We start from the raw sequence: 228,298 nt of genomic DNA, 5'->3' as shown, positions 1-228,298 counted from the left end.
GCGATCTACCTCCAGTACGGCCTGGACACCGCCGCGATCGTGATCCACCGGCTGTTCGACCCGCTGATGGCCGAGTCGGCCGGGCGGGGCGCGGCGCTGGACTGGAAGACGAGCCTCCAGGAGCTGACGGCGGCCCTCGGGCTGGGCGTGCCCGAATACCGCATCGAGGGCACCGGGCCGGACCACCTCAAGACGTTCACCGCCTGGGTGGTGGTCGCCGGCAACCGGTACGGCGGGGCGGAGGGGCGCAGCAAGAAGGAGGCCGAGCAGCGGGCCGCCGAGTCGGCCTGGCGGGAGCTGACCGCCCAGGCCGAGCGGGAGCAGGCCGAGGCGGCACGACGGGAGCGGGCCGAGCAGGCCGAGCGGGAGCGCGCCGCCGCCGGGGCGGCGGACGGGCCCGTCGAGCCGGGCGCGGTCAACGGGACGGACGTCGTGGGCGTGGCCGGCGAGGTCGACCCGCCGGGTGTCGCGGGCGCGTCGGCGCTGGTCGCCGCCGACGGCGAGCCCGCGGACGCCCCGGCGGCCGGCGAGGCGAACCGTGCCTGAGCTGCCCGAGGTCGAGACCGTCCGGCAGGGCCTCGCCCAGTGGGTCACCGGCCGCCGGATCGCCGGCGTCGAGGTGCGGCATCCCCGGGCGGTGCGCCGCCACCTGGCCGGCCCGGCGCACTTCGCCGACGTGCTCGCCGGGCGGACGGTGCTCGACGTGCGGCGGCGTGGCAAGTACCTGTGGCTGCCGCTGGACAGCGGCGACGCGATCGTCGGCCACCTCGGCATGTCCGGCCAGCTCCTGCTCCAGCCGGCGACGGCGGCCGACGAGCTGCACCTGCGGGTCCGGTTCCGGTTCGCCGACGACGGCCCCGAGCTGCGCTTCGTGGACCAGCGCACGTTCGGCGGGCTGGCGGTCTCCGCCGGCGGGGCCGAGCTGCCGTCCGAGATCGCGCACATCGCCCGGGACCCGATGGACCCGGAGTTCTCCGACAGCGCCTTCGTCGCCGCCCTGCGCCGGCGGCGCACGGAGGTGAAGCGGGCGCTGCTCGACCAGACCCTCGTCTCCGGGGTCGGCAACATCTACGCCGACGAGGCGCTGTGGCGGGCGAAGCTGCACGGGGCCCGGCCGACCGACCAGCTCACCGCGCCCGTCGCGCAGCGGCTGCTCGGCCATGTCCGGGACGTCCTCGGCGAGGCGATCAAGGAGGGCGGCACCAGCTTCGACGCCCTCTACGTCAACGTCAACGGCGAGAGCGGCTACTTCGACCGGGCGCTCAACGCGTACGGGCGGGAGGGCGAGCCGTGCCGGCGGTGCGGCGCGCCGCTGCGCCGGGAGGCGTTCATGAACCGCTCCTCCTACAGTTGCCCCCGCTGCCAGCCCAGGCCCCGGGCGGCGCTGCGGGGCTGACCCGCCGCGCGCCCGCCCGCCGGCCGGGCCCCGCCCAGTTGCCGCCGGCCGGGCCCCGCTCAGTCGCCGCCGGTTCCGATGCGGCCGGGGGCCGGCGGGGCGTCCGGGCAGGCGTCCCGCCACGCGTCCAGCGCGCGCCGCTTCTGGATGGAGGCGAAGCCGTACCCGAGGGTGGTCACGCAGAACTCGTCGGGGTCGCCCGTGTATTCGACGTGGAACACCGGCTTGCCGGCGTCGGCGAACGGCAGCAGCTTGGCGCACTGGCGCAGCCGGACGCACTCCTCGTCGACGGCGAAGTCGAAGTCCGGCGCGAGCGCGGTCACCTGCGGCACGTCCCCGAGCAGTCCGGGGGACAGCTCCAGCGAGCGGGCCAGGGCGGCGACCCGCCGGTTGAACCGCAACTGGTCGTCGAAGTCCAGGTCGAAGCCGGTCGGGTGGGCGTAGCCGTCGGCGTCGGCGAGGGCGACCGCCCCGAAGCCCTTGCCCCGGCACAGCCGGAGCCGGTCGGCCAGGATCGGCTCCAGCACCCCCCACCGCCGCACGTCCACCCACCGGGTGCCGGGCGACCGGCCGGCCGCGCCGCCGACGTCCGCCGGGTACCGGTCGGCGTCCGGGTCGGTCCGCGCGTACGCGCCGACGCCGACCTGGCAGACCAGCCGGCGGTCCCGGCCGCGCAGCGCCGCGGTCTCGGTGCTGGTGGTACGCACGGGGTCGAGCAGGAACACGTCCGCCTCGACCGTGGTGTCGAGGGGGCCGGTGAGCTGCCACTGCCAGCGCCAGTGCCGGGCCTGGCCGGGCGGCCACGGGGTCGGCGCGCCCGGCGGCGTCACCACGGCCCGGCAGCCGTAGGTCGTCGTCACCAGCGTCAGCGCGAGGAGCAGGCGCAGCAGTCGGCGCGGCGCGCGCCCGACGCCGGGCGGCGGCGGCCCGATCCGCATCGGCAGCTCCGCAGGTCGCGGGGCGGCGTCCGGCCGCCCGGAGGCGGGTGCGTCCACCGGCCGCCCGCGGCGCACCGGCCGTCGGGCCGTCCCGCGACGGACCTGCCGCCCCGGGCACCGCGCCCGGCGCGCCTCACCGGGTCAACGAGCGGGGCCCCCGGGACGACTCGCCTCTCCCCGTCCCGGGGGCCCGCCCGGCCCGGGTCAGCGCGGGGTGCCGAAGTCCTGCGTCCAGTAGGGCCCGTTGCTGTTGGCGACGCCGACGCCGATCTCGGTGAAGGAGCAGTTCAGGATGTTGGCCCGGTGCCCCGGGCTGTTCATCCAGGCGTCCATCACCGCGGCCGGGGTCTGCTGGTTCCACGCGACGTTCTCGCCGTACGCGCGCCAGGCGTAGCCGGCCCGGTCGAGCCGCTCGCCGACGTCGCTGCCGTCGCTGCCGTCGTGCGTCATCTTCCGGTGGTCGGCCTGGTCCTGGCTGTGCGCCTGGGCCGCCGCCATGAGCTTGTCGTCGATCTTCAGCGCGCCGCACCCGGCCTCGGCCCGCTCCGCGTTGACCAGGTCGACGACCTCCTTCGCCTGCGCGCTCACGCCGGGCGCGGCGGCGACCCGGGGCGTGGCCGGGGCGCTGCTGCGCTGGTTGCTCCGCGACGCGGCGGTGGTCCGGCTGGGCCTCGGGGCCGGCTTGGCCGTCCGGCTCGGCGAGGGCGACGGGCTGGCGCTGGTCGGCGAGGCGCTCGGCGAGGGCGACGCCGACGGGCTGGCCGAGGTGGGGACGGCCGGGTCGGCGGGCGCGACGACCGGGGCGTCGGCCGCGGCCGGGTCGGTCCGTGGGGTGTCCCCGCCGGGCAGCACGAGGGCGGCGACGCCGAGGCTCACCACCAGGGTGGCCGCCGCGGCGGCGCCGCCGATCAGCAGCGGGCGGGAAAGCCGCCGGGTGGGCCGGTGCCGTCCCTCGCCGCCGCCCGCAGCGGTGCCGGGGCGGCGCGCGGCGGCGGGGTGGGCCGGCCGCGCGGCGGCCGGCGTGGCCGCGCCGCCGGTGGGGCCGGGGACGACCGGCAGCGCCCGGGTGTGCTCCGCCGCCGGGGCCGGGCGGTCGGCCGGATACCGATGGTCGGGGGCCCGCTCCGGGGCGTGCCACCGATCGCCCGGTGCCTCCGGCACGTGCCACTGTCCGCCCGGCCGTTCCGGCGAGTGCCATTGACCGTTCGGCTGTTCCGGGGAATGCCACCGGGCGGTGGGCTCGTCCGCCCGGGGCCGGTCGGCCGGCGACGCCGGAGGCCCGGAGGTGTGCCGTTGGTCACTCGGCTGGTCCGGTTCGTCCCCGAACAGGTAGGTCGACCGGGGTGCCGGGCGGTCGGTCAGCCAGGCCGGCTCGTCGGCCGGGGGCTCCTGACGCCGCCGCGCGCCCTCCGGGTCGTTCGGGTCGGTCCAGCCGTACACGCCTGTCGCCTCCATGGGTCGGTTGCGGGCCAGGGTGACCGTACGGGCGCGCCGCAAGCTGCGGCAACGTGGCTAAGAAAGAGTTAAGACGAAAGCGCTTCACGCGGGGTGAGTTCCGTTGTTCCCGGGCGTACAGTTAACGCGTCCGGACAGAGAGTGTCCGCGCCTTGTGGCAGCCACCGACAAGCGGCCCGGCCGACGTGAAGATGATCTACGGCCTGCGCTAACTTGACTAATGAGGGGTTGTCGGCTCAATATGTAGGTGTCGCCAGTCGCGCCCGTTCGTGCCCAGAATCGCTGGGAATGACAGCCGCGTACGAGTGGGCGCGCGTTGGTCCGGCCTTTCCGGCAGCGCATATCAAGGAGTCAGCATGGCGAAGGCCCTCTACGGCCACGTAGGTGCAGCGCCCGATCGGCGTCTGCTCGACGAGGTCACCCGACTGCGGTCCAGGGTTCAGGCCCTGGAGTTCGAGATCACGCGTCTGCGCGCCGAGAACGATCGGCTCGCGGCGGCTGCGGCGGAGGCGGACGACCTCCTCCGGCTGGCCGAGCCGGCGCTGACCTGATCTTCCGCAGGTCCGACAACTGAATCGCACCACGCAGAAATCGCGCGCCGACACTTAATGTGCCGGCGCGCAGCCATGTCCGGGGCATTTCCCCGTGCCGTTCTCTGATCTTGAATAATTGATCAAGCTCCGCCTCGGCCCGGGCCGTCCGATCCGTACCGGGAAACCCGGTACGCGGCGCCCCGGCCGGTCGTCAACGCCGGCCCGGGGCGGGTCGCGTGCCCGAGCCCCGGCGACACCGGGTTAGTCTGCGGGTTCACCAGGTCCGCGCAGCCCACGACGCTCGGCGGCCACCGGACGAGGATCGAGAAGGTGTATCTCAAGAGCCTGACGGTGAAGGGGTTCAAGTCCTTCGCCTCCGCGACGACGCTGAAGCTGGAGCCCGGGATCACCTGCGTGGTCGGCCCGAACGGCTCCGGCAAGTCCAACGTCGTCGACGCCATCGCCTGGGTGCTCGGCGAGCAGGGCGCCAAGGCGCTGCGCGGCGGCAAGATGGAGGACGTCATCTTCGCCGGCACCGCCGGGCGGGCCCCGCTGGGCCGGGCCGAGGTCACCCTCACCATCGACAACACCGACGGCGCGCTGCCCATCGAGTACACCGAGGTCTCCATCACCCGCCGGATGTTCCGCTCCGGCGAGAGCGAGTACGAGATCAACGGCGACTCCTGCCGCCTGCTGGACATCCAGGAGCTGCTGTCGGACTCCGGCATCGGCCGGGAGATGCACATCATCGTCGGCCAGGGCCGTCTCGACGGGATGCTGCACGCCAAGCCGGAGGACCGGCGGGCGTTCATCGAGGAGGCGGCCGGCGTCCTCAAGCACCGCAAGCGCAAGGAGAAGGCGCTGCGGAAGCTCGACGCGATGCAGACCAACCTCAACCGCCTGACCGACCTCACCGCCGAGCTGCGCCGCCAGCTCAAGCCGCTGGGCCGGCAGGCCGAGGTCGCCCGCCGGGCCGCCGCGATCCAGGCCAACCTGCGCGACGCCCGGCTGCGGCTGCTCGCCGACGACCTGCACACCCTGCGCGCCACCCTGGACCGGGAGATCGCCGACGAGAGCGCCGCGCGGGAGCGCCGCCGGGAGGTCGAGGCGGAGCACACCGAGGTGCAGGGCCGCCTCGGCGAGCTGGAGGCCGCCCTCGCCGAGGACGCGCCGCTGCTCGCCGCCGCCCAGGACACCTGGTACAAGCTGTCCGCGCTCTCCGAACGGTTCCGCTCCGTCGAGCAGCTCGCCCGCGAGCGGCTGCGCCACCTCACCGCCACGCCCGACGACGAGCGCCCCGGCCGCGACCCCGACCAGCTGGACGCCGAGGCGGAGCGGGTCCGCGAGCAGGAGGAGGAGCTGCGCGGCGCGCTCACCGACGACCAGATCCGCCTCGCCGAGGCCGTCGAGCAGCGGCAGGAGCTGGAACGGCAGCTCGCCGCCGCCGAACGGGAGCTGGTCGCCGCCGCGAAGGCGATCGCCGACCGGCGGGAGGGGCTGGCCCGGCTCACCGGCCAGGTCAACTCCGCCCGCGCCCGCACCACCAGCGCCGGGGAGGAGATCGAGCGGCTCGCCGCCGCCCACGCCGACGCCCTGGCCCGCGCCGAGCAGGCGCAGGCCGACCTCGACGCGGTCGCCGAGCAGTCCACCGAGGCCGACCGGGACAACGCCGACCTCGACGACCGGCACGCCGAGGCCGTCGCCGCCCAGGAGCGGGCGCAGGCCGCCGCGCGGTCCCTCGCCGACGCGGAACGGGCCGCCGAGAAGGAGGCCGCCACCCAGAAGGCCCGCGAGGAGGCGCTCGCCATCGGCCTGCGCCGCAAGGACGGCGCGGGCGCGCTGCTGGCCCGCGCCGGCGAGGTGCCCGGCCTGCTCGGCAGCCTGGCCGGGCTGCTCACCGTCGCCCCCGGCCACTCCGCCGCGCTCGCCGCCGCGCTGGGCGGGCTCGCCGACGCGGTCGCGGTCACCGGCGTCGACGAGGCCGTCGAGGCGATGCGGCTGCTCAAGATCTCCGACGCCGGCCGCGCCGGCCTGCTCGTGGGCAGCCCCGCCGGGCCGGGCATGACCGGCGGCCCCGACGCCCTGCGCCCCAAGCTGCCCGCGCACGCCCGCTGGGCCCCCGACCTGGTCGAGTGTTCCGCCGAGCTGCGCCCCGCCGTGCACCGGGCGCTGCGCGACGTGGCCGTCGTCGACGACCTCGCCGCCGCCGCCGAGCTGGTCGCCGACAACCCGGAGCTGCGCGCGGTCACCCCCGACGGCGACGTCGTCGGGGCGTACGCGGCGGCCGGTGGGTCGGCGAAGGCGCCCAGCTTCATCGAGGTGCAGGCCGCCGTCGAGGAGGCCCGGGGCAACCGGCTCGCCGCCGAGCGCAGCGCCGCCGAGCTGCGCGAGCAGCTCGTCGAGGCGCGCGCCGAGGTCGCCGCCGCCAAGGAGGCCGTGCAGCACGCCGCCGCGGCGAAACGGGAGGCGGAGAGCCACCGCAACGCCGCCGCCCGCCGCCTCGCCGAGCTGGGCGCCGCCGCCCGCTCGGCGAAGGCGGAGACCGACCGGCTCGGCGAGTCCCGCGCCCGCGCCGAGGCGGCCCGGCAACGCGACCTCGCCGCCCTGGCCGAGCTGGAGGAGCGGCTGCGGCTGGCCGAGGCCACCCCGATCGACGCCGAGCCGTCCACGGAGGAACGCGACCAGCTCGCCGCGATGGTGCCGCAGGCCCGGCAGAACGAGATGGAGGTCCGGCTCGCGGTGCGTACCGCCGAGGAGCGGGTCTCCTCGATCGCCGGCCGGGCCGACTCGCTGCGCCGGCAGGCCGCCGCCGAGCGGGCCGCGCGGGAACGCGCGGCGGCGCGGCGCGCGGCCCGCGCCCGGGGCGCGACCATCGCCCGCGCGGTGGCCGGCGGCGCCCGCGAGGCGCTGGCCCGGCTCGCCGTGTCGATCGCGCGGGCCGAGGAGCACCGCGACGCCGTGGCGCGCGAGCGGGCCGCCCGCGAGGCCGAGCTGTCCGAGGTACGCGGCGCGGCGAAGCGCCTTGGCGCGGAGCTGGAGCGGCTGACCAGCCAGGTGCACCGCGACGAGGTGGCCCGCGCCGAGCAGCGGCTGCGCATCGAGCAGCTGGAGGCCAAGGCCGCCGAGGACTTCGGCCTCGACGTGGAGACGCTGCTCGCCGAGTACGGCCCGACGCAGCCCGTACCCCCGACCCAGGCCGACGTGGCGGCGGCCGAGCGGGACGGGCTGCCGGTGCCCGAGCCGGTCCGCTACGAGCGGCCGGTGCAGGAGAAGCGGGCCGCGAAGGCGGAACGCGAGCTGGCCCTGCTCGGCAAGGTCAACCCCCTGGCGCTGGAGGAGTTCGCCGCGCTGGAGGAGCGCTACAAGTTCCTCTCCGAGCAGCTGGAGGACCTCAAGGCCACCCGCCGGGACCTGCTGACCGTGGTGAAGGACGTCGACGAGCGCATCCTGGAGGTCTTCGCCAGCGCGTTCGCCGACACCGCGCGGGAGTTCGAGCAGGTCTTCACGGTGCTCTTCCCCGGCGGTGAGGGGCGGCTGATCCTCACCGACCCCGAGGACCTGCTCACCACCGGCGTGGAGGTGGAGGCCCGGCCGCCCGGCAAGAAGATCAAGCGGCTGTCCCTGCTCTCCGGCGGCGAGCGCTCGCTGACCGCCGTGGCGATGCTGGTGGCGATCTTCCGGGCCCGGCCCAGCCCGTTCTACATCATGGACGAGGTCGAGGCGGCCCTCGACGACGTCAACCTGGGCAGGTTGATCACGCTGCTGGCACAGTTGCGGGAGAAGAGTCAGCTGATCGTCATCACCCACCAGAAGCGGACGATGGAGATCGCCGACGCCCTCTACGGGGTGACCATGCGCAGCGGCGTCACCCAGGTGATCAGCCAGCGGCTCAACCGGGCCGAGGGGGAGCAGAACCGGCCCGCCCGCACCGCCGTCGACGGCGGCGGTGCCGGCCGGGGCGACGACGAGCGGCACGGCCGCGGCGAGGAGAAACAGTAGTGGCTCGGGAACGCGCGACGGCGCTCCTGGTGGATCTCGACGGGGTGCTGCGGCGCTGGGACCCGGCGGTCGCCGCCGGCGTGGAACGGGAGTACGGCCTCGACGACGGGGTGCTCGCCGAGATCGCGATGCACTGGGGACGGCTCCAGCCGGTGCTGACCGGCCAGGTCAGCCACGCCGACTGGGTGGCCAGCGTCGCCGACGCGCTGGCCGACTCGGCCGGCGGCCCGCAGCGCGCCCGCGCCGCCGTCGAGCGGTGGCAGCGCTACCGGGGCGAGGTCGACCCCGAGGTGCTGGCGTTCGTGCGCGAGGTGCGGGCGGCCGGCGTACGGGTCGGGCTGGGCACCAACGGCACCGACCTGCTCGACACCGACCTCGCCGCGCTGGGCCTGACCGGCGAGCTGGACGTGGTGGTCAACTCCTCCGTCGTCGGGGTGCACAAGCCGGCGAAGGAGTACTTCCAGGCGGCCTGCGCGGCGCTGGAGACCCCGCCCGCCCGGGTGCTGTTCGTCGACGACGAGGACTGGGCGATCCGGGGCGCGCGGGCGGCCGGGCTCTCGGCGTACCGGTGGGACGGGCCGTCGGGGCTGCGCTACCTGCGGGCGGCCCTGGCGTACTGAGCGGTCGTTGCCGGGGCCGTCACTCGCCGGCCCCGGGTTCCGTCACTCGCCGGTGACGCCGTCGATGCGTTCCCGGATCAGGTCGGCGTGGCCGTTGTGCCGGGCGTACTCCTCGATCATGTGCAGGTAGACCCAGCGCAGGCTGAACGTGCGCTTCTTGGGCCCGGCCTCGGTGAACGTCTCGTCGAGGGAACGGCCCGCCGCGGCGGCGCGGGCGAGGTCGACCTCCCGGTGGTAGGTGGCGAGGTCGGCCTCGGCGTCGGCGGCGCTGACGTCGTGGTCGGCGTCGGGGTTCTCCGGCGTGAAGTACGGGTAGTCGACGCGCTGCCCGGCGAAGCACTCCCGGAACCACCACGCCTCCACCTCGGCCAGGTGCCGCACCAGGCCGAGCAGGCTCAGCCCGGACGGCTCGACGCTGGGCGTGCGCAACTGCTCGGCGGTCAGCCCGGCGCACTTGAGCAGCAGGGTCTGCCGGTGGTAGTCCAGCCAGCCGTCGAGCATGGTGCGCTCGTCGCCGACGAACGGTGCGTCGCTGCGGGTGGTCTGCGGTGCTCTCCAGGTCATCCGCCCATCCTGGCCGGCACCCCCGACACCGGGCCACCGCATTGCGCGCCGGCCGCCCTCGCCGCCCGCCGCCCGCCGCGGCGCGGGGTGTTAGGAAGGGACCCTTCCTATACAGAAAGCGTTAACAGGGGGCCCTTCCTTGCACCTCAGTCGAGGGCGTCGTTGAAGCGGCGCAGCAGGCGGCCGAAGTCCGCCACGTCCCGTCTCGACCAGCTCTCCACTATGCGCCGGAACAGCGCGAGCCGGGTCGCCCGGGCGGCGTCGAACCGGCGCTGCCCCTCCTCGGTCAGGGTGAGCCGCCACGCCCGCCGGTCCTCCGGCTCGGGCTCCCGGCGCACCAGCCCGAGCGCCTCCAGGCCGTTGATCTGCCGGCTCAGCGTCCCCTTGCTGATCCCGAGCCGGGCGGCCAGGTCGGTCAGCCGGGTCGCGTCCGAGCGGCGCAGCCACAGCAGCAGGCCGTACGCGTTCTGGTCGAGGTTGGGGTGCACCTCCTGGGCGACCTCGAAGGAGAGCGAGCGTCCCCGGCGCAGCAGCGCGGTCAACTCGTGCTCGACGAACCGCAGGGTCTCCGGGGAATGATCGTCCACGCCGTAAGGGTACGGGTGCGACGAGCTCAGCCCCCGGAGGCGAGCCGCCTTCGGAAAACCGTGCGTAGGTGCCCGTCGCCGGTGGTGCCCTCGATCGTCACGTCGGCCGTGCGGCCGGCGTGGGCGAGAGTCGCCACGGCGTTGCCGAAGTAGGGACCGGCCAGCTTGCGCCAGCGCACGCTCGGGCGGCGCACCCCGGCGCTGCGGGCCAGCGCGCGGGCCGCCCCGGCCGGCCCCGGCGACCAGCCCAGCCGCATCAGCGGACGCATCGCCGCCGGCACCTGGTTGTGGATCGGCGAGCAGGTGAGCTGGTGCACGGGGGTGTGCACCCCCGGGTCGGCGAACCGGGCCCGGGCCACGTACGAGTGGTGCACGTCCCCGGAGAGCACGCTGATCGACGCCGGCGGCGGGTACGCCGGCCCCGCGCCGACCCGGTCGCCGGTGTGCCCGGCCGGGCCGCTGCCCAGCCGCGCGAAGAGCGCGCCGAGGGCGTCGAAGGAACGCCGGAACGCCGCCCAGTGCTCCAGGTCGAGCGCCCGGCGCAGCCGCTCGGCGGAGCCGGCCACCCAGCGGTGCCGGGAGTCGGCGAGCTTCTCGTTCCACGCCTCGACGTGGTGGATGCCGGGCGGCAGCAGCCAGGGCAGCGACGCGCCGACGACGAGGTGGTCGTAGACGCCGTGCGCGCGGTCGAGGAACCAGGACCACTCGCCGGGCGGCAGCATCGCCCGGTTGCCCCGCTCCAGCACCCGGCTGCACCGGTTGTCCAGCATCACCAGCCGGGTGCGCCCCAGGTCCAGGGCGTAGCTCCACTGGTACTGCACCGCGCGCCAGCGTTCGGTGTCGTGCGCCTCGTCGGCCTCCTTGTCGACCCGGGCGCCGAACTCGCGCAGGACCTCGGTGGCGTCCCCGGCGGCGACGACCTTCGCGTAGACGGGGTCGGCGGCGATCTCGTCGGGGGCGAGGTTGCCGAGGTGCTGGTAGACCCAGTAGGAGGCCAGCCCGCTGCCGATCCGCTCGGCCCACCAGGGCTGGGCGCGCATGTCGTCGCGCCACGCCGCGGAGGTGTTCCAGTCGTCGATCACCTCGTGGTCGTCGAAGATCATCACGCTGGGCACGGTGGAGAACAGCCAGCGGATCTCCGGGTCGCGCCACGACTCCAGGTAGAGCTTGGTGTACTCGTCGAAGCTGACCACCTGCGTCGCCGGGGCGCCCTCCGGCCGCCGGCGACGCCGCTTGAGCAGCCGCCGCACGGTCGGCGAGGTCTCGTCGGCGTAGACCTGGTCGCCGAGCAGCACCAGCAGGTCGGCCTGGGCGTCGGCCCGGCCCGGGTCGGCCATCAACCGCCGGGCGTACGCGTCGAGCGCGTCGGGGGGCAGCTTGCGGGCGGTGGAGTGCTGGGTGGTTTCCCGGCAGGAGCCGAAGACCAGGCGCACCGGCTGGTCCCGGTCGTCGGCGGCCCGGGTGCGGATCACGCTGGGCGGGAAGGCGGACCGGGGCTCCGGCCAGGCGACCTCGTCGTCGACCAGCACCTCGTAGGTCGTCGCGCTGTCGGGGGTGAGCCCCTCGACGACGACGAGCGCGTAGTGGTGGTCGTACGCGGAGAAGGTGGTCGCGGTGCCCCCGGCGCCGTCGGCCGTGCGGACCCGGACCGTCGCGGGCGCGCTGGTCTCCACCCAGACGGTGGCCCGCGTGCCGACGACCCGGCGCAGCAGCGGGCCGATGAGCAGGCGGGGTGCCGGCATGGGGAACCTCCAGGAGACGAGACGATCTCATCATTTCTACCCGGTCGGCCGTCGCGCCACCCCTGGCCGTGGCGAGCGTACCCGCAGCTCGCACCCCCGCCGGTAGCGGTGGCTGGGACGCCGTCGCCGGCATCTGACAGGATTTCGGCATGACGGAATACCTCCTCATCGCGCTCGCCCTGCTCGGCGTGCTGATCCTCGGCGGCCTCGGGCTGGTGGTGCCGCGGCTGCGCCGGCGTCCGCAACCGCCGCTGCCGGAGACGGAGGTGGACACCCGCGCCGGGCAGGACCTCGCCGGGCCGCCCGTCGAGGCGCCGGAGGCGGACCTCGCCACGGGGATCCTGGTCGAGCCCCCGCCCGTGGTGGAGGCGCCGCCCGCCGTCGAGGTGCCCGAGCCGACCGCCGGCCGGCTGGTCCGGCTGCGGTCCCGGCTGTCCCGCTCGCAGAACGCCTTCGGCAAGGGCCTGCTCGGCCTGCTCAGCCGGGACCGGCTCGACGAGGACACCTGGGAGGAGATCGAGGACAGCCTGATCACCGCCGACGTCGGCATCGACTCGACCCGGGAGATCGTCGACCGGCTGCGGGAGCGGACCCGGGTGCTCGGCACCCGCACCGTCGACGAGCTGCGCGCCCTGCTCGCCGCCGAGCTGGTCAACGCCCTCGACCCGGCCCTGGACCGGTCGCTGCGCACCGCGCCGTCCGACGGGGTGCCGGCGGTGGTGCTGGTGGTCGGCGTCAACGGGGCCGGCAAGACCACCACCTGCGGCAAGATCGCCCGGGTGCTGGTCGCCGACGGCCGCAGCGTGCTGCTCGGCGCGGCCGACACGTTCCGCGCCGCCGCCGCCGACCAGCTCCAGACGTGGGGCGGCCGGGTCGGCGCGGAGACCGTCCGCGGCCCGGAGGCCGCCGACCCGGCCAGCGTGGCGTTCGACGCGGTGAAGCGCGGCATCGACACCGGCGTCGACACGGTGCTGATCGACACCGCCGGCCGGTTGCAGAACAAGGTCGGCCTGATGGACGAGCTGGGCAAGGTCAAGCGGGTCGTGGAGAAGCACGGGCCGATCGACGAGACCCTGCTGGTGCTCGACGCCACCACCGGCCAGAACGGCCTGGAGCAGGCGCGGGTCTTCACCGAGGCGGTCAACGTGACGGGCGTGGTGCTGACCAAGCTCGACGGCACCGCCAAGGGCGGCATCGTGATCGCCGTCCAGCGCAAGCTCGGCATCCCCGTCAAGCTGGTCGGCCTCGGCGAGGGCAAGGACGACCTCGCCCCGTTCGATCCGGCGCAGTTCGTCGACGCGCTGCTCGGCGTCGAGCCGCTCGCCCGCGACGCGTAACCTCGCAGTGACCAGTGACGATCGCGCCTACGTCGGGTGGCGCGAGGACCGCCACCCCGCGCCGGGCCTCGGGAGACCGTACGTGACTTCGCAGGAGATCCCGCTGCACGGCGGGAACGTCAGCACCGTCGTCCGGGTCGGCGACACCGTCCGGCGCAACGCCGGCCCGTGGACACCGTCCGTGCACGCCCTGCTGCGCCACCTGGAGTACGTCGGGTTCACCGGCGCGCCCCGGGCGCTCGGCATGGACGAGCGCAACCGGGAGGTCCTGTCGTACCTGGAGGGGGAGTGCGGGGAATACCCGCTGGCCCCGCACTGGGTCACCGACGAGGCGCTGGTGACGGTCGCGACCATGCTGCGGATGTTCCACGACGCCCAGTACGGTTTCGCCCCGCCGCCCGGGGCGGTGTGGCGCTCGTTCGGCCCGCCGCCGCCGGACACCGAGGTGATCTGCCACCACGACGCCGCCCCGCACAACGTGATCTGGCGGCCGGACGGCACCCTCGGGCTGATCGACTTCGACCTCGCCTCGCCGGGCGCGCGGATCTACGACGTGGCGTACGCGGCGTGGACCTGGGTGCCGATCTTCTCCGACCGGGACTCGATCACCCTCGGCTGGCGGCACCCGGACCGGCCGCGCCGGCTGCGGCTGTTCGCCGACGCGTACGGGCTGATCCCGCGCGACCGGCACCGGCTGGTGCGCACGATCCGCAAGCGCGTCGTCGACCACGTCGAGGGCATCCGCCGGATGGCCGCCGCGGGTGAGCCGGCGTTCGTCCGGATCGTGCACAAGGGTCACCTTCGCCGCCCGATGCGCGACCTTCGCCTGTTGGACTACGAACGGCACGCGTTGGAGTACGCGCTGCGCTGAGGTACCGCCCCGCCCGGCGGCGGTGAGGTTTTCTTCACACGTACGAAACACAGCGTCACGGGCTGGAAATCGCGTGGTGACGCTGAAGGAAACAGGAGACGACCAAGCTTCCGCGCAACCGGCGTACGGGCGACGCTGCCCCGGAAGCCGCGAAGGAGGGAACTTCACCTTTAGGAGGCCAGCGTGCCTGAAGCACCGACGATCGACGGCGGCAACACCGTTTGGCTGCTGGTTTCGACCGCGCTCGTGCTGCTCATGACGCCCGGACTGGCGCTGTTCTACGGCGGGCTCAACCGGGCCAAGGGCGTGCTCAACATGATGATGATGAGCTTCTCCGCCATTGGGCTCATCTCTGTTCTGTGGTGGTTCTACGGTTTCAGCGTCGCCTTCGGGACGGACGTGAACGGCTTCTGGGGCGACCCGGGGGCGTACCTCGGCACCAAGACCTTCCTGGCCGAGACCGACCTGTGGGGCGCCACGGCGGAGAACCCCAGCGGCATCGGGGTCCCGCTCTACGTGTTCATGGCGTTCCAGATGGTCTTCGCGGTGATCACCGTCGCGCTGATCAGCGGCGCGATCTCCGACCGCGCCAAGTTCGGCGGCTGGCTGCTGTTCGCCTTCGGGTGGGCCACGCTGGTCTACTTCCCGGTCGCCCACTGGGTCTGGGGCGGCGGCATCATCGGCGGTGACATCCACGCGCTGGACTTCGCCGGCGGCACCGCCGTGCACATCAACGCCGGTGCGGCGGCCCTGGCCGTGGCGCTGGTGCTCGGCAAGCGGCTCGGCTGGCCCCGCGAGGGCATGAAGCCGCACAACATCCCGCTGGTCGCGCTCGGCGCGGGCCTGCTCTGGTTCGGCTGGTTCGGGTTCAACGCCGGCTCGGAGCTGACCGTCGACTCGGTCGCCGGCCTCGCCTTCATCAACACCCAGCTCGCCACCGCCGCGGCGGTGCTCGGCTGGCTCGCGGTGGAGTGGATCAAGGACAAGAAGCCGACCATGGTCGGTGCGTCCTCCGGCGCGGTCGCCGGCCTGGTCGCCATCACCCCGGCCTGTGGCTTCATCGCCCCGTGGGCCGCGGTCCTGCTCGGCATCGTCGCCGGTGCGGTCTGCGCCCTCGCCATCGCCCTGAAGTACAAGCTCGGCTACGACGACTCCCTCGACGTGGTCGGCGTGCACTTCGTCGGTGGCTGGATCGGCTCGCTCTGGCTCGGCCTGTTCGCCACCAACTCGGTCAACTCCGCGATCACCGACGTGGTCGGCGCCTCCGACGGCCTGTTCTACGGCGGCGGGGTCACCCAGCTCGGCCGCCAGGCCATCGCCGGCCTGATCGTGACCGTCTGGTCCTTCGGGATCGCCTGGCTGCTCGCCTTCGCGATCGAGAAGACGATCGGCTTCCGCCTCAAGCCCGAGGCCGAGGTCGAGGGCATCGACCTCGCCGAGCACGCCGAGAGCGGTTACGACCTCTCCGTGGCCGGTGGCAGCGGCGGCGGCAGCGCGTTCGCGCTCGCCGGGATCGGGACGCCGGCGGGCGCCGGCACCAAGCCGGCCTCGGACGAGTCCGAGCCGGTCAGCGAGAAGGTCGCCGGTTAACGTTCCTGGGATGGAGGGGTTGGACATGAAGCTGGTGACCGCGGTCATCAAGCCGTACCAGCTGGACGCGGTGAAGGAGGCCCTGCACGCCCTCGGCGTGGCCGGGCTGACCGTCAGCGAGGTCCAGGGGTACGGCCGGCAGAAGGGGCACACCGAGGTCTACCGGGGTGCCGAGTACACGGTCGAGTTCCTGCCCAAGATCCGGGTCGAGGTGCTCACCGACGAGATCGACGTCGAGAAGATCGTCGACGCGATCGTCAGCGCCGCCCGGACCGGCAAGATCGGCGACGGCAAGGTGTGGGTGACCGGCGTCGAGGACGTCGTCCGCGTCCGCACCGGCGAACGCGGCCTGGACGCCCTCTAGGCCGGCCCGCATAGATGACCTCGTTGATCAGGGGAGACGCGTCGGACAGCGCCGGCGACGGTGACGCGGACCTCCTGGTCAACGAGGTCGTCGGCGTTCCCGGGGGGATCGGGGACGCCGCGCGCCGGGCGCGGGCCGCCGCCTTCGACCGGTGGCTGACGCCGCTGCTGCCCGACCGCCCCGGCATCGCGCTGGTCGCCGTGGGCGGGCTCGGGCGGCGGCAGTGCGCCCCGTACGGCGACCTCGACCTGGTGCTCGTGCACGCCGGGGTGCCCGGCATGGACGAGCTGGCCCCCAAGCTGTGGTATCCGATCTGGGACGCCGGCCTGCGGCTCGACCACTCGGTGCGGACCCTGGCCGAGGCCCTCTCCGTGGCCCAGGACGACGTGAAGGTCGCCCTCGGCCTGCTCGACGCCCGCTACGTCGCCGGCGACCGGGAACTCGCCGACACCCTGGCCCGCACCGCCGCCGACCACTGGCGGCGCACCGCCGTCCGCCAGCTGCCCGCCCTGCGGGAGATCACCGAGGCCCGCTGGCAGGCCCACGGCGAGCTGGCCTTCCTGCTCGAAGGCGACCTCAAGGAGGCCGCCGGCGGGCTGCGCGACGTGGGCATCCTGCGCGCCATCGCCACCGCCGGCATCACCGACGCGCTGCGCCCCGCCGTCCGGGCCGCCCACCTGCGCCTGCTCGACACCCGCGACGCCCTGCACGCGCAGGCCGGCCGCCGCGTCGACCGGCTCGTCGCCCAGGAACGCGACGGCGTCGCCGCCCGGCTCGGCCTGCGCCAGCCGGCGGGCGACGCCGCCTCCGGGGCCGTGGCCCCGCACGACGGCGACGTGCTGCTGCGCCGCGTCGCCGGCGACGCCCGCACCGTCAGCCACGCCCTCGACGACGCCTGGCGGGCCGCCGACCGGCTGCGCTCCCGCCGCCGGGGGGCCGACCCCCGCCCGGCGCGCCGCCCGGTCGCCCGGGACGTCGTCGAGCACGACGGGGAACTGGTGCTGGCCCGCACCGCCATCGGCGCGCGCCCCGACCCGAGCCTGTCCCTGCGGATGGCCGCCGCGGCGGCCACCACGCGGCTGCCCATCGCCCGGGCCACCTGCGAGTGGCTGGCCGCCTACTGCCCGCCGCTGCCGTCGCCCTGGCCGGCGGAGGCCCGCGCCGCGCTCATCACCCTGCTCGGCGCGGGGCCCGGCCTCGTCCCCGCCTGGGAGACCTGCGACCGGTACGGGCTGATCGACGGCTGGCTGCCCGAGTGGACCCGGCTGCGCAGCCTGCCCCAGCACAACCCCGTGCACCGCTACACCCTCGACCGGCACCTGGTGCAGGCCGCGTACGAGGCGAGCCGGCACACCCGCGACGTGGACCGGCCGGACCTGCTGCTGCTCGGCGCGTTCCTGCACGACATCGGCAAGGGGCTGCCCGGTGACCACAGCACCGCCGGCGCGCCGCTGGCCGAGGCCGTGGTGGCCCGGATCGGCCTGCCCGAGCCCGAGGTGGCGCTCATCGGCACGCTGGTCCGGCTGCACCTGCTCCTGCCCGACGTGGCCACCCGCCGCGACCTGTCCGACCCGGTGACCATCGCCCGGGTCGCCGAGGCCGTCGGCGACGGCGCCACCCTCGACCTGCTGCACGCCCTGGTCCGCGCCGACGCGGCGGCCACCGGCCCGGCCGCCTGGTCGGACTGGAAGGGCCGCCTCGTCGCCGAGCTGGTCGCCCGGGTCCGCACCGCGCTGGACACCGGCGTGCTGCCCGCCCCGCCCGACCCCGACCCGGCGCTGCTCGACGGGCCGCTGCCGGTCGTACACCTGGCGGGGGACCGGGTGGCGGTGGCCGCGGCGGACCGGCGCGGCCTGCTCGCGACGGTGGCCGGCTGCCTGGCCCTGCACCGGCTGGAGGTGCTCTCCGCCGACGCCTCGACCGTCGACGGCCGGGCCCTGGTGGAGTGCCGGGTGCAGCCCCGCTACGGCCTGCCGCCCGACCCGATCGCGCTCGCCGGTGACCTGCGCCGGGCGGTCGCCGGGGACGTCTCGGTCACCCAGCGGCTGCGCGGCCGGGCGCTGGCCGCGCGCGGCTCCGGCGCGGCCCCCCGCGTCGTGTGGCACCGGGACGCGGCCACCGACGCGGTGGTGCTGGAGCTGCGCGCCGCCGACGCGGCCGGTCTGCTCTACCGGGTGACCTGCGCCCTCGACGAGGCCGACGCGCAGGTGCGCGCGGCCCGGATCTCCACTCTCGGCGGGGACGTGGTGGACGCGTTCTACCTGGTGGGCGGCTGGCCGCCGGACGACGAGCGGGCCCGCCTGGAGGCCGCGGTCCTGGCCGCCGTGTAAGGAGGGGGCCCTTGTTAACGCTTCTGGTAGAGGAAGGGCCCCCTGTTAACCGCCGATCCCCGCGAGCGCGGTGCCGGGCGGGCCGGAGCGCGGGTGCGGCCGGCGGGCTACCCTAGCCATGGCCGGACACCTGCGCCCGGTCGCGTTGTGCCCGCCGAAACACTGACAAACGGGATGTTCGCGTGTTTGACACCTTGAGTGACCGCCTCTCCGGGATCTTCACCAAGCTCCGCGGCAAGGGCCGGCTCACGGACGCCGACATCGACGCCACGGCGCGCGAGATCCGCCTGGCGCTGCTGGAGGCCGACGTCGCCCTGCCGGTGGTCAAGGGCTTCATCGCGAACGTCAAGGAGCGGGCGCGCGGCGCGGAGGTCTCCCAGGCGCTCAACCCGGCCCAGCAGATCGTCAAGATCGTCAACGAGGAGCTGATCAACGTCCTCGGCGGCGAGGGGCGGCGGCTCCAGTTCGCCAAGCAGCCGCCGACGGTGATCATGCTTGCCGGCCTCCAGGGCTCCGGCAAGACCACCCTGGCCGGCAAGCTGGCCCGCTGGCTCAAGGCCCAGGGGCACCAGCCGCTGCTGGTCGCCGCCGACCTCCAGCGGCCCAACGCCGTCGGGCAGCTCCAGGTGCTCGGCGGCCGGGCCGGCGTCGAGGTGTACGCCCCGGAGCCCGGCAACGGCACCGGCGACCCCGTGCAGGTGGCCCGCGCCTCGATCGAGCACGCGAAGCGGGCGGCCCGGGACATTGTCATCGTCGACACCGCCGGCCGGCTCGGCATCGACGCCGAGATGATGCGGCAGGCCGCCGACATCCGCGACGCGGTCGACCCCGACGAGGTCATCTTCGTCATCGACGCGATGGTCGGTCAGGACGCCGTCCGCACCGCCGAGGCGTTCCGCGACGGCGTCGGCATCACCGGCGTGGTGCTGTCGAAGCTCGACGGCGACGCCCGGGGCGGCGCCGCGCTGTCGGTGCGCGAGGTGACCGGCCAGCCGATCCTGTTCGCCTCCACCGGCGAGAAGCTGGAGGACTTCGACGTCTTCCACCCCGACCGGATGGCCAGCCGGATCCTCGGCATGGGCGACGTCCTCACTCTGATCGAGCAGGCCGAGGCGGCCTTCGACTCCGATCAGAAGGAGAAGATGACCGCCAAGCTGATGGGCGGCGAGCAGTTCACCCTGGAGGACTTCCTCGACCAGCTCATCGCGGTGCGCCGGATGGGCCCGATCGCCAACGTGCTGGCCATGATGCCCGGCATGGGGCAGATGAAGGACCAGCTCGCCGAGCTGGACGACAAGCACTTCGACCGGGTCACCGCGATCATCCGGTCGATGACCCCGGCGGAGCGCACCAACCCGAAGATCATCAACGGCTCGCGCCGGGCCCGCATCGCCAACGGTTCGGGCGTCACCGTGATGGACGTCAACCAGCTGCTCAACCGCTTCGCCGACGCGCAGAAGATGATGAAGCAGATGGGCGGCATGATGGGCCTGCCCGGCGGCGGCCGGCGCAAGGCGACCAAGTCGCCGAAGAACAAGCGCAAGGGCACCAAGGGCGGCAACCGGCCGCGCACCGGGGCGGGCGCGGGGATGCCGGGCGGGTTCCCGGGCGGCATGCCGCAGCTCCCGCCGGGCCTGGACCCGGGCGACCTGGCCGGCGGCCAGGGCCTGCCCCCGGGCTTCAAGCTGCCGAAGATCGACTTCAACAAGTTCGGCAAGGGCGACGGCCGGCCCCGCTGACGCGTGTCGGTGACGGTGGGCGACGGCCTCGGCGCTTAGGGTGGCCGTCGCCCCCCTGGGAGGAGATGTCGTGACCGCGGCGCCCATCCTGCCCGAACGGCACGAGTGGACGGTCGACGACCTCGCCGACCTCCACCTTCCGCGACATGTACGACAAGGCGAAGGTCTACGCGCACGCCGGGGTCCGGTCGTACTGGGTGGTGGACCCGCTCCAGGAGCGCGTCACGCTGACCGAGTACGCGCTCGCCGCCGGTGGCCGGGAGTACGAGCAGATCACCCACACGGAGGACCTCTTCGTCACGGAGCTGCCGTGGAAGGTCTCCGTCGACCTGCCGGCCCTGACCGGCCGCCGGGACGGGCTGCTCGCCACGGAGGGGGAGTGATCGGGTAGGACTGTGCGCATGGCTCTGCATGTGCGCGGTGTGCTCCTGCCCGACGACGAGGTCCGGGACCTGTGGCTGGTCGGCGACCGGGTCACCTTCGACCCGGTGCCCGGCGCCGAGACCGTCGTCGACGGCGGTTTCGTGCTCCCCGGGCTGACCGACGCCCACTGCCACCTCGGCATCGCCCGGGGCGGCGCCCCGATCACCTCCCTCGACCAGGCCCGCGCGGCGGCCCACGTCGACGTCGACGCCGGGGTCCTCGCCATCCGGGACGCGGGTTCGCCGTACCCGTACCCCGAGCTCGACGACGACCCGGGGCTGCCGCGACTGGCCCGCGCGGGCCGGCACGTCGCCCCGCCGCGCCGCTACCTGCGCGACATCGGGGTCGAGGTCGACGCGCCGCAGGTGGCCGCCACCGTCGCCGCGCAGGCCGCCGCCGGCAACGGCTGGGTCAAGCTGGTCGGCGACTGGATCGACCGGGGCACCGGCGACCTCGCGCCCGCCTGGGACGCCGACACGATGACCGCCGCCGTCGCCGCCGCGCACGCCGCCGGGGCCCGGGCGGCGGTGCACACGTTCTCCGAGGCGGGCGTCGAGATCATGGTGCGGGCCGGGGTGGACTCCGTCGAGCACGGCACCGGGCTGAGCCTCGACCTGATCGACCTGATGGCCCGGCAGGGCACCGCCCTGGTCCCCACGATGATCAACATCCGGACGTTCGGCGGGATCGCCGAGCAGGCCCGCGCGAAGTTCCCCGGGTACGCCGACCACATGCTCGCCCTGCGCGACCGCTTCCCCGAGGTGGTCCGGTCGGCGTACGAGGCGGGGGTGCCGATCTACGTCGGCACGGACGCGGGCGGCGGCATCGATCACGGGCTGGCCGCCGAGGAGATGCTGTTGCTGCACTCCCAGGCCGGCATGCCGGCGGTGGACGTCCTCGCGGCCGCCTCCTGGCGGGCCCGGGAGTGGCTCGGCTTCCCCGGCCTCGTCGAGGGCGGCCTGGCCGACCTCACGGTCTATCCCACCGACCCCCGCCGCGACCTGAGCGTGGTGCGCACCCCGAGCCGCATCGTCCTGCGCGGCCGGGTGCTGCGCTGACCGTCGCCGCGCCGCCCCGCGCGGCGCTGGTCAGGGGAGGGTGTGGGCCAGGGAGGCGTGGGTCAGGGGAGCGTGGGTCAGGGGAGCGTGGCGAAGAGGCGGGTGGCCAGGGTGGCGAGGGCGTCGGCGGTCTGCTCGACGGGGGAGCGGGGCAGCACGATGTGGCTGACCACCAGCCGGACGACGGTGTCGGCGGCGAACGCCAGCGCGGCCGGGTCGGCGGCGGGCAGGTGCCCGCCGGCCCACTCCAGCAGCACGGCGGTCGACTCGGTGAGCACCAGCTCGGCGCGCGTCGTCAGGTAGGGCAACAGCTCGTCCGACCCGCCCCGGGCGCTGGTCAGGATCGCCTTGATCAGCGGGTTGTCGGCCGCCGCGGCGAGGGTGTGCGCGATCGCCGCGTACGCCGCCGCGCGCAGGTCGTCGCCGTGCTCGTCGAGGCGGGCCCGCACGTCGGTGACGAACCGGTCCACCTCGCGCCGGGCCAGCGCCTCGGCCAGCCCCGCCTTGGTGCCGAACTCGTTGTAGACCGTCTGCCGGCTCACCCCGGCGGCGGCGGCCACCCCGCCCATCCGCACGCCGTCCCAGCCCCCGGCGATCGTCTGCGCCCGGGCGGCGTCGACGATGCCGTCGCGCAGCCGCTGCCGGGCGGCGTCCCTCACTTCACCCATCGTGGCCGAAGTCTACGGCCGGCCTGAGTGGTGTCGTGGCCCGCGCACCGACGAACGGGCCCTTGCCGCGCCGGGTGACGATCCGGCCCCGGCGGGGACGGCGCGGGCGGGAGCGCGCCCGATGACGGCGTCGTGTGGCGGGGCGCATAGGATGTGCGGTCATGGCACGCGTGCTCACTCCCCGTGCGGAGGACTTTCCCCGCTGGTACCAGGACCTGATCGCCAAGGCGAAGCTGGCCGACAACGGCCCGGTCCGCGGGACCATGGTCATCCGACCGGCCGGCTACGCCATCTGGGAGCGGATGCAGGCCGAGATGGACGCCCGGATCAAGGCGGCCGGCGCGGAGAACGCGTACTTCCCGCTGTTCATCCCGGAGAGCTACCTCAAGCGCGAGGCCGAGCACGTCGAGGGCTTCTCGCCGGAGCTGGCGGTGGTCACCCACGGCGGCGGCAAGCAGCTCGCCGAGCCGGTGGTGGTGCGCCCCACCAGCGAGACGGTGATCGGCGAGTTCATGGCCAAGTGGATCGACTCCTACCGGGACCTGCCGCTGCTGCTCAACCAGTGGGCGAACGTGGTCCGCTGGGAGCTGCGCCCGCGCGTGTTCCTGCGCACCAGCGAGTTCCTCTGGCAGGAGGGGCACACCGCCCACGCCACCCGGGAGGACGCCCGCGCGTACGCCCGCAAGATCCTGCACGAGGCGTACGAGGACCTGATGGTCAACGTGCTCGGCATCCCGGTCGTGGTGGGCCTCAAGACCGCCCGGGAGCGCTTCGCCGGGGCCACCGCCACCTACACGTGCGAGGGCATGATGGGCGACGGCAAGGCCCTCCAGCTCGGCACCAGTCACGAGCTGGGGCAGAACTTCGCCAAGGCGTTCGACATCAGCTACTCCTCGGCCGAGGGCGGCCGGGAGCACGCGTGGACGACGTCGTGGGGCACCTCGACCCGGATGCTCGGCGGCCTGATCATGGCCCACGGCGACGACAACGGCCTGCGGGTCCCGCCGAGGCTGGCGCCCGTGCAGGCGTACGTGATGATCGTCAAGGACGGCGAGGGCGTCGGCGAGGCGGCGGCCAAGCTGCGCGACGGCCTGCGCGACGCCGGGGTCCGGGTCGCGCTCGACGACCGCACCGACACCGCGTTCGGCCGCCGGGCCGTCGACGCCGAGCTGCGCGGCTATCCGGTACGCGTGGAGGTCGGCCCCCGCGACCTGGCCGCCGGCAACGCGGTCGTGGTCCGGCGCACGGACGGCTCGAAGTCGCCGACCCCGGTCGCCGACGTGGTCGGCGCGGTGCTGGCCGCCCTGGAGGCCGACCAGCGCGCCCTGCACGATCAGGCCCTGGACCACCGCCGGTCCCGCACCGTGGAGGTGGCCACGCTCGCCGAGGCGATCGAGGCGGCCGCCACCGGCTGGGCCCGCGTGCCGTGGTCGGCGGTCGGCGTGGCCGGCGAGGCCGAGGCGAACGGCCAGGGCGTGACGGTGCGCTGCCTGCTGCGCGCCGACGGCTCCGTCCCCGACTCGGAGGACGAGCCGGACCTGGTCGCGATCCTGGCCCGCGCCTACTGACGCACCGCCTGCGGAAGAAGGGCGGCCGGCACCACGCCGGCCGCCCTTCTCGTGTGCCGACCGTCGTGGGGATTCCTGGTGCTCCGATCCGGCGACGGGGGCGACGGCCCGGAACGGCCGAGCGGGTGTCGGAACACGGGCCCACGGGCCGGGCGGTGCCGCCGCCGGCCGGCGCCGCCAGACCGATAGGGTCGGTGCCATGAGGTTCGCGCCCGGCCGGCTGATCGTGCACCGCAACGTCCGGCACGGCCGGATCGGCTGGGTCCGGACGGGGCGGGTGGTCAGCGACGACGAGCGCGGCCTGCTGCTCTACGTCGCCCGCGACTCGCCGGTGGCCAACGAGGTGACCGCGGCCGGGCTCGGCATGCGGGCGGTGCCGTTCACCGAGTGGATCACTTCGTCGTACCGGTTGGCCCGCGGGCGGTGGAACGGGCCGGCGCTGCTGAAGTTCCTGCCCGTGGGCGAGGCGCACTCCGTCTGGTGGTTCTCCGACGCCGCCGGCCGGTTCAGCCACTGGTACGTCAACCTGGAGGAGCCCGGCGTGCGCTGGGACGACGGTGACCTGGCCGGGGTGGACATGGTCGACCAGGATCTCGACGTGGTGATCCGGCCCGACCGCACCTGGGAGTGGAAGGACGAGGAGGAGTTCGCCGAGCGGCTGGCCTTCCCCGCCGACTACTGGGTGGCCGACGAGGCCGCGGTCCGGGCCGAGGGGAAGCGGGTGATCGCCCGCGCCGAGGCCGGTGAGTTCCCGTTCGACGGCACCTGGTGCGACTTCGTCCCGCCGCCCGGCTGGGACGTGCCGGGGGCGCTGCCGCCGGGCTGGGACCGCCCGCCCGCCCGCTGACGCGAACCACCACAAACAGCGCGAAACGCGCGTTCCGGTGCCGCCGGGCAGCGGCCCGGCCGGCCGATGTGAGGAATCCCGGCCCGATCTGGCAGAATGGGTCGCTGGTATCCGGCGCGCGTCCGGCGCCCTCTACCCCGGGCGCGTCGCCAGTCCACCGAGCAGTCTCCGGCCCAACCCCACTGTGCCGGTCGGCGCTCACCCGTGCACCGCCCGGACCGGGCCGGTGAGATCGCAACAGGAGCGAAACAACTGTGGCCGTAAAGATCCGGCTCCTGCGGATGGGCAAGATCCGCAACCCGCAGTACCGCATCGTCGTCGCCGACTCGCGCTCCAAGCGTGACGGTCGCGCGATCGAGTTCGTCGGTGTGTACCAGCCGAAGGAGGACCCTTCGGTGATCGAGGTCAAGTCGGAGCGGGTCCAGTACTGGCTGTCCGTCGGCGCGCAGCCGAGCGACGCCGTGCAGCGCCTGCTGGAGCTGACCGGTGACTGGCAGAAGTTCAAGGGCCTGCCGGCCCCGCCGCCGCTGAAGGTCGCCGCCGAGCGCGCCGACCGCAAGGCGGCGTACGAGGCCGAGGCGAAGGCCGCCGCCGGCCTGGCCGACGCCCCGACGAAGCCGGCCAAGAAGGCCGCCAAGGCCGAGGCCCCGGCCGCCGAGCAGGCGCCGAAGGCCGAGGAGCAGCCCGCGGCGGACGCCGCCGGCGAGCAGGCCTGACATGGCACTGCGTCCGGCGCTTGAGCACCTGGTCAAGGGCATCGTCGACCACCCGGACGACGTCCGGGTCCGGCTGGTCGACAACCGTCGGGGCAAGCGGCTGGAAGTCCGCGTGCACCCGGAGGATCTCGGCACGGTGATCGGGCGGTCCGGCCGGACCGCCAAGGCGCTGCGCCAGGTGATCGGCTCCATCGGTGGGCGCGGCGTGCGCGTCGACATCGTCGACTCGTACTGATGCGGCTCATCGTCGGCCGGATCGGCAAGCCGCACGGCATCCGTGGTGAGGTCACCGTCGAGGTGCGCACCGACGAGCCCGAGGCACGCTTCGCGCCCGGCTCGGTACTCGCTACCGAGCCGGGCGCGACGCCGCCGGCCAACCCGGCCCCCGGCCCCGGCGTGCCGTTCCGGGTCCCGGCCGCGCTGACCGTCGAGTCCGCCCGCTGGCACCAGGGGCGGCTGCTGGTCGCCTTCGAGGGTGTGCTGGAGCGCGACGTCGCCGAGGCGCTGCGCGGCACCCTGCTGGGGGTGGACAGCGCCGACGTCGCCCCGCCGGAGGACCCGGAGGAGTTCCACGACCACCAGCTCGTCGGGCTGGCGGCGGTCACCCCGGCCGGTGAGCACCTCGGCGAGGTGGTCAAGATCGACCACGCGCCCGCGTCGGACCTGCTGGTGCTGCGCCGCCCCGAGGGGCGCACCGCGCTCATCCCGTTCGTCAGGGCGATCGTGCCCGAGGTCGACCTCGCCGGCGGTCGCGTCGTCGTCGACCCGCCCGGCGGCCTGCTCGACCTCTAGGTCCCTGGAGCACCCGCGCATGCGCGTCGACGTCGTGTCGATCTTCCCCGAGTACCTCGCCCCGCTCGACCTGTCGCTGATCGGCCGGGCCCGGGCCGCCGGGACGCTGCGGCTGGCCGTACACGACCTGCGGAGCTGGACCCACGACGTGCACCGCACGGTCGACGACACGCCCTACGGCGGCGGGCCCGGGATGGTGATGCGGCCCGAGCCGTGGGGCGAGGCGCTCGACGCCCTCGCCCCGGCCGAGCTGGCCCCGGACGGCGTGACCCTGCCCCGGCTGCTGGTGCCGTCGCCGGCCGGCGAGCCGTTCACGCAGGCCATGGCGCACGAACTGGCCGCCGAGTCGCACCTGCTCTTCGCCTGCGGCCGGTACGAGGGCATCGACCAGCGGGTGCTCGACCACGCCGCGACCCGGATGCGGGTGACGGAGGTCTCCCTCGGCGACTACGTGCTCTTCGGCGGCGAGGTGGCCGTGCTGGTGATCCTGGAGGCCGTGACCCGGCTGCTGCCCGGGGTGCTCGGCAACGCCGGCTCGCTGGACGACGAGTCGCACGCCCACGGGCTGCTGGAGGCGCCGATGTACACCAAGCCGGCGAGCTGGCGCGGGCACGAGGTGCCGGAGGTGCTGCGCTCCGGCGACCACGGCCGGATCGCCCGCTGGCGGCGCGACGAGGCGCTGACCCGCACCGCCGCCCGCCGGCCCGACCTGCTCGCCGCGCTCGACCCGGCGAGCCTGGACAAACGGGACCGGGCGGCCCTGGACCGGGCCGGATTTCCGCTGCCGGCGGGGGATGTGGCAAAGTAGGGAGGTTGCCGTAACCGCCCGCGCCGCGGGCGGCTGCGAGGATCCTCGACCGGGGCCGCCCGCGGTCGCCACCCGGGGATCAGAATCACCCATCCGCGCACCGACTGACGGTGCGCCGTGAGCCTCACGAGGACACAGCGATGAACATCCTGGACGCCCTTGACGCCCAGTCGAAGCGGGTCGACATCCCCCAGTTCCGCGCCGGTGACACCGTCAAGGTGCACGCGCGGGTCGTCGAGGGCAGCCGGTCCCGGGTCCAGATCTTCCAGGGCGTCGTCATCCGCCGCCAGGGTGACGGCCTGCGCGAGACCTTCTCGGTCCGCAAGATGAGCTTCGGCGTGGGTGTCGAGCGGACCTACCCGGTGAACAGCCCGGCGATCGACCGGATCGAGATCGTGACCCGTGGCGCCGTGCGCCGCGCCAAGCTCTACTACCTGCGCGAGCTGCGGGGCAAGAAGGCCAAGATCAAGGAGCGCCGCGAGAAGCAGCCTAGCTGACTTCCCGCTCGCCACGCCGCCTGAGCTGCGCGGATGTCGTACGGGCCCGGCCCGGTTACGCTGGTCGCACGGGCGCAGGCGGGCATCGATGCGTCGCGGCGTCAGCCGTGGTCGCGGATCGTCCCACTACCGCCCGTGGGGCCTCGTCGAGGCTCCCGGGCGGTAGTGGCGTTTCTGCGAACCGGGGAGTGGCATGGTGCGCACGCTTGACGAGGGCGACGCGGTCGATCCGTGGCGTCGGCGGGAACGACGGTCCCGCCGGCAGATGCCGCTGTGGCAGGAGCTGCCGCTGCTGTTGGTCGTCGCCTTCTGCCTGGCGGTGCTGATCCGCACCTTCCTGCTCCAGGCGTTCTTCATCCCCTCCGGCTCCATGGAGGACACCCTGCTCGTCAACGACCGGGTGCTGGTCAACAAGGTCGTCTACGACGTCCGCGACCCGCAGCGCGGCGAGGTGGTGGTCTTCCGGGGCACCGACAAGTGGGTCGCCCAGGAGGTCCAGGAGCCCGAGCCCGGGATCGTCGGCAAGTTCGGCCGCACCGTCGGCGACCTGGTCGGGGTGAGCCGCCCCGGCGAGAAGGACTTCATCAAGCGGGTGATCGGCGTGCCCGGGGACCGGGTCCGCTGCTGCGACGCCCAGGGCCGGGTCACCGTCAACGACATTCCGCTCGACGAGCCGTACGTGATCCGCGACTCGCCGCTGGACCTGCCGCCCAACCCCGCCGAGTGCCGGTCGCGGCGCTTCGACGAGGTGGTCGTCCCGCCCGGCCAGATCTTCGTCATGGGCGACCACCGGCTCGTCTCCCAGGACGCCCGCTGCCAGGGCCCGGTGCCGATCGAGAACGTCGTCGGCCGGGCGTTCGCGGTGGTCTGGCCGTCGTCGCGGTGGGCGTCGCTGCCGGTGCCGGAGACCTTCGCGACGGTCACCGGGCCCACCCCGGCGGCCGGGCAGCCCCTGGCCCCGGTGCGGCCCAGCGGCACGGGCGGTGTGCTGCTGCTCCTACCGGTCTCGGCTGCGCTGTCCGTTCTCGCGCGTTCCGGGCGGCCGGTCCGCCTGCGGCGACGTAGGCTCCACCCGTGATTGACGAGCAGACCGACAAGAAGAGCGGCTCCTTCTGGAAGGAGCTGCCCATCCTCCTGGGCGTGGCGATCCTGGTAGCGGTGCTGGTGCGGGCCTTCGTGCTCCAGACCTTCTACATCCCGTCGCCGTCCATGGAGAACACCCTCCAGATCAATGATCGGGTGCTGGTCAACAAGCTGGTCTACGACTTCCGGTCACCGCACCGGGGCGAGGTCGTGGTGTTCAAGGCACCGACCGAGTGGAGCGGCAACCCCGACGGCGAGGACTTCATCAAGCGGGTGATCGGCGTCGGCGGCGACCACGTGGTCTGCTGCGACCCGCAGGAGCGGATCATGATCAACGGCAAGCCGATCGACGAGCCGTACATCTACTCGGCCAACGGCCAGCAGGACAAGGCCGCCGACCAGGAGTTCGACATCACCGTGCCGCAGGGGCGGCTGTGGGTGATGGGCGACCACCGCTCGGCGTCCGGCGACTCGCTGGAGCACTGGCAGCAGTCGGGCCAGAACATCGACAGCGCCACCATTCCCGAGGACCAGGTGGTCGGGCGGGCGTTCACCGTCTTCTGGCCGGTCGACCGGGCCACGTGGCTCACCGTGCCGAAGTCGTTCGACGACGTACCCAACCCCTGATCGGCCTGCGCGACCCCAGCGGCCCCCGGGTGGGCATGGGCGTCCGGCGCGGCGTCTGGCAGGCTGGGACGGTGACGGTCTACACCCCCCGACGCGCGGCGCGCGTGCTGCTCGTCGACGCCGCCGGCCGGGTGCTGCTCCTCGCCGGGCACGACCCGGCGCGGCCCGACCACCGATACTGGCTGACCCCCGGCGGCGGGCTGGAGCCGGGGGAGTCCCCGGCGGCGGCCGCCGCCCGGGAGCTGGCCGAGGAGACGGGCCTGCGGCTGACCCCGGCCGAGCTGGGCGAGCCGGTGGAGCAGGAGCGGATCCGGTTCCCGTTCGGCGCCGCCTACTACGAGCAGGAGCAGCAGTTCTTCCTGGCCCGCGTGGCGGGGTGGGAGGTCGACACGGCGGGCCTCGACGCCGTCGAGCGGGCCAGCATCACCGGGCACCGCTGGTGGCCGCTCGACGAGCTGGCGGCCACGACCGAGCGCTACTACCCGGCCGACCTGCCGGCGTTGCTGCGCCGCGCGCTCGCCGCGCGCCCCGAGCCGGCCGACCCGCCGGCCCCGCCCGCCGGGTCCGCCGCACCCGCCGGGTCCGCCGACGTCGGGTCCACCGCCGGGGGCGCGCCGTGCTGACCCCGCCGCGCACCGTCGTGCGCCGGGAGGCCGGGCTGTACGCGCTGGAGCGCGCCCTGCAACGCCGGGGCTTCCGGCACGTGGCCGGCGCCGACGAGGCCGGGCGCGGGGCCTGCGCGGGGCCGCTCGTCGCCGCGGCGGCGGTGCTGCCGGAGGGGCGGCGCGGCGAGATCGACGGGCTGGCCGACTCCAAGCTGCTCACCCCGGCCAGCCGGGAGCGCGTCTACGACCAGGTGGTCGCCCGCGCCCTCGCGTACGCGGTGGTCGTGATCCCGGCCGACGAGGTCGACGCCCGGGGCCTGCACGTGTGCAACCTCGCCGCGATGCGCCGGGCCCTCGCCTCGCTGGCCACCCGGCCGGACTACGTGCTGACCGACGGCTTCGGCGTCGACGGCCTGGACGTGCCGGGGCTCGCGGTGTGGAAGGGCGACCGGGTGGCGGCCTGCGTCGCGGCGGCCAGCGTGCTCGCCAAGGTGACCCGGGACCGGATCATGGTCGAGCTGGACGCGTCGTACCCCGGCTACGGCTTCGCCGAGCACAAGGGCTACGTCACCGCGGAGCACACGGCGGCCCTGCGGGAGCGCGGCCCGTGCCGGGAACACAGGTTCTCGTACGTCAATGTGGCCACCGTTTCCGGCCTGGACGGGCGGCCACCCAGATCCCGCCGTCCGGTGGGTGCGCGGCCGGTCGAGCCGATGGAGCGTTTCGACGTGTCAGGGGGTACCGTCGGCGTGGCGTTGGGCGAGCAGCCCCGACCTCCCGCGCCGGTGGGGGAGGATGTGGTCATGGAAGGCGGAGTGCGATGAGCGCGGAAGATCTCGAGAAGTACGAGACCGAGATGGAGCTCCAGCTCTACCGGGAGTACCGCGACATCGTCCGTCAGTTCTCGTACGTGGTGGAGACGGAGCGCCGCTTCTACCTGGCCAACCAGGTGGACCTGCACGTGCGCAACTCCGACGGCGAGGTCTACTTCGAGGTCGAGATGCACGACGCCTGGGTGTGGGACATGTACCGTCCGGCCCGGTTCGTCAAGAATGTCCGGGTGATGACGTTCAAGGACGTCAACGTCGAGGAGCTGGAGAAGCCCGACATCTCCCTGCCGGCCGACTCCGGCTTCGGCGGCTGACGGCCGCACCGCCCCGCCGGGCGTCGGGCTCCACCCGACCCGCGCCCTGCCGGCTGCGCCAGCCGTCCCCACCGCGCCCCGCCGCCGCCCGCCGGGCGGCGGAGCCGACCCCGCCGACACCCACGTCGCCCCGCCTGCGGTGGCCGCCTCCACCGGCACCCCCCGACGCGGTCCGCGCCCACCGGCCATAGCAGATCATCGGGCCGGGCGGGGGTTGTCCACAACGACGCCGGCTGTCCACAGGCGAGCCGTGGTCGGTGGCGGCCACCCCGGCCTTCCGGCACGCTGCCGGACATGCGGACGAGGCATGCGCCGGGCGGTCCCGGCCCGGACAGGAGCAACGGCAGAGGCGGCCCCGGCGCGGGCGGCGGCGCGGTCCGGACCGGGGGCGCGCCGGCGCCGAACCGGCCACGGCCGGCGGCGGCCGCCGGGGTCGTCCTCTGCGGTCTCGCCCTCGCCGCCGCTGCCGCCCCCGGCCCGGTCGCCTCGATCCCGGTCGTCGCCGGTGCGGCCGTTTCGGTCCCGGTCGCCGTCGACCCCGTCGTCGCCGGTCCGGCCGCTGTCGGTCCGGTCGCTGTCGGTCCGGTCGCCGTGGGCCCGGTCGTCGCCGGTGCGGTCGTCGCCGGTCCCGGTTCCGGACTGCCGGCCTTCGGGTGGCCGCTCGACGGGGTGCCGCGACCCGCCCGCCGCTTCGAGCCGCCGCCGCAGCCGTGGCTGCCCGGGCACCGGGGCGTCGACCTGATCGCCGAGCCGGGTGCCGTGGTCCGCGCCGCCGGGCCCGGGGTGGTGCTCCACGCCGGGCAGGTCGCCGGCCGACCGGTGATCACCGTCGGGCACAGCGCCGGGCTGCGGACCACCTACGAGCCGGTGACGCCCGGCGTCCGGGTCGGCGACCGGGTGGCCGCGGGGGCGTCGCTGGGCCGGCTGGAACCCGGGCACGCGGGCTGCCCGGACCGGGCCTGCCTGCACTGGGGCCTGCGCCGGGGCGAGGAGTACCTCGACCCGACGGCGCTGCTCGGCCTCGGCCCCGTCCGGCTGCTGCCGCTCTGACCGTCGCCCCCTGGCCCGGGACGCTCGGCTGCCCCGGTCGCGCTCGCCGCAGCGGGCGTCACGCCGGCGACCTGGCGGCAGCCGGGTCCCACGGTGCCCCCATGCCGCCGGCATGGCGGCAGCCCGGTCCCACGGTGCGCCCCCGTGTCGCCGGCACGGCGCGGCCGTCAGGGTCTGGCGGCATGGCGGGAAGAGGACAGCACGGGTCGGTCGTCAGCGTCGGGCGAGCAGCGCCGGCAGCCGTGCGGCGAGGCGTTCGTACTCGTCCGGCGTGTTGTAGACCTGGCCGCACACCCGCAGCCAGCCGCGACCGGCCCAGGACATCACCGCCACCTCGGCCGACAACTCCTCGGCGATCCGTTCGCGCAGCGCGCGGGCGGCGTCGATCGTGGTGGCCAGCCCGTCCGGCAGCGGGACGATCCGCATGGCGACCGTCGGCCCGCCGGGCTCCGGCAGGTCGGCCGGCGGCACCCCCAGCGCGTCCCCCAGCACCCGCTGCCCATACGCGGCAAGCGCGGCGTTGTGCGCGCGTACCCGCTCGACGCCGAGGCTGCGCAGGGTCCAGACGCCGGCCGGCGCGGCGAGCCACGACGTGTAGTCCAGGGTCGCCTGCCACTCGACGTTGCCGGGGAAGCCGGCATCCTGTTCCCACGAGACCACCAGCGGCTCCATCCGGTCCCGCCACGGCGACGCCACCACCAGCGCGGCGGTGCCGCGCGGGGCGTACCCCCACTTGTGCAGGTTGCCCACCCAGAAGTCCGCGCCGATGCCCGCCACGGGGGTCGCCAGCATGCCCGGCGCGTGGGCGGCGTCGACGAGCACCGGCACCCCGTGGGCGTGCGCCGCCGCGACGACCGCGGCGACCGGGAACAGGCGGGCGGTGGCGGAGGTGAGCTGGTCGACGACGAGCAGCTTCGTGCGGCCGGGGCGCAGCCCGGCGCGGACGATCTCGACGACCTGCTCGTCTGTCGCGGTCAACGGCACCGGCAGGATGCGCCGGGTCGCCCCGGTGCGGCGGCACTCGCGGTCGACGGAGAAGCCGACCGCGCCGTAGCCGTGGTCGGTGGTGACCACCTCGTCGCCGGGGCGCAGGCCCAGCGACTGGAGCACCACGGCGACGCCGGTGGTGGCGTTGCCGACCAGGGCGGTGCCGTCCGGGTCGGCGCCGAGGAAGGCGGCCAGGTGCCGGCGGGTGTGGGTGATCCGGTCCACCAGGCTGAGCCCGAAGAAGCGCAGCGGGTTCGCCTCCATCTCGTCGCGCAGCCGCTGCTGGACGCGCTGCACGTTGACCGGCACCGCGCCGAACGAGCCGTGGTTGAGGTGGCTCACCGCCGGGTCCAGCGAGAAGAGCAGCCGGGCACCGGGAAGGGGGTCGGGCGGCTGCGGCGCGCTCATCTGATGATCGTAGCCGGGCACGGTGGGCGGTGCCCCCCGACGAGGACCGGGCCGCACCGGCCCCCGCCGCCGGGGCGGGACCGGCCGGCTCAGGCGCGCGGGTGGGCCTGCCGGTACGCGGCCCGCAGCCGCTCGACCGACACGTGGGTGTAGATCTGGGTGCTGCCCAGCGACGAGTGCCCCAGCAACTCCTGCACCGCCCGCAGGTCCGCGCCGCCCTCCAGCAGGTGGGTGGCGGCCGAGTGGCGCAGCCCGTGCGGGGTGGTCCGGGGCAGACCGGCGGCCTCGGCGTGCCCGGCGACGACCCGCCGCGCCGTCGTCGGGTGCAGCCGCCCGCCCCGCGCCCCGAGCAGCAGGGCGTCGCCCGAACCGGGACCCGCCAGGGCGGGCCGCCCGGCCCGCAGCCACTCGTCGAGGGCGCGTTGCGCCGGCACCCCGTACGGCACGGACCGTTCCCGGGCGCCCTTGCCGAGCACCCGCACCACGCGGCGGCCGTGGTCCACGTCGGCGGTGTCCAGGCCGCATGCCTCGCTGATCCGCACGCCGGTGGCGTAGAGCAGTTCGAGCAGGACCCGGTCCCGCAGCAGCACCCCGTGCGCCACCGCCGCCTCCCGCTCCCCGCCGCCGGTGGGCCCGGCCGGGGGGACCCGGGCGGAACCGGGTCCCGCCGCGGGCGCGCCGGCCGCCGGGGCCCCGGGGCCGGTCGGTGCCCGCATCAGGGCGGCCGCCTGGTCGGCGCGGAGCACCGTCGGCAGCTCCCGGTGGGCGCGGGGGCTGGCCAGCGACGCGGCCACGTCGGCGGGGGCCAGCCCGGCGCGCTGCGCCCACGCGCTGAAGGCGCGCGCCGCGGCGGCCCGCCGCGCCATCGTGGTGCGGGCGGCCCCGGTCGTGCGCTGCTTCGCCAGCCAGCTGCGCACCACGCCCAGGTCGAGGTCGGCCACCTCGGCGCAGCCCATCCGGGCGGCGTGGTCGAGCAGGGAGACCAGGTCGCCGACGTACGCGCGGACGGTGTGCGCCGACCGGTTGCGCACCCGGGCCAGGTGGTCGGCGAAGTCGTCGACCGCCTCCCGCATCGGCGTGGGCAGGGCCGCGTGCGTCGCCCTGCTGCCGGGACCGGCGCGGCTCACCGGGGACAGCCCCGCGTGCCCGCCGCCCGCCGCCGCGCCCGTCCGTAGCCTCGCACCGGCCCAGCTTACGGGCGCGCGGCGAGCCCGGCCGGGCGCCGACGGGGGGCAGGACCGGCACCCGTCACGTCCCCGACGCCGGCGCGGCACCGGTGGCCAGCGCGTATCCGTCGGCGCGGCGGCGCACCAGGCCCAGCTCCTCCAGCAGGGAGAGCTTGCGCAGGGCGGTCCGGACGTCCACCCCGGCGCGCGCGGCCAACCGGTCGACGCCGGTCGCCCCGCGCCGGGGCATCGACTCCAGCACCTGCGTCGCCTCGTCGTCGAGCAGGTCCCGGGGCCGCTGCGGGGCGCGCGCGGGCGGGGCGAGGTCGGCACCGATCCGGCCGACCTCCTCCAGCACGTGCGCCACGCCGGTGACCAGCCGGGCCGACGGGTGCTCGCGCAGCAGCTCGTGGGCGCCGACCGACATGGCGGAGGTGACCGGCCCGGGCACCACCATGGCGTGCCGGCCGGCGGCGAGGGCCCGGTTGAGGGTCTGCGTCGCTCCGCTGCGGGCCGACGCCTCCACCAGCACCGTCCCCCGGGTCGCCGCCGCGATCACCCGGTTGCGGACGAGGAACCGGGGGCGCAACGGCTCCGCCCCGGGCGGCCACTCGCTGACCAGCAACCCGGCCTCGCCGATGCGGTCGAACAGCGCGGCGTTGCCCATCGGGTACGGCCGGTCGATCCCGCAGGCGAGCACCGCCACCGTCAGCCCGCCCGCGTTGAGCGCGCCCCGGTGCGCCGCCGCGTCGATGCCGAACGCGCCGCCGGAGACCACCGTCCAGTCCCGGTCGGCCAGCCCGTAGCCCAGCTCGGTGGCGACGTGCACCCCGTACGGGGTGGCCGCCCGCGCGCCGACCACCGAGACCGCCCGGTCCAGCGCGTCGCCGAGCGGCCACCCGCCACGCACCCAGAAGCAGAGCGGAGGCGCGGTCTCGACGTCCACCCGGCGGGTGGCGCCGGGCAGGGCCAGCCGGCGCAGGTGCTCGACGGTGGCGGGCCACTCCCCGTCGGTGGGGGTGACGAGCCGGGCCCCCAGCCGCGCCGCGCGGGCCAGGGCGTCGGCCGCCACGGCCCGGGCGTCCCCGTCCCGGCCGCGGGCGGCCACGGCGGCGCGCAGCCGCTCCTCCGGCGCCCCGCCGCCCAGCAGCAGCTCCAGCGCGCCGCCCGCGCCGAGCTGCTCGACCAGCCGGTGCACCGACCGGGTGCCGGGCTCGGTCAACCAGGTCAACGCCACCCGGGCCAGCCGGTCGTCGTCGCTCACGCCCCGTCCCCCATCCTCAGTTGCAGCGCCTCCCGGACGTCCTCGGCGTGCGGGCGGTCCCGCCCGTCGAGGTCGGCGACCGTCCACGCCAGCCGGACGACCCGGTCGAAGCCGCGCGCCGACAGCGACCCGGAGTCGAGCCGCCCGCGCAGCTCCCGGGTGTCCCGTTCGGGCAGCCGCCACGGTGGCCGGCGCAGCCGGGGGCCGGGCACCTCGGCGTTGACCCGCCAGCCGCCGTCCGCCCAGCGGTCCGCCGCGGCCCGGCGGGCGGCGGCCACCCGGGCCGCGACCGTCGCCGACGACTCGCCCGTGCCCCCCGCCTCCATGAGCTCCGCCGCCCGCAGCGGCGGGAGGGTCACCTGCACGTCGATGCGGTCCAGCAGCGGGCCGGAGAGCCGGCCGAGGTAGCGCCGGCGGGCCAGCGGGGAGCACTCGCAGTACGTGTCGCCGGCCGGCCGCGCGCACGGGCAGGGGTTGGCGGCGAGGACGAGCTGCGTCCGGGCCGGGTATTCGGTGCCGCCCCGGCTGCGGGCGAGCTGCACCCGGCCGTGCTCCAGCGGCTGCCGCAGCGCCTCCAGGGCCCCCTTGCCGAACTCCGGCGCCTCGTCGAGGAACAGCACCCCACGGTGGGCGAGCGACACGGCGCCGGGGCGGGCCAGCCCGGACCCGCCGCCGACCAGCGCGGCCACCGTGGCGGTGTGGTGCGGGGCCTGGAACGGCGGACGGCGCAGCAGGTGGCCGTGGGCCGGCAGCAGCCCGGCGATCGAGTGCAGCGCGGTGACCTCCAGCGCCGCGTCGTCGTCGAGCTCGGGCAGGATCGACGGCAGGCGCTCGGCGAGCATGGTCTTGCCCGCGCCGGGCGGCCCGAACAGCGCCAGGTGGTGCCCGCCGGCGGCGGCCACCTCCAGGGCCCGCCGGCCCAGCGCCTGCCCGGCGACCTCCGCCAGGTCCGGCCCGCCCGGCCCCTCCGCCGGGGCGGGGTCGGGCGGCTCGATCAGCGGCGTGCCGTCCCGGACGAAGCCGACCAGCCGGTGCAGCGTGTCCACGGCCCGGACCCGGACACCCGGGATGACTGCCGCCTCGGCGGCGTTGCCCACCGGGACGACCACCCGGTGCAGCCCGGCCCGCGCGGCGGCGGCCACCATGGGCAGCACCCCGCGCACCGGCCGGACGGTGCCGTCGAGCCCCAGCTCCCCGAGGACCACCACCCGTTCCAGCGGCAGCAGCGGCAGCTCCCCGGAGCCGCCGAGCAGCGCCACCGCGATCGCCAGGTCGAAGGGCAACATAGGACACGTCTTAACGAAGACGGGCCCGGCAGGAGTTGGCGCTCCTGTGCTCCGGGCCCTTGATCGCCCCGTGGAGGCGACCCGTGAGCAATCTACCGTTCAGCCTGCCCGAGTGCGGGCAGCCCGCCACCGCCCGGATCGAGGTCTTCACTCCGACCGACTTCGACCTGCACAGCTCCCTTGACGCCTCGGTGTACGCCTGCGAGCAGCACGCCGTCGAAACCGTCGTCGCGGTGTGGTCGGCGAACATGACCGCGCACCGGGTCGGCATGACCCCGGGCATCAACCGGTGGTGCGGCGAGTCGTACATCTTCCCCACCGGCAAGCTGGGCGGTGCCCAGTGAGCCGGGCCGTCAAGGCCGCGCTGTCGGCCTCCCAGGACCTGCCGAAGACGGAACGGCTGGTGCTGGTCGCCATCGCGGCGCACGCCAACGCCGACGGGAACGCCTGGCCGGCCGTGGCGACGATCGCCGAGTACGTCGGCTGCTCGGTGCGGACCGTGCAGCGGTGCGTGGCCAAGCTGGTGCAGTTGGGTCGGCTGGTGGTGTCCAAGGCCGCGCACGTCGTCACCCGGGTCTACCGGCTGGTGACCGGCGAGCCGGTGACGCCACGGGCGGCGGGGGTGCCAGATCCGGCGGCGGTGGTGCCAGATCCGCCGACCGATGGTGACACGCAAGGGGTGTCACCCGAAGTTGAAGATCCTCAGAAGTTGAAGGGCCGCGCTGCCGCGCGGTGGTTCGCCCGGAGGGGGAAGAACACCAACCCCGGCCGGCCACCGTTCCCGGAACGTCGGGGGGCCGCCCTGCCGGTCGCTGACCGGGCCGGCCAGTGCCCCCGGCACCGGGGGTGCCCGGCGGGGAACTGCGGCCCGTGCCGCAGCGAGGCGCTCGGCGGCGACCGGTGAGCCGGCCGGAACGGTGGTGGCGGCCGTCGACGACCAGGCGGCCCGCCGCGCGGTCGCGGGCCCGGATCCGCCAGACCCACGCCAGCCGTGAGGAGCTCGACCAGGCGGTCGAGCTCTCGATGGAGGTCGGTGTGATGGAGGGCCGCAAGCAGGGTGAGCGCGACGCCTACATGGAGTTGGCGCGGCTGCTCGACGACCCCGACGAGCTGTTCGCCCGGATCAGCGGCCGGGCCCTGGCCGAGCAGACCGACACGTTCCTGCTCGTCGCGGGGGCCCTCGACCAGGACCCCGAGCGGTTCGCCCGGCTGGCCGACGCGCTCGACGAGGGCGACGACGCCGTGACGGAACTGCTCGACGAGTGGGGCATCGGCGAGTGCGACACCGACGAGGAAGGCGACGAGGCATGACCGCGCCGACGATCAGCGGCACCCGCTTCCCGCAGCCCGTCGACGAGCTGTTGCCGCACGCGCGGCAGCTCGTCGACGAGCTGGGCGAGGTGCCGTCGCGCAACCAGTTGATGCGGACGTACCGGATCGGCGCGGCGAAGGCCCGGGAGCTGCGGGGGCTGCTCGTCGGCGGCCAGGACCAGGCGGCCCCGACGGACGGGCCGGTGGTCGACCAGGCCGAACCCGCGTCCGAGGATGACCCGGTGCCGGCCGTGCCGCCGGCCGGGGCCGATGCAGGCGACGCCGTGGTGTCGCCGGTGGTCGAGGGCGCCGGGGAGCCGCTGGGCGGTCAGCCCTCGGCCGGAGAGCAGGACGGCGGGGAGCAGGACGGCCAGGCGGCCCCGGCGGATCTGCTGGACGCTGCGGCCGGCGGCGTGGGCGGGCCGTGGTTGGCGGACCCGCCGGCCGTCCTCGGTGACGCCGGGGTGCCGCCGGCGTGGTGGGACGTCGACGAGCCGGCGGCGGATCCGTGGGAGTACGCCGAGCCGGTCGGGCCGGACCCGGGTCCGTTGCCGGGCACGGGCGGCGGCGCGGCCGTGGGCCCGGTGCCGGCCGGGCGCGAGCCGGAGCACGCCACCGCGCCGCCGGTCGACAGCGAGCCGGTCGACGCCGGGCCGGCCGGCCCGAACCCGGGTACGGGCGGGCGCGGCCGGCGGGCCCGCCCACCTCGGCGGCGGGTACGGCACTGGCGACACCGGAAGGCGTCGCCGCAGCCCACCGGCACCGGAAACCCGGGCACGGCGCGCGGGGTCGACCCGCCGCCGGCCGGACCGGCCGAGTTGCCGTCGCTGCTGCGGATCCGGTGGGCCGTGCGCGCTGTGCTCGCCCTGGGCGTCGCCGCCAGCATCGCCGGGAACGTGCTGCACGCCCGCGACGAACTGATCTCCCAGATCATCTCGGCGTGGTCGCCCCTGGCGCTGCTGCTCACGATCGAACTGATCTCCCGGGTGCCGGTCCACCGCCGACACCTGGCCCTCGCCCGCTGGGCGGCTACCGCGCTCATCGCCGGCATCGCGGCGTGGGTGTCGTACTGGCACATGGCGGCCGTCGCCGCCCGCTACGGGGAGACGAACGGCGCGCAGTACCTGTTGCCGCTGTCCGTCGACGGGCTGGTGGTGGTGGCGTCGATCTGCCTGGTGGAGCTGGGCGGCCGGATCGCCGCGAGGCGTACGCCCTTGCGGACCTGATCCGGGCACGGTGCCCCGTCTGCCGAACGGTGGGCGGGGCACCCGGCCCGGCCGGGGCCGGGCGGCGTCTCACCGCGCCGTGGTGCGGCGTCCGGTGGGCTTCGTGGTGGTCGGCTTCGTCCAGTCGCCAGCCTGCCGCCGGCGGCATTCCGGGTTCGGGCAGTCGCACCACCAGCCCAGCTCGTCGGTCGGGATCCGGTCCCCGCCGCAGTCGTGCGGCAGGGGCAACAGCCGTTCGACGCAGCCCAGACACCGCGAGGCGACCGGGGGCTTGCCGGGGCCGGGGATGGTCAGCGGGTCCATGCGAGCATCCGGCGGAACAGGTCGTGGTCGCCGGGCACCCGGACGAGGTCCACGACGGCCACGTTGAGGACCTGCGCCATGGTGATCGACAGGTCGACCCGGTCCCCGCCGGCCGCCGCGGTGATCCGGTCGCGGGCGTGCGGGCAGGGCCACCGGTGCGGGCAGCCCGGGGCGGCGCACGTCCACGCGGGCCGGTCGGGCAGGTGCCCGTTGATGCCGGGCACCCGACCGATCGCGCGCAGAACGGGCTGAGCGTCGGCCGCCGGGCCGTGTTCGTCGATCATCGGCGTTCACCCTCCGGAGTCGCGTTGTGCCTCAGAGGTTGCACCTGCAACGTGACCACCGTCAAGCTTGGAAGTGGCAAGCTTCGCGGGTTGCACCTGCATACGGTCAGCCCGTGAGACTGGTCGCGTTGTCCGACATCGCCGAGATGCTCGGCGGGGTGTCGCGCACCCGGGCCACGGAGATCACGAACCGGGCGACGTTCCCCGCCCCGATCGACACGGTGGCCAGCGGCCGGGTGCGCGTGTGGGCCCGCGCCGACGTCGAAGCGTGGATCCGCGCACACCGGCCGAGCCAGCGCGTCGACGAGCAGTAGACCCCGGCAGGCGGCCTACCGATTCGGCACCCGGGTGCCGAATTCCGAACCTGAGTACGCGATCCGGTCGCCCAACTGCGTTACGGCGCGACGGACTTCGGCCGGGGCCCCGCCGGCCCGGTCGGCTTCGGCGGCCCACCCGGACGCGGCCCCGACAGACCGGCCACGCCCGACGGCGCACCACCGCCAGCCAGCCGGCCGCACAGCGCGCTACCCCGACGTTCCATGCCTCCACCCTCCAACAGCACGCGACGGCCCACCACGGACGATCCTGGCGGGCTGCTCATTCGGTATCGAGCCGGACGGTGCCGGGTACTGCCGCAGCCGCGTCAACTGCCGGGTACGGGACTGTCGTGCGCGAGATCTGACCGTCGCTTGTCACCTGCCATGGCTGGCCGACGTGATCGATGAAGCACACCCTCACGGTCGCGCGCAGCTTGCTCAGCTCGTACGATGCCGGAATCTTGAGCACCGGTGCGAAGCCCTGCCTGATTGCCTCGTTTGCGCCTGGGCCGATCACCGTGAAGGGCCGCAAGATCAGGCAGGGCCCGTCCTCGGGCAGGACAACAACGGCCTGAACATTCCTGATCACGAAGGGCCCATAGTTGTAGATGTGGAAGCTGGCCTGTTGGCCGTACTGGTCCCCGGCGTGGCCGTAGCCAATGAAGCGGGCCGGCGTGACGGCCACGGAGCGGGGCACGTTGAGCGCAGCCTCGGCCCGCTCCTCGGCGAGCAGGCGCTCGGCCTCGGCGCTTCGCTTGCGTTCGTGCATCAGCAGGGCGGCAGCGGCCCCGGCCGCGAGTAGGCCGGCGAGAACTCCGCCGACACTGCCCCACGCCTGCATCCAGTCAGTGATCTTCGGCTGCTCCTCACCGGCCGGTGCCTGGTACGACCTGGAGATCACCACCATGACGGCCACGGCCACGGCGGCGATCAGCAGCGCGGAGCCGACGAGCCAGGCGACAAGATGACGCGCGATCGAGTCGAGAAGCTTCTTCTTCACCCCGCCATCATGCCGACGGCCCGCCGGGCACGATCCTGGCGGGCCGTCGGCATGATGCGTCGTGCTACAGCGACTGGTCGATGATTTCCCGGGTCTGGCTGACCAGCAACGCCCGCTCGATTCCTGTCTCAAGGACGAGACGCTCAACGAGAGCGTTGAGCAGAACAACCGTCCCACCGACCAGGTCGGTCGCGTCCACCGTCGCGACGCTCGTCTCGTCGTTGTAGGCCACGGTCACGCAGTCGACATCGGCCAGCCGCGCGACCGCCAGGTCGAGAATGTCGCCGCTTTCATCTTCCGGCGCAGAACTGTCGTAGGTGCTCACCGCGTCAAGCAAGACGTGGGCGGCGAGACGGCCGATTTCCCTGTTTGCCATCGCACGAGGATGCCACAAAGCGCAGAGCGTCCCGACAGACGCGATCCTGGCGGGGCCGTTCGGCTTGCCCCCACGGGCGGGCGTCCACTGCCTACAGTCACACCATGAAGCTGCGCAACATCGGCCTTGCCGTTGGGGCCCTCGTCTTCGCCGCCGCCGGCGGCATGGCCGTCGGCGCCCAGATCGCCAGCGACCCCGCCCCGCGCCACGTGGTCCGGCCCGTCGACGACGAGGCCACCACCACCGCGCCGGCCGCCAGCGACAGCGCCGAGCCCACCACGGCGGCCCCCGCCGAACCGACCGAACCGGCCGACCCCACCACGAAGGCGGCGGCCCCGCCGGTGGACGCCTCCGACCCCGACAACGCCACGGGCGGCGGGACGGCCGACATCCGACCCGACCCGGCCACGGCGCGGCCTACCCCTGCCCGACCCGAGCTTCGGCCCAACCCGGGGCCCGTCACGACGCCCGGCGACTGACCGGGGATCTGTCACGGTGGCTGTCACGCCGTGACAGCGTGGCCGGTAACGGTGTCACGGCCCCCGCAGCCCCGGCAACCTGCCTGGCCACCCACCCTGTAATCACTGTCTGTCACAGGTGGGTGGGGTGCCTCGCCCTGGCCAGCGTTACGGGGGGAGATGTTCCTGAGGCGTGGGCGGGTCAGGCCCCTGAGCTGGCCCGTCCGGCCCCTACCCCCCTGCCGGTTACCCTGTGTTACCAGCGTCGTGAGTGGCGGTTTCGTTTGTTCGCTTCGTTCGCTGGCTGCTGCTGCTCGGGCGTCGCGCGCCTTGGCTACTTCGTTGTGGGCGCTGTGGGGCTGGGGCTCATGGTGGGGTCGGGTGCCGTGACCGGTGGTGCTGTCCGCTTCGGTTGGTCGCTGTCGGGTTCGTCGCCGAACGACGCGAGGGCGAAGCCACCACCGCCACCGCCACCCGTGGCGTACGCCGATTCGAGGCCGAGCATCGACAGGACTCTCACGCCGATGGTGCCGCTGCCTGAGGTGCGGCGGGCTTGGACGGCGATGCGGCGTAGTCCGCCGTAGGAGGTGGCGGGTACGTCCAGGGCGACGGGCCCGATGTACGTCTCGGTGTAGGAGCCGAGGGCCACGGCGATGGGGTCGCCGACGGGGACGTCTTCGATGGTGGCGCGGATCTCGCCTGCGGTGCCGGCGTCGCTGGCCCGGACGAGTAGGTAGGCGAACAGGACGGGGTGCTGGATGGCGGTCATCCCGGCGACGACGTCGACGAAGGTGCTGCTGGTGGTGGTGGCGGTGGGCGGCGCGTAGTCCTGGACGGGGATGGGGATGTAGGGGCGGGCGAGGCCTCGGCCGCTCCAGGCGTCGTCGCTGACGATGTAGTTGCCGTTCTTGTCCCAGAGGCTGACGAACCCTTCGTCGTCGGGTGCGTTGCTGCCGTAGACGGCGAACGCGACGCTTCCTCCGGCCCGGGCGAGCCATGTGCCGCGGTAGTCGTCGCCGAGCTGGCCCATGGCGGCGAGGGTGCGGCCGTCGATGTCGCGGGTGGTGAACGTTCCGCCGTTGACGCTGATGCCGCCGCGGCCGATGCTCGCGGCCTCCAGGCGGCGGCTGGCGGACAGTTCCCGGACGGCGCGTTCGAGGTCGCGGAGCCGCCGCAGGATGTCGCCGGCGTTGAACGCCAGGTCGCCCAGTACGCCCATCAGGTGGTTCCCTTCAGATCGCTGCGTGCATCTGGAGTTCGCTGGAGACCTGCGGCCACGAGAAGCGGTCTGTCCAGGCTTGGACGACGAGTTGCTCCACGTTGACTCCGCCGCCCGCGCCGCCGCCGCTGGTGCCGGGCCGGCCGACTACGGCCAGGCGGGCCCCGTTGTTTGCGGCCTCCAGCGCGGCCCGGTTCGCGCTCGTTGACGCGACGGTCGATACGTACTCGCCCTTGGTCAGCATCGTGGTGCCGGACGGGCTGAGGAACGGCACGTTGTCGAACCCGGTGGGCCCGTCGACCATGCCGCCGGTGCTCATGCCGGACGCCGGGTTCGGCTGGCTGGCCATGACCGCCCGCAGCCGCACCGACCGGTCCTTGATCGACTCCCACAGTTCCTTGAACCGGGACACCGCTCCCGACGCGGTGCTGAGCCCCGGCGTCTTGATCGAGGTGTTGACCAGCCCGGGCACCTGGTCGTACGCCTTGGCGTACTCCTTGATCTGGTCCTCGGACATGCCGGCCGCCCTCGCCTGGTCGACGAACTTCTTGCGGAGCCGCTCGGTCTTCTCGGTCAACTCTCCGGCCGTCGCGCCGGACTCCGCCATCGCTTGGACCTGGCGCAGGTGCGCGTTGATGACGGCCCGCACGTTGTCCCGGTTGGCCAGCGCCGCCTCCGAGTTGCCCTTCAGGGCACCGCCGTTCGCGTTCGCTTCCTCGGTCATCCGCCGCATCGCCCGCACGGCCGCGTCTTCGGCTTCCTCGACGGAGAACATCCGGTCGAACAGGGCTTGCAGCTCCTTGTCGAGCTGGTCGATGCCGGCGGTCAGGTCGTCGGCCTCGTCGGCCGTGACACCCAGCGTCTGCGCCAGGGTGCGGGCGTTCGGCTCCAGCTCGGAGGTGGACCTCGTGGTCGCCCCGGTCGCCTCGGTGAGTTGCCGTTGCAGCTCGGTGGCGTTGGCCAGGTCCCCGCCCATCTCGGCGAGGACGGTACGCAGGCGGGCGGCGGCGGCGACCTTCTTGTCCTGCACGCCGACGAACTGGTTGCCCTTGACCTCTACGCCGTCGATCGCGGCGTTCACCTCGTCGAGGGCACCCTGTTCGCCCATGATCGCCTTGGTGAGGGTGGCCGTGCTGATGCCCAACCTTTCGGCCGCGTCGACGGCGCCCTTGCTGGCGAGCTGGTTCGCCACCCACACGGCGGTGTCCTTGGTGACCGCACCGGATTGCGTGTCGAGGGTGTCGGCGAGTTCCCGCGCCCGGCTACGGGCGTTGGCCTGCGCGGCGGTGAACGCGGTCAGGGCGGCGACCGCCACCCCGATCGCGATGCCCCACGGCCCGGCGAGGAACGTGCCGACCCGGCCGAGCATCCCGGACGCGGCGACGGTCGCCGCCGCAAGACGCCCCTGGCTCGCCGCGAGGGTGTCGATGCTGGCCCGGTAGGCGGCGATCTGCGGCACCGCGATGAGGGCGGCCCCGCCCGTCAGGAGCAGCGCGGCGGTCGCGGCGGCGAGCAGGCCGAGGATCACCTTCACGGGGCCGGGTAGCTCGCCGAGGATTTCGCCCAGCGCCGACACGAGGTCGGCCGCCTTGCCGACGGCCGGCAGGAAGACGTTGCCCATGTCGATCGCGAAGTCGTTCAGGTTGTTCTTCGCGATCTGGATCCGCGACTCGACGGTCTGGTAGCGGCGCTCGGCCTCCGCCAGCAGCGCCGTGTTGTCCGACCAACCCCGGTTGGCGATGTCGAGGGACCGGCTCACCAGGTCCCCGGCGCCGGCGAGGCGCAGCAGCGCGTCGCGGAGCAGGATCTCGGACAGGCCGAGGTCCTTGAGGGTGGCGAACACGTCCTGGCCGCTGGCTTGCATCCGGCCGAGACCCTGGATGAACGCGGCCGTCGCCCGCGCGGAGTCGACCTGCCACGCCTTGGTGAAGTCGGCGGCGGTCATGCCCGACACCGCCGCGAACGTCTCCAGGTCCTCGCCGCCGGCGCGGACCGCGCCCTCGATGGCGATGAACGCCCGGCTGATCGCGGAGCCGCCGGCCTCGGCCATGATGCCGACGCTGGACAGCGCGCCGGCGAACCCGATGACGTCGGCCTCGCTCATGCGGACGGTCTTGCCGGCGCCGGCGATCCGCAGCGCCATGTCGACGATGTCCTGCTCCGTCGTGGCGCTGTTGTTGCCGAGCTCCACGATGGACGCGCCGAGCCGGCCGACGTCGTCGGGGGCGGTCTGCATGATGTTCATCAGCCGCGACAGGGCGAACGCGGCCTCTTCTGACGTCAGGTTCGTGGCGGTGCCGAGGTCGACCATGACCCGGGTGAACTGGACGATGTCCTGCCGCTTTACGCCGAGCTGGCCGGCGGCCGCCGCCACCGCGGCGATCTCCTCGTGGGTCTGCGGCAGGGTCCGCGCCAGCCCCCGCAGCGACTCCTCCAGGTCTTCCATCTGCTCGGGGGTGCCGGAGACGACCTTCGCCACGCCGGTCCACGCCGACTCCCACGAGATCGCGGCCTGGGTGGCCATGACCAGCCCGGCGGTGATCGCCGCCCCGGCGGCCAGGGCCACCGTGCCGGCTTCCTGCATGGCGGCGTCGACGCGGGCCTGCTCGGCCTCCAGCCGGGCCAACTCCTTCTCCAGCGCCCGGGCGGACGCCTCGGCGGACTTGAAGCCCTTCTCGAACTGGCGGGGGTCGGCGGAGAGCCTGTAGCTGAGGTCCTTCTCCATTGGCTACAGCGCCCAGCGCGGCGTGACGGCCCGGGGGTCAACCTGCTTGCCCGGCTCGACGAGCGAAACGTGCCGGAGCTGCCAGTCGCGCACCCACCCGCCCATGGACTCCGGCGGCGAGTTCCGCAGGAACATGATCGACGCCGCGAGGGCTTCGCCGCGCTGGTGGCGCTCCCACTGCTGGCGGCCCTCGTCGGTGGTCAGGTCGAGGCGGATGCGGGCTTGCAGGCTGAGATCGGCATAGTCGCGGCCCCACCTGGCTTCGCTCAGCTCGTCGACGCGGCCGATCACCTCGAAGGCGCGGCCGGCGTGGCCGTCGCGGTGACGCCAGTACAGCTCGGTGGTGCACCCGCGCGTGTCCATGCCGGCCAGGTCGAGCCGGTAGCCGTCGATGCACAGGCCCTGCGTGGCGGCCCGGATGTTGATCGGGGCACTCCACCGCTGGAGCTCACGCAGCCGCGGCGACGGTGCCCGGCGCGGCTGCTGCCGGACCGCCGACGGGCGTGCCTCCCGCGCCTTCCGCGCGGCCATCGCCCGCTGAAACGACGGCGACCCGGTGAGCGGATCGTTCATGAAGGGCGCCGCCGCCATGACCGTCCGCCCCAGGGCGGCACACGCAGCCCTACCGCAACCACAGTCCATGATCACTCTCCCGTCGGCTCGTCGAGGCCAGCGAGCAGCTCGGCCCGCCACGCGTTCTCCGCCTCCTGCTCGATGCGGGCCGCTTCCTGCCCGGCGCGGGTGGCTTCCTGGCGTCGCCGCTGCGCTTCCGCGCGCTCTGCCTCCCGGTCGAGCTGGTCGACAACGCGCCGTAGCCGATCGATCCGGTCAACCAGGGCCTGCCGTGCGCGAGGGCTGGCCGGCGCGTGCACGGGGCCCGGCCGGCCGGCGTTGCCCCAGTACTGGCGGGTCAGCCGGTGGTCGTTGGTGCCGTACCACCAGGTGTAGAGGACTTCGGCGTCGACCAGGGCGGCACGCGGGTCGTCGGGGGCGCTGTCGCGGGCAAGGTCGCGGATGGCCCGATGGATCTGGGCTTCGCGGGCGGCCTTGCACTCCGCACGGCAGTAGACGGCGAACAGCCGGCCGTTCCTGGCTGCGTAGAACCATCGCTGATCGACCGGGCACCGCCGCCGCAACGACGGCGCACCCGGTTCCGCCTCGAAGGCTTCGAGGGCCTGGTGCTCCGAGGCGTCAAGAGCCTGACACCCAACACACATCGCTCTACCACCCGCCCGTCGTGACCGGTGCCGTAGCCGGCCGGGGCCTGGCGGCGAACCCCGGACCGGGCTACGGCGAAGGGGCGATGCCGCACCGCAGGCGCGTGGCGCGAAGCCGGGTCGCCTGCGGGCTACCCCTGAGTGCCACACCGCGGCGGCTCAGGGACTCCACCGGATCAGCCGCCGAGCTCGGCGCGGTCCAGCGGAACCGGGATGACCAGGCGGCGGCCCGTAGCGCGCAGAAGGCCAGCCGCCCGGTGCCGCCGCAGCGTCCTGGTGGAAACACCCAGGTACTGCGCGGCTTCCCGGTACGACATCACGACATGACGATGACCCGGCGGCGGCCCTTGATCGACCTCGCGGACACTCTCGCGGCCAGATCGCCCATTCCCGGCCACCGTTGTGGCCATGGCCACCAGGTCGGGCGGCGGCGTGATGCCGCTGCGGTGACACCAGTCGAGGTGGGCGCGCAGCGCCCGCCGTAGGTGCGCCATGCCCTGCTCGTCGAGCGTGACCGGCCGGCCCACGGAGTCGATGGCCACCACCCGGGGCGGGACGGTGGTCACCGTGCCACCCGGCAGTCGGGGCAGGTGGTGAACATGAACAGCAGCACCCCGAACTGCGCCGTCTCCGTAGCGTCGGCGGCCTCACCACACCCACCGCACTCCCAGTACGGCGGGCGGCTGATCAGCGGCACGCAGGCGACGCAGACGACCAACGACGGACGCCAGCAGGCGGCCACCACCGGCGCCGGCCGGGACGGGGACGGCCGGTGCCGGCATGTCGAGCCGGCCCCGGCGGCCCACCGGGCGAGCGTGTCGAGGATGCACCGGCGCAGCCACGTCGGCAGGGCGGTCAGGTCCCGGCTGGTGGCGTCGCCGGCGGCGTCGAGCAGCCGGCGGGCGTGGTCGGCGGCGGCGTCGACCTGGTCGACCTGATGCACCGGCATCGCGGCGCGCAGCTCGTCGACGAGCTGGCGGTGGTGGGGGTGCAGGATCATTTGTTCGATGGCGGCACCGGGGTCGGTCATCGTTGCCCGCTGGGTCGGGCCGGCCGGTCCCGATCGGCGCGGATGCGGCCGGCTTGCTGGGCGAGGGCGGCGAGGGTGACGACGACGGGTTCGGACAGGGTGCGCCAGGTGGCGACCTTCCCGAGCACTCCGGCGAGGGTCGACAGTTCGCTGTCGCGCAGCTCGGCGACGTCAACGGCGAGGGTCTGCTGGTTGGTGTCGGGCATGGTGGCCTTTCGTCGGGCGAGCCGGTCACGGTGGCGGCTGGCGAGGCCGGCGGCGCGGGCGGCGGCGTGGCCTTCGCGTTGCTGCCGGCGTGCGGCCCGGTGGCGCAGCGTCTCGGCGACGGCCGCCTCCAGGCGGGCGGTGAGTTCGTCCCTGAGATTGAGATTCAGGGGTCCGCCCGTGGTTCGTCCCTCGTCCTCGTCCCTATACGACGGGACGAGGGGACGAGGTTCTTCCGTTCGTCCGGGACGAGGTGGGACGAGGTTGGGACGAGGGACGAAGTCGTCAGTCACCGGGTGCCTCCAACGCCTCGATCGTGAAGGGCTTGATGTGCGAGTGGATCAGCGACGCGCCTTCCTTGCGCTGGAGCACGAAGCCCTCGTTGACGAGGAGCTCCAGCGCCGTTCGGACGACCGAGGCCTTGCCGCCGACCATGGTTTCGATGGCGTTCTTCGACAGGCCACCCGGGTTGTCGGCCACGACCCGGGACACCTTGAGCATCACGGCGGTAGGCCGAAGGCCCGTATCCGGCCTGGCGACCGGTGCCTCAAGGCCCAGCTCGACGAATGCGGCCTCGTGGCTGGTCATGATGAGGTCGCCGTACCAGAACAGACCTTCCCGGCCGGGCAGCGAATGCCGGCGGAGCTGCGCGGGTCGGTCCTTCGTGATCTGCACAGTCGAGCGACCCGTCAAGCCCACGCCGAACGGCCGCCGGTTCTCCAGGGTGTAGGCGGCGCCGTTGAGCCCGTTGAGCTTGTGCACGCCGCCGATGGCGTATCGACCACGCCCCTCGGTGCTCTTCGTGACGTGGTCGAGTGCGACGCTGGCCGGTCCTCGGTCGGCGATCCACCGGGGCAGCATCTTGCCGAACGAGGCGATGTCGGTGTTGTCCTTCATCTCCAGGCCGTGCAGCGACATGGCCTCGGTGACGCCGTCGAGCACCGATAGGGTGGGCCGAAGGTCGCCGAGCGCCTGGGCGAGGTCTTCGCGGTTGCCCAACGAGGTGATCGCGTCGTCAGGCTTGAAGTAGGCGAACCGGTCACGGATGAGTTCCGGCTTGACCTGCATGGCCATGAGCCGGCCCACCACGCCGCCCTCGTCGTCCTCGAAGTCGAGGTACACCACGGCGTTGCCCGCCTCCAGTTCGGCGCGGACCGCCAGTAGCGCCAGCCACGTCTTCCCGGCTTCGCTCTCGCTGGCGATGGTGTGCAGCCGGCCGGGGTAGAACATGCCGATCCCGTCGTCACGTCGGCCGACGGTGGGCAGCGGCGGTTGGTAGTCGCCGGCGAGCACCGCGGTGAGGTCGACGGGCTTCCAGCTTCGCCGCGCGGTGACCGTGGCGGCGTCCGGTGGGCCCGACAACCGCTCCAGAAGGCGCGGCCCCTGGCTGGCCCACAGCTCGTCCTTGTCGGCGATCTGCGCGGCGCGGGCGAGTAGCTGCATACGTTCCCGGCGGCGGGCGGCGGCCCGGATGATGCCGGCGTGGTGGGCGACGGTCCCCGGGTAGCCGGCGGCGGCGACCAGCTCGTGCAGGTACAGCACCCCGCCGCACCGTTGAAGCTCGCCGGACGCCTGGAGCCGAGCGGCAACGGCGAGCGGGTCGACCGGATCGCCGGCAGCCTGCCCGGCCCGGATCGCGCGCAAGATCGCGCCGTGCCGGCCGAGGTAGAACTCCCCGGGCGTGAGGTCGTCAGCGCCGGGGGTGCGGTCGATCTCGGTCATCATGGTGCCGAGCACGAACCGTTCCGCTTCCACGACCAGGTCGACGGGAGCGGCCTGGGGCACGATGGTGTCCACCGCGTCGAGGTCCGTCACGCGGCTGCCCGCCACGGGTGAGCCGCGCCGGCAATGGCCCGCTCTTCGACGGTGAGGTCCATGCCCGTGCAGACGCTCCACCGGTCGCAAGGGCCCTCGTGGATGCCCCCGCACGCCGCAGCCGTGAGGCCTGCGACGGCTAGGCCGATCGGCGGTACACTGCCGGTGGTCTGCCCGACCGTTTCGCCGGCCGCCCCCGCCCCGGGGCGGCCGTTGTGCATCTGGGTCATGCCGCTTCGGCCTCCCGCCGGAGATCCGGCTTCGGCCGGGTGGCGGCGGGCCGAAGGATCGCGGCAAGCCGGGACCGCTGCGCTTCGCCCAGCGGCGGGGCGGCGTCGACCAGGCGGCGAACGCAGTCGGCGTGCGGGTGCTCAGGCTGCATCGCGGTTCACCCCCAGCAGCAGCGCCAGGCGCGCCCGGTGCTCGTCGGTCAGCTCGGCCTTGGCCAACTGGGCGATGTAGAAGTCCGGGGACTGCTGGGCGGCGCGTGCGCGTCGCGCCCGGTCGCGCCGGAACTGGGGATCTGCGAGCTTGCCGGAGAGAGGCATTGGCACCACCTGACGAGGGGTAGACCAGGCGCGTCCATACGGCTGCGCCTGGCTGCTACCCGCAAGTGGTGGCCATCCGCTCTGGGGGCGGTCGTGACGGTGGTTCCTCGTCGGGTTACGACGGGCCTGCCGCCTCCGCTTGTTTCCCTGATCGCGGGGTCCGGTGAGAGGCTCCGGCTTGGGGGCTTCCCGCTGGGAAGCCTGCTCATTGTAGCCGGCTTCAGGGTGCGGCAACGTCTGCCGGTCGGCGGGCCGGCGGAGTCGATCGGTGTCGGCTTTGGCCATCACGCGCTGGCCTCGCTGAGCCGCCGGCCGGGCCGGTGGGTGAGAGCGGGGGCGTTCCCGAGTACGCCCGCCTTGACGACTTCGCCGGCCGTCACGCGGTCCGCCCTGGTTGCTTCGGGGCGGCCTTCGTCATGCCGCATCCTGCACACCCCCCTTCGACGCCTGCGGCGAGGCGAGCAGCCCGGCGAGCCGGGCGCGTTGTTCGTCGGTCAGGGGCGGGGCAGCGTTGACGACGGCGGCGATGCGCTCGGCCAGCTGGTCAACGTGGTAGTCCCGGCGCAGCTCGGCGGCACGTTCGGGGTTGTGGCGGTGCAGCACGGCCATGCGCGCACGCTCGCGCCGTTGCTCTGCGGTGAGATGGGTCTTCGCGGCCACTCGGAGACTCCCGGTGTCCTCGGACCGTACGCCAGTAGGACCCGGGGCCTTCCCGGTGTCACGCAGACGGCTTGCGTCCTGCGGAGCTCGCTCTTTTCCCAGCAGTGCTGGGCTACTGGTTGCGGCCACCGACCGGACGTGATCCGACCGATGGCCGTAACTTACTCGCGTTGGCGTACCCGTGGGTACTCGATCCGCAGTACAGATAGATCACATTGCGGGAGATTCAGCAGGTCAGCCCTTCCATGCTATGTCCACCGTGGACGGATTGAAGTATGAGCTTCCGGGCCTCCACCCGGGCGGGCGGCCCTTTCGGCTCCGGTGAATCGTTACCGTCATCAGGGTGTCGATGACCGCTCGGCGGCGGTGAAGGTCCAGCCCGTCCCACGCTGCTTGTGGGTCCGGTACGCCGAGCAGGCCGGCCAGGGCGTCACCCTGCCCAAGGCTGGCCATCCGATCCTCAACCTCGGCCAGGCGGGCGCGAAGGCGCTCAGACCCCTCGCGCAGTTGCCGCACGTCGATCGCGCCGTCCGCGTACGCGGACGCCAAGCCGTCGAGGCGTTCCCGGAGGGTCGCGGCGTCTCGCTGCAGCGTGCTGCTCTCCGGGCGGCTGTCGGCGGCGAGCAGGTCTGTGACGTCAGGTCGTGACAGCCGCTCGACGACGACGGCGGAGACGTACGCATCGACCTCGGCAGCGTTCCGGCCGATGCAGCGCGACACCTTGCAGGTGTACGACGGTACCGACCGGGCCGTGGTGGACATCAGCGTTGCTCGGACGGGAGTGCCACACACGCCGCAGAGCGCCAGCCCGGAGAGCAACCACCGGCGCGCCGATGACCACTGCGTGCGGCGACCCGGGTGCGTCAGCACCGACACCAGCGCGCGCCAGCGATCCTCGTCGACGAGCGGTTGCCAGGCGGCCGGACCAACGATCTCCCCCCGGTGCTCGCGTAGACCGGCATTGCGTGGCCGTAGCAGAACCTTCCGCAGCTCCGTGGCCGTCCACGGGCGTCCGGTCGACGTCACCAGGCCCCGGCCGTTGAGCTCGGCGGCCTGGGCCCGGAGGCTGCCGCCGGCAAGGATCGCGTCCGTGGCCCTGGCGACCACGCGCGCCTCGTCCGGTCGAAGCGTGACCCCGTCCGCCTCGTATCCGTACGGTCGCCGGCCCCCGCCCCATCGGCCATCGGCGGCGGCTTGCTGCTTCGCGCGTTGCTGCCGCTCGACCTGGTGCTCTACCTCGTACCGGGCGACGGCGCCCAACTGGCGCGCGACCATTCGCCCGCTGGGCGTGCTCAGGTCCAGCGGGCCGGCCTTCACGGTGAAGGTGGGCACGCCGCGCGGCTCGCACGCCGAGATGTACTCCTCCAGCTCGGTTGGTGACCGGTGTAGGCGGTCGGTGTGCCAGGCCAGCACAGCGTCAACCCGGGCGGCGGCGATGTCGTCGAGCATCCGTCGATACGCGGGCCGCGGCTTGCCGCTGTACGCCGACAGGTCGTTGTCGCTGTATACCTGGGCCACCGTCAGGCCGTGCCGGTCGGCCAGTTCCCGGCAGTCCTGTTCCTGTCTGGTCACGCCGAGTCCGCCGCCTTCGCGGTCCCGAGAGATCCGGACATAGATAGCCGCTCGCGTCATGCCCGTGAGTATGTCACAAGTTGACTATGGCGAGGTCGAAGGCCGAACCGAACTTCGGCAGCGTGGCCGGCAGCAGGTTGAGGGTGATCCGCCGGTTGGGCCAGCGCTGGCCGGAGTTGACGATCGCGGCGCGGACCCGGTCGCGGGCCTCGTGCAGGGCGGTGTCCGGCAGGCCGGAGATCGCCACGGCCGGCAGCCCCGGGGCGAGGTCGGCCTCCACCTCCACCACGTGCCCGGTCACCCCGACCAGGCCGACGCAGAGCACCTTCGCGTAGCTCACGCCCGGCCGCCCATCAGAACGCGCCCTTGAGGTGCTCGACCCGGGCCGCGCCGGCGTCGGGCAGCTCGACGGAGAGGACGTCGAAGCGCACCTCGCCGGCCGTGGTGCCGGTCTCGGCGAGCCAGCGGACCGCCAGCCCCCGCAGCCGCCGCGCCTTCGCCGGCACGACCGCCTCGGCCGGCGTCCCGTAGTCGGTGGTGCGCCGGGTCTTCACCTCGCAGAAGGCGAGCACGGGGCCGTCCCAGGCGATGATGTCGATCTCACCGGCGGGGCAGCGCCAGTTGCGGGCGACCGGGCGCAGCCCGGCTCCGATCAGGTGCCGGACGGCGCAGCTTTCCCCGTACGCGCCGACGGCCTGGTTCCGCTTCGTCATGGCCCGCACCATGCCGAACCGCGCTCGCCTCCGCCGTACGCCTGTGGACGACGGAGGCGGTTGTGGACGAACGGACGATCATGCCCTTGGTGTGCTACGTGCCGACGGCCGGACCGTGCCCGTTTCCGGGTGCTCCCGGGGGGTGTCGCCGCCGGCGCGCCGTCCGTCCGGATGGCGCGGGGGTGCGCCTGTCACATACGGTGCCGATCGTGAACGCACGACGGAGCTTTCCCGAAGATCAGGAGTCGCGTTGGTACCCCGGCGAGCGCGGGTACGGCGAGTCGGACTGGCGCCCGGCGGGCGAAGAACGCTATCGAGCCGACGAGTTCCGCGCCGCTGACCAGCGCGGCGACACCGGAGAGCGGCGCTACGACGAGCTGACCGACCCACCCGTGAGCCGGTACGGCGAGACCGGGCGGCACGGCGCGGACGACGCGTTCGGGTCCACCGACCCCGATACGGACAGTTACCGTCCGGCGCGGTCCCGCCGGGCCGACACGGGCTCGTTCGGGGTGTCGATGGACGAGCTTGCCGCCGAACGGGAGGCGCGCCGGGCGGCGCGGGCCGCCGAGCCGGCCCCGTCCGCCGACGCGGCGCTGCCGGCCGGTCAGCACTCCGTCGCGTTCCCGCTGCCGCCCGCCCAGCGGGCCGTCGAGTTCCCGCTGACCATCGGGCAGCGCCCCACGCCGCTGGCGGCGCCGGGGCAGGAGGACCGCTCCCTGTCCGCCCCGGCGCACGAGGACCGGTCGCTCGCCGGTCTGGCGCACGAGGACCGGTCGCTGCCCGGCCCGGCGTACGAGGACCGGTCGCTGCCCGGCCCGGCCCGGGACAGCGCCCTGCTGTCCGGTCCGGCGCGCGAGGCGGGCCCGCGGGACGCCCCGCTCGACGCGGACCCGCTCGGCGTCGACCCGGTGGGACGTGGCGCGGAGCCGCCGCGCGGCGCGCCGCTCGGCGGATACCCGATCATCGAGCCCGGCCGCCCCAGCGAGCCGGGCCGTCCCAGCGAGTCGGGCCGCCCCGGTGACCCCGGCCGCCCTGGCGACCTCGGCCGTCCCGGCGACCTCGGCCGTCCCGGCGACCTCGGCCGTCCCGGCGACCTTGGCCGTCCCGGCGACCTCGGCCGTCCCGGCGACCTCGGCCGCCCCGGCGAGCCGGGCCGCCGCGCCGAGTCCGGCCGCCCGGACGAGCCGGCGGACCGGGGCGTGGGGGAGTGGGGCCCGGTGGACCGGGGCGCGGGCAGCGCCACCGCCGTGGAGCCGGCGCGCGCCGTCGATCCGGGTCGCGCCGCCGAGCCGCATCCGCTGGACCTGCCGACCGGGCCCATGCCCCCGGTGGCGCCCCGCCCCGACCTGCCGCCGCCCGGCCTCGACCCGGCGTACGCCCCGGACGGGCTGCGCCGCCCCGGCCCGGCGCCCTCCGACGGCGTCTACCGCACCCGTCGCCCGGCGCTCGCCGTGCTGATCGCGGTGCTGGTGGCGGCCTTCGAGGTCCCGGCCCTGCGGGTGCTGAGCCACGGCGTGCTCGGCGACCCGCTGTCGGCGGCCGACGTCGTGGTGGGCATCTTCCTGGCCGGCGGGCTGCCGATCTTCGGCATCGGGCTCTACGGGCTGCGCACGGGCGGCCTCGCGCTCGCCGAGGGCGGCCGGGGCTGGCTCCGCCCGCCGACGGCGTACCTGACGGTGGGGCTGGTGCTGTTCCTCGCCGCCGCGCTCGCCGCTGGCTGAGCCGCGCCGCCCGCCCCTGACCCGCCGCGCTCGGCCGCCCGCTGAGCCGCGCGCCGGGCAGGGGCGTACACTGGGCGCTTGGCGACCGCCTCGCGCGGTCGACCTCGCGCGCCCTCTCCACGTCTCGTGGGGCGGCGGCCTCCCTGGTCCCGATCATCGTCGGGCCCACCACGGCCGGCGACCGGGCGCCAGGACGCCCGGCCGCCGGCCGGGCGGCGCAACCAGGGATCACAAGGAGTACCCCACCATGGCCGTCGTGACCATGCGTCAGCTGCTGGAGAGCGGTGTCCACTTCGGGCACCAGACCCGGCGCTGGAACCCGAAGATGAAGCGCTTCATCTTCACCGAGCGCAACGGTATCTACATCATCGACCTGCGCCAGACCCTCGACTACATCGAGAAGGCGTACGACTTCGTGCGCAACACGGTGGCCGAGGGCGGCAGCATCCTCTTCGTGGGCACCAAGAAGCAGGCCCAGGAGGCCATCGCCGAGCAGGCGACCCGGGTCGGCCAGCCGTACGTCAACCACCGCTGGCTCGGCGGCATGCTGACCAACTTCCAGACGGTGTACAAGCGGCTCCAGCGGATGAAGGAGCTGGAGGCGCTGGGTGACCTGAGCGGCACCGCCGCCGGTTACACCAAGAAGGAGACCCTGCAGCTCTCCCGCGAGAAGATCAAGCTCACCAAGACCCTCGGCGGTCTGCGGGACATGCAGAAGCTCCCGGCCGCGGTCTGGATCGTCGACACCAAGAAGGAGCACATCGCCGTCGACGAGGCCCGCAAGCTGGGCATCCCGGTGATCGCGGTGCTCGACACCAACTGCGACCCCGACGAGGTCGACTTCCCGATCCCGGGCAACGACGACGCGATCCGCTCGGCCGAGCTGCTGACCCGGGTCGTGGCCGCCGCCGTCGCCGACGGCCTGATCGCCCGCTCGGGCCGTCGCCGGGGCGGCGACGAGAAGCCGGAGCCGGGTCAGGTCGGCGCCGACGAGCCGCTGGCCGAGTGGGAGCGCGAGCTGCTGGAGGAGCCGAAGAAGGCCGACGAGCAGCCGGCGCAGCCCGCCGCCGAGCAGCCGGCCGAGCAGCCGGCGGCCGCCGCAGCGGAGTGACCGCGCCGCCGCGCGCCCGCCGTCCGGTTTCCCGGGCGGCGGGGCGCGGCGGGCACGCCGGGCGCGCCCGGCCCGGACCCGGGTGACCGGCCCCGGCTCGACCCACCCGGCCCCCAGACCAACCCACCGAGTCCCAACACCGAAGAGAGAGTCATGTCCAACTTCACCGCCGCGGACGTCAAGAAGCTCCGCGACCTCACCGGCGCCGGCATGATGGACTCCAAGAAGGCGCTGACCGAGGCCGAGGGCGACTTCGACAAGGCCATCGAGATCCTGCGCGTCAAGGGCGCGAAGGACGTCGGCAAGCGGGCCGGCCGCACGGCCGCCAACGGCCTGGTCGCCCACTCGGGCAAGGCGCTGCTGGAGCTCAACTGCGAGACCGACTTCGTCGCCAAGAACGACGCCTTCATCGCGCTGGCCCAGCAGCTCGTCGAGCACGGCGAGGCCAGCGCCGCGACCTCCGCCGAGGAGCTGCTCGCCAGCAGCATCGACGGCAAGCCGGTCGCCGACCTGATCCAGGAGCAGTCCGCCAAGATCGGCGAGAAGCTGGTGCTCAACCGCTTCGCCAAGCTGGACGGCACCGTCGCGGTCTACCTGCACCGCAAGAGCCAGGACCTGCCGCCGGCGGTCGGCGTGCTGGTGGAGTACGCCGGCAAGACCGACGAGGCCGGGGACGCCGACGCCCGCGGTGTCGCCATGCAGATCGCCGCGATGCGGCCGAAGTACCTCACCCGGGACGAGGTGCCGGCCGACGTCGTCGAGTCCGAGCGGCGCATCGCCGAGCAGACCGCCCGCGAGGAGAACAAGCCCGCGGCGGCGCTGCCGAAGATCGTCGAGGGCCGGGTCAACGCGTTCTTCAAGGACTACGTCCTGATCGAGCAGGCGTCGGTCGCCGACAACAAGAAGACCGTGAAGCAGGTGCTGGCCGAGGCCGGCATCGAGGTGACCCGCTTCCTGCGGTTCGAGGTCGGCCAGGCCTGAGCCGCCGGTCGGGCGCGTGACGCGCCCGTGGGCAGGGAACGTCGACGAGGAGGCCGCTGGTGTACGTGACAGGCACCGCGGCCTCCTCGTCACATGCCTGGCCCGCGCGGCCGGAGCGGCGGCGTAGGGTCAGCGACGGCAGGTACGCGGTAACCGGCGCACGTGGGGTGCGGCCGGGGAAGGGCGGGGCGGATGACGCAGGTTGTGAGTGACCGGAGCCTGGCGGCGGAGGATCCGACCGCCCCACCGCCGGGACGGGCCCGCCGGGTGGTGCTGAAGCTCTCCGGCGAGGTCTTCGGCGGCGGCGCGATCGGCGTCGACCCCGACGTCGTCCAGGCCATCGCGCGGCAGATCGCCACCGTGGTACGCCGCGGCGTGCAGGTCTCCGTGGTGGTCGGCGGCGGCAACTTCTTCCGCGGCGCGGAGCTGCAGAAGCGGGGCATGGACCGCGCCCGCGCCGACTACATGGGCATGCTGGGCACCGTGATGAACTGCCTGGCCCTCCAGGACTTCCTGGAGAAGGAGGGCATCGAGACCCGGGTGCAGAGCGCCATCACGATGGCCCAGGTCGCCGAGCCCTACATTCCGCTGCGCGCGATCCGGCACCTGGAGAAGGGCCGGGTCGTCATCTTCGGCGCCGGCGCGGGCATGCCCTACTTCTCCACCGACACCGTGGCCGCCCAGCGGGCGCTGGAGATCCGGGCCGACGTGGTGCTGATGAGCAAGAACGGCGTGGACGGCGTCTACACCGCCGACCCCCGGATCGACCCGACCGCCAGCAAGCTCGACTCGATCACCTTCTCCGAGGTGCTCCGCCGCAACCTGCGGGTCGCCGACGCGGCCGCGTTCAGCCTCTGCATGGAGAACGGCTTGCCGATGCTGGTCTTCGGCGCGCAGGGCGACGACACGATCATCCGCGCGGTGGGTGGCGACAAGATCGGCACCCTGATCACCGCCTGAGCGGCCGGGGGCCGCGCGAGGCGGCCCCGCGACACACAGCACAGCCCACGACGAGCACAAAGAAGGAGGCGAGGAGACCGGTGATCGACGACACCCTCCTCGAGGCCGAGGAGAAGATGGAGCGGGCCATCGAGCACGCCAAGGAGGAGTTCGGCGCCATCCGCACCGGTCGCGCCAACGCCGCCATGTTCTCCAAGGTCATCATCGACTACTACGGCACCCCCACGCCGCTGCCCCAGATGGCGTCCATCGGGGTCCCCGAGCCGCGCATGGTCATCATCAAGCCGTACGACAACTCGCAGATCGGCGCGATGGAGCGGGCGATCCGCGACTCGGACCTCGGCGTGAACCCGAACAACGAGGGCAACCAGCTGCGCATCCTGCTCCCGCAGATGACCGAGGAGCGCCGCCGCGAGATGATCAAGGTGGCCCGGCACAAGGGCGAGGAGGCCAAGGTGGCGGTGCGCAACATCCGCCGCAAGGGCAAGGAGGAGCTGGACCGGCTGGTCAAGGACGGCGAGGTCGGTGAGGACGAGGGCCGCCGCGCCGAGAAGGACCTCGACGACCTGACCCAGAAGTTCGTGGCCACCGTCGACGAGCTGGTCAAGCACAAGGAGAGCGAGCTGCTCGAGGTCTGAGCCGCGACCGGCCCCCGGGCCGGCACGCGAGACCTGTTGTCGTGGCACCGGTGTGCCGCCGTCGTCGGGCGGCGGCGCCGGTGCCTCCGTCGTCACGGGCCGGAACCGGGCGAACCCGGGGCGCACCGCCGGCGGCGCACGGAGGGCTCGTCCACCCTCCCGGGGCGACCCGTGCAGTAGGCTCGGCACGATTCCGGCCACCACGCGGTGAACGGGCGGGATCGCCCGGCCGTCGCGCCGGTCAATCGGACGGAACAGTCGTCGTAGGGGATGGTCTTGGTCGTACGTCATGTGGTGAACCCCGTACCGCGTCCGCTCGGTGCGTGATGTCCCACCTCGACCCCTACCGCAGCCCCGAGTCCCGCAGCTGGGACCGGCCGGACGCCCCCGCCGCGCTCCCCTGGCCCGACCGTGAGCTGGAGCCGGGACAGTGGGCCCGCAGCGCCACCACCGACGCGTACGCCCCCGTGGCCCCGGGCGGTCGGCCCGAGACGCGCCGCCCGGCGGGGCGGCCGGAGCCGTTCGACGCCGACGCCACCGACCCGTACGGTGCCCGCCCGGTGCCCGACGAGCCGCCGCGACCCGGTGACCCCGTCGACCCGCCGGGCTGGCGTGGCGCCCCCGGGGCGGGCGGCCGGTTCTCTCCCGAGCCCGACGGGCCCTTCCCCGCCCACCCGCCGACGGGGCCGGCGTACCCGCCCGACGAGCCGGCCGGTCCGGCGTACCCCTCGGATGGGCCGGCCGGCGACGTCGCCGAGCCGGAGCCGCCCCGGGGCCGGCGCGGGCCCGGCCGGCGACGGGCGAGCGCGGAGCGTCCGCCCACCCAGCAGGCCCCGTCCGGCCGCGCCGGCCGCAACCTGCCGGCGGCGATCGGGGTGGGCGTCGGCCTCGGCGCGGCCGTCCTGCTGCCGCTCTTCTTCTACCTGCCCGCCTTCCTCCTCGTGCTCGCCGCCGCGATCGCGATCGGCAGCTGGGAGATGGCCCGGGCGGTCCGCCGCAGCGGGGCCCATCCGCCGCTGGTGCCGCTGATCGCCGGTGGCGTGCTCACGATCGGCCTGGCCTGGTTCGCCGGCCCCGACGCGCTCTGCCTCGGCCTGCTGGTCACCGTGCTCGGCACGATGATCTGGCGGCTGGGCGACGGGCCGGGCGACTACCAGCGCGACCTGACGGCGGCCACCCTCATCGCCGTGTACGTGCCGTTCCTCGGCGGCTTCGCGGCGATGCTCGCCGCCGCGCCCGGCGACGGGCACCTGCGCGTGCTGGTCACCCTGGTCGCGGTGGTGCTCTCCGACACCGGCGGGTACGCGGCGGGAGCCAACCTCGGCAAGCACCCGATGGCGCCCTCGATCAGCCCGAAGAAGTCCTGGGAGGGCTTCGGCGGCTCGGTCACCGCGGCGGCGGCGGGCAGCGCCCTGCTGATCTGGCTGCTGTTCGACGTGGCCCCCTGGTGGGGCGCCCTGTTCGGCGTGGCCGTGTCCTGCGCGGCGGTCCTCGGCGACCTGGCCGAGTCCATGATCAAGCGGGATCTCGGCGTGAAGGACATGAGCAACCTGCTGCCCGGGCACGGCGGCCTGATGGACCGCCTCGACTCGATCCTGTTCGCGGTGCCGACCGCGTACCTGTTGCTGGCGGTTTTCGTCCCGGTGGTGGGCTGAGGCATGAATCACGCCGGTCAGCCCGTTCCGGCCGCGTGGTCGGGTCCGATTCGGCACCTCCGGCCAGGTGCGTCGGGCGAACGGCGTGGGAGACTGGACGGGTCATGACGAGCCTTCCCCTGATCCCCGTCACCCCGGACACCCCCGCCGCACGCCGCGCGGCCATGCCGCCCCGCCACCTCGCCGACCTCGACCTGCCCGCCCGGCAGGCCCTGGTGGCCGAGCTGGGCGAGCCGGCGTTCCGCGCGAAGCAGATGTCCACCCACTACTTCGGCCGCCTGGTCCGCGACGCCGCGTCGATGACCGACCTGCCCGCGGCCACCCGGGACAGGCTGGCCGCCGAGCTGCTGCCCACCCTGCTCACCCCGGTCCGCGAACTCGCCTGCGACGACGGCGCGACCCGCAAGGCGCTCTGGCGGCTGCACGACGGCTCGCTGGTGGAGAGCGTGCTGATGGGATATCCGGACCGCGTGACCGTCTGCATCTCCAGCCAGGCGGGCTGCGGCATGGCCTGCCCGTTCTGCGCCACCGGCCAGGCCGGGCTGACCCGCAACCTGTCGACGGCCGAGATCGTCGACCAGGCGGTCTACCTGGCCGGCGTGGCCGCCTCCGGCGCGGTCGCCGGCTCACCGCCGCGGCTGTCCCACGTCGTGTTCATGGGCATGGGTGAGCCGTTGGCCAACTACTCGCGCGTCGTCGCGGCGATCCGCCGGCTGGTCGCCCCCGCCCCCGAGGGGCTCGGCCTGTCCCAGCGGCACATCACGGTCTCCACGGTCGGTCTGGTGCCGGCGATCCGGCGGCTGGCCAGCGAAGACCTGTCGGTGACCCTTGCGTTGTCCCTGCACGCGCCCGATGATGAGCTGCGCGACGAACTCGTGCCGGTCAACCAGCGGTGGAAGGTCGCCGAGGTGTTGGACACGGCGTGGGACTACGCGGCCCGCACGGGGCGTCGGGTGTCGATCGAATACGCGATGATCAAAAACGTGAACGACCAGCCGTGGCGGGCCGACCTCCTCGGCAAGCTGCTGGCCGGCAGGTTGGCCCACGTCAACCTCATCCCGCTCAACCCGACCCCGGGCAGCCGGTGGGACGCGAGTCCGAAGCCCGTCGAGCGGGAGTTCGTCCGGCGTCTGCGCGCCGCCGGGGTCTCGACGACGGTCCGGGACACGCGGGGGCGCGAGATCGACGGCGCGTGCGGGCAGCTCGCCGCCGCCGGCGACGGGGACAGCGGGACGCCGCAGGAGGCAACGGCGTGACGGGGCGTACCGAACGAGACCAGGAGACATAGTGGCGAGTCAGGGTCAGCGTTTCCGGCGCAAGGCGCTCCGCCGGGGATACAAGGTCGACGAGGTGGACGCCTTCCTGGACCGGGTCGAGGCGACGCTCGACGGCCGGCCCGTTGGCGCGCCCGTGGCCTCCCAGGAGGTCCACGACGTCGTCTTCCGGGTCCGCTTCAACGGCTACGACGAGTGGCAGGTCGACCTCCACCTCGACCGCGTCGAGCGGCAACTGGCCGAGCTGGAGGAGCGCGGCGGCTCGCCCGGTCGCGGCGCAGACCCCCGGATGTCCGACCGGATGGGCCCGCCGGACCGGATGGGCCCGCCGATGCGCGACGACCGGGGGCCCGTTCCGATGCGCGACGACCGCGGCCCCCTGCCGATGCGCGACGACCGTGGGCCGCTCCTGCGCGACGACCGGGGGCCCGCGCCGATGCCGCAGCCCATGCCGCCTCGGCCGATGCCGGCGCAGGCCGGCCCGCCCGGCGACCGCTACGGCCGGTACGACGAGCCGACCGGCGGTTTCTCCGGCGGCGGCGGATACGACGAGCCGACCGGTGGCTTCTCCGGCGGGTACGACGCGCCGCGCGGCGGGTACGACGCCCCGCGCGGCCCCGGCGGCGGCCCGCTGGGTCCGGGCGGCCCGATGGGTCCCGGCCCCGGTATGGGGCCCGGCGGCCCGCCGCCCCGGGGCCTGCCCCCGGGGCCCGGCGGCTACGCCCCCGACGAGCAGCGCTTCGACGGCTTCGAGGCGGGCCGGCACGGGCGGGCCGACATGACCGCCGAGATCCGGATGCCCGAGCGCGACCTTCGTGAGCTGCGCGGCCGTGGCCCGGCCGGGCCCCCGCCCATGCCGCCGCAGCCGATCGGGGGCCCGCCGCCGATGGCCGGCCCGCCCGTGGGCGGCCCCCCGATGGGCGGCCCGCCGGTGGGTGGCCCGCCCGTGGGTGGCCCCCCGGCCGGTGGCCCGCCGATGGCCGGTCCGCCCGGCAGCGACCTGCACCGGGTGGACCAGATCCGCCGCAGTTTCCAGGTGCGCCGGTTCGGCAGTGGATACGACCCGGACCAGGTCGACCGGCTCTTCGAGGGCATCCTCGGCGGGATGGCCGGCCGGGGCCCGATGCCGGTCAACCCGAAGGACCTGGACACCCTGCGCTTCGGCCTGGTCCCGGGCGGCTACTTCGAGGCCGAGGTCGACGCCGCGCTCAAGGACGTCCAGGACATCCTCTTCGGCCGCTGACCGTCCGGCGGGCGCGGGCGATCCGCCCGCGCCGCCGGGCACGCGGACACGACGAAGGGCCCGCCCCGACGGGGGCGGGCCCTTCGCGCGTTGCCGGTCCGGCCGGGGTCAGGACCGCAGGCCGTTGCGGCGCAGCACCGTGTCGCCGACGACGATGGCCAGCAGCAGCACGGCCAGGCCCACCAGCCAGATGTCCTCGACCCTGCCCTCGTGGTTGCCGCACAGCATGGCCAACAGCGCCAGCGCGGAGACCACCGCGCCGATCCGCCCGGCCTTGCGGTGCCCGGGCTTGTGCTGATCTGGCGACGTCACCGGCTCGCTTCCTGCCACTGTCGGTCCTTCCCTCGCGATCGGATCTCCGGTTAGTCTGGCACGCCCCGCGGCTGACCTCGTGCGGTGGGGGTTTCCTGCCGGCCCGGCACACACCGGCCCGCATCCGCCGCCGGCGCCCCGTGCCGGCCACCGGCGCCCAGTGGACCGGCCGGAGGCCGGAGGACCCGGGCCGGAGGGCACTACCGGCGTCGCGGGCCGGCGGCCAGACTGCCTCCGGTAGCGTCGGGACGTACACCTTGATTGTCTTTTTGAGGGGGACTGCGGTGCGAGTGACCGGTACGGGACACGCCAGCATGCGGATCGACACGGCCGCGGGCAGCATCCTGTGCGACCCGTGGGTCAATCCCGCCTACTTCGCCTCGTGGTTCCCGTTCCCCGACAACTCCCAGCTCGACTGGGAGACCCTCGGCGACGTCGACTACCTGTACGTCTCGCACCTGCACCGGGACCACTTCGACGCCGCGCACCTGCGCGACTTCGTGTCCAAGGACGCCACCGTCCTGCTGCCGGAGTTCCCCACCTCCGAGATGGAGGACGAGCTGCGGGCGCTGGGCTTCACGAAGTTCCTGCGGGCCCCGAACGAGCAGGTCGTGGAGCTCGACGGCGGCCTGCGGATCATGATCCAGGCGCTGACCAGCCCGACCGACGGCCCGATCGGCGACTCCTCGCTGTGGGTGGAGCACGAGGGGGTGCGGCTGCTCAACCAGAACGACGCCCGGCCGACCGACCTGAGCGTCTTCGCCGAGCTGGGGCACGTGCACGCGCACCTGCTCCAGTTCTCCGGGGCGATCTGGTATCCGATGGTCTACGAGCTGCCGCAGTCGGCGAAGACCGCGTTCGGCAAGCAGAAGCGGGAGCGGCAGTTCGACCGCACCTGGCGCTACATCGCCGACCTGAAGGCCGACCACGTCTTCCCGATCGCCGGTCCGCCGTGCTTCCTCGACGACGACCTGTGGCAGTTCAACGACATCCACGGCGACGAGGGCAACATCTTCCCCGACCAGTCGGTCTTCCTCGCCGAGTACGCGAAGGTCGGCGGCACCAACGGCATCGTGCTGCTGCCGGGCAGCGTCGCCGAGGTGACCACCTCGGGGGCGACCACCACCCACCCGCAGCCGGTCGAGGAGTTCTTCGCGAACAAGGCCGCCCACCTGGAGGAGATGCGGGAGCGCAAGCGCGGCGTCATCGAGGCGGAGAAGGCGTCCTGGCGGCACCCCGAGGTCGACGTGCTGGCCGGGATGAAGCGCCGCATCGAGCCGCTGCTGGAGGAGTCGATCTACCTGGCCAAGGGCGTCGGCGGCCCGGTCCGCTTCGACCTGGTCGACTACGACGGCGAGAGCGTCGAGTCGATCGTGGTGGACTTTCCCGGCAAGGAGGTGCGGCCGTACGCCGACGAGAAGGTCCGCTACCGGTTCCGCACCGAGCGGGCCCTCGTGGAGCACCTGCTGCACATCGGCGAGGTCGACTGGGTCAACTCGCTCTTCCTGTCCTGCCGGTTCTCGGCGGCCCGGATCGGCCAGTACAACGAGTTCGTGTACGCCTTCTTCAAGTGCCTGTCCACCGAGCGCCTCCAGTACGCCGAGGGCTGGTACGACGAGCACGAGCGCACCAGCGACGCCGAGGACGTCACCCTCGGCGACTGGGTGGTGCAGCGCCGCTGCCCGCACCTGAAGGCGGACCTCACCCGGTTCGGCATCGTCGAGGGCGACCAGCTCACCTGCCAGCTGCACGGCTGGAAGTTCGACCTGCCCAGCGGGCGCTGCCTGACCAGCGTCGGGCACAAGGTCCGGGCGCACCGCGCGGACGCGTCCGCCCCGACGCCCTGACCCGGCGCTCGCCCCGTTTCGCCCCTTCTGCCCCGTTCCTTCCCGTTCCGCCCCGCCCGCAGGTGACCATGGAGTCGTGACGGGCGGGGCGGAGTCGTGACCGGCGGGTCGGCGTCGTGACGGGCGGGGCGGACGAGGCGGCCGGCTACCGGTACGGGCGGCGCAGCGAGATGGCCCGCGACGCCTCCCGGGTGGAGGCGTTCAGCGACGCCGTGATCGCCATCGTGCTGACCCTGATGGCGGTCGAGCTGCTCCAGTTCGCCCCGCAGAACCCCACCGGGACGGACCTGGCGGGCGCGCTGTTCCACGAGTGGCCGTCGTACCTGGCGTACGTGATCACCTTCGCGATCGTCGGCCAGGTGTGGCTCACCCACCACAACATGTGGCGGTACGTGGTCCGCGTCGACCAGCTGCTGCTGGTGCTGAACCTGCTCCTGCTGCTCTTCGTCGCGGCCATCCCGTTCGCCGCGAACCTGCTGTCGGACAACCTGCGCGGCCCGGTCGGCGACCAGCGGCTCACCGCCGCCCTGTACGTGGGCACGGTGCTCGGCGAGGCGCTGTTCTTCAACCTGAGCTGGTGGTGGGCGCGGCGGCGCCACCTGCTCCACCCGGACCTGGACCCCCGGCTGGCCCGGGCGGTGGCCCGCCGGTTCCTGCTGGGGCCGGTGCTCTACCTGGTCGCCTTCGCGGTGGTCTTCGTCGACCCGGTGCTCAGCCTGGTCGCCTACCTCCTGCTCGTGGGCCTCTACCTGATCCGCGGCCCCGGCGACCTGCCCCCGTCGAAGGAGGTCGCTCCAGCCGAGGGCTGAGCGCCCCGCCCGACGGGGTGAGAAGGGGACCCCTCTCTACCGTAGGCGTTAACAAGGGGCCCCTCCTTACCCCAAATCGGCGAGGATGCGGCGGGCCGCGTTGTGGCCGGCCGCCCCGATGACGCTGCCCGCCGGGTGGCAGCCGGCGCTGCCGGCGTACACGCCGTCGACGCCGGTGGCGTACGGCATCCGGTCGGTGAAGCTGACCGTGTTGTCGACGTGGTGGATGTGCCCGCCGGTGATGCCGAAGTGCGCCTCGATGCCGGGCGGGGGCAGCGGCACGGCGTCGGCGATCAGGTCGCCGGTGCCGGGCGCGTACCGCTCGCAGATGCCGATCAGCCGGTCGACGTAGCCGGGCAGGGCCGCGTCCCAGGTGCCGTCGGCGAGGGCGTAGGGCACCGACTGCACGAACAGCGCCGACGAGTGGTGGCCCTCGGCGTCGGACAGCGACGGGTCGACGGTGGTGTGCAGGTACCACTCGATGGTGGGCTCGGCGGGCAGCCGCCCGGCCTGCACGTCGGCCCACATCGCGCGCAGCGCCGCCATCGGCGGCTCGCCCCCGCCGCCGACCAGCGACGCCGACCCGGGCAGCAGGTGGATGGTGGAGCCGAACGGGCTGGGCGCGTCGTCGGGCAGGCAGGAGAAGCGGGGCAGCCCGGTCAGCGCCAGGTTGACCTTGAGGGTGGTGCCGGGCCGGCGGACGGCCGCCATCCGCGCGCCCAGCTCCGCCGGGAGCGCGCCGTCGGGCAGCAGGTCCATCAGCCGGTACGGGTCGCAGGCCCCGAGCACCACCCGCGCGGCCACGTGCCGGCCGTCGGCGAGGGTCACGCCGCTGGCCGCGCCGCCGTCGAGGGTGATCGCGGTGACCGGGGCGTCGGTCAGGATGGTGGCCCCGGCGGCGCGGGCCGCGTCGGCGAAGGTGCGCGAGACGGTGCCCATGCCGCCCTCGGCGATCATCCAGGTGCCGTCGGATCCGGGCAGCCGGCACATGTTGTGCACGAGGAAGTTGTGGCCGGTCCCGGGGTCGTCGGGGCCGGCGTTGAGCCCGGACAGGCCGTCGGTGACCGCGTACATGCTGACCAGCAGCTCGGAGCGGAAGTCGAAGCGGGCCAGGTAGTCGGCCACGGAGCCGCGCACGAGGTCGACGAAGACCTGCCGCAGGGCGGGCCGGACGAGCCGCTGCGCGATCTCCTCGACCGGCAGCGGCTCGGCCAGCCAGGCGGGGGCGAGGTCGTCGCGGAGCTGGGCCAGCTCGGCCTGCATGGCGTCGTCGGCGGCCACGTCGGCGGGGGAGAAGAACTCCGCGAGCTGCCGCCGGGTGGCGGCCGTGTCGCTGCCCATCAGCAGGTACGGCGACCCGGGGCCGCCCGGGGTGGGCAGGAAGTAGTGCGGGTCGCGGCGCAGCACGGGGATGCGCACGTCGAGCGTGGCGAGCAGTTCCGGCGGCATCAGGCCGAGCAGGTAGGACCCGGTGGAGTGGCGCAGCCCGGGGACCTTCGGGAACGGGTTCTCGGTGCGGGTGGCCCCGCCGATCACCCCGGCGGCCTCCAGCACCAGCACGTCGAGGCCGGCGCGGGCCAGCAGGATCGCCGAGACCAGCCCGTTGTGCCCGGAGCCGACGACCACCACGTCGGCGCGGGCCGGCAGTTCACTCGCCTTGCTCGTCGCGGTCGTGCCGCTGCGCTCGCTCATGCTCGGGCAGCCTAGTGCCGCGCGGACCCGGCCGGGGGGCCGTCGCCGTTCCCGGTCGGCGGGCCGGTGCCGGGCGTCCCGCGCAGCGGGGCGAACAGCGCGGCGAGTTCGGTCTCGAACAGCGCCTCGGGGGAGTCCACGGCCCAGGCGAGGTGGCCGAAGACCTCCATGGCGACGAGCCCGTAGAGTCGGGTCCAGGCGGACAGGAACGCGTACGCGACCTCGATCGGCAGGTCGCCGTGCTTGGTGGTGAGCGGGGCGAGGTGGCAGCCGAGCTGCTGGCGCAGCGCGTCGGCCGGTGGCCCGGGCAGCGCTCCGTCCCGGGTCAGCGCGAGGAACGGGGCGAGGAAGACCGCCCCGAGCCGCGCGCCGGGGTGCTCGGCGTCGGCGCAGGCGTCGGTGAACGTGGCGACCCCCGGGACGGGGTTGCCGAAGATCAGGGTGAACTCGGCGGGGTGCGCGACGGCCCAGCGGCGCATCGCCCGGCACATGGCCGTGAGCTGGTCGACCGGGTCGTCGCCGGCCGTGTCCCGGGCCGCCTCGCTGACGGCGCGCAGCTCGTCGTAGAGGTCGCCGGTCAGCGCGCCGACCAGGCCCTCCAGGTTGGGGAAGTAGCGGTAGATGGCGGGCGCGGTCATCCCCATGTCGCGGGCGATGGCGCGCAGGGAGACCGCCTCGACCCCGCCGGTCACCAGCAGCCGGCGCGCCCCGTTCTTGATCTCGCAGAGGGTGGCCGCGCGTAGCCGTTCCCGCCGGGTCGGTGCGGACATGCGTGAACCCCCTTGACTGGAGCGAACGACGTAGTAATAGTAAACGGCGTTCACTTCGGAGAGCCATGGTTACTGACCACGACCTTAACGGTCGGTGAGGGGGAATGCGATGTTCGACTGGTGGGGGCGGGCGGTGGTGCGGGCCCGCTGGGCCGTGCTCGCCGCCGCCGTGGCGTTCATGGCGCTCGGCGCGACCTGGGGGACCGGCGTCTTCGGCCAGCTCAGCGGCGGCGGGTTCGCCGACCCGGCCAGCGAGTCCAGCCGCACGGCCGAGCGGATCACCGCCGAACTGGGCCGGCAGGGCGCCGACGTGATCGTGCTCTGGTCCAGCGACACCGCCACCGTCGACCAGCCGGCGTTCCGCGATCCGGTCGCCGGCACCGTCGCGGCGCTGCGCCAGCGTCCCGAGGTCACCAGCGTGACCACCTTCTACGACGCCCCGGCGCCCCACCTGGTCTCCGCCGACCGCCGGTCCACCTACGCCCTGGTCCAGCTCGACGGCGTCGACGAGGACGCCCGCGCCGAGGCGTTCGACGCGGTGCGGCCCGCGTTCGACGCCCCCGGCCTGCGCACCGAGCTCGGCGGCGCGGTGGCCTTCCAGCGGTACGCCACCGAGCAGACCAGCGAGGACATCACCCGCGCCGAGCTGTTCTCCATGCCGGTGCTGCTGGTCCTGCTCGTGCTGATCTTCGGCGGGCTGGTCGCCGCCACCACCCCGCTGCTCGTCGGCGGGCTCGCCATCCTCGGCGCGCTGGTCGCCGTCCGCCTGCTCAGCATGGTCACCGACGTGTCGGTCTTCGCGATCAACGTGATCACCCTGATCGGCCTCGGCATGGCCGTCGACTACGCCCTGTTCGTGGTCAGCCGGTTCCGCGAGGAACTCGCCGCCGGCCGGGACACCGCCGAGGCGGTACGCCGCACCATGGCCACCGCCGGCCGCACCGTGCTGGTCTCCGGGCTCACCGTCGCCCTCGCCATGGCCAGCCTGCTGGTCTTCCCGCAGCCGTTCCTGCGCTCGATGGGCCTCGGCGGGATGGCCGCCGTGCTGGTCGCCATGCTCGCGGCGCTCACCGTGCTGCCGGCCCTGCTCGCGGTGCTCGGCCGCCGGGTCGACGCGGTGCGCGTACCGCTGCCGTGGCGGCGCGGGGCACACCGCGCCGGCCCGGCGCAGGCCGACACCGGCGGCGCCTGGGCCCGGATCGCGCGCAGCGTGATGCGCCGCCCGGTGCCCTACCTGGTCGGGGTGGCCCTGATCCTGGGGCTGCTGGCCACCCCGTTCCTGCGCGCCGGATTCGGCGGGGTCGACGAGCGGGTGCTGCCGGCCGACGCCGGGCCCCGGGTGGTCTCCGAGCGGATCGCCGCGCAGTTCCCCGGCGGTACCATCGCCCCGATCGACGTGCTGGTCACCGGCGTGCCGGCCGACGCGGTCGGGTCGTTCGCCGACCGGATCGCGGCGGTGCCCGGGGTGACCGGCGTGCGGGTCGCCGCGACCAACGGGGCCTCGACGCTGCTCGCCGTCGCCTACCCGGGCGAGCCGACCGGCGACGCCGCCCGGGACCTGGTACGCGACCTGCGCGCCCTGCCCGCCCCGGACGGCGCGCGGGTGCTCGTCGGCGGCCGGCCCGGCGTCGACCGGGACCTGCTGGACAGCCTCGGCGACCGGCTGCCCTGGATGGCCCTGCTGATGGCCGGCGCGACCCTGCTGCTGCTCTTCCTCGCGTTCGGCTCGGTGGTGCTGCCGGTCAAGGCGGTGCTGATGAACCTGCTCTCCATCGGCGCGTCGTTCGGCGTGGTGGTCTGGATCTTCCAGGACGGCCACCTGTCCGGGCTGCTCGGCTTCACCCCGACCGGGTTCATCGAGCCGAGCAACGTGATCCTCATGCTCGCCGTGCTGTTCGGCCTGGCCACCGACTACGAGGTGTTCCTGCTCTCCCGGGTCCGCGAGGAGTGGGACCGCACCGGCGACAACACCGCGTCGGTGGCCGCCGGCCTGCAACGCACCGGCCGGATCATCACCGCCGCCGCCCTGTTGCTGGTCATCGTGGTCGCCGGCTTCGCCACCGGCGCGATGGCGTACATCAAGCTGATCGGGATCGGCATGATCGTGGCGATCGTGGTCGACGCGACCCTGGTGCGGGCGCTGCTCGTGCCGGCCACCATGCGCCTGCTCGGCCGCTGGAACTGGTGGGCCCCCGGCCCGCTCGGCGCGGTCTACCGCCGCTTCGGCATCCGCGAGTCGGACGACCCGGCGCAGCCCGCGCCGCCGGACGCGCCCGAACCCGAGGCGGTCGGGCCGGAGAGCCGTCACCCCGCGTTCATCGGGTAGTCACTGGTGTCGATGCCTCGCCGGCTCTACCGTCGGTGGGGCATCGACCCTACCCGGAGGTAACCGATGGACCGTCGTACCGTCCTGCGCGCCACCGTCGCCGGCGGGGCCGCCGCCTTCTGCGGCAGCCTCTGGGCCTCCGCCGCCCTCTCCGCGCCCGCCCTCTCCGCCGGGCCCGCCCAGCCCGGCCCCGGCCCGTACGGGGACCTGCTCGCCGCCGACGCCAACGGCATCCAACTGCCCGCCGGCTTCACCAGCCGGGTGGTCGCCCGCTCCGGGCAGCGGGTCGCCGGCACCTCCTACCTGTGGCACTGGGCCCCCGACGGCGGCGCGTGCTTCCCCGCCCCCGACGGCTGGATCTACGTCTCCAACTCCGAGATCCCCCTCGCCGGCGGCGCGTCGGCCGTGCGGTTCCGTGCCGACGGCAGCATCGCCTCGGCGTACCGGATCCTCGGCGGGACCAACCTCAACTGCGCCGGCGGGGCGACCCCGTGGGGCACCTGGCTCTCCTGCGAGGAGGCCCCGCTCGGCCGGGTCATGGAGACCTGGCCCGACGGCAGCCGCGCCGCCGAGGAACGCACCCGGATGGGCCGGTTCACCCACGAGGCCGCCGCCTGCGACCCCGACCGGCGCGTCGTCTACCTCACCGAGGACGAGGAGGACGGCTGCTTCTACCGGTTCGTCCCCGACACCTGGGGCGACCTGCGCACCGGCCGGCTCCAGGTGCTCTGCGCGCCGACCGGTCAGGTCACCGGCCCGGTGACCTGGGCCGACGTGCCCGACCGCGACGGCTTCCCCGTCCCCACCCGTCGCCAGGTCGGCGCGGCGCAGCACTTCGACGGCGGCGAGGGCTGCTGGTACGACCGGGGCACCTGCTGGTTCACCACCAAGGGCGACAACCGGGTCTGGGCGTACGACGCCGCCGGCCAACGCCTCGACCTGGCGTACGACGACTCGCTGGTGCCCGCCGGGGCGGCCCCGCTCACCGGCGTCGACAACATCACCGGCACCCGCTCCGGCGACCTGTACGTGGCCGAGGACGGCGGCAACATGGAGATCAACATGATCACCCCGGCCGGCGTGGTCACCCCGTTCCTGCGCCTGCTCGGCCAGTCGGGCTCGGAACTGACCGGCCCGGCGTGCTCCCCGGACGGCAGCCGCCTCTACTTCTCCTCCCAGCGGGGCGTCAGCGGGGCGGTCACCGGCTCCGACGGCATCACGTACGAGATCACCGGCCCCTTCCGCCACTGACCCCGGCCCCCTGACTCCGACCGCCGGGCCGCCGACGATCGCCCTCCGAACGGCTGCGCCACCGGATACCCGGAGGTCGCTGACGTGACCCTTCCCGCCCGCTAGGGAGCTGAGTCACTTACGACATCACCCACTGACCCCTGCACCCCGATGGGCACCCGGGGTGCAGGGACGCGCCGGGGCCGGTGGGGAGGGCCGGGCGGCGTGATGTCGTAGGTGACTCAGCTCCCTAGCGGCTTTTCACCGCATTGGCGGGTTCTGCTTGCGAAGCCTGCTGGTTGTCGTGAGGTGGATCAGCCGAAGGACTTCATGGTGCTCCAGTCCGCGCCCAGCACGACCTTCACCGGGGAACCGGCACTCGTGGCGGAGGGGTGGTAGACCCGGATCTGACCGTCGGCGCCAGACCGCACCCAGAGGTCGGGCACCTGGTCGCCGCTGACGTCCGGGATCGCGATCACCGCGCTCATCGCGGCCTCCGTCCAGCCGGTGCCATAGGAGACATCGCCGTCACGCGAGTTGGCGGCCTGCTTGAGCGAGTGCAGGTCGACGCTGCCCGCTGCCGTTCCGGGCAGGCCGTGGCGGACGTACATGTTGCCGTTGTCCAGGTTGCGCCAGAGCAGGTCGGGGGTGCCGTCGACTACGACACCTGGTGCGTCCAGCCGACCGGCACGACGGCCGGCTCGGCGGCGCAGATCCGCGCCTGTGATGGTGGCACCGACCAGCGGGTGGAGCGCCTGTCGACCGGGCAGCTCCGGCACACCTCGTCGGGGCTGTGCCTCGCGGTGCGCGACGCGGCCACCGCCGACGGCACCCCGATCGTCCTGGCTACGTGCGCGGGCGGGGCGGCGGCGCAGCAGTGGCAGGCGCAGAACGAGACCCGGCACATCTACGGGCCGGGCGGCTCACGGCGGCTGACCGTGCAGGGCCGGCAGGCCACCCTGCACCTGGGCGAGTCGCAGGTGACCACGTAGCAGGGCGGTGCGCTGGTGAGCAGCCAGCGTTCCTATGCGGCCCCGGGCGGGTCGGTGTTGCGCTACGCCCACGGCACCAACCCGTCCGCCCTCGCCGCCGTCGTCGGTGACCACCAGGGCACCCCGTACGCCGAGGTCACCCTCGACGCCACGATGACCACCCGAATCCGCAAGCAGGACCCGTTCGGCAACCGGCGCGGCACCGCCGCCCTGGCGGCCAACATGCAGACCCCGACCGGGTTCCTCGGCGCCCGACGCGACGACCCTTCCGGGTACGTCCCGTTGGGTGCCCGCCTCTACGACCCCAGCGTGGGCCGGTTCCTCTCCGCCGACCCGGTGCTGGACACCGCCGACCCGTTGCAGTCCAACGGCTACACCTACGCCCACAACAACCCGGCCACCCACACCGACCCCTCGGGCCTGTCCATCTCCCTGACCCCGTCGGAAACCGCCGCCGCCCTCGCCGGCGCGGGCCTGTCCGCCGCCCAGGTGGCGGACGCCCAGGCCATCATGGGCAAGTCCGTCACCTCGATCATCCTGTCCGTCGCCTGGGACGTCCTGAAGGACTTCCTCGGCATCAACGCCGCCCTCGGCTGCTTCGGCGGCAGCGTCTGGTCCTGCATCGACCTCATCAGCAACGGAATCCCGGCCTGGAAGGCGATCAAGAGCGCGGCGAGGATCGCCAACGCCGTACGACGCACCTTCAACGCCATCCAGGCTCTTCAGAACGCCAAACGCACGGCCGAGAACGTCCTGCGTGCCGCGAGGGCCGCCGAGACCGCCGCCCTCAACGCCAAGAAGCTCGCCATCGAACGCGCCAAGCAGGCGGCGCAAGCGGCCAAGAAGAAGGCCCAGGACAAGGTCAACACGGTCAGCAACCGCGCCACCGAACAGGCCAAGAAGACCGGCAACCCCGTCCAGAAGCAGGCCCAGGCCCGCGCCAACCCCAAGGGCTCCACGGCAGCCACCACCAGAAACGGCGGCGGCGGAAAGTCAACGGGTTCCAAACCCGGCGGCAGCTCCGGTGGCTCCAACCGCTCCAACGGTGGCTCCAGCGGAGGCGGCGGCTCCGGCAAGGCCAACGGCGGCGGCTGCAACACCGACAACAGCTTCACCCCCGGCGCTATGGTCCTGATGGCCGATGGCACCACCAAGCCCATCGAGGACATCGAACCCGGCGACAAGGTCCTCGCCACCAACGCCGACACCGGCGAGACCGAGGTCGAGACGGTCACCGCCACGATCACCGGCACCGGTGCCAAGCACCTCGTCACCATCACCACCAGCGACGGCCGGAGCGATGGGGACGGCGACAACGACACCACCAAGATCACCGCCACCGACGGACACCCCTTCTGGGTGCCCGAACTCCACCAGTGGATCGACGCCACCGACCTCCAGCCCGGACAGTGGCTCCAGACCAGCGCCGGCACCCACGTCCAGATCACCGCGGTCCAACGACACGTCACCACCTCGGCCACCGTCCACAACCTCACCATCGCCAACACCCACACGTACCATGTACTCGCCGGTGATGTGCCGGTACTCGTCCACAACTGCAATAACGTAATTTCAAACGCGGATGGATACGACAATAGTGGTGCGCTAGGTGCCCACGGGGATGGTGCGGCCTTTAGCGGAATCTATGAGCCAAGCACGGGCAACTTCAGGGCTCATCTGAGCGTTGATCCGGACATGCCTAATCCGCCGGTGAATTCGGTTCGACGGCTTGGTGGGCACGGGCGGCTCAATTTTGAGCATTTTGGCGGTTCGCGGGAGACTGTCGGCTTCACAATGTTCTTCGAGGAAGACGGCTTCTCTCTAAGCTGGATGTCGCGAAGCGTAAACGGTCGAAACCATGGCAACCCGCTAGCGCCTGTCGACATCAGGCAGCCGATTATGGACGCAATCTCGGCGGCAACAGGAAGGAAGGTGTGGTCCCGATGACGGATGAAGATCAAGTGGTCGTGGGTGGTCTTCGGGTTCCCGGGCTCCTACTGAAAGTGATCCGAGAAGATCGGTGGGTGGCTCCAAGTGGCCAGGCCTTACTGGCCTCGATTTTTGGCGAGGCTCCGCAGCATCCGACCTTCTATAAAGTCAACGGTATGGTGCGCGAGAATCAATCATGGCACTCGGATATGGATCCCGAAACGCGCGAGTGGTATGTAGGATCGAAGAGTTTGGAAAGTCCACCAGGAGATATTGATCCCGCAAGGTCGCTGCTGATCGGCGACATGGGGCCGGATCAGCCATTTGCTTTGGACTACCGCGCCTCAGATTCGGACCCATCGGTGATCTACCTTAGGAGTGACAACGGGTGGGTCGAAATTGCGCCGAATATTCGCGCACTGCTTAGCATGCTGAGACTCGTATAACAAACTCCACGCGACTGCGGGCTGTGGGTATGCTCTTTTGCTCGGTGGGTCGAAGTTGGTGGCTGCGTGGCTGGCTGCTGTCAGTATTTGATCTGAGCCTCCTTGAGGATGGCATCCTCGCGCTCAAGTGGGTCCTGGGAATGCAGCCGCGTCTACATGAGGTGTGTGCTGCTGGAGGGGTGGCTCCTATGTTGGCAGTGCGGAGAAGGACATGAAGGCGGAGCAGGCTGCCGAGCTGCTGAAGTTTGGTTTCGGTTGTCGACTATTGCGTGAATATGAGGCGGCCAATGAGGGTTCGACGACCCAAGTTTACCTGAGCTGATTCGCGTTCATTGGGTTGGCTGGGAGTCGACAGTTGTCGCCTTGACGCGGGAAGCGGATCTCGTATCGGTAGTGGCGCCTATAGAACTTGGGATGCAGGTGCGGTGAGGTGGGCTGTCAGTGGCGGGTCCAGCCGATGAAGCGGGCGAAGTAGCCCGCCGGATCAACCTTCTCCGGATGGGTGCGCAGCCGGTCGGCGATCGCGTCGTGCATCAGCACACACAGGTAGATCGCCAGCCCGACCCGGTCGCGCGCGTACTCGGCGCGTAGGCAGAGCTTCGCCGGCTGGCAGGGCCACGACGCAGCACACACCCGACACCGCCACGTTGGGCGGGCCGCCACGTGTCGACGCAGTTCGGCCAGCGACACCCCGTACCCGCTGCTCATGGTCTTCGCCCGCTCTGCCGCAGGGGCCCGGCGGCCCGGTGTGGCGCGGTCGCCGGGGCCACCAGCCGGGCGGTCGGGGCGGTGTGGCCGGTTCACCGCCTGCCCGCCAGCCGGTCCGGGTCGGGCCGGCACAGCATGCGGTCGGGGCAGGGCCAGCGCAGGCCGCACACGCAGTGCCGCCCCCAGTGGGACCAGTCGCGGCGGTGCGTCGGGCCCAGCGGCACGGGCCGGTCGGTGCGGCGTCTTCCGGGGATGCCCACGTGCGACTCCGGGGTCGGGTCGGTTCATGGGGGTGGGGGCAGGAGCCGGGATGAGGTCGGGGGAGGCTCCTGCCCCCTCGGGGGGACCACGCCGCGAAGCGGTGGTCACTGATGATGCTCGTTTCGTTGCTGGCGGTGAGCAATGCTTCGGAGAAGAATGCGGATCAAGGGATGAGGTGCCTTACGCGACGACAGATAAGGGGATGACGTGGACGACTCGGGCAGCACAGTCCCGCGTAGGCAGCTCGGCAGATATCTGAGGGAGCTTCGCGAGAGCGCGTACGTGACGGTCGCGGCGGCGGCCAAGGAACTTGAATGGTCGGCACCCCGGATCTGGCGCTACGAGACGGGTCAGGTCTCGATGCACCCGAACGACGTGGAGGCCATGTGCCGGGTCTACGGCGCGTCCCGCGAGACCATCGACACCACGCGCGCCCTGGCCCGGGAGACCAAGGCGCACGGCTGGTGGCACAGCTACGGGGAGGCGATCAAGGACTGGTTCAAGCTGTACGTCGGCCTGGAGTCCGCCGCGACGCGGATCCGCCACCATGAGGTCAACCTGGTGCCGGGCCTGTTGCAGACCGTCGAGTACATGACCGAGGTGATCGCCACCGACTGCCCGCAGTTGAGCGAGGCGGAGCGCCGGGCGAAGGCAGACGTGCGGCTGCGCCGGCAGCGGCTGCTCGTCCGGGCGATTCCCCGGGCGCCGCAGCTCGACGTGATCCTCAGCGAGGCGGTGCTGCGCCGGCCGCTGCGCGACCGGGCGGCGATGGCCCGCCAGCTCGACGCCCTGACGGTGGCGGGCGAGCAGCACAACGTCAGCGTTCGGGTGCTGCCGCTGGACGCCGGGCTGTTCCGCTGGTCGCAGGCGGGCACCTTCACCATGCTCGACTTCCCGCAGCAGGTGCGGGAGCCCGAGCCGACCACCATCTACTCCGACGGGCCCTGCGGCGCGGTCTACCTGGACAGGCCGCACGAGATCGAGACGTACGAGGAAGCCTGGCGTTCGCTCGCCGAGCGGGCGCTGAGCGGGGCCGAGTCCCGCGAGCTGATCGCATCGATGGCGAAGGAGATGTCCAGTGCAGCGTGACGGTGTGTGGCGCACCTCCACCCGCTCCGGCGGGGAGGGCAACTGCGTCGAGGTGGCGGCATTCGCCGAGGCGGTCGGCGTGCGCGACAGCAAGGACCGGCAGGGCCCGGCGCTGAGCTTCGCCCCGGCGGCCTGGGCCGGCTTCGTCGGGGCCACCCGTTCGGGCTTGCTCGACCGCCCCTAGCGGCACCCGGGCAGGAGGCCGCCGCGCCCTCGCGCGTGCTCATCGTGTGGCGGCGCGGCGGGCCCGCCAGTCCGACAGGGCGAGCGTCGCCGAATACCCCGCCAGCACGATCACGTGGAAGAGATAGAGCCACAGCAGCACCGCGACCCCGCCGCCGATCGCGTCGAAACCGCCGAACGGCACCCCGAGGTCGAGCGGCAGCGAGGCGAACAGCACGAACCCGTGCAGGAAGCCGGACAGGTTCGCCGCCGTGAACGACCCGAGCGCCAGCGTCGACAGGAAGTCCGGCGACGCCGGCCCCACCACCCGGAACACCCACATCAGCACCGGGGTGAGCACCAGCCAGACGCCGAGGAACGACAGCACCACGCCGAGCGCGCCCCGCCAGCCGCCCTGGCGCACCAGGTGGGTCGTCACCGGCAGGGCCAGCAGGATCGACAGCAGCAGCGCGGGGGCGGGCGCGAGCAGCGGGAGCAGCAGCAGCCGGCCCCGCCAGCCGACCAGCGCCCCGCCCGGCTCGCGCGGGGCGGCCACCGACACGAACGCTCGGCGCAGCCCCTCGCCGTAGAGCGACGCCGGCAGCAGCGAGGCCAGGGCCAGCGCCGGGGTCAGGCCGAGCCCGGCCTCCAGCAGCGCGGCCACCGCCCGGTGCGCGCCGATGTCGGTGGGCAGCGTCTCGATGGCGTACGAGGTGAGCCGCCGCACCCGGTCCGCCCCGGCGACCAGCCCCGTCGTCCAGATGGCCAGCAGCGCCACGGGCACCACGGCGATCGAACCGTAGAACGTGATGGCGGCGGCGTGCAGCGACAGGTCCCGCCCGCGTACCGGCCGGAACGCGGCGCTGACGATCCGCTTCGCGCGCTGCCATCCGTCTGCCACCGCGTCCTTCTTCCCCGCCCCGCCCCCCGTCACGCATTACGATCCCGCGGCATGACCGTGCTCACCACGGAACGCCTCGTCGTCCGCGACTGGACCGCCGAGCCGGGCGACCTGGCCCGGATCTACGAGATCTACTCCCGCATCGAGGTGGTGCGCTGGCTGGGCGCGGCCCCGGGCCTGCCGCTGACCGACCCGTCCGGCGCGGTCGACCGGCTCGCCGCGTGGCGGGAGCGGCACGCCGCCCACGGCGACCGGTACGGCACCTGGGCGATCGAGACGCGCGCCGACGGGCGGGTCGTCGGCACGGTGCTGCTCAAGCCGCTGCCGGGCCGCGACGAGCGCGTGCCGACCACCGACATCGAGGTCGGCTGGCACCTGCACCCCGACTCGTGGGGCCACGGGTACGCCACCGAGGCGGCCCGCGCGCTGGTGGCCCGGGAACTGGCGACGGGCACCCCGCGGGTGTGGGCGGTGGTGTCGCCGGGCAACACGGCGTCGGCGGCGGTGGCCCGGCGGCTCGGCATGGCCTACGCGGGTCGGCGCACCGACTGGTACGGCGGCGAGGAGCTGGACGCCTTCGTCCTGCGCGCCGGAGCCTGACGGCGCGGTCGGACACCGTGTGCGAGCAGGGCGGATCGGGGCTGCGCGACTAGGGTGGGTGCCAGCAGGATGTTCCGCTGAGGGGGTGAGCCCGGATGGCCCAGGCAGCGTTTGCGCCCGAGCCGGCGTCGCAGCGGCCCGAGCCGTCGTTCGACGTGCTCCGGTGGCACGACGAGCCGTGGACGGCGCGGCTCGCCCTCGATCTCTTGCCGGAGACCAACGGCCCCAAGGTCGAGGTTCTGAGCGGAAGCGTGATCGTGACACCACATGCTGGCTTCGACCACCAGAACGTCGAGCTCGACCTGGCCTATTTGCTCAAGCAGGCGGCCCGACGGGTGGGGCTCTGGCTCTACCACGAGGTCAACATCGTCTCGGGCGACGACCTGTTCATCCCCGACATCGCCGTGTTGCGTGCGTCGGGCGGCGGCCGGACGACGATGAAGATCAGCGACGCCGTGCTGCTCGGGGAGATCGTCTCACCGGGCAACCGGCGCAAGGACGTGATCGACCGGCCCCGGGAGTACGCCGCCGCCGGCGTGCCCTTCTTCCTCCGCGTCGACCTGCGTAACCGGGTGCCGACCCTGGCGCTTTACGAGCTGGTCGACGGCGAGTACCGCCCGCTGGCCGCCGCCGCGGCGGGCAGCACGTTCACGATGGTCCGCCCGTTCGAGTTCTCCGTCGACCCGGCCGACCTGCTCGACGACGAGGCGACCTGACGCCGCTGACCGGGCCCGGCGGCGAGGCTCCCAGCGGGCGCACAGCCCGGCTGGGGAAGAATGGGCGGGTGACAACTCCCCGCGATCTTGTGCTGCTCGGCTCGACCGGCTCGATCGGCACCCAGGCCGTCGACATCGTCCGGCGCAACCCCGACCGGTTCCGGGTGGTGGCGCTCGGCGCCGGGGGCGGCAACGTCGAGCTGCTCGCCGCGCAGGCCCTCGAACTGCGCGTCGAGGCGGTCGGGGTGGCGAAGGCGTCTGCCGCGCAGGACCTCCAGCTCGCCTTCTACGCCGAGGCGAGCCGGCGCGGCTGGTCCAGCGGCGACTTCAAGCTGCCCAAGATCGTGGCGGGGCCGGACGCGATGACCGAGCTGGCCCAGTGGCCCTGCGACGTCGTGCTCAACGGGGTGGTCGGCTCGCTGGGACTCGCGCCGACCCTGGCCGCGCTGCGCGCCGGGCGTACCCTCGCGCTGGCGAACAAGGAGTCGCTCGTGGCCGGCGGCCCGCTGGTGAAGGCCGCGGTGACGCGGCCGGGGCAGATCGTGCCCGTCGACTCGGAGCACTCGGCGCTGGCCCAGTGCCTGCGCGGCGGCGCCCGGGGCGAGGTGCGCCGGCTGGTGGTCACCGCCAGCGGCGGGCCGTTCCGGGGGCGGCAGCGCGACGAGTTGACGCAGGTCACGCCCGAGCAGGCGCTCGCGCACCCGACCTGGAACATGGGGCCGGTCGTCACGATCAACTCCGCGACGATGGTCAACAAGGCGCTGGAGGTGATCGAGGCGCACGAGCTGTTCGACGTGCCCTACGCCGACATCACCGTCATGGTGCACCCGCAGTCGGTGATCCACTCGATGGTCGAGTTCGCCGACGGGTCGACGCTGGCCCAGGCCAGCCCGCCCGACATGCGGCTGCCCATCGCGCTGGGCATCGGCTGGCCCGACCGGGTGCCGGACGCCGCCGCCGCCGTCGACTGGACCACCGCGCACACCTGGGAGTTCGCCCCGCTCGACGACGAGGCGTTCCCGGCGGTGGCGCTGGCCAAGGCGGCGGGGGAGGCGGGGCGCTGCCGCCCGGCGATCTACAACGCGGCCAACGAGGAGTGCGTCGCGGCGTTCGTCGCCGGCCGGCTGCCGTTCCTCGGCATCGTCGACACCCTCCGGCGGGTGCTGGACGATGCTCCCGATTTCGCCGAACCAGGTACCGTCGAGGACGTGCTCGCCGCCGAGTCGTGGGCGCGCGCGCACGCGCAGGAGATCATCGTGGCGTCACCGTCGGCGGCGTCAGCGTCGTCGGTCTCGGCGTCGTCGTCATCGGCATCGGCATCGGTGGAAGGAGCTTGATGGCGTACCTGCTCGGGGTGGTCCTGTTCGCCCTGGCCATCCTCGTCTCGGTCAGCCTGCACGAGGCGGGGCACATGCTCACCGCCAAGGCGTTCGGGATGAAGGTCACCCGCTACTTCGTCGGCTTCGGCCCCACCATCTGGAGCTTCAAGCGGGGCGAGACCGAGTACGGCCTCAAGGGCATCCCGCTCGGCGGCTTCTGCAAGATCGTCGGCATGACGCCGCAGGACGACGACGTCGAGCCGGGCGACGAGCACCGCGCGATGTGGCGCTACCCGGTCTGGAAGCGGACGATCGTGATGTCCGCCGGGTCGGTCACCCACTTCGCGCTGGCCCTCGTCGCGACCTGGATCATCGCCGTCTCCGCCGGCCTGCCCAACCCGGACTTCCCGACCACCGACGCCGAGGCCCGCCAGGAGCCGGCGGTGATCGCCCTGGCCAAGTGCGTGGTGCCGGAGAACACCGTGCGCGAGTGCGCCGCGAGCGACCCGGCCAGCCCGGCCGCGACGGGCAACCTGCGCGACGGCGACCGGATCACCTCGCTCAACGGCACCCCGATCGGCAACTACGGCGAGCTGCTGACCGCGCTGCGGGCCACCAAGCCGGGCGACACCGCCCAGATCGGGTACGTCCGCGACGGCCAGCCCGGCACCACGAGCACCGTGCTCGCGCAGACCCAGCGCCCGCCCCTGGACGACCCGAAGGGCGCGGTCGGCCCGGTCGCCGCGCTCGGCATCGGCCTCCAGTTCAGCACCCCCACCCGGGTCCAGTACGGCCCGGTCGCCGCCCTCGGCGGGACCGCCCGGTTCACCGGCGACATGGCCGTCGGCACGTACGAGGCGATGAAGCGCATCCCGCAGAAGGTGCCCGCCCTCTGGACGGCGATCAGCGGCGGCGAGCGGGACGTGGACACCCCGATCAGCGTGGTCGGCGCGAGCCGGCTCGGCGGCGAGGCCGTGGAGAACAACGCCTGGCTGGTGTTCTTCATGCTGTTCGTGTCGCTGAACTTCTTCATCGGCGTGTTCAACCTGCTGCCGCTGCTGCCGCTCGACGGCGGGCACATCGCCATCGCCTGGTTCGAGCGGGCCCGGTCCTGGGTCTTCGCCCGGTTCGGCCGCCCGGACCCGGGCCGCGTCGACTATCTCAAGCTCATGCCCATCACGTACGTGGTGATCCTGATCGGTGGCGTGTTCACGCTGCTGACCGTCACCGCGGACGTCGTCAACCCGATCACGCTCTTCTCAAGGTGAGTGCCTGAAGTGACCGCAGTCAGTCTCGGTATGCCCGTCGCGCCGCCCCCCGCGCTCGCCCCGCGCCGGGCCAGCCGCCAGATCATGGTCGGCCCGGTGCCGGTCGGTGGGGGCGCGCCGGTGTCGGTGCAGTCGATGACCACCACCCTCACCTCCGACGTCAACGCCACCCTCCAGCAGATCGCCGAGCTGACCGCGTCCGGCTGCCAGATCGTGCGGGTCGCCGTGCCCTCGCAGGACGACGTGGAGGCGCTGCCGGCGATCGCCCGCAAGTCGCAGATCCCGGTGATCGCCGACATCCACTTCCAGCCCAAGTACGTCTTCGCCGCGATCGACGCCGGCTGCGCCGCCGTGCGGGTGAACCCGGGCAACATCCGGCAGTTCGACGACAAGGTCAAGGAGATCGCGAAGGCGGCCGGCGACGCCGGGGTGCCGATCCGGATCGGCGTCAACGCCGGCTCGCTCGACAAGCGGCTGCTCGCGAAGTACGGCAAGGCCACCGCCGAGGCGCTGGTCGAGTCGGCGCTGTGGGAGTGCTCGCTGTTCGAGGAGCACGGCTTCCGCGACATCAAGATCTCCGTGAAGCACAACGACCCGGTGGTCATGATCCGGGCCTACCGGCAGCTCGCCGAGCGCTGCGACTACCCGCTGCACCTCGGCGTCACCGAGGCCGGGCCGGCGTTCCAGGGCACCATCAAGTCGGCGGTCGCCTTCGGCGCGCTGCTCGCCGAGGGGATCGGCGACACGATCCGGGTGTCGCTGTCCGCCCCGCCGGTGGAGGAGATCAAGGTCGGCAACCAGATCCTGGAGTCGCTGGGGCTGCGCGAGCGGGGCCTGGAGATCGTCTCCTGCCCGTCCTGCGGGCGCGCCCAGGTCGACGTCTACAAGCTGGCCGAGGAGGTCACCGCCGGCCTGGAGGGGCTGCCGGTGCCGCTGCGGGTGGCCGTCATGGGCTGCGTCGTCAACGGTCCGGGGGAGGCCCGCGAGGCCGACCTGGGCGTCGCCTCGGGCAACGGCAAGGGGCAGATCTTCGTCAAGGGCAAGGTCGTCAAGACCGTCCCCGAGGGGCAGATCGTGGAGACGCTGATCGAGGAGGCGCTGCGGATCGCCGACGAGATGGGCGCGGAGCTGCCCGAGGAGCTGCGGGACCTGCTCCCGGGGGCCACCGTCACGGTGCACTGACTCGCCGCAGCACGCCGCACCGCGCGCCGACAGGGGGCCGTTCCGCCGGGAGCGGCCCCCTGTCGTGTGCCCTCCGCCCGGTGCGCGGGGGCGCCCGGGGCGTGAGAAGGGGACCCTTCTCGACCGTATGCGTTAACAAGGGGCCCTTCCTTACCCCTCGGCGAGGATGGCGTAGAGCTTGCGGCGGGTCTCGGCGAGCACCTGCGCGGCCCGCTCCCGCTGGTCGTCGGTGCCGGTCATCATCACCTGCCGCAGCGCGTGCATCGCCTGCGTGCCGGCGTCGCGGATGTCGTGCCAGCTCGCGACGGTGTCCTCGGCGAACTCGCCCCACGGCGGGGCCTGCGCCGCCTCGTCGGCCTCGGCCCGGCCCGCCTCGGTGACGGTGAACCGCTTGCGCCCGCCGCCGGCCTCCTCGGTCGTGGCGGCGACGACGCCCTCGTCCTCTAGGAGCTGGAGGGTCGGGTAGATCGACCCGGGGCTGGGCCGCCAGGCCCCGCCGGTGCGGGAGTCGATCTCCTGGATCATCTCGTAGCCGTGCATCGGCCGCTCGGTGAGCAGGGCCAGCACGGCGGCGCGGACGTTGGGCCGCCGGCCCCGGCCGCGCCCCCGGTGGCCGCCCCGCCCGCCGCCGTGCGGGCCCCCGTGGCCGGGTGGGACCGGCGGGAACGGCGGGCCGGGCGGGCCGGGTGGGAACGGCGGGAAGCCGAAGCCCCGCATCCGCGCCTCGTGCATGTGTGTCCGTCGGTGGAACCCCACGGTGTTCTCCCCTCGAAGTTCTGTCGCTGATGCATCAACGATATATCGGCAACGGGTCGGCAACAACTCGTTTTTGCGCGCCGGCTGCCGGGCCGGCGGTGACCCCCGCCCAGCCTGCGGCGGACTCCGTACTCGGCCGGCGGGGCGGGCGGCCGATCTGGCAGGCTGGAGGCGTGCTGACGGCGCCGGTGCGGCAACTCGGGGAATCGGAGCGGCGCGCGGTCGAGCGGCTGCTCGACCTCGACCCGTTCGCGGGCGCGCAGGTCGCCGAGCGGGTCACCGCGCGCGGGCTGGCCTGGTGGCGGGCCGAGGCCCGCATCCTGGGCTACGGCGCGCGCCGCAACCTCGAATCGATCTGCTGGCTCGGCGGCAACCTCACCCCCGTGCTCGCCTCGGAGTCGGCCGTCGCCGCCTACGCCGAGCTGCTCGCCGCCGAGGAACGGCTCTGCTCGTCGATCGTCGGGCGGGCCGACGCGGTGCTCGGCCTCTGGGACCGGCTCTGCGCGCACTGGGGGCCGGCCCGGGACGTCCGGCCCAACCAGCCGCTGCTGGCCGCCGACGCGCTCCCGTCGATCGCCACCGACCCCGAGGTGCGGCTGGTGCGCGGCAACGAGGTGGACCGCCTCTTCCCCGCCGCCGTGGCCATGTACACCGAGGAGGTCGGCGTCTCGCCGCTGGTCGAGGACGGCGGGCGCGGCTACCGGCGGCGGGTCGTCGACCTGGTCCGGGCCGGGCGGGCGTACGCGCGGTTCGTCGACGGCCAGGTCGTCTTCAAGGCCGAGCTGGCGGTGGTGACCCGGCACACCGCGCAGGTCCAGGGGGTCTGGGTCGCCCCGGAGTGGCGCGGCCGGGGCATCGCCACGGCGGCGATGGCGGCGGTCACCCGCGACGCGCTGCTGCGGGTCGCCCCGAGCGTCAGCCTCTACGTCAACGACTTCAACCTGCCGGCCCGCCGCGTCTACGAACGCTGCGGGTTCCGCCCGGTCGGCACCCTCGCCACCGTCCTCTTCTGAGGTGCAAGGAAGGGCCCCCTCTTAACGCCTGCGGTAGAGAAGGGTTCCCCTCTCACCCCGAGCGCCGGAGGCGCGAAAGCGGCGCGAGCGCAGGGAGTGGCAGGAGGCGGGGGAGGGGCGACACCCGGGCGGGTGGCGCGGGCGGTAAATGCGTTGAAGGCGTCGGTCGGATCACGGAGGGTGGGAACACCGCCAGCCGAGTGTCCGGAGGGACCGACATGCGCCTTTTCCGTGACCTGTGGGCCACCTCGGCCCGCCGGATGACGCTGGTGGCGACCCTGATCGTGCTCGGGGCCGCCGGCCAGGCCGCCGCCGCGGCGCTCGCCGGCCCGGTGCTGGTGCACCGCTCGGGCCTCCTGTTCGCGGTCCTGGCCGTGGCGTTGTGCGCGGCCGTCGTGACCGACCTCACCATCGGGCTCGTGATGGCCGGCGTCACCGCCGACTGGTCGGCCGACGTGCGGCGGCGGCTGTGCCGGGTGGCGCTCGGGCAGGACCTGCCCACCCTGGAGGGCACCCCGGTCGGCGAGCTGCTCGACCGCATCGACGGCGACGTCTACCAGGTGGCCTCCGAGGTGCGCGGGCACGGCGTACGCATCGCCCAGCTGAGCGCCACCGGCCTGCTCTCCACGGTCGTGGCCATGTTCGTCTGGTGGCCGGCCGGGGTGAGCATGCTCGCGCTGACCACGCTGCTCGCCCTCGTCCTGCGCCGCCCGACGCGGCGGATCGCCCCGGCCCGGATGGCCGAGGAGGAGGCCTGGACCGACCTCGCCGCCGTGATGGAGGAGGCCGTCCACGGCCAGGACGACGTGCGCACCAGCCTCGCCCGGCCGTACGTGCTGCGGCTCTACGCCCAGCGCGCCGCGGCGGTGTTGGCCCGGGGCAACCTGGTGTGGCGGATGTCGGCCTGGGTGACCGCGACCGGCGCCGGCGTCATCCGGGTCGGCATCGTCGGGGTGGTCCTGGGCGGGGCGTGGGCGCTGGCCGCCGGCCGGATCGACGCGGCCCGGCTGACCGCCGTGTGGCTGCTCGTGCTCGCGTTCGGCGCGACCGTCGAGAACGTCAGCCGGATGGTGCCCGAGTTGCAGTACGCGCTCGGCGCCTGGGGGCGGGTGCAACTGCTCCAGGACGCCCCGCAGGAGCCGGCCGGCGGCCGGGAGCCCGTCGAGGGTGACCTGGTCGTGCGCCACCTCACCTACCGCTACCCGACCGGCGGCTCCGACGACGACCGGCCGCCGGCGCTGCGCGACGTGTCGCTGACGTTCGCCCGGGGCCGGTCGTACGCCCTCGTGGGCCGCACCGGGTCCGGCAAGTCGACCCTGGCCAAGGTGCTCACCCGGGCCGTGGACCTGCCGCGCGGCACCGTCCTGCTCGGCGACACCGACCTGCTCGACCTCGACGTCGAGCGGCTGCGCCGGTGGATCGCCGTGGTGCCGCAGCGCACCGAGATCCTGGCCGGCACCGTCGCCGAGAACGTCGCGCTGTTCGACCCCGACCTGCTCGGCGACGCCGCGCGGGCGCTCGACGAGCTGGGGCTGACCGCCTGGATCGCCGGGCTGCCCGACGGCCTGGACACCCGGCTGGGGGAGGGCGGCCACGTGCTGTCGGCCGGCCAGGAGCAGCTCGTCGCGTTCGCCCGGATCCTGGTCCGCGACCCGCACGTGGTGATCCTCGACGAGGCCACCGCGCGGCTGGACCCGGTCACGGAGACGCTGGTGCAGCGGGCCACCGACCGGCTGCTCGCCGGCCGGATCGGCATCGTCATCGCCCACCGGCTCTCCTCGGTGCGCCGGTGCGACGAGGTGGTCGTGCTGGCCGACGGCGCGGTCGTCGAGGCGGGGCCGCTGCACGCCTCGGAGCGGTTCGCCGAGCTGCTGGCCGTGAGCCACGCCTCCGCGTACGCCGGGGCGGGGGTCGGTGGTGGCGCCGGCGGGCGGGCCGGCGGCGCGGCCGTACTGACCGATTCGCCGCCGCCGTCGGACGCGCCCGGCGCCGCCGGGGCCGCCGCGCCGGTCGGGGCCGCGCGGGTGAGGGTCGAGCCGCCCCTGCTGCCGGCGGCCCCGCGCACCCGCACGATGCGGGAGATCCTCCGCCTCACCACCAACAACCCACGGTACGGTCTCGCGGCGATCGCGCTGTTCGGGTTCGGGGGCCTGCTCGGCCTCGACGGCGTGGTGCTGCCCTGGCTCTGGGCCGACCTGGTCGACGGGGTGGGCGGCCCGTGGTGGCCGGCGGTCGGGATCGTCGCCGGGCTGCTGGTGACGACCCCGGTGCCCTACTTCACCAGCACCATGTTCCCCAACTGGTGGACCCGGCAGATGCTGCGGATCAGCCTGCGGCTGGTGCACGGGCAGACCGGCCCGCGCCGGGTCGGCGGGCACACCCCGGCGGAGGTGGTGGCCCAGGGCGGCGACACCGAACGGGTGGTGATCCTCGCCGACAACATGCTCGACCAGGCCATCTCCGTGCTCATCGTGGTGGCCATGACGCTGGTCTCCGGCAGCTGGGTCCCGGCCCTGTTCTTCGCCGGCACGATGGTCGTCTCCGGGCTGGCGGCGACGCTGTTCGGGCCGCGCCTGGAACGGTCGGCGCGGGCCACCGTGGCGGCGCGGGCGGCGTTCGCCACCGCGCTGGTGTCGTCGCTGTCGGCGGCCCGCACGGTGAAGCTGGCCGGCGCGACCCGGCCGGTGCTGGGCCACCTCGCCGACCTCGACACCACGCGCAGCGAGCGGCAGCGGCGGGAGATCTCCGTGCAGGTCTGGGCCCGGTCGACGCCCGCCCTGGCCAGCGGCCTGCTGCCGATCGGCGCCTGGGCGCTCTACCTCGGCGGCGGGCTGTCCGCCGGGGCGACCCTGGTCGCGGTCTCCACGCTCGGCGCGGCCCGTTGGTTCGCGTGGACGACGGCGTCGCTGGTGTCCCAGCTGCCGTCCGCCCGGGTGTGGACGCGCCGGACGGTCGCGATGGCCGGGATCGGGGCGTACTCGGCGTCGGTGCCCGGGGTCGACCTGACCGCCGGGACCGCGCCCGCGCCGGAGCCCCCGCCGCGGCGTCCGCTGCGCCGGCTGGAGCTGGTCGGCTTCGGCGCGCTGCACACCGACGGGACGCTCGCCGTCCACGACGTCGACCTGACCGTCGAACGCGGGCAGCTCGTGCTCGTCGTCGGGCCGGTCGGGTCGGGCAAGTCGTCGCTGCTGCGCGCCCTCGCCGGGATCGTGCACCACACCGGCGCCCTGCACTGGAACGGCGAGCCGGTCACCGAGCCGGAGGTGTTCCTGCGCCCCCAACAGGTCGGCTACGTCGGCCAGCTGCCCCGGGTGCTCTCCGGCACCGTCGCCGACAACGTGGCGCTCGGGCACGACGTGGACGCGGCGGCGGCGGTGACGACGGCCCAGCTCGAACACGACCTGGCGGCGGCCGGTGGCGACGGGGGCGGGCTCGGGCTGCTCATCGGGCACAAGGGCACCCGGCTGTCCGGCGGGCAGCTCCAGCGGCTGGCGCTGGCCCGGGCGCTGGCCCCGCGTACGGAACTGCTGGTCGCCGACGACGTGTCCTCGGCGCTGGACGTCACCACGGAGCTGGAGCTGTGGGCGGCGCTGCGCGGGCACGGGGTGACGGTGGTGGGCTCGACGTCGAAGCGGGCGGCGCTGGTCCGCGCCGACCAGGTGGTGGTGCTCGTCGACGGCACCGTCGCGGCCCACGGCCCCTGGCGGGACCTGGAGCGGGACTGGGGCCACCTGGCCGGCTGACCCGCCGCGCCCACGCTGCGGCCAGCATCGAGTCCGCCGGCTGCCCCCGGGCCGGCCCGGGGGCAGCCGGCGGGTGGGTCAGAAGGCGCGCTCGTACGGGGCGGGCCAGTCGGGCGTCGCGCCGAGCTTCGCCGCCGCCCGGCGGGGCCAGTACGGGTCGCGCAGCAGCTCCCGCCCCAGCAGCACCAGGTCGGCCTCCCCGCCGGCCACGATCTGCTCGGCCTGCTCCGGCTCGACGATCAGGCCGACCGCCCCCGTCGGAACGCCCGCCTCCCGGCGGATCCGGGCCGCGAGCGGCACCTGGTAGCCGGGGCCGACGGGGATGGTCGCCTGGGGGGCCGCGCCGCCGGACGAGGCGTCCACCAGGTCGACGCCGGCCGCCGCCAGCTCCCCGGCGAGCACCACGCTGTCCTCGACGGTCCAGCCGCCCTCGGTCCAGTCGGTGGCAGAGATCCGGGTCAGCACCGGGACGCGCTCGCCGACCGCCGCGCGCACCGCGCGGGCCACCTGGAGGGTCAGCCGCATCCGGCCCGCCCGGTCCCCACCCCAGCCGTCGGCGCGGTGGTTGGTCAGCGGCGAGAGGAACTCGTGCAGCAGGTACCCGTGCGCGGCGTGGATCTCCACCGCGGCGAAGCCGGCGTCCACCGCGCGGCCGGCGGCGGTGGCGAACGCCGACACCACCGCCGCGATCCCCGCCTCGTCGAGCGCGGTCGGCACCCGGTAGTCCGGCACGAACGGCTCCGCGCCGGGGCCGACCGGCGTCCAACCGCCGTCGGTGTCGGGCACCCCGCCGCGCCGGGGCGCCCACGGCCCGTACGTCGACGCCTTGAACCCGGCGTGCGCGAGCTGCACCGCCGGCACCGCGCCCTGCGCCGCGACGAACGCGGTGACCGGCCGCCACGCGTCGACGTGCGGGTCGGACCAGAGCCCGACGTCCTGCGGGCTGATCCGGCCCTCGGGCACCACGGCGGTCGCCTCGGTGAGCACCAGGCCCGCGCCGCCCACCGCGCGGGAACCCAGGTGTACGCGGTGCCAGTCGGTCGGCAGGCCGTCGGGGCCCGCGCTGTACTGGCACATCGGGGCCAGGGCGACCCGGTTGGGCAGGGTGACGGCGCGCAGCGCCAGGGGCGTGAACAGGCTGCTCATGCGGTGATCCTCTCCGAGCTGTCAGGCGGGGGCGGGAGCCGGCTCCCCGGCGCGGGCGGGCCGGCCGGCGTCGCCCGTCGCGGGTCTGGTGCGGCCGGTGTCGCCTGTACCAGGTTCGCGGCGGTCGGTGTCGGCCGGCTCGGGGTCGGTGAGGTCGCGGCGGCCGGCCGAGTCGTACGCGGCCCGGTCGAGCGTGCCCTCCCGGGCGGCCACGATGGTCGGCACGACGGCCTGGCCGGCCACGTTGGTGGCGGTGCGGATCATGTCCAGGATCGGGTCGATGGCCAGCAGCAGGCCGGCGCCGGCCAGCGGCAGGCCCAGCGTGCTTAGGGTCAGGGTGAGCATCACGATCGCGCCGGTCAGGCCGGCGGTGGCCGCCGAGCCGACCACGGACACGAACGCGATGAGCAGGTAGTCGCCGACGCCCAGCTCCACCCCGAAGACCTGCGCGACGAAGATCGCCGCGAGGGCCGGGTAGATCGCGGCGCAGCCGTCCATCTTCGTGGTCGCGCCGAACGGCACCGCGAACGAGGCGTACTCGCGGGGGACGCCGAGGCGCTCGACGGAGCGCTGGGTCACCGGCATGGTGCCGACCGAGGAGCGGGAGACGAACGCCAGCTCGATCGCCGGCCACGCCCCGGCGAAGAAGCGCAGCGGGTTGAGGCGGCCGGCGGTGACCAGCAGCAGCGGGTAGACCACGAACAACACGATCGCGCAGCCGACGTACACGGCGGTGGTGAACTTCGCGAGCGGGGCCAGCAGGTCCCAGCCGTACGACGCGACGGCGTTGCCGATGAGGCCGAGGGTGCCGACCGGGGCGAGCCGGATCACCCACCACAGCGCCTTCTGCACGATGCTCAGCAGCGACCGGTTGAGCGCCACGAACGGCTCGGCGGCCTCGCCGACCAGCAGCGCCGCCGCGCCCACCACGAGGGCGAGGAAGACGATCTGGAGCACGTTGCCCTCGACGAACGCGCCGACGGGGTTGGTCGGCACGATGCCGGTGAGGAAGTCGGTCCAGGAGCCGGTGGCCTTCGGCGGGGCGGCGGCGCCCACGTCGAGGGTGACGCCCCGGCCGGGGTCGGTGAGCAGGCCGAGGCCGATGCCGATGCTCACCGCGATCAGCGCGGTCGCGCCGAACCAGAGCAGCGTCTTGAGCGCCAGCCGGGCGGCGTTGGCGACGCCGCGCAGGCTGACCACGCTGACCACGATGGCGGTGAAGACCAGGGGCGGCACGGCCAGCTTCAGCAGCTGGACGAAGAGGCCGCCGACGGTGTCGAGGGTGCCGGCCAGCCAGCTCAGGTCGTTGGCGCGGGCGACGAAGCCCAGCGCCACGCCGAGCACGAGGCCCAGCAGGATCTGGAGGGAGAAGGGAAACTTGCGCAGGGCGGAAGCCATGGGAACGTCCAAGCGGGGAGATCGGCGGTCGGGCGGGCGTCAGGAGGAGACGGGCCGCGCCGGACAGACGCCGCTGGCCTGCCGTCGGAGGTCGACGTACAGGCGGACGGTGAGGTCCCAGACGTTGGTCATCGCCAGCCGACGATACGCCCGCCACCCGCCGGGTGGAAGGATCACTCCGCGTGAGGCTCCTTACACAGTCGTCCGTCGATGCGAGGGCCGCGCGCCGCGGGCCCTGCGTTAGGAAGGGCCCCCTGTACAACAGAATGCGTTAACAAGGGGCCCTTCCTTGCCCCCCGGCGGGCGGGCCGCGCCGGGCGGCTGCCCCCGCGGATATTCTGGGGCCGCCCCGCCGCGACCCGGCGGGCCCGCAATGTCGGCCTTCCCACCCCGAAGGACTACGTCGATGACCGTGGCATACCTCGTGGCCGGTGTCCGCACCCCGATCGGCCGGTACGCCGGCGCGCTCGCCGGGGTGCGCCCCGACGACCTCGCCGCGCACGTGATCCGGGAGCTGGTGGCCCGCCACCCGTCGGTGGACTGGGCCCGCGTCGACGACGTGGTCCTCGGCTGCGCCAACCAGGCGGGCGAGGACAACCGCAACGTCGCCCGGATGGCGGCACTGCTGGCCGGGCTGCCCGGCGAGGTGCCCGGCAGCACCGTCAACCGGCTCTGCGGCTCCGGCCTGGACGCCCTGGCCTCCGCCGCCCGGCAGGTCGTGGCCGGCGAGGCGGAACTGGTCGTGGCCGGCGGCGTGGAGAGCATGAGCCGCGCGCCGTTCGTCATGCCGAAGGCCACCACCGCGTTCTCCCGCGCCGCCGAGGTCTACGACACCACGATCGGCTGGCGGCTGGTCAACCCGCTGATGGAGCGGGGCTGGGGCATCGACTCGATGCCGGAGACGGCGGAGAACGTGGCCGCCGAATTCGGCGTGGACCGCGCCGCGCAGGACGCGTTCGCGTACCGGTCGCAGCAGCGGGCCGCGAAGGCGCAGGCCGACGGCCGGTTCGCCGAGGAGATCGTGCCGGTGACGGTGCCGGCGGGCCGGCGCGAGACGAAGCTGGTCGACGTCGACGAGCATCCCCGGGAGACGACGCTTCCGAAGCTCGCCGCGCTGCCCACCCCGTTCCGCGAGGGCGGCACGGTGACCGCCGGCAACTCCTCCGGGGTCAACGACGGCGCGGTGGCGTTGCTGGTGGCCGGCGAGGCGGCGGTGGCCCGCTACGGTCTCACCCCGCTGGCCCGCGTCACCGGGGCGGCGGCGGCCGGCGTGCCGCCAAGGATCATGGGGATCGGGCCGGTGCCGGCGACCCGCAAGCTGCTCGACCGGCTCGGCGTCGGCCTCGACGCCGTCGACGTGATCGAGCTGAACGAGGCGTTCGCCGCGCAGTCGGTGGCGGTGCTGCGCGAGTGGGGCCTGCCCGAGGACGCCGAGCACGTCAACCCCAACGGCGGGGCGATCGCCCTGGGCCACCCCCTGGGGGCCAGCGGGGCCCGGCTGGCCCTGACCGCCGCCCTGGAGCTGCGCCGCCGCAACGCCCGGCGGGCGGTGGCGACCATGTGCGTCGGGGTGGGACAGGGCATCGCGCTGATGCTGGAGTCAGCCGGCTGACCGGCCGCCCGGCCGCGGCCCGGTCGGGAAACAGACCCTCGCGAATGGTGGAACCTGCGGCTTAGAGTGTGGAACACCACAGACCCGCGGGTCTGCCGGTCGGCGTGCCCGGCGTCCCCGTGCCGTGTTCCGACGACCGGCACGGCCCGTGACGCGGCGACCACTGGCGGGAGCGACACAGGATGGCGGACGGACTTCCCACCGAGATCGACCTGAGTCGACCGAGCGCGGCCCGGGTCTACGACTACTTCCTCGGCGGCGCGCACAACTTCGAGATCGACCGGCAGTTGGCCGAGCAGATCGCCGGCATGACGCCGAACCTGGCCGCCACCATGCGGGCGGGCCGGGAGTTCCTGCGCCGGGCGGTCCGGGCGCTGCTCGACGCCGGCATCGACCAGTTCCTCGACATCGGCTCGGGAATTCCCACCGTCGGCAACGTCCACGAGGTGGCGCAGGCCGCGAACCCGAAGGCCCGGGTGGTGTACGTCGACATCGATCCGGTGGCCGTGGCGCACAGCCGGGAGCTGCTGGCCGGCAACGACCTGACCGGGGTGATCCACGCCGACCTGCGGCAGCCCGAGGCGATCCTCGCCGCGAGCCGGGCCATGGGCCTGCTCGACCTCGACCGCCCGGTCGGCATCCTGCTCGCCGGGGTGGTCCACTTCGTCCCGGACGCCGACCGTCCGGCCGACGTCCTCGCCACCCTGCGGGCGGCTGCCGCCCCGGGTAGCTTCCTCGTCGTGTCGCACTCCACCTTCGAGGACCAGTCGCAGGAGATGCTGGACGCCCAGCGGCTGTCGGCGCGTACCGCCACCGAGATCACGCTGCGCTCCCGCGCCGAGATCACCGGCTTCTTCGGCGACTGGACGATCCTGGAGCCGGGCGTGGTGCACATGCCGCTCTGGCGTCCCGACTCGCCGTCCGACGTGGATGCCTACCCCGAGCGGTTCGGCGCGTTCGGCGGCGTCGCCCGGTACGACCAGCCCGCCGGCTAGGCCGACGTGACAGCCGTGCCGGAACCCGGCGGCGACGCGACAGCCAGGCCGGAACCCGGCGATGACGCGACAGCCGCGCCGGCAGCCGGCGACGACGCGACAGCCGGCGACACCACCACCGTGGCGGCCGCCGGCGACACCGCCACCACCACCGTGGCGGCAGCCGGCGACACCGGCACCGCCGTGCCGGCGACCGGCGGTGCGGGCTTCAGCCGGGCCGGCGCCCAGTCGTACGCCGCCGCGTGGGCCCGCGCGGCCCGCCGGCTCGGCTTCGTGCCGTTCAGCGCCGCCGAGACCGAGCGGCTGCTCCTCGGCCACACCGAGCACCTGGCCGGGGCGCTGCTGGCCGAGGCGTTCACCGCCCGGCCGGCCGAGAACGTCGGCCGGGCGCTGGTCGAGGCGCACCTGGCCGAGCCGGGCCTGCTCGACTGGTCGGTCGCGGCGCTCGGGGACCGGTTCGTCGCCCAGGTGCTGCCCGAGAGGGCGGGCCGCCCCGGCACCGCCCAGCGGGTCGCCGCGCTCCAGGGCGGGCTCGCCGCCGGGTTCGCCCGGGCGCTGCGCGACCGCACCTTCACCCAGCAGGAACGCATCGCCCGCAGCGCCTGGCAGGCCCGGGACCTCGTCGAGCAGGCGCTGCGCGACAGCGAGGCGCGGTTCCGGGCCGTCTTCGTCGGTGCGGCCATCGGCATCGGCATCGCCGGCGTCGACGGGCAGATCATCGAGGTGAACCAGGCGTTCGCCGACATGCTCGGCTACAGCGTCGGCGAGCTGCGCCGCACGAACGTGGCGTCGTTGTTCCACCCCGACGACGCCGCCGGCATGTGGGAGCTCTACCAGGCGCTCATCGAGGGAAAACACGACGCGGCCCGGGTGGAGAAGCGCTACTACCGCAAGGACGGCAGCATCGTCTGGACGGACCTGGCCGTCTCGCTGATCCGGCACGACGACGGCCGGCCACGCTTCACCGTGGCGATGATCGAGGACATCACCGAGCGGTACGAGCTGCAACAGCGGCTGCGCTTCCAGGCGCTGCACGACCCGCTGACCGGCCTGCCCAACCGTACGCTGTTCTTCGAGACCCTCGGCCAGGTCCTCGCCGACGCGGGCCCGGACCACCGGATCGGGGTCTGCTTCCTCGACCTCGACGGTTTCAAGGCGGTCAACGACAGCCTCGGGCACGACCTCGGCGACCGGCTGCTGGTGGTGATCGCCCGGCGGCTGGCCGAGTGCGTCGCCGGGCACGGGCACCTCGTCGCGCGGATGGGCGGCGACGAGTTCGTCATCCTCGTCGACGGCGGCGAGGACATCGACGACGCGGTGGGCGTCGCCGAGATGGCCCTCGCGGCGGTCTCCGCCCCCGTGCACGTCGGCGACCAGCAGTTGGCCGTCTCCGCCAGCATCGGCATCGTCGAGTGCCCGGCGGGGGAGACCAGCCCGTCGGAGCTGATGAAGGCCGCCGACACCACCCTGTACTGGGCGAAGGCCGAGGGCCGGGGCCGGTGGGCCGTCTACGACCCCGAACGCAGCGCCCGCGACATCGCCCGTTCCGCGCTGGTCGCAGGCCTGCCCGCCGCGCTGGACCGCGGCGAGTTCGTGGTCCACTACCAGCCGATCGTGTCGCTGCTCGACTCGTCGATGGTGGCCGTGGAGGCGCTGGTCCGCTGGCAGCACCCGGAGCTGGGCCTGGTCGGGCCGGACCAGTTCATCGGGCTGGCCGAGGAGACCGGGCTCATCGTCCGCCTCGGCGAATGGGTGCTCGGGCAGGCGTGCCGCGACGCCGAGGCGTGGCGTCGCGAGTTCCCCGAGGCGAAACTGATCGTCAGCGTCAACCTGGCGGCCCGGCAGGCCAACGACCCGGCCATCGTCGAGACGGTCGCGGGCGCGCTGGGCCGCACCGGCCTCCCGGCCGCGCTGCTCCAGCTCGAACTGACCGAGAGCGCCGTGATGGGCACCGCCGGTGAGCCGCTGCGCGCGCTGCACCAGCTCGCCGACCTGGGCGTACGGCTGGCGATCGACGACTTCGGCACCGGATACTCGAACCTGGCGTATCTGCGGCGGATGCCCATCCACTGCCTCAAGCTGGCGGGGCCGTTCGTGGAGGGCATCCGGCCCGGCGGGGTGGACCTGTCCACGGACGCTGCCGCTTCCGCAGCCTCCGCCGACCACCGCGACGAACGGATCGTGGACGCGCTGGTGCGGCTGGCGCACGCGCTGGAACTGTGGGTGACCGCCGAGGCGGTGGAGACGGAGGCGCAGGCGGAGCGGCTGCGGTCGCTGCGCTGCGACACCGGGCAGGGGCGCTGGTTCGGCCCGCCCGTGCCGGCGGCCCAGATCACCGCCCGGCTGCGCGACGATGCGGAGGGGGCACGATGAGTCTCACCGACTCGCAGGCCGTGGTGTCGATCGTGGCCGCGCTGGCCATCCTGGCCGGGCTCGCCGGGGTGATCGTGCCGGGCCTGCCCGCGCTGCCGCTGTGCTGGGGCGGGGTGCTGGTCTGGGCGATCTTCGGCACCGCCGGGGCGGGCCGCTGGCTGGTGCTGGCCGCCGCCACGGTCGTCGCCGTCGGCGGTGCCGTCGTCAAGTACCTGTGGCCGGGGCGCAACCTGAAGAATGCCGGCGTGCCGACGTCGTCGCTGCTGGCCGGCGGGGTGCTGGGGCTGGTCGGCTTCTTCGTGATCCCGGTCGTCGGCCTGGTCGTCGGGTTCGTCGGCGGCATCTGGGGAGCCGAGCGGCTGCGGCTGGGCAGCAACCAGCTCGCCTGGCCGTCGACGGTGCACGCGCTCAAGGCCGCCGGGCTGTCGATGCTCGTGGAGTTCCTCGCCGGGCTGGTGATCGCCGTGCTCTGGGTGGGCGGGCTCATCTTCGCGTGAGCGTCGGGTGTGGCCGGTGCGGCGGCGCGGGGCGGTGCGCCGCGTGTGAGAGAGAGGTGAACGCCCCGCGCCGCCGCGGGCCGGGCGGTGCCGAGCGCCCGGCGGGGCCCGTCCGGATCGGGCCTGGTCACAGGCTCAAGGATGCGCGTCGCGGGCCGGTCGCGGCAAGGCGATTACCTGGGTACGGGGGTGGGGCGCGTTCGTTGCGGTGCGTCGTGGTGGGGTTCGCCGGGGCCCGCCCGCTCCGGGCGGTCAGGCTTGATCCCTCCGCGGGCGGGCCCCGGCGAACCCCTGACGTGCTTCCGGTCCGTACGGTCCCGTTCGACGGTGGGCTTGGCTGCCGGGGGACCAAGATCGTGCTCGATCCGGGAAAGTGTCCCCTCGTTGCGAGCGGGAAGCCACTCTTTCATGGATCGAGCACGACCTTGCACGCCTGCCCCGTCAACGGGCGACTCCGGGAAACCGCCCGACGCCGGAACTGGGAGATCTTGGAAGCTGACGGCCCCTCTAGGGGCCCAAATCTTCCAAGATCTATGCGATCCTCGCCTGTCGGCAGCGACGCGATCCGTCTCCGGTGGCGGCGATCCTGCTACCCGCTGTCTGAGGGCGGGTGCCGTGCTTCTTCCAGACATCGACGTGCCCATTAGGCTGTCCTCGCTCTACTTGCCTCGAAAGTCGACTCTCACAGGAGACGATCTTGCCGCGCAAAGTGAAGGAAAACGAATTAGTTGATCTTTAGCGCCCCAGGTCAGGAAGTCTGCTCCCCGCGCACGCGGGGGTGATCCCGCCAGCCGCACCCGGACCAGCAGGCTGTCGCCCTGCTCCCCGCGCACGCGGGGGTGATCCTGCGGGGTCGCGCAGCTTTGACCCGTCGCGGACCTGCTCCCCGCGCACGCGGGGATGATCCCGGCCATCAGCGCCGGCAGCGCATCGCCGCCGCCTGCTCCCCGCGCACGCGGGGGTGATCCCGACGTCACGATGGCGGTTGGCGGGGCCGGGCCCTGTTCCCCGCGCACGCGGGGGATGAGCCCTCCACCGGCCTTCCTGGCTGGTCTAAGCCACTTGTTCCCGCCTGGATGCTGGATGACCTCGACTCCCTCTCCGATTACCTTTGCCTGAGCGGGGAGCAGGACGTCCCGATCGGCATAGATGGTCATGCCGGGTATCACCCCGCGTGCGCGGGGGGCAGGACCTGCGCACCTACGAGTGCGACCCGAACGGCGGATCACCTCGCCTCCGCGTGCGCGGGGAGCAGGATGCGTACGGACCGTCAGTGGGGGTCTTGTTCGGATCACCCCCGCGTGCGCGGGGAGCAGGTCTCGTCCTGCAGGTGCCGCAGGCCGGACTCGGGGATCACCCCCGCGTGCGCGGGGAGCAGGTCCAGTTCCCGGCCGGCCGGCCCGGTCCCGGCCGGATCACCCCCGCGTGCGCGGGGAGCAGGCTTGCTGACCTGGGGCGCTAAAGATCAACCCTCGTTTTTCTTTGGTTTGCCTCGCAAGATCCTCTCCTGGCTACGACTGTTCGGCGTCGCACGCGAGGCTGTGCTGTCATCGGGTGGCCTCGCCTGCGGGCCAGAACGAGGCTAGGGGTGCTTGGTGTGCTCGACGAATGCGCGCCAGGTCTGCGGGGTGAACGCGAGCACTGGACCGGACGGGTCCTTGCTGTCGCGGACGGCGACCACACCGTTCAGGTTGGGGGCCACCTCAACGCAGTCGCCGCCGCTCGTGCCGCTTCGGGTGGACTTCCTCCATCGCGCGCTACTGAGGTCCATGTTGGCTCTCCACTTCCTTCATCAGAGCGAGGGACAGGTCGCGCGGCAGGGCGAGTCCTCTCACACCCTCCCATCGTCCCAGAAGCGTAGCCATCTCATCCTCGCTGTCGGTGACCAAGCCGGAGAGTTGGTTCTCCAGGTGTCCCACCCAGCCCCCATCGGCGGACCTGGCCAGAGCGAGTGGGCCGGACAGTCCGACGTGCAGGCCGGTGTAGCTCGGGATGACGTGGATGTGGACGTGGGGGACGTCGGCCATTCGCAGCAGGTGGGCGAGTTGTTCGGCCATGATGGCGTCGGTGCGGCGTAGGGCTGCCTCGTCGATCACGGCGATGACCTGGGGTGGGTGTTCGCGTACCAGGATCTCCTGCCGCTCCAGGCGGGCCGCGACCTGCCGCTCGACCTCCGCCTCGGGCTTGGTGTCGTCGAGGCGCAGCACGGCGCGGGCGTAGTTCTCGGTCTGGAGCAGGCCGGGGACGAGCGTGGGGTTGAAGTATCGGAGCTGCGTGGCGTTGCGCTCGGCCTCCAGCCAGGGGCGGAACCACGAGGGCTGGCCGTCCCGTTCGGCCATCCGCAGCAGGGACTCGAACAGGCCGCCCGTGTCGAGCACCTCGTCCATGCGCTTGACGTACGCCTTGTCGAGCGGCCGGGTGCCGGTTTCCACCGCCGAGATCGTCGAGGCCGAGTAGTTCGCGCGTCGGCCGAGTTCCTCCTGGTTGAGGCCGGCGGCTGTCCGGATGCGACGGAGCTGCGTGCGTATCAGATCGGCGGTCTGCTCGCTTTCCATGCCTTCTCCAGGTTTTCGTCGTGATCGCCAGGCGTCGTCCGGTCCTGCCGGGCGTCGTCGAGGGCTGCCGAGCGCGGCGCGGTGACTCCAGAGGTGCTCCGGGACCAGGCGCGATGGCTTCTCAGCGTAGTTCTGCGATCAGCAGACTGTCACCCGGCGGGCCGGTGTGCAGGGTCTTGCCCGCCCGGTCTTCGAGTCAGGGAGGGGCACATGCGCAGGAATCGCGGTGGGCGGCACCCGGGGTGTCCACAGTGAACCCGCTGGTCGTCGTGGGTGACGTGTTGACGCTTCAGCCGTGTGACTACTGCATCGGTCAGGTGGTGCTGCGGCTGAAGGTCACCTACGTCCCCCGGTACGCGAACTTCCTGGCGTCGCAATGGGTGCGGCTGGAGGGGCTGGAGCTGCGCCCCGACGGCACGCCGGGCCGGGAGCGCGTCGTCATGGTCCGGGTGCAGGCGATCCGCGACGCCCCGCCGGTCCGCCCGGTGCCGGAGGTGCGGGGGCGGTGACGGGCCAACACCCGTCGAAGTACGCGGAGCTGAGGTGCGGGGACCTGCTGCACGTCACGCGGGCCGCCAGCGTGCAGTTCGTCCGGCCGATCCTCTTCCGGGTGATCCGGGTCCACGAGGACTGGCACACCTACCACGGGTGGCTGTGGCTGGACGGCTACGAGGTCGACGCGTGGGGCGACGCCGTGGCCCGCCGCTCGATCTTCGTGCAGCCGGCGGGGCTGCGCCGGTTGGCCGATGCCCCGCGTCCGTCGGCGGCGCGTCCGGGGCGACAGGCCGTGGCGTATTGACCATCGTGATCGGCGGGACGAGACTCGGGCGCACGCGTTTCCGGCAATCCTCGCCAGGAGGTGTGCAGTGGCCACGACGCCCGCACCGACCGCCGATCAGCCGATGGACGACGACGCCCGCCGGCTCGCCGAACTCGGTTACCAGCAGGAGTTGCGCCGCAAGTGGAGCGGCTTCTCCAACTTCGCGATCTCGTTCTCGATCATCTCGATCCTGGCCGGCTGCTTCACCACGTTCGGCCAGGCGTGGAACAACGGCGGGCCGGTCGCCATCTCCTGGGGCTGGCCGCTGATCTCGCTGTTCATCCTGGTCATCGGATTCTGCCTGGCCGAGCTGGTGTCGGCGTATCCGACGGCGGGCGGCATCTACTGGTGGGCGGCGAAGATGGGCCGGCCGGTGCACGGCTGGTTCACGGGCTGGCTCAATCTGATCGGCCTGGTGGCGGTCACCGCGTCGGTCGACTACGGCTGCGCCACGTTCCTCAATCTCACCCTGTCGGCGCTGTTCGACGGCTGGGCGGGGACGCTGCGGCAGGCGTTCGTGCTGTTCGTGATCATTCTGGCGCTGCACGGGCTGATCAACATCTTCGGGCACCGGATCATCGACGTACTCCAGAACGTCTCGGTGTGGTGGCACGTGGCCGGCGCGGCGGCGGTCGTCGCCATCCTGGTGTTCGTCCCGGACCGGCACCAGAGCTTCCAGTTCGTCTTCACCGAGCGGTTCAACAACTCCGGCTTCGGCGACGGCGGCACCGGCGGGTTGACCTTCTGGTTCTACGTGCTGCCGCTGGGCTTCCTGCTCACCCAGTACACGATCACCGGCTTCGACGCCTGCGCGCACGTGTCGGAGGAGACCCGGGGCGCGTCGAAGGCCGCCGCGCAGGGGCTGTGGCGGTCGATCTTCTATTCGGCGGTGGGCGGCTGGATCCTGCTGCTCGCGTTCCTGTTCGCCGCCACCGACGTGGACGCGATCAACGCGGCCGGCGGGTTCTCCGGGGCGATCTTCGAAACGGCGCTCACCCCGTTCTTCTTCAAGACCGTCATCATCGTCTCCACCATCGGGCAGTTCTTCTGCGGCATGAGCTGCGTGACGTCGATGTCGCGGATGGCGTACGCGTTCAGCCGGGACCGGGCGGTGCCGGGCTGGCGGCTCTGGTCGAAGGTGGACCGCAACGGCACCCCGGTCAACGCGATCGTCGGCGCGACCGTGGCCGGGCTGGTGCTCACCCTGCCGGCGCTCTACGAGAGCCCGTCCGGCATCCCGGTCGCCTTCTACGCGGTGGTCTCGGTCGCGGTGATCGGGCTCTACCTCTCCTTCGTCATTCCGATCGTGCTGCGGCTGCGGATGGGCGACCGGTTCACCCCCGGCCCGTGGACGCTGGGCCGCCGCTACAGGCTGCTCGGCTGGGTCGCGGTGGTCGAGATCGTGATCATCTCGGTGTACTTCGTGCTGCCGATCGTGCCCGCCGGGGTGCCCGGTCACGCCGACTTCAGCTGGTCGGCGGTCAACTACGCGCCGCTCGCCGTGGGCGGGGTGCTGCTGGTGGTGGCCGTCTGGTGGTACGCCTCGGCGCGCACGTGGTTCACCGGCCCCCGCCGCACGGTCGAGGGGTTTGCCGACGCGCCCGGGGCGGGCATTGACGGTGATCCGGTCAGGCAGTAGACCTTGGTGATGGAGGCCCGCGCATGAGCAGAGCACCGCTGTCCCTCGAAGAGTTACGGGCGGCGGTCGCCGCCGGCAAGCTCGACACCGTGGTGCTGGCCCTGGTCGACATGCAGGGCCGGTTGCAGGGCAAGCGGTTCCACGCGCCGTTCTTCCTCGACCAGGTCGTGGAGAACGGCAGCGAGGGGTGCAACTACCTGCTCGCCGTCGACGTCGACATGAACACCGTCGACGGCTACGCGATGTCGAGCTGGGAGCGCGGGTACGGCGACTTCGCCATGGTGCCCGACCTGGAGACGCTGCGCCGGGTGCCATGGCAACCGGGGACGGCGATGCTCCTGGCCGACCTGGCGTGGTTGGACGGGTCCGGCCCGGTGGCCGCCTCGCCCCGGCAGATCCTGCGCCGCCAGCTCGACCGGCTCGCCGCGCACGGCCTGACCGCGTACGCGGGCACGGAGCTGGAGTTCGTCCTCTACCGCGACTCGTACGAGGACGCGTGGCGGCGCGGCTACCGCGAGCTGACCCCGGCAAACCAATACAACGTGGACTATTCGCTGCTCGGCACGTCCCGGGTGGAGCCGCTGCTGCGGCGCATCCGCACCGAGATGGCCGGCGCGGGCCTGACCCCGGAGAGCGCGAAGGGCGAGTGCAACCTCGGCCAGCACGAGATCGCCTTCCGCTACGACGAGGCGGTGGCCTGCGCCGACCACCACGTGATCTACAAGAACGGGGCGAAGGAGATCGCCGCCCAGGAGGGCATGTCGATCACCTTCATGGCCAAGCCGAACGCGCGGGAGGGCAACTCCTGCCACATCCACTTCTCGCTGCGCGATGCCGACGGGCGCTCGGCGATGCTCGGCGACGGGCCGGCGCACCTGAGCGTCACCGGGCAGCGGGTGCTGGCCGGGCTGCTCGACACGATGCGGGAGTTCGGCCTGCTGTTCGCCCCGAACGTCAACTCCTACAAGCGTTACCAGCCGGGCTCGTTCGCCCCGACGGCGCTGCGCTGGGGCACCGACAACCGCACCTGCGCGCTGCGGCTGGTCGGCCATGGCCAGGGCATGCGGGTGGAGAACCGGGTGCCGGGGGCGGACGTCAACCCGTACCTGGCGATCGCCGCCCTGGTGGCGGGGGCGGTGCACGGCATCGAGCGGGAGCTGGAGCTGGGCGAGGAGTGCACCGGCAACGCGTACGACGATCCGGCCGCCGAGCGGGTCCCCGGCACCCTGCGCGACGCCCTCGGCCTGTGGGAGTCGTCGACGATCGCCCGCGCGGTCTTCGGCGACGAGGTGCACGCCCACTACGCCAACATGGCACGCATCGAGCTGCGCGCCTTCGACGCCGCGGTGACGGACTGGGAACTCCAACGCGGCTTCGAGCGCCTCTGAACCCACCCCCCATCCGCCCCCGCCCGTCCCACCCACCCCTTTTCTCTCCCGCGATCTTGCAGTTGGGGCCCCTGCTATGGGAGCTTGGCGGCATTTGTGGGGGCCGAAACTGCAAGATCGCGGGAGCTGGAGAGGGAGGGGCAGGGTGGGGGACGTGACGCGGGTGGTCAATCCCGCCAGCGGAACGGTGGTGGGGGAGGTCGTCGCTGCGGGGGAGGGCGAGGTCGATGCCGCCATTGGGCGGGCCGCCGCCGCGTTTCCGCGGTGGCGCGACGTCGCGCCGGGGGAGCGGGCGCGCCTGCTGCGGCGGTTCGCCGCCCTGGTCGACGCGCACCTGGAGGAGCTGGCGCTGCTGGAGGTGCGCAACTCGGGGCACACCATCGGCAACGCCCGCTGGGAGGCCGGCAACGTCCGCGACGTGCTCGACTACTACGCGGGCGCGCCGGAGCGGCTGACCGGGCGGCAGATCCCCGTGCCCGGCGGGCTGGACGTCACCTTCCACGAGCCGCTGGGCGTGGTCGGGGTGATCGTGCCGTGGAACTTCCCGATGCCCATCGCCGCCTGGGGGTTCGCCCCGGCGCTCGCCGCCGGCAACACGGTGGTGCTCAAGCCGGCCGAGCTGACCCCGCTGACCGCGCTGCGCCTGGCCGAGCTGGGCCGCGACGCCGGCCTGCCCGAGGACGTGTTCACCGTGCTGCCGGGCCGCGGCGACGTGGTCGGCGAGCGGTTCGTCACCCATCCGGCCGTCCGCAAGGTGTGCTTCACCGGGTCCACCGAGGTCGGCACCCGGATCATGGCCGGCTGCGCCGCGCAGGTGAAGCGGGTGACCCTGGAGCTGGGCGGCAAGAGCGCGAACGTCGTCTTCGCCGACGCCGACCTGGAGCGGGCGGCGGCCACCGCGCCGTACGCCGTCTTCGACAACGCCGGCCAGGACTGCTGCGCCCGGTCGCGGATCCTGGTGCAGCGCCCGGCGTACGACCGGTTCCTGGAGCTGCTGGAGCCGGCCGTGCGGGCGCTGCGGGTGGAGGACCCGGCGCGGGAGACGGCCGAGATGGGCCCGCTGATCTCCGCCGCCCAGCGGGACCGGGTCGCCGGGTACGTCGACGGGGCGCGGGTGGCGTTCACCGGCTCCCGCCCCGACGGCCCCGGCTTCTGGCACGCCCCGACGGTGCTGCTCGCCGACTCCCCGGCCGACCGGCACTGGCGGGAGGAGATCTTCGGCCCGGTCGTGTCGGTGCTCCCCTTCGACGACGAGGCGGACGCGGTCCGGCTGGCCAACGACACCGAGTACGGCCTGTCCGGCTCGGTCTGGACCCGGGACGTGGGCCGGGCGTTGCGGATGGCGCGGGCGGTCGAGGCGGGCAACCTCAGCGTCAACTCGCACTCCTCGGTGCGGTACTGGACCCCGTTCGGCGGGATGAAGCGCTCCGGGCTGGGCCGCGAGCTGGGCCCGGACGCGCTGCACGCCTTCACCGACGTCAAGAACGTGTTCATCAGCACGGAGGAGTGAGATGCAGGGACGGCTTGAGGACCGGGTCGCGGTGGTGACCGGGGCGGGCAGCGGGATCGGGCTGGCCACCGCGCGGCGGTTCGCCGCCGAGGGGGCGCGGGTGGTCTGCGTCGACGTCGACGCGGCGGCGGGCGAGCGGGCCGCGCAGGAGGTGGGCGGCGAGTTCGTCGCCTGCGACGTGGCCGACGAGGCGGCCGTGCGGGACCTGTTCGACGGCGTGGCGCAGCGGCACGGGCGGGTGGACGTGGCGTTCAACAACGCCGGCATCTCCCCGCCCGACGACGACTCGATCCTGGAGACGGGGCTCGACGCCTGGGAGCGGGTGCTGCGGGTCAACACGACGAGCGTCTACCTGTGCTGCAAGTACGCGATCCCGCACATGCGCCGGCAGGGCAAGGGCTCGATCATCAACACGGCGTCGTTCGTGGCGCTGATGGGGGCGGCCACCTCGCAGATCGCGTACACGGCGAGCAAGGGCGGGGTGCTGGCGATGACCCGGGAGCTGGGCGTGCAGTTCGCCCGGGAGGGCATCCGGGTCAACGCGCTGTGCCCCGGGCCGATCGCCACCCCGCTGCTGATGGAGCTGTTCGCCGCCGACCCGGAGCGGGCCGCCCGCCGCCTCGTGCACGTGCCGATGGGCCGGTTCGGCCAGCCGGAGGAGATCGCCGCGGCGGTGGCGTTCCTGGCCAGCGACGACTCGTCGTTCATGACGGCCGCGCAGTTCGTGGTCGACGGCGGGATCACCGGCGCGTACGTCACCCCGCTGTGAGGCGCGGCGGGGCCGGCCCGCACCCCGGCCCCGCCTTCCCGCCATGCGGAAGGGCTGTCCCACTTTTCGGTAAGCGGTGCCAGGATGGCGACATGAAGGTTCACGAGGCCATCGACGGGCGGCTGCGCGAGTTCATCGAGGAGCAGCCCGTCTTCTTCGTCGCCACCGCGCCCTCCGGGGCCGACGGGCACGTCAACGTCTCGCCGAAGGGCATGCGCGGCACCTTCGTCATCCTCGGCCCGCACCGGGTGGCGTGGATCGACTTCCACGGCAGCGGCGCGGAGACGATCGCCCACCTGCGGCAGAACGGCCGCATCACGCTCATGTTCTGCGCCTTCGTCGGGCCGCCGAACATCGTCCGGCTGCACGGCCGGGGCACGGCGGTGACGGTGGAGGACGCCGGCTTCGCCGAGCGGCTCGCCGACTTCCCCGACCCGCCGGACCTGCACTCCGCCCGCGCGGTGATCACCGTCGACGTCGAGCGGGTCAGCGACTCCTGCGGGTACGCCGTCCCCCTGATGCGGTACGAGGGCGACCGGGACCTGTTGATCCGCGCGCACTCCCGCCGCACCGCCGAGGACCTGGTGACCTACCGGGCCACGAAGAACGCCGCGAGCATCGACGGCCTGTCGGTCTTCTGACCCCCGGCGGAGTCCCGCGCGGATGAGACGCGGGTAACCAGCGCATCACGGCGGGGATGCGTTACGTTGCTGGTCCGTCTGGGTACATGGCGGGGCACGGCGGCGGCGATCATGCGGTCGCCGGGGGCAACGGCCGGCGCGGGAGGATGCATGAGCTCGGCCCAGGGGGGCGAGGACGGGCTGCATCCGTCCGGCGGGACCGTCGAGGAGGCGTTCCCGCCGCTGCTCACGGCCGCCTGTGCCGCCGGCGGCGAGATGGGGGAACGCCTGCTCCGCTTCGACTGGGCGGCCAGCCCGCTCGGTGCCCCGTCCGGCTGGCCACCGGCGCTGTGCCACGCGGTCGCCATGATGCTCTCCTCCCGGGCGCAGATCGTCATGTTCTGGGGCCCGGAGCACCGCGCCTTCTACAACGACGCCTACCTGCCGACCATCGGCGACAAGCACCCCCACGCCGTCGGCCAGCCCGCCCACGAGCACTGGCGGGAGACCTGGGACGTCCTCGGGCCCCTGCTGGACTCGGTGCACAAGACCGGCGAGCCCTACCGGGGCGAGAACCACCCCTTCGTGCTGCACCGGCACGGCTTCCTGGAGGACGTCTACTTCGACATCTCGTACGACCCGATCCGCGCCGCCGACGGCGGCATCGACGGCGTCCTCTGCCTCGTCAACGAGACCACCGGGCGGGTGCTCGGCGAGCGCCGGCTGCGCGCCCTGGCCGAGCTGGGCTCCGAGCTGGCCGAGGCGGAGGACGTCGCGGCCCTGGGCCGGGCCGCCGCCGGGGTGCTCGACCAGCACCGGGCGGACGTGCCGTTCGCCCTGATCTACCTCCGCGACGACGCGGGGCGGCTCACCCTCGCCGGGCGCAGCGGCACCGGGCCGCCCGCCCCCGGCGGGCGCGGCGGCGGCGACGCCACCGAGGCGGCCACGGCGGTCGTGAGCCGGGTCGCCGACGGCGGGTCCGCCACCACCATCGACGCGGCCGACCTGCTGCCGCACCTCGACGCCGGCACGGCCGCGCGGGCGCTGGTGCTGCCGGTCACCGCGACCCACGAGCCGGTGGGCGCGCTCGTCGTGGGCGTCTCCGCCCGGCTGCCGCTCACCGACGAGTACCGCACCTTCTTCGACCTGATCGCCGCCCAGCTCTCCCGCGCCGTGGGCCGGCAGCGGGCGTACGAGCAGGAGCGGGCCCGGGCGGCCGAGCTGGCCGCGCTGGACCGCGCCAAGACGAGCTTCTTCGCCAACGTCAGCCACGAGTTCCGCACCCCGCTGACCCTCGTGCTGGGCCCGCTGGAGGAGCTGCTCGCCGACCCGACGTTGCCCGACCCCCACCTCGACCGGCTCACCATGATGCACCGCAACGCGCTGCGCCTGCTCAAGCTGGTCAACACCGTGCTCGACTTCTCCCGCCTGGAGTCCGGCCGGCTCGCCGCCCACTACCAGCCCACCGACCTGGCCGACTACACCGCCCGGCTGGCCAGCACCTTCCGCTCGGCCACCGAACGCGCCGGCCTGCGCCTGGTCGTCGACTGCCCGCCGCTGCCCGCGCCGGTCCACGTCGACCGGGACATGTGGGAGAAGGTCGTGCTCAACCTCGTCGCCAATGCGGTCAAGTTCACCTTCGACGGCGAGGTCCGGGTCCGCGTCCGGGCGGTGGACGGCGCGGCCCGGCTGGAGGTCGCCGACACCGGTGTCGGCATCGCGCCCGAGGAGCTGCCGCACGTCTTCGAGCGGTTCCACCGGGTCCCCGGCGTCCGCTCCCGCACCCACGAGGGCACCGGGATCGGGCTGGCGCTGGTCCGGGAGCTGGTGGAGATGCACGGCGGCCGGGCCGAGGCGCGCAGCGTCGTCGACGGGGGCAGCACGTTCGTCGTGACCGTGCCGTTCGGCACCGCCCACCTGCCGGCCGACCGGGTCGCGGCCGACGCGCCGGCCGAGCCGGCGGAACTGGGGCAGGCCCGCCTCTTCGCGGCCGAGACCGCGCTGTGGACCGGCACGCCCGGCCAACCCGCGGCCGGGGGGACGGGCGCGGCGACCGGCTCGACCGGCGGTGAGCGGGCCGCGGCGGGCCGCATCCTGGTCGCCGACGACAACGCCGACCTGCGCGAACACGTCAGCCGGTTGCTGGGCGCGTCGTGGGAGGTGGTGGCCGTGCCGGACGGCGTCGAGGCGCTGCGCCTGGCCGTGGAGACGCCCTTCGACCTGGTGCTCACCGACGTGATGATGCCCCGGCTCGACGGCTTCGGCCTGGTGACCGCGCTGCGCGCCGACCCGCGCACCCGGCACGTGCCGATCGTGCTGCTGTCGGCCCGGGCCGGCTCGGCGGAGGCCGTCGCCGGCCTCGCCGTCGGCGCGGACGACTACCTGACCAAACCGTTCTCCGGCGAGGAGCTGATCGCCCGGGTCCGGGCGAACGTCGAGCTGGGGCAGCTCCGGGGGCAGATCATCCGGCGGCTGCGCGCCCTGGCCGACGCCGCCGTCGCCGTGAACACCGCCCGCACCACCGCCGAGGTGCTCCAGGTGGCCGCCCGGCACGCGCTCGGCCTCGCCGAGGCGGTCCGGGTGGTGGCCACCGCCACCGGGGCCCGCTACGAGGCAGACGGCGGCGGGACCGCCGCCGTCGAACCGTCCGCCGTGCTGCCGTTGACCGGCAGCGCCGGGGAGACGCTGGGCGAGCTGCGGGTCTGGGGGCACGCCGAGGACGCCGCCGACCCCGGCCACGCCGCGCTGACCCAGCTCGCCCGGCTGGTCGGCGTGCGGCTGGAGAACGCCCAGCTCTACGAGGCCGAGCACCGCATCGCCACCACCCTCCAGCACAGCCTGCTGCCCCGGTCGCTGCCCCGGCTGCCCGGCGCGGTGGTGGCCAGCCGCTACCTGCCCGGCAGCGCCGACGCCGAGGTCGGCGGCGACTGGTACGACGTGATCCGGCTCGACGACGACGAACTGGTCCTGGTCATCGGCGACGTCGTCGGCAAGGGCGTGCGGGCCGCCGCCTCGATGGGCCAGCTCCGCAACGCGCTGCGGGCGTACGTGCTGGAGGGCTACGACCCCGGCGAGTCGCTGACCCGGCTCAACCGGCTGGTCGGCTCGGCGGAGCAGCCGTCCTTCGCGACCGTGGTCTGCCTGCGCTTCGCGCCCCGCACCGGCCGGCTCCGCTATGCCAGCGCCGGGCACCCGTCCCCCCTGCTGATCCGAGGAGACGACGTGGCGTTCCTGCACGACCGCGCGCTCGGGCCGCCGGTCGGCGCGATCCCCGGCGCGTCGTACCGGACCGTGGACGACGCGCTGGCCCCGGGGGCCCGGCTGCTGCTCTACACCGACGGGCTGATCGAGGACCGGCAGCTCGGCCTCGACGCGGCCCTGGAGCAGCTCCGCGCCGACGCCGCCGGCGGCGAGCACGTCGCCGACCTGGTCGACGCGGTCGTGGCGCGGGTCGCCGGGCGCCCCCGCCGCGACGACGTGGCGGTGCTCGCGCTGGAGGCGACCGAACCGCACCGGTTCGCGCTGCGGCTGCCCGCCGACCCCACCCGGCTGAGCGTGCTGCGCCGGCGGCTGGAGGACTTCCTCACCGCCCACCGGGTCGGCGAGAACGACCTGTTCGACCTCACCGTCGCGGTCTCCGAGGCCGCGGCGAACGCCATCGAGCACCCGGTCTCCCCGGCCGAGCCGACCATCGGCGTGGAGGTGACCATCGCCGACGGCACGGTGGTGGCGACGATCCGGGACAGCGGGCAGTGGCGGGAGTCGACCGGCGCGGGCTTCCGCGGGCGCGGGCTGGCGTTGATCAGGGCCCTCGGCGACCTGACGGTCAGCCGTACCGCCGAGGGCACGCAGGTGACGCTGAGCCGGCGGCTGCGGGACTGAGCGCGGGTGCCTCGGGCCGGGCCGCCGGGCGGTGGCCGGGGCCCCACCGGGCCGGGCTCAGGCGGGGGCGACCCACCCCTGACCGGCCAGGCCGGAGATCTCCAGCACCCGGCGGACCTGCCGCGACGGCAGCACGGTGAGCGCGCCCGGGAAGCGCTGGGCGAGCCGGACCACGGCGTGGATCGCCGCCGAGTCGAAGAACGTGACCCCCCGCAGGTCGAGGGTCACCCGACCGGCCGGCTCACGCAGCGCAGCCTGGAGCATCGTGTCGGCGGTGGCCATGTCCACCTCGCCGGCGACCACCACGCGGATGTGGTCGCCGTCGGTCTCCGTGCGGGCGGAGAAGACGGGAGCGGCACCCCCTTGATCCACGCAGAACACGATGGCACAGCGGAAGGGGGTCGGCAACAACCGGTCGGCCGAGGCCGCGCCCCGGTGTCGCCGGCGTCGCCGGGCACCGGCCGCCCCGCCCGACGCCGGCCCGGCGATAGGCTTGCCCCATGACCGTCCGTGCGCCGCTGACCCCCGGCACGCTCACCCCGACGCGACCGGTGCCGCCCCACATCGTCCGCCCGGAGTACGTGGGCAAGAAGCAGCCCCGCCAGTGGACCGGATCGCACGTGCAGACCCCGGAGACCATCGAGCGGATGCGGGTCGCCGGCCGGCTCGCCGCCCAGGCCACGCAGCTCGCCGGCGAGCACTGCAAGCCGGGGGTGACCACCGACGAGATCGACCGGGTGGTGCACGAGTTCCTCTGCGACCACGGTGCCTACCCGTCGACGCTGGGCTACAAGGGCTTCCCGAAGTCCTGCTGCACCAGCCTCAACGAGGTGATCTGCCACGGCATCCCCGACTCCACCGTGCTGCTCGACGGCGACATCGTCAACGTCGACGTCACCGCGTACATCGGCGGGGTGCACGGCGACACCGACGCCACCTTCTGCGTCGGCGAGGTCGCCGAGGAGGCCCGGCTGCTGGTCGAGCGGACCCACGAGGCGATGCTGCGGGGGATCAGGGCGGTCGCCCCCGGCCGGCAGATCAACGTGATCGGCCGGGTCATCGAGTCGTACGCCAGGCGGTTCGGCTACGGGGTGGTCCGCGACTTCACCGGCCACGGCATCGGGGAGGCCTTCCACAGCGGCCTGTACGTGCCGCACTACGACAGCCCCCGGCCCACCGACGTGATGGAGCCGGGCATGACGTTCACCATCGAGCCGATGATCACCCTCGGCACCCACCAGTACGACATGTGGGACGACGGCTGGACGGTCGTCACGAAGGACCGGAAGTGGACCGCCCAGTTCGAGCACACGATCCTCGTCACCGAGGACGGCCACGAGATCCTGACCCTGCCGTGAGCGACACCCCGGCGGCGCTGCGCGAGGCGCACCACGCGGACGTGTCCGGCGGCTGGCTGCGGCCGGCCGTGTTCGGCGCGATGGACGGCCTGGTCACCAACATCGCCCTGATCGCGGGCGTCGGCGGTGGCGGGGTGTCGCCGCGCAGCATCGTGCTCACCGGCGTCGCCGGCCTGGTCGCCGGCGCGATCTCGATGGGCCTCGGCGAGTACACGAGCGTCCGCTCGGCCAACGAGCAGGTCGCCGCCGAGGTCGCCAAGGAGCGCCGCGAGCTGGAGCGGCACCCGGACGCGGAGGCCCGCGAGCTGGCCGACGCGTGGGTGGCCCGGGGCCTGTCCCGCGACCTCGCCACGCAGGTCGCCGAGGCGGTGCGGGCCAACCCGGAGGAGGCGCTGCGGGTGCACGTCCGGGAGGAGCTGGGCGTCGACCCGGACGACCAGCCGAGCCCGTGGGCGGCGGCGATCTCGTCGTTCCTGTTCTTCTCGGTCGGGGCGCTGGTCCCGCTGCTGACCTACCTGCTCGGGGCCACCAGCCTGTGGCTCGCGCTGGCCGTCGGCGGGGTCGGGCTCTTCACGGCCGGGGCGATCGTGGCCCGGTTCACCAACCGCGCCTGGTGGAGCAGCGGCCTGCGGCAGCTCCTCCTCGGCGCGGCGGCGGCCGCCGCGACCTACCTGATCGGCGCCCTCATCGGCATCCAGGGCGGCCTGTAAGGAGGGGCCCCCTGTTAACGCCTGCGGTCGAGAAGGGTTCCCTTCTCACACTTTGAAGGGGGCCGGTCAGCCGGCGAGGAGGTCGTCGACGGTGCCGTCCACGGGGCGGCCCCGGGCGGCCAGCTCCTCGGCCTGCCGGGCCAGCACCGCGCCGACCTCGGTCATGTCCGCCCCGGCCAGGCCGGTGCGGCGCACCGCGTCGCCCGGGTCCCGGAAGTAGGTGCGGCTGAGCAGCCCGTTGACCGTGGCCGCCGCGAGCCGGGCCTCGCCGAGCATCAGCAGCGCCTGGTCCGTCTCGTACCACTGCGCGAGCCGGGCGGCCCGGGCGTGCGCGGCGTAGCCGCGGTACCACGCCTGCCGGGCGGCGCCGGTGAACTCCGCCGGCCGGGCGCGGGCCAGCGTGGCCAGGTGCTCGTCGCGCAGGGTCGGCAACCAGCCGGTCGGGTCGTGCAGCGCCCGGGTGGTGACGTACCGGTCGGCGACCAGTGGCCACCGCGCCGTGATCGACCGGGCCCGCGCCAGGTGGTCGTCGGCGGCCGTGACGGTCAGGTCGACCAGCACCCCGTCGACGCGGCGGGTCGCCGGCCGCGGCCCCGTGCCGGGCCGGTAGGTGGCGATCAGCAGCCCGACCTCGCCGTCCCCGCCGCCGTCGTCGTCGCCGTGGGCCAGCGGGCCGTGCACCGCGACGGCCAGGACGTCGGCCGCGAAGCGTCGCCGGGCCGCCGCGGCGACCCGCTCCGCCACCGACCACCGGGGGTCGTCCTGGTAAGGCTCCACGCGGCCCCACCCTAGTCACCCGGCGGCGGGACCGCCCGGTGCGCCGCGCCCGGCCGGCGTCACCGCCCGGCGTCGGTCCGGGTCAGCGGGGCACCAGCCGGAAGACGCGGATCTCCCGCCCGCCGGCCCGCTCGACGTACGTCTCGTAGGCCGGCCACTCGGTCGTCAGCAGCTCCCAGAGCCGGTCGCGTTCCGCGCCGGTGGCCACCTCGGCGCGCACCGCCAGCCGCCGCCCCCGCACGTCGACCTCGGCGGCCGGGTCGGCGAGCAGGTTCAGCGCCCAGGCGGGCTGGTGCTGCTGCCCCCAGTTGGAGCCGACCACCACGAAGGCGTCGCCGTCCGGCACGTACAGCAGGGGGTTGCTGCGTGGCAGGCCCGAGCGACGCCCGGTGGTGGTGATGACCAGCGAGGGGACCAGGCCCAGCGCGACCACCCGTCCCTTGGTGAGCCGGCCGACCGCCCGGTCGACGGGGACGAGCAGCCGGATCGTGACGCCGAACCAGCGGTGGTGGCCGAGGCGGCGGGTCAGGGTACCGATAGCGGACACCCCGTCAGTGTGGCACCTGAGGCCGGCAGCCGGTCGAGCCGGCAGTCAGTCGAGCCGGCAGTTAGTCGAGCCGGCGTTCGACGGCCAGCCGGGACCGGGTGAACAGGGCCGCGCCGACCATCGCCACCAGCGGCACCACCACCAGCACGCCCAGGTTGAGCCACGGGACCACGATCGGGTACGGCTCCGGCACCGGCCACGCCGTGTCGAACCGGCGGTTGAGGGCGACCAGGATGATCACCGCCGTGCCCAGCCCGACCACGATGCCCAGCGCCGAGCCGAGCACGGCGATCACCCCGGCCTGGCACAGCGAGAGCACCCGCCGCATCCGGGGGCTGGCGCCCACGGCGCCGAGGGTGGACAGGTCCGCCCGCCCCTCGGCCGCGGCGAGGCCGGTGGCGACGGCCGCCGCGCCCACCGTGATCAGGCCGGATCCGACGGCCAGCACCAGCAGCAGGGAACGGTCGTCGCTGCCCCACGTCCCCCGCTCGACGATCACGTCGAGCTGGCCGAGCCGGCGCAGCTCCACGTCGAGGCGGTCCTGCTGGGCGGGGGTCGGTGCGGCGGCGGTGTCCACCGCGTAGCCGATCTGGCGGGTGTCGAGCCCGAGCCGGGCGGCGGCGGCGCGGGACACGGTGAGCTGGTCGGTTCCGACGCCGCCGCGCAGCGCGTACCCGGGGACGGTGGCGGTCGCGGTCACCACGGGCTCCGGCTCCGCACCCACCCGGATCGCCGTGAGGGTGAGCCGGCCTGCGAGGAGGTACCGCTCGTCGGTGACGACCGCGCCGCCGGCCGCCAGCACCCGCCGGGCGGCGGCCAGCTCCTCGGGGCCGGCCCCGGTCAGCGCCGCCAGCGCGTCGCCGTCGTCGACCGAGACGGACACGGCGTAGCCCGTGGGGTAGCCCTCCTCCACCCAACCGCCGCACCGCGGGTCGCTGCGGGCCTGGGCCCGCACGGCCGCGTCGCGCAACTGCCCCACCTGGTACGGGCAGGCCCGTCCGGCCGGCAGCTCCACCCGGACGTCGCACCAGTTGTCCGAGTCGAACCGGGCGGGACAGGCCGGGACGTCGACCTGGGCCACCGTGCTGCCCGGCAGCGCCGCAGCGACCACCTCGGCGACCCGGGACACCGGCGGCGGCGTCGTCTGGTCGCCGGGGCCGACGACCATGGCGTGCCCGTACGGCATGGACGGCACGTAGCTGGCGTGGGTGCGGGCGCTGTCGCTGGCCACGTAGACGCCGAGGGCGACGCTGCCGGCGACCGCGGCCATCACCGCCGAGATCGCGGGCGCCGCCGAGGAACGGTTGCGGCTGGCGTCGCGCAGCGCGATCCGGGGCGCGAGCGGCAACCACCGGCCGGCCCGGGCGAGCAGCCCGACCAGCGTCGGGGTGACGAAGACCAGCCCGAGCTCGCCCAGGACCAGGCCGGCGAAGAGCACCGCCGTGGCGTCCCAGGTGGCCCCGAGGGCGGCCACCGCCACGCCGACGGCGGCCAGCAGCACGCCGATCAGCGGCCAGCGCCGCCGGTGCTCCGGCGGGGTGCGCCGCCCGGCCAGCCCGGCCACCACGTCCTGCCGGGCGGCGGCCCAGGCCGGCGCCAGGGCCGCGAGCACCCCCGCCAGCACCGCGACCGCGGCGATCGCCGCCAGCGCGGCCGGGAAGACGCGGTACGCCCCGAAGCGCGCCCCGAAGACGTACTCCTCGATGAGCGGCCGGGCCGCGAACGCGCCGGCGATGCCCAGCGCCAGCCCGGCGACGGCCCCCGCGCCGCCCAGCACCACCCCGTCGGCCAGCACGATGCGGCGCAGGTGCGCGGCGTCGCCACCGGCCACCGCGACCAGGGCGAGGTCGCGGCGGCGACGCCGCACGCCGACGGCGAACGCCGGACCCACGAGCAGCACCACCTCGAGCAGGCCGAGGCCGGCCACCAGCAGCGTGGTGCTGGTGTCCTCGACGCTGAGCGCGACCCCCGTGCTGCCGGCCTCCGCCGTGGGGTGCGGCGCCGGGGTGCGGGCGGCCACCACGATCCCGCGCGCGTTGAGCCGCTCCGTCAGCCCGGGATCGGCGTCGGCCGGCAGGTCGACGAGCCAGCTCGACTCGTTGCGCGGGTCGCCCGGTCGATCCGTGGGCGGCAGCGCCACGGTCGGCCGCAGGTTGTCGGGGAACTCCACCACCCCGACCACGGTCCGCTCGGCCGACCCGTCGGCCGGGACGATCCGGTCGCCGAGCTCCGCGCCCAACCGGCGCAGCGCCGCGCGGTTGAGCCCGACCTCGTCGGCCGCCGTCGGGGGACGGCCGGCGAGCACCTGGCCCTGCCCCCGCAGCAGCGGGTCGGTCAGGTCCAGCAGCCGCCCGTCGACCGACTCGCGCCTGCCCCCGGCGCGGGCCTCGAACGGCACCCACCAGCGGACCTCGGCGACGCTGCTGCCGGCCGGCAGCAGGGCGGTCAGCTCGTCGGCGGCGACCGGGCGGCTCCGGCTCGGCACGCCGTCGCGCTGGTAGGTGGTGTCGCCCCAGGCGTCCTGCGCCACCGGGCCCTCGGCGACCCAGCGCAGCTCCGCGTCGGCGACGCCGAGCCGCCGGTCGATCCGCTCGGCCCGGCTCAACTCCGCCATGTCGTAGCTGACGGCGGAGAGGGTCAGCCCCAGCACCGGCAGGGTGATCATCGCAAGGACCAGCGCGGTCCGGCCGCGGGCCCGGCGCGCCTCCCGCCGGGCGATGCGCAGGGCGGCCCGCCACGAGCGCAGCGCCGCCAGCAGCCGCCGGTCGCGGCCGGGTCGCCCGCCGGTCACCGGCCGCTGCCGGCCAGCAGTTGCTCGACACCGCCCAGCGGGGCCGTCGAGTCCACCATGACCCCGTCGCGCAGGAACACGACGCGGTCGGCCCAGCCGGCGTGCCGGGCCTCGTGGGTGACCAGGACGGCGGCGGCACCCGCGTCGACCCGGCGGCGCAGCAGGCGCAGCACCGCCTCGCCGGTCTGCGAGTCCAGCGCGCCGGTCGGCTCGTCGGCCAGCACGAGCCGCCGCTCGCCGACCAGAGCGCGGGCGATGGCCACCCGCTGCTGCTGGCCGCCGGAGAGCTGGTCGGGGAAGCGGTCGCCGAGCTCGGCGAGGCCCACCTCGGCGAGCGCGGCCCGGGCCGCCCGCCGGCCCTGGCGCACGCCGACGCCGTCGAGTTCGAGGGGGAGCGCGACGTTCTCGGCGGCGGTGAGGCTGCCCAGCAGGTTCAGGTTCTGGAAGATGTAGCCGATCCGCCGGCGGCGCAGCCGGGCCAGCGCACGCGGGTCCAGCGCGCCGAGCGCCTGCCCCTCGACGCGGACCTCGCCCGCGGTCGGGCCGTCCAGGCCGCCGGCGAGGGCGAGCAGGGTGGACTTGCCGGAGCCGGAGGGGCCCATCACCGCGACCAGCTCGCCGGGGGCGACGGTGAGGCTCACCCCGCGCAGGGCGTGCACGGCGGCGTCGCCGTTGCCGTGGGTGCGGTGCACGTCGCGGACGTCGAGCACGGCCGTCGTCGCCCGCGCACGGGGGTCGTCTCCGGGGCGGGCCGCCGCGTCGGGTCCGACCCGGCCGCCGGAACCGCCAGGGCCCGCCGGGTCGCCCGGGCCGTGGCGCGGGTCGGGCGGGTCGGGGCGGGTCGTCGGCGCGCCGCCCGTCCCGCTCATCGCCGCGCCTCCTCGCCGTCCCGGTCCGCCTCCACCTCCGCCGGCCGCCCCGGGCCCGCCCGCCCGCCGGACCCGGCCGGCCGGTGCCGGACCAGGCTCGTCTCGCAGTGGTCCAGCCAGCGGATCTCCGCCTCGGCCTGGAACACCATCGCGTCGAGCACCAGCCGCCAGGGCAGGTCCTCGGGCCGGTCGCTGGCGTACTTCAACCGGGTGAACTCCTGCAACGCCCGCATGGTCGCGGTGCGCTGGGTCTGCACCACCGCCCGCACGTCGACCCCGGGGGTGGTCAGCGCCAGGGCCAGCTTGATCGCCAGCTCGTCGCGGGGGCGGTCGGTGCGGCTGATCGGGGTCGCGAACCACAGCGCCAGGTCCGCCCGTCCGGCGTCGGTGATCTCGTACGGGCGCTGCCCCGCCTCGCTCTCCGGCAGCGGCCGGACCAGCCCGTCCCGTTCCAGCCGGGAGAGGGTGGTGTAGACCTGCCCGATGTTCAGCGGCCAGGTCGAGCCGGTCGACTCCTCGAACGCGGCCCGGAGCTGGTAGCCGTACATCTGGCCGCGTTCGAGGAGCGCGAGCAGGCCGTGACGGATGGACATGGCTCCGAAGTATGCATACCTGGTATGCCATCCGCAATCGCGGGTCCCGCCGGTGCGACCAGCGCAAACGCTGCGGCCCCGGTCAGCGCGGTCAGGTGGGGCGGCCGGGGAAGGCCACGGTGACGGGAGTCACCCCGGCGGTGCGCCGCCATCTGGTGGCCCGCACCGCGCAGTCGGTCAGCGCCGCGAGGGCCCGGTTGCGGTCCTCGCCCGTGGTGTGCGGCAGCGCCACGCGCCAGAAGGCCGCGGTGCGTTCCTCCACCTCCACCGCCAGCCGCAGGGCGCCCGCGGCGTCGGTGACGGGGAACGGCAGCGTGTAGCCGGCCTTGTCGGCGGGGACGGTGCCGCCGGCCGCGCTGAGCTGGAGCACCAGCGCGTCCCGCCGGGACCGGTGCGCCGCCTCGGCGCGGCGGGCGGCCGTGCGGGCGGCGTCGGCGAGGCGCACCCCGATCACCCCGTACGCGAAGACCGCGGCGTACTCGGCGGTGAGCGCGCCGCCCAGGGCCTCGGCCGGGCCGGACGGTGCCTGGCGGTGTCTCACTTCAGCGCCTCCACGTGGGTCGCCCGCGCGGCGGCGATCGAGCCGACCAGGGCCGCCCGGTCGGCCGGGGCCGCCTCGCACAGCTTCGCGGCCGCCTCGCGGCCGTCCTGCTCGGCCTTGCGCAACGCGGCCAGCACCGCCGCCCGGTCGCCGTCGGTGGTGGCCTCCGGCGACGGCCCCGGCGAGGCCGGCGGGCGGCCCGTCAGCTTCGCCAGCTCGGCGGCGTGCGCCTCGTGGGCGTCGGCGATCGGGGTGAGCAGCGGGGCCAGGCCCGGGTCGGCGGCCAGCGCGGCGCGGTGCCGGGCGGCCAGCTCGCGGGCCTGCGTGGCGAGGGGTTCGAGCGGGTCGGGGGCCTGGTCCTGCTGGTCGCCCCGGTCGAGGAGGTCGCAGCCGGTCAGCGGCGCGACGGCCCCGCCGAGCGCCAGGAGCGCGCCCGCGCGCAGGAGGTTTCGCCGGGAATGCCCGAGTGCTCGGTCGTGCGGTGTCGTTCTGCCCCTTGCCACCGGACAAGTCAACACCATCGCGGCGGACACGTGGGCCAGGGGAGTCGGTGCGCCGCCCGGCCCGCCGCGCCGTAGGCGCGTTACGCTCTGCGCAGCCACCGGCGCGTCTGCCCCGGTGGCGTGCCGGCATGGCGTCCGACCGGGCGTCGTCGTTCACGAAGGGGTGCGCCAGATGACGCAGCGGGGCCGTACCACCAGGTCGACGGGGCCGACGGGGAGACCCCGGCGCGCCGACGGCCCTCGTGGCGGTGACCGCGTCGGCGGCCCCCGGGTGGACCTCGCGGCGCGGCGGGCCCGGTTGCGGGCGGTGATCGAGCCGGTGGTCAACGGGGCTGGCTACGACCTGGAGGACGTCTCCGTCTCCCGCGCCGGCCGCCGGCACGTGGTGCGGGTGATCGTCGACGCCGACGGCGGGATCAGCCTGGACGCCGTCGCCGACGTCTCCCGGGCCGTCTCCGCCGCGCTCGACGCCGCCGAGGAGTCCGGCGGCGACATCCTCGCGGGCGAATACCAGCTGGAGGTCAGCTCCCCCGGGGTGGACCGCCCGCTCACCCTGCCCCGGCACTGGCGGCGCAACGTCGGCCGGCTGGTGAAGGTGACGGTCCGGGCCGCGCTGCCCGGGCAGCGCGCCGAGCAGCCCGCCGGCGACCGCCAGGTCACCGGCCGGGTGGTCGAGGCCGACGACGAGCGCGTGGTGCTGGAGACCGACTCCGGCCGCGCCGAGTTCGGCCACGCCGAGCTCGGCCCCGGCCGGGTGCAGGTGGAGTTCCACCGCCTCGACGAGGTGGCCGACGACGAGCTCGACGAGATCGCCGACGACGGGTCCGGCGACAGCTCAGACACTGACGACATCGACGACGAAGATGATGTGGAGGACGAGGAGAGGTGAACATCGACCTCGCGGCGCTGCGCGCACTCGAGCGCGAGCGGGAGATCCCGTTCGACACGATCCTCGCGGCGATCGAGACCGCGCTGCTGACCGCCTACCGGCACACCGACGGGGCCGAGCCGCACGCCCGGGTCGAGATCGACCGCAAGACCGGCGCGGCCCTGGTCTACGCCCAGGAGCTGGACGACGACGGCACGGTGGTGCGGGAGCGGGACGACACCCCGCACGACTTCGGCCGGATCGCGGCCATGACCGCCAAGCAGGTGATCCTCCAGCGGCTGCGGGAGGCCACCGACGAGGTGCACTTCGGCGAGTACGTCGGCCGCGACGGCGACCTGGTCACCGGCGTGGTGCAGGCGCACGAGGCGCGCAGCGAGAAGGGCATCGTCAGCGTCGACCTGGGCAAGCTGGAGGGCGTGCTGCCGCAGTCGGAGCAGGTCCCCGGCGAGCGGTACGCCCACGGCGAGCGGATCCGCTGCGTCGTGGTGCACGTCGCCAAGGGCATGCGCGGTCCCCAGATCACCCTGTCCCGGTCCCACCCGGCGCTGGTGAAGAAGCTGTTCGCCCTGGAGGTGCCGGAGATCGCCGACGGCACCGTGGAGATCGGGGCCATCGCCCGGGAGGCCGGCCACCGCACGAAGATCGCGGTGCGGTCCACCACGCCGGGCGTCAACGCCAAGGGCGCCTGCATCGGGCCGATGGGGCAGCGGGTCCGCGCCGTGATGAGCGAGCTGCACGGCGAAAAGATCGACATCATCGACTGGTCGGACGACCCGGCCACCTTCGTCGGCAACGCGCTCTCGCCGGCCAAGGCGCTGCGGGTCGAGGTGGTCGACCTGGCCACCCGGACCGCCCGGGTGACCGTGCCGGACTTCCAGCTCTCCCTCGCGATCGGCCGGGAGGGGCAGAATGCCCGCCTTGCTGCCCGATTGACCGGTTGGCGGATCGACATCCGCTCGGACGCGGAGCAGGCGACGACCGCCGCGCGGGGCGGGACCGATCACGTCCGGGAGCCGGGCGGCGCGATCTCGGGGAGCTAGGGGTAGACTTCTTCCAGTGGTACGACGCGCGCTGCCGGAGCGCACCTGTGTGGGCTGCCGGCGACGTGCGCCGGCCAGCGAATTGCTGCGGATCGTCGCGGTCGGCGACGGAGCTGGTCACAGCCTCCGGCCCGATCCGGCCCGCAGGCTGCCGGGTCGGGGAGCGAACATGCACCCGGATCCGGCCTGCTTCGCGCTGGCAGTGCGCCGCCGTGCCTTCGGGCGCGCGTTGCGCGTCACCGGGGTCGTCGACCACGGTGTGCTGGCCGAGCACGTCGATGCGCCAACCACTACGTCCGGTCATCCCGACCGGGCGAGGGTCGCTAGCAAGGTAGGACGACCGACATGAGCACACGATGAAGTCCCTGAAATGACCAGGCTTCAAGTGCAGGAGTGAGGTCGCTGCGGGTGCTGCCCGCACGACCTCGGAGTGAGGAGTGCAGTGGCAGGTAAGGCCCGCGTACACGAGCTTGCCAAGGAGCTCGGGGTCGAAAGTAAGACAGTTCTCGCCAAGCTGAAGGAAATGGGCGAGTTCGTGAAGTCCGCGTCCAGCACCGTCGAGGCGCCCGTCGCCCGTCGGCTGCGCAACGCCTTCGTCGCCTCCGCCGGCTCGCCGGCACCGTCCGCCCCTCCGGCGGCCACCCAGAGCCCGACGTCGACCCCGACTCCGACGCCGTCCCCGACCCCGGGTGCCCCCCGGGTCACGGCGAAGCCGATGCCGCCCCGGCGGCCCGGCCCGCCGACCCCCGGACCGAAGCCCAAGGGCCCGGTCCCCGGCCCGCCGCAGCCGGCGACCCCGGTCGCCAAGCCGGCGAGTGCCCACGACATCGAGGTGGCCGCCGCCGAGGCGCGTGCCGCCGCGCTGAAGGCCGAGCAGGAGGCCGCGGTCAAGGCCGCCCAGGCCGCCCGCCAGCAGCAGCGTGAGAACGTCCGCCGGGAGCCTCCGGCGGAGGGCGGTCCCCGTCCCGGCCCGCGTCCCGGTCCGGGCGCGATGCCGCCCCGCCCGGGTTCCCCGGCCGCCGGTCGCCCCGGTGGCCCGGGTCAGGGCCAGGGCCCCGGCGCCCGGCCGGGCGGTCGCCCGCCGGCGCGCGGCGCCGGTAACAACCCGTTCGGCATCCAGGGCGGTCAGCAGCAGCGGCCCCCGGCCGCCGGTGCCGGCGGCCCCCGGCCCAGCCCGGCGGGCATGCCGCCGCGGCCCAGCCCGGCGTCCATGCCGCCCCGGCCCAGCCCGGCGTCCATGCCGAGCCAGCGCCCCGGCCGGCCCGGTGGCCCCGGTGGCCCCGGCGCGGGTCGTCCCGGCGGTGGCGGCGGTGCCGGTCGTCCCGGTGGCGGCGGCGGCTTCCGTGGCGGTCCCGGCGGCGGCGGCGGTGGCGGTGGCTACCGTGGCGGTCCCGGTGGCGGCGGCGGTGGCGGTGGCTACCGTGGCGGTCCCGGTGGCGGTGGCGGCGCTCCCGGTGCCGGTGGCGGTTTCCGGCCGGGTGGCCCGGCCGGCGGTGGTGGCCGTCCGGGTGGTGGCGGTCGCGGCCGTGGCGGCGGCGCCGCGGGTGCCTTCGGGCGTCCGGGCGGCAAGCCGACGCGGGGTCGCAAGTCCAAGAAGCAGCGCAGACAGGAGTTCGACAACCTGTCGGCCCCGACCATGAGCTCGGGTGCCCCCCGGGGTCAGGGTCAGGTCGTCCGGCTCTCCCGTGGCGCGTCGCTGTCGGACTTCGCCGACAAGATCAACGCCAACCCGGGTTCGCTGGTCCAGGAGATGTTCAACCTGGGCGAGATGGTCACCGCGACCCAGTCCTGCTCCGACGAGACCCTGCTGCTGCTGGGTGAGCACCTCGGCTTCGACGTGCAGATCGTCAGCCCGGAGGACGAGGACCGCGAGCTGCTCGCGCAGTTCAACATCGACCTCGACGCCGAGGTCGCGGAGGACCGCCTGGTCAGCCGTGCGCCGGTCGTGACCGTCATGGGTCACGTCGACCACGGTAAGACCAAGCTGCTCGACGCGATCCGCAAGGCGAACGTGGTCGCGGGCGAGGCCGGCGGCATCACCCAGCACATCGGTGCCTACCAGGTCCACGTCCCGCACGAGGGCGAGGACCGGGCGGTCACCTTCATCGACACCCCGGGTCACGAGGCGTTCACCGCCATGCGTGCCCGTGGCGCCCAGGTCACGGACATCGTGGTCCTGGTGGTGGCGGCCGACGACGGCGTGATGCCGCAGACCATCGAGGCGCTCAACCACGCCAAGGCGGCGGACGTGCCGATCGTGGTGGCGGTCAACAAGGTCGACAAGCCGGAGGCCAACCCCGACAAGGTCCGCCAGCAGCTGACCGAGTACGGGCTGGTCGCCGAGGAGTACGGCGGCGACACCATGTTCGTCAACGTGGCCGCGAAGCCGGGCATCGGCATCGACGACCTGCTCGAGGCCGTCCTGCTCACCGCCGACGCGTCGTTGGAGCTGACCGCTCCGATCGACGGGCCGGCGCAGGGTGTGGCCATCGAGGCGCACCTGGACAAGGGCCGGGGCGCGGTGGCGACGGTGCTGGTGCAGAAGGGCACCCTGCGGGCGGGCGACTCGATCGTCGCCGGTGGGGCGCACGGCCGGGTCCGGGCGATGCTCGACGAGAACGGCAACCAGGTCGCCGAGGCGGGTCCCGCCCGTCCGGTGCTGGTGCTCGGTCTCACCGCGGTCCCCGGGGCGGGCGACACCTTCCTCGCGGCGGCCGACGACCGCACGGTGCGGCAGATCGCCGAGCAGCGGCAGGCACGGCGGCGGGCGGCGTCCTTCGCCAACTCCCGCGGCCGGGCCACCCTCGAGACGCTCATGGAGCAGCTCAAGGAGGGCGAGAAGACCTCGCTCAACCTGGTGCTCAAGGGCGACGTCTCCGGTTCCGTGGAGGCGCTCGAGGACGCGCTGTTCAACCTCGACATCCCCGAGGAGGTCCAGCTCCGGATCATCCACCGGGGCGTGGGCGCGATCACCGAGAGCGACGTCATGCTCGCGAGCGCCTCGTCCGAGGCGGTCACGATCATCGGCTTCAACGTGCGGGCCGCCAACAAGGTCCGCGAGATGGCCGACCGCGAGGGCGTGGAGATCCGGTACTACACCGTCATCTACCAGGCCATCGAGGAGATCGACGCCGCGCTCAAGGGGCTGCTCAAGCCGGAGTACGAGGAGGTCGAGCTGGGCAGCGCGGAGATCCGCGACGTGTTCCGCTCGTCCAAGGTCGGCAACATCTCCGGCTGTATCGTCCGGTCGGGCATCATCCGCCGCAACGCCAAGGCGCGGCTGCTGCGGGACGGGTCGGTCGTGGCGGACAACCTCACGATCAGCTCCCTCAAGCGGTTCAAGGACGACGCGACGGAGGTCCGCGAGGGCTTCGAGTGTGGTCTGACGCTGGGCGGTTACAACAACGTCCAGGTCGGCGACGTCATCGAGACCTTCGAGATGCGGGAGAAGCCGCGCGCCTGACGCGTCCGACGCACTGATCGAGGGGTTTACGCCCGCAACGGCGTAAACCCCTTGATCATGCGGGGGTAACCGCGGGTATCGTCCGGGGCGATGTTCACCGGAACCGTGGTCTTCGACCTGCTGCTGCCGGGCGACTCCCGGTCGCTCAAAGCCAAGAGATCCTACGTACGGCCGATCGTGGCGGCGCTGCGCCGCTTCGAGGTGTCGGCCGCCGAGGTGGGGGCGCTCGACCTGCACGGTCGGGCGGAGATTGCCGTGGCCGTGGTGGCCGCGGAGGGCGCGCACGTGCGCGAGGTGCTCGACTCCTGCGAGCGCCTGGTGGCGGGCCGCCCGGAGGTCGAGCTGCTGTCGGCCCGTCGACGCCTCTACGGCGACGACGACTGACAGTGCGGGCGGTGCCGCCCGGGACCGGCGGCCGGCCCGATCGCGAAGGTAGTGTTCGAACTGTTGGCCGGTCGGCTCCGGCGGCGTCCCGCGCCGCCGGAGCCGACCGGGAGTCCGACGCCGTGGAGGTGGGCGAGATGACGGATCCGGCCAAGGTACGCCGGCACGCGGAGCGCATTCGCGAACTGGTCGCGTCGGTGGTGCGGAGTCAGATCAAGGACCCGCGCCTCGGCATGATCACCATCACCGACGCCCGGATCACCGCCGATCTGCGCGACGCCACGGTGTTCTACACCGTCCTCGGTGACTCGGCTGCCCAGGCCAGCACGGCGGCGGCGCTGGAGAGCGCCAAGGGGATGCTGCGCAGCACGGTCGGCAAGGCCCTCGGGCTGCGCCACTCGCCGAGCCTGACCTTCGTCCTCGACGACGTGCAGGACCAGGTCAAGCAGATCGACGACCTGCTCGCGGCGGCCCGCCACGCCGACGCCGAGGTGCAGCGCCTCGCCGCCCAGGCCAAGTACGCGGGCGACGCCCAGCCGTACCGGCTCGACGAGGACTCCGACGACGACGAGGCCGACGACGTCGCGGGCTCCGCCGCCGACTCCGACGCACCACGCGGCGCGGACCGGCCGTGACCGACCCGGCGGCCGGCGCGGCCGGCACCGGGCCCGACGAGGCCGACTGGGCGGCGGCCGTGGCGGCCGTACGCGACCTGCCGGCCGACGCGCAGGTCCAGCTCATCTGCCACGTCAACCCCGACGGCGACGCGCTCGGCAGCATGCTCGGCTTCGGGCTGGGGCTGCGCCAGCTCGGCGTTCGCCAGCTCCGGGCGACCTTCCCCGGCCCGCCGGAGGTGCCGGAGCCGTTCCGCGCGCTGCCCGGCCTCGACCTGCTGGTCGCCGAGCAGGACGCGTACCCGGCGCCGGACCTGGTCGTCTGCTTCGACGCGGCGAGCGAGTCGCGGCTCGGCGGCCTGGTCGACCGGCTCGCCACGGCCGGCACGGCGCTGGTGCTCGACCACCACGCGTCGAACACCATGTTCGGCGGGATCAACCTCGTCGACCCCCGGGCCGCGGCCACCTCCGTGGTGGCCGAGGAGCTGCTGGCCCGCCTCGGGGTGCGGCTGGACGCGGGGATCGCCGAGGGCCTCTACGTCGCCCTGACCACCGACACCGGGTCGTTCCGGTTCGAGGCGACCACCCCGGCGGTGCACGAGCTGGCGGCGCGGCTGCTGGCCACCGGCATCCGCCCCGGCGACATCTCCCGCCGGGTCTTCGACACCCGGCCCTTCGGGGCGGTGCGGCTCTTCGGCGAGGTGATGTGCCGGGCCCGCCTGGAGCCGGCGGCGGCCGGGGGCAACGGCCTGGTCTGGACGTACGCCACGCTCGACGACCTGGCCCGGCACGACCAGCGGCCGTACGTGCTGGAGGCCCTGATCGACTCGGTGCGGTGCACCGCCGAGGCGGACGTGAGCTGCGTGGTCAAGCAGGTCCGCCCCGACGAGTGGGCCGTCTCGATGCGCAGCAAGGGCGCGGTGGACGTGAGCCGGGTCGCGGTCGCGCTCGGCGGCGGCGGGCACAAGTTCGCGGCCGGCTTCACCGGCCGGGGCAGCGTCGACGACGTGGTGGCCAGCATCCGCGCCGAGCTGGACAAGGCGCTGATCGGGGCGTAGATCAGGGGCGACTCCGGGGGGTGTCGGCCTTCCTGCAGTGGGTGACGGCGGGGAGAATCGGGGGATGGAGCACCCGAGCGAGCTCTCCGTCGCGGAGACCCGGGCGTGGGAGCGCCCCGTGGTCACCGTGCCGGTGCTGGTCTGTCTCTCCCTGGTCGGCGGGCAACTGCCCTCGTTCTCCGCCTCGGCGAACCTCTACACCCTCGGCACCGGGGGAGCGTTGATCTGGCTGGGCCTGGGCAACCGGGTGCCGCGCCGGCCGGCGCCGCGCAGACTCGGCGCGGGGGCGGTCTGGTGGGTGTTGCCGGTGGCCGTGTTCGGCGTCTTCGAGGGGGTCACCTTCGTGCTGGCCGTCGGCGACGAGTTCCCCACCTTCTCCCGGCTGGCCGACCCCCTGCTGGAGGACGAGCTGGTCCGCTCCGCGGCCTGGTTCGCCTGGCTGGCCGCCTTCTGGGGGCTGGTGCGGCGATGATGCGGGCCCTCGCCATCGGCGGCTTCCTCACCGCCCTGACGCTCTTCGCCGCCGTCGAGTGGGCGGCCCGCCGCCCCGGCTCGCGCATCCCGTCGCTGGCCGATGTCTGCGCCTACGTCATGCGCTACGAGGTGGGCCCGGTCCCCGTCGGCCGGATCGGCCTGTTCGGCTTCTGGTGGTGGCTCGGCTGGCACTTCCTCGCCCGCTGAGTGGCGTCGGTGGCGAGGGCGTCGTGACCGGCGCGAACGCCTCGCCGACGTGTCGCGGACCACTCCCATGTGTCCAAATGGCGGGAACAGTGGGCAGCATGTGGACCTGAACGATAACTTGGGAATCGATCGGCGCCGTGGCTGCGGCGCTGGTCCGCAGGCGGTGGCGTCGCACCCGACGCCGCCTCCCCCCAGGGTCGGACCGACCCGGGCGCACGCGTCCAGACCGGCCGCTCCGGTGATCCCGGGCCGCCGACGGGCGTCCAGCACGACCGGCCGTCGGGCCACCGTGTCCCCCGTGACCCGCATCCCTGGAGGGAATCGCCATGCCCAGCAAGCCCAAGACCGAGAACACCGACGAGGCGCGCGAGCAGGCCCGCCGCGCGCTCCAGACGTCGATGGACACCCGTCAGTGACCCACGCCGACAGGCGCTGATGCCGCCGGGGTCGCGCGCCGCCGGCGGTCCCGCCCGCCCGGTCCCGCCCGCCCGGTCCGCCCGCTGAGCCCTCGCCCACGCCGTGCCCGCGCCACCTCGAAGATCGCGCTCGATGCCGGAAAGAGTGGTGTCCGCCCGATGACCCGATGTCGAGACCACTCTTTCCCTGTTCGAGTGCAATCGTCCCGGTGATCACTCCGCCGAAGCCGGGCGCGAGCTTCGAGTAAGGGACCGTCGTTCTTGCAGCCCTTACCTGGGCCATGTCAGGATCGGCGTCGATGACTCAACCCGTCCCTGCCCCCGCCCCGTCCGCCGGCGCGTCGCCGCGCCGGATCGCCGCGCTCGCCCTGCCCGCGCTCGTGGTGCTCGCCGCCGAGCCGCTCTACGTGCTGGTCGACACGGCGGTCATCGGCCACCTGGGCCGGGTGCCGCTGGCCGCGCTCGCCGTCTCCGGCACCGTGCTGACCCTGATCGCCTGGCTCGGCACCGTCCTGGCGTACGGGATCACCGGGCGGGCCGCCCGCCGCTTCGGCGCCGGGGACCGCGCCGGCGCCGTCGCCGAGGGGGTCCAGGCGTCCTGGCTCGCGTTCGGCGCCGGGGTGCTGGTCGCGGCCGGCATGCAGCTCGGCGCGGGCCCGCTGGCCGAGGCGCTCGCCGGCCCCGGAGAGGTCGCCGACGCGGCGGCGCGGTGGCTGCGGGTCGCCGCGCTCGGCGCGCCCGGCCTGCTGCTCGCCGCCGCGGGCAACGGCTGGCTGCGCGGCGTGCAGGACACCCGCCGGCCGCTGTGGTTCGTGCTCGGCCCCAACCTGCTCTCCGCCCTGCTCTGCGTCCTGCTGGTCTATCCGGTCGGCTGGGGGCTGACCGGCTCGGCGGTGGCCAACGCGGTGGCACAGACCGTCTCCGGCGTCCTGTTCGCCGCCGCCCTGGCCCGCGAGCGGGTGCCGCTGCGCCCCCGGCTGCGGGTGATCCGCCAGCAACTGCTGCTCAGCCGGGACCTGCTGGTGCGGGGCGTCGCCTTCCAGGCCAGCTTCCTGTCCGCCACCGCCGTGGCCGCCCGGTTCGGGGCGGCGGCTGTCGGCGGGCACCAGATCGCCGTACAACTGTGGTTCTTCACCGCCCTGGTGCTCGACGCCCTCGCGATCGCCGCGCAGGCGCTGATCGGTGCGGCGCTCGGGGCCGGCGACTCCGCCGGGGCGCGGGCCCTGGCCCGGCGGATGGCGCTGCTCGGCGCGGTCTGCGGGGTGGCGTTCGCGGCGCTCATCGCCGCCGGGGCCGGCATCGTGCCCGGCCTGTTCAGCTCCGACGCCCAGGTGCGCGGGCAGGCGATGGTCGCCTGGCCGTGGCTGGTGGCGTTGCAGCCGATCGGCGGCGTGGTGTTCGCCCTCGACGGGGTGCTGATCGGCGCGGGTGACGTCCGCTACCTGCGCAACCTCACGATCGTCGCCGCCCTCGGCGGTTTCCTGCCGGCGATCTGGCTGGCGTACGCGTTCGACCTCGGCCTCGGCGGCATCTGGGCCGGGCTGACGCTGTTCGTGCTGCTGCGGCTGGCGGCCCTGCTGCTGCGGCTGCGCTCCGGCGGCTGGGCGGTCGTCGGCGCCGTGCGGGGGATGTAAGGAAGGGCCCCCTGTTAACGCATTCGGTAGAGAAGGGCACCCTTCTCACACCCGCTTCGCGGCGGGGCGGGTCAGCAGGTGCCGGGAATGAGGGCGGCCCGTTCCGGGTCGAAGACCTCCGCCAGGGGCAGCCGGTTGGCCCGCCAGCCCTGCGACGGGTACTGCCCGGGATCGACGTCGAGCCTGCCCCGCCGGCTCAGCTTGTCGCACATGGCGTTCCAGTAGAACGCCTCGGCGGAAGCCAGCCACAGGCCTCGTGCCGTGGGCGCGACGTCGTCGGGGTGGGGGAAGTGCCAGGTGAGGGTGTCCCGGACGACCACCAGGTTCGCCTCGGGCGGGGCCTCGCCGGCCAGCCGTTCGAAGGCGTACACCCAGGAGAACCTCGTGGTGACCGACAGCATCCGGACCCCGCTGTCGTCCTCGGTGGCCGTGTAGGTGGCCTTCCCCGAGACCCGGATCTCGTCGACCAGGCGAAAGTCGTTGACGAGCCAGGTAACGAAGTGTCGCTGCCGCCCGTCGCCGAGGAACGGCTCGAGGCTCTTGCGGGAATCCTTCGCCAGCACGCCGAGGAACCGGTCGGGATTGCCGCCCAGCATGGTGTCGGCCAGGCGGCTCTCGACCAGTGCCCGCCGGGTCGTGTCGAGCGCCGTACGGACCTGCGCCTCGCTGAACGGGCCAGTGGCCCGCGCCGGGGGCAGCGCGATGCCCCGCTCCCCGACGGCGAAGCCGGCGGCAGGGGTGCCGGCGAAGTAGTCCTGCGGCCCGCTGGGCGAGGGTGCCGGCGTCGGCGCGGTGGCGGTGCGTACGCCCTCGGCGACGGTGCCCACGACGACCGCCGTCGCGCCGAGCAGGCCCGCCGCGCCTAGGGCGACGACGGCGACGAGGAGCTTGCCACGGTGCCGGCCCCAGGCCAGCCGCCGCCGCTCCGACCGGTCCAGCACCTGCTCCGTGCCCACCTGGCGCATCCAGTCCGGCAGCCGCACCTCCTCGTCGACCCGGGAGGCGGGCGACCGATCCGGCCCGGCGGCGCTCGGATCGTCGGTGGGCGCCGCGACGGGCGGCTGCGGGTCGGTCATCGCGCGGGATCCTGGTCTACGACGGGACGAAGGCGCATGATCTTCGCACCCGCCGCCCCGGCCGCGCAGCACGGTTTCGTCGGGCCGGCCGCGCGCCGGACTCACGGCTCCCCGGCCCGCATCCTCACGAACACGTACAGGGTGCCCGCGACGAGGATCGTGGCCACCCCGGCGACGACCACGAACGACGCGATCGCCGCGACGGCGGGGCGTCGCTCGCTGAACCGGCTCCGGTCCCGCCAACGCCACAGCGCCCGCCGGGCCTCCCGCAGCCTCGGCACGGCCTCCACCAGGCCGGAAAGGCGTCGGCCGAGGGTCGGCCGCGCGGGCGGGGGGTTGCGCATCCATTCGGGCAGGTCGACCCGGGCGCGATGCTCGGGCGAGGGCGAGGGCGAGGCGGGCGTGCCCGGCGACGGGCGCGGCGGTGTGCTCACGGGGCTCCTGGGGGACGAACGCTCAGGGGTACGCCGCATTGTGCCGTGCGGTGACGGCGGGCACGACCCCGTCTGGCAGGCTTGGCGGTCGTGAGCGCAGACGGTCTGATCGTGGTCGACAAGCCCGGCGGCATGACGTCGCACGACGTGGTGGCGCGGGTCCGTCGCCTGGCGCGCACCCGGCGGGTCGGGCACGGCGGCACCCTCGACCCGATGGCCACCGGCGTGCTGGTGATCGGGGTGGGCCGGGCCACCCGGCTGTTGACGTACGTCATCGGCGCCGGCAAGAGCTACACCGCCACCGTGCGGCTCGGGCAGGCCACCGTGACCGACGACGCCGAGGGGGACGTGATCGCCGTCACGCCGGCCGACGCCGTCGCCGACGAGGCGATCCGGGCGGCGTTCGCCGCGCTCACCGGCGACATCGACCAGGTGCCGAGCGCGGTGAGCGCCATCAAGATCAACGGCGAGCGGGCGTACAAGCGGGTGCGCGACGGCGAGAGCGTCGACCTGCCCGCCCGCCGGGTCACCGTCAGCCGCCTCGACGTGCTGGCCGTCCGCCGGGACACGCCCGGCGTGGTGGACGTGGACATCGACGTGACCTGCTCGTCCGGCACGTACATCCGGGCGCTGGCCCGGGACGCGGGCCTGGCGCTGGCGGTCGGCGGCCACCTCACCGCGCTGCGCCGCACGGCCGTCGGCGGCTTCGCCCTCGGCGAGGCCGCGACCCTCGACGAGCTGGAGCGGCGCGCCCCCGAGGTGGTCAACCTCCCCCTCGACGCGGCGGCCGACCGGTTCTTCCCGCGCCGGGAGGCCACCGCCGACGAGGCGAAGGTGCTCTCCCACGGCGGCCCGCTCGACCCGGTCGGGATCGCGGGGCCGTACGCCGTCTTCGGCCCCTCCGGCGCTCTGATCGCTATCGTCAGCGAGCGGGACGGTCGGGCGCGCGCGGAGATCGTGCTCGCCCCGGCGTGACGGCGGGACAGGCGACCGCCGGCCCGGCCGGCGGGGTACGACCGGCCGAGGCCGGCAGGGCAACGACAGGGGAGGAGCGTCATGCAGCGGTGGCGGGGGTACGACGCCACGCCCGACGGCTGGGGCAGTTCGGTCGTCACCATCGGCGTCTTCGACGGCGTGCACAGGGGCCACCAGGCGACGATCGGGCACACCGTGGCCCGCGCCCGCGAGCTGGGGGTGCGGTCGGTGGTGGTGACCTTCGACCCCCATCCGGCCGAGGTGGTCCGCCCCGGCTCGCACCCGGCGGTGCTCACCGAGCTGACCCGCAAGGCCGATCTGATCGAGGCGCTGGGCGTGGACGTGCTCTGCGTGGTGCCGTTCACGCCGGAGTTCTCCCGGCTGCCCGCCGACGCGTTCGTGCACGACATCCTGGTCGAGCACCTGCACGCCACCCTCGTGGTGGTGGGGCAGAACTTCCGGTTCGGGCACCGGGCGGCCGGCGACGTGGCGCTGCTGGAGGAGCTCGGCCGGACGTTCGGCTTCGCCGTCGAGGACGCGCCGCTGGTGGCGGAGGACGACACCGTCTTCTCGTCCACCTACATCCGGGCCCGGGTCGACGCCGGTGAGGTCGCCGCGGCGGCGGCCGTGCTCGGCCGTCCGCACCGGCTGGAGGGGGTCGTGGTCCTGGGCGACCAGCGCGGCCGGGAGCTGGGCTTCCCGACGGCGAACCTGCTCTGCCACCCGCACGCGGCGGTGCCCGCCGACGGCGTCTACGCCGGCTGGTTCCTGCGTAAGGAGGGCCGAGAGCGGCTGCCCGCCGCGATCTCGGTGGGCACCAACCCGACGTTCTCCGGCCGGGAGCGGCGGGTCGAGGCGCACGTGCTGGACTTCTCCGGCGACCTCTACGGCGAGCGGGTGGCCCTGGACTTCACCGAGCACGTGCGCGGCCAGGTGCGGTTCGACGGGGTGGAGCCGCTGATCGCCCAGATGAACGTCGACGTGGCGCGGATCCGCCGGATGCTGGGCATCCTCTGACCCGGCTGACCGGCTGACCGGCCGACTGGCCCGGCGGGCCGGACGGCTAGCGGCGTCGCCATGTCGGCGACATGGCGGTTTCCCGCCGCCGGGATACCCCCATGTCGCCGGCATGACGCGCCGGCAGCCGCCGGCATGACGCGCCGGCGGCCCGCGAGGCGCGCCGGCAGCCCGCCGGGCGAGGCGCGCCGGCGGCCCGTCGGGCCGGCCTTGGCGGGCGGTTCCGCCGGGGGCTGGTAGGCTGGCGAGGACGTCGGCTGACCGACGTGGGGCCTCGCGTGCCTGCACGACGCCGCGGGTGCGAGGAGCCGGCCCGTTTCCGGTCCCTGACCGATCCGACGGGCATCACCGAACAACCCACGAAACAGGGAGAACATGGCGCTCGACCAGGAAGCCAAGGCCAAGATCCGCGCGGAGTACGCGACCGCCGAGGGCGACACCGGCTCGCCGGAGGTGCAGGTCGCGGTCCTCACCAAGCGGATCGCCGAGCTCACCGAGCACCTGAAGGTGCACAAGCACGACCACCACAGCCGCCGCGGGCTGCTGCTGCTGGTCGGCCGTCGCCGTCGGCTGCTCAACTACGTCCAGAAGAAGGACATCAACCGCTACCGGTCGCTCATCGAGCGGCTCGGCCTGCGCCGATGACGTCACGGGGGAGCGGCCCGCGTGGGCCGCTCCCCCGTTCGGCGTCCACCTCCTGAACGCCCGTTCGGCGTCCGGGACCGGCGGAACAGGCCGCCGGGCCGGAAGGAACAGGGCCCGCAAGGGCCCGTAGGGAAGGCCCGGCAGAGCCGGAAGGAAGCCCGGAAGGGATCGCCTTCCGGCGACCGAGAAGGAACGGCCCTCGCAGTGTCGAGGGCACCAAGGAACAACAGGGGCCGCGCGACCACCCGACAGGGAGCCGGTCAGCGTACCGGTCTCCGGTAGTGGCCCCCGGGAGCCCCGGCAGTCGCCGGCACCCCGGGCGCTTCGATCGAAGACCGGCCGTCTGAGCAGCTCCCCGCGTCGCGGACCCCCCGATGCGAAGGAGCACCACCGCACCATGACCGAGCACAACCTCGGCACCGAGTCCCGCACCGCCGTGATCGATAACGGGTCCTTCGGCACCCGTGAGATCACCTTCTCCACCGGCCGGCTGGCCCGCCAGGCCGCCGGCTCCGTCGTCGCCCAGCTCGGCGAGACGGTCGTCCTGTCCGCCACCACCGCCGGCAAGCAGCCGAAGGAGCAGTTCGACTTCTTCCCGCTGACCGTCGACGTCGAGGAGCGGATGTACGCCGCGGGCCGGATCCCCGGCTCGTTCTTCCGCCGCGAGGGCCGGCCCAGCGAGGACGCGATCCTCACCTGCCGGCTGATCGACCGGCCGCTGCGCCCGTCGTTCGTCAAGGGCCTGCGCAACGAGGTCCAGGTCGTCGAGACCGTCCTCGCGCTCGACCCGCAGCACCCGTACGACGTGGTCGCGATCAACGCCGCGTCGATGTCGACCAAGCTCTCCGGCCTGCCGTTCTCCGGCCCGATCGGGGCGACCCGGGTCGCGCACGTGGACGGCCAGTGGGTGGCCTTCCCGACCCTGGAGGAGCTGGCCCGGGCCACCTTCGACATGGTCGTGGCCGGCCGCACCCTCGCCGACGGCGAGGTCGCGATCATGATGGTCGAGGCCGAGGCGACCCCGCACGCCGTGACCCTGATCGCGGGCGGCGCCACCGCGCCGACCGAGGAGGTCGTCGCCAGCGGCCTGGAGGCCGCCAAGCCGGCCATCCGCGAGCTGTGCCGCGCGCAGAGCGAGCTGGCCGAGGTGGCCGCCAAGCCGGTCGCCGAGTTCCCGGTCTTCCTCGACTACCAGCCCGACGTCTACGACGCGGTGGCCGACGTGGCCCGCGCCGAGGTGGCCGAGGCCCTCAAGATCGCCGGCAAGGCCGACCGCGAGGAGGCCCTGGACCGGATCAAGGCCAAGGTCGCCGAGGAGCTGGGCGCCCGCTTCGAGGGCCGGGAGAAGGAGCTGTCCGCCGCCTTCCGGTCGCTGACCAAGTCCGAGGTCCGCAACCGGGTGCTGCGCGAGCAGGTCCGGATCGACGGCCGGGGCCCGCGCGACATCCGCCCGCTGACCGCCGAGGTCGGCGTCCTGCCCCGCGTGCACGGCTCGGCGCTGTTCGAGCGCGGCGAGACCCAGATCCTGGGCGTGACCACCCTCAACATGCTGCGCATGGAGCAGATGGTGGACACCCTCTCGCCGGAGAACCGCAAGCGCTACATGCACAACTACAACTTCCCGCCGTACTCGACCGGTGAGACCGGCCGGGTCGGCTCGCCGAAGCGGCGCGAGATCGGCCACGGCGCGCTCGCCGAGCGGGCGCTGATCCCGGTGCTGCCCTCGCGCGAGGAGTTCCCGTACGCCATCCGGCAGGTCTCGGAGGCGCTCGGCTCCAACGGCTCCACCTCGATGGGCTCGGTCTGCGCCTCGACGCTGGGCCTGCTCTCGGCCGGTGTGCCGCTGAAGGCGCCGGTGGCCGGCATCGCCATGGGCCTCATCTCCGACGAGGTCGAGGGCAAGACGCGGTACGTGACGCTCACCGACATCCTCGGCGCCGAGGACGCGTTCGGCGACATGGACTTCAAGGTCGCCGGCACGCCGGAGTTCGTCACCGCCCTCCAGCTCGACACCAAGCTCGACGGCATCCCGTCGGACGTGCTGGCCGCCGCGCTCCAGCAGGCGTACGAGGCCCGGCAGACCATCCTCGACGTGATGCAGCGGGCCATCGAGGCTCCGGCCGAGATGTCGGAGTACGCGCCGCGGGTCACCACCGTGAAGATCCCGGTCGACAAGATCGGCATGGTGATCGGCCCGAAGGGGCAGACGATCAACGCCATCCAGGACGAGACCGGCGCCGAGATCTCCATCGAGGACGACGGCACCATCTACGTCGGCGCGACCAACGGCCCGTCGGCCCAGGCCGCCGTCGACCGGATCAACGGGATCGCCAACCCGACCCTGCCGAAGGCGGGGGAGCGGTTCCTCGGCACGGTGGTCAAGACCGCCGCGTTCGGCGCGTTCATCTCGCTGCTGCCGGGCCGCGACGGCCTGCTGCACATCTCCAAGGTGGGCGACGGCAAGCGAGTCGACAAGGTCGAGGACTTCCTCAACGTCGGCGACAAGGTCGAGGTGGAGATCGCGGACATCGACGCCCGCGGCAAGATCTACCTGGACAAGGTCCGCCCGGAGGGCGCCGAGGCGCCGGCCGCCACCGGCGAGGTCGCCGGCGACGAGCGCCCGGCCGGCCGGGGCGGCGACCGGGGTCCGCGTGACCGCGGGGACCGCGAGCGCGGCGACCGGGGCGGTCGTGGCCCGGGCGGCGGCGAGCGCGGCCAGGGCGGCGGCGAGGGTGGCGAGGGCGGCGAGCGTCCGCGCCGCCGGACCCGGCACAGCTGACGTTCCCACCACCGCCGGCCGCCCGCCCCGGGCGGCCGGCGGCACCGCACCACCCACCCCTCGTCGAACTGAGAGCAGGTTTCCGTGAGCCGGGCCCAGCGCGCGTCTTTCCCTGCGGGTCGACGGGGGGTGGCCCCGTCCGGGGCCGTCCGGCACGCCGCCGGGGGGCAGCCCGGGCGGGCCGGCGGGTCGGCCCGCGCGGTCACCCGGACGCTGAGCGACGACCCGCTGGGCGGGACGGTGCGCCGTACCGTGCTGCCCAGCGGGCTGCGCGTGCTCACCGAGGCGATCCCCGCGATGCGCAGCGTGTCGTTCGGCATCTGGGTGTCCGTCGGCTCCCGCGACGAGACCGGCCCCCAGGCCGGTGCCGCGCACTTCCTGGAGCACCTGCTCTTCAAGGGCACCCACAAGCGCACCGCCCTGGAGATCTCCGCCGAGATCGAGGCGGTGGGCGGCGAGACGAACGCCTTCACCACGAAGGAATACACCTGCTACTACGCCCGCGTGCTGGACGAGGACCTGCCGCTGGCCATCGACGTCATGTGCGACGCGGTCGCCGACTCGCTGCTGGAGCCGGCCGACGTGGAGACCGAGCGCGGCGTCATCCTCGAAGAGATCGCCATGCACGACGACGAGCCCGGCGACGAGGTGCACGACCTGTTCACCCGCGTCGTCTACGGCGACCATCCCCTCGGCCGGCTGATCTCCGGCACGGAGGAGACGGTCACCCCGATGACCCGCCGGCAGATCCAGGACTTCTACCGCCGCCACTACACCGCGCCGCAGATCGTGGTCGCCGCCGCCGGCAACCTCGACCACGCCGTCGTGGTCCGGCTGGTCCGCGAGGCGCTCGCCGGCACCCCGCTGGACACCGACCCGGCCGCGCCGGCCCCGCACCGGCCGGCCACCCCGGTCGTACGCGTGCAGCCCGCGGCCACCCTGGTCGAGCCGAAGGAGACCGAGCAGGCGCACGTCGTCCTCGGCTGCCCCGGCATCGACCGCGTCGACGGGCGGCGCTTCGCCCTCGGGGTGCTCAACAACGTCCTCGGCGGCGGCATGTCCAGCCGCCTGTTCCAGGAGATCCGGGAGCGGCGCGGCCTGGCCTACTCGGTCTACTCCTATGCCAGCCAGTACGCCGACAGCGGCGTGTTCGCCGTGTACGCCGGGTGCGCCCCCGGCAAGGTCGACGAGGTGCTGGAGCTGACCCGCGCCGAGCTGCGCCGGGTGGCCGCCGACGGGCTGACGGAGGCCGAGGTGGCCCGGGGCAAGGGGATGAGCAAGGGCTCGTTCGTGCTGGGCCTGGAGGACACCGGCTCCCGGATGAGCCGGCTGGCCAAGGGCGAGCTGCTCTACGGCGACCTGATGCCGGTGGACGAGCTGCTGGCCCGCGTCGACGCGGTGACCGTGGCCGACGTGAACACCCTCGCCGCCGAGCTGCTGACCCAGCCGATGTCCCTGGCCGTCGTCGGGCCGTTCGGCGAGCGCGACTTCTCCGCCTGACCGAGAGCCCGGTCGTCGCGGCGGCGTCGGGGTCCGCCCGTGGGACGGCCGGCGACCGGCCCGGTGCGGCCGGTGCGGCTGGGATAGGTTGTGGCCGTGACTGACGAGCAGGGGAAGGGCCCGCAGGGGCCGATCCGGGTCGCCGTGCTGGGTGCCCGGGGCCGGATGGGCGTCGAGGTGTGCCGGGCCGTCGAGGCGGCCGCCGACCTGGAGCTGGTGGCGGCGATCGACCAGGGCGACGACCGGTCCGCCGCCGCCGGCGCCGAGGTTGCCGTCGACTTCACCACCCCCGACGTCGTGCTGGACAACCTGCGCTGGTGCGTCGAGGCGGGCGTGCACGCCGTGGTCGGCACCACCGGCTTCACCGGGCGGCGGCTCGACCAGGTGCGCGACTGGCTGGCCGCCCGGCCGGAGGTCGGCGTGGTGATCGCCCCCAACTTCGGCATCGGCGCGGTGCTGATGATGCAGTTCGCGGAGCGGGCGGCCCGCCACTTCGAGTCCGTCGAGATCATCGAGCAGCACCACCCGCGCAAGCTGGACGCTCCCAGCGGCACCGCCACCCACACCGCCCGCCGGATCGCGCAGGCCCGCGCCGAGGCCGGCCTGGGCCCGGCCCCGGACGCCACGAAGGACGAGGTGCCGGGGGCGCGGGGGGCCGACATCGACGGGGTACGCGTGCACGCCGTCCGCGCCACCGGCCTGGTCGCGCACCAGGAGGTGCTGTTCGGCACGGCCGGCGAGACGCTGACCATCCGGCACGACTCGTACGACCGGGCGTCGTTCATGCCGGGCGTGCTGCTGGCGGTGCGCGCGGTGCGTACCCGTCCGGGCCTGACCATCGGCCTGGACCCGCTGCTCGACTGACGGGCGGCGCGCCCCCCGGGCCGGCGCTGCGCGGGCGGGTCGATGCCGCCGGGGACGACCGGCCCCGGCGGGGAAAGCGGTCGCCGGCCGGCCCCGCCGCGCCTAGGCTGCCCCGGTGATCGACTCGAAGCTCCGCGATCGGGCCGGCCGGCACGTCACCCTGCGCCCGGTCGACGACGACAACTGGCGGGCCGTCGCCGACGTCGCGCCCCGCGACGACCAGCGCGCCTGGGTCTACCCGATGGCCGCCCGTTACCTGCTGACCAGCCTGCGCGGCGACGTGTGGACCTCGCTGGCCGTCTACGCCGACGACACCGTCGTCGGGCACGTCATGTGGGGCGTCGACGACGACGGCGCGCGCTGGATCGGCGGGATGGTCGTCGACGCCGCCGAGCAGGGCCGGGGGGTCGGGGCGGCCACGCTGGCGACCCTGGCGACGTGGCTGCGCGCCCAGCCCGGCTGCGCCGCCGTGCGCCTGTCGTACCACCCCGACAACCCGGCCGCGGCCACCCTCTATCCCCGCCTGGGCTTCGCCCTGACCGGCGAGCGGGAGGACGACGAGGTGGTCGCCGAGCTGGTCACCCCGCCGACCCCCTGACGCCCGCCTCGGCGGCGGCGCGGGGGGCGGGGACCGGGGTGGCGGTCAGGGCCGCCGGGAGGCGGTCGACGGTGGCCTCGCCGGCGGCGGTGACCGTGATGTCGACCCGGTCGCCCGCGACGCGCAGGTTGCGCGCGGCGAGGGCCCCGAGCCCCGGGCCGGCGAGCGGGGCCAGGCGCACCCGGCCGGCCGGCACGTCGGGGTAGAGCCCGACGCCGGCCTGGAGCAGCAGCACCGCCGACGCGGCGGACCACGCCTGCGGCCGGCACGCCGCCGGGTACGGCACGGGCCGCCCGAGCAGCTCCCGGTCGTCGCCGCCGTACAGCTCGGGCAGCCGGTGGTCGAACGCCTCGGCGGCGGCGAGCAGCCCGTCGGCCAGGCCGAGCGCCGCCGTGCGGTGGCCGGCGCGGGCCAGCCCGGCGAGCACGATCGCCGTGTCGTGGGTCCAGATCGAACCGCAGTGGTACGACAGCGGGCTGAACCCGGCGTCGCCGGTGGACATGGTGCGCAGCCCGAAGCCGCCGGCCAGGGCCTCGGTGGTGAGCAGCCGGGCCACCTGCGCCGACTCGTCGTCGGTGAGCAGCCCGGTGCCGAGCAGGTGGCCGATGTTGCTGGTCAGCGAGTCGACCGGGCGTTTGTCCCGGTCCAGCGCCAGCGCCGGCTGGGGGCCGTGCGGCCCGTCGACCCAGAAGGTGGCCCGGAACCGGTCGGCCAGCCGGGCCGCGTGTGCGCGCCACCGGTCCCCGCCGGGGCGGTCGAACGCGTCCAGCAGCGCCGCACCGGCGACCGCCGCCTCGTACGCGTATCCCTGCACCTCGGCCAGGACGATCGGTGCCTGCGCCTGCCGGCCGTCGTGGAACCGGACGGCGTCGCCGGAGTCCTTCCAGCCCTGGTTGGCCAGGCCGTGGCCGGTGGTGTCGACGTACTCGACGAGGCCGTCGCCGTCGGCGTCGGCGTGCTCGCCGAGCCAGGCCAGCGCGGCCTCCAGGTGCGGCAGGAGCGGCTGCACCTGCTCGGCCGGCAGCCCCCAGCGCCAGGCGTCGTGCAGCAGCGCGACCCAGAGCATGGTGGCGTCGACGGTGCCGTAGTACGCCGGCGGCAGCCGCAGCCCCGCGCCGGCGGCGAACTCGTGCCGGCGCAACTCGTGCAGGATCTTGCCCGGGGCCTCGCCGGTGGCCGGGTCGACCCGCGTGCCCTGCCGGCGGGCCAGCACCCGCAGCGTGCCGGCGGCCAGCTCGGTGCCCAGCGGCAGCAGCATCCGGGCCGCCCACAGGCTGTCGCGCCCGAAGAGGGTGAGGAACCAGGGCACCCCGGCGGCGAGGAAGACGTCGCCGGGGTGGGCGGGCTCGGCCAGGCGCAGGGCGTGCAGGTCGTCCAGGGAGCGGTCGAGCAGGCGCACCAGCCGCCGGTCGTCGGCGGTGACCTCGGGGCGGGCCCAGGTGGGTGCGGCGGGCGGGGCGGTCACCACGGCGCGGGGGTCGTCGACGGCGAGCCGCCAGCGCAGCGTGACCGCGCCGCGCGGGGGCAGCTCGACCGGCCAGCTCAGCCGGGGCGCGGTGGCCCGGTCGCCGGTGGCGTCGACGGTCGCGCCCTCGCCGGTGACGGTGACGGTGGTGCCGCCGCCGGACCAGGCGAGGCGGCCGGGGCCGTCGGCCCGTGCCGCCAGCGGGTCGGCGGCGTCGCCGGACTTGACCAGCTCGATCGGGGCGAGGTCGCAGCCGAGGTCGACGCTGACGGTGGCCCGTACCCCGGTGGCGGCGGTGGAGACGACGTGGATCTCCTCGGCGAGGCCGGCGGGTGCGAGGCGGCGGACCCGGTCGACCCGGACGGTCGGGTCGGGCCCGGGGTCGCCGAGCCACCGGGCGAGGCCGGCGAAGCGGGCGGCGTGCGGGCCGACGGGCCCCCGGGCCAGCGCCTCGGGCTCGCGGTCGTCGACGCGCAGCTCGGCCCGGGACAGCACGCGGGCGTCGGCGTGGAAGACGCCCTGCACGCCGGACGGGCGGACCTGTCCGGCCGCATCGCCCAGCGCGCTGGTCGGAGCGTGGACCAGCCCGACGAGGTCGTGCAGCAGGGGTTGCAGGCGGGGTGGGGTCACGGCGGGGCTCCAGTCTTGACAGATCGTCCGGGGCGGTGCAAGGTTCGAAACATTCCGGCAACTTGAACGATCTAATCCTGCCGGATCGGCATTTGATCGTTCAAGACCGCAAGGGGGATTCATGTCGCAGAAGGTGACCATCTCCACTGTGGCCGAGCATGCCCGGGTGAGCCGACAGACGGTGTCCAACGTGCTCAACGCGCCGCACATCGTCCGCGAGGAGACCCGCCGCCGGGTGCAGGAGGCGATCACCGAACTCGGCTACCGCGCCAACCAGGCCGCCCGGCAGATGCGCACGGGCCGGTCCCGGCTCATCGCCGTCCGCATCGAGCCGACCCGGGACGGGATCAACGGCTCCGTGCTCGACCGGTTCCTGCACGGGCTCACCGAGACCGCCGAGAGCGCCGGCTACCGGGTCATGCTCTACACCGCCACCGACGCCCACCAGGAGATCGACGCCTTCGACGACCTGCTCGGCGCGTACGACCTGGACGCGTTCGTGCTCACCGGCACCGAGCGCGGCGACCCCCGTACCGCGTGGCTGGCCGGGCGGGACGTGCCGTTCGTGACGTTCGGCCGCCCGTGGGACGCGCCCGACCCGCACCCCTGGGTCGACGTCGACAACGCCGCCGGGACGGCCCAGGCCACCCGCCACCTGCTGGCCACCGGCCACCGGCGGATCGGCTACATCGGCTGGCCGCTGCCCACCTCGGCGGTCGGCGGCGAGCGCCGCTCCGGCTGGCACGAGACGCTGCGCGAGGCCGGCGTCGACCCCGGCGGGCTGGACCGCGAGACCGTCGACGGCATCGCCGAGGGCGAACGGACGATGCGCGAGCTGCTCGCCGCGGCCGAGCCGCCGACCGCCGTCGTCTGCGCCAGCGACTCCCTCGCCCTCGGCGCCCTCCAGGCGGTGCGCGGCAGCGCCGCCTACGCCCCGCCCGCCGGCCCCCCGACGCCCGGCGGGCCCGTCGCCGTCGTCGGCTTCGACGACACCCCCGTCGCCGCCGCCGTCGGCCTCACCAGCGTCAGCCAGCCCCTTGGAGTGGCCGCCGCCCGCTGCGTCGACCTGCTCACCGGCGTGCTCGACGGGCAGCCCGTCAACTCCCCGGTGCTGCTCCAGCCCTCGCTGGTGCGACGCCAGACCGCGTGACCCCACCACCCCCCAGGAGAGTGAGATGACACCCCGATCCCTGCGCCGCGCGACAGTCGCCGGCGTCGCCGCCGTGGCGCTGCTCGGCTCCGCCGCCTGCGGCAGCGGCTTCGACGACTCCACCGACGCCGCCCAGTCCACCGGCCCGGCCAGCCTCCAGATCCTGATCGGGTCCTCCGGCGACGCCGAGACGAAGGCGGTCCAGGCCGCCGCCGCGACGTGGGCCGCCGGCTCCGGCAACAGCGCCACCGTCACCCCGGCGCAGGACCTCACCCAGCAGCTCGGCCAGGCCCTCGCCGGCGGCAGCCCGCCCGACGTCTTCTACGTCGACGCCAGCCGGTTCGCCGACTACGCCAGCGTCGGCGCGCTGGAGCCCTACGGCGACCGGATCAGCAGCCCGGACGACTTCTACCCCAGCCTGCGCACCACGTTCACGTACGACGGCAAGCTCTACTGCGCGCCCAAGGACTTCTCCACCCTCGCGCTCCAGATCAACACGGACCTGTGGGCGAAGGCCGGCCTGACCGGCGCCGACGTGCCGACCACCTGGGACCAGCTCACCGCCGCCGCCCGCAAGATCAAGGCCAGGGGCCTGGTCCCGCTCGCCCTCGGCGACACCCGGGACCGGATCGGCGCGTTCCTCGTGCAGAACGGCGGCTGGCTGGTCAGCCCCGACGGCAAGCAGGCCACCGCCGACACCCCGGAGAACCTGGCCGCCCTCCAGTACGTGCGGACGATGCTGGACGAGGGCCTGGCCCGGTACCCGAAGCAGCTCGACGCCGGCTGGTCCGGCGAGGCGTTCGGCAAGGGCAAGGCCGTCATGACCATCGAGGGCAACTGGATCAAGGGCGCCCTGCAGAACGACTTCCCCGACGTGAAGTACCGCGTCGTCGAGCTGCCCGCCGGCCCCAAGGGCAAGGGGACGCTCTCCTTCACCCAGTGCTGGGGCGTCGCCGCCAAGAGCCGGTACAAGGAGCAGGCGATCAGGTTCGTCGAGGCGATGACCGCCGGCGAGCAGCAGATGACGTTCGCCAAGGCGTTCGGCGTCATGCCGTCCCGGCAGTCCGTGCGCGACCAGTACACCGCCGCCTTCCCGGCCGACAAGCCGTTCGTCGACGGCGCGCAGTACGCCCAGGGCCCGGTGAACGCGCCGAAGATGGACAGCGTCCTCGGCGACCTCGACACCGGCCTGCAGGGGCTGGCCAACGGCGACCCGAAGGCCGTCCTCGCCCGCTTCGACGCCAACGCCAAGGCGGCGCTCGCCGGCTGAGGTGTAAGGAAGGGCCCCCTATTAACCGTATGCGTTAACAAGGGGCCCTTCCTTCCAGGAGGGAGGAGGGAAATGGGCAAGCGCGTCGCGCGCGGCGTCCGGAGCAACGAGAACCTCGCCGGGTGGCTCTTCGTCGCCCCGGTGGTCGTCATCCTCGGCCTGTTCCTGCTGCTGCCGATCCTGATGGCGCTCTGGGTGAGCCTCACCGACTGGAACGGCCAGGGCAGCCCGTTCACCGGTCGGGTCCCGTTCGTCGGGGCCGACAACTACACCCGGCTGTTCGCCGAGGAGGGGCTGGCCCGCCGCGACTTCATGACCAGCCTGCGCAACAACGCCTACTACGTGGCGATCGTGGTGCCGACCCAGACGGCGCTGGCCCTCGGGCTCGCCCTCGTCGTCAACAACCGGATGCTGCGGGGCCGGGGATTCTTCCGCACCGCGTTCTACTTCCCCTCGGTGACCAGCTCGGTGGCGATCAGCGTGGTCTTCCTGTTCCTGTTCGCCAACGCCGGCGCGGTCAACGCCCTGCTCGGCCTGCTCGGCATCCGGGGGCCGCAGTGGTTCGCCGACTCCCGGGGCGTGCTGCACCTGCTGCTCGGCGCGGTCGGGGTGGACGCGCCGCCGGCCGCGCTCGCCGCCGGCGGGCCGTTCGGGCTGAGCTGGTGGGACTGGCTGTCCGGGCCGAGCGTCGCCATGATCTCGATCATCACGCTGGTCGTCTGGACCACCTCCGGCACGTTCATGCTGATGTTCCTCGCCGCGCTCCAGAACGTCCCGGTGGCCCTCGACGAGGCCAGCACCCTCGACGGGGCCGGCCGCTGGCAGCGCTTCCGGCACGTCACCCTGCCGATGATCAAGCCGACCACGTTCCTCGTGCTCACCCTCGGCCTGATCGGCTCCTGGCAGGTCTTCGACCAGGTGTACGTGATGAGCCAGGGCGAGCCGGCCAAGACCACGCTCACCCCCGCGTACCTGTCGTACCGCACCGCGTTCCGGGACTTCGACTACGGCTCCGGCGCGGCCATCTCGTTCGTGCTGTTCCTGATCATCATCGCGCTCACCCTGCTCCAGCGCCGGCTGATGGCCGACCGGGAGCCGGCCGCGCCCCGCCGCGGCCGGTGGTGGCGTCGACGCGTACCGGAAGGGGGTTGAGATGGCCGTGCTCACCGACCGGCCGGCGGCACCCGCGCCGCCCGCCCGGCCGCGCCGCGCCCGCGACCGCGCGGCCCGCACGCTGGCGAGCCGCCTCGTCGGGTACGCGATCCTGGTCTTCTTCGCGCTGGTGTTCCTCTACCCGTTCGTCATCCAGATCGGCAACTCGCTCAAGACCGAGCCGGACGCGGCGGCCAACCCGCTCTCGCCCATCCCGGACCCACTGTCGCTGGCCGGCTTCGAACGGATCTTCGCGGGCACCGCCTTCCCGCTCTGGCTCGGCAACTCGCTGCTGGTCACCGTGCTGGTCACCCTCGGCCGAGTGTTCTTCGACTCGCTCGCCGGGTACGCCCTGGCCCGGCTGCGCTTCCGGGGCCGAGCCGGGCTCTTCGCCGCAGTCGTCGCGGTGCTGGCGGTGCCCGGCGTGGTGCTGCTGATCCCGAAGTTCCTCGTGCTTAACCAGCTCGGCATGTACGACAGCTACGCCGGCCTGGTGGTGCCGCTGCTCGCCGACGCGGCCGGCGTGTTCATCATGAAGCAGTTCTTCGAGTCGATCCCGGTCAGCGTGGAGGAGGCCGCCCGCATCGACGGGGCGAGCGTCTTCCGCACGTTCTGGTCGGTGGTGCTGCCGATGGCGAAGCCGGCGCTGATCACGCTGACCATCCTGTCGTTCCAGGGCTCCTGGAACGAGTTCCCGCACAGCCTGGTCGCGGTGCAGGACCCGGACCTGTTCACCCTGCCGCGCGGACTGGCCGACCTGGTCAGCGGCTCGCTGGGCAAGGGCACCCAGTATCCGCTCAAGCTCGGCGCGGCGCTGCTGGCCACCATCCCGGTGGCGGTGCTGTTCGTGATCTTCCAGCGGTATTTCGTGCGGGACGCCAACGACGGCGCGGACAAGGGCTGACCGGGCCGCCGGGCCGGCTCAGGGCAGCCGGTCCGGCAACCCGAACAGGCCGAACAGGGCCGGGTCGAGGAAGTAGTTGAGCCGGGCGACCCGGCCGCCCCAGCAGCCGAGGAGCTGGATCGAGAACGGCCGGTGCCCGCCCGCCGGATCCCGCCGGTACTGCGCGAACCCCGGGCTGCCGTTGACCGCCACCGGGACCAGCCGGGACCCCGCGCAACCGGCGCCCGGGCCCGTCATCCAGCGCCCGATGTCGCCCGCGCCCCGCAGCCAGAGCCGGTAGGGCGGCATGGTCTGCACGGCGTCGGCCCGCAGCAGCGCGACCAGCGTGTCGATGTCGTAGCGCTCGAAGGCGCGCACGTAGCGGTCGAGCAGCTCGCGGTGCCCGCTGTCGAGGGCGGCGGCCGGCGGGTCGGCGTCGACGCACCGGGCGGCCAGCGTCGCGCGGGCCCGCTGCAACGCGCTGTTGACCGCCGCCACACTGGTGTCGAGCAGGCCGGCGACCTCGTCGGCCCGCCAGCGCAGCACGTCGCGCAGGAGCAGCACGGCCCGCTGCCGGGGCGGCAGGTGCTGCAACGCGGCGACGAAGGCCAGCCGCACCGACTCCCGGGCGACCGCCACCTCGGCCGGGTCCCCGCCGGTGGGCAGCACCCGGGCGTCGGGGGCCGGCCCGACCCACTCCCCGGCGGGCCGGGGCTCGCCCAGCGCCGCCAGCACCGGCGCCGACGGGCCGGTGAGGTCGGTCGGGACCGCCCGGCGGGACCGCCCGCGCAGCAGGTCCAGGCAGACGTTGGTGGCGATCCGGTAGACCCAGGTGCGCACGCTGGACCGGCCGTCGAAGCCGGCCAGCCCCCGCCAGGCGCGCAGCAGCGTCTCCTGGACGGCGTCCTCCGCGTCGAAGGCCGAGCCGAGCATCCGGTAGCAGTAGCCGGTGAGCTCCACCCGGTGCTCCTCCAGTTGCCGCTCCGACGGCGGGTGCCGCTCGGGCGGCGGGCGCTCCTGCGGCCCGGCCGGGGCCGGGGCCTGCGCGGGGGCCAGGGCCTGCGCGGGGGCCTGGGCCGGCGTCACGCGGGCACGACTCGTCGACACGCTCATCCCGCCACCGTAGGCGGCACCACCGACATTCCCGGCAACCCCGACGCGCCGGCAGGCCGGCCCCGGCCGGCGGAGCCCGCCCGGTCAGCCGGCGGCGTCGTCCTCCGCCGCGCCCTCGGCCGGCACCGCCACGTGCAGCCGGAGCTGGTTGACCAGCATGTCGTCCACGTCGAGGGCCCGGGCCGCGCCGTCGGGCTCCCAGCCCGCGCCGGTGAGGAACTTCCGGGTCGCCGCGTCGGCGTCGAACGCCCACGCCACCGCCCGCCCGAAGCCGTCGGAGCGCCACAGGTCCACGCTCGCGGCGAGCAGCCGGCTGCCGTGCCCGCGCCGGCCCCAGCGCGGCTCGACCAGCAGGTCCGTCACCGCCACCACGCCGGACCCGAGCGCCTCGGCCGGCTCGTTCGGGGCGAGGGACTCGGCGTCGGCCGGCCCGGACGCGGCAAATCCCACCAGATACGATTGTTCGGCCTGTTCGACGGCGACGAGCACCCGGTGCGCGCCCGAGGGCGGCTCCTGCACCGCCGCGCTCCACCGCCTGGCGAGATACTCCTCGTCCAGGTTGTCGAGCACGTGCCGGGGCAGGATCCGGCGATACGCGACCCGCCAGGTCGCGAGCTGGATGCGTGCGATCTCGCCGGCGTCTTCCGGACGCGCCGGGCGGACGTACCCGAGAGCCATGGGACGGAAGCCTACGCAGGGCGAGGGAGGCCACGGTGGCGCAGGGTGCCAAACGGACGATCGGGCAGGTCGCCGCGGTGGTCGGGCTCGCCCTCGCGGTGACCGCGTTCCTGTCCGTGGCGGCCGTGCGGCACGGCTTCTTCGACCTGAAGGTCTACTACGGCGCGCTCCACTTCTGGGTGCACGACGGCGGGGAGATCTACGACTTCCTCAAGCCCGGCACCCAGTACGGCTTCACCTACCCGCCCTTCGCCGCCCTGGTCATGCTGCCGATGGCCCTGCTGCCGTGGCCCGCCGCGATCGCGGTGAGCGTCGCCGCGTCGGTCGTGGTCAGCGCCGTGCTGATCTGGTGGCTGCTCGCCCCGGTCGCCCGCCGCTGCGGCTGGACCGGCTGGTTCGCCCTCGCCGTGGCGCTCTGCCTGGCCGCGGCGTTCGAGCCGATGCGCGAGACGGTCAACTTCGGCCAGGTCAACATGCTGCTGCTGTTCCTCGTCGCGGTGGACCTGCTGCGGCTGCTGCCGGCGGGCAACCGCTGGGCGGGAGTGGGCATCGGGCTGGCCACCGCGATCAAGCTGACCCCGGGGATCTTCCTCGTCTACCTGCTGGTCACCGGCCGCTGGCGGGCCGCCCTGACCGCCGCCGGCACGGCCGCCGGGGCGACCCTGGTCGCCGCCGCGCTGTTCCCCGACGCGTCCCGCGAGTTCTGGACCTCCGCGCTGTGGAACACCGGCCGCGTCGGCGAGCTGGCGTTCGTGTCGAACCAGTCGTTGCAGGGCGTGGTCGCCCGGCTCAACCCCGAACACCCCAGCACCGTGGCCTGGCTGGCGCTGGTGCTCGCCACCCTCGCCGCCTGGGCGTGGCGCTCGCGGGCCGCCGCCCGGGCCGGCGACGAGGCCACCGGCCTGGCCCTGACCGGCGCGCTGATGTGCCTGGTCAGCCCCGTGACCTGGGTGCACCACCTGGTCTGGCTGCTGCCGGGGCTGATCCTGCTGGTCGACAACGGCACGGCGGCGCCCGCGCGCAGCCGCCGGCGCCGCGTCCTGCTGGCCGCCGCGATCATCGGGTACGCCCTGCTGTGCAGCCGGATCGTCTGGGCCTGGGAGAAGGACTTCACCGGCGTCGACGGGTTCCTCGGCAGCAACACCTACGTCTGGATCAGCCTCGCGCTGTTGCTGTTCCTGCCCGTGCGCCGCCCGGCGGATCAGCCGTCGAGCAGCCCCGCGTACCTCAGCTCGACCAGCCCCAGCGGGGGCGCCCCGCCGGCCAGCGGCACCGGGTAGGTGGTCGACTCGCCGTCGGGCGACAGCCCGGCCCGCTCGTAGAAGCGCCGGGCCCGCCGGTTGTCCCGCAACACCCACAGCCGGTACGCCGTCCAGCCCCGCCCGGCCAGCCGCTGCTTCGCCGCCGCCAGCAGCCGCCCGGCCGTTCCGTCGCCCCAGTGCGCCCGGTCGACGTACATGGTGAGCACCTCGCCGAGCGTGTGGTCGAGGTCGGCCCGGTCCTGGTTGTTGCGGTACGGGCCGAACGTGGTGAACCCGATCACCGCGCCGTCGCGCTCGGCGAGCAGGGTGGTGAACGGGTGCTCCGGGTCGGCCGTGCCCAGGTCCCGGCGGCGCTGCGCCCAGGCCGCCACGTTGAGCCGCGCCAGCACCTCCGGCGGCATGAGGCCGGCGTAGCCGTGCTGCCAGCCGTGCACGTGCACCCGGGCCACCGCCTCGGCGTCGTCCGGCTCCTCGGGGCGGATGATCAGCATGCGTCCGTTCTATGCCCCGCCGGGCGTGAGGTCCAGCCAGCCGCACCGGTGTCGTACCCCTGGATTAGGGTGCCCGACGATGACCGCACCGGAATCGCTCTCGCTCGCCCAGGCCCGCCGGGTCGCCCTGGCCGCCCAGGGCTTCGCCGACCCGCCGCCGGCCGGCGTGCCCACCCGCCGGCACCTGCGCCGGGTGCTCGACCGGGTCGGGCTGATCCAGATGGACTCGGTCAACGTGCTGCAACGCGCGCACTACCTGCCGCTCTACAGCCGGCTCGGGCCCTACCCGACGACCCTGCTCGACGCCGCCGCCTACCGCCGCCCCCGCGAGCTGTTCGAATACTGGGGGCACGAGGCGTCGCTGGTCCCGGTCGGGCTGCACCCGGCGCTGCGCTGGCGGATGGCCAAGGCGCGCGACGAGGCGTGGGGCGGGATGCGCCGCATCGCGCAGGAGCAGCCCGAGCTGGTGGCGTGGGTGCGCGACGAGGTGGCCGCCCGGGGCCCGCTGACGGCCGCCGAGATCGAGCACGACGCGCCCCGGGAAACCGGCAACTGGGGCTGGAACTGGTCGACCGTGAAGCGGGCGCTGGAGTTCCTCTTCTGGGCCGGCGAGGTCACCGCCGCCGACCGTACCCCGTCGTTCGCCCGCCGCTACGACCTGCCCGAGCGGGTGCTGCCGGCCGCCGTGCTGGACGCGCCCACCCCGACCGACGCCGAGGCGCACCGCGCCCTGGTCGCGATCGCCGCCCGCGCGCTCGGCGTGGCCGCCGAGCCGGAGCTGCGCGACTACTTCCGGCTGCCCGTCGCCGGGGCCCGGCGGGCGGTCGCCGAGCTGGTCGAGGCCGGCGAGCTGACCCCGGTTTCCGTGCAGGGCTGGCGGCACCCGGCCTACCTGCACGCCGCCGCCCGGCTGCCCCGCTGGGTGCGGGGCAACACCCTGGTCAGCCCGTTCGACCCGCTGGTGTGGGAGCGGGGGCGCACCGAGCGGCTCTTCGACTTCGCCTACCGCATCGAGATCTACGTCCCGGCCCCGCAGCGGGTCCACGGCTACTACGTGCTGCCGTTCCTCCAGGGGGAGCGGTTCACCGCCCGGGTCGACCTGAAGGCCGACCGCCGGGCCGGCGTGCTGCTGGTGCCGGCCGCCTGGGCCGAGCCGGGCGTCGATGCGGGGGAGACGGCGGTGGCCCTGGCCGCCGAGCTGCACCGGCTGGCCGGCTGGCTGGGGCTGGACGCGGTCGCCCCGCCCGCCGCCGGTGACCTCGCCGTCGGGCTGACCGCCGCGTTGCGGAGCGTGGCCGGTGTACCGTGAGCGGCGTGACGAGCGTCGACGGCCCGGCGGCCCCGCACCCACACCCGCACCCTGACGCGCAGGCCCCCGCGCCCGCGCCGGGGGAGTGGCCGCCGGGGGCGTACCCGGTGGCGGAGCCCGACCGGCTGACCCGCCTCGTGATGCGGGTGCACGCCCGGTCGCCGCGCTGGGCGGCGCCCCTGGCCGCGCTCGGCTGCGTCGGCCTCGGCATGGCGTACGCGCTGCTCAGCGACCCGACCCGGGCCGAGCCCGACGCCGCACCCAGCTGCCTGCTGAAGCTCACCACCGGGCTGGACTGTCCGGGCTGCGGCGGCACCCGCGCGCTGTGGTACGTGCTGCACGGCGACCTGCCGGCCGCCGCCCGGCACCACTTCCTCTTCGTCTTCGTGCTGCCCTTCCTGGCCTACCTCTTCGTCGCCTGGGCGGGCCGGCAGGCGTTCGGCTGGCGGCTGCCGCAGCCGCAGGTCAGCTCGAAGGTGATCGGCGGCTTCCTGGCCCTGTGGTTGGCCTTCTCGGTGGCCCGCAACCTGCCCTGGGCCCCCTTCACCTCCCTCTACGTCTGACCCGGCGCCGAGCCCGACCCCGGCCCTGATGTCGTGAACGACTCAGCTCCCTAGGCGGGAGACCGGTGGTCCCGGCCGGGGGAGCGACGCGCCCGCCCGGCGGGTGACCGCCGCTGCACCGGGCGCGCCCGACTTGGGCGACCGGCCGGCGGACCACTACAGTCCCTGGCATGCCGGAGATGGTGCAGCCCCAGGTCAAGCTCGTCGCGTGGACCCAGTTCCAGGCCCCGGACGACGTGCCGTGGTCCACCGACGCCGAGGGCGGCCAGGCGCTCGCCGAGTTCGCCGGCCGGGCCTGCTACCAGAGCTGGTCCAAGCCGAACCCGGCCACCGCCACCAACGCCGGCTACCTGGCGCACATCCTGGAGGTGGGGCACCTGTCGGTGCTGGAGCACGGCTCGGTGAGCTTCTACTTCACCGGGGTGTCCCGCTCGTTCACCCACGAGCTGATCCGGCACCGGCACTTCTCCTACTCCCAGCTCTCCCAGCGGTACGTCCCCGAGCGCGACGCCGCGATGGTCGAGCCGGCGGTGATCGCCGACGACCCGGAGCTGCACAAGCGGTTCGTCGAGGCCGCCGAGGCGAGCGTGCGGGCGTACACGGAGCTGCTGGAGGGCCTGGAGCAGCGCTTCTCCGCCGAGCCCAACCCGACGCTGCGCCGCAAGCAGGCCCGGCAGGCGGCCCGCGCGGTCCTGCCCAACGCCACCGAGACCCGGATCGTGGTCACCGGCAACTACCGGGCCTGGCGGCACTTCGTCGCGATGCGGGCCACCGAGCACGCCGACGTGGAGATCCGCGAGCTGGCCGTGGAGTGCCTGCGCGAGCTCCAGCGGGTCGCCCCGAACGTGTTCGCCGACTTCGTCATCTCCACGCTGCCCGACGGCACGGAGGTGGCGGCCAGCCCGCTCGCCGAGCTGTCCTGAACCCTTCCCCACCGGCCCGCCGGTGGTCGTCCGCTAGGTTGTGAGCATGACGCACGACCACCCTGTTGCCGCCGACCGGGCGGTGTCCCGCCCGTTCGGCCGAGTGCTCACGGCCATGGTGACCCCGTTCACCTCCGACGGTTCCCTGGACCTCGACGGCGCCGTACGCCTCGCGAACCACCTCGTCGACGAGCAGGGCAACGACGCGCTCGTGCTCAACGGCACCACCGGCGAGTCGCCCACCACCACCGACGCGGAGAAGGAACGCCTGATCCGGGCCGTGGTGGAGGCGATCGGCGACCGGGCCAGGGTGGTCGCCGGGGTCGGCACCAACGACACCCGGCACACCATCGAGCTGGCCGCGTCGGCCGAGAAGGCCGGCGCGCACGGCCTGCTGGTGGTGACCCCGTACTACAACAAGCCGCCGCAGAGCGGGCTGGTCCGGCACTTCACCGCCGTCGCGGACGCCACCGGGCTGCCGATCATGCTCTACGACATTCCGCACCGCTCCGGGGTGCCGATCGAGACCGAGACCCTGGTCCGGCTCGCCGAGCACGACCGCATCGTCGCGGTCAAGGACGCCAAGGGTGACCTCACCGCGACGTCGTGGGTGACCAGCCGCACCGACCTGGCCTTCTACAGCGGGGAGGACTCCCTCGTCCTGCCCGCGCTGGCGGTCGGCGGCGTCGGGGTCGTCGGCACCTCGACCCACTTCACCGGCGCGCTCACCCAGCGGATGATCGAGGCGTACGACGCGGGCGACCCCGGCACCGCGCTCGCCCTGCACCGGCGGCTGCTGCCCCTGTCCACCGGCATCTTCCGCACCCAGGGCACCATCCTGGTCAAGGCGGCCCTGGCGGCCCTGGGCCTGCCGGCCGGCCCGGTGCGGCCCCCGCTGGTGGACGCCACCCCCGACGAGATCGCCCAGCTGCGCGCGGACTGCGCGGCGGCGGGTCTGGAGCTCCCCTGACATGATCGAACGACACGACGGACGCCGGGCGACGGCGTCGCAGAATGAGGTGGACGCGTGACCGAGGCGCACAACGAGGGCGAACTGCCCCCGCCGCTGCCGGAGGGCGGCCTGCGGATCATCCCGCTCGGCGGGCTCGGCGCCATCGGTCGGAACATGACCGTCTTCGAGTACGACGGCAAGCTGCTCATCGTCGACTGCGGGGTGCTCTTCCCCGACGTCGAGCAACCGGGCGTGGACCTGATCCTGCCCGACTTCGGGCCGATCCTGGACCGGCTCGCCGACGTGCAGGCGATCGTGCTCACCCACGGCCACGAGGACCACATCGGCGCGGTGCCGTACCTGCTCGCCCACAAGCCGGACATTCCGCTGGTCGGCTCGCAGTTCACCCTCGCCCTGGTCGAGGCGAAGCTGGCCGAGCGGCGCATCCAGCCGTACACGCTGACCGTGCGGGAGGGCGGCCGGGAGCGGCTCGGCCCGTTCGAGTGCGAGTTCTTCGCCGTCAACCACTCGATCCCCGACGCGCTCGCGGTGGCCATCCGCACCCCCGCCGGTCTGGTGCTGCACACCGGCGACTTCAAGATGGACCAGCTTCCCCTGGATGGCCGGATCACCGACCTGGCCGGCTTCGCCCGGCTCGGCGCGGAGGGCGTCGACCTGCTGCTGTCGGACTCCACGAACGCGGAGATCCCCGGCTTCGTCACCCCGGAACGCGAGATCGGGCCGGTCCTCGACTCGATCTTCGCAAAGGCGAAGGGGCGGATCATCGTCGCCTCGTTCGCCTCGCACGTGCACCGGGTGCAGCAGGTCTTCGACTCGGCCGTCGAGCACGGCCGCAAGGTGGCGCTGATCGGCCGCTCGATGGTCCGCAACATGGGCATCGCCCGGGACCTGGGCCTGCTCAACATCCCCGCCGGCCTGGTGATCAGCATCGAGGAGGCCACGGCGCTGCCGCCGGAGCGGATCGTGCTGATGTCCACCGGCTCGCAGGGCGAGCCGATGAGCGCGCTCGGCCGGATGGCCAGCGGCGACCACCGGCACATCACCATCGCCCCCGGCGACACGGTCGTGCTGGCGTCCTCGCTGGTGCCCGGCAACGAGACCTCGGTCTACCGGGTGATCAACCGGCTGGCCCGGGCCGGCGCGGTCGTCGTGCACAAGGATGTGGCGAAGGTCCACGTCTCCGGCCACGCCCCCGCCGGTGAGCTGCTCTACCTGCTCAACGTGACCCGCCCGAGCAACCTGATGCCGGTGCACGGCGAGTGGCGGCACCTGCGGGCCCACGCCCGCCTCGGCATCGAGTCCGGGGTCGCCCCGGACCGGGTGGTGCTCTGCGAGGACGGCGACGTCGTCGACCTGGTCGAGGGCCGCGCCAGCCTCGTCGGCCACGTCAAGAGCCGGTACGTCTACGTCGACGGCCTCGCCGTGGGCGACGTCAGCGAGTCGCTGCTCACCGAGCGGCGGATCCTCGGCGACGGCGGGTTCATCGCCACCACCGTCGTGGTCGACTCGGTCACCGGCAAGGTCGTGGGCGGCCCCACCGTCTCGGCGAAGGGCTTCTCGGAGGACCCGGAGGCGTTCAACCCGGTCGTGCCGCTGGTCACCGAGGCGCTCAACCGGGCCGCCGCCGACGGCATCACCGACCCGCACCAGCTCCAGCAGATCGTCCGGCGCACCGTCGGCCGGTGGGTCAACGACAAGTACCGCCGCCGACCCATGATCGTCCCGACGGTCGTCGAGGTCTGACGCCCGCACCGCCGCGTTCGCGCGTACCGACGCCGACCCACCCCCGAGCGGTGGGCCGGCGTCGGCGTTTCTCCCGCCGGCCTGGGGTACGGACACCGACGCCGCACGGTTCAACGTCGACGGGAAAATTGTTCCGGGTCGATCGTTCAACCATCCGGCGGTCTGTCCCGTACTCCGTCGCGGCAGGCGTACCCGCGCCGGCCGGGAGGAGCGTGGCGGATGGACCGCAGACGGATGACAGCCATCGGCGTACTGGTGGTGGCGGCGGGAGCGGCGGCGGTCGTGGCCCTGCCGTCGTTCGCCGGGGAGGGCGCCGCGCCGCCGGCCGGGGACTCCGGGCGGGCCGCCGCCCCGGCGGGGGCGGACCAGAAGGTCGTGGACGCGATGAGCCGCGACCTGCGGCTCACCCGCGAGCAGGCCGTGCAGCGGCTCAAGACCGAGCGCTGGGCCGCCGGCACCGTCGACAGGCTCCGGACCGAGCTGGGCGAGGACTACGGCGGCGCCTGGCTGGGCGCCGACGGCCGTACCCTGACCGTCGCGGTCGCCGACCCCGGCCGGGCCGACGCCGTCCGCGCGGCCGGCGCGGTGCCGAAGCAGGTCGCCCGGGGCGTGGGGGAGCTGGACACCATGAAGACCCGGCTCGACCGGTCCGGCGGCGCGGTCGGCCGGGCCGTCACCGGCTGGTACGTCGACGCGCCCACCAACTCGGTCGTGGTGGTGGCGCGGTCGGGCCAGGAGGAGGCCGGTCGCCGGTTCGCGGCGGCCAGCGGGCTCCCGGCGTCGGCGGTGCGGGTGGTCGGCTCGACGCGGGCCCCCCGGCTGCTCGCCGACCTCGCCGGCGGCGACGCCTACCTCATCAACGGCAACTCCCGCTGCTCGGTCGGCTTCGCCGTGGTCGGCGGCTTCGTCACCGCCGGGCACTGCGGCCGGGCCGGCGACCGCACCACCGGGGTCGACGGCTCCCCGCAGGGCGTCTTCGCCGCGTCGTCCTTCCCCCGCGACGACTGGGGCGTCGTGCGGGTCACCGGCGACTTCCAGCCGCAGCCCGTGGTGAACGACTTCAACGGCGGCGCGGTGCCCGTCAACGGCTCCCAGGAGGCCCCGGTCGGCGCGTCGATCTGCCGCTCCGGCTCCACCACCGGGGCGTTCTGCGGAGTGATCCAGGCGAAGAACGCGACGGTCAACTACCCCGAGGGCACGGTCACCGGGCTGACCCAGACCAACGTCTGCGCCGAGCCGGGCGACTCCGGCGGGTCGTGGATCTCCGGTGACCAGGCGCAGGGGGTCACCTCGGGCGGGGCCGGCGACTGCACGGCCGGCGGGGTCACCTTCTTCCAGCCGGTCAACGAGATCCTCCGGGTCAACGGGCTGACCCTGGCCACCGCCGACGGCGGCAACACCCTCCAGGGCGGTCGCCGCGTGCGGCGCTGACCCCGCCCCGTGCGCCCTGACCGGCCCGGCGCGACCGCGCGGGCCGGTCAGGGCAGCGCCGCGACCGCCTCCGCGTACGCGACGCCGGTGGCGACGGCCGCAGTGACCAGCACGTCGAGCTGGGTGGGGGCGACGCCGTGGGCCAGGTCCGTGGACACGTCGCCGGCCAGCACCAGCTCCCCGCTGCCGTCGTCGTGCGCGTAGGCCTTCGGCAGCAGCCGGTCGTGGTTCCACACGTTGCAGAAGGCGTACGCCTCCGCGCGCCGCGCCGCCGGGAGGCGTCGGACGGCCAGCACCCGGGCGTGCAGGATGTCGCCCCGCTCGCCGGCCTGCCGGAACTCGATCACCGCCGGCCCCCAGCGCCCGACCACCGCCGGGCCGCGCAGCGTCCAGGCGTCGCCGCGCCGGTCCAGGGCCTCGGTGACCAGGGCGACGGTCAGCGCCCCCACCTCGTCCCCGGCCAGCCTGCGCCCGGCCTCCCGCCCCGCCGGCCCGCCGCCGCCCTCACCGTCAGGATCGCCGCCGGTCGCGTCGTCGGCGCCCCCACCGTCGGGGTCGCCGTCGTCGCCCTCACGGCCCGGGTCGCCGTCGTCGGGCGCGTCGTCGGCGGGCAGCGGCGTCACCGGACCGGCGACCGGCCGCTCGGCGAGCAGGGCCGCGATCCGGCCGGACTGGTGCCCGGTGCCGTTGCGGGCGTCGAAGCTGCCGGCGAGCCCCGTCGCCAGCTCGGCGAGCAGCCCGCCGAGGCGGGCCACGTCGATGTCGTCGGCCGCCCGACCGGCCCGACCGGCGGGGGCGGCGGGTCCGGGCATCCGCCGGTCGCCCCGCCCCGCCTCGGCGGCGAGGGCGCACAGCAGCGCCCCGGCGGCGGCGAACTCCATCGCGGCCAGGTCGTCGGACGGACGGTCCAGCCGGGGCAGCTGCTCGGCGAGGATGTCCAGCCCCCGGTCCAGGTGCCCGCCCAGCGCGCAGAACCGCAGGTGCGCGGCGAGCTGCCCGAACGCCGTCCGCTCCCGCCGGTGCCGCCGGTACGCCGTGACGTGCGCCCGGCCCGCCCGCTCCGGCTCGCCGGCGCGCAGCAGCGGCAGCAACGCCCCGGCCAGTGCCCGCTCCGGCTGGTCGGTGCAGTACGCCCCGCCGGGCCCGGCCGTCCCGTCTCCGGCGGTCCCGGCCCCGGCTGCCCCGTCCGCCCCGGCGGGGGTCGCCGCCGTCGGGCCGTCGACGACCGGGCGCAGCTCGGCCAGCGCCGCCGCCCAGTCGCCCCACCCGGCCAGCAGGTCGGCGCGGCGCGACGGGGCGCAGCCCGGACAGCCGGCGGCCGGGTCGGCGGGGGCGGTGCGCCAGCGGTCGTACCAGCGGCGGGCCTCCGGCTCGTCGCCGAGGTGGTCGGCGAGGCGGCAGCGCAGCTCGGCCACCAGGTCGGTCACCGCCGCGTCGCCGGCCCCACCCGGCGCGGGCCCGGTCCCATCCGTCGGCCCCGGCGTCTGCCGGGCCAGGTCCGTCGGCTCCGGCGCGAACCCGGCCACGTCCGTCGGCCCCGGCGCGAATCCGGCCAGGTCGTCCAGCGCCGCGCGGGTCTGGCCCAGCCCGACCCGGGGCGTGCCGAACGCGGCCTCGACCGCGAAGCGCTGGTAGCGGCGCAGCTCGGCGGCCCGCTCGGCGGTGGCGTCCGGCGACGCGGCGTCGAGCAGCTCCCGGCAGCGGCGGACCGGCTCGAACAGCCGCCACCGCTCGCCCCGCCGCAGATGCAGGTCCATCAGCGCGAACCGGGCGTCCACCCCGGTGGCCAGGTCGCCGGCCGCGTCGGCGGCCGAGGCGATCCGGTCCAGCTCGGCGGCGCGTTCCTCCCCGTCGGGCAGGTCCCCGGCGGCGGCCAGCCGGTCGGCCCACGGGCGCGGCTGCCCGGTCACGGCCGCGCCCCGCCCGCGAGCTGCCCGACGGCGGCGGCGAGCTGGCAGCCGGTCGAGATGCCACAGTCGAGCAACTGGTCGAGCTGGTGCGGGGTCACCCCGCGCTCCAGGTCGGCGATCACCTCGCCGCAGACCAGGGCCCGCCCGTCGTCGTCGACGTGCACGAACGCCTTGGGCCAGTAGCGGTCGTGGTTCCACGAGTTGCAGAAGGCGTGCAGGGTCGGCACGTACTCGATCGGGAAGGTCGGCGCGGCTACCGTGCGGACCTGGAGGATCTCGCCGGCCGCCCCCATCCGCAGGAACCAGACGAGCGCGTCCTCCCAGCGGCCGAGCAGCCGGCCTGCCGGATCCGCCGCGACCGCGTACCCCCGGCGACGCAGCACGGCCGCGATCAGCTCGTCGGTCAACGGCCGCAACGCCCCGGGATGCCCGGCCAGGGGGCCGTCCGGGTCGTCCTCGATCTCGGGCGACGCCATCGGGCATCCCTTCTGAGGCGAATAACACAACAGGCGGCGTCGCCCGTGCTGCGACGCGCGGACACGACCCGGAAAAGCGGCGATCCACCGGGTCCCGCCGTTACGGTGACTCTATGGCGGGCCGTACCTCTCAGGCGAGCCGGCGACGCGGCGCGTCGCCGCGTGGCACCACGAACAGTCGTGCCCGTCAGCCGGCGAAGAAGACCACCAAGGCGGCGCCTAGGCGGCGCCCCGCCGCGCGGCAGGGCCCGGCCGTCCACGTCGGCCGGGCGATCGGCACGGTGTGGATGGGGCTCGCGCACGGCGTCGGCTGGGCGGTGCGGGCCGCCGGCCGGCAGGCCGCCTCCGCCCGCGACCTCGACCCGGAGCACCGCCGCGACGGCGCGGGCCTGCTGTTGCTCGGCCTCTCCCTGCTCAGCGCGGTGGCCATCTGGTTCTCCGGGGCCGGCCCGGTCGGTGCCCGGCTCGCCGACACCGTGCGGCTCTTCCTCGGCGCGATCTCGATCGTCGTGCCGGTGCTGCTGTCGATCGGGGCGTGGCGGCTGATGCGTACGCCGGGCGACCCGGAGCACCGGGGGCGGGGCCTGGTCGGCTGGGGGTCCATGCTGGTCGCCACCGCCGCGATGCTGCACATCGGACAGAACCCGGTGGACCCGGTCCAGCGCGACTACGCGGGCGGCCTGATCGGCGCGGGCGTCGGCGACGTGCTGGAGACCGCCGTGACGGCCTGGGTCGCCGTGCCGCTGCTGCTCCTGCTGCTCGTCTTCGGCCTGCTGGTGGTCACCGCCACGCCGATCAACAAGATCCCGGAGCGGCTCGGGTTGCTCGCCGGCGCGGTGGTCGGCCCGCCGCCGGCCGCCGACGAGGCCGAGGCGGAGCCCGCCGAGAAGAAGCCGGCCCGCCGCCGCCCGGCCAAGCGCGCCGCGCCGCCGCTGCCGGACCCGGACGACTTCGACGGGGAGGCGTACGAGGGCGCGGACCTCCAGGAGACCGTGGTGCTGCCCCGCAAGGCCCCGGCGAAGGTGCCCGCCACCCGCAAGCCGGTCGAGCCGCCGGAGCACTCGCCGCCGCCCACCCGGGCCGAGCAGCTCGCGCTCACCGGCCTGGCCGGCGACTACACGCTGCCCCCGGCCAACCTGCTCAGCGGCGGGGCCGCGCCGAAGACCCGCAGCAAGGCCAACGACGAGGTGATCGCCGCGCTCACCGGCGTGTTCGACCAGTTCGGCGTCGACGCCGAGGTCACCGGCTTCACCCGGGGCCCGACGGTCACCCGGTACGAGGTGGAGCTGGGCCCGGGCGTGAAGGTCGAGCGGATCACCCAGCTCTCCCGCAACATCGCGTACGCGGTGAAGTCCCCGGACGTGCGCATCCTCAGCCCGATCCCGGGCAAGAGCGCGGTCGGTGTGGAGATCCCGAACACCGACCCGGAGAACGTGGCGCTCGGCGACGTGCTGCGCTCCCGCGCCGCCACCAGCGACCACCACCCGATGGTGGTGGCGCTCGGCAAGGACATCGAGGGCGGCTTCGTGGTGGCCAACCTCGCGAAGATGCCCCACATCCTCATCGCGGGCGCAACCGGAGCCGGGAAGTCGAGCTGCCTGAATACCCTGCTGGTGTCCATCCTCACCCGGGCCACCCCGGACGAGGTGCGGCTGCTGCTGATCGACCCGAAGCGCGTCGAGATGACCGGCTACGAGGGCATCCCGCACCTGGTCACCCCGATCGTGACCAACGCGAAGAAGGCGGCCGACTCGCTGGAGTGGGTCGTCCGCGAGATGGACATGCGCTACGACGACCTCGCCGCGAACGGGGTCCGGCACATCGACGACTTCAACCGCAAGGTGCGCACGGGGGAGATCAAGGCCCCGCCGGGCAGCGAGCGGGAGATACGGCCGTACCCGTACCTGCTGGTGATCGTGGACGAGCTGGCCGACCTGATGATGGTCGCGCCGCGCGACGTGGAGGACTCGGTCGTGCGGATCACGCAGCTCGCCCGGGCCGCCGGCATCCACCTGGTGCTGGCCACCCAGCGGCCGAGCGTGGACGTGGTCACCGGCCTGATCAAGGCCAACGTGCCGTCCCGGCTGGCCTTCGCCACCTCGTCGCTGGCCGACTCGCGGGTCATCCTCGACCAGCCGGGCGCGGAGAAGCTGCTGGGGCGTGGCGACGGCCTCTTCCTGCCGATGGGCGCGTCGAAGCCGATCCGCATCCAGGGGGCCTGGGTCACCGAGCGCGAGATCGCCGACGTGGTGAAGTTCTGCAAGGACCAGCGGGAGCCGGAGTTCCGCCCGGACGTGCTGGCCCCGGCGCAGGACAGCAAGAAGAAGATCGACGAGGAGATCGGCGACGACCTGGACCTGCTGGTGCAGGCGGTCGAGCTGGTGGTCACCTCGCAGTTCGGCTCGACGTCGATGCTCCAGCGCAAGCTGCGGGTGGGCTTCGCCAAGGCCGGCCGTCTGATGGACCTGATGGAGACCCGGGGCGTGGTCGGCCCGTCCGAGGGTTCCAAGGCCCGCGACGTGCTGGTCAAGCCGGACGAGCTGGAAGAGGTCCTCGCCGGCCTCGGCGGCGCGGACAACTGACCAGCCCTCCCGGCTGATCACCGGGGCTGTCGCGATCGATGTGTGGGGATGGTGGCCGTCGGTAATCCGACGCATTGCGGTCCCTGCGCAACCTCCCATCCCTGGGAGCCGTGCCCATAGAGTGGCAGGCGACCGTGCCAAGGGTGAGGGGGATTCGTGCCGCAGGCAGCATCTCCTCGCAGTTCAGGATCGAATCACTCATGGTGGTCCCGCCCCGGGGCTCTGCTTCTCACGGTGGGGCTCGTGGTGGCGGGCACGGTCTACCTTCTCGCTTTGGGCACGAAGGGCAACGAGATTGCCCAGGTGCTGAGCCTGACGGTGGCGGTGGCGACCCTTCTGGTCACCCTCTACGAAAAGGTCCGGCATCCCCACGAGGTCCGCCGTCCGTTCTCCGTTCGACGGCGGCGATCGTGGGCCGCCGCCCTCATCGTGGCCGTGTCCGTCTGCGTGGGCACCGTGGCCGTGTGGCGTCTGACCGGGCGCAACAACCTCAACGTCACGGTCGACATGGCCTCGGTCGCGCCCGCCGGCACCTTCGGGCCCGGCGCCGAGCTGACCCTGCTGGTGCCGGGGGCTCCACCCCAGCGCCGACGGCTGGCGCTGACGGTCGCCGTCGAGAACACCGGGGAGACCGGGAACTGCGCGGGGCCGGCGATGCTGACGTTGCAGCCGACCATCGACGGGGTGGCTGGAGCAGTGGTGCGGGCTCGGTCCGGGAAGGAAGCAGTGCTGTCGCTGCGCGGTGCCACGAGGCATGTGGACGTGAGGATCGGTGTCGAGCGAGACGATCCTGAGTGTTCCTACCGGCTGGACGTGCAGCAGGCCATCCTCTTCAACTAGTCCAGGGAGCCGCATATGGCGGTGTGCCGCAAGTGGTCATGGACCGTCGGGCTGGCGTTCGCGGCGTTCCTTTCCGGCTGTCCCGCTCCGGACCCGAGTCCGACGCCAGCGCCGGTCGTGCGATCGGGCGCCGCGACGGTCAAGTCTATCGGGGTGGACGGCGATCAACCCGGCCTCAGCATGGTGACCGGTGTAGGAAAGTTCAACGGCTTCGACGCCGAGTTCGCGCAGTGGCTCATCAACCGGAACAAGTGGAACGCGCGCCCGTTCGTGGTGCCTTCGCGGGATCGCGAGGCGGTGATCCAGGAGGACCCAGCGGGGGAAACGATCGTCATCTCCAGTTACTCGATCACCGACGAGCGCCGCAAGCTGGTAGGGATGGCGGGCCCCTATCTCAGGACCCGGCAGGGAGTGTTGGTGCGGGCAGGGGAGAACCGGGTCGGTTCAACGAACGATCTGCAGGAGCTGACCGTCTGCACGGTGACGGGCACCACCTCGGAGAAACAACTGCGGGAGCAGGGCATCACGAGGCTCACGCTGGTCGACGGTTTCGGGGAATGCGTCGAACTGCTCAAGTCCCGCCAGGTGGATGCCGTCTCCACGGATCTGCTGATTCTGTACGGCTTTGCCAAGGTCGAGAATGGTGCCGTCGAGGTCGTGCCCAAGTTGTCTTTCGGCAACTTCGAAGAGTATGGCATCGGTTTCAGACGTGGCGACATGGCGATGTGTGAGCGGCTCACTCAGTCGATCAAGGATTTCATCGACAGCGGAACCTGGCGTACGTACTACCGGAACCACGACTTTCCGCCGGAGCTCGAGGACGACAGTCGTCCTGATCCCAACAACCTCGACCCCTGCTGAACACCCGTCCTGGCGGGGAGTTGGCGATGATCCGGCCAGGCGGGTCGCCGGCCGACTGCCACACGGCGAGGGCCCGCCGGGATCCGGCGGGCCCTGCGGTCGCGGGTGGGGTGCTCAGGCGTTCAGGATCACCGCGCTGAGGATCATGCCGAGCACGGCGCCGGCCACGCTTGCGGCGGCGGCGTACCAGCCGAGCGGCTTGTCGCCGAGGACCGCGCCGACCACGCCGAGGATCACGCCGAGCAGGCCGAAGATCACCGGCGACACGAAGACGGCGAGGGCGGCGAAGACGAACGCGACGATGGTGCAGATCCGGGCGGCGTTGGTGCGCGGGCGGGTGGTGGCGTGGGTGTCGGCCATGACGTCCTCCGTGGTGAGCCTCGTTCTACCGTCGACCGGATCACTACCCACCGGTGCCGAAAACTACGCATGCCGGTCGGTCAGGGGAAGGCCGGTCAGCGGGGGACCGGTCAGTGGAAGACCTTGAGGCCGACCACCCCGGCGACGACCAGCAGCAGGCAGACGATGCGGGGCAGGCTCGCGGACTCGTGCAGCGCCAGCATGCCGACCAGCGCGGTGCCGACCGCACCGATGCCCACCCAGACCGCGTAGCCGGTGCCGACGGGGATCTCGCGCAGCGCGTACGCCAGCCCGGCCATGCTGAGCACCAGCGTGACCGCGAACACGACCGACGGCACGAGCCGGCTGAAGCCGGCGCTGCGGTCGAGGGCGACCGCCCACGCGGTCTCGAGGAGTCCGGAGATCACCAACACGATCCAGGCCATGCCGCAACACCTCTGCTTCGGTGCCCGGGCCTGCGGTGCCGGGGCGAGTGGGGTCGGTTGTCACAGGTGCGGCGTCTTGGCCTGACCGGGTACGCCCACCACTCGTCCGGGGCGGCCCTGGGGCCGCCGCGACCGACGGTAGCACCGGCCGGGGCGGCGGCGGGGTGAGCCGGGCCACCACCGGTTGACGTAAACCTGACTTCAAGTTGCAGTATTCGGGTCATGCCGTTGCTCTTCGCCGACCCCGACGTCGCCGCCGCGCTGGACGCCCCCACCACGGTGGCCGCGATGCGCGAGGCCCTGCTCGCCGCGCACGCCGGCCGCCTGGTGGCCCCGCCCCGGGCCGCCGCGGCGCTGGGCGGGGGACGGATGGTGCTCACCGCCGGGCACCTCACCGGCGAGTGGTACGGCTTCCGCTCGTACGACACGTTCGGGCACCCGCAGGGCGAACAGGTGGTCGTGCTGCACGACGGGCGCACCGGGGCGGTGCGGGCGGTCGCGGTCGGGGACGAGCTGGGCTCCCGGCGCACCGGAGGGCTCGGCGGGGTCGCCGTGGACGCCCTGGCCCGGCCGGACGCCGCCACGCTGGGCGTGGTCGGCTCGGGCACGCAGGCGTGGACCCAGGTGTGGGCCGCCGCCGCGGTGCGCCCGCTGCGCGAGGTCACCGTGCACAGCCGCTCGGCCGCCCGGCGGGAGGCGTTCGCCGCCCGCGTCCGCGCCGAGCTGGGCGTGCCGGCGCGGGCGGTCGACTCGGCGCGGGCCGCCGTGCGGGAGCGCGACGTCGTGGTGCTCGCCACCACCGCCGTCGCCCCCGTGCTCGACGCCGCCGACCTGGCCCCCGGCACCCACGTCAACACGGTCGGCTTCAAGCAGGCCGACCGGCACGAGTTCGGCACCGACCTGCTCGACGCCGCCGATCTGCTGGTCACCGACTCGCCGGCGCAGGCGGCCGCGTACGACCCGCCGATGCTGGCGACGCTGCCCGCGTACGCCGGGCGGTTGGGTGACCTGGGCGCGGTGCTGGCCGGCGAGGCTCGCGGCCGGACCGGCGCGGACCAGGTGTCGGTCTTCTGCTCGACCGGCCTGGCCGGCACGGAGGTCTTCCTGCTCGACCGGCTGGTCCGGGTCGGCGCGGCGACGGCCTGAGCCGGCCCCGGCCGGCGGGCGGCGGCCGGGGGCGATCCGGGTGGCCGCCGTTGCGGGCCGCCGTCCGCCCGCCCGGTACCCTCGGATGGTGTCTGCCACCGCCCCCTCCCCGCAATCCGCCGGCCGCCGCGTCGCCCTGCTGACCCTCGGCTGCGCCCGCAACGAGGTCGACTCGGAGGAGCTGGCCGCCCGGCTGCACGCCGACGGCTGGCAGGTCATCACCGACGGCGAGGGGGCCGACGTGGTGGTCGTCAACACCTGCGGCTTCGTGGAGAAGGCCAAGCAGGACTCGATCCAGACGCTGCTCGCCGCCGCCGACACCGGCGCGAAGGTGGTCGCCGCCGGCTGCATGGCCGAGCGGTACGGCCGGGAGCTGGCCGACAGCCTGCCCGAGGCCCAGGCGGTGCTCAGCTTCGACGACTACCCCGACATCGCCGCCCGCCTCGACGCGGTCGTCGCCGGCGAGGCGCTCGACGCGCACACCCCGCGCGACCGCCGGGAGCTGCTGCCGCTGACCCCGGTCGCCCGGCGCGACAGCGCCGTCTCGTTGCCCGGCCACGGCACGAACCGGGCCGTCGTGGCCACCGACGAGCACACCCCGGCCCACCTGCGGCAGGTGCTGCGGCGGCGGCTCGACACCGGCCCCGTCGCGTCGCTCAAGCTGGCCAGCGGGTGCGACCGCCGCTGCGCGTTCTGCGCCATCCCCGCCTTCCGCGGCGCGTTCGTCTCGCGGACGCCCGACGAGCTGCTCGCCGAGGCGGAGTGGCTGGCCAAGACGGGCGTGCGGGAGCTGGTGCTGGTCAGCGAGAACTCCACGTCGTACGGCAAGGACCTCGGCGACCCCCGGGCGCTGGAGAAGCTGCTGCCGCAGCTCGCCGCGGTCGACGGGATCGTCCGGGTCCGGGCGAGCTACCTCCAGCCCGCCGAGACCCGCCCCGGCCTGGTCGAGGCGATCGCCGGCACACCCGGCGTCGCGCCCTACTTCGACCTGTCGTTCCAGCACTCCAGCGAGCCGGTGCTGCGCCGGATGCGCCGCTTCGGCTCCACCGACCGGTTCCTGGAGCTGCTGGCCGCCGCCCGCGCCCTGGCCCCGGAGGCCGGCGCGCGGAGCAACTTCATCGTCGGCTTCCCCGGCGAGACCCGGGGCGACGTCGACGAGCTGGTCCGGTTCCTCAGCGCGGCCCGGCTCGACGCGATCGGCATGTTCGACTACAGCGACGAGGACGGCACCGAGGCCGCCGGCCTGCCCGGCAAGGTCTCCGCCGCGACGATCAAGCGCCGGTACGACCGGCTCAGCGCCCTCGCCGACGAGCTGTGCTCGCAGCGGGCCGAGGAGCGGCTCGGCTCCACGGTCGAGGTGCTGGTCGACTCGGTCGACGACGGCGTGGTCGAGGGCCGGGCGGCGCACCAGGCCCCCGAGGTCGACGGCTCCACCACCCTGGTCGCCCCGGCCGACGGCGGCGTGGACCTGGCGGCGCTGCGCCCCGGCGACCTCGTGCGCGCCACCGTGACCGCCACCGAAGGGGTGGATCTCGTCGCCGTCCCGGATGAGATGATCTCGGCTGCGCCCGGCGCGGCACGGTGACGGCGGGCCCTGAGAAGGCGGGGGAGCCACGTGGTGCGGTGCCAGGTTCGCCGCGGCGGCCCGAGCGGGGTGCGCCGGTGACGCCGGCGGCGGAGTCGGCGCAGCCGCCGGTGGTCGCCCGGGTCCCGGTGCTCAACGCGGCCAACGGGCTGACCCTGCTGCGGCTGGTGCTGGTGCCGGTCTTCGCGGCCTCGGTGGTCGCCTCCGGCGCGACCCACGCCGGGTGGCGGATCGCCGCCTGCCTGATCTTCGCCGTCGCCTCGGTGACCGACCTGGTGGACGGCTGGATCGCCCGCCGGTTCGGCCTGGTCACCTCGGTCGGCAAGGTGGCCGACCCGATCGCCGACAAGGCGCTCACCGGCGCGGCCCTGCTGCTGCTGTCCTGGTACGACCTGCTGCCCTGGTGGGTGACCGGCGTCATCCTCGCCCGCGAGCTGGGCATCACGGCGCTGCGGTTCTGGGTGATCCGGCACGGCGTCATCGCGGCCAGCCGGGGCGGCAAGATCAAGACGGCGCTGCAGATCCTGGCGATCACCTGGTACCTGTGGCCGATGCCGGCCGGGCCCGCCGCCGTCGGCCCCTGGCTGATGGCCGCCGCGGTCGGCGTCACGGTGGTCACCGGCTTCGACTACGTGGCCCAGGCGCTGCGCCTGCGCCGGCCCGCGCGCGAGGATGCGTAGAGCGGCGCGGGGACGCGTAGACCGGCCGGCGCGGGGAAAGGGACATCTCCATGGGAACTGACGCAAACGGGCACCGGCCGGCCGGCAGTCCGGCGGCCGGCGTGGTGCACCGCCTCGCCGATCGCCACGAGACGCTGGCCACCGTCGAGTCGCTCACCGGCGGCCTGCTCTCCGCCTCGGTCGTGGAGATCGCCGGGGTCAGCGGCGTCTACCGGGGCGGCCTCGTCGTCTACGCCACCGAGCTGAAGTCGGCGCTGGCGGGCGTACCGGAGGACCTGCTGGCCGAGCGCGGCCCGGTCGACCCGGACGTGGCCCGCGCCCTGGCCGAGGGCGGCCGGCGGCGCTGCGGCGCGGACTGGGGGCTCGCCACCACCGGCGTCGCCGGGCCGCAGCCGCAGGACGGCAAGCCGGTCGGGCTGGTCTACGTCGCGGTGGCCGGGCCGGCCGGCTCCGAGGTCCGCCGGCTCGACCTCGACGGGGGCCGCGACCACATCCGGACCGCCGCGGTCATCGAGGCGTTGCGGCTGCTCGCCGAGCGGATCGACGCGGCCGTGCCGGGGCCCGGGGCGGGCGTGCCGCGCTCCGGCGACGGCGACGCCGCGCCCGCCGGGGCGGCCCGCCGCTGAGCCCCGTGGCCAGAAGGACGGGCGGGGTGGGATGTCACCGGGGCCCGCAGCGGGTACGGTTGCGGGAAGGCTCCGACGCGTGGCGTCGACGCCGGGGCGGCACGCCGCGCCGGCATGGCGTCGGTGAAGAGGGTGAGACCCGTCAGGGGAGGTGCGATGGTCCTGCTACGCCGGGTGATCGGTGACGCACTGCGGGCGCGCCGGCAGGGGCAGCACCGCACCCTGCGCGAGGTCTCCTCCGCGGCCAACGTCAGCCTGGGCTACCTCTCCGAGATCGAGCGCGGCCAGAAGGAGCCGTCCAGCGAGCTGCTGGCCGCCATCTGCGACGCCCTCGGCGCCCGCCTCTCCGAGCTGCTGCGCGAGGTCAGCGACACGGTGGCGCTCGCCGAGCAGCTTCCCGGGGTGCTGGTGCCGGTGCAGGACGAGCCGGCCGAGCCCGTCGAGTCCCCGGTGGGCCGCGCCCCGGTGCGCAAGTCGACCGGCCGGGGGGTCCGGCAGGTCACCACCGGCGGCCCGGTGGCCGTGGCGGTGCACCAGGACTCCCCGCTGAAGGCGACCCTGCGCACGCGGGTGCGCCCCGCCGAGCGCGACCGCGACGTCGTCTGCGCCGCCTGATCCTCACCCGCCCTCCCGCAGGTCGCCCGAGGACGTGGTCGGGCTTTCCCGCGCCGCGTACTGTTGATCAGACGGTGGCGTGCCGCCGGTGACGTACGGATGCCGGGCTGGCGCCCGGCTGGGACGATGGGGGTCACCGCCGCACGACCACCGGCCGGACCGCCCGGCCCGGCCGGGCGGCGCGACTCTACTGAGGGGATACCGCGGAGATGGCGAACCCGTTCGTCAAGGGCTGGAAATACCTGATGGCGCTCTTCGGTGCCCGGATCGACGAACACGCCGACCCCAAGGTGCAGATCCAGCAGGCGATCGAGGAGGCGCAGCGCCAGCACCAGGCGCTGGTGCAGCAGGCGGCGGCGGTGATCGGCAACCAGCGGCAGCTGGAGATGAAGCTGTCCCGCCAGATGACCGAGGTCGAGCGGCTCCAGGGCAACGCCCGGCAGGCCCTGGTCCTCGCCGACCAGGCCCGGGCCCGCGGCGACGAGGCGGAGGCCGGGAAATACGAGCAGACCGCCCAGGTGCTCGCCACCCAGCTCGTCTCCGCCGAGCAGGCCACCGAGGACCTGAAGACCCTGCACGACCAGGCGCTCGGCGCCGCCGCGCAGGCCCGCCGGGCGGTGGAGAACAACTCGATGATCCTCCAGCAGAAGCTGGCCGAGCGCACCAAGCTGCTCAGCCAGCTCGAACAGGCCAAGATGCAGGAGAGCGTGGCCCAGTCGCTGGAGTCGATGTCGTCGCTCACCGCGTCCGGCAGCACCCCGTCGCTGGACGCGGTGCGGGACCGCATCGAGCAGCGCTACGCCACCGCGATGGGCCGCGCCGAGCTGGCCGGCAACTCCGTCGAGGGCCGCATGCTGGAGATCCAGAAGGCGTCCCTCGACTCGGCCGGCTCGTCCCGGCTGGAGCAGATCCGCGCCAGCATGGCCGGCGAGCAGCTCGCCGGCCGGCAGGACCGCCCGGCCGTGGGGCAGCAGGGCCAGACCGCGCCCGCCACTCCGGCCGTCGACCCGGCCGCCGCGGCCCGGCTCGACCAGCTCCGGGCCAGCATGGGGCAGGACCGCGGCACCGGCGACACCAGCGCCGCCGGCTGAGCGGCGCCAGCGACTGCCGGCCGGGCGGCTTCGGCGCCGCCCCGGCGGCCGGAACGAGGAGGCACGGGTGGCAGACGAGCGAGCACGATACTTCCGCCAGCTCCGCAGGCTGCGGCGGTCCGCCCGCCGGTGGAGCGTGCTGGGCGGCGGGCTGACCGGGGCGGCGGCGGTGCTCACCCCGTACGCGGGGCTGGGTCTGCCCGACGCGGCGTGGGCCGGCGCGGCCGGCAGCGCGGTGGCCCTGGCCGTCTGGCGGTGGATCGACCTGCGGGCCCTCGCGGCGAGCCCCGCGCCCCCGGCCCTCGACCCGGCCGAGGCCGCGGCCCGGTCCCGGGCCCGGCTCGTCGCCGCCGTGGAGCGGCTGCCCGCCGGGCAGGGGGTGGTGGCGGAGGTGCGCCGCGCCCGGTCCCGGCTGGCCCTGCGGGGCACCAGCGTGGCGCAGCCGTGGGCCCGGCTGGACCGGGCGGCGCTCACCCTCGGCGGGATGGCCGGCCGGCTGACCGGCCTGGCCGAGCCGGCGGTGTCCGAGGCCGCCGCCGCCGACCGGTCGCTGCGCGAGCTGGCCGGGCGGGTGGCCAGCGTCGAGCGGGCCCTGCGGCTCGCCCCCGCCGACGCCCGCGCCCCCCTCGCCGAGGCCCACCGCGAGCTGTCCGCGCAGCTGGAGAGCGGGGTGGCGGCGTACGAGCGGCTGGTGGTGGCCGCCGCCGGCTACCTCGCCGAGGACGCCCGCTCCGACGCCGGTCACCTCGGCGGCCGGGCCGCCGGCGAGCAGGCCGCCGCGTCCCGGCTCGCCGAGGCGACGGACCTGCTGCACGGGGTGGCGTCGGCGCTGGCCGAGCTGCGGACCGTCGGCGAGCCCCTGCGCACCGTCGGCGACCCGTTGCGCGCCCCCACCCACTGAGCCGACTCACCCGGGCGTGGTGACGGCGACCGCCGGGGTGAACGGGGAACTGCCGACGACGTTGCCGGCCCGCACCCGGTAGTGGTAGGTCACGCCCCGGGCCAGGCCCGTGTTGACGAACGCCCGCCCGTGCACCGTGAACGCGGCGACCTCGCGCTCGAACGCCGGGTCGACCGCCCGCTGCACCAGGAAGCCGGCCCCCGGCCCGCCCGGCGGGTCCGCCGCCCAGGTCAGGGTCACCGTCGCGGTGTCCGGGCCGGGGGCGCCCGCGACGGCGGTCAGCCCGGTCGGCGGGGCCGGCCGGGGCGGGCTGGTGACGGCGGCGACCGTCGACCACGGCGAGGCGACCCCCAGGTAGGTGGTGCGCACCCGGTAGTAGTAGGTGGTCTCCGGGGCCACGACGGCGTCGACGTGCTGCTCCTGCACCCCGATGGCCGTGGTGGCGGGGCCGCTGGTGAACGTCGGGTTGGTGGCCCGCTGCACGTCGACGCCGGTGGCGAAGGAGCGGTTCGCCCAGCGCAGCGCCACCCGCAGCGGCGCGGCCGGCGGGATCACCGCGGCCAGCCCGCTCGGCGCGGCGAGGCGCACCGAGGCCGGCACGCCGTTGGACCAGGCCGAGCAGCTCACCTCGTTCTCCGCCCGGATCCGGTAGTGGTAGGTCACGCCGGGGGTGACCGTGGAGTCGGTGTACCGGGTCGCGGCGGCGGCCACGGTGATCGCGGTGACCCCCTCGGTGAACGCGACGTCGGTGGCCCGCTGGAGCAGGTGGCTGCTGGCCGGGGGGCGGCTGCCGTTGCCGGTCCAGGTCAGCGCGATCGCCGGCAGCACGGTCGCCGAGCCGGGCACCGGCGTGGCGGTCAGCCCGGTCGGGGCGAGCGGGGCGACCCGCAGCACCAGCGGGCGGCTCATGCCCTGGTCGCGGTGGCCGGCGAGCTGGCTGTGCCAGCGGTACTCCCAGCCCAGGTTGACCAGCTGGTTGACCACCGCCGCCGGCCGCCCGTCGACGGGGCTGACCGCCGTGGAGCCGATCCGGACGCCGGCCGGGCGGGTCGGGTCGAGCAGCCGTACGCTGTCGCCGATCTTGAACGGGAGGGCGGGGGCGACCGGCCGCAGCGCCACGATCACGTCCTCGCGGGGGTTGACCCGCACCGTCTCCTTCCAGCCCAGCTCGTTGGGCTCGGGCGGGCGGACCGCCCCGTCCCAGCCGACCCGGTTGACCAGCTGCACGTCGCAGCCGCCCACGTGCACCGGGTGGGTCTGCGGGGTGTTGCCGACGATCCGCCAGAGCTGGGTGCCGTCGGCGGGCGCGCCGACCTGCACCGTCGGGTCGGCGATCACCAGCGTCTCGGTGGCCGGGTCGACCGGCCCGAGCGGCAGGGTGGCCGGGCCCAGCGGCCCGGCGTGCGGGTGGGCCACCCCGAGCCGGCCGGCGACCCGCCCGTACGCCGGGTCGAAGACGTGCTGCACCGCCTTGACCGTCAGCGGCAGCGTCACCGGCGCGGCGGCGCCGACCGGGGTGAAGCTGACCGCGATGGCGTGCGCCGTGACGACCGTCTCCCGGGCCGTGCGGGTGCCGAACGCGCGGTCGTACGCCGGCTGCGGCACGATCGGCGGGCGCTGGCTCGCGGCGTACGCGGCGGGCAGCCGCCCGGCCAGCCGGTCCACGTCGTACGGCTCGGCCGGCTCGCCGGCCACCCGGAACTGGAGCAGGGTGCGGGTGTTCGGCCCGTACCCGGGCAGGGTGCCGGGGACGCCGCCCACGGCGGTGCGGTCCGGGGCGCCCGTGTGGTGGTCGTTGCGGGGGTCGAAGCGGGGCAGCGGGGCCGGGCAGTCGTTGTAGAGGATCAGGACGGCCCCGGGCGGGACGGCCGAGAAGTCGACGACGACGTCGGCCCGCTCCCCGGGGGCGAGCAGCAGGGTGTGCCCGTCGACGTTGAGCACCGTCGGGTCCTGCCGGTCGTACCGGTAGCCGACCGGCCGGTTCGGCAGCACCGCCGGGGCCGGCAGCAGGCCGCACTCGTTGCCGACCTGGATCATCGCCGGCCCGGCGGCGGCCGGGTCGGGCGCCCCGCCGTCGCGCCCGTCGACGGGCCAGTGCGGCGGGCGGCCGGGCGCGCGGGTGGCCTCCACCATCGGCACCTCGCCCGCGTCGGCGTCGAGCAGCCCGCCGTCCGCGTCCCACATCGGGCCGTCGGAGCGGGCCCGGTAGAGCTGGAGGTTGAGGGAGCGGTCCGCGCAGGCGTTGAGGATCCGGAACCGGTACGCCTTCGGCGCGACCGTCAGGTACGGGTACGCGACGCCGTTGACCAGCGGGGTGTCCCCGTACGCCTCGGGCACCGCCGACGGGTGCGGCACGCCCGGGGCCAGCGGCGGCTCGTCGGGGTCGGCGACGGGATCGTGGTGCGGGTTCGGCACGGGCCCGCCCGTGGCCCCCGGTGGCGCGTCGTCCGGTCCCGGCCGGCCCGGTGGCGCGCCGGCCGGCGGCGCGGGACGGGTCCACGGGCCGTAGTCCCAGCGGCCGGTCGGGTTCGTCCCCGACGGGCGGGACGGGTGCTGCCGGGGCTGGTAGACGTGCGGGTGCCAGAGGCTGCCCCGGGCCCCCCAGCGGTCCCGGTCCCACGTCGGGTCCTGGCCGGCGAGCTGCGTGTCGTCGGGCACGAACGTGCGGTCGGTGACCACCAGCGGGAGCTGCTCGGCGGGGAGCACCCCGTCGGCGACGAGGCCCTCCTCGGCCTCGTCGGTGAGCAGGTAGACGGCGAGCTGGCCGGAGCAGACGGTGAGCCGGGACAGGCCGAGGGTGTTGTCGTGCAGCCACATGAGCCGGCCGCTCTGCTCGTTGGGGTAGTAGAGCGTGGTCGCCCCCGGGCCGGGCGGCGGCATGTCCGGCACGTGGGTCAACCCCACCCCCGTCGGGTACGGGGTGATCTCCCCGGCCGGCGTCACCCACTGCCACGGGCTGCCGGCGCTGATCCAGCCGGTCTGCCCGCCGTACAGGTGCGGCACCGCCCGGTTCTGCGGGTAGGGCGCCGGACCGTCGAGCGGGCCCGGCCCGGCCCCGTCGAGCGTCGCGTCGACGGGCAGGAACAGCTCCCCGGCCCGGCCGGTGGGCAACTGGTTGATGAACTTGATCCGCACCGGCCGGCCGCGCCGGGCCACGATCACCGGACCGCACAGGTACGGCCGGTCGGGCGGGGCCACCGTGTTGTGCCCGGTGCCGTCGGTGCCGAGGTTGAGCTGCCGGTAGCCGCGCAGCCGGGTGGCGGGCAGGTCGCGGTGCAGGCGCTGCGCGTACTCCTGGAGGCCGATCTCGTAGTAGTCGCAGCCCGGCCAGGTGATGGTGTCCGGCACGGCGACCGGCAGCCACCCGCCCAGTTCGGTGCGGCCCCCCTCGCCGGGGCGGGGCAGCGCGTCGACGAACTTGCGCAGGCCCGTGCCGGCGGTGACCCCGCCGCGTTCGTCCGGCGCGGCGACCGGCACCGGCAGCGGGCTGGCGGCGAAGTTGGGCACCGGGCCGAAGCAGCGCGGGACGGCGGCCGGGTCGAGGCTGGCCGGCGCTATCTCCTCGGCTTCGGCCACGTCGGGCTCGGTCGCCTCGGCGGTCCGGGCCGCCGGCACGGTCGGCCCCGGCTCCGCGCCGGTACGCGGGGGCCGGTCGACGAAGTTGGAGCGCAGTCTGCGGAACAGCACGATGGCTCTCCCCGGATCGGTCGTGGCGTGGCGACCGCCACCCCCTCGGGGCGGCCGCACCCGCCTGTTGACGTTCGGTGAGCACTCAACCGCAGCATGCGACGTCGGAGGGTCGGTGCGGAACTACCCAATCGTCCCTATCTGCGGATGTCCCGGCCGCTGGGACGGCGTGTCGCCGCAGGTCAGGGTGTTGGCACGGGCGGCTCGGCCCCTGTCGCGGTCGGCGGCGGCGCGGGCCGCCCGGGCGGGTCCGGCTGGCAGACCGGGCACCAGTAGGTGACCCGCTCGCCCAGCTCCTCCCGGCGGATCGCCGTGCCGCAGCGGCGGCACGGCTGGGCGCGCCGGCCGTACACGTAGCTCGTCTCGCCCCGGCGCAGCGACCCGGTGGTGCTCTGCGTCCACCGCCCCCGGTTGGCGGCCAGCAGCCGCTGGGCGAGCGCCACCGTGCCGGCCAGGTCGGGCACCGCGCCGACCGGCGTCCACGGCGACAGCCCGCGCAGGAACAGCACCTCGCACTTGTAGAGGTTGCCCACCCCGGCCAGGTTGCGCTGGTCGAGCAGCGCCTCGCCGATCGTCGCCTCCGGCGCGGCGGCGAGCCGGCGGACTGCCTCGGCCGGGTCCCAGTCCGCGCCGAGCAGGTCCGGCCCGAGGTGGCCGACGAGGGCGTCCTCCTCGGCGGTCGGCACCAGCGCCAGCTCGTGCAGGTGGTAGCCCACGGCGACCGCGTCGGGGGCGCGCAGCACCACCCGGATCAGGTGCGCGGGCCGGCCCGTCCAGCGTTCCCCCGGCGCGTACGCCCGCCACGCCCCGTCCATCCGCAGGTGCGAGTGCAGCGTCCAGCCGGTGACCCCACCAGGCCCGTGCGTCGCCGACCGCCCGGCGGGGCCGGAGCCGGGGTCGACCGGCGCGGGGGCGGCGAGCCGCAGCAGCAGGTGCTTGCCCCGGCTCGCCGACTCGCGCACCGTCCAGCCGGCCAGGTCGGTGCCCGCCAGCCGGGGCACCCGGAAGTCGGACGCGGTCAGCCGGGCACCGTCGAGCGCCCGCCCCAGCACGCGGGCGGTGTTCCAGACGGTGTCGCCTTCGGGCATGCCGCCATTGTCCCCGCCGGGCGGTGTCCGGCTGGGCCGGGGCGACGTGGGCGCGCCGGGGTCAGGGGCGCTCCTCCGGGCGGGCCGGGCGCACCATGTCCTGGTAGCGGGGGTGGCTGGCACCGTAGACGGCGAAGTTGAGCCGGGCGAGGGTCAGGCTCAGGTCGCCGTTGGGGCCGCCCCGGACCACGTCCGCGTCGGCGTCGCTCTGACCGTCGTCGGTCCAGAAGCAGACCGGGCACGTGCCGCCCCCGGTCAGCGAGGCGCAACAGGGACATGCCGAAGGAACCCACTGAACACCCACCGGGAGAGCATTCCACAACCGACGATCCGGCATCACTCCGACGGTGGGCCGATTTCACGTTCCGGCCACGTCCTGGTCGGCGGTCACGCCTCAGCCCTCCTCGGCGGTGACGGTCAGCCTTCCTCGGCGGTGACGGTCACCAGGTCGCCGGGTGCGACGCCCAGCACGTTGGCGGCCCGGCCGCCGTTGACGGCGGCGGCGACCAGGCCGGCCGAGTCGACGTACGCGACCAGCGCGCCGGGCGGGGCGTCGCCGAACGTCCGCCCGTGCGCCGCCGCCCGACCGGCCACCCGCAGCCGGGCCGGCAGCGGGGCGAGCCGGTCGCCCGGCGCGGCGAGCTGCACGTTGCCGAAGTGGTCCACGGTCAGCACCTCGGCGGCGAACCCGCCCGGCTCGGCCCGCACCACCGGCTCGGGCAGCCGGACCAGGCCCGCCGGGTCGACCGCCGGCCCCGCGTCGGCCAGCGGCGCGCCCGCCGCCAGCCGGGCGGCCACCGGGGCGAAGACGTCCCGACCGTGGAAGGTGCGCGACACCCGCGGGGCCAGCCAGTCCGGGTTGGTCAGCTCCACGGCGGCCGTCACCCCGCCGAGCGCGGCGGCGGCGTCCGGCAGCAGCCCGTTGTCCGGCCCGACCAGCGTCCCGCCCGGCGTGGCCAGGGCCACCCCGCGCCGCGCGGTGCCCACCCCCGGGTCGACCACCGCGACGTGCACCCCCACCGGCAGGTACGGCACCGTCTGGGCGAGCACGGCCGCGCCCCGCCGCACGTCGGCCGGCGGGACGAGGTGGGTCACGTCGATCACCCGGACGGCCGGGGCGAGCCGGGCGATCACCCCGTGGCAGGCGGCCACGAACCCGTCGGCCAGGCCGTAGTCGGTGGTCAACGAGATCCACGCCATCGACATCCTCCTTCGTGCTCGCTCGTGCTTCGTGCTCGTGCTTCGGCTCGCTCGTGCTCTCGCCTGCCTGCCCGGTTGCCTGCCGGACCGGCGCGGGGCGGCACGGCGGCCGGCTCGACGCTAGCCTCCCGGGGCATGACGCGCGTGCTGCTGGTGCCCGGCCGCAACGACCCCCTGCCCGAGCACTGGCAGGAGTGGCTGGCCCGCCGCGACCCCGCGCGCCGGATGGTTCGGCACGCCACCGGCGGGCGGTACGTGGCCGACGAGCGGGTTGCCGCCCTCGCCGCCGCCCTCGACGGGGTCACCGAGCCGACGGTGCTGGTGGCGCACAGCGCCGGCTGCCTCACCGTGGCCCTGTGGGCGGCGTCCGCCGGGCCGGGCCCGGTGCGGGGCGCGCTGCTGGTCACCCCGCCCGACATCGTCGAGCCGTGGACCGACGGCAAGTCGGCGCTGCCGGCCCTGCCCGATGCCCCGCTGCCGTTCCCGTCGATCCTGGCCGCCAGCCGCACCGACCCGATGATGACGTACGACCGGGCGGCGCACTGGGCCGGGCGGTGGGGAGCCGAGCTGGTCGACCTCGGCGACGCCGGGCACCTGACGACGGCCGACGGCTACGGCCCGTGGCCCCTGGCGGAGCACCTGATCGCCCGCCTGGCCCCCCGTCGGTAGGGGACCGGTAGACCTTGGAAGTTGGTGGCCCCTCCAGGGGCCGGGATCTTCCAAGATCTCCGGTGCTCGCTCGCTTCGGCCCGCGCACGACGAAGCCCCGCCTCGGGCTGAGGGGGGCTTCGGGTCAACGCTCGGTCAGGCCGTCTGTAGCTCGCGAACGTGTTGATGGCTGGGCGCGAACCGGGGCCAGTCTGCGGTGTTGCACCCGGCTGCGTGCAGGGCCGTACGCAGGTCCATCATGAAGCCCGCCCCTGCGATGTTGAAGTCGGCGGCCTCGACGGTGGTCTCGAACTCCGCGTACCGGTCGGGCAGCCTCGCGGCGAGGTCGACGTCCTCCCGGCCGATGGCGTTCAGTTGCTCCATCACCTCGTCCAGGAACGCCTCGAACTGCTCGTCGGTGCCGTCCGGGTCGGCGAAGAAGGTCATCTCGGCAGCGAGACGGATCTCGGTCTTCATCTGTCCTCCCAGCAAGTCACCCGGTGCAGCTGCGCCCGCATGTTGCGCAGGTAGTTCGGGTTGGATGGCGTGGTCGACATGGTCTTGATGCACCTGCACGAGTTTGGGCACTTCAGCTTGTAGTGCTTGTTTCCCCCGCCCGTGACGGTCCAACCGGCTCGTTCCGCCTCTCTCAGCAAGTCCTCGTATGCGCCACCCTTAGCGTGACGGGGTCGTGTCACTGGGTGAACGCCCTCCGTGCTGCAATGGTGACATGGTCGGTGCGCCGATGGATCCACCATCCGGCTACGTCACCCTCGGTGCGGCTTCGTCGCATAGGCGTTCGAGCAGGGAGTTCGCCTTCCTGGGTGGGTATGTGCATGGATGAAGTCCTTTCGGGCTGCGTCCTTCGGGGCGTGTGCCCACCAAGTTGCGATCTTGCTGTTCGTGTCTGAGTGATTGCCGAATGTGAGAAGGGCCCATCGTCGAGCCGTAGGAGCGTGGCCGCAACATCCGCCTCCGCCTGGCGGTTGTCGGCCATCCGACTCCAGGGTTCGATTCGCGCTAGAAGCCGAGGCATATCGGGCAAATGCCCGAGCGGTGGATTCAATGCTGCTGGTTGCCGCAAGGGTGACGAGCTCCCACGCTCATGAGTACCGTGGGATGGCGACCCCGGGTGGGTGGCGCGTCACGCTGGGAGGTCGGGATGGACGCCATGCCGGAGCTGACCTTCGGGCAGCGGCTGAAGCTCTACCGCGAACGGGCGGGCAAGACCCGCGCTGTGCTCGGCGGGTTGGTGGGCCGCAGCGCCGAGTGGGTGAAGGCCGTGGAGAACGACCGCATCCTGCCGCCGCGCGTGCACATGCTGGATCGGATCGCCCGCGCCCTGAAGGTCGACGTTTCCGCCCTGGTCGGGGAGCTGAGCGACCGGTCCGCCGCCGTCAACGGGCCGGAGCATCCCGCGCTCGCTTCGGTGCGCGACGCCGTCAACCGCGTCGCCTTGCCCGGTGCCGCGACCGCGCCGCCGTTGGCGCAGCTCAGCCAGCGCCTTGCCGCAGCCTGGCGGGCCCGCCACGAGTCCTCGGACCACCGGACGGTGCTGGCAGCCGTGCTGCCGAACCTGGTCCGGGACGCGCAACGCGCCGCGTTGACGTACGAGGGGGCCGATCGCCGCCGGGCGCACGCGCTGCTGGCCGAAACCCTAGGGCTGGCCCAGATGTACCTCGCCTACCAACCTGCCGCCGAGCTGATCTGGCGCGTCGCCGACCGGTCGATGATGGCGGCGCAGGAGTCCGGCGATCCGGAGGCGGTGGCCCGGGCGGGCTGGTTCCTGTGCCAACTCCACCGGGACTCGGGCGACTGGGACACCGCCACGACGGTGGCGCTGGAGCTGATCTCGGCACTGGAGGCACGAGCGGCCGACGCGAGCCCGAACCTGCTCGCCCTCTGGGGCGCTCTGCACTTCGAGGCCGCCTACATCGCCGCGCGGGCGGGAGAGGAGGGCCGTGCCTGGCGGTACTGGGATCTCGCCGACGACGTGTCCCGGCGGCTGCCGCAAGGCTTCTACCAGCAGCAGACGTCGTTCTCCCGGATCATCATGGCCGCGCACGCGGTGACCCTCGCCGTCGAGTTGCAGAAGCCCGGTGAAGCGCTGCGACAGGCCAACCGTCTCGATCCGGCCGCCGTCCCGTCGCGGCCACGCCGCGCCCGGCACCTGATCGAGGTGGCTCGCGCACACCGCGCCAAGAGCGACACCGGGTCCACCGTGGAGGCTCTCCGCCAGGCGTACGACGCGGCACCGGAGACGATCCGCTTCAACGGCTACGCCCGTCAGATCACCCTCGACCTGCTGGACGGGCCCAGGTCGGCGCGAAACGGCGTACGTGATCTCGCGCTGAAGGTCGGCCTCGTCTCCTGACAGGGGTGTGCAACTCGACGGGGCGGCCACGCATCAGGGTGTGAGCACTGCTCGGAACTGTTCGACTTCGGGCAACGCCCGAAAGCGGGTGGGGACATCTCGGTACAGGTCCAAGGCGCGCTTGCGGGTCAGGTCGGTCCGGAAGCGGGCCGGTAGCTCCGCCAGAGCCAGGGTGGCGGCCTGGCAGCCGTCAATGGTGTTGCCGTCGCGGTGATCGCACATGGCGGCGTCCAGGCGGATGAGGGCGCGGGTGAGAGAGCTCGTGGGTGCTGACAGTGTCAATGCCTGCGCCTGGTGCTGCCGGGCCCGGGCGGTTTCGCCTAGCGAGGTGAGGGCGTGGGAGAGGTGGACCTGGTGCTTCTGGTCGCAGTGACCGAACCAGGAGTCGGCGCGTTCGCCTCCAGGAAGGTGGTCGGCGAGACGGTCGGCTTCGGTTAGCGCGGCCAGAGCTTTGTCACGCTGGCCGCTGCTGGCGTAGGCGCGGGCGGCCACGGCGGTGGCGAGGGTGGCCGCCGCAGTGGTGCCTCTGCCGGCGATCTGCCGGGCCTGCTCGGCGAGGTCTGCGGCTGTTCGCGGCGCGCCGAAGTTGAGGGGCACCATGGCTTCCCGGGCCAGCACCCAGGCGTGCAGCGTCCGGTCGCCGGATTCCTCGGCGGCGCGTGCGGCGGTGCGGAACCAGGCGTGCGCTTCGCGTCGGTTGCCGAGGTCGTGCAGTACGACGGCAGCCATTCCGGCGACCATTCCGGCGAGATGGGCGAGCCCGACCCGACCCGACGCGCGTTGCGGCCGGCGTAGCAAGGGGGTGATCTCGCTGAAATCGGCGACGAGGTTGGCGAGTAGGTCGACGGGCGAACGCCCCCGGTAGCCATAGCTGTGTTGCTCGGCGGCCGACTCGATGTGAGCGATGTCGACCGTGTCCGTAGTGGTCAGCGCCCTGTCGCCGCCCTGCCGAGCCTCAGCGATGTGCATCAGCGAGGTGCTGGTCAAGCCGGCGGCGAGCGCGCCCCGCAGGAGTTGGCGGCGCTTCATGAGATCGTCTCCTGTGCTGCTTGGCGGATGAGATGCAGCCTGCTTCTCCCAGCATCGCGCGGCGAGACCGACCATCCCACCCGGAATGTGCAACCCGTCCGCGATCCGTTCGACGGTGTCGATGCTCGTGACGGTGGCGCTGCCGCGTGCGATGAGGCTGACCCGCTCTGTCTTCATCTCGCACGCTGCGGCGATCGCGTTGTAGCTCAGCCCGGCCGCCTTCGCCGCAGCAAAGACAGGGGTGAAATCGCGCTTGGCGAGCGCACGGATGATCTGCGGGAGTTCGAGCAGGTGCCGGGGAAGCACGCGGCCTGGTCGTGTGTCCACGTGGCTCCCTCCGCCGGGAGGCTGTTGGGCGGTCACGGTATCGCGTTCACGTCCGCCACCGAGCCCCGTGAAGGGACCCAATGGTGGGGTTACCGCGACGCTTCGCAATCGACTGAAGTATCGGTGTGCCTACGTTGAGCGACGTTGTCGACGATAGCCCACCTTTCGGGCGATCGGTTCCGCGCCGAATCTCTGTCGTGGCATTGATTCGCGGGTATCTGGTGATACCGGCCGCCCTGCCCTGCCGCGTCCGGCACCGCATTCCAGCCGGCCACGATCACTGGCCGGGCCCGCCGGCATCGGTCCTTCCGAGAACACACCGTCGCACCCCGACCGAAGGTGAAGTGAGCGCAATGGCATCTGATCGCGGCGATGAGTCGACGTCCAGCCGGGGTGAGCGGATGGAGGAGGCGGAGCGGGAGGCGGCCCGGCGGCGCATTCTCGCGCAGGCCGAGGCGGAGCGGATACCGGTGGAGGAGACGACCCGGGCGGTGCCGGACCGGCGGTGGCGTCGTGGCCGGTGACGAGCTGCCGGCGGGTCGCCGGGTGGCACAGTGGCGGGTCCGGCGCGGGATGACGCAGCAGATGCTGGCCGACCGGTTGGGCAGGTCGAAGAGCTGGGTGGACAAGGTCGAACGGGGCGTCCGCGCCCTGGACAAGGTGTCCACCTTCCGGGACATCGCCGTCGTCCTGCGCGTCGACGCGTCGGTGCTGCTGGGCCGTGACGTGGAGCCGGCCGAGGTGACCGAGCGCGTGGCGGGCGTCGAGCGGATCCGGGCGGCCCTGTCGACGTACGACATCGTTCTCGGCGCGGGGACGGCCCGGGGCGTCGGGTCGCCGGCGGACCGGTTGGCGCAGGATGTCACGCACGCGTGGATCACGTTCCAGCATGCCCGCTATCCGCAGGTGGTCGCGCTGGTGCCGGGCCTGCTGGCGGCGGCGCAACGCGCCCGTGCCGAGGCCCCGGAGCCGGGGCGGGCGGTGCTGGTGGAGGCGTACCGGGTGACCGCGTCGCTGCTGGTGAAGCTCGGCGAGGGCGAGCTGGCGTGGCTGGCCGCCGACCGGGCGGTGGCCGCCGCAGCCGGCGATCCGGTGCTGGTGGCCGCCGCCTGCGTGCAGCTCGGCCAGGCGTTGCGGGCGACGGGGCGGGCGCGGGCGGCGAGGTCGGTGACCATGGCCGCCGCGTACCGGATCGCCCCGCCCGACCCCGACGACGGCGTCCCGGCGGAGCTGTCGTTGTGCGGAACGCTGCTCGTGCAGGCCGCCCTCGCGGCGGCCCGCGACGGAGACCACCGGTCGGTGGCCGACCTGCTCGACGAGGCCGGTGACCTGGCGGCGCGGGTGGGCGACGGCCACGAGCACCATGCGACGGCGTTCGGCCCGACGGTGGTCGACGTGGCCCGCGCCGCGGCAGCCGTCGAGTTGGGCGCAGCCCGCGACGCGGTCGCCTGGCACGAGAAGGCGGTCAGGCGGAACGCCTGGCGGTGGCTGCCGCCCGAGCACCGCGCCGCGCACCTGCTCGACGCGGCGTGGGCGTACCTGCGCACCGGCGACCCGCGCGGAGCCGGCAGGGTGCTGCTCGACGCCGAACGTACCGCCCCGGCCGAGCTGCGTCACCGACCCGCCGCCCGGCAGGTGATTGCCCAGGCGACCCGCACGCCGCACGCCCCGGCCACCCTCGTCCAGCTCGCGCTCAGCCTCGGTGTCACCTGACCGGTGAGTTCCCTCGCGTGTGGAGTCGACCTAACCGGCGCCGAGCCCGACGGGCGGCGTCCAGCTGAACAGCGGCCCCGTGGCCAGGCTCCCCGCCAGCGCCACCACCAGGAAGATCAGCACCACGCCCGCGGGTGACCAGGCGAAGTGGCGCGTCCAGTACGCGTCACGGGCGAGCCGCGCCAGCAGCGCCCCGGCTATCGGAAGCGCCAGGTTGAGCAGCAGCGCCGTGGTCAGGAGGGTCTCCGTGGTCGCGCCGAACGCCCGCGCCGCCGTGTGGGTCGGCACGTAGGGCGAGGACACCCGGCGGACCAGCCCGACGACGAACAGGAACGGCACGCCGTAGAGCCAGGCGAAGAAGAGCGCGCCGAGCCCGACGCGCCTCACCGGGCGGCCTGCCAGACCCCGCCGGCCAGCACGGCGAGCCCGGCGGTGATCGACGCCGCCAGGGTGCCGGCGAGAACCGGGGAGGGCGCCCGGCGCGCGAGCGGCGCGGTGATCGCCAGCGTGGTGAGCAGCATGGCCGCGAGAACCGGCGCGCCGATGATCGCCGCCAGCAGGAACTCCTCCTGCGGCTTCAGGCAGTCGAACGCCGCCGAGCAGTCCCGGTTCGGGTTCGTCGGCACGCCTGCGCGTCCGACGAAGATCGCGGCGAGCAGGGTGGCGTACCAGCCGAACGCGACGAGGAGGCTCGACCCGAACGAGCCCCGGCGCGGCGCTTCCGCATCATTCATGTGCGTGACGTTGCCAGGGCCGTGCCGCCTGGCCCATCCGCATCCATACTCATTCCGGACCGCCCGATCCGGCGACGGCCACCCTTCCGCGTCAGCCGCCGTCGGCCCGAAACGGGTCGATCGGGACGCGCCGAACGGCGATCATTGCGGGTGTCTCGCGGCCGGCCGGACGCGACCGACGTCACCTGGGGGGATCGTTGCTCGCTCCGCTGCGCCATCGCGCGTTTCGCTGGCTGGCCGCCGGCCGCACGGTCAACATGCTGGGCAACGGCGTCGCGCCCATCGCCCTGGCCTTCGCCGTGCTCGACCTCACCGGCTCGGTGCGTGACCTGGGCCTGGTGGTCGGCGCGAGATCGCTGATGACCGTGCTGTTCGTGCTCTTCGGCGGGGTGGTGGCCGACCGGGTACCGCGCCGGCTGGTGCTGGTCGGCTCCAACGCGCTGGGCGCGGCGACGCAGGCGGCGGTGGCCGCCGTCGTGCTCACCGGCACGGCGACGGTCCCGTTGCTGCTGGCGCTCGGCGCGGCCAACGGCGTCGTGAGCGCACTGTCCCAGCCGGCATCGGCCGCCGCGACGCCGCAGACCGTGCCGTCCGAACTGCTCCAGCAGGCCAACGCGCTCCTCCGGCTCGGCATCAACGCGGGCATGATCGGCGGCGCGGCGGCGGGCGGCCTCCTCGTGGCCGCCGTCGGGCCGGGCTGGGGGCTCGCCGTCGACGCGGCCACCTTCGCCGTCGCGGCCGTGGCCTTCGCGGGGGTCCGGGTCGCCGCCCCGAAGGCCAGCAGCAGCCGTACGGGTGTCGTCGCCGACCTGCGGGTGGGCTGGACGGAGTTCACCGCGCGCACCTGGGTGTGGGCGGTGGTGCTCGGGTTCATGGTCCTCAACGCGTGCCTGGCCGGCGGCGTCAACGTGCTCGGCCCGGCCGTCGCCGACTCGACGGTCGGCCGCAGCGGCTGGGGCGTGGTGCTGGCCGCGCAGACCGTCGGGATGGTGCTGGGCGGGCTGATCGCCCTGCGGATCCGGGTGCGCCGGCTGCTGCTGCTCGGCGTGGCCTGCATGTTCGCCGAGTCGCTCCTGCTGCTGGGGCTGGCCCTGGCACCCACGATCCTCGTGCTGGTGGCCGCCGCGTTGGCCGTCGGCGTCGCCGTCGAACAGTTTACGGTCGCCTGGGACACGTCGATCGCCCAGCACATCCCGGCCGACCGGCTGGCGCGCGTCTACTCGTACGACATGTTGGGGTCCTGGATCGCCATGCCGCTCGGCCAGGTGGCGGTCGGGCCGCTCGCCGTGACGATCGGGGCCCGCGACACGCTGCTGGCCCTCGCCGGGCTGGTGGTGCTCGCCGTCGGGGGCATGCTGGCCAGCCGGGACGTGCGCCGGCTGCGGGCGCTGCCACCCGGCCGGGCCGGCGCGGAGGCGTGGTCCGCCGAGGGGACGCCCGCCGCCGACGGACCGCCGGCCGGCCCGGCGCGGGGCGGGGCGGGCGGCGGCACCGCCGATGCGACCCCCGTCGGCTGATGCGGCAGCTCACGGCGCACCCCCGCCCGGACCCACGCGGATAACCGGTGGCTGCCGGCGGCGGCGTCTCCTACCGTGCCGGTCGTGCCCATTCACGCCGACGAGATCCGCGCCACCACCGAGCAGGTGCGCCGCCTGGTGACGGACCAGTGTCCCCGGTGGGCCGACCTTCCCGTGACGCCCCTGCCCGACGAGGTGGAGGGCACCGACCACGTCCTCTTCCGACTCGGCGACGAACTCGTCGCCCGGATGCCCAAGATCGCCTGGGCGGTCGGCCAGGCCGAGTCCGACGCGCGGTGGCTGCCCGCGCTCGCCCCCCACCTGCCCGCGCGGGTCCCCGTCCCGCTGCACGTCGGCGAGCCGGGCGCGGGGTTCCCGTGGCGGTGGACCGTGGTGCCGTGGTTCGCGGGAGGCACGCCGCCCCGGCTCGGCTGCGCCGACGTGTCCCTGGCCCGCGACCTGGCGGGCTTCGTGCGGGCCCTGCACCGGGTGGACCCGGCGGGGGGCCCGGCCAAGCCGCCCGGTTCGCGCGGGGCCGCCCTGCGCCACGCCGACGACGCCGTGCGGCGGGTGCTGCCCCGGCTCGCCGCCCACGACGACGGCTTCGACGTGCGCGCCGCCGAGGCGGCGTGGGAGGTCTGCCTGTCGGCACCCGAGTGGGACCGCGAGCCGGTGTGGATCCACGGTGACCTGCAACCGGGCAACCTGGTCGTCGACGACGACGGACGGCTGGTCGCGGCCATCGACTTCGGTGCGCTCGGCGTCGGCGATCCGGCCCCGGACGTCGCCCCGGCGCTGTGGACGTTCACCGGCGCGGCCCGGGAGACCTACCGGGAGACCGTCGGGTACGACGACGCCACCTGGTTGCGTGCCTGCGGCTGGGCGCTCGCCCCCTCGCTGACCGGCATCGACTACTACCGGCACACCTTCCCGCGCATGGCCGAACACGGCCGCCGAACGGTGAAGTCAGCCCTGACCAACCTGACTTGACCCACCCCTTTGCCCCCACCCCTCGCCCTCCGTGCCCCCATCCCCGCCCCGGCTCGCCTTCCCCCGCCCGCCTCGGTGATCAAGAGGTTTGCGTCATCGATGAGATCAACTTTGGCACTTTTCTCTTGATCACCGGGCCGGGGCGGGGTGGGGCAAGGGGACGGGGTGGGATCAGGGGGTGGGGGGGCCGAACCAGGTGGGGAGGTGGGCGCGCAGGTCCTGGTGGTCGTCGCCGACCCACGCCACGTGGCCGTCGGGCCGCAGCAGCACGGCGGGCACGTCGAGCTCGTCGCTGCCGTCGACGACGTGGTCGATCCGGTCGGCCCAGCCCGCCACCGAGAGCCCGCCGGTCCGGTCGAGCAGCAGCCCCCGGCCGCCGCGCATCAGCTCGTAGAGGCGTCCACGCCCCAGCGGCACGTCACGCAGCCGGCGGCCGAGCAGGTGGTGGCCCGCGCCGAAGTCGTACCGGATGCTGATGGCGATGATCTTCTCGGTGAGGTGCCGGCTCACGTCCTCGAAGTCCATCAGCTCCGCCACCAGCCGGCGTACGGCCTGGGCCCCCGGCTCGGTCGACATCAGCTCCATCTGCGCCCGGGTGTTGTCCAGCACGTCGGCGGCGACCGGACGCCGCTCGGCCTCGTAGCTGTCCAGCAGCCCCGGTGGCGCCCAGCCGTCGACCTGGGCGGCCAGCTTCCAGCCGAGGTTGAAGGCGTCCTGGACGCCGAGGTTGAGCCCCTGCCCGCCGGTCGGCGGGTGGACGTGCGCCGCGTCGCCGGCGAGCAGCACCCGGCCGACCCGGTAGCGCTCGGCCAGCCGCGTGGCGTCGCCGAAGCGGGACAGCCAGCGCGGCGAGTGCACGCCGAAGTCGGTGCCGCCGTACGCCAGCAGTTGCCGTTTGACCTCGTCGAGGGTCGGCGGGACCCGGCGGTCCTCGGCCACCCCCTCGGCGGGCACGACGACGCGGTACACGCCGTCGCCGAGGGGCATCGCGCCGAAGCGCAGCTGGGTCTTGCGGACCTCGGCGCTCACGGCGGCGAGGGTCTCGGGCGAGGCGGTCAGCCGCATCTCGCCCAGCAGCGTGTCGACCCTGCTGGACTCGCCGGGGAAGGCGACGCCGAGCAGCTTGCGCACGGTGCTGCGGCCACCGTCGCAGCCGACGAGGTAGCGGCAGCGCAGCCGGGTGCCGTCGGCCAGTTCGGCGGTCACCCCGTGGTCGTCCTGGCTGAGCCCGACCAGTTCGCCGCCGCGCCGGATCTCGACGCCGAGTTCGACGGCGCGCTCGGCCAGCAGGCGGTCGGTGGTGGTCTGCGGGATGCCGAGCACGTACGCGTGCGCGCTGTCCAGCCCGGTCGGCGGCGGCTTGGGGATGGCAGCGAAGAAGCCGCCCACCGGGTACACCGTGCCGAGCGCGAGGAACCGCTCCAGCAGGCCGCGCTGGTCCATGATCTCGATGCTGCGCGCGTGCAGCCCGAGCGCGCGTACGACCGGGGTCGGCTCCGTCTCCTTCTCCAGTAGCAGGGTGCGCACGCCGTGCAGCCGCAGCTCGCCGGCCAGCATCAGGCCGGTCGGGCCGCCCCCGACCACGATCACGTCGAACATGAATCTCCCCCATACCTAGACGAGCCCGTCCAAGCCGCGCGGATCGCCGAAATGCGCAGCTACGGGGCCCGGCGGACGATTCTGCGGCAAGACCCGGGTCTTGCCGCAAGGCCGGGGGTGCGGTATATGTTGAGAGTGGCAGGGAGTCCTCGACTTCTTGCCTTTCGTCTTTTCCGGCCCGGTTGCCGGCTTCTTCTGCCCCGGGGGCTGCCGTTTCCGGTGGCCTGGGGTCCCTGGGCGGCCTGCCGTCCCCGAGCGGCCCCTTCCGTTCCGGTGGCCTGCTGCCCCGGTCGCCTCCCCCGGTGGCGCGGCGGCGGCGACCGCCGGGCCCGCTGGCGTGGCGCGCGTAATCGGCCCGTGTTGACGGCATACGTCATACGTATTACTTTAACGTTAATCGATGGATGGAGGCCGCCTCCGGTCGCGTGCCCGACGCCTGCCCGCCGGACGCCGCTCCGCCAAGGACCCGAGCCAAGAAGGAGTCGCCACATGTCAAGACATCGGCTCGTCGTCGGTGCCGTCGCGGGCGCGGCGGCGCTCGTCCTCGCGGCGGGCGGCGCGGCGGTCGCCGCCGGAGCCGGCCCGGTCGCGTACGCCAACGACGTCGGCACCCTCGCGACGACCGCCGGCTGCGGCCAGGCGCCCACCCTGACCAGCGGCACCCGCACGATCTCCAGCGGCGGCCAGAACCGTACGTTCATCCTGCGGATCCCCGACAACTACGACCGCAACCATCCCTACCGGTTGATCTTCGCGTTCCACTGGAACGGCGGCACCGCCAACGAGGTCGACTCGGGCGGCACCAGCGGCTACCCGTGGTCCTACTACGGCCTCCGCGCGCTGTCGAACAACTCGGCGATCTTCGTCGCGCCCCAGGGCATCGGCAACGGCTGGGCCAACAGCGGCGGCCGGGACCTGACCTTCGTCGACGACATGATGCGGCAGATCGAGGCGGGTCTGTGCGTCGACACCACGCAGCGCTTCGCCATGGGCTTCAGCTACGGCGGCGGCATGAGCTACGCCATCGCCTGCGCGCGGGCCACGGTCTTCCGGGCGGTCGCCGTCTACTCCGGCGCGGAGCTCAGCGGATGCAGCGGCGGCACCCAGCCCATCGCGTACATCGGAATCCACGGCCTGCGGGACGGCACCATCCCCATCTCCACCGGGCGGTCGCTGCGCGACCGGTTCGTCAGGAACAACGGCTGCACCCCGCAGAACCCACCCGAGCCGGCGCAGGGCAGCCTCACCCACACCCTCACCTACTACTCGGGATGCCGGGCCGGCTACCCGGTGGCCTGGGCCCCGTTCGACGGCCCGCACGCCCCCAACGCCGTCGACGGCTCCGCCGACCCGTACGCCCCCGGCGAGAAGTCCTGGACCCGGCCGGTGGTGTGGAGCTTCTTCACCCAGTTCGACGGCACCACCCCGCCGACGCCCACGCCGACCCCGACCAGCAGCCCCGCCCAGGGCAGGCAGATCGTCGGCGGCCAGTCCGGGCGCTGCGTCGACGTGCCGAACGGCAGCACCACCAACGGCACCCAGACCCAACTCTGGGACTGCGCCGGCGGCGCCGCCGCCCAGAGCTGGACCCAGACCGCGGGCAGGCAACTCCAGGTGTACGGCACCAAGTGTCTCGACGCCAGCGGCGCCGGCACCAGCAACGGCACCCAGGTGATCATCTGGGACTGCCACGGCGGCACCAACCAGCAGTGGAACGTCAACGCCAACGGCACCATCACCAACGCCCAGTCCGGGCTCTGCCTGGACGCCAACGCCGCGGGCACCGCCAACGGCACCAGGCTCATCCTCTGGTCGTGCAACGGCCAGCAGAACCAGCAGTGGAGCCTGCGCTGACCGTGAGGCTGGCTTGGCCGGTCCGTTGGTGATGGGCTGATGCCGGCCCGGCGGAACGCCGGGCCGGCATCGCGGCCTGTGGCCGGTCGGGCCGGCTGTGGCTGGTCGGGCCGGCGGGTCGATGGTGACCGGTCGGGTCGGCCGGCCCGGCATCGCTTGCTCGTGAGGGTCGGCGCGCCGGTCAGCGGCTTCAGCCGCGCAGGCGCAGGCCACGCGGGGTGGCCCGGAAGCCGGCGGCGGTCAGCGCGTCGCGCAGCGGGGACGCCGACACGGCCTCCCCGTCGGCCCGCTCCACCGAGATCGCGCCGAGCGCGCCCGTGCGCACCGCGTCGGCGAGCGCCCTGCCGGCCGCCGCGAGGGCGTCCGGGGCGTCGGCGAAGGAGAGGATCGTCCGGCCGCCCCGCTCGACGTAGAGCACCAGGTCGCCGCCGACCAGCACGACCAACGCGCCGGCCTTGCGCCCCGCCCGGTGCCCGCTCGCGGGGGCGGCCCCGTCGCCGGAGTCGACCGCCCGCTCGGGCCAGGGCAGCGCCGCACCGTACGGGTTGGCCGGGTCGGTGGCGGCGAGGACGAGCGCCCGGCCCCGGCCCCCGGCCTCGCCCCCGCCCCGCCTCCCGGCCTCGTGACCGTCGCCGCCCCGGCTCGCCGCCGGGTCGGCGAGGGCGCGGATCCGGTCGACCGCCCCGGGCACCGCGAACTGGGCCGCGCCCAGCCCCTCCACGAAGTAGCCCCGCCGGGCCGCCCCGCGCTCCTCCAGCGCCGCCAGCACCGGGTAGACGGCCGCGAACCCGCCCGTCACCTGCTCGGCGGCGACCGCGCCCCGGGTGACGACCCCGTGCCGCTCCAGCAGCACGTCGGCGAGCGCGGCGGCCCGCCGGGTCGGGTCGAGGTCGCGTTCCGGCAGCCGCGACCAGCGGCCCGCCACGCTGGGCGGGCCGCTGCGGCTGGGCAACGCCACCCGGCCGGGCCGGCGCAACCGGGTGCGCGGCGCGGTCGGCCGGGACCGGTGCGCCCCGCCGCCGCCGAGGGCCGCCCGCAGCGGGGCGAGGGTGTCGTTGGTGAGGTGCCCCGCCCACACCAGGTCCCAGACCGCGGCGGTCAGCGCCGCGTCGTCGGTGCAGCCCACCCGGTCGGACAGCGACCGGAAGAACAGCGCCTGCCCGTCGCCGAGCGCGTCGAGCACGGCGTCGTGCAACGGGGTACGCGCCAGCGCGTCGTCGGGCGGCGGCAGCAGCAGCGGCGCGGCGTCGGCGTACGCGAGGGTGACCCAACCGTCGCCGCCGGAGATCGCCCCTGACCCGGCCCACAGCACCTCGCCACCGGCGCACAGCTCGTCGAGCTGTGCGGGGGAGTAGTCGGCGACCCGGCCGGGCAGCACCAGACGTTCCAGGGCGGACGCCGGCACGGCCGCGCCCTGCAACTGCTCGACGGCGGCGGCGACGGCGTCCAGCCCCCGCGCCGACGTGCCGACCTGCTGCCAGCGGGGCAGGAACGCGGCCAGGGCCCTCGGTGGCACCGGCTCGATCTCCCGGCGCAGCGCGGCGAGGGAACGGCGGCGCAGCAGCCGCAGCACCTCGGCGTCGCACCACTGGGTGCCCACGGTGTCGGGGGCGAACTCGCCGGAGACGACCCGCCCGGCGGCGGCGAGCCGGCGCAGCTCCTGCTCGACGACGGCCACGCCGAGCCCGAAGCGGGCGGCGCAGGTGGCGGCGGCGAACGGGCCGTGGGTGCGGGCGTAGCGGGCGACCAGGTCGCCGAGCGGGTCGGCCACCGGGGCGAGGTGCGCCTCCGCCACCCCGACGGGCAGGGCCACGCCGAGGGCGTCGCGCAGCCGGGCGGCGTCCTCGACGACGATCCAGCGCTCCTCGCCGGCGACCCGCACGCGCAGCACCCGGCGGGCCGCCGCCAGAGCGGTGAGCCAGTCGACGGGCACGCCCCGCTCGGCCAGCTCCGCCTCCGACAGGTCGCCGACGGTGCGCAGCAGCTCGACGGCGTCCTCCGCGTCGCGGGGCCGGCGCTGCGCGGTCAGCCAGCGCAGCTGCCGGTCGGTCTCGGCGAGCACCGCCGGGTCGAGCAGCTCCCGCAGGTCGACCCGGCCGAGCAGCTCGCCGAGCAGCGCCGAGTCCAGCGCCAGGGCGGCGGCCCGCCGCTCGGCCAGGGGCGCGTCGCCCTCGTAGAGGAACGCCCCCACGTAGCCGAACAGCAGCGAGCGGGCGAACGGCGACGGGCGCTCGGTCTCGACCTCGACCAGGCGCACCTTGCGGGCGGCCAGGTCGCGCATCAGCCCGGCGAGGGCCGGCTGGTCGAAGACGTCCTGGAGGCACTCCCGGGCGGCCTCCAGGGTGACCGGGAAGTCGGCGTACTCGCGGGCCACGTCGAGCAACTGGGCGGCCCGCTGGCGCTGCTGCCACAGCGGCTGGCGGCGGCGCGGGTCGCGGCGGGGCAGCAGCAGCGACCGGGCCGCGCACTCCCGGAACCGGGACGCGAACAGCGCCGACGTGCCCACCGACTCCTCGACGAGCTGGGCGATCTCGTCGGGCTCGAAGAGCACCACGTCGGCGCCGGGCGGGGTGTCGGCGGTGTCGGGCAGCCGCACCACGATCCCGTCGTCGGACGGCATGACCTGGGCGTCCACCCCGTACCGCTCGGCGAGCCGGCGGCCGATGGCCAGCGCCCACGGGCCGTTGACGCGGGCGCCGAGCACGCTGTGCACGGCGAGCCGCCAGTCGCCCAGCTCGTCGCGGAACCGCTCGACCAGCACGGTGCGGTCGTCGGGCAGGGACCGCGTCGCGGCCTGCTGTTCCCGCAGGTAGGCCACCAGGTTGCCGGCGGCCCAGTCGTCGAGCCCGCCGGCGCGCAGCGCGGCCACCGCCGCCTCGTCGCCCTGCCGGAGCAGGGCCCGGACCCGCGCGCCGATGGCCCGGCCCAGCTCCACCGGGCGGCCGAGCTGGTCGCCCTTCCAGAACGGCATCCGGGCGGCCTGGCCCGGGGCGGGGGAGACCAGCACCCGGTCGGGGGTGATGTCCTCGATCCGCCAGGACGACGAGCCGAGCAGGAACACGTCGCCGACGCGGGACTCGTAGACCATCTCCTCGTCCAGCTCGCCGACCCGGGCGGCCCGCTCCGCCCCGGCGAGGAAGACGCCGAACAGGCCCCGGTCGGGGATGGTGCCGCCGCTGGTGACGGCGAGCCGCTGCGCGCCGGGCCGGCCGGTGAGCACGTCGGAGCTGCGGTCCCAGACCAGCCGGGGCCGCAGCTCCGCGAACGCGGTCGACGGGTAACGCCCGGAGAGCATGTCCAGCACGGCGTGCAGCGCGGAGTCGGGCAGCTCGGCGAAGGGCGCGGCCCGGCGGACGACGACGGCCAGGTCGCCGACCCGCCAGGGTTCGAGGGCCACCATCGCGACGATCTGCTGGGCCAGCACGTCGAGGGGGTTGCGCGGGTGGTGCAGCTCCTCGATCGCCCCGGCGGCCATCCGCTCGGCGACGACGGTGCAGGAGAGCAGGTCACCCCGGTGCTTGGGGAAGACCACGCCCCGGGAGACCGCGCCGACCTGGTGCCCGGCCCGGCCGACGCGTTGCAGGCCGGCGGCGACGCTGGGCGGGGCGGCGATCTGCACCACCAGGTCGACGGCGCCCATGTCGATGCCCAGCTCCAGGCTGGAGGTGGCGACCACGGCGGGGAGCTGGCCGGACTTGAGGGCCTCCTCGATGTGCTTGCGCTCCTCCCGCGAGACGCTGCCGTGGTGGGCGCGGGCGACCACCGGGGCGGTGCCGGCCGCCGCCCCCGCCTGGGCCATCACCTCGGCCGGCGGCCGGGCGGGCGGCCCGGCGTCTGCCGGCGCGCCGGTCGCCTCCGCGCCGGCCAGCTCCTCGGCGGCCAGCTCGTTGAGGCGGGCGCAGAGCCGCTCGGCGCTGCGCCGGGAGTTGGTGAAGACGATGGTCGACCGGTGCGCGCGGACCAGCGCGTAGACCCGTTCCTCGACGGCGGGCCAGATCGAGGCCCGGCGCGGCCCGGGGCCGCCCAGGGCGTCGGGGGGCGGCTCCTGGTCGTCGAGGCGGGTCATGTCCTCCACCGGGACCTCGACGCTGACCTCGATGGTCTTGGCGCTGGGCGGCTGCACCACGTCGACCGGGCGGGCCCCGCCGAGGAACCGGGCGCACGCGTCGATCGGCCGGACCGTGGCGGACAGGCCGATGCGCTGGGCGGGGGTGGGCAGCAGCTCGTCGAGCCGTTCCAGGGAGAGCGCCAGGTGCGCGCCGCGCTTCGTCCCGGCGACCGCGTGCACCTCGTCGACGATGACCGTCTCGACCCCGCGCAGCGAGTCCCGCGCGGCGGAGGTGAGCAGCAGGAACAGCGACTCGGGGGTGGTGATGAGGATGTCCGGCGGGGTGCGGGCGAAGGCCCGCCGCTCGTCGGCGGGGGTGTCACCGGTGCGCATCCCGACGGTGATCTCCGGCGGGGCGACGCCGAGCCGGGTGGCGGCCTGCCGGATGCCGGCCAGGGGCCCGCGCAGGTTGCGCTCCACGTCGACGGCGAGGGCCTTGAGCGGGCTGACGTAGAGCACCCGGCAGCGCTGGCGGGGCTCGGCCGGCGGCGGCGAGGCGGCCAGCCGGTCGAGCGACCAGAGGAACGCCGCGAGGGTCTTGCCGGAGCCGGTGGGCGCGACCACCAGGGCGTTGCGCCGGGCCGCCACCGACCGCCAGGCGCCGACCTGGGCGGGGGTGGGCGCGGCGAAGGCCGCCGAGAACCACTCCCGGGTCGCCGGGCCGAACTCCGCCAGCACCCGGGCCGCCTCCGCCGCGCCGAAACCGGCCGTCACCTCCGCCACGCCCTCCATCCTGCCCCGGGGGTGGGACATCCGCGTGGGCCGGACCGGTGCCGGCGGTCGACGCGCGCGAAGTGCCGGAAGGCCGGTTTGTGGACGGAATGGGGCATTGTTCCGTTAAGTCTTACTTAACTGCTTGCTTCCGCCCCGCCACCTAAAGTAACTTCGCGGAAGTGAGACGTGGAGGAGTGCGCATGGTCGTCGAGGAGCGGGTTGCCGGTGCGGGCACCGACGTGCTCATCCGGAAGGTCGACAGCCATCTTGCCGCACTCCGCGCCGGCCTGCACGGCCCCGAGTTGGAGCTCGCCGAGCGGCTCGCGGCCTGCCTGCGCGAGCTGGTCCGGCAGACCGCCCAGTCCAGCGCCGCCGACCGGGGGCAGGTCCGCGCCGCCGTCCACTTCTTCGTCCTGCGCCGGGAGAGCCGGGGGCGGCTGCTCTCCGTGCGCTCGCTCGCCGCCGCACAGCGCGTGGTCAACCGGGTCGTCGTCCAGCTCGACCGCCCCGACCTGCTCGTCGAGACCCGCCGCGACCTGCTGGTCTGAGCCGTCACTCCCGCCAGCCGGCCAGCTCCACCCCCTTGGCCAGCTCGACCCGGAAGCCCATGGTGATCTCGCCGGTGTCGCCCGGTTCGAGCCGCAGCCGCCAGGTCAGCTCGCCCAGCTCGGTGCGCTCGGCCGGCGGCGGGGCGATGGTGGCCTCCCGCACGACCACCGCCTCGTCGCGGGACACCGGCAACTGGTCGCGCACCTCCACCGTCGCCGGCCGGGGCGTGTGGTTGGCCACCGAGATCCGGTATTCCACGTCCCGTCGCCGGGTCGAGCCGAGCGTGGCCCGGGTCTCGGCGCGCCGGCCCAGCTTCCGCTCCACCCGCACCCGGTCGTCCACCCCGAGCGCCAGCTCGGTCTCCTCGCCGGGCGCCCACGTCGGCAGCCGGGTGGACGCGACGAAGTCGGCCCCGTGAAAGACCGCCGCCGGGCCGGGCAGCAGCGTGTGCGCCGAGGTGTTGCGCACCGTCGCCCGCAGGTGCGCCTCGGCCGCGCGCACCGGCACGGTCACGTGGTCCAGTCGCGCCGGCAGCTCCAGCACGGCGATCGTCGCCCGGTACGCGCTGCCGTCCGCCGGCACCGCCACCGGGCGCGCCGGCCGGTAGGTGGCGGCGCTGACGCCCTGCTCGACCGTGGCCACGCTCTCGTGCACCTTGGGGCGCGGCGCGCCCGCGCGGGCCGCCCCGCCCCCCACGGCGACCTCGAACGCCGGCCCGGCGGGCGGCGCGGGCACCGGCGGCCCGCCGAAGCCCGCCGCCGGCATGGCCGCCCGGGGCAGCGGCCGGACCCGGTCGAGATACCAGGGCGACAGCTCGGGCACGCCCGTCGCCGCCGCCGGCCGGGCGGTCGAGAGCTGGAGCACGCACTCCGGCCAGTCCTCGCCGGTGTCCTGACTGACCAGGCCGAACCAGGTCACGGTCACCGCGTCGTCGACCAGCCGCAGGTCGTAGGAGGGCTGCCAGCGGGCCCCGTCGACCAGGTAGGTCAGCTCCAGGTCCAGCTCGGCGTCGTCGGCGTCCACCGCCACCGTCACCTCGGCGGCCAGCCGGTCCGGCTCCCGCTTGCCGTGCGCGGCCTCCAACTGCCGCCGCACCGCCGCCAGCTCCTCGGCCAGCTCGGTCCGCCGCCGGGTCAACTCCCGACGCCGCCCGTGGGAGTCGGCGAGCTGCCCGGCCACCGAGTCGGCGAAGGTCGCCACGTCGGCCGGCTCGGCGTCACCGGCGGCGAGCGCGCGGGCGTACGTGCCACCGGCCCGCTCGGCCAGCCCGGAGAGGAACTGCCCCCGCTGCTCCTCGACCGCGTACGCATCGTCGACCCCGGCCAGCTCGTCGGCCAGCTCCCGGCTGCGCTCCTCCAGCTCGCGGACCTGCCCGTCGGCGCTGCGCGCCTGCCGCCACGTGGTCACGTCCACGCCGAGCACGGTCGCCGCGCCCCGGCCGCCGACCCGCAGCGAGTCCCGGTGCAGCCCCAGCGGCAACGGGGCGACGCGTACCCGGTGCTCGCCGGCGGCCAGCCGGGCGCTGCCCCGGCGGGTGACCCGGGCCCGGTCCGGATAGACGGTGACGCCGACGACTGGTGCTTCGATCTCCACTGCGTTCACGGCGGCGAGGATAGCCAAGCGATGCTCGCGGCCCCGGCGCGCGGAGCCGGGCCCTTGCGCATGGGGGCCCGGAAAATTCCGGCAAAAGCGCCCATCGGGCCGGAAACTGGCGTCTGATCGCTGATAGGCGTCTCCCTCGGGCGCGCTGCTGCCACCACGACCGGGAGCGCGGGTGCTCGTACTGCTGATCCTCCACCTGGTGGCGGCGCTCGTCGCGCCGCTGCTGGTCCGGTGGTGGGGACCGCGCGCCTGCTACCCCCTCGCGCTCGTGCCGGCCGCCGCGTTCGGCTGGGCCGTGGCCCGCACGCCGGCGGTGCGCGACGGCGGCGCGGTCGTCGAGGCGTACCACTGGGTGCCGCAACTGCGGCTGGAGCTGGCGCTGCGGCTGACCACCCTGTCCTGGCTGATGACCCTGCTCGTCGGCGGCGTCGGCGCGCTCGTGCTGGTCTACTGCGCGCGCTACTTCGCCGCCGGCTCGGCCGGGCTGGCCCGGTTCGCGGCCGTGCTGGTGGCCTTCGCCGGCGCGATGCTCGGCCTCGTCCTCGCCGACGACCTGCTGCTGCTCTACGTCTTCTGGGAGCTGACCACGGTCTTCTCCTACCTGCTGATCGGGCACAGCGCCGAGCGGCGGGCCAGCCGGTGGGCGGCGGCGCAGGCGCTCACGGTCACCACGTTCGGCGGGCTGGCGATGCTCGTCGGCTTCCTGATGCTCGGCCGGCACACCGGCGGCTACCGCTGGTCGGAACTCGCCGGGGCCGGGCTGCCGGCCGGCGGCTACCTGGTCACCGCCGTGCTGCTGGTGCTGGCCGGGGCGCTGGCCAAGTCGGCTGTCCTGCCGTTCAGCGGCTGGCTGCCGCAGGCGATGTGCGCGCCGACGCCGGTCAGCGCGTACCTGCACGCGGCGGCGATGGTGAAGGCCGGCGTCTACCTGCTCGGCCTGCTCGCCCCCGTGCTGGCCACCGCCGGCCCGTGGCGGCCCGTGACGGTCACCGCCGGCCTGCTCACCATGCTGGCCGGCGGGTGGGCCGCGCTGCGCCAGTGCGACCTGAAGCTGCTGCTGGCGTACGGCACCGTCAGCCAGCTCGGCCTGCTCACCGTGGCGCTCGGCGCGGGCACCCCGAAAGCCGCCCTCGCGGGCACGGCGATGCTGCTCGCGCACGCCCTGTTCAAGGCGGCCCTGTTCCTCGTCGTCGGCGCGATCGACCACAGCGCCGGCACCCGCGACCTGCGGGAACTGTCCGGGCTCGGGCGGCGGGCCCCGCTGCTGGCCGCCGTCGGGACGCTGGCCGCCGCCTCGATGGCCGGGCTGCCCCCGCTGGTCGGCTTCGTCGCGAAGGAGGCCGTCCTCGCCGCGTTCACCGACCAGCCGGTGGTCCTCGCCGGGCTCGTCGCCGGCACGGTGCTCACCGTCGCCTACACGGCCCGCTTCGTCTGGGGCGCGTTCGGCACGCGCCCGCACGCCGAACGGACCGAGCCGCAACCCGTGCCCGCCGCCATGCTCGGGCCGCCCGCCCTGCTGGCCGTCGCCGGGCTGGCCGCCGGGTTGGCCGCCGGCCCGACCGGCGCGCTGCTGCGCCCGTACGCCGAGCTCTTCGGCCCGGTGCCCGAGCACCTCGCGCTCTGGCACGGGCCGACCCTGGCGCTCGGCCTGTCCGCCCTGGCCCTGGCCGGCGGCGCGGCGCTGTTCGCGCTGCGCGGCCCGCTCGCCCCCGCGCTGGCCCGGCTGCGCGCGCCGGTCGGCGGCGCCCAGGGGTACGAGTGGCTGACCCACCGCTTCGACCGGCTCGCCATCGAGGTCACCAGCGCCACCCAGCGCGGCTCCCTGCCGCTGTACCTCGGCACGATCCTGCTGGTCCTCGTCGTCGTGCCCGGCGGGGCGATGCTGGCCGCCGGCCCGTGGCGGCAGCGGGTCCCGCTGTGGGACACGCCGCTGCAACTGGTCGTCGGCGTGGTGGCGGCGGTCGCCGCGCTGCTCGCCGTCGGCGCGCGTCGCCGGCTCACCGCCATGCTGCTGGTCGGGGTCACCGGCTACGGCACCGCGATGATGTTCGTCCTGTACGGCGCGCCCGACCTGGCGCTCACCCAGTTCCTGGTGGAGACGGCGACCATCGCGGTCTTCGTGCTGGTGCTGCGCCGGCTGCCCGAACGGTTCTCCGCCCGCCCGCTGCGCCGCAGCCGGTGGGCGCGCCGCGCCGTCGGGGCCGCCGTCGGGCTCGTCCTCGCCGGGCTCTGCCTGGTCGCGGTGGGCGCCCGCACCGCGCCGTCGGTCTCGCGGGCCTTCCCCGACCTCGCCGTCAGCGAGGGGCACGGCCGCAACGTGGTCAACGTGACCCTGGTCGACATCCGGGCCTGGGACACCATGGGCGAGATCTCGGTGCTCGTGGTGACCGCGACCGGGGTGGCCAGCCTGATCTTCCAGCGGTCCCGCACCGGTCCCCGCCCGCGTCGCCCCCGCCCCGAGCGCCCCGCCCGGCGGGGCCCGCAGCGGCCGGTGTGGCTGCGCGGCGGCCCCACCCTCGCCGAGCGCCGCCGGTCCATCGTCTTCGAGGTGGTCACCCGGCTGCTCTTCCACACCATCGTGCTGTTCTCCCTGTTCCTGCTCTTCTCCGGCCACAACGCGCCCGGCGGCGGCTTCTCCGGCGGCCTGGTCGCCAGCCTCGCCCTGGCCGTGCGCTACCTCGCCGGCGGCCGGTACGAGCTGGCCGAGGCGGCCCCCGTCGGGGCCGGCACGATCCTCGGGGCCGGGCTGGCGGTGTCCGTCGGCACCGGCGCGTGCGCCCTCCTCGCCGGTGGGTCCGTGCTCCAGAGCGCGAAGCTCGACCTGTGGCTGCCCGGCGTCGGCGGCTTCTATGTCGTCACGTCGCTCTTCTTCGACATCGGGGTGTACCTGATCGTGGTCGGCCTGGTGCTGGACATCCTGCGCAGCCTCGGCGCGGAGGTCGACCGGCACATCGAGGCGGCCGGCAAGACCGAACGCGGGCTGATCGTCGACCCGCAGGGGCAGCGGCCGTGAACAGCAGCGGAGCGACCCTGGTGCTGGTCGTCGCCGTCGGGGTGCTCGCCGGCGCCGGCGTCACCCTGCTGCTGGAGCGCAGCCTGACCCGGATCCTGCTCGGCCTCATCCTGCTCGGCAACGGGGTCAACCTGCTGATCCTGCTCGCCGGCCGGTCCGGGGACGCGCCCGTCGTCGGCGCCGCGCCCGTCGACCGGATGAGCGACGCGCTGCCGCAGGCGATGGTCCTCACCGCCATCGTCATCACCTTCGGGCTCACCGCGTTCCTGCTGGCCGTCGCGTACCGCAGCTGGTATCTCACCGGCAACGACGAGGTGCAGGACGACCTGGAGGACCGCCAGGTCGCCGAGCTGGCCGCCCGCAACGAGCTGCCCGCGCGTGACCTCGGCGGCGAGGGCGCCGACGGCGACCCGGAACAGGTCGACCCGGAGCCGCACCTGCGCCGGCAGCACCGGGGGGAGACGCCGTGACGGGGTACGGGCCGCTCGTGCCGCTGCCGGTGGTGGTGCCGCTGCTGGGCGCCGCCCTCACCCTGCTGCTGGCCAACCGCCCCCGGCTCCAGCGCGCCGTCAGCGTGGTGGTGCTGGCCACCACCCTCGCGGTCGCCGTGGTGCTGCTCGTCGAGGCGTACCGGCACGGGCCGGTCGTGGTGAGCATCGGCGGCTGGCCCCCGCCGGTGGGGATCGTGCTGGTCGCCGACCAGCTCGCCGCGCTGATGCTGGTGGTCTCCTCCGCCGTGACGCTGTGCGTGCTGCTCTACTCGATCGGGCAGGGCCGGGGGGACATCGGCGAGTCGGCCCCCGTCACCATCTACCACCCCACCTACCTGGTGCTCACCGCCGGCGTCACCAACGCCTTCCTCGCCGGCGACCTGTTCAACCTCTTCGTCGGCTTCGAGATCCTGCTGGCGGCGAGCTTCGTGCTGATCACGCTCGGCGGCACCGAGGGCCGGATCCGGACCGGGTCGACGTACGTGGTGGTCAGCATCCTGTCCTCGATGATCTTCCTGGCCGGGGTGGGGCTCGTCTACGCCGCCACCGGCACCCTCAACATGGCCCAGCTCGCCGGGCGGCTCGACGCGCTGCCCGCCGACGTACGCCTCGCCCTGCAACTCAGCCTGCTGCTCGCCTTCGGGATCAAGGCGGCCGTGTTCCCGCTGTCGGCCTGGCTGCCGGACAGCTACCCGACCGCGCCCGCCCCCGTCACCGCCGTCTTCGCGGGCCTGCTCACCAAGGTCGGCGTGTACGCGGTCATCCGCACCGAGACCCTGCTGTTCCCCGGCGGCCAGGTCGCCGGGCTGCTGATGGTCGTGGCCGGGCTGACCATGGTGGTCGGCATCCTCGGCGCGGTCGCCCAGTCGGACATGAAGCGGCTCTTCTCGTTCACCCTGGTCAGCCACATCGGCTACATGATCTTCGGGGTGGCGCTGAGCAGCGTCGCCGGCCTGTCCGGGGCGATCTTCTACGTGGTGCACCACATCACCATCCAGACCACCCTGTTCCTGGTCGCCGGGCTGGTCGAGGCGCGCGCCGGCAGCACCGACCTGCGCCGGCTCGGCGGCCTGGCCCGGGTCGCCCCGCTGCTCGGGGTGCTCTTCTTCGTGCCGGCGATGAACCTGGCCGGGATCCCGCCGCTGTCCGGCTTCCTCGGCAAGCTGGGCCTGCTCCAGGCGGGCGTCGGCGAAGGCGGCGTGCTGCCCTGGGCGCTGGTCGCCGCCGGCACCGTCACCAGCCTGCTCACCCTCTACGTCGCGTCCCGGGTGTGGAACATCGCGTTCTGGCGGGCCCCCCGGCTGGCCGCCGCCGACCCGCCGACCCGACTGCCCGCCCTGATGGTCGGCGCCACCACGGCGCTGGTCGCGCTGGGCCTGGTGCTCACCGTGGCCGCCGGCCCGCTGTTCGGGGTGACCACCGACGCGGCGACCGACCTGCGCGCCCGCACCCCGTACGTGCGCGCCGTCCTCCCCGGCGGCGCGCCGTGACCGGGCGGGCCGGTGGTCCCGGCGGGCCTGGTCGGGGTGTGCGGTGACCGGGCGGGCCGGTGGTTCCGGCGGGCCTGGTCGGGGTGTGCGGTGACCGGGCGGGCCGGTGGGGGCCGGCGTCGGGGGCCGGTCGTCGACCCCGACGCCCCGGTGACCCGGGCGCGCGCCCGGATCGGCCGCTGGCGGGACCGGCTGCTGACGCTGGCCTGGATGGCGCTGATCTGGTGCCTGCTCTGGGGGCGGTTCTCCTGGGGCAACCTGCTCGGTGGACTGCTCGTCGGCGGGGCGGTGCTGCTGTTCTTCCCGTTGCCGCCGGTCACCTTCGGCGGCCGGCTGCGCCCACGGACGCTGCTGGACCTGGCCGTCCGGTTCGTCACCGAGCTGGTCAGCGCCAGCATCCACGTGGCCTGGATCGCGGTGCGGCCGGGTTACCGGCCCCGCGGCGCGATCATCGCGGTACGGCTGCGCGTGCGCACCGACCTGAACCTGGCGCTGACGGCGGAGGCGATCTCACTGGTGCCCGGCACCCTGATCGTCGAGGTGGACCGGGGGCGGGGCCTGCTCTACGTGCACGTGCTCGACGTACGCGGGCCGCAGGACCTGGCCGACAGCCGCGACCGGATCCTCGCCACCGAGGGCCGGATCGTCCGCGCGATCGGCTCGGCCGCCGAACTCCGCCTGCTCACCGCCCCCGCCGCCCCTCCCGGCCCGGCCTCCCGCTCCGGTCCCACCGGTTCCGTTCCGCCCAGCGGTCCTGTTCCGCCCACCGGTCCTGTTCCGCCCAGCGGTCCTGTTCCGCCCAGCGGTCCCGTTCGTCCCAGCGGTCCCGTTCGTCCCACCGAGAGGGGGGCCGACCAGTGAAGGTCGCTCTCGCCACCGTGCTCACCGTGCTCCTGTCGGTCACCGCGCTGCTGGCGCTGGCCCGGATGTACCGCGGCCCGTCCCTGCTCGACCGCGTGATCGCCGCCGACGTCCTGCTCAACACGATGGCCGGCGCGGTCGGCGCGGAGGCGGCGGTCAACCGGCACGCCACCACCCTGCCCGTGCTGGTGGTGCTCTCCCTGCTCGGCTTCGTCGGCGCGGTGGCCCTGGTCCGCTTCGCCGTCCGGGAGGAGCCGTGACCGCGGCCCACGTCCTCGCCGCCCCGCTGAGGGCGGCTCTCGACGCTCCGCCCGGCGGGTGGGCCGCGCCCGACTGGCCGAGCGCCGGTGTCGTGGCCGACTGGCTGGGCGCGGGCTGCCTGGTCGCCGGGGCACTGCTCAGCCTCGCCGCCGGGATCGGCGTGCTGCGCTTCCCGGACGTGCTCGACCGGATGCACGCGGCCACCAAGCCGCAGGTGCTCGGCGTGCTGCTGCTGCTCGCCGGGGTGGCGCTGCGCCTGCGTACCCCGGACGACATCGGCATGATCGTGCTGGTGGCGGTCTTCCAACTGGCCACCGCCCCGGTGGCGGCCCAGATGGTCGGCCGCGCCGCGTACCGCTCGGGCCGGGTCGACCGCTCTCTCCTCGACACCGACGAACTCGCCGACGAGGGGTAAGGAAGGGCCCCCTGTTAACAGGGGGCTCGTTCCACCCAGCGGGTGAGAAGGGAGCCCTTCTCTACCGTATGCGTTAACAAGGGGCCCTTCCTTACACCTTCAGCGGGCGCTCAGGTGAGGCCGATAAAATGGCGGCATGATCGACTCTTCTGCCCAGGAGGGCAGCAGTAGCCAGCCGGGTCGTGCCCGGCATCTTCCCGTTCCGACGACCCCGGGAGCCCTGAGCGACCCGTGTTGATCGTCGTCGGACTCGTCCTCATCACCGTTCTCACCGCCGCCACGGGCTACTTCGTGGCCCAGGAGTTCGGCTACGTCGCCGTGGACCGGGGCCGCCTCCGGCAGCTCGCCGACGACGGCGACCAGGCCGCCGCGCGGGCCCTGGAGGTCACCGGCCGGCTGTCGTTCATGCTCTCCGGAGCGCAGCTCGGCATCACCGTGACCGCGCTGCTGGTCGGCTACGTCGCCGAGCCGTACCTGGGCGCGGGGCTGGCCGAGCTGCTCGGCGTGGCCGGGGTCTCCACGGCCGTGGCCCTGCCGCTGTCGGTCGCGTTGGCGCTGGTCATCGCGACCGTCGTGCAGATGGTCCTCGGCGAGCTGGCCCCGAAGAACCTGGCGATCGCCCGCGCCGAGCCGCTGGCCCGGGCGCTGAGCCGGTCCACCCTCCTCTACCTGAAGATCGCCGGGCCGGTGATCACCCTGTTCGACAAGGCCGCCGTACGGCTGCTGCGCAGGCTCGGCATCGAGCCGATCGAGGAGCTGCCCAGCGGGGCCACCCCGGAGGACCTGGAGCAGATCATCGCCGAGTCCCGCGAGGAGGGGCACCTCGACGCGGAGATGTCCGACCTGCTCGACCGGGGGCTCGACTTCCGGGAGCTGACCGCCGGGGAGGCCATGGTGCCCCGGGTCGACGTGCACACGGTCCGGGCGCACGAGCCGCTGAGCCGGGTGGTGGAGCTGCTCGACACCGGGCACTCCCGGTTCCCCGTACGCGGCGCCGACGGCGTCGACGACCTGGTCGGCGTGGTCGGCATCGCCGACGTGCTGACGGTGCCGCCGGCCGAGCGTGCGACGACCCCGGTCAGCGCGGTGGCCGTACCCCCGTTGCTGGTGCCCGAGACCTTGCCGCTGCCGACGGTGCTGGACCGGCTGCGGGCCGGGCACCGGCAGCTCGCCTGCGTGGTCGACGAGTACGGCGGCTTCGCCGGCGTGATCACGCTGGAGGATCTGGCCGAGGAGCTGGTGGGCCCGATCCGCGACGAGGACGATCCGCCGGACCGGGCGCCGGCCCGGCAGGACGACGGGTCCTGGGTGGTGCCGGCGCGCTGGCGGATCGACGAGGTCGCCGACAGCACCGGCATCGAGCTGCCCGAGGCCCCCGAGTACGACACGGTCTCGGGGCTGGTCATGCGGGAGCTGGGCCGGGTGCCCGAGGTGGGCGACCGGCTGGAGATCGCGCTTCCGGTCGACGGCGACGCCGCGAACGAGGCGCGGGCCCTGGTCGAGGTGCTGGCCGTGGACCGCCACGTCGCCGACTCGGTGCGACTCCGGCTCGCCGGTGCCGCCGACGCGGCCGACTCCGCTGGCGCGCGTGGCCCCGCCGACACGGCTGGCACCGCCGGCGCACGCGGCCCCGTCGACGCACCCCGCACCGTCGACGCCGCTCACGGCCGGGGGCCGGGCGGCGCCGCGGGCCGGGCGCGGGGCACGGAGGAGGCGGCATGAGCCCCGGCGTCGCCCTGATCGTCTCCGTCGTGCTGCTGGCGCTGAACGGGTTCTTCGTGGCCGCCGAGTTCGCGCTGGTGGCCAGCAAGCGGTACCGGCTGGAGCAGGCCGTCGCCACCGGCGGCGGCCGGGGGGCCCGCGCGGCGCTGGACGGCGTACGCGAGCTGTCCCTGATGCTGGCCGGCGCGCAGCTCGGCATCACGCTGTGCACCCTGGGGCTCGGCGCGCTGGCCGAGCCGGCGATCGAGCACCTGCTCAGCCCGCTGCTGCACGCCGTGGGCCTGCCGGCCGCGGCGAGTCACGTCGTGGCGCTGGTCTTCGCCCTGGGCCTGGTCACCTTCCTGCACCTGGTGGTCGGCGAGATGGCCCCGAAGTCGTGGGCGATCACCGACGCGGAGCGGTCGGCGACCCTGCTGGCGCTGCCGTTCCGGGCCTTCGCCCGGGTGGCGCGGCCGGTGCTGTCGGGGCTGAACGCGGTCGCCAACGCGATGCTGCGGCTGGTGCGGGTGCGCCCGCAGGACCAGCTCGCCCAGGTGCACGGCCCCGACGAGCTGCGGATCCTGCTGGAGCAGTCCCGCGAGCACGGGCTGCTCGGCGCGGAGCAGCACCGGATGCTCACCAGCATGCTGGAGCTCCAGGGCACCACAGTCGCGCAGGTGATGGAGCCCTTCGACCGGATCGTCACGGTCGGCCGGGACGACCCGGCCGAGCGGGTCGAGGAGGTCTCCCGCGGCAGCGGCCGGTCCCGGTTGGCCGTGCTCGACGGCGGCGGCGAGGTGTGCGGCCTGGTGCACGTGCGGGAGGCCGTGCGGGCCACCACGACGGGCCGGGCGGCGACCGCCGGGGAGCTGATGACCGACGCGTTCACGCTGCCGGCGTCCGCGTCGGTGACGGAGGCCGTGACCGCGATGAAGGACCGGCGGGCCCAGCTCGCCCTGGTCCGCAACGGCGGCGGCCCGACCCGCCCGATCGGTTTCGTGGCGCTGGAGGACCTGCTGGAGGAGGTCATCGGCGAGTTCGACGACGAGACCGACCCGGTGCCGCGGGGCCGCCGGATGCGCTGACGTCCGCGCGGCCGCCGGATGCGCTGACGCCCCGCCGACGTCCGTGCGGCCGGCCCGCGTCACCGGGCCGGCCCCGGCGTCCGCGCCGGCCGGGCAGGACTGTCCGGCCGGCGGCGGGGAAAGCCGTGCCACCACCGAGGGGGTACGGAGGAAGCGCCGTGCGGTTGACCGGGGTGTCGCCGGAGTCCGGCTGGACCGGGCTGGCCGTGCGGACCACGTTGCCCAACCCGAGCACGCGGCCGGGGCTGCGGCTGCCCGGCCGGGTGGTCCTGCGCGCCGGGCCGGACGACGTGCCGGTCCGGCGGCTCCGGCTCGGCCTGGTCAGCCAGGTCGAGCCGGACGACCCGGGCGCGCCGAGGCGGCTCGTCCAGTTCCACCAGGTGACGATCGCGGGCGCGTTCGTGGTGCCGGCCGGGCGGCGGCGGGCGGTCGACTTCGCCGTGCCGCTGCCCTGGGAGACCCCGGTGACGGTCTTCGGCGGGGTGCCGCTGATGAGCCTGCGGACGGGGCTGCGCACGGAGGCGTCCCTCGACGTGGACCTGGAGCAGGGCGCGCTGGTGCCGGTCTTCGTGCACCCCCTGCCGACCCAGCAGCACGTCCTCGCCGCGTTGGACGCGCTCGGCTTCAGCATGCGCCAGGCCGGCCTGGTCGACGGCCGGCTGCCCGGGGTGGAGCAGGTGCTCCCGCTGCACCAGCGGCTCGGCTGGTGGGTGGCCCCGCTGTACGCCGGGCCGATCACCGAGCTGGAGGTGGTCTTCGTGGCGAACTCGGCGGGGCTGGAGGTGCTGCTGTGGGCCGACCGGCGGCTCTCCCTCGCCGGCGTCACCCACCAGAGCATCAGCCGGTTCCGGGTCTGGCACGCGGGCGCGGACCGGGTGGACTGGGTCGCGGTGGTGGACGGCTGGCTGCGGCACGCGATCAACCGGCACGCCGCCGCGGCGTCGCATGCCCACTGGTCGGCCCGGATCACCGAGTCGGCGCACGTCAGCCGCCCCCCGGACGAGCCGGTCCGCCCCGGCTACGGCCTCGGCGGCACCGCCGGCGGGGCGGGCATCGGCGGCGGTGGCGGGGGCGGCGACGGCACCTGACGCGCCCTGCCTCTCGTGCCGCCCGCGGCCCGCCGCCGCCCGCCGCCGCCCGCCGCCGTGCGCCGCCGTGCGCCGCCCGCGCCGGGCGGCGCGGTAAGAAGGGGACCCTTCTATACCGTATGCGTTAACAAGGGGCCCTTCCTTACACCGAGGCGGTGGCGAGCTTGACGCTGAAGCCGAGGAAGACCGCCGCCACCCCGGTGGTCGCCCCGGCGGCCAGCCGCCGCCGTTGCCGGAACTGCGCCGCCAGGAACGTGCCCGCGAAGATCAGCGCGGTCAGGTACAGCGCGCTGGTGACCTGGGCGATCAGCCCGAGCAGCAGGAACGACAGCGCCGGCCAGGCGTACCCGGGGTCGACGAACTGGATGAAGAACGACACGAAGAACAGGATCGCCTTCGGGTTGAGCAGGCTGATCACCAGCGCCCGCCGGAACGGGCTGCGCAGCTCCGCCGGCTCGGCGGCGTCGATCAGGCGCGGCGTGGCCGGGTCGTTGCGGTCCCGCCAGCGCCGCCACGCGCCGCGCAGCATGGTCAGCCCGACCCACCCGAGGTACGCCGCGCCCGCGTACTTCACCACGAGGAACAGCGGCGGGTACGCCTTGAGCAGCGACGCCACCCCGGCGGCGGAGAGCGTCATCAGCGCCGCGTCGCCGAGGAAGACCCCGCCGGCGGCCCGGTAGCCGGCGCGTACCCCGCGCTTGGCGGCGGTGGAGAGCACGAAGAGGGAGTTGGGGCCGGGGAGCAGCACGATCGCCACGGTCCCCAGCACGTACGTCCAGATGTCGGTGATGCCCAGCACGCCCGACATCATCGCGCCGGCACCGGGCCGGGGCGAAGCCGTTCCCGCAGCCTGGCCTGTGCGTTCGGCCACTCCTCGTCGGTCAGCGAATACTGCACGGTGTCCCGCCAGGTGCCGTCGGGGCGCAGCCGGTGCCGGCGCAGCACCCCCTCGCGGGTGGCGCCGAGCCGCTCGATGGCCCGCTGGGAGCGCTCGTTGCGGATGTCGGTGTGCCAGACCACCCGCACCGCGCCCAGCTCCTCGAAGGCGCGGGTGAGCAGCAGCAGCTTCGCCTCGGTGTTGACACCGGTGCGCCACCAGGGCCGGCCCAGGTAGGTGTAGCCGATGGCGACCGCCCGACGGTCGGGGTCGACCTCGTAGTACGACGTGCTGCCGACGACCGCCCCGGTGACGGCGCAGCGCTGCACCCACGGCACCCGCTCGCCGCGGTGGTGGGCGTCGAGGGCGGCCCGGATCGTCTCGGCCGTGCCGGCCGGGTCGGCGGGGCGGTGGCTGCCCAGGTGCTGCCACACCTGCGGGTCGGCGGTGGCGGCGTGCAGGTCGTCGGCGTGCGCGAGGTCCAGCGGTTCGAGGACGACGTGCGCGCCCCGCAGCACGGCGGGCTCCAGCCAGGGCGAGCGGTCCGGCCGCAGGTACGCCGGCAGCGGCGCGGTCACGCCCGTGTCGGGCTCGGGCCGCCCGGCGGTCAGCCGCAGCGGCAGCACCCCGGCCCAGTGCGGCAGGTCGTGGTCGCCGGGTTCGTCGCGGACGCCGCCGGCGCGGGCGCGGACGGAGACCTCGCGCAGCGGCAGCGCCAGCACGGCGGTCTCGGCGAGTTCGCGGCGGCTGGGCGGGCGGCTGTCGGCGCTGCGCCCGGCGGCGGCCTTCTCCACCAGGGCGGTCAGCGCGGCCGACTTCTCCCCGGCGTCGGTGACCAGGTGCGCGGTGCCGTGCGCGACCACCGACCGGTAGTTGGCGCTGTGGTGGAACTGGGAGCGGCCGTAGACCAGCCCGTCGAGCAGGGTGACCGCCACGCAGACGGGCAGGCCGTTGCCCCGGGCGGCGAGCAGCGGCCGGCTGCCGGTGGAGCCGTGCAGGTAGAGCGTGTCGCCGACGCGGACGTGCAGGGTGGGCAGCACCCGGGGCTCGCCGTCGAAGGTGAACGCGAGCGCGCAGTGGTACGCCTCGTCGAGCACGGCGTGCGCGGCGGCCCGGTCGTAGCTCATCCGGTCGCGGCTGCGGGTGGCGGTGGTCCGGGGGGTGGGTGGGTACATGCGAGGACCCGCTTTCGTGCTAGTACAATCCTCGAATTGTGTCAGCACGATATCAGGTCACCGGCCGGACGGCCGCCGAGATCTCCGCCAGCATCGAGTCGGGCGTCCGCGTCGGCGACCTGCCGGCCGGGGCCGCCCTGCCCCCGGTGCGGGCCCTCGCCGCCGAGCTGGGCGTCAGCCCGGCCACGGTGGCCCGCGCCTACCAGGACCTGCGGCAGCGCGGCCTGCTCGCCACCGCCGGCCGGCACGGCACCCGGGTCCGCCCCCGCCCGCCGGTCGCCACCCGCCGCGCGCTGCGCCCGAGCACCGCGCCCGGCGTCCGCGACCTGTCCCTCGGCGAGCCCGACACCCGGCTGCTCCCGCCGCTCGGTCCGCACCTGGCCGCCCTCGCCGCCGAGCTCGGCACCCCCACCGGATACGCGTCGGCCGGCGTCCTGCCCGAGCTGGCCGACGCGGCCCGGGAGCGGCTCGCCGCCGACGGGGTGCCGGCCGACGACGTCACGGTGACCGGCGGGGCCCTCGACGGCATCGAGCGGCTGCTCACCGCCCACCTGCGCCCCGGCGACGCGGTCGCCGTCGAGGACCCGGGCTGGGCAAACCTCCTCGACCTCGTCGCCGCCCTCGGGCTGCGCCCGATCGGGGTGCCCGTGGACGACGAGGGCCCGGTCGAGGCCGGGGTACGCGCCGCGCTGGCCGCCGGGGCCCGCGCCCTGGTGGTGACCAGCCGGGCGCAGAACCCGACCGGGGCGGCCGTCTCCGCCGACCGGGCCGCCGCGCTGCGCGCCCTCCTCGCCGGCCGCGAGGACCTGCTGCTGATCGAGGACGACCACGCCGCCGAGCTGGCCCGCGTACCGCTGCACCCGCTCACCGGGGTGACCGGCGCGTGGGCCTTCGTCCGGTCGGTGAGCAAGCCCTACGGGCCCGACCTGCGGCTGGCCGTGCTGGCCGGCGACGAGGCCACCGTGGCCCGGGTCGCCGGCCGGGCGCGCGTCGGCGCCGGCTGGGTCTCCACCGTGCTGCAACGCCTCGTGCTCGCCCTGTGGCGCGACCCGGGCACGGCCGCCCTGGTCGACCGGGCCGGCGTCGACTACGAGCGCCGCCGCGGCGACCTGCTCGCCGCGCTGGCCGCGCGGGGGCTGGCCGGGCACGGCCGCACCGGCATCAACGTCTGGCTCCCGGTGCCCGACGAGACCAGCGCCGTCACCGCCCTGCGCGACGCCGGTTGGGCGGTGGCCCCGGGCGCGCTGTTCCGCATCGCCGCCGCCCCCGGTGTGCGCGTCACGGTCAGCCAGCTGGACCCCGCCGACCTCCCGCCCCTGGCGAACGCCCTGGCCGCCGCCGTCACCCCCCACCCCCCACCCCCCTTCACCGCCTGACCGGCCGCCCCCGGGCGGGGCGCGCCGGGTGGGGGTGCCCGCGTGGGCGGGGCGGCGGGGGGTAGAAAGATCGGCATGACGGACAAGACCGACACCGCCCCCGGTGCGCAGCAGTTCATCCCTCCGCAGGCCGACACCCTCGACGCGCTGCGCGCCGCCGCGGGCGGCTGTCGGGGCTGCGAGCTGCACCGGGACGCCACCCAGACGGTCTTCGGCCGCGGCGGCGCCGACGCCCGGGTGGTGCTGGTCGGCGAGCAGCCCGGCGACATGGAGGACCAGAAGGGGCTGCCGTTCGTCGGGCCGGCCGGCCGGCTGCTGCGCCGGGCGGTCGACGACGCCGGGCTCGACCCGACGGGGCTCTACCTCACCAACGCCGTGAAGCACTTCCGCTTCGAGCTGCGCGGCCGGCGGCGCATCCACCAGACCCCGGACCGGGTGCACGTCACCGCGTGCCGCCCCTGGCTGGTGGCCGAGTTCGCCCGGCTGCGCCCGGAGCTCGTCGTCGTGCTCGGCGCGACCGCCGCCAAGGCGCTGCTCGGCCCGTCGTTCCGGGTCACCCGGCAGCGCGGCACGCTGATGCCCTGGCCGGCGTCGGCCGAGCGGCCGGAGGACTTCGCCCGGGTGCCGGTCGACTCGGCGGGCGGGGTCGCCGACGCCCCGGCGGCCCGGCTCCTGGCCACCATCCACCCGTCGGCGGTGCTGCGCGCCGACGACCAGGACACCGCGTACGCCGGGCTGGTCGCCGACCTGACGGTCGCCGCCCGGGCCCTCGCGGCCTGACCCGCCGCCGACCGCCCCGCCGACCGGCCCCGGCCCTGGCCGCCGCCCCGCCGCCGGGCTGGTCCGCCGCCGATCATGGACAGTTGTGGTCCGGCGGGACCGCAACTGTCCAAGGTCCGGGTGCGTGCGTGAGGATGGGCGGGCCGCACCCCCCGCCGGAGCCCCGGCCGTCACCGAGGAGCCGCCGATGGCCACCGACCTCACCGCGCCGGCACCGAGCCGCGCCGACGTCGCGCCGATCCAGCGCCGCACGCTGCGGCTGCTCGTCGTGACCCAGATCATCGGCGGCATCGGGGTCACCATCGGCATCTCGGTCGGCGCGCTGCTCGCGGCCCGGGTCGCCGGCACGGCGATCGCCGGCCTGGCGCAGAGCGCGGCGGTGGTCGGCGGCGCGTTGCTCGCCGTCCCGGTCACCCGGATCATGACCGGGCACGGCCGCCGGCCGGGGCTGGTCACCGCGTACCTGGTCGGGGCGGTGGGGGGCGTGCTGGTGGTGCTCGCCGCGGCGACCCGCCAGGTGCCGCTGCTCTTCCTCGGCATGCTGCTGTTCGGCGGGGGCTCGGCGGCCAACCTCCAGGCCCGCTACACGGCCGTGGACCTGGCCGAGCCGGCCCGCCGGGGCCGCCAGCTCTCCCTGGTCGTCTGGGCCACCACGATCGGCGCGGTGGCCGCGCCGAACTTCGCCGCGCTGGCCGACCGCACCACCCGGGGGTGGGGGCTGCCGTCGCTGGCCGGCCCGTTCGCGTTCAGCGCGGTGGCGTTCGCCCTGACCGCCGGCGTACTGCTGGTGCTGCTGCGGCCCGACCCGCTGCTCACCGCGCGCCGGCTGGCGGACGCCGAGGCCGCTCCCGACGCCACCACCGCTCCCGACGCCGCCGCTCCCGGCAAGGCCGCCGGGCCGGCGGCGACCGGGCGGCGCGGCGCGGGCATGCGGGTCGCCTGGCGGGTGGTCCGCGAGCGGCCGGCGGCCCGGCTGGGCATCGCCGCCGTCGCGGTCGGGCACCTCGTGATGGTCGCGGTGATGTCGATGACCCCGGTACGCCTCGGCGAGTACCACGACGACTCCGCCGTGCTCGGGGTGGTCGGGGTGGTACTCAGCCTGCACATCGCCGGCATGTACGCGTTCTCCCCGGTGGTCGGCTGGCTCACCGACCGGCTCGGCCGGCGGCCGGTGATCCTCGGCGGCCTGGCCGTGCTGCTGGTCGCCTGCGCGGTGGCGGGCGCCTCCGGGCACCACACGCCCGGCCTCTCGGTCGGCCTGGTCCTGCTCGGGCTCGGCTGGTCCGGGACCATGGTGGCCGGCTCCACCCTGCTGTCGGAGTCGGTGCCCGCCGACGTGCGGCCCAGCGTGCAGGGCCTCTCCGACCTGACGATGGGCCTGGCGGGGGCCGCCGCCGGCGCGCTGAGCGGGTTCGTCATGCAGGTCGCCGGGTATCCGACGCTGACCCTGCTGGCCGCGATCGCGACGGTGCCGCTGCTGGCGCTAGCGTTGCGTGCGGTGCCCGGGCGGGCGCCGGACGAGGAGGAGCGACCGTGCGGCTGACCGACTTCTGGGCCCGGCTGGAGGAGGCGTTCGGCCCGGGGTACGCGGGCAGCATCGCCTCGGACCAGGTGCTGTCCCAGCTCGGTGGGCGGACCATCGAGCAGGCGCTCCGCTCGGGCGAGCAGACCCACGTCGTGTGGCGGGCGGTGGTCGCCGCGTACCCCGACCGGGTGCCCGCGCGACTACGCTGAGCAGCCTTTTCCTTCCTCCCGCGTGTCGCTTGCCGAGTCGTACACCTGTTCGGCTATTGTCCACAGCGGGGTGCTCGTCCACAGCTCGCGGCCCGTCGGCTGGTTTTCTGTCGGACCCAGCGCCTAGCGTGTCCGCGTGACGCGAAGCTCAGGAAAGACGCCGGCGAAGGCAGGGGTGGCAACGATGGCGGCAGGTCCTGACCGGGAGAAGGCGCTCGACCTTGCTCTCGCTCAGATCGACAAGCAGTTCGGCAAGGGTTCGGTGATGCGCCTGGGGGAGCGCCCTGTCGTGCAGACCTCGGTCATCCCGACCGGGTCCATCGCCCTCGACGTGGCCCTCGGCGTGGGGGGCCTGCCCCGCGGCCGGGTGGTCGAGATCTACGGCCCGGAATCCAGCGGTAAGACGACGGTGGCCCTGCACGCGGTGGCCAACGCCCAGCGGGCCGGCGGCATCGCCGCGTTCGTCGACGCCGAGCACGCGCTCGACCCGGAATACGCGAAGGCCCTCGGCGTCGACACCGACGCCCTGCTGGTCTCGCAGCCCGACACCGGCGAGCAGGCGCTGGAGATCGCAGACATGCTGGTCCGCTCCGGCGCGATCGACATCATCGTGATCGACTCGGTGGCGGCCCTGGTGCCGCGCGCCGAGATCGAGGGCGAGATGGGCGACAGCCACGTGGGCCTCCAGGCCCGGCTGATGAGCCAGGCGCTGCGGAAGATCACCGGTGTGCTCAACAACACCGGCACCACGGCGATCTTCATCAACCAGCTCCGCGAGAAGATCGGGGTCATGTTCGGCTCGCCCGAGACCACCACCGGTGGCCGGGCGCTGAAGTTCTACGCCTCGGTCCGGCTCGACGTGCGCCGCATCGAGAGCCTGAAGGACGGCACCGACGTGGTCGGCAACCGCACCCGGGTCAAGGTGGTGAAGAACAAGGTCGCCGCGCCGTTCAAGCAGGCCGAGTTCGACATCATGTACGGCAAGGGCATCTCCCGCGAGGGCTCGCTCATCGACGTGGGCGTGGAGCAGGCGATCATCCGCAAGTCCGGCGCCTGGTACACCTACGACGGCGACCAGCTCGGCCAGGGCAAGGAGAAGGCCCGCGAGTTCCTCCGCGAGAACCCGGACGTGGCGGCCGAGATCGAGAAGAAGATCCTGGAGAAGCTCGGCGTCGGGGTCGGCGCGGGCGACGCCGCCGGTGGCCCGGAGTTGCCGCCGGTCGACTTCTGACCGGCCGCTGACCAGTGACAGGACGACGCGCCCGCACGGGGCGGGGCTGGGATGCCAGCCCGCCCCGCGCGGGTGACGCCGACGGCCCGCCCCGTCCCCGGCGTGGCCGGCGCGGCTCCTCCGGTGGGGTGTCCTCCCCGTCGGCCGACGCCGACGCCCGGCGTGCTCTCGATGCCCGGGGCGGTGTCGACGGCTGGGGCGACGTCGACGGCTGGGCTGCCGCCGAAGCGCCGCGGGGCGCCGATGCCCCGCGCGGCACGGGGGCGTCGCCACGTGACGAGGCGGAGCTGGCCCGGGAGGTCTGCCTGCGCCAGCTCGCCGTGCGCCCGCGTACCCGGGCCGAGCTGGCCGCCGCGCTGGCCAAGCGGGGGATCTCCGAGGAGGTGTCCGCCGGGGTGCTCGACCGCTACGACGAGGTCGGCATCATCGACGACGCCGCGTTCGCCCGCGCCTGGGTGTCCAGCCGGCACGCCGGCCGGGGGCTGGCCCGCCGGGCCCTGGCCAACGAGCTGCGGCGGCGGGGCGTGGACGGCGAGGTGGCCAGCGAGGCCCTCGACGAGCTGGACGAGGAGACCGAGGCCGAGACGGCCCGGGCGCTGGTCGACCGGAAGCTGCGCACGGCCCGGGGGGAGCCGGACGCCGTCTTCCGCCGCCTCGTCGGCATGCTCGCCCGCAAGGGCTACCCGCCGGGCGTGGCGATCCGAGCCGTGAAGGACGCGCTCGCCGCGCAGAGCGCCGAGGCGGCCGAGTTCGCCGACGGCATCGACGCCGACGCGCTCGCCGACGCGGAGGGCGAGCTCACCCCGGACTCCCGCCCGCTCGACTGAGCGGGCCCGTCGAGGCGGGCCCGTCGAGGCGCGCCTGGCCGGCGGCAGGCCGCAGTCCGGCCCGGCTGGGCGCGCGCCGGGGCCGTACGGCGTCGACGATTCCCGCTGAGCGGGACGGGTCCGGTCTCCTTTGTCCGGTCGTGTCCGGCGCGGCATCAGCGGTTAGTGACTCGTCAACTTCTCTCCGTTCGGGGGGTTTGATCATGAGTCCTTGACCAGACGGCACCCGGAGACCTAGCCTCGCCATACAGGCTCACATTGCCCGACCAAGCGCAAGCAAAGCGCACAACATAGATCGCGTAACAGAACAGCATCACTTTGGCCGGCTCGCCGGCCTGCGGTGTCAGCTCCGGACAGGCCGGTCCGGGGTCGGCACGACAACTGCACCCGGCCGTCGGCGATGCCCCGTGGGCACCGCCGGCGGAAAGCTATCCACGGCCAGTCGCTCAGGTCGGGCGTCTCAGAGCCGCAGCGCACGTGCCCACCCGGCACGCTCACTGCGGTGCCGACGTTCAGGGGAGGCGGCCATGGCGGGGCGGCAGAGGTCCACGGGTGGTCCCGGCAGGGCGGCGGTCGGCGACGGCGCACGCCGCAGCGCGCGGGCGGCAGACGACAGCGGTCCGCAGGCCTCGGCCGGCAGGCGGGTCACGGTCGGCGACAGTGGTCCGCAGGTGTCAGCCGGCAGGCGGGTCACGGCCAGCGGCAGCGGCAGGCCGGCGGTGGCTGACGGCGGCAGGCCGGCGGCGGTCGGCAACGGTGCACGGGCGGCGGCGCGGTCCCGGTCCGGCGCGGAGACGCGGCCGTGAACGCCTTCGACGCCGTCCTCCTCGGGGTGGTGCTGGTCCTCGTCCTGGTCGTGGTCGGCGCGGTGCTGGTGGGCGTGCGGACGATGCGCCGGCTCAGCGCGGCGCCCCGCCCGGAGGACCCGGCCTACATCGCCGAGAAGGACCGCCAGGAGCAGTCGCTGGCCGCCCTGCGCACCGCCGCCGACGAGGTGAACAGCACCATCGACGTGGCCAAGTCCGCCGCGTCGGCGGCGCGCGCCGAGGCCGCCGCCGCGAAGGCCGAGGCGAAGGCGGCCCGGGCCGAGGCCCGTCGGGTGCTCGACGACGCCCGCGCGGAGGCCGACACCGTCCTGGAGCGGGCCCACAAGCAGGCCGAGGCCGACGCCGAGCAGCTGCGCACGGCGGCCCGCCGCAGCGGGGAACGCGAGGTCGCGGTGCTCGCCGCGACCACCCGGGAGCAGGCCGCCGAGGTGGAGCGGCGGGCCGCCCGGATGGACGAACGGGAGCGACTGCACACCGAGGAGGTGGAGCGGCTGGCCGACCGGGAGCGGCAGCTCACCGCCGCCAGCGCCGCGCTCGCCGCCCGCGAGTCCGCGCTGGCCGAGCGCGAGCAGGCCGTCGCCGAGGCCGAGGAGCAGCGCCGCCGCGAGTTGGAGCGCGTCGCCGGGCTGACCGCCGACGCCGCCCGCGCCGAGCTGATCGAGGTGATCGAGACCCAGGCGAAGCGGGAGGCCGCGCTGCTGGTGCGGGACATCGAGTCCGACGCCCGCAACACCGCCGAACAGCGCGCCCGGCACATCGTGGTGGACGCCATCCAGCGGGTGGCCAGCGAGCAGACCGCGGAGAGCGTGGTCAGCGTGCTGCACCTGCCCGGTGACGAGATGAAGGGGCGGATCATCGGCCGGGAGGGGCGCAACATCCGCGCCTTCGAGTCGGTCACCGGGGTCAACCTGATCATCGACGACACCCCGGAGGCCGTGCTGCTGTCCTGCTTCGACCCGGTCCGCCGCGAGGTCGGCCGGTTGACGCTGGAGAAGCTCGTGCTCGACGGCCGGATCCACCCGCACCGGATCGAGGAGGTCTACGACCTGGCCCGGCAGGAGGTGGAGCAGCTCTGCCACCGGGCCGCCGAGGACGCCCTCGTCGAGGTCGGCATCACCGAGATCCACCCCGAGCTGGTGAGCCTGCTCGGGCGGCTGCGCTACCGCACCTCCTACGGGCAGAACGTGCTCAAGCACCTCGTGGAGACCGCGCACATCGCCGGGATCATGGCCGCCGAACTGCGGCTGGACGTGCCGACCATCAAGCGGTCGGCGTTCCTGCACGACATCGGCAAGGCGCTCACCCACGAGGTCGAGGGCAGCCACGCCATCATCGGCGCGGACCTGGCCCGCAAGTACGGCGAGAGCGAGGACGTCGTCCACGCGATCGAGGCGCACCACAACGAGGTGCCGCCGCAGACCATCGAGGCCGTGCTCACCCAGGCGTCCGACGCCTGCTCCGGCGGGCGGCCGGGGGCGCGGCGGGAGAGCCTTGAGGCGTACGTCAAGCGGCTGGAGCGGATCGAGGAGATCGCGGCCGGGAAGCTCGGCGTGGAGAAGGTCTTCGCCATGCAGGCGGGCCGGGAGATCCGGGTGATGGTCAAGCCCGACGACGTCGACGACATCGGCGCGGCGGTCCTGGCCCGGGACGTGGCCAAGCAGATCGAGGAGGAGCTGACCTACCCGGGGCAGATCCGGGTGACCGTGGTCCGCGAGTCCCGGGTCACCGAGATCGCCCGCTGAGCCACCGGCCCCCGTCCCCGCCGGGGACGGGGGCCGTGACGTGCAGGGACCGCCGGGATGGGGCGGGCGGTGTCGCGTTGCCGGGCTCAGCCCTGCGGCTCGGTGACCGCTTGTTCGAGGACCGGGGCCGGGCCGGCGGTGGTCTTCTTCGTGGCGCGGAAGCCGCGCCGCTGGGTGCGCCGGTCGAGCCAGCCTGCCAGCATCGTGATCAGCGAGTTGATCACGATGTAGATCGCGGCCACCACGATCGCCGCCGCCACCACGTTGCCGTAGTTGGCCGAGAGGTCGTTGACGCCGCGCTGGAGCAACTCGGGGAAGGCAACGATGTAGCCGAGCGCGGTGTCCTTGAGCAGCACCACCAACTGGCTGACGATCACCGGCAGCATCGCCCGGGCGGCCTGCGGCACCAGGATGAGCTGCATGACCTGGCTCTTGCGCATGCCGACCGCGTAGGCGGCCTCGGACTGGCCCCTCGGGATCGAGCGGATGCCGGCGCGGAACGCCTCGGCGAGCACCGACCCGTTGTACAGGGTGAGGCCCACGACCACGGCCCAGAACGCCGAGACGGGACCCTGGATGAGGAACGGCACGCCGTAGAAGATGAAGAAGATCATCAGCAGCAGCGGCACGGCCCGGAAGAACTCCACCACGACGCCGGACGGCACCCTGATCCACCAGCGGTCGGAGAGTCGCCCGACGGCGAAGACGATGCCGAAGGCGAGCGACAGGGCCATCCCGGTGGCTGCGGCGAGCAGGGTCTGCCGCAGGCCGGGGATGATGAACTGGGTCCAGGTGTCCGGCTCGGTGAAGGGCCGCCAGAGCCGACCCTCCCACTGGCCGGCCTCGTCGAACTTGCGGTAGACCCACCAGAGCAGGGCGACGAGGCCGACGCCGAAGACGACGCTGAGCACCGCGTTGCGGACGCGGGCGCGGGGCCCCGGGTGGTCGTAAAGGACCGTGCTGCTCATCAGCGCTTCACCGCCATTCGGTTGGCCAGCCAGCCGAAGAAGTAGCCGGTGGGAATCAGGAGCGCGGCGAAGGTGCCGGCGAACACCAGGAAGATCGGGATGACCGCGTCCCCGTTGCTGTTGATCAGGTCCTTCATCACGCTCGACGCCTCGATGAGGCCGATGGTGCCGACGATCGTGGCGTTCTTGCACAGCGCGATGAGCACGCTGCCCAGCGGCGCCACCACCGCCCGCCCGGCCTGGGGCAGGATCACGATCCGCAGGGTCTGGAAGAAGGTCAGCCCGATCGCCCGGGCCGCCTCGGCCTGGCCGGCGGGGACGGTGTTGATGCCGGAGCGGACCGCCTCGCAGACGAACGCGGCCGTGTAGACCGACAGGCCCACCACGCCCAGCCAGTAGTTGTTCAGGTCCAGTTCGTCGGAGAAGCTGAGCCCCAGCGTGGAGAAGAGGCCGAAGTAGCAGAATAAGACGATCAGCGTCAGCGGTGTGTTGCGGAAGATGTTGACCCAGGCGGCGCCCACTCCGCGCAGCACCGGCACGGGGGAGACCCGGAACGCGGCGAGCAGCACGCCCAGCACCAGCGCGAAGAACGCCGACGCGCCGGTCAGCTTGAGGATCCACAGGAAGCCCGACACGTACGCGTCGAGGTTGGTCTGATCAGCGAACACGTGCATCCGTCGACTCCCGGGGCAGGTCGTCCGCGTCGTGACGGTCCGGGGCCGGCACCACGAGGGCGCCGGCCCCGGACTCCGTCAGACGCTGCCGCAGTTGGTCAGCTTGGTGGTGTCCAGCTCGGGCGCGGCCTTGCCGCTCTTGCCCAGCGTCGAGTCCCAGGCGGCCTTGTAGGAGCCGTCCGAGGCGGCGGCCTTGAGGATCTCGTTGACCTTCTCGCAGCCGTCCTTGTCGTCCTTCTTCAGGCCGATCCCGTAGGGCTCGGTGGAGAAGGGCTTGCCGACCACCTTGAACTTGCCGGCGTACTGCTCCTGCGCGGCGTAGCCGGCCAAGATGATGTCGTCGGTGGTCACCGCGTCCACCTGGCCGTTCTCCAGCAGCGGCAGACACTTCGAGTACGAGTCGAACTGCTGGAGCTTGGCCTTCGGGTGCTCGGTCTGGATCCGCTTGGCCGGGGTCGAGCCGGTCACCGAGCAGACGGTCTTGCCGTCCAGCCCTTCCGGCCCGGCGAGCGTGGAGTCCGCCTTGACCAGCAGGTCCTGCCCGGCGATGAAGTACGGCCCGGCAAAGCTGATCTTCTGCTTGCGCTCGTCGTTGATCGTGTACGTCGCCACGACCAGGTCGACGGTGCCCTGCTGGATGAAGGGCTCGCGGTTGGCGGAGACGGTGGTCTTCCACTCGATGCTGCCGGCCTCGACGCCGAGGCCCTTGGCGATGATCTTGGCGATCTCGACGTCGAAGCCCTCGTAGGTGCTGCCGGTCTGGAGGCCGAGGCCGGGCTGGTCCGCCTTGACGCCGATCACCAGCTTCTTCTGGTTCTGCGCCTTGCCGACGATGCCCTTGGCACCCGAACCACCGGACTCGCCGTCGCTGTCGCCGCCGCAGGCGGCCATGCCGAACGACAGGGCGGCGGCCATGGCGACTGCCGCCACGCGCTTCATACGCATACTTCTCTCCTTCTTCGACGGAGCCCGCCGGGGGACGACGCGCTCCACGGACGGACGCCTAGTGCGTCAGGATCTTCGACAGGAAGTCCTTGGCGCGCTCGCTGCGCGGGTTGGCGAAGAACTCGGCCGGGGGAGCGTCCTCGACGAGCTGGCCGTCGGCCATGAAGATGACCCGGTTGGCGGCGTGCCGGGCGAAGCCCATCTCGTGGGTGACCACGACCATGGTCATGCCGTCGCGGGCCAGGGAGGTCATCACCTCCAGCACCTCGCCGACCATCTCGGGGTCGAGCGCGCTGGTCGGCTCGTCGAAGAGCATCGCCTTGGGCTGCATGGCCAGCGCGCGGGCGATCGCGGCCCGCTGCTGCTGGCCGCCGGAGAGCTGCGCCGGATACTTGTCGGCCTGGTTGGCGATGCCGACCCGGTCCAGCAGGGCCAGCCCGCGCTCGCGCGCGGCGGCCGGCTTCTCCTTGCTGACCTTGACGGGGCCGAGCGTGACGTTCTCCAGGATCGTCTTGTGCGCGAAGAGGTTGAACGACTGGAACACCATGCCGACCTCGCTGCGCAGCCGGGCCAGCGCCTTGCCCTCGGCGGGCAGCGGGGTGCCGTCGAAGGTGATGGTGCCGGAGCTGATCGGCTCCAACCGGTTGATCGCCCGGCACAGCGTCGACTTGCCCGAGCCCGAGGGGCCGATCACGACGACGACCTCGCCCCGGCCGACCGAGAGCGAGACGTCCTGCAGCACGTGCAGCGGCCCGAAGTGCTTGTTGACCCCGTCCAGCACGATGAGCGGTTCGGCCGTCGTCACGTCGTCCACCGTCCCTGTCGTCACGTACGTCTGGGTCGGATGACCCCCGGTCCGGCCACTGTAGGCGGGCCGACATGGCGGATCGCCACTCATCGGGTCACGGTGCGGTAACACCGGTAACGATCCGCACCGGGAGTCCGGTATCCGTCTCCGACCGGCCCGTCCGGCTGGCGGCGGGGCCGGATCGAGGCGATCATGGGGGGATGACCGAGCCGGTGCGCCTGACCGACTACGCCCGTGGCGGCGGCTGCGCGTGCAAGATCCCGCCCGGCGAGCTGGAGGCGATGGTCGCCGGCCTCGGCCCGGCCAGCGGCACGGCCGACCTGCTGGTCGGGCTGGAGAACGGCGACGACGCCGCGGTGGTCCGCCTCGACGAGCGCACCGGCCTGGTGACCACCGCCGACTTCTTCACCCCGGTCGTCGACGACGCCTACGACTGGGGGCGCATCGCCGCGGCCAACGCGCTCTCCGACGTGTACGCCATGGGCGGCACCCCGCTCGTCGCGCTCAACCTGCTCTGCTGGCCGCGCGAGCGGCTGCCGCTGGAGTTGGCCCGGGAGGTGCTGCGCGGCGGCCAGGACGTGGCCCGGGAGGCCGGCTGCCACCTGGCCGGCGGGCACAGTGTCGACGACGACGGCCCGAAGTACGGGCTCGCGGTCACCGGCGTGGTCCGGCCCGAGGAGCTGATCACCCTCGACGCCGGGCGGGCCGGGCTGCCGCTGTCGCTGACCAAGCCGCTCGGCGTCGGGGTGCTCAACACCCGGCACAAGGCCACCGGCGAGCGGTTCGCCGAGGCGGTCGCCTCGATGGCGGCGCTGAACCGGGACGCGGCCCGGGCGGCGGTCGCCGCCGGCATCCGGTGCGGCACGGACGTGACCGGGTTCGGGCTGCTCGGGCACGCCTCGAAGCTGGCCCGGGCCAGCCGGCTCACGGTGGCGATCGACGCGGCCCGGGTGCCCTACCTGCCGGGCGCGCGGGAGGCGCTGCGTGACGGGTACGTCAGCGGCGGCACCCGGCGCAACCTGGACTGGGTGACGCCCTGGACCGACTTCGGCGGTGCCGACGAGGGGGAGCGGCTGCTGCTGGCCGACGCGCAGACCTCGGGCGGCCTGCTGGTCGCCGGGGAGCTGCCGGGGGCCACGGTGATCGGTGAGCTGCTGCCGCGCGGCGAGCACCTGCTGGTCGTGCGCTGACCCTGGCCCGGCCGCCACGCGATCCGGCCCGCCCGCCGACCCCGGCTCGCCCACTCGGCCTGCGGGGTCCCCGGTTCGCGCACCATAGCCGATAAACTGTCGTCTTTCCGCCACTGTCCGCGATGGCGGTGCAGGAAATTTTGCCCGGAATGGTCACAGACCGGTAACTTGCCCCCGGCTGCGGTCAAATGCCCCCCACCATCGTCAGTAAGGCCCGATCCGGAGGCCGGTGGGACGAACGCAGCGAGGAGGCGGCGTGACCGAGCTGTGGAACTGGAGAATCGACGGGGCACCCCCGGTGGAGGTGTACCCGGCGTTGGCCGAGGCCCTGGGGCGGGTGGTGATGCCGCTCGCGGTGGCCGACCCGGCCCGGCTGCCGACGTACGCGGTGATCTGCGACGTCTGGGAGGCGCCGGGGGTGTTCGGCACCATGGTGGACTGCTACGGGGTGCCCGAGAGCCTGACGGAGCTGCCCTGCGTCGCCGCGCTGGCCCGGCTGCTCGGCCGCAACTGCGTGCTGCGCGACGACACCCTCGACGCCGGCCGGCACCTGCTGGTCGCGCCGGACGGCACGATCCGGCCGGTGCACTTCGACGTGCGGGAGACCGACGACGGCGAGGTGCTCAGCGGCCAGCGGCTGTGCACCCTGGCCCACCCCGGCTGCCGGGGCTGGTCGCGCTGCCACCGGTCGAGGTGGGCCCCGGACTCGGTCTTCCCGGCCCTCGCCGCGGCCTGACCGCCCGGGGAGGCCCGGAGCCCCGGGCGCTGCCCCGGCGGCCCCGGCCCGGTTCCGGCGCGGCTCGGCCCCTGCGCGGCCCGGCCCCGGCCCGGCCCCGTGGCTCGCCCAGCCCGGTCCGGCCCCGGTGGCCCGGGCGCGGCGCTTGCCTGCCCAGGCCGCGGCAGCCCCGGCTCAGCCCTCGGCGGCCGGGCGCTGCGGGGTGCCGCCGCGCACCACGAGCTGGTCCAGCAGCGTCGCGGTGGCCTCGGCGACGGCGGCCACGGCAGCGTCGAACGCCGCCGCGTTGTGCGCGGCCGGCGCGCGGAATCCGGAGATCTTCCGGACGTACTGCAACGCCGCCGCCTCGATGTCGGCCCGGCTCACCTCCGGCACGTACGGCTCACGCAGGGTCTTGATGCTGCGGCACACGGCTCCTCCTCGTTCGGGTTCTGTCGGCTCGTGCGGATACGCTGTGCGGGTCATGACTACCGCAGCCGCGGGCAGCCCGCGCACCTACCAGGTGCGCACGTACGGCTGCCAGATGAACGTGCACGACTCCGAGCGCATTTCCGGCCTGCTGGAACAGGCGGGTTACGTGCGCGCCGTCGAGGCCGACGGCGAGCCCGACGTGGTGGTGTTCAACACCTGCGCCGTCCGGGAGAACGCCGACAACCGGCTCTACGGCAACCTGGGTCACCTGCGCCCCGTGAAGGACAAGCACCCCGGGATGCAGATCGCCGTCGGTGGCTGCCTCGCCCAGAAGGACCGCGGCGACATCGTCCGCAAGGCGCCCTGGGTGGACGTGGTGTTCGGCACGCACAACATCGGGTCGCTGCCGGCGCTGCTGGAGCGGGCCCGGCACAACGCCGCCGCCGAGGTGGAGATCCTGGAGTCGCTCGACGTCTTCCCGTCGACGCTGCCGACCCGGCGCGAGTCGACGTACGCCGGCTGGGTGTCGATCTCGGTCGGCTGCAACAACACCTGCACGTTCTGCATCGTGCCGTCCCTGCGCGGCAAGGAGAAGGACCGCCGCCCGGGCGACGTCCTCGCCGAGGTCCGCGCCCTGGTCGACTCGGGCGTGCTGGAGGTGACCCTGCTCGGGCAGAACGTCAACTCCTACGGCGTCGAGTTCGGCGACCGCTACGCGTTCGGCAAGCTGCTGCGCGCCTGCGGCGAGATCGACGGGCTGGAGCGGGTCCGGTTCACCAGCCCGCACCCGAAGGACTTCACCGACGACGTGATCGCCGCGATGGCCGAGACCCCGAACGTCTGCCACTCGCTGCACATGCCGTTGCAGTCCGGATCCGACGACGTGCTGAAGGCGATGCGCCGGTCCTACCGGTCGGAGAAGTACCTGGGGATCATCGAGCGGGTCCGGGCGGCGATGCCCGACGCGGCGATCACCACCGACATCATCGTCGGCTTCCCCGGCGAGACCGAGGCCGACTTCCAGCGCACGCTGGACGTGGTCCGCGAGGCCCGGTTCGCCTCGGCGTTCACGTTCCAGTATTCCAAGCGCCCCGGCACGCCGGCCGCGACGATGCCCGACCAGCTGTCCAAGCAGGTGGTGCAGGAGCGCTACGAGCGGCTGATCGCGACGGTGGAGGAGATCACCTGGGCGGAGAACCGCAAGCTGGTGGGGCAGCCCGTCGAGGTGCTGGTCGCCGTCGGCGAGGGGCGCAAGGACGAGCGCACGGGCCGGATGTCGGGCCGGGCCCGCGACGGCCGCCTGGTCCACTTCGCGACTGGCGCGAACGGCCAGCACGGCGCGACTGGCGCGAACGGCCAGCACGGCGACGGGGGCCTGCTCGCCGGCCGGATCCGGCCCGGCGACATCGTGCACACCACGGTCACCTACGCCGCCCCGCACCACCTCAACGCCGACGGGGCGCCGCTGGCGCACCGGCGCACCCGGGCCGGCGACGCCGCCGAGGCCGGCCGCGCCCCGCGTACCCCCGGGGTGTTGCTCGGGCTGCCCACGGTCGGCGCGCCGGCCGCGACGCCCGCGCCGGCGACCGGCTGCGCGGCGCACTGACGCGGTCGGGGCCCGCCGCACCGGCGGGCCCCGACCAGGTCGCGCGGGGTCAGACCGAGATCCGACCCGCGCCCGCGCCGCCCGTCACGATCGACTTGACGCTGCTCGCGCTGTCGAGGGTGTACGAGTACGGGATGCTCTTCACGCTGCCGCCGGCCTGGCCGCTGCCGGAGCTGACGAAGTAGTTGTTCCGGGCGACCAGGGTGCCGGGCCCGGAGCTGCCCTCGCCGAGGTGGAACGGGTCGCTGACGCTCTCGAAGTAGTTGCCCTCGACGAGCACGCCGGCGCTCATGGTGGAGGCCACGCCGTAGCCGCTGTTGCGGTAGTAGTAGTTGTTGTAGACGTGCACCGGGTTGCCGAAGCGGACCCGGGGGTGCCGCTGGGTGCTCGCGTCGAACCAGTTGTGGTGGTAGGTCACCCGGAGGTGGCCGGTGTCCTGGCTGGCGTTGTCGTCGCTGTGGCCGAGCAGCATCGACTTGTCGTGGCTGTAGACCCGGTTCCACGACACGGTGACGAAGTCCGAGCCGCGCTTGATGTCGACCGCGCCGTCGTAGCCGCCGGTGAAGGTGTTGTGGTCGACCCAGATGTTGGTCGCCGACTCCTGCACGTTGATCGCGTCGTCGTTCCAGCTCTTGAACGTGATGTTGCGGATGATCACGTTGCGGTCGCCGCTGATGTTGAAGCCGCAGCCGCTGATGGTCGCGCCCGGGTTGCCGAGGATGGTCTTGTTGGACCGGACCCGCAGCATGCCGGAGCAGGAGATGGCGCCGGAGACCCGGATCACCGCCGCGCTGCTGGACCCGACGGCGGTGGTCAGCGCGGAGGCGCTGGTGACCGTGGTGGCCGGGGTGCTGCCGCCGCCCGTGGTGCCCCCGTTCTGGGTGGCCCAGCCGACCAGGTCGGTGGGTCCGGCCGAGGCCGGGGCGGTGGCGACGGTGAGGGCTCCGGCGACGAGGGCGGAGGCGGTGGCGGCTGCGGCGAGCAGCGTGGTGCGACGTCGTGCCGTGATGCGCATGTGCTTCCCTTCGGTGGTCGCGGGGGGCGCGGACCGATCGGCCGATCGCTGACGCCGGTGCCCGGTCGTGGCGTCTGGGTCGGCCGGAGACGGTGGTCCGGGTCCCCGCCGGTGTGGACTGTCCTGGGGTGAGAAGCGGCTCCCGTGCTGGCGTGCCGACTACTCAGGCAAGCGCTTTCCCGATGTAAACACAGATATCGATCGATGTAAACCCTTTGCGTCGACCGTCCCGACCTGTACGAAGATCAGCGGCCGGCACCCGGGTCGGGTGCCGGCCGCCGTCATGCGGTGGCGCGCAGCGTCAGCAGGCGACGCCGTTCAGCTTGACCGTGCCGGGCGTCGCGGCGGACCCGTTGGCGGTGAAGCCGACGGTCACCGACGCGCCCGCCGCGAGCGAGGCGGACCAGGCCGGCGCGGCGGCTGTCACCGTCGTGCCGGACTGGGTCACGGTGGCGTTCCAGCCGCTGACCAGCGTGACCCCGGCCGGCCAGTTCCAGGTCACCGACCACGGGTTGACCGCCGACGAACCGCCGTTCTTCACGGTGAGCTCGCCCTGGAAGCCGCCCGCCCACGAGCTGACCTGCTGGTAGGTGGCCGTGCAGCCGCCGGCCGGCGGCGGCGTGGTGGTCGGCGGCGGGGTGGAGGTCGGCGTGGGCGTGGGGGTGCCGGTCGGCGTCCCCGTCGGGCTTCCGGTCGGCGTCGGATCGGTCCCGCCACCCACCGGCGCGATCAGGTACGGCTGGAGGATCGCCTGCTTCGCCGTGTTGACGTTGGTCCAGTCGTCCAGCGCGATGCCGCCGGTGTCACCCGAGTTCGGGTTCCACGACCAGTAGGTGAACGACATGCCGTTGACCCCGGTGCCGGTGTACGCCATCAGGTTCTCCAGCCACACCTTGTCGCGCGGGTCGGCCAGGGTGCTGCCGAACTCGCCCATCATGATCGGGGCGATGTTCTGCTTGTAGAGGTATCCCCAGTACTTGTCCCAGATCGCCGGCAGGTTCGCCGGGTAGTCCGGCGCCTTGAACCAGTTCTGCTCGTAGACGCTGGTGGCGTACTCGTGCGGGGAGTAGACCAGCCGGTTCGCCACGTTCAGCCGGACGGGGAACTGCCCGGCCTTGGACAGGTTGCCGCCCCACCAGCCGCAGTCCTCGTCGTTGCTCGGGTCGTTGTCCCAGACGTTCGACAGGCCGCCGCTGGGGCAGCTCACCCCCTCGACGAAGATCAGCCAGTTCGGCTGCACCCCGAGGATCGCGTTGCCGGCCCGCTCGGCCGCCAGCCGCCAGTCCCGCGTCGTGTCCCCGCAGCCCCAGCAGGCACCGGTGGCCGCCGGGTTGGTGCCCTCGGCGTGCGGCTCGTTGTGCAGGTCCGCCCCGATGACCGTCGGGTTGTTCGCGTACCGCTGGGCCAGCATCTTCCAGTCGTTGATCCAGGTCGCCTCCGACACGGTCGACGTGTACCACAGCGGCGACTGCCCGGCCGCGGTCGGCCGGTGCCGGTCCAGGATGACCCGCATCCCCTTGCTGCCCGCGTAGGCGATGACCTTGTCGAGGATCTGCAACGGCGACAGCCCCACCAGGTCGGGGTTCACGAAGTCGTTGATGCCGCTCGCCGTCGCCCCCGGCTTCAGCGCGTCGTTCGAGTACGGGATGCGCAGCGTGTTGTAGCCGAGGCGGGCCATCGTGTCGAGCTGGCCGCGCCACGGGTTGTTCGACCACAGGCCGTGGAAGGTCTTGTTGTCGGTCTCCATGCCGAACCAGTTGATGCCGGTCAGGCGGACCGTCGCGCCGGTGCTGTCGACGATCTTGCTGCCGTTGGTGTGCAGGTAGCCGGTGCCGGTGCCGCCGGTGGCGGCGGCCGCCGGCGCGGTGCCGACGGCGGCGGCGACGAGGACGCCGGCCGCGGCGGTGGCGAGCGCGGTGAGCGCGCCGCCGAGGGCGGTGGATCTGTGCATGCGGACTCCACTTCGGATGCCGGCGGCCGCACGGGGCGGCGCGGGCGGGGAACCAGGGGGAGGGCCGTCGCCCGGTGCCCGCAGGGCGGCGTGCCGACCGGCGGGCACGGGGTGCTGCCGACCGGCGTGTCGACGGGCGGGCACGGGGTGCCGACCCGGGACGCGCGATACGGGGATACGACGGCGACGTGGACGCAACTGCTCGCGGTGAACCGGCGACGCGCGACGGCGAACCCGCCGTCGGTGCCCCTCGCGCCGGTGCTGCTACCTAGCTCCGCGGACCATTGTCATCAGCTCACCTGGATGCGTCAACCTGCGCGGGACCCGCCCTCGGACCGCCGGACGCCGGAACCCCGGACAGCCGGAAGCCCCCGGCCCGCGTGGGGGCCGGGGGCTTCCGGGACGGTCAGCTCAGCCGGCCTGCTCCGCGAGCTGGAGGAACTGCCGCTTCGACGCGAGCGCCTGCTCGGCCTCCTTGATCCGCCGGTTGTCCCCG

General features: G+C 74.3%; 203 protein-coding genes, 10 pseudogenes and 1 riboswitch (2 of these 214 running past the window's edge). Of the genes and pseudogenes, 135 read left to right on the top strand and 78 right to left on the bottom strand.

Annotation, left to right across the window (positions count from 1 at the left end):
* Positions 1-546, top strand: partial view of a ribonuclease III gene (gene rnc, locus HDA31_RS21820; RefSeq protein WP_246384474.1) — the 3' portion only. Its footprint begins 399 nt before the window's first position; only the last 546 of its 945 coding nucleotides appear in the window; the start codon falls outside the window, past its left edge; its stop codon occupies positions 544-546.
* The gene (mutM, locus tag HDA31_RS21815) at positions 539-1,396 is read left to right on the top strand and encodes a bifunctional DNA-formamidopyrimidine glycosylase/DNA-(apurinic or apyrimidinic site) lyase (RefSeq protein ID WP_178063780.1); all 858 of its coding nucleotides are present in this window, start codon (positions 539-541) and stop codon (positions 1,394-1,396) included. Before rnc ends, mutM begins: the two co-directional genes overlap by 8 nt.
* Positions 1,397-1,455: 59 nt before the next feature.
* On the opposite strand, the gene HDA31_RS21810 is transcribed toward mutM, so the two are convergent.
* Entirely contained in the window at positions 1,456-2,334 is an 879-nt protein-coding gene (locus HDA31_RS21810; RefSeq protein ID WP_178063781.1) for an endo alpha-1,4 polygalactosaminidase, read from the bottom strand.
* 204 nt (positions 2,335-2,538) lie between these two features.
* Positions 2,539-3,789, bottom strand: a complete 1,251-nt coding sequence (locus tag HDA31_RS21805; protein WP_178067154.1) for a CAP domain-containing protein — start codon at positions 3,787-3,789, stop codon at positions 2,539-2,541.
* Between the two features lie 356 nt (positions 3,790-4,145).
* Here HDA31_RS21805 and HDA31_RS21800 point away from each other — a divergent pair, with 356 nt between their 5' ends.
* The 3 genes from HDA31_RS21800 to HDA31_RS21790 all read left to right on the top strand — a co-directional run bounded on the left by HDA31_RS21800 (position 4,146) and on the right by HDA31_RS21790 (position 8,941).
* Positions 4,146-4,340: a hypothetical protein gene (locus HDA31_RS21800; RefSeq protein WP_036374707.1), complete on the top strand. Its 195-nt coding sequence runs from the start codon at positions 4,146-4,148 to the stop codon at positions 4,338-4,340.
* Between the two features lie 312 nt (positions 4,341-4,652).
* A complete protein-coding gene (smc, locus tag HDA31_RS21795) occupies positions 4,653-8,321 on the top strand; it encodes a chromosome segregation protein SMC (protein ID WP_246384476.1) in 3,669 nt (1,222 codons plus the stop codon).
* Positions 8,321-8,941 (top strand): HAD family hydrolase, encoded by a 621-nt coding sequence (locus HDA31_RS21790; RefSeq protein ID WP_178063782.1) that lies wholly within the window; start codon positions 8,321-8,323, stop codon positions 8,939-8,941. The genes smc and HDA31_RS21790 overlap by 1 nt, the downstream gene beginning before the upstream one ends.
* A 42-nt stretch (positions 8,942-8,983) precedes the next feature.
* Here the strand turns inward: HDA31_RS21790 and HDA31_RS21785 are convergent, their stop codons facing one another.
* From HDA31_RS21785 to HDA31_RS21780, 3 genes are all read right to left on the bottom strand, one after another.
* Positions 8,984-9,505 (bottom strand): DinB family protein, encoded by a 522-nt coding sequence (locus HDA31_RS21785; RefSeq protein ID WP_074473811.1) that lies wholly within the window; start codon positions 9,503-9,505, stop codon positions 8,984-8,986.
* Between the two features lie 146 nt (positions 9,506-9,651).
* A complete protein-coding gene (locus HDA31_RS31840; protein WP_074473812.1) occupies positions 9,652-10,092 on the bottom strand; it encodes a MarR family winged helix-turn-helix transcriptional regulator in 441 nt (146 codons plus the stop codon).
* 26 nt (positions 10,093-10,118) lie between these two features.
* The gene (locus tag HDA31_RS21780) at positions 10,119-11,834 is read right to left on the bottom strand and encodes an alkaline phosphatase D family protein (protein WP_219825012.1); all 1,716 of its coding nucleotides are present in this window, start codon (positions 11,832-11,834) and stop codon (positions 10,119-10,121) included.
* 149 nt (positions 11,835-11,983) lie between these two features.
* Here HDA31_RS21780 and ftsY point away from each other — a divergent pair, with 149 nt between their 5' ends.
* The 8 genes and pseudogenes from ftsY to HDA31_RS21740 all read left to right on the top strand — a co-directional run bounded on the left by ftsY (position 11,984) and on the right by HDA31_RS21740 (position 21,546).
* The gene (gene ftsY, locus HDA31_RS21775; protein WP_178063783.1) at positions 11,984-13,171 is read left to right on the top strand and encodes a signal recognition particle-docking protein FtsY; all 1,188 of its coding nucleotides are present in this window, start codon (positions 11,984-11,986) and stop codon (positions 13,169-13,171) included.
* A 7-nt stretch (positions 13,172-13,178) separates the two neighbouring features.
* Positions 13,179-14,042: a phosphotransferase gene (locus tag HDA31_RS21770; protein WP_178063784.1), complete on the top strand. Its 864-nt coding sequence runs from the start codon at positions 13,179-13,181 to the stop codon at positions 14,040-14,042.
* Between the two features lie 183 nt (positions 14,043-14,225).
* The gene (locus HDA31_RS21765; RefSeq protein WP_074473815.1) at positions 14,226-15,632 is read left to right on the top strand and encodes an ammonium transporter; all 1,407 of its coding nucleotides are present in this window, start codon (positions 14,226-14,228) and stop codon (positions 15,630-15,632) included.
* A gap of 25 nt (positions 15,633-15,657) precedes the next feature.
* Positions 15,658-15,996, top strand: coding sequence for a P-II family nitrogen regulator (locus HDA31_RS21760; protein WP_176734818.1), 339 nt, complete (start codon positions 15,658-15,660; stop codon positions 15,994-15,996).
* A 14-nt stretch (positions 15,997-16,010) separates the two neighbouring features.
* Positions 16,011-18,326 carry a [protein-PII] uridylyltransferase gene (locus tag HDA31_RS21755; RefSeq protein WP_178063785.1) on the top strand — a complete coding sequence of 772 codons (2,316 nt, stop codon included), beginning with the start codon at positions 16,011-16,013 and terminating at the stop codon, positions 18,324-18,326.
* Positions 18,327-18,508: 182 nt separating this feature from the next.
* On the top strand, positions 18,509-20,065 hold the full coding sequence (ffh, locus tag HDA31_RS21750) for a signal recognition particle protein (RefSeq protein ID WP_178063786.1): 1,557 nt from the start codon (positions 18,509-18,511) through the stop codon (positions 20,063-20,065).
* A gap of 134 nt (positions 20,066-20,199) precedes the next feature.
* Positions 20,200-20,448, top strand: a pseudogene (locus HDA31_RS21745) (Uma2 family endonuclease); the annotation flags it as partial.
* 18 nt (positions 20,449-20,466) lie between these two features.
* Positions 20,467-21,546 (top strand): amidohydrolase family protein, encoded by a 1,080-nt coding sequence (locus HDA31_RS21740; RefSeq protein ID WP_043962330.1) that lies wholly within the window; start codon positions 20,467-20,469, stop codon positions 21,544-21,546.
* Positions 21,547-21,623: 77 nt separating this feature from the next.
* Here the strand turns inward: HDA31_RS21740 and HDA31_RS21735 are convergent, their stop codons facing one another.
* The gene (locus HDA31_RS21735; protein ID WP_178063787.1) at positions 21,624-22,214 is read right to left on the bottom strand and encodes a TetR/AcrR family transcriptional regulator; all 591 of its coding nucleotides are present in this window, start codon (positions 22,212-22,214) and stop codon (positions 21,624-21,626) included.
* A gap of 161 nt (positions 22,215-22,375) precedes the next feature.
* On the opposite strand from HDA31_RS21735, the gene proS reads away from it, so the two are divergent.
* From proS to HDA31_RS21670, 13 genes and pseudogenes are all read left to right on the top strand, one after another.
* A complete protein-coding gene (proS, locus tag HDA31_RS21730; protein WP_178063788.1) occupies positions 22,376-23,782 on the top strand; it encodes a proline--tRNA ligase in 1,407 nt (468 codons plus the stop codon).
* A 199-nt stretch (positions 23,783-23,981) separates the two neighbouring features.
* On the top strand, positions 23,982-24,629 hold the full coding sequence (locus tag HDA31_RS21725) for a ribonuclease FAU-1 family protein (RefSeq protein WP_178063789.1): 648 nt from the start codon (positions 23,982-23,984) through the stop codon (positions 24,627-24,629).
* Between the two features lie 254 nt (positions 24,630-24,883).
* The gene (gene rpsP, locus HDA31_RS21720; protein ID WP_074473823.1) at positions 24,884-25,345 is read left to right on the top strand and encodes a 30S ribosomal protein S16; all 462 of its coding nucleotides are present in this window, start codon (positions 24,884-24,886) and stop codon (positions 25,343-25,345) included.
* Position 25,346: 1 nt separating this feature from the next.
* Positions 25,347-25,580 carry an RNA-binding protein gene (locus HDA31_RS21715; RefSeq protein WP_036374728.1) on the top strand — a complete coding sequence of 78 codons (234 nt, stop codon included), beginning with the start codon at positions 25,347-25,349 and terminating at the stop codon, positions 25,578-25,580.
* Positions 25,580-26,137 carry a ribosome maturation factor RimM gene (rimM, locus tag HDA31_RS21710; RefSeq protein ID WP_074473824.1) on the top strand — a complete coding sequence of 186 codons (558 nt, stop codon included), beginning with the start codon at positions 25,580-25,582 and terminating at the stop codon, positions 26,135-26,137. Before HDA31_RS21715 ends, rimM begins: the two co-directional genes overlap by 1 nt.
* Before the next feature lie 19 nt (positions 26,138-26,156).
* Positions 26,157-26,945 (top strand): tRNA (guanosine(37)-N1)-methyltransferase TrmD, encoded by a 789-nt coding sequence (gene trmD, locus HDA31_RS21705; RefSeq protein WP_178063790.1) that lies wholly within the window; start codon positions 26,157-26,159, stop codon positions 26,943-26,945.
* 140 nt (positions 26,946-27,085) lie between these two features.
* Positions 27,086-27,442, top strand: a complete 357-nt coding sequence (gene rplS / locus HDA31_RS21700) for a 50S ribosomal protein L19 (protein WP_043962345.1) — start codon at positions 27,086-27,088, stop codon at positions 27,440-27,442.
* A 193-nt stretch (positions 27,443-27,635) separates the two neighbouring features.
* Positions 27,636-28,507 (top strand): annotated as a pseudogene (gene lepB, locus HDA31_RS21695) (signal peptidase I).
* Between the two features lie 9 nt (positions 28,508-28,516).
* The gene (lepB, locus tag HDA31_RS21690; protein ID WP_043962347.1) at positions 28,517-29,152 is read left to right on the top strand and encodes a signal peptidase I; all 636 of its coding nucleotides are present in this window, start codon (positions 28,517-28,519) and stop codon (positions 29,150-29,152) included.
* A gap of 71 nt (positions 29,153-29,223) precedes the next feature.
* Entirely contained in the window at positions 29,224-29,775 is a 552-nt protein-coding gene (locus tag HDA31_RS21685) for an NUDIX hydrolase (RefSeq protein WP_246384480.1), read from the top strand.
* Complete coding sequence (locus tag HDA31_RS21680; protein ID WP_074473828.1) at positions 29,769-30,581, top strand: ribonuclease HII; 813 nt, start codon at positions 29,769-29,771, stop codon at positions 30,579-30,581. The genes HDA31_RS21685 and HDA31_RS21680 overlap by 7 nt, the downstream gene beginning before the upstream one ends.
* Positions 30,578-30,901: a DUF2469 domain-containing protein gene (locus tag HDA31_RS21675; protein ID WP_007075222.1), complete on the top strand. Its 324-nt coding sequence runs from the start codon at positions 30,578-30,580 to the stop codon at positions 30,899-30,901. Before HDA31_RS21680 ends, HDA31_RS21675 begins: the two co-directional genes overlap by 4 nt.
* Before the next feature lie 294 nt (positions 30,902-31,195).
* The gene (locus tag HDA31_RS21670; protein ID WP_178063793.1) at positions 31,196-31,951 is read left to right on the top strand and encodes a murein hydrolase activator EnvC family protein; all 756 of its coding nucleotides are present in this window, start codon (positions 31,196-31,198) and stop codon (positions 31,949-31,951) included.
* A gap of 213 nt (positions 31,952-32,164) precedes the next feature.
* On the opposite strand, the gene HDA31_RS21665 is transcribed toward HDA31_RS21670, so the two are convergent.
* The 4 genes and pseudogenes from HDA31_RS21665 to HDA31_RS21650 form a co-directional block, all read right to left on the bottom strand.
* Complete coding sequence (locus tag HDA31_RS21665; protein WP_178063794.1) at positions 32,165-33,346, bottom strand: aminotransferase class V-fold PLP-dependent enzyme; 1,182 nt, start codon at positions 33,344-33,346, stop codon at positions 32,165-32,167.
* An 89-nt stretch (positions 33,347-33,435) separates the two neighbouring features.
* Positions 33,436-34,419, bottom strand: a complete 984-nt coding sequence (locus HDA31_RS21660) for a tyrosine recombinase XerC (RefSeq protein WP_178067156.1) — start codon at positions 34,417-34,419, stop codon at positions 33,436-33,438.
* A 175-nt stretch (positions 34,420-34,594) separates the two neighbouring features.
* Positions 34,595-35,776 (bottom strand): DNA-processing protein DprA, encoded by a 1,182-nt coding sequence (locus HDA31_RS21655; RefSeq protein ID WP_246384482.1) that lies wholly within the window; start codon positions 35,774-35,776, stop codon positions 34,595-34,597.
* Positions 35,773-37,053, bottom strand: a pseudogene (locus tag HDA31_RS21650) (YifB family Mg chelatase-like AAA ATPase); the annotation flags it as partial. The gene HDA31_RS21655 and the pseudogene HDA31_RS21650, both read right to left, overlap by 4 nt.
* Before the next feature lie 92 nt (positions 37,054-37,145).
* On the opposite strand from HDA31_RS21650, the gene HDA31_RS31835 reads away from it, so the two are divergent.
* Genes HDA31_RS31835 through HDA31_RS32435 form a run of 4 tightly spaced genes read left to right on the top strand, consistent with a single transcriptional unit; the run spans position 37,146 to position 39,599 of the window.
* Positions 37,146-37,406, top strand: a complete 261-nt coding sequence (locus HDA31_RS31835; RefSeq protein WP_219825013.1) for a hypothetical protein — start codon at positions 37,146-37,148, stop codon at positions 37,404-37,406.
* Positions 37,403-37,966: a helix-turn-helix domain-containing protein gene (locus HDA31_RS21645; RefSeq protein ID WP_178063796.1), complete on the top strand. Its 564-nt coding sequence runs from the start codon at positions 37,403-37,405 to the stop codon at positions 37,964-37,966. Before HDA31_RS31835 ends, HDA31_RS21645 begins: the two co-directional genes overlap by 4 nt.
* Positions 37,963-38,373 (top strand): hypothetical protein, encoded by a 411-nt coding sequence (locus tag HDA31_RS21640; protein ID WP_178063797.1) that lies wholly within the window; start codon positions 37,963-37,965, stop codon positions 38,371-38,373. Before HDA31_RS21645 ends, HDA31_RS21640 begins: the two co-directional genes overlap by 4 nt.
* Positions 38,370-39,599, top strand: a complete 1,230-nt coding sequence (locus tag HDA31_RS32435) for a DUF2637 domain-containing protein (RefSeq protein ID WP_246384483.1) — start codon at positions 38,370-38,372, stop codon at positions 39,597-39,599. Before HDA31_RS21640 ends, HDA31_RS32435 begins: the two co-directional genes overlap by 4 nt.
* A gap of 69 nt (positions 39,600-39,668) precedes the next feature.
* Here the strand turns inward: HDA31_RS32435 and HDA31_RS21630 are convergent, their stop codons facing one another.
* Together HDA31_RS21630 and HDA31_RS21625 are read right to left on the bottom strand one after the other, a co-directional pair.
* Positions 39,669-39,902: a hypothetical protein gene (locus tag HDA31_RS21630; protein ID WP_178063798.1), complete on the bottom strand. Its 234-nt coding sequence runs from the start codon at positions 39,900-39,902 to the stop codon at positions 39,669-39,671.
* The gene (locus HDA31_RS21625) at positions 39,890-40,186 is read right to left on the bottom strand and encodes a hypothetical protein (protein WP_178063799.1); all 297 of its coding nucleotides are present in this window, start codon (positions 40,184-40,186) and stop codon (positions 39,890-39,892) included. The genes HDA31_RS21630 and HDA31_RS21625 overlap by 13 nt, the downstream gene beginning before the upstream one ends.
* Positions 40,187-40,299: 113 nt before the next feature.
* On the opposite strand from HDA31_RS21625, the gene HDA31_RS21620 reads away from it, so the two are divergent.
* The gene (locus HDA31_RS21620; RefSeq protein ID WP_178063800.1) at positions 40,300-40,500 is read left to right on the top strand and encodes a helix-turn-helix transcriptional regulator; all 201 of its coding nucleotides are present in this window, start codon (positions 40,300-40,302) and stop codon (positions 40,498-40,500) included.
* A 283-nt stretch (positions 40,501-40,783) separates the two neighbouring features.
* Here HDA31_RS21620 and HDA31_RS32430 read toward each other — a convergent pair whose 3' ends face one another.
* Entirely contained in the window at positions 40,784-41,503 is a 720-nt protein-coding gene (locus HDA31_RS32430; RefSeq protein WP_246384484.1) for a hypothetical protein, read from the bottom strand.
* A 64-nt stretch (positions 41,504-41,567) separates the two neighbouring features.
* Positions 41,568-41,879 carry a hypothetical protein gene (locus HDA31_RS21605; protein WP_178063803.1) on the bottom strand — a complete coding sequence of 104 codons (312 nt, stop codon included), beginning with the start codon at positions 41,877-41,879 and terminating at the stop codon, positions 41,568-41,570.
* Positions 41,880-41,983: 104 nt separating this feature from the next.
* On the opposite strand from HDA31_RS21605, the gene HDA31_RS21600 reads away from it, so the two are divergent.
* Positions 41,984-42,358, top strand: a complete 375-nt coding sequence (locus HDA31_RS21600) for a hypothetical protein (protein WP_178063804.1) — start codon at positions 41,984-41,986, stop codon at positions 42,356-42,358.
* 313 nt (positions 42,359-42,671) lie between these two features.
* Here the strand turns inward: HDA31_RS21600 and HDA31_RS21595 are convergent, their stop codons facing one another.
* The 13 genes and pseudogenes from HDA31_RS21595 to HDA31_RS21535 all read right to left on the bottom strand — a co-directional run bounded on the left by HDA31_RS21595 (position 42,672) and on the right by HDA31_RS21535 (position 54,040).
* Positions 42,672-43,556 carry a hypothetical protein gene (locus tag HDA31_RS21595; protein WP_178063805.1) on the bottom strand — a complete coding sequence of 295 codons (885 nt, stop codon included), beginning with the start codon at positions 43,554-43,556 and terminating at the stop codon, positions 42,672-42,674.
* Between the two features lie 13 nt (positions 43,557-43,569).
* Positions 43,570-46,281, bottom strand: coding sequence for a phage tail tape measure protein (locus tag HDA31_RS21590; RefSeq protein ID WP_178063806.1), 2,712 nt, complete (start codon positions 46,279-46,281; stop codon positions 43,570-43,572).
* A 3-nt stretch (positions 46,282-46,284) separates the two neighbouring features.
* A complete protein-coding gene (locus HDA31_RS21585; RefSeq protein WP_178063807.1) occupies positions 46,285-46,872 on the bottom strand; it encodes a hypothetical protein in 588 nt (195 codons plus the stop codon).
* Between the two features lie 53 nt (positions 46,873-46,925).
* A complete protein-coding gene (locus tag HDA31_RS21580) occupies positions 46,926-47,417 on the bottom strand; it encodes a hypothetical protein (RefSeq protein ID WP_178063808.1) in 492 nt (163 codons plus the stop codon).
* Between the two features lie 257 nt (positions 47,418-47,674).
* The gene (locus tag HDA31_RS33130; RefSeq protein ID WP_178063809.1) at positions 47,675-48,064 is read right to left on the bottom strand and encodes a helix-turn-helix domain-containing protein; all 390 of its coding nucleotides are present in this window, start codon (positions 48,062-48,064) and stop codon (positions 47,675-47,677) included.
* On the bottom strand, positions 48,061-48,528 hold the full coding sequence (locus HDA31_RS21570) for a hypothetical protein (protein WP_178063810.1): 468 nt from the start codon (positions 48,526-48,528) through the stop codon (positions 48,061-48,063). The genes HDA31_RS33130 and HDA31_RS21570 overlap by 4 nt, the downstream gene beginning before the upstream one ends.
* Positions 48,525-49,025, bottom strand: coding sequence for a hypothetical protein (locus HDA31_RS21565; RefSeq protein ID WP_178063811.1), 501 nt, complete (start codon positions 49,023-49,025; stop codon positions 48,525-48,527). The genes HDA31_RS21570 and HDA31_RS21565 overlap by 4 nt, the downstream gene beginning before the upstream one ends.
* Positions 49,018-50,547 (bottom strand): DnaB-like helicase N-terminal domain-containing protein, encoded by a 1,530-nt coding sequence (locus HDA31_RS21560; RefSeq protein ID WP_178063812.1) that lies wholly within the window; start codon positions 50,545-50,547, stop codon positions 49,018-49,020. The genes HDA31_RS21565 and HDA31_RS21560 overlap by 8 nt, the downstream gene beginning before the upstream one ends.
* A 371-nt stretch (positions 50,548-50,918) precedes the next feature.
* Entirely contained in the window at positions 50,919-51,104 is a 186-nt protein-coding gene (locus HDA31_RS21555; RefSeq protein ID WP_178063813.1) for a hypothetical protein, read from the bottom strand.
* Positions 51,105-51,509: 405 nt separating this feature from the next.
* Complete coding sequence (locus HDA31_RS21550; RefSeq protein WP_178063814.1) at positions 51,510-51,755, bottom strand: hypothetical protein; 246 nt, start codon at positions 51,753-51,755, stop codon at positions 51,510-51,512.
* Positions 51,756-51,989: 234 nt separating this feature from the next.
* A complete protein-coding gene (locus tag HDA31_RS21545; RefSeq protein WP_178063815.1) occupies positions 51,990-53,387 on the bottom strand; it encodes a recombinase family protein in 1,398 nt (465 codons plus the stop codon).
* A gap of 25 nt (positions 53,388-53,412) precedes the next feature.
* Positions 53,413-53,667 (bottom strand): annotated as a pseudogene (locus tag HDA31_RS21540) (magnesium chelatase domain-containing protein); the annotation flags it as partial.
* Positions 53,668-53,680: 13 nt separating this feature from the next.
* Positions 53,681-54,040: a YraN family protein gene (locus HDA31_RS21535; RefSeq protein WP_178063816.1), complete on the bottom strand. Its 360-nt coding sequence runs from the start codon at positions 54,038-54,040 to the stop codon at positions 53,681-53,683.
* Between the two features lie 1,139 nt (positions 54,041-55,179).
* Here HDA31_RS21535 and HDA31_RS33440 point away from each other — a divergent pair.
* From HDA31_RS33440 to HDA31_RS21495, 8 genes and pseudogenes are all read left to right on the top strand, one after another.
* A pseudogene (locus tag HDA31_RS33440) lies at positions 55,180-55,764 on the top strand (hypothetical protein); the annotation flags it as partial.
* A 247-nt stretch (positions 55,765-56,011) separates the two neighbouring features.
* Positions 56,012-56,875 (top strand): 30S ribosomal protein S2, encoded by an 864-nt coding sequence (rpsB, locus tag HDA31_RS21525; protein WP_043962356.1) that lies wholly within the window; start codon positions 56,012-56,014, stop codon positions 56,873-56,875.
* Between the two features lie 153 nt (positions 56,876-57,028).
* The gene (gene tsf / locus HDA31_RS21520) at positions 57,029-57,856 is read left to right on the top strand and encodes a translation elongation factor Ts (RefSeq protein WP_178063817.1); all 828 of its coding nucleotides are present in this window, start codon (positions 57,029-57,031) and stop codon (positions 57,854-57,856) included.
* 192 nt (positions 57,857-58,048) lie between these two features.
* Positions 58,049-58,816: a UMP kinase gene (gene pyrH / locus HDA31_RS21515; RefSeq protein WP_074473835.1), complete on the top strand. Its 768-nt coding sequence runs from the start codon at positions 58,049-58,051 to the stop codon at positions 58,814-58,816.
* A gap of 80 nt (positions 58,817-58,896) precedes the next feature.
* Positions 58,897-59,454: a ribosome recycling factor gene (frr, locus tag HDA31_RS21510; protein WP_043962359.1), complete on the top strand. Its 558-nt coding sequence runs from the start codon at positions 58,897-58,899 to the stop codon at positions 59,452-59,454.
* Between the two features lie 326 nt (positions 59,455-59,780).
* Positions 59,781-61,109, top strand: a complete 1,329-nt coding sequence (locus HDA31_RS21505; protein ID WP_178067157.1) for a phosphatidate cytidylyltransferase — start codon at positions 59,781-59,783, stop codon at positions 61,107-61,109.
* Between the two features lie 104 nt (positions 61,110-61,213).
* Entirely contained in the window at positions 61,214-62,365 is a 1,152-nt protein-coding gene (gene rlmN / locus HDA31_RS21500; protein WP_074473837.1) for a dual-specificity RNA methyltransferase RlmN, read from the top strand.
* Positions 62,366-62,396: 31 nt separating this feature from the next.
* Positions 62,397-63,626, top strand: a complete 1,230-nt coding sequence (locus HDA31_RS21495; RefSeq protein WP_178063818.1) for a DivIVA domain-containing protein — start codon at positions 62,397-62,399, stop codon at positions 63,624-63,626.
* Positions 63,627-63,734: 108 nt separating this feature from the next.
* Here HDA31_RS21495 and HDA31_RS21490 read toward each other — a convergent pair whose 3' ends face one another.
* A complete protein-coding gene (locus HDA31_RS21490; protein WP_096761598.1) occupies positions 63,735-63,956 on the bottom strand; it encodes a DUF2631 domain-containing protein in 222 nt (73 codons plus the stop codon).
* 266 nt (positions 63,957-64,222) lie between these two features.
* Between HDA31_RS21490 and HDA31_RS21485 the strand changes: the two genes are divergently transcribed.
* Together HDA31_RS21485 and HDA31_RS21480 are read left to right on the top strand one after the other, a co-directional pair.
* Entirely contained in the window at positions 64,223-65,785 is a 1,563-nt protein-coding gene (locus tag HDA31_RS21485; RefSeq protein ID WP_178063819.1) for a Rieske 2Fe-2S domain-containing protein, read from the top strand.
* A 170-nt stretch (positions 65,786-65,955) separates the two neighbouring features.
* The gene (locus HDA31_RS21480) at positions 65,956-66,594 is read left to right on the top strand and encodes a TMEM175 family protein (RefSeq protein ID WP_178067158.1); all 639 of its coding nucleotides are present in this window, start codon (positions 65,956-65,958) and stop codon (positions 66,592-66,594) included.
* Between the two features lie 66 nt (positions 66,595-66,660).
* On the opposite strand, the gene HDA31_RS21475 is transcribed toward HDA31_RS21480, so the two are convergent.
* Together HDA31_RS21475 and HDA31_RS21470 are read right to left on the bottom strand one after the other, a co-directional pair.
* Positions 66,661-68,286 (bottom strand): phytoene desaturase family protein, encoded by a 1,626-nt coding sequence (locus HDA31_RS21475; RefSeq protein WP_178063820.1) that lies wholly within the window; start codon positions 68,284-68,286, stop codon positions 66,661-66,663.
* Positions 68,287-68,297: 11 nt separating this feature from the next.
* Positions 68,298-69,056 carry a TetR/AcrR family transcriptional regulator gene (locus HDA31_RS21470; protein WP_178063821.1) on the bottom strand — a complete coding sequence of 253 codons (759 nt, stop codon included), beginning with the start codon at positions 69,054-69,056 and terminating at the stop codon, positions 68,298-68,300.
* Positions 69,057-69,165: 109 nt separating this feature from the next.
* On the opposite strand from HDA31_RS21470, the gene HDA31_RS21465 reads away from it, so the two are divergent.
* Both HDA31_RS21465 and HDA31_RS21460 read left to right on the top strand, forming a co-directional pair.
* The gene (locus tag HDA31_RS21465; protein ID WP_178063822.1) at positions 69,166-71,382 is read left to right on the top strand and encodes an MMPL family transporter; all 2,217 of its coding nucleotides are present in this window, start codon (positions 69,166-69,168) and stop codon (positions 71,380-71,382) included.
* Positions 71,383-71,448: 66 nt separating this feature from the next.
* A complete protein-coding gene (locus HDA31_RS21460) occupies positions 71,449-72,633 on the top strand; it encodes an alkaline phosphatase PhoX (protein WP_178063823.1) in 1,185 nt (394 codons plus the stop codon).
* Between the two features lie 293 nt (positions 72,634-72,926).
* On the opposite strand, the pseudogene HDA31_RS32415 reads toward HDA31_RS21460, so the two are convergent.
* A pseudogene (locus tag HDA31_RS32415) lies at positions 72,927-73,271 on the bottom strand (hypothetical protein); the annotation flags it as partial.
* On the opposite strand from HDA31_RS32415, the pseudogene HDA31_RS21455 reads away from it, so the two are divergent.
* Positions 73,272-75,191: pseudogene (locus tag HDA31_RS21455) on the top strand (polymorphic toxin-type HINT domain-containing protein); the annotation flags it as partial. It abuts the pseudogene before it with no gap.
* 356 nt (positions 75,192-75,547) lie between these two features.
* Positions 75,548-75,979, top strand: a complete 432-nt coding sequence (locus HDA31_RS21450) for an SMI1/KNR4 family protein (protein ID WP_178063824.1) — start codon at positions 75,548-75,550, stop codon at positions 75,977-75,979.
* Between the two features lie 438 nt (positions 75,980-76,417).
* Here HDA31_RS21450 and HDA31_RS21445 read toward each other — a convergent pair whose 3' ends face one another.
* Together HDA31_RS21445 and HDA31_RS21440 are read right to left on the bottom strand one after the other, a co-directional pair.
* Positions 76,418-76,687 carry a hypothetical protein gene (locus HDA31_RS21445; RefSeq protein WP_178063825.1) on the bottom strand — a complete coding sequence of 90 codons (270 nt, stop codon included), beginning with the start codon at positions 76,685-76,687 and terminating at the stop codon, positions 76,418-76,420.
* Positions 76,688-76,779: 92 nt separating this feature from the next.
* Entirely contained in the window at positions 76,780-76,947 is a 168-nt protein-coding gene (locus HDA31_RS21440; protein WP_178063826.1) for a hypothetical protein, read from the bottom strand.
* Between the two features lie 208 nt (positions 76,948-77,155).
* Between HDA31_RS21440 and HDA31_RS21435 the strand changes: the two genes are divergently transcribed.
* Positions 77,156-78,037, top strand: coding sequence for a helix-turn-helix domain-containing protein (locus tag HDA31_RS21435; RefSeq protein ID WP_178063827.1), 882 nt, complete (start codon positions 77,156-77,158; stop codon positions 78,035-78,037).
* A gap of 4 nt (positions 78,038-78,041) precedes the next feature.
* The gene (locus tag HDA31_RS21430; RefSeq protein ID WP_178067159.1) at positions 78,042-78,221 is read left to right on the top strand and encodes a DUF397 domain-containing protein; all 180 of its coding nucleotides are present in this window, start codon (positions 78,042-78,044) and stop codon (positions 78,219-78,221) included.
* A 39-nt stretch (positions 78,222-78,260) separates the two neighbouring features.
* Here the strand turns inward: HDA31_RS21430 and HDA31_RS21425 are convergent, their stop codons facing one another.
* Positions 78,261-79,100, bottom strand: coding sequence for a YhjD/YihY/BrkB family envelope integrity protein (locus HDA31_RS21425; protein ID WP_178063828.1), 840 nt, complete (start codon positions 79,098-79,100; stop codon positions 78,261-78,263).
* Positions 79,101-79,151: 51 nt separating this feature from the next.
* Here HDA31_RS21425 and HDA31_RS21420 point away from each other — a divergent pair, with 51 nt between their 5' ends.
* The 5 genes from HDA31_RS21420 to ispG all read left to right on the top strand — a co-directional run bounded on the left by HDA31_RS21420 (position 79,152) and on the right by ispG (position 84,185).
* The gene (locus tag HDA31_RS21420) at positions 79,152-79,700 is read left to right on the top strand and encodes a GNAT family N-acetyltransferase (protein WP_178063829.1); all 549 of its coding nucleotides are present in this window, start codon (positions 79,152-79,154) and stop codon (positions 79,698-79,700) included.
* A gap of 95 nt (positions 79,701-79,795) precedes the next feature.
* Positions 79,796-80,416 (top strand): Uma2 family endonuclease, encoded by a 621-nt coding sequence (locus HDA31_RS21415; protein ID WP_178063830.1) that lies wholly within the window; start codon positions 79,796-79,798, stop codon positions 80,414-80,416.
* A 68-nt stretch (positions 80,417-80,484) separates the two neighbouring features.
* Complete coding sequence (dxr, locus tag HDA31_RS21410) at positions 80,485-81,753, top strand: 1-deoxy-D-xylulose-5-phosphate reductoisomerase (RefSeq protein WP_178063831.1); 1,269 nt, start codon at positions 80,485-80,487, stop codon at positions 81,751-81,753.
* Positions 81,753-83,003: a M50 family metallopeptidase gene (locus HDA31_RS21405; protein WP_178063832.1), complete on the top strand. Its 1,251-nt coding sequence runs from the start codon at positions 81,753-81,755 to the stop codon at positions 83,001-83,003. The genes dxr and HDA31_RS21405 overlap by 1 nt, the downstream gene beginning before the upstream one ends.
* Positions 83,004-83,012: 9 nt before the next feature.
* Positions 83,013-84,185, top strand: a complete 1,173-nt coding sequence (gene ispG, locus HDA31_RS21400) for a flavodoxin-dependent (E)-4-hydroxy-3-methylbut-2-enyl-diphosphate synthase (RefSeq protein ID WP_074473855.1) — start codon at positions 83,013-83,015, stop codon at positions 84,183-84,185.
* Positions 84,186-84,335: 150 nt separating this feature from the next.
* Here ispG and HDA31_RS21395 read toward each other — a convergent pair whose 3' ends face one another.
* Positions 84,336-84,941 (bottom strand): PadR family transcriptional regulator, encoded by a 606-nt coding sequence (locus HDA31_RS21395; RefSeq protein WP_043962385.1) that lies wholly within the window; start codon positions 84,939-84,941, stop codon positions 84,336-84,338.
* Positions 84,942-85,114: 173 nt separating this feature from the next.
* Between HDA31_RS21395 and HDA31_RS21390 the strand changes: the two genes are divergently transcribed.
* Both HDA31_RS21390 and HDA31_RS21385 read left to right on the top strand, forming a co-directional pair.
* A complete protein-coding gene (locus HDA31_RS21390) occupies positions 85,115-85,954 on the top strand; it encodes a GNAT family N-acetyltransferase (RefSeq protein WP_178063833.1) in 840 nt (279 codons plus the stop codon).
* Positions 85,955-86,172: 218 nt separating this feature from the next.
* Positions 86,173-89,697, top strand: a complete 3,525-nt coding sequence (locus HDA31_RS21385) for an ABC transporter ATP-binding protein/permease (protein WP_178063834.1) — start codon at positions 86,173-86,175, stop codon at positions 89,695-89,697.
* A 78-nt stretch (positions 89,698-89,775) separates the two neighbouring features.
* Here the strand turns inward: HDA31_RS21385 and HDA31_RS21380 are convergent, their stop codons facing one another.
* Together HDA31_RS21380 and HDA31_RS21375 are read right to left on the bottom strand one after the other, a co-directional pair.
* Positions 89,776-90,843 (bottom strand): NADH:flavin oxidoreductase/NADH oxidase, encoded by a 1,068-nt coding sequence (locus HDA31_RS21380; protein ID WP_178063835.1) that lies wholly within the window; start codon positions 90,841-90,843, stop codon positions 89,776-89,778.
* Between the two features lie 21 nt (positions 90,844-90,864).
* Positions 90,865-92,229, bottom strand: a complete 1,365-nt coding sequence (locus HDA31_RS21375) for a dicarboxylate/amino acid:cation symporter (RefSeq protein WP_246384657.1) — start codon at positions 92,227-92,229, stop codon at positions 90,865-90,867.
* 418 nt (positions 92,230-92,647) lie between these two features.
* Here HDA31_RS21375 and pcaF point away from each other — a divergent pair, with 418 nt between their 5' ends.
* From pcaF to HDA31_RS21355, 4 genes are all read left to right on the top strand, one after another.
* Positions 92,648-93,853 (top strand): 3-oxoadipyl-CoA thiolase, encoded by a 1,206-nt coding sequence (gene pcaF, locus HDA31_RS21370; RefSeq protein WP_178063836.1) that lies wholly within the window; start codon positions 92,648-92,650, stop codon positions 93,851-93,853.
* A gap of 182 nt (positions 93,854-94,035) precedes the next feature.
* Positions 94,036-94,848 (top strand): SAM-dependent methyltransferase, encoded by an 813-nt coding sequence (locus HDA31_RS21365; protein ID WP_178063837.1) that lies wholly within the window; start codon positions 94,036-94,038, stop codon positions 94,846-94,848.
* A 183-nt stretch (positions 94,849-95,031) separates the two neighbouring features.
* Positions 95,032-97,221, top strand: a complete 2,190-nt coding sequence (locus HDA31_RS21360; protein WP_178067160.1) for a putative bifunctional diguanylate cyclase/phosphodiesterase — start codon at positions 95,032-95,034, stop codon at positions 97,219-97,221.
* Positions 97,218-97,718 (top strand): DUF456 domain-containing protein, encoded by a 501-nt coding sequence (locus HDA31_RS21355; RefSeq protein ID WP_091277472.1) that lies wholly within the window; start codon positions 97,218-97,220, stop codon positions 97,716-97,718. Before HDA31_RS21360 ends, HDA31_RS21355 begins: the two co-directional genes overlap by 4 nt.
* 1,582 nt (positions 97,719-99,300) lie before the next feature.
* Here HDA31_RS21355 and HDA31_RS21350 read toward each other — a convergent pair.
* Positions 99,301-99,489: a DUF397 domain-containing protein gene (locus HDA31_RS21350; protein WP_178063838.1), complete on the bottom strand. Its 189-nt coding sequence runs from the start codon at positions 99,487-99,489 to the stop codon at positions 99,301-99,303.
* Positions 99,476-100,273 carry a helix-turn-helix domain-containing protein gene (locus tag HDA31_RS21345; RefSeq protein ID WP_178063839.1) on the bottom strand — a complete coding sequence of 266 codons (798 nt, stop codon included), beginning with the start codon at positions 100,271-100,273 and terminating at the stop codon, positions 99,476-99,478. The genes HDA31_RS21350 and HDA31_RS21345 overlap by 14 nt, the downstream gene beginning before the upstream one ends.
* Before the next feature lie 251 nt (positions 100,274-100,524).
* Here HDA31_RS21345 and HDA31_RS21340 point away from each other — a divergent pair, with 251 nt between their 5' ends.
* The 8 genes from HDA31_RS21340 (at position 100,525) to HDA31_RS21305 (ending at position 110,901) form a co-directional block, all read left to right on the top strand.
* The gene (locus HDA31_RS21340) at positions 100,525-100,782 is read left to right on the top strand and encodes a hypothetical protein (RefSeq protein ID WP_178063840.1); all 258 of its coding nucleotides are present in this window, start codon (positions 100,525-100,527) and stop codon (positions 100,780-100,782) included.
* The gene (locus HDA31_RS21335; RefSeq protein ID WP_246384486.1) at positions 100,779-101,072 is read left to right on the top strand and encodes a hypothetical protein; all 294 of its coding nucleotides are present in this window, start codon (positions 100,779-100,781) and stop codon (positions 101,070-101,072) included. Before HDA31_RS21340 ends, HDA31_RS21335 begins: the two co-directional genes overlap by 4 nt.
* A gap of 67 nt (positions 101,073-101,139) precedes the next feature.
* Positions 101,140-102,732 (top strand): amino acid permease, encoded by a 1,593-nt coding sequence (locus tag HDA31_RS21330; RefSeq protein ID WP_178063841.1) that lies wholly within the window; start codon positions 101,140-101,142, stop codon positions 102,730-102,732.
* A 23-nt stretch (positions 102,733-102,755) separates the two neighbouring features.
* Complete coding sequence (locus HDA31_RS21325) at positions 102,756-104,120, top strand: glutamine synthetase family protein (RefSeq protein WP_178063842.1); 1,365 nt, start codon at positions 102,756-102,758, stop codon at positions 104,118-104,120.
* A gap of 154 nt (positions 104,121-104,274) precedes the next feature.
* Positions 104,275-105,630: an aldehyde dehydrogenase family protein gene (locus HDA31_RS21320; protein ID WP_178067162.1), complete on the top strand. Its 1,356-nt coding sequence runs from the start codon at positions 104,275-104,277 to the stop codon at positions 105,628-105,630.
* 1 nt (position 105,631) lies between these two features.
* Positions 105,632-106,399: a 3-oxoacyl-ACP reductase gene (locus HDA31_RS21315; protein WP_178063843.1), complete on the top strand. Its 768-nt coding sequence runs from the start codon at positions 105,632-105,634 to the stop codon at positions 106,397-106,399.
* A 92-nt stretch (positions 106,400-106,491) separates the two neighbouring features.
* A complete protein-coding gene (locus tag HDA31_RS21310) occupies positions 106,492-107,040 on the top strand; it encodes a pyridoxamine 5'-phosphate oxidase family protein (protein ID WP_178063844.1) in 549 nt (182 codons plus the stop codon).
* Positions 107,041-107,190: 150 nt separating this feature from the next.
* Complete coding sequence (locus HDA31_RS21305) at positions 107,191-110,901, top strand: SpoIIE family protein phosphatase (RefSeq protein ID WP_178063845.1); 3,711 nt, start codon at positions 107,191-107,193, stop codon at positions 110,899-110,901.
* A gap of 57 nt (positions 110,902-110,958) precedes the next feature.
* Here HDA31_RS21305 and HDA31_RS21300 read toward each other — a convergent pair whose 3' ends face one another.
* Positions 110,959-111,273: an STAS domain-containing protein gene (locus HDA31_RS21300; RefSeq protein WP_178063846.1), complete on the bottom strand. Its 315-nt coding sequence runs from the start codon at positions 111,271-111,273 to the stop codon at positions 110,959-110,961.
* A 128-nt stretch (positions 111,274-111,401) separates the two neighbouring features.
* Here HDA31_RS21300 and map point away from each other — a divergent pair, with 128 nt between their 5' ends.
* Positions 111,402-112,259 carry a type I methionyl aminopeptidase gene (map, locus tag HDA31_RS21295; protein ID WP_074473872.1) on the top strand — a complete coding sequence of 286 codons (858 nt, stop codon included), beginning with the start codon at positions 111,402-111,404 and terminating at the stop codon, positions 112,257-112,259.
* On the top strand, positions 112,256-112,969 hold the full coding sequence (locus HDA31_RS21290; RefSeq protein ID WP_178063847.1) for a VIT1/CCC1 transporter family protein: 714 nt from the start codon (positions 112,256-112,258) through the stop codon (positions 112,967-112,969). Before map ends, HDA31_RS21290 begins: the two co-directional genes overlap by 4 nt.
* Before the next feature lie 66 nt (positions 112,970-113,035).
* Here the strand turns inward: HDA31_RS21290 and HDA31_RS21285 are convergent, their stop codons facing one another.
* The 7 genes from HDA31_RS21285 to HDA31_RS21255 form a co-directional block, all read right to left on the bottom strand.
* A complete protein-coding gene (locus HDA31_RS21285; RefSeq protein WP_178063848.1) occupies positions 113,036-113,746 on the bottom strand; it encodes a nucleotidyltransferase domain-containing protein in 711 nt (236 codons plus the stop codon).
* Positions 113,747-113,828: 82 nt separating this feature from the next.
* Positions 113,829-114,293, bottom strand: a complete 465-nt coding sequence (locus HDA31_RS21280) for a nitroreductase/quinone reductase family protein (RefSeq protein ID WP_074473874.1) — start codon at positions 114,291-114,293, stop codon at positions 113,829-113,831.
* A gap of 61 nt (positions 114,294-114,354) precedes the next feature.
* Positions 114,355-117,084 carry an FtsX-like permease family protein gene (locus HDA31_RS21275; protein WP_246384487.1) on the bottom strand — a complete coding sequence of 910 codons (2,730 nt, stop codon included), beginning with the start codon at positions 117,082-117,084 and terminating at the stop codon, positions 114,355-114,357.
* Positions 117,081-117,953, bottom strand: coding sequence for an ABC transporter ATP-binding protein (locus HDA31_RS21270; protein WP_178063849.1), 873 nt, complete (start codon positions 117,951-117,953; stop codon positions 117,081-117,083). Before HDA31_RS21270 ends, HDA31_RS21275 begins: the two co-directional genes overlap by 4 nt.
* On the bottom strand, positions 117,950-118,546 hold the full coding sequence (locus HDA31_RS21265; protein WP_178063850.1) for a PadR family transcriptional regulator: 597 nt from the start codon (positions 118,544-118,546) through the stop codon (positions 117,950-117,952). Before HDA31_RS21265 ends, HDA31_RS21270 begins: the two co-directional genes overlap by 4 nt.
* 91 nt (positions 118,547-118,637) lie before the next feature.
* Positions 118,638-119,087 carry a ferritin-like domain-containing protein gene (locus HDA31_RS21260; RefSeq protein ID WP_178063851.1) on the bottom strand — a complete coding sequence of 150 codons (450 nt, stop codon included), beginning with the start codon at positions 119,085-119,087 and terminating at the stop codon, positions 118,638-118,640.
* A complete protein-coding gene (locus HDA31_RS21255) occupies positions 119,084-119,590 on the bottom strand; it encodes a hypothetical protein (protein WP_178063852.1) in 507 nt (168 codons plus the stop codon). Before HDA31_RS21255 ends, HDA31_RS21260 begins: the two co-directional genes overlap by 4 nt.
* 172 nt (positions 119,591-119,762) lie before the next feature.
* Between HDA31_RS21255 and rimP the strand changes: the two genes are divergently transcribed.
* The 10 genes from rimP (at position 119,763) to HDA31_RS21205 (ending at position 129,769) form a co-directional block, all read left to right on the top strand.
* On the top strand, positions 119,763-120,479 hold the full coding sequence (gene rimP / locus HDA31_RS21250) for a ribosome maturation factor RimP (protein ID WP_178063853.1): 717 nt from the start codon (positions 119,763-119,765) through the stop codon (positions 120,477-120,479).
* On the top strand, positions 120,476-121,519 hold the full coding sequence (nusA, locus tag HDA31_RS21245) for a transcription termination factor NusA (protein WP_074473879.1): 1,044 nt from the start codon (positions 120,476-120,478) through the stop codon (positions 121,517-121,519). Before rimP ends, nusA begins: the two co-directional genes overlap by 4 nt.
* A 16-nt stretch (positions 121,520-121,535) precedes the next feature.
* Positions 121,536-121,868 (top strand): YlxR family protein, encoded by a 333-nt coding sequence (locus HDA31_RS21240; RefSeq protein WP_074473880.1) that lies wholly within the window; start codon positions 121,536-121,538, stop codon positions 121,866-121,868.
* Positions 121,869-121,961: 93 nt separating this feature from the next.
* Positions 121,962-124,982 carry a translation initiation factor IF-2 gene (gene infB, locus HDA31_RS21235; protein ID WP_178063854.1) on the top strand — a complete coding sequence of 1,007 codons (3,021 nt, stop codon included), beginning with the start codon at positions 121,962-121,964 and terminating at the stop codon, positions 124,980-124,982.
* Between the two features lie 90 nt (positions 124,983-125,072).
* Positions 125,073-125,366 (top strand): DUF503 domain-containing protein, encoded by a 294-nt coding sequence (locus tag HDA31_RS21230; protein ID WP_074473882.1) that lies wholly within the window; start codon positions 125,073-125,075, stop codon positions 125,364-125,366.
* Between the two features lie 137 nt (positions 125,367-125,503).
* Complete coding sequence (gene rbfA / locus HDA31_RS21225; protein WP_178063855.1) at positions 125,504-126,001, top strand: 30S ribosome-binding factor RbfA; 498 nt, start codon at positions 125,504-125,506, stop codon at positions 125,999-126,001.
* The gene (locus tag HDA31_RS21220) at positions 125,998-127,038 is read left to right on the top strand and encodes a DHH family phosphoesterase (protein ID WP_178063856.1); all 1,041 of its coding nucleotides are present in this window, start codon (positions 125,998-126,000) and stop codon (positions 127,036-127,038) included. The genes rbfA and HDA31_RS21220 overlap by 4 nt, the downstream gene beginning before the upstream one ends.
* A 64-nt stretch (positions 127,039-127,102) precedes the next feature.
* Positions 127,103-127,510 (top strand): hypothetical protein, encoded by a 408-nt coding sequence (locus tag HDA31_RS21215; RefSeq protein WP_043962414.1) that lies wholly within the window; start codon positions 127,103-127,105, stop codon positions 127,508-127,510.
* The gene (locus tag HDA31_RS21210; protein ID WP_176734820.1) at positions 127,510-127,719 is read left to right on the top strand and encodes a DUF6186 family protein; all 210 of its coding nucleotides are present in this window, start codon (positions 127,510-127,512) and stop codon (positions 127,717-127,719) included. The genes HDA31_RS21215 and HDA31_RS21210 overlap by 1 nt, the downstream gene beginning before the upstream one ends.
* A 715-nt stretch (positions 127,720-128,434) precedes the next feature.
* Positions 128,435-129,769, top strand: coding sequence for an MATE family efflux transporter (locus HDA31_RS21205; protein WP_178063857.1), 1,335 nt, complete (start codon positions 128,435-128,437; stop codon positions 129,767-129,769).
* Between the two features lie 71 nt (positions 129,770-129,840).
* On the opposite strand, the gene HDA31_RS21200 is transcribed toward HDA31_RS21205, so the two are convergent.
* Together HDA31_RS21200 and HDA31_RS21195 are read right to left on the bottom strand one after the other, a co-directional pair.
* Complete coding sequence (locus HDA31_RS21200; RefSeq protein ID WP_178063858.1) at positions 129,841-130,845, bottom strand: hypothetical protein; 1,005 nt, start codon at positions 130,843-130,845, stop codon at positions 129,841-129,843.
* A 101-nt stretch (positions 130,846-130,946) separates the two neighbouring features.
* Positions 130,947-131,279, bottom strand: coding sequence for a hypothetical protein (locus tag HDA31_RS21195; RefSeq protein WP_246384488.1), 333 nt, complete (start codon positions 131,277-131,279; stop codon positions 130,947-130,949).
* 90 nt (positions 131,280-131,369) lie between these two features.
* On the opposite strand from HDA31_RS21195, the gene truB reads away from it, so the two are divergent.
* The 7 genes from truB (at position 131,370) to HDA31_RS21160 (ending at position 139,657) form a co-directional block, all read left to right on the top strand.
* The gene (gene truB, locus HDA31_RS21190; protein WP_178063859.1) at positions 131,370-132,254 is read left to right on the top strand and encodes a tRNA pseudouridine(55) synthase TruB; all 885 of its coding nucleotides are present in this window, start codon (positions 131,370-131,372) and stop codon (positions 132,252-132,254) included.
* Between the two features lie 81 nt (positions 132,255-132,335).
* A complete protein-coding gene (locus HDA31_RS21185) occupies positions 132,336-133,271 on the top strand; it encodes a bifunctional riboflavin kinase/FAD synthetase (RefSeq protein WP_178063860.1) in 936 nt (311 codons plus the stop codon).
* A gap of 375 nt (positions 133,272-133,646) precedes the next feature.
* Complete coding sequence (gene rpsO / locus HDA31_RS21180) at positions 133,647-133,916, top strand: 30S ribosomal protein S15 (protein ID WP_043962418.1); 270 nt, start codon at positions 133,647-133,649, stop codon at positions 133,914-133,916.
* A gap of 397 nt (positions 133,917-134,313) precedes the next feature.
* Entirely contained in the window at positions 134,314-136,695 is a 2,382-nt protein-coding gene (locus tag HDA31_RS21175; protein WP_178063861.1) for a polyribonucleotide nucleotidyltransferase, read from the top strand.
* A gap of 129 nt (positions 136,696-136,824) precedes the next feature.
* Positions 136,825-138,195: a M16 family metallopeptidase gene (locus HDA31_RS21170; protein WP_178063862.1), complete on the top strand. Its 1,371-nt coding sequence runs from the start codon at positions 136,825-136,827 to the stop codon at positions 138,193-138,195.
* Between the two features lie 96 nt (positions 138,196-138,291).
* Positions 138,292-139,059, top strand: a complete 768-nt coding sequence (gene dapB / locus HDA31_RS21165) for a 4-hydroxy-tetrahydrodipicolinate reductase (RefSeq protein ID WP_178063863.1) — start codon at positions 138,292-138,294, stop codon at positions 139,057-139,059.
* Between the two features lie 115 nt (positions 139,060-139,174).
* Complete coding sequence (locus tag HDA31_RS21160) at positions 139,175-139,657, top strand: GNAT family N-acetyltransferase (protein WP_178063864.1); 483 nt, start codon at positions 139,175-139,177, stop codon at positions 139,655-139,657.
* On the opposite strand, the gene HDA31_RS21155 is transcribed toward HDA31_RS21160, so the two are convergent.
* Positions 139,638-141,752, bottom strand: coding sequence for an amylo-alpha-1,6-glucosidase (locus tag HDA31_RS21155; protein WP_219825014.1), 2,115 nt, complete (start codon positions 141,750-141,752; stop codon positions 139,638-139,640). The two genes, HDA31_RS21160 and HDA31_RS21155, sit on opposite strands and share 20 nt — an antisense overlap.
* Positions 141,753-141,873: 121 nt before the next feature.
* On the opposite strand from HDA31_RS21155, the gene HDA31_RS21150 reads away from it, so the two are divergent.
* The 4 genes from HDA31_RS21150 to HDA31_RS21135 all read left to right on the top strand — a co-directional run bounded on the left by HDA31_RS21150 (position 141,874) and on the right by HDA31_RS21135 (position 146,228).
* Positions 141,874-142,902, top strand: coding sequence for a LacI family DNA-binding transcriptional regulator (locus HDA31_RS21150; protein ID WP_178063865.1), 1,029 nt, complete (start codon positions 141,874-141,876; stop codon positions 142,900-142,902).
* Between the two features lie 25 nt (positions 142,903-142,927).
* Positions 142,928-144,172: a sugar ABC transporter substrate-binding protein gene (locus HDA31_RS21145; RefSeq protein ID WP_178063866.1), complete on the top strand. Its 1,245-nt coding sequence runs from the start codon at positions 142,928-142,930 to the stop codon at positions 144,170-144,172.
* Between the two features lie 72 nt (positions 144,173-144,244).
* The gene (locus HDA31_RS21140) at positions 144,245-145,324 is read left to right on the top strand and encodes a carbohydrate ABC transporter permease (protein ID WP_178063867.1); all 1,080 of its coding nucleotides are present in this window, start codon (positions 144,245-144,247) and stop codon (positions 145,322-145,324) included.
* A gap of 1 nt (position 145,325) precedes the next feature.
* Positions 145,326-146,228, top strand: a complete 903-nt coding sequence (locus HDA31_RS21135; RefSeq protein ID WP_178063868.1) for a carbohydrate ABC transporter permease — start codon at positions 145,326-145,328, stop codon at positions 146,226-146,228.
* Between the two features lie 18 nt (positions 146,229-146,246).
* Here the strand turns inward: HDA31_RS21135 and HDA31_RS21130 are convergent, their stop codons facing one another.
* Together HDA31_RS21130 and HDA31_RS21125 are read right to left on the bottom strand one after the other, a co-directional pair.
* Entirely contained in the window at positions 146,247-147,320 is a 1,074-nt protein-coding gene (locus HDA31_RS21130) for a sigma-70 family RNA polymerase sigma factor (protein WP_246384490.1), read from the bottom strand.
* 84 nt (positions 147,321-147,404) lie between these two features.
* The gene (locus HDA31_RS21125; protein ID WP_074473897.1) at positions 147,405-147,998 is read right to left on the bottom strand and encodes a GNAT family N-acetyltransferase; all 594 of its coding nucleotides are present in this window, start codon (positions 147,996-147,998) and stop codon (positions 147,405-147,407) included.
* A gap of 35 nt (positions 147,999-148,033) precedes the next feature.
* On the opposite strand from HDA31_RS21125, the gene HDA31_RS21120 reads away from it, so the two are divergent.
* Positions 148,034-149,278, top strand: coding sequence for a glycosyltransferase family 87 protein (locus HDA31_RS21120; protein ID WP_178063869.1), 1,245 nt, complete (start codon positions 148,034-148,036; stop codon positions 149,276-149,278).
* Here the strand turns inward: HDA31_RS21120 and HDA31_RS21115 are convergent.
* Positions 149,200-149,751, bottom strand: a complete 552-nt coding sequence (locus tag HDA31_RS21115; protein WP_178063870.1) for a GNAT family N-acetyltransferase — start codon at positions 149,749-149,751, stop codon at positions 149,200-149,202. The two genes, HDA31_RS21120 and HDA31_RS21115, sit on opposite strands and share 79 nt — an antisense overlap.
* 79 nt (positions 149,752-149,830) lie before the next feature.
* Between HDA31_RS21115 and HDA31_RS21110 the strand changes: the two genes are divergently transcribed.
* The 6 genes from HDA31_RS21110 (at position 149,831) to HDA31_RS21085 (ending at position 156,693) form a co-directional block, all read left to right on the top strand.
* Positions 149,831-151,060 carry a winged helix-turn-helix domain-containing protein gene (locus HDA31_RS21110; RefSeq protein ID WP_178063871.1) on the top strand — a complete coding sequence of 410 codons (1,230 nt, stop codon included), beginning with the start codon at positions 149,831-149,833 and terminating at the stop codon, positions 151,058-151,060.
* Positions 151,057-151,623 carry a DUF2752 domain-containing protein gene (locus tag HDA31_RS21105; protein ID WP_178063872.1) on the top strand — a complete coding sequence of 189 codons (567 nt, stop codon included), beginning with the start codon at positions 151,057-151,059 and terminating at the stop codon, positions 151,621-151,623. The genes HDA31_RS21110 and HDA31_RS21105 overlap by 4 nt, the downstream gene beginning before the upstream one ends.
* Positions 151,624-151,802: 179 nt before the next feature.
* Positions 151,803-152,546, top strand: a complete 744-nt coding sequence (gene thyX / locus HDA31_RS21100) for an FAD-dependent thymidylate synthase (protein ID WP_178067166.1) — start codon at positions 151,803-151,805, stop codon at positions 152,544-152,546.
* A gap of 46 nt (positions 152,547-152,592) precedes the next feature.
* Positions 152,593-153,516, top strand: a complete 924-nt coding sequence (dapA, locus tag HDA31_RS21095; RefSeq protein ID WP_178063873.1) for a 4-hydroxy-tetrahydrodipicolinate synthase — start codon at positions 152,593-152,595, stop codon at positions 153,514-153,516.
* A gap of 57 nt (positions 153,517-153,573) precedes the next feature.
* Positions 153,574-155,262 (top strand): ribonuclease J, encoded by a 1,689-nt coding sequence (locus HDA31_RS21090; protein WP_074473902.1) that lies wholly within the window; start codon positions 153,574-153,576, stop codon positions 155,260-155,262.
* A 219-nt stretch (positions 155,263-155,481) separates the two neighbouring features.
* Positions 155,482-156,693 (top strand): S1 family peptidase, encoded by a 1,212-nt coding sequence (locus HDA31_RS21085; RefSeq protein WP_178063874.1) that lies wholly within the window; start codon positions 155,482-155,484, stop codon positions 156,691-156,693.
* 47 nt (positions 156,694-156,740) lie between these two features.
* On the opposite strand, the gene HDA31_RS21080 is transcribed toward HDA31_RS21085, so the two are convergent.
* Both HDA31_RS21080 and HDA31_RS21075 read right to left on the bottom strand, forming a co-directional pair.
* The gene (locus HDA31_RS21080; RefSeq protein ID WP_246384491.1) at positions 156,741-158,603 is read right to left on the bottom strand and encodes a type III secretion system chaperone family protein; all 1,863 of its coding nucleotides are present in this window, start codon (positions 158,601-158,603) and stop codon (positions 156,741-156,743) included.
* Positions 158,600-159,079 (bottom strand): type III secretion system chaperone family protein, encoded by a 480-nt coding sequence (locus HDA31_RS21075; RefSeq protein WP_074473905.1) that lies wholly within the window; start codon positions 159,077-159,079, stop codon positions 158,600-158,602. Before HDA31_RS21075 ends, HDA31_RS21080 begins: the two co-directional genes overlap by 4 nt.
* Positions 159,080-159,192: 113 nt before the next feature.
* Between HDA31_RS21075 and HDA31_RS21070 the strand changes: the two genes are divergently transcribed.
* From HDA31_RS21070 to HDA31_RS21060, 3 genes are all read left to right on the top strand, one after another.
* Positions 159,193-161,661: an FtsK/SpoIIIE family DNA translocase gene (locus HDA31_RS21070; protein ID WP_178063875.1), complete on the top strand. Its 2,469-nt coding sequence runs from the start codon at positions 159,193-159,195 to the stop codon at positions 161,659-161,661.
* Between the two features lie 234 nt (positions 161,662-161,895).
* Positions 161,896-162,501, top strand: a complete 606-nt coding sequence (locus HDA31_RS21065) for a hypothetical protein (RefSeq protein ID WP_178063876.1) — start codon at positions 161,896-161,898, stop codon at positions 162,499-162,501.
* A gap of 15 nt (positions 162,502-162,516) precedes the next feature.
* Positions 162,517-163,362 carry a transporter substrate-binding domain-containing protein gene (locus HDA31_RS21060; protein ID WP_178063877.1) on the top strand — a complete coding sequence of 282 codons (846 nt, stop codon included), beginning with the start codon at positions 162,517-162,519 and terminating at the stop codon, positions 163,360-163,362.
* Between the two features lie 114 nt (positions 163,363-163,476).
* On the opposite strand, the gene HDA31_RS21055 is transcribed toward HDA31_RS21060, so the two are convergent.
* Both HDA31_RS21055 and HDA31_RS21050 read right to left on the bottom strand, forming a co-directional pair.
* Positions 163,477-163,722, bottom strand: a complete 246-nt coding sequence (locus tag HDA31_RS21055; RefSeq protein ID WP_043962438.1) for a hypothetical protein — start codon at positions 163,720-163,722, stop codon at positions 163,477-163,479.
* A 110-nt stretch (positions 163,723-163,832) separates the two neighbouring features.
* The gene (locus tag HDA31_RS21050; RefSeq protein WP_074473909.1) at positions 163,833-164,147 is read right to left on the bottom strand and encodes a DMT family transporter; all 315 of its coding nucleotides are present in this window, start codon (positions 164,145-164,147) and stop codon (positions 163,833-163,835) included.
* Between the two features lie 65 nt (positions 164,148-164,212).
* Positions 164,213-164,277, bottom strand: a riboswitch (guanidine-III (ykkC-III) riboswitch).
* Positions 164,278-164,369: 92 nt separating this feature from the next.
* Here HDA31_RS21050 and HDA31_RS21045 point away from each other — a divergent pair.
* From HDA31_RS21045 to pspM, 7 genes are all read left to right on the top strand, one after another.
* On the top strand, positions 164,370-165,293 hold the full coding sequence (locus HDA31_RS21045) for an ornithine cyclodeaminase family protein (protein ID WP_178063878.1): 924 nt from the start codon (positions 164,370-164,372) through the stop codon (positions 165,291-165,293).
* A gap of 85 nt (positions 165,294-165,378) precedes the next feature.
* Positions 165,379-166,878, top strand: a complete 1,500-nt coding sequence (rimO, locus tag HDA31_RS21040) for a 30S ribosomal protein S12 methylthiotransferase RimO (protein WP_178063879.1) — start codon at positions 165,379-165,381, stop codon at positions 166,876-166,878.
* A 77-nt stretch (positions 166,879-166,955) separates the two neighbouring features.
* Positions 166,956-167,558, top strand: coding sequence for a CDP-diacylglycerol--glycerol-3-phosphate 3-phosphatidyltransferase (gene pgsA, locus HDA31_RS21035; protein WP_178063880.1), 603 nt, complete (start codon positions 166,956-166,958; stop codon positions 167,556-167,558).
* A gap of 50 nt (positions 167,559-167,608) precedes the next feature.
* On the top strand, positions 167,609-168,184 hold the full coding sequence (locus HDA31_RS21030; RefSeq protein WP_074473912.1) for a CinA family protein: 576 nt from the start codon (positions 167,609-167,611) through the stop codon (positions 168,182-168,184).
* Between the two features lie 156 nt (positions 168,185-168,340).
* Positions 168,341-168,799, top strand: coding sequence for a helix-turn-helix domain-containing protein (locus tag HDA31_RS21025; protein WP_178063881.1), 459 nt, complete (start codon positions 168,341-168,343; stop codon positions 168,797-168,799).
* 209 nt (positions 168,800-169,008) lie between these two features.
* Complete coding sequence (locus tag HDA31_RS21020; protein WP_178063882.1) at positions 169,009-169,890, top strand: PspA/IM30 family protein; 882 nt, start codon at positions 169,009-169,011, stop codon at positions 169,888-169,890.
* 67 nt (positions 169,891-169,957) lie between these two features.
* Complete coding sequence (gene pspM / locus HDA31_RS21015) at positions 169,958-170,791, top strand: phage shock envelope stress response protein PspM (RefSeq protein WP_178063883.1); 834 nt, start codon at positions 169,958-169,960, stop codon at positions 170,789-170,791.
* Between the two features lie 6 nt (positions 170,792-170,797).
* Here pspM and HDA31_RS21010 read toward each other — a convergent pair whose 3' ends face one another.
* The 4 genes from HDA31_RS21010 to HDA31_RS20995 all read right to left on the bottom strand — a co-directional run bounded on the left by HDA31_RS21010 (position 170,798) and on the right by HDA31_RS20995 (position 176,772).
* On the bottom strand, positions 170,798-174,538 hold the full coding sequence (locus HDA31_RS21010; RefSeq protein ID WP_376701404.1) for a multicopper oxidase domain-containing protein: 3,741 nt from the start codon (positions 174,536-174,538) through the stop codon (positions 170,798-170,800).
* A 122-nt stretch (positions 174,539-174,660) separates the two neighbouring features.
* Positions 174,661-175,566 carry a zinc finger domain-containing protein gene (locus HDA31_RS21005; RefSeq protein ID WP_178063884.1) on the bottom strand — a complete coding sequence of 302 codons (906 nt, stop codon included), beginning with the start codon at positions 175,564-175,566 and terminating at the stop codon, positions 174,661-174,663.
* 61 nt (positions 175,567-175,627) lie between these two features.
* Positions 175,628-175,870 (bottom strand): CPCC family cysteine-rich protein, encoded by a 243-nt coding sequence (locus HDA31_RS21000; RefSeq protein ID WP_091277528.1) that lies wholly within the window; start codon positions 175,868-175,870, stop codon positions 175,628-175,630.
* Positions 175,871-175,983: 113 nt separating this feature from the next.
* A complete protein-coding gene (locus HDA31_RS20995; RefSeq protein WP_376701403.1) occupies positions 175,984-176,772 on the bottom strand; it encodes an SAM hydrolase/SAM-dependent halogenase family protein in 789 nt (262 codons plus the stop codon).
* 129 nt (positions 176,773-176,901) lie between these two features.
* Here HDA31_RS20995 and HDA31_RS20990 point away from each other — a divergent pair, with 129 nt between their 5' ends.
* Positions 176,902-177,435 (top strand): RBBP9/YdeN family alpha/beta hydrolase, encoded by a 534-nt coding sequence (locus HDA31_RS20990; protein WP_178063886.1) that lies wholly within the window; start codon positions 176,902-176,904, stop codon positions 177,433-177,435.
* A gap of 135 nt (positions 177,436-177,570) precedes the next feature.
* Here HDA31_RS20990 and HDA31_RS20985 read toward each other — a convergent pair whose 3' ends face one another.
* Complete coding sequence (locus HDA31_RS20985) at positions 177,571-177,891, bottom strand: hypothetical protein (RefSeq protein ID WP_091277398.1); 321 nt, start codon at positions 177,889-177,891, stop codon at positions 177,571-177,573.
* 685 nt (positions 177,892-178,576) lie between these two features.
* Between HDA31_RS20985 and HDA31_RS20980 the strand changes: the two genes are divergently transcribed.
* Entirely contained in the window at positions 178,577-179,788 is a 1,212-nt protein-coding gene (locus HDA31_RS20980) for a transcriptional regulator (protein ID WP_178063887.1), read from the top strand.
* A gap of 33 nt (positions 179,789-179,821) precedes the next feature.
* On the opposite strand, the gene HDA31_RS20975 is transcribed toward HDA31_RS20980, so the two are convergent.
* Positions 179,822-181,144, bottom strand: coding sequence for an NsdA family TPR-like regulatory protein (locus tag HDA31_RS20975; RefSeq protein ID WP_178063888.1), 1,323 nt, complete (start codon positions 181,142-181,144; stop codon positions 179,822-179,824).
* 353 nt (positions 181,145-181,497) lie between these two features.
* Between HDA31_RS20975 and HDA31_RS32410 the strand changes: the two genes are divergently transcribed.
* Both HDA31_RS32410 and HDA31_RS20970 read left to right on the top strand, forming a co-directional pair.
* Positions 181,498-181,668, top strand: a complete 171-nt coding sequence (locus HDA31_RS32410) for a hypothetical protein (RefSeq protein ID WP_246384493.1) — start codon at positions 181,498-181,500, stop codon at positions 181,666-181,668.
* Complete coding sequence (locus HDA31_RS20970; RefSeq protein WP_246384495.1) at positions 181,658-182,857, top strand: helix-turn-helix domain-containing protein; 1,200 nt, start codon at positions 181,658-181,660, stop codon at positions 182,855-182,857. The genes HDA31_RS32410 and HDA31_RS20970 overlap by 11 nt, the downstream gene beginning before the upstream one ends.
* Positions 182,858-182,887: 30 nt before the next feature.
* Here the strand turns inward: HDA31_RS20970 and HDA31_RS20965 are convergent, their stop codons facing one another.
* Together HDA31_RS20965 and HDA31_RS20960 are read right to left on the bottom strand one after the other, a co-directional pair.
* The gene (locus HDA31_RS20965; protein ID WP_178063890.1) at positions 182,888-183,244 is read right to left on the bottom strand and encodes a hypothetical protein; all 357 of its coding nucleotides are present in this window, start codon (positions 183,242-183,244) and stop codon (positions 182,888-182,890) included.
* Complete coding sequence (locus HDA31_RS20960) at positions 183,241-183,591, bottom strand: hypothetical protein (protein ID WP_178063891.1); 351 nt, start codon at positions 183,589-183,591, stop codon at positions 183,241-183,243. Before HDA31_RS20960 ends, HDA31_RS20965 begins: the two co-directional genes overlap by 4 nt.
* A gap of 197 nt (positions 183,592-183,788) precedes the next feature.
* On the opposite strand from HDA31_RS20960, the gene HDA31_RS20955 reads away from it, so the two are divergent.
* On the top strand, positions 183,789-185,108 hold the full coding sequence (locus tag HDA31_RS20955; RefSeq protein ID WP_178063892.1) for an MFS transporter: 1,320 nt from the start codon (positions 183,789-183,791) through the stop codon (positions 185,106-185,108).
* An 84-nt stretch (positions 185,109-185,192) separates the two neighbouring features.
* Positions 185,193-186,098 (top strand): aminoglycoside phosphotransferase family protein, encoded by a 906-nt coding sequence (locus HDA31_RS20950; protein ID WP_219825015.1) that lies wholly within the window; start codon positions 185,193-185,195, stop codon positions 186,096-186,098.
* Positions 186,099-186,269: 171 nt separating this feature from the next.
* Here the strand turns inward: HDA31_RS20950 and rox are convergent, their stop codons facing one another.
* Complete coding sequence (gene rox / locus HDA31_RS20945; protein ID WP_178063893.1) at positions 186,270-187,697, bottom strand: rifampin monooxygenase; 1,428 nt, start codon at positions 187,695-187,697, stop codon at positions 186,270-186,272.
* A gap of 489 nt (positions 187,698-188,186) precedes the next feature.
* On the opposite strand from rox, the gene HDA31_RS20940 reads away from it, so the two are divergent.
* A complete protein-coding gene (locus tag HDA31_RS20940) occupies positions 188,187-189,551 on the top strand; it encodes a ricin-type beta-trefoil lectin domain protein (protein ID WP_178063894.1) in 1,365 nt (454 codons plus the stop codon).
* Between the two features lie 190 nt (positions 189,552-189,741).
* On the opposite strand, the gene HDA31_RS20935 is transcribed toward HDA31_RS20940, so the two are convergent.
* On the bottom strand, positions 189,742-194,391 hold the full coding sequence (locus HDA31_RS20935; protein ID WP_376701402.1) for an ATP-dependent helicase: 4,650 nt from the start codon (positions 194,389-194,391) through the stop codon (positions 189,742-189,744).
* A 182-nt stretch (positions 194,392-194,573) separates the two neighbouring features.
* Between HDA31_RS20935 and HDA31_RS20930 the strand changes: the two genes are divergently transcribed.
* The gene (locus HDA31_RS20930; RefSeq protein WP_178067171.1) at positions 194,574-194,921 is read left to right on the top strand and encodes a hypothetical protein; all 348 of its coding nucleotides are present in this window, start codon (positions 194,574-194,576) and stop codon (positions 194,919-194,921) included.
* Between the two features lie 4 nt (positions 194,922-194,925).
* Here the strand turns inward: HDA31_RS20930 and HDA31_RS20925 are convergent, their stop codons facing one another.
* A complete protein-coding gene (locus HDA31_RS20925) occupies positions 194,926-196,524 on the bottom strand; it encodes a DUF4139 domain-containing protein (protein WP_178063895.1) in 1,599 nt (532 codons plus the stop codon).
* A 172-nt stretch (positions 196,525-196,696) separates the two neighbouring features.
* Between HDA31_RS20925 and HDA31_RS20920 the strand changes: the two genes are divergently transcribed.
* The 9 genes and pseudogenes from HDA31_RS20920 to HDA31_RS20880 all read left to right on the top strand — a co-directional run bounded on the left by HDA31_RS20920 (position 196,697) and on the right by HDA31_RS20880 (position 206,929).
* Entirely contained in the window at positions 196,697-199,537 is a 2,841-nt protein-coding gene (locus HDA31_RS20920) for a Na+/H+ antiporter subunit A (protein WP_178063896.1), read from the top strand.
* Positions 199,534-200,007: a Na(+)/H(+) antiporter subunit C gene (locus HDA31_RS20915; RefSeq protein WP_074473930.1), complete on the top strand. Its 474-nt coding sequence runs from the start codon at positions 199,534-199,536 to the stop codon at positions 200,005-200,007. Before HDA31_RS20920 ends, HDA31_RS20915 begins: the two co-directional genes overlap by 4 nt.
* Positions 200,004-201,518, top strand: a complete 1,515-nt coding sequence (locus HDA31_RS20910) for a Na+/H+ antiporter subunit D (protein ID WP_178063897.1) — start codon at positions 200,004-200,006, stop codon at positions 201,516-201,518. The genes HDA31_RS20915 and HDA31_RS20910 overlap by 4 nt, the downstream gene beginning before the upstream one ends.
* Before the next feature lie 90 nt (positions 201,519-201,608).
* Positions 201,609-202,379: a Na+/H+ antiporter subunit E gene (locus HDA31_RS20905; RefSeq protein ID WP_178063898.1), complete on the top strand. Its 771-nt coding sequence runs from the start codon at positions 201,609-201,611 to the stop codon at positions 202,377-202,379.
* Entirely contained in the window at positions 202,376-202,639 is a 264-nt protein-coding gene (locus HDA31_RS20900) for an MrpF/PhaF family protein (protein ID WP_074473933.1), read from the top strand. The genes HDA31_RS20905 and HDA31_RS20900 overlap by 4 nt, the downstream gene beginning before the upstream one ends.
* A 92-nt stretch (positions 202,640-202,731) precedes the next feature.
* Entirely contained in the window at positions 202,732-203,055 is a 324-nt protein-coding gene (gene mnhG, locus HDA31_RS20895; RefSeq protein WP_376701458.1) for a monovalent cation/H(+) antiporter subunit G, read from the top strand.
* Positions 203,056-203,286: 231 nt separating this feature from the next.
* A pseudogene (locus HDA31_RS20890) lies at positions 203,287-204,606 on the top strand (hemolysin family protein); the annotation flags it as partial.
* Positions 204,607-204,773: 167 nt separating this feature from the next.
* Positions 204,774-205,841, top strand: a complete 1,068-nt coding sequence (locus tag HDA31_RS20885; protein WP_178063899.1) for a hemolysin family protein — start codon at positions 204,774-204,776, stop codon at positions 205,839-205,841.
* A 158-nt stretch (positions 205,842-205,999) separates the two neighbouring features.
* Positions 206,000-206,929, top strand: a complete 930-nt coding sequence (locus HDA31_RS20880) for a sporulation protein (protein ID WP_178063900.1) — start codon at positions 206,000-206,002, stop codon at positions 206,927-206,929.
* A 142-nt stretch (positions 206,930-207,071) separates the two neighbouring features.
* On the opposite strand, the gene leuE is transcribed toward HDA31_RS20880, so the two are convergent.
* Both leuE and HDA31_RS20870 read right to left on the bottom strand, forming a co-directional pair.
* The gene (gene leuE / locus HDA31_RS20875) at positions 207,072-207,740 is read right to left on the bottom strand and encodes a leucine efflux protein LeuE (RefSeq protein ID WP_043962465.1); all 669 of its coding nucleotides are present in this window, start codon (positions 207,738-207,740) and stop codon (positions 207,072-207,074) included.
* Entirely contained in the window at positions 207,737-208,981 is a 1,245-nt protein-coding gene (locus tag HDA31_RS20870) for a bifunctional pyridoxamine 5'-phosphate oxidase family protein/GNAT family N-acetyltransferase (protein ID WP_178063901.1), read from the bottom strand. Before HDA31_RS20870 ends, leuE begins: the two co-directional genes overlap by 4 nt.
* A 38-nt stretch (positions 208,982-209,019) precedes the next feature.
* Between HDA31_RS20870 and HDA31_RS20865 the strand changes: the two genes are divergently transcribed.
* The 8 genes and pseudogenes from HDA31_RS20865 to rny all read left to right on the top strand — a co-directional run bounded on the left by HDA31_RS20865 (position 209,020) and on the right by rny (position 217,498).
* The gene (locus HDA31_RS20865; RefSeq protein ID WP_178063902.1) at positions 209,020-210,357 is read left to right on the top strand and encodes an aminotransferase class I/II-fold pyridoxal phosphate-dependent enzyme; all 1,338 of its coding nucleotides are present in this window, start codon (positions 209,020-209,022) and stop codon (positions 210,355-210,357) included.
* Positions 210,358-210,432: 75 nt separating this feature from the next.
* Positions 210,433-211,137 carry a UdgX family uracil-DNA binding protein gene (locus tag HDA31_RS20860; protein ID WP_074473938.1) on the top strand — a complete coding sequence of 235 codons (705 nt, stop codon included), beginning with the start codon at positions 210,433-210,435 and terminating at the stop codon, positions 211,135-211,137.
* Between the two features lie 187 nt (positions 211,138-211,324).
* A pseudogene (locus HDA31_RS33435) lies at positions 211,325-212,140 on the top strand (MFS transporter); the annotation flags it as partial.
* Between the two features lie 105 nt (positions 212,141-212,245).
* Positions 212,246-212,680: pseudogene (locus HDA31_RS33430) on the top strand (MFS transporter); the annotation flags it as partial.
* Positions 212,671-212,871, top strand: coding sequence for a DUF3046 domain-containing protein (locus HDA31_RS20850; protein ID WP_074473940.1), 201 nt, complete (start codon positions 212,671-212,673; stop codon positions 212,869-212,871). The pseudogene HDA31_RS33430 and the gene HDA31_RS20850, both read left to right, overlap by 10 nt.
* A 184-nt stretch (positions 212,872-213,055) precedes the next feature.
* Positions 213,056-214,102, top strand: coding sequence for a recombinase RecA (gene recA, locus HDA31_RS20845; RefSeq protein ID WP_043962471.1), 1,047 nt, complete (start codon positions 213,056-213,058; stop codon positions 214,100-214,102).
* Positions 214,103-214,116: 14 nt separating this feature from the next.
* Positions 214,117-214,929 carry a regulatory protein RecX gene (locus HDA31_RS20840; RefSeq protein ID WP_246384498.1) on the top strand — a complete coding sequence of 271 codons (813 nt, stop codon included), beginning with the start codon at positions 214,117-214,119 and terminating at the stop codon, positions 214,927-214,929.
* Positions 214,930-215,731: 802 nt separating this feature from the next.
* Positions 215,732-217,498, top strand: coding sequence for a ribonuclease Y (gene rny / locus HDA31_RS20835; RefSeq protein ID WP_074473942.1), 1,767 nt, complete (start codon positions 215,732-215,734; stop codon positions 217,496-217,498).
* An 86-nt stretch (positions 217,499-217,584) separates the two neighbouring features.
* On the opposite strand, the gene HDA31_RS20830 is transcribed toward rny, so the two are convergent.
* The 4 genes from HDA31_RS20830 to HDA31_RS20815 all read right to left on the bottom strand — a co-directional run bounded on the left by HDA31_RS20830 (position 217,585) and on the right by HDA31_RS20815 (position 220,899).
* A complete protein-coding gene (locus tag HDA31_RS20830) occupies positions 217,585-218,469 on the bottom strand; it encodes an amino acid ABC transporter permease (RefSeq protein ID WP_178067175.1) in 885 nt (294 codons plus the stop codon).
* Entirely contained in the window at positions 218,466-219,140 is a 675-nt protein-coding gene (locus HDA31_RS20825; protein ID WP_178063904.1) for an amino acid ABC transporter permease, read from the bottom strand. Before HDA31_RS20825 ends, HDA31_RS20830 begins: the two co-directional genes overlap by 4 nt.
* Before the next feature lie 78 nt (positions 219,141-219,218).
* A complete protein-coding gene (locus tag HDA31_RS20820; RefSeq protein WP_178063905.1) occupies positions 219,219-220,085 on the bottom strand; it encodes a glutamate ABC transporter substrate-binding protein in 867 nt (288 codons plus the stop codon).
* Positions 220,086-220,143: 58 nt separating this feature from the next.
* A complete protein-coding gene (locus tag HDA31_RS20815; protein WP_178067177.1) occupies positions 220,144-220,899 on the bottom strand; it encodes an amino acid ABC transporter ATP-binding protein in 756 nt (251 codons plus the stop codon).
* Positions 220,900-221,093: 194 nt separating this feature from the next.
* On the opposite strand from HDA31_RS20815, the gene selD reads away from it, so the two are divergent.
* The gene (selD, locus tag HDA31_RS20810) at positions 221,094-222,083 is read left to right on the top strand and encodes a selenide, water dikinase SelD (protein WP_043962477.1); all 990 of its coding nucleotides are present in this window, start codon (positions 221,094-221,096) and stop codon (positions 222,081-222,083) included.
* A gap of 256 nt (positions 222,084-222,339) precedes the next feature.
* Positions 222,340-222,819: a hypothetical protein gene (locus HDA31_RS20805; protein ID WP_178063906.1), complete on the top strand. Its 480-nt coding sequence runs from the start codon at positions 222,340-222,342 to the stop codon at positions 222,817-222,819.
* Between the two features lie 174 nt (positions 222,820-222,993).
* Here HDA31_RS20805 and HDA31_RS20800 read toward each other — a convergent pair whose 3' ends face one another.
* Positions 222,994-223,230, bottom strand: coding sequence for a DUF2277 family protein (locus tag HDA31_RS20800; protein WP_074473948.1), 237 nt, complete (start codon positions 223,228-223,230; stop codon positions 222,994-222,996).
* A 52-nt stretch (positions 223,231-223,282) separates the two neighbouring features.
* Here HDA31_RS20800 and miaB point away from each other — a divergent pair, with 52 nt between their 5' ends.
* Positions 223,283-224,836, top strand: a complete 1,554-nt coding sequence (gene miaB / locus HDA31_RS20795) for a tRNA (N6-isopentenyl adenosine(37)-C2)-methylthiotransferase MiaB (RefSeq protein ID WP_178063907.1) — start codon at positions 223,283-223,285, stop codon at positions 224,834-224,836.
* Between the two features lie 49 nt (positions 224,837-224,885).
* On the opposite strand, the gene HDA31_RS20790 is transcribed toward miaB, so the two are convergent.
* From HDA31_RS20790 to HDA31_RS20780, 3 genes are all read right to left on the bottom strand, one after another.
* Positions 224,886-225,851 (bottom strand): pectate lyase family protein, encoded by a 966-nt coding sequence (locus HDA31_RS20790; protein ID WP_178063908.1) that lies wholly within the window; start codon positions 225,849-225,851, stop codon positions 224,886-224,888.
* 301 nt (positions 225,852-226,152) lie between these two features.
* On the bottom strand, positions 226,153-227,802 hold the full coding sequence (locus HDA31_RS20785) for a cellulase family glycosylhydrolase (RefSeq protein ID WP_178063909.1): 1,650 nt from the start codon (positions 227,800-227,802) through the stop codon (positions 226,153-226,155).
* 411 nt (positions 227,803-228,213) lie between these two features.
* Positions 228,214-228,298, bottom strand: partial view of a DUF349 domain-containing protein gene (locus HDA31_RS20780; protein WP_074473951.1) — the 3' end only. It continues 1,124 nt past the right edge of the window; the window shows 85 of its 1,209 coding nt (coding positions 1,125-1,209); its start codon lies beyond the right edge, outside the window; it ends in the stop codon at positions 228,214-228,216.

The organism is Micromonospora carbonacea (genome assembly GCF_014205165.1).
Taxonomy (GTDB): Bacteria; Actinomycetota; Actinomycetes; order Mycobacteriales; family Micromonosporaceae; genus Micromonospora; species Micromonospora carbonacea.
Note: the sequence above shows the minus strand (reverse complement) of the source record. Positions and strands in the feature narration are given on the sequence as shown.

Excerpts from the sequence above, each read along its gene's own strand:
- HDA31_RS21385 (WP_178063834.1), top strand. The coding sequence starts at position 86,173 with ATGCGCCTTTTCCGTGACCTGTGGGCCACCTCGGCCCGCCGGATGACG.
- HDA31_RS21665 (WP_178063794.1), bottom strand. The coding sequence starts at position 33,346 with ATGAGCGCGCCGCAGCCGCCCGACCCCCTTCCCGGTGCCCGGCTGCTC.
- pyrH (WP_074473835.1), top strand. The coding sequence starts at position 58,049 with ATGACGCAGGTTGTGAGTGACCGGAGCCTGGCGGCGGAGGATCCGACC.
- ftsY (WP_178063783.1), top strand. The coding sequence starts at position 11,984 with ATGACGGAATACCTCCTCATCGCGCTCGCCCTGCTCGGCGTGCTGATC.
- HDA31_RS21780 (WP_219825012.1), bottom strand. The coding sequence starts at position 11,834 with ATGCCGGCACCCCGCCTGCTCATCGGCCCGCTGCTGCGCCGGGTCGTC.
- HDA31_RS21055 (WP_043962438.1), bottom strand. The coding sequence starts at position 163,722 with ATGGCCGACACCCACGCCACCACCCGCCCGCGCACCAACGCCGCCCGG.
- HDA31_RS21085 (WP_178063874.1), top strand. The coding sequence starts at position 155,482 with ATGGACCGCAGACGGATGACAGCCATCGGCGTACTGGTGGTGGCGGCG.
- HDA31_RS21270 (WP_178063849.1), bottom strand. The coding sequence starts at position 117,953 with ATGAGCGGGACGGGCGGCGCGCCGACGACCCGCCCCGACCCGCCCGAC.
- HDA31_RS21625 (WP_178063799.1), bottom strand. The coding sequence starts at position 40,186 with ATGATCGACGAACACGGCCCGGCGGCCGACGCTCAGCCCGTTCTGCGC.
- proS (WP_178063788.1), top strand. The coding sequence starts at position 22,376 with ATGGCACGCGTGCTCACTCCCCGTGCGGAGGACTTTCCCCGCTGGTAC.
- HDA31_RS21675 (WP_007075222.1), top strand. The coding sequence starts at position 30,578 with ATGAGCGCGGAAGATCTCGAGAAGTACGAGACCGAGATGGAGCTCCAG.
- HDA31_RS21590 (WP_178063806.1), bottom strand. The coding sequence starts at position 46,281 with ATGGAGAAGGACCTCAGCTACAGGCTCTCCGCCGACCCCCGCCAGTTC.
- miaB (WP_178063907.1), top strand. The coding sequence starts at position 223,283 with ATGACTACCGCAGCCGCGGGCAGCCCGCGCACCTACCAGGTGCGCACG.
- HDA31_RS21405 (WP_178063832.1), top strand. The coding sequence starts at position 81,753 with ATGGCGTACCTGCTCGGGGTGGTCCTGTTCGCCCTGGCCATCCTCGTC.
- HDA31_RS21505 (WP_178067157.1), top strand. The coding sequence starts at position 59,781 with ATGTCCCACCTCGACCCCTACCGCAGCCCCGAGTCCCGCAGCTGGGAC.
- HDA31_RS21020 (WP_178063882.1), top strand. The coding sequence starts at position 169,009 with ATGGCGAACCCGTTCGTCAAGGGCTGGAAATACCTGATGGCGCTCTTC.
- HDA31_RS21135 (WP_178063868.1), top strand. The coding sequence starts at position 145,326 with ATGGCCGTGCTCACCGACCGGCCGGCGGCACCCGCGCCGCCCGCCCGG.
- rimM (WP_074473824.1), top strand. The coding sequence starts at position 25,580 with ATGCGGCTCATCGTCGGCCGGATCGGCAAGCCGCACGGCATCCGTGGT.
- HDA31_RS21450 (WP_178063824.1), top strand. The coding sequence starts at position 75,548 with ATGACGGATGAAGATCAAGTGGTCGTGGGTGGTCTTCGGGTTCCCGGG.
- HDA31_RS20935 (WP_376701402.1), bottom strand. The coding sequence starts at position 194,391 with ATGGAGGGCGTGGCGGAGGTGACGGCCGGTTTCGGCGCGGCGGAGGCG.
- HDA31_RS21630 (WP_178063798.1), bottom strand. The coding sequence starts at position 39,902 with ATGGACCCGCTGACCATCCCCGGCCCCGGCAAGCCCCCGGTCGCCTCG.
- HDA31_RS20785 (WP_178063909.1), bottom strand. The coding sequence starts at position 227,802 with ATGCACAGATCCACCGCCCTCGGCGGCGCGCTCACCGCGCTCGCCACC.
- HDA31_RS21355 (WP_091277472.1), top strand. The coding sequence starts at position 97,218 with ATGAGTCTCACCGACTCGCAGGCCGTGGTGTCGATCGTGGCCGCGCTG.
- rpsO (WP_043962418.1), top strand. The coding sequence starts at position 133,647 with ATGGCGCTCGACCAGGAAGCCAAGGCCAAGATCCGCGCGGAGTACGCG.
- HDA31_RS21070 (WP_178063875.1), top strand. The coding sequence starts at position 159,193 with ATGGCGGGCCGTACCTCTCAGGCGAGCCGGCGACGCGGCGCGTCGCCG.
- HDA31_RS21725 (WP_178063789.1), top strand. The coding sequence starts at position 23,982 with ATGAGGTTCGCGCCCGGCCGGCTGATCGTGCACCGCAACGTCCGGCAC.
- HDA31_RS21050 (WP_074473909.1), bottom strand. The coding sequence starts at position 164,147 with ATGGCCTGGATCGTGTTGGTGATCTCCGGACTCCTCGAGACCGCGTGG.
- HDA31_RS21075 (WP_074473905.1), bottom strand. The coding sequence starts at position 159,079 with ATGGCGTCGCCCGAGATCGAGGACGACCCGGACGGCCCCCTGGCCGGG.
- HDA31_RS21365 (WP_178063837.1), top strand. The coding sequence starts at position 94,036 with ATGGCGGACGGACTTCCCACCGAGATCGACCTGAGTCGACCGAGCGCG.
- recA (WP_043962471.1), top strand. The coding sequence starts at position 213,056 with ATGGCGGCAGGTCCTGACCGGGAGAAGGCGCTCGACCTTGCTCTCGCT.
- HDA31_RS21310 (WP_178063844.1), top strand. The coding sequence starts at position 106,492 with ATGAAGGTTCACGAGGCCATCGACGGGCGGCTGCGCGAGTTCATCGAG.
- HDA31_RS21600 (WP_178063804.1), top strand. The coding sequence starts at position 41,984 with ATGAAGCTGCGCAACATCGGCCTTGCCGTTGGGGCCCTCGTCTTCGCC.
- HDA31_RS21595 (WP_178063805.1), bottom strand. The coding sequence starts at position 43,556 with ATGGGCGTACTGGGCGACCTGGCGTTCAACGCCGGCGACATCCTGCGG.
- thyX (WP_178067166.1), top strand. The coding sequence starts at position 151,803 with ATGGTGCAGCCCCAGGTCAAGCTCGTCGCGTGGACCCAGTTCCAGGCC.
- HDA31_RS21785 (WP_074473811.1), bottom strand. The coding sequence starts at position 9,505 with ATGACCTGGAGAGCACCGCAGACCACCCGCAGCGACGCACCGTTCGTC.
- rimO (WP_178063879.1), top strand. The coding sequence starts at position 165,379 with ATGGTGTCTGCCACCGCCCCCTCCCCGCAATCCGCCGGCCGCCGCGTC.
- HDA31_RS21805 (WP_178067154.1), bottom strand. The coding sequence starts at position 3,789 with ATGGAGGCGACAGGCGTGTACGGCTGGACCGACCCGAACGACCCGGAG.
- HDA31_RS21605 (WP_178063803.1), bottom strand. The coding sequence starts at position 41,879 with ATGGCAAACAGGGAAATCGGCCGTCTCGCCGCCCACGTCTTGCTTGAC.
- HDA31_RS32410 (WP_246384493.1), top strand. The coding sequence starts at position 181,498 with ATGGCATCTGATCGCGGCGATGAGTCGACGTCCAGCCGGGGTGAGCGG.
- HDA31_RS21200 (WP_178063858.1), bottom strand. The coding sequence starts at position 130,845 with ATGACCGACCCGCAGCCGCCCGTCGCGGCGCCCACCGACGATCCGAGC.
- selD (WP_043962477.1), top strand. The coding sequence starts at position 221,094 with ATGACCGAGCCGGTGCGCCTGACCGACTACGCCCGTGGCGGCGGCTGC.
- HDA31_RS21670 (WP_178063793.1), top strand. The coding sequence starts at position 31,196 with ATGCGGACGAGGCATGCGCCGGGCGGTCCCGGCCCGGACAGGAGCAAC.
- HDA31_RS21760 (WP_176734818.1), top strand. The coding sequence starts at position 15,658 with ATGAAGCTGGTGACCGCGGTCATCAAGCCGTACCAGCTGGACGCGGTG.
- HDA31_RS21465 (WP_178063822.1), top strand. The coding sequence starts at position 69,166 with ATGTTCGACTGGTGGGGGCGGGCGGTGGTGCGGGCCCGCTGGGCCGTG.
- HDA31_RS21810 (WP_178063781.1), bottom strand. The coding sequence starts at position 2,334 with ATGCGGATCGGGCCGCCGCCGCCCGGCGTCGGGCGCGCGCCGCGCCGA.
- rplS (WP_043962345.1), top strand. The coding sequence starts at position 27,086 with ATGAACATCCTGGACGCCCTTGACGCCCAGTCGAAGCGGGTCGACATC.
- HDA31_RS20870 (WP_178063901.1), bottom strand. The coding sequence starts at position 208,981 with ATGTACCCACCCACCCCCCGGACCACCGCCACCCGCAGCCGCGACCGG.
- HDA31_RS20825 (WP_178063904.1), bottom strand. The coding sequence starts at position 219,140 with ATGCACGTGTTCGCTGATCAGACCAACCTCGACGCGTACGTGTCGGGC.
- tsf (WP_178063817.1), top strand. The coding sequence starts at position 57,029 with ATGTCCAACTTCACCGCCGCGGACGTCAAGAAGCTCCGCGACCTCACC.
- HDA31_RS21305 (WP_178063845.1), top strand. The coding sequence starts at position 107,191 with ATGAGCTCGGCCCAGGGGGGCGAGGACGGGCTGCATCCGTCCGGCGGG.
- HDA31_RS20960 (WP_178063891.1), bottom strand. The coding sequence starts at position 183,591 with ATGAATGATGCGGAAGCGCCGCGCCGGGGCTCGTTCGGGTCGAGCCTC.
- HDA31_RS21185 (WP_178063860.1), top strand. The coding sequence starts at position 132,336 with ATGCAGCGGTGGCGGGGGTACGACGCCACGCCCGACGGCTGGGGCAGT.
- HDA31_RS21025 (WP_178063881.1), top strand. The coding sequence starts at position 168,341 with ATGGTCCTGCTACGCCGGGTGATCGGTGACGCACTGCGGGCGCGCCGG.
- HDA31_RS21060 (WP_178063877.1), top strand. The coding sequence starts at position 162,517 with ATGGCGGTGTGCCGCAAGTGGTCATGGACCGTCGGGCTGGCGTTCGCG.
- HDA31_RS21325 (WP_178063842.1), top strand. The coding sequence starts at position 102,756 with ATGAGCAGAGCACCGCTGTCCCTCGAAGAGTTACGGGCGGCGGTCGCC.
- HDA31_RS21740 (WP_043962330.1), top strand. The coding sequence starts at position 20,467 with ATGGCTCTGCATGTGCGCGGTGTGCTCCTGCCCGACGACGAGGTCCGG.
- HDA31_RS21265 (WP_178063850.1), bottom strand. The coding sequence starts at position 118,546 with ATGTCCATCCGTCACGGCCTGCTCGCGCTCCTCGAACGCGGCCAGATG.
- HDA31_RS21445 (WP_178063825.1), bottom strand. The coding sequence starts at position 76,687 with ATGAGCAGCGGGTACGGGGTGTCGCTGGCCGAACTGCGTCGACACGTG.
- HDA31_RS20885 (WP_178063899.1), top strand. The coding sequence starts at position 204,774 with ATGAGCCCCGGCGTCGCCCTGATCGTCTCCGTCGTGCTGCTGGCGCTG.
- HDA31_RS21005 (WP_178063884.1), bottom strand. The coding sequence starts at position 175,566 with ATGCCCGAAGGCGACACCGTCTGGAACACCGCCCGCGTGCTGGGGCGG.
- dapA (WP_178063873.1), top strand. The coding sequence starts at position 152,593 with ATGACGCACGACCACCCTGTTGCCGCCGACCGGGCGGTGTCCCGCCCG.
- HDA31_RS21230 (WP_074473882.1), top strand. The coding sequence starts at position 125,073 with ATGTTCACCGGAACCGTGGTCTTCGACCTGCTGCTGCCGGGCGACTCC.
- HDA31_RS21660 (WP_178067156.1), bottom strand. The coding sequence starts at position 34,419 with ATGCGGGAGGCGGTCGACGACTTCGCCGACCACCTGGCCCGGGTGCGC.
- map (WP_074473872.1), top strand. The coding sequence starts at position 111,402 with ATGACCGTCCGTGCGCCGCTGACCCCCGGCACGCTCACCCCGACGCGA.
- HDA31_RS21715 (WP_036374728.1), top strand. The coding sequence starts at position 25,347 with ATGGCACTGCGTCCGGCGCTTGAGCACCTGGTCAAGGGCATCGTCGAC.
- HDA31_RS21480 (WP_178067158.1), top strand. The coding sequence starts at position 65,956 with ATGGCCCGCGACGCCTCCCGGGTGGAGGCGTTCAGCGACGCCGTGATC.
- HDA31_RS20930 (WP_178067171.1), top strand. The coding sequence starts at position 194,574 with ATGGTCGTCGAGGAGCGGGTTGCCGGTGCGGGCACCGACGTGCTCATC.
- HDA31_RS21475 (WP_178063820.1), bottom strand. The coding sequence starts at position 68,286 with ATGAGCGAGCGCAGCGGCACGACCGCGACGAGCAAGGCGAGTGAACTG.
- HDA31_RS20995 (WP_376701403.1), bottom strand. The coding sequence starts at position 176,772 with ATGTCGATGGCGTGGATCTCGTTGACCACCGACTACGGCCTGGCCGAC.
- HDA31_RS32435 (WP_246384483.1), top strand. The coding sequence starts at position 38,370 with ATGACCGCGCCGACGATCAGCGGCACCCGCTTCCCGCAGCCCGTCGAC.
- HDA31_RS21570 (WP_178063810.1), bottom strand. The coding sequence starts at position 48,528 with ATGACCGACCCCGGTGCCGCCATCGAACAAATGATCCTGCACCCCCAC.
- HDA31_RS21470 (WP_178063821.1), bottom strand. The coding sequence starts at position 69,056 with ATGTCCGCACCGACCCGGCGGGAACGGCTACGCGCGGCCACCCTCTGC.
- HDA31_RS21345 (WP_178063839.1), bottom strand. The coding sequence starts at position 100,273 with ATGGAAAGCGAGCAGACCGCCGATCTGATACGCACGCAGCTCCGTCGC.
- HDA31_RS21115 (WP_178063870.1), bottom strand. The coding sequence starts at position 149,751 with ATGCTGATCATCCGCCCCGAGGAGCCGGACGACGCCGAGGCGGTGGCC.
- rox (WP_178063893.1), bottom strand. The coding sequence starts at position 187,697 with ATGTTCGACGTGATCGTGGTCGGGGGCGGCCCGACCGGCCTGATGCTG.
- HDA31_RS21125 (WP_074473897.1), bottom strand. The coding sequence starts at position 147,998 with ATGGCTCTCGGGTACGTCCGCCCGGCGCGTCCGGAAGACGCCGGCGAG.
- HDA31_RS21145 (WP_178063866.1), top strand. The coding sequence starts at position 142,928 with ATGACACCCCGATCCCTGCGCCGCGCGACAGTCGCCGGCGTCGCCGCC.
- HDA31_RS21315 (WP_178063843.1), top strand. The coding sequence starts at position 105,632 with ATGCAGGGACGGCTTGAGGACCGGGTCGCGGTGGTGACCGGGGCGGGC.
- rbfA (WP_178063855.1), top strand. The coding sequence starts at position 125,504 with ATGACGGATCCGGCCAAGGTACGCCGGCACGCGGAGCGCATTCGCGAA.
- HDA31_RS21585 (WP_178063807.1), bottom strand. The coding sequence starts at position 46,872 with ATGGCGGCGGCGCCCTTCATGAACGATCCGCTCACCGGGTCGCCGTCG.
- HDA31_RS21215 (WP_043962414.1), top strand. The coding sequence starts at position 127,103 with ATGGAGCACCCGAGCGAGCTCTCCGTCGCGGAGACCCGGGCGTGGGAG.
- HDA31_RS20860 (WP_074473938.1), top strand. The coding sequence starts at position 210,433 with ATGACGGACAAGACCGACACCGCCCCCGGTGCGCAGCAGTTCATCCCT.
- HDA31_RS20980 (WP_178063887.1), top strand. The coding sequence starts at position 178,577 with ATGGACGCCATGCCGGAGCTGACCTTCGGGCAGCGGCTGAAGCTCTAC.
- HDA31_RS21380 (WP_178063835.1), bottom strand. The coding sequence starts at position 90,843 with ATGAGCAGCCTGTTCACGCCCCTGGCGCTGCGCGCCGTCACCCTGCCC.
- HDA31_RS21045 (WP_178063878.1), top strand. The coding sequence starts at position 164,370 with ATGCCGTTGCTCTTCGCCGACCCCGACGTCGCCGCCGCGCTGGACGCC.
- HDA31_RS20990 (WP_178063886.1), top strand. The coding sequence starts at position 176,902 with ATGACGCGCGTGCTGCTGGTGCCCGGCCGCAACGACCCCCTGCCCGAG.
- HDA31_RS21210 (WP_176734820.1), top strand. The coding sequence starts at position 127,510 with ATGCGGGCCCTCGCCATCGGCGGCTTCCTCACCGCCCTGACGCTCTTC.
- HDA31_RS21535 (WP_178063816.1), bottom strand. The coding sequence starts at position 54,040 with ATGACGAAGCGGAACCAGGCCGTCGGCGCGTACGGGGAAAGCTGCGCC.
- HDA31_RS20940 (WP_178063894.1), top strand. The coding sequence starts at position 188,187 with ATGTCAAGACATCGGCTCGTCGTCGGTGCCGTCGCGGGCGCGGCGGCG.
- HDA31_RS21735 (WP_178063787.1), bottom strand. The coding sequence starts at position 22,214 with ATGGGTGAAGTGAGGGACGCCGCCCGGCAGCGGCTGCGCGACGGCATC.
- HDA31_RS21140 (WP_178063867.1), top strand. The coding sequence starts at position 144,245 with ATGGGCAAGCGCGTCGCGCGCGGCGTCCGGAGCAACGAGAACCTCGCC.
- rimP (WP_178063853.1), top strand. The coding sequence starts at position 119,763 with ATGACGCAGCGGGGCCGTACCACCAGGTCGACGGGGCCGACGGGGAGA.
- HDA31_RS21130 (WP_246384490.1), bottom strand. The coding sequence starts at position 147,320 with ATGAGCGTGTCGACGAGTCGTGCCCGCGTGACGCCGGCCCAGGCCCCC.
- HDA31_RS21755 (WP_178063785.1), top strand. The coding sequence starts at position 16,011 with ATGACCTCGTTGATCAGGGGAGACGCGTCGGACAGCGCCGGCGACGGT.
- HDA31_RS20985 (WP_091277398.1), bottom strand. The coding sequence starts at position 177,891 with ATGAAGACCGAGATCCGTCTCGCTGCCGAGATGACCTTCTTCGCCGAC.
- HDA31_RS21800 (WP_036374707.1), top strand. The coding sequence starts at position 4,146 with ATGGCGAAGGCCCTCTACGGCCACGTAGGTGCAGCGCCCGATCGGCGT.
- trmD (WP_178063790.1), top strand. The coding sequence starts at position 26,157 with ATGCGCGTCGACGTCGTGTCGATCTTCCCCGAGTACCTCGCCCCGCTC.
- HDA31_RS21175 (WP_178063861.1), top strand. The coding sequence starts at position 134,314 with ATGACCGAGCACAACCTCGGCACCGAGTCCCGCACCGCCGTGATCGAT.
- HDA31_RS21545 (WP_178063815.1), bottom strand. The coding sequence starts at position 53,387 with ATGACGCGAGCGGCTATCTATGTCCGGATCTCTCGGGACCGCGAAGGC.
- HDA31_RS21460 (WP_178063823.1), top strand. The coding sequence starts at position 71,449 with ATGGACCGTCGTACCGTCCTGCGCGCCACCGTCGCCGGCGGGGCCGCC.
- HDA31_RS21205 (WP_178063857.1), top strand. The coding sequence starts at position 128,435 with ATGACTCAACCCGTCCCTGCCCCCGCCCCGTCCGCCGGCGCGTCGCCG.
- HDA31_RS21415 (WP_178063830.1), top strand. The coding sequence starts at position 79,796 with ATGGCCCAGGCAGCGTTTGCGCCCGAGCCGGCGTCGCAGCGGCCCGAG.
- HDA31_RS21030 (WP_074473912.1), top strand. The coding sequence starts at position 167,609 with ATGGGAACTGACGCAAACGGGCACCGGCCGGCCGGCAGTCCGGCGGCC.
- HDA31_RS20820 (WP_178063905.1), bottom strand. The coding sequence starts at position 220,085 with ATGCGTATGAAGCGCGTGGCGGCAGTCGCCATGGCCGCCGCCCTGTCG.
- HDA31_RS21150 (WP_178063865.1), top strand. The coding sequence starts at position 141,874 with ATGTCGCAGAAGGTGACCATCTCCACTGTGGCCGAGCATGCCCGGGTG.
- pcaF (WP_178063836.1), top strand. The coding sequence starts at position 92,648 with ATGACCGTGGCATACCTCGTGGCCGGTGTCCGCACCCCGATCGGCCGG.
- HDA31_RS21110 (WP_178063871.1), top strand. The coding sequence starts at position 149,831 with ATGACCGCACCGGAATCGCTCTCGCTCGCCCAGGCCCGCCGGGTCGCC.
- HDA31_RS21350 (WP_178063838.1), bottom strand. The coding sequence starts at position 99,489 with ATGGACCTCAGTAGCGCGCGATGGAGGAAGTCCACCCGAAGCGGCACG.
- HDA31_RS21420 (WP_178063829.1), top strand. The coding sequence starts at position 79,152 with ATGACCGTGCTCACCACGGAACGCCTCGTCGTCCGCGACTGGACCGCC.
- leuE (WP_043962465.1), bottom strand. The coding sequence starts at position 207,740 with ATGATGTCGGGCGTGCTGGGCATCACCGACATCTGGACGTACGTGCTG.
- rlmN (WP_074473837.1), top strand. The coding sequence starts at position 61,214 with ATGACGAGCCTTCCCCTGATCCCCGTCACCCCGGACACCCCCGCCGCA.
- HDA31_RS20790 (WP_178063908.1), bottom strand. The coding sequence starts at position 225,851 with ATGCGCATCACGGCACGACGTCGCACCACGCTGCTCGCCGCAGCCGCC.
- rpsB (WP_043962356.1), top strand. The coding sequence starts at position 56,012 with ATGGCCGTCGTGACCATGCGTCAGCTGCTGGAGAGCGGTGTCCACTTC.